The 230,686-nt window shown below is 39.8% G+C and carries 224 protein-coding genes, 23 pseudogenes and 1 riboswitch (1 of these 248 running past the window's edge); of the genes and pseudogenes, 117 read left to right on the top strand and 130 right to left on the bottom strand.

The window, feature by feature from the left end:
• The 8 genes from ACE1CA_RS14115 to ACE1CA_RS14080 form a co-directional block, all read right to left on the bottom strand.
• Positions 1-335, bottom strand: partial view of an NADPH-dependent oxidoreductase gene (locus tag ACE1CA_RS14115; RefSeq protein WP_486517866.1) — the beginning only. It extends 487 nt beyond the left edge of the window; only the first 335 of its 822 coding nucleotides appear in the window; the start codon lies at positions 333-335; its stop codon lies beyond the left edge, outside the window.
• Positions 336-362: 27 nt separating this feature from the next.
• Entirely contained in the window at positions 363-929 is a 567-nt protein-coding gene (gene ssuE, locus ACE1CA_RS14110) for an NADPH-dependent FMN reductase (RefSeq protein ID WP_413279716.1), read from the bottom strand.
• 72 nt (positions 930-1,001) lie between these two features.
• Complete coding sequence (ssuC, locus tag ACE1CA_RS14105; protein WP_413279715.1) at positions 1,002-1,814, bottom strand: aliphatic sulfonate ABC transporter permease SsuC; 813 nt, start codon at positions 1,812-1,814, stop codon at positions 1,002-1,004.
• A gap of 116 nt (positions 1,815-1,930) precedes the next feature.
• Positions 1,931-3,040, bottom strand: a complete 1,110-nt coding sequence (locus ACE1CA_RS14100) for an aliphatic sulfonate ABC transporter substrate-binding protein (RefSeq protein WP_413279714.1) — start codon at positions 3,038-3,040, stop codon at positions 1,931-1,933.
• Positions 3,041-3,166: 126 nt separating this feature from the next.
• On the bottom strand, positions 3,167-4,354 hold the full coding sequence (locus ACE1CA_RS14095; RefSeq protein WP_413279713.1) for an acyl-CoA dehydrogenase family protein: 1,188 nt from the start codon (positions 4,352-4,354) through the stop codon (positions 3,167-3,169).
• A gap of 145 nt (positions 4,355-4,499) precedes the next feature.
• Positions 4,500-5,276: an ATP-binding cassette domain-containing protein gene (locus ACE1CA_RS14090; protein WP_413279712.1), complete on the bottom strand. Its 777-nt coding sequence runs from the start codon at positions 5,274-5,276 to the stop codon at positions 4,500-4,502.
• Positions 5,277-5,701: 425 nt separating this feature from the next.
• Positions 5,702-6,400, bottom strand: coding sequence for a glutathione binding-like protein (locus ACE1CA_RS14085; RefSeq protein ID WP_413279711.1), 699 nt, complete (start codon positions 6,398-6,400; stop codon positions 5,702-5,704).
• A gap of 208 nt (positions 6,401-6,608) precedes the next feature.
• Positions 6,609-7,307 (bottom strand): SDR family NAD(P)-dependent oxidoreductase, encoded by a 699-nt coding sequence (locus ACE1CA_RS14080; protein WP_413279710.1) that lies wholly within the window; start codon positions 7,305-7,307, stop codon positions 6,609-6,611.
• Positions 7,308-7,577: 270 nt separating this feature from the next.
• Here ACE1CA_RS14080 and ACE1CA_RS14075 point away from each other — a divergent pair, with 270 nt between their 5' ends.
• The 9 genes from ACE1CA_RS14075 to ACE1CA_RS14035 all read left to right on the top strand — a co-directional run bounded on the left by ACE1CA_RS14075 (position 7,578) and on the right by ACE1CA_RS14035 (position 14,697).
• Complete coding sequence (locus ACE1CA_RS14075; protein ID WP_413279709.1) at positions 7,578-8,258, top strand: glutathione S-transferase family protein; 681 nt, start codon at positions 7,578-7,580, stop codon at positions 8,256-8,258.
• Positions 8,259-8,471: 213 nt separating this feature from the next.
• Positions 8,472-9,347, top strand: coding sequence for a CmcJ/NvfI family oxidoreductase (locus tag ACE1CA_RS14070; protein WP_413279708.1), 876 nt, complete (start codon positions 8,472-8,474; stop codon positions 9,345-9,347).
• The gene (locus tag ACE1CA_RS14065) at positions 9,344-10,387 is read left to right on the top strand and encodes a sulfonate ABC transporter substrate-binding protein (protein WP_413279707.1); all 1,044 of its coding nucleotides are present in this window, start codon (positions 9,344-9,346) and stop codon (positions 10,385-10,387) included. Before ACE1CA_RS14070 ends, ACE1CA_RS14065 begins: the two co-directional genes overlap by 4 nt.
• Positions 10,388-10,741: 354 nt before the next feature.
• Positions 10,742-11,527, top strand: a complete 786-nt coding sequence (locus tag ACE1CA_RS14060; RefSeq protein ID WP_413279706.1) for an extracellular solute-binding protein — start codon at positions 10,742-10,744, stop codon at positions 11,525-11,527.
• 160 nt (positions 11,528-11,687) lie between these two features.
• The gene (locus ACE1CA_RS14055) at positions 11,688-12,488 is read left to right on the top strand and encodes an SDR family oxidoreductase (protein ID WP_413279705.1); all 801 of its coding nucleotides are present in this window, start codon (positions 11,688-11,690) and stop codon (positions 12,486-12,488) included.
• A gap of 88 nt (positions 12,489-12,576) precedes the next feature.
• Positions 12,577-13,128 (top strand): 1,2-dihydroxy-3-keto-5-methylthiopentene dioxygenase, encoded by a 552-nt coding sequence (locus tag ACE1CA_RS14050; RefSeq protein ID WP_413279704.1) that lies wholly within the window; start codon positions 12,577-12,579, stop codon positions 13,126-13,128.
• A complete protein-coding gene (locus ACE1CA_RS14045) occupies positions 13,128-13,763 on the top strand; it encodes an HAD-IB family phosphatase (protein ID WP_413279703.1) in 636 nt (211 codons plus the stop codon). Before ACE1CA_RS14050 ends, ACE1CA_RS14045 begins: the two co-directional genes overlap by 1 nt.
• A 6-nt stretch (positions 13,764-13,769) precedes the next feature.
• Entirely contained in the window at positions 13,770-14,405 is a 636-nt protein-coding gene (gene mtnB, locus ACE1CA_RS14040; protein WP_413279702.1) for a methylthioribulose 1-phosphate dehydratase, read from the top strand.
• Positions 14,398-14,697, top strand: coding sequence for a putative quinol monooxygenase (locus tag ACE1CA_RS14035; RefSeq protein WP_413279701.1), 300 nt, complete (start codon positions 14,398-14,400; stop codon positions 14,695-14,697). The genes mtnB and ACE1CA_RS14035 overlap by 8 nt, the downstream gene beginning before the upstream one ends.
• Before the next feature lie 54 nt (positions 14,698-14,751).
• Here the strand turns inward: ACE1CA_RS14035 and ACE1CA_RS14030 are convergent, their stop codons facing one another.
• From ACE1CA_RS14030 to ACE1CA_RS14000, 7 genes are all read right to left on the bottom strand, one after another.
• The gene (locus ACE1CA_RS14030; RefSeq protein ID WP_413279700.1) at positions 14,752-15,789 is read right to left on the bottom strand and encodes an NADP(H)-dependent aldo-keto reductase; all 1,038 of its coding nucleotides are present in this window, start codon (positions 15,787-15,789) and stop codon (positions 14,752-14,754) included.
• Between the two features lie 95 nt (positions 15,790-15,884).
• Positions 15,885-16,817 (bottom strand): TauD/TfdA dioxygenase family protein, encoded by a 933-nt coding sequence (locus ACE1CA_RS14025; RefSeq protein WP_413279699.1) that lies wholly within the window; start codon positions 16,815-16,817, stop codon positions 15,885-15,887.
• Positions 16,818-17,048: 231 nt separating this feature from the next.
• On the bottom strand, positions 17,049-18,317 hold the full coding sequence (locus ACE1CA_RS14020; RefSeq protein ID WP_413279698.1) for an MFS transporter: 1,269 nt from the start codon (positions 18,315-18,317) through the stop codon (positions 17,049-17,051).
• Between the two features lie 18 nt (positions 18,318-18,335).
• Positions 18,336-18,815 carry a MarR family winged helix-turn-helix transcriptional regulator gene (locus tag ACE1CA_RS14015; RefSeq protein ID WP_413279697.1) on the bottom strand — a complete coding sequence of 160 codons (480 nt, stop codon included), beginning with the start codon at positions 18,813-18,815 and terminating at the stop codon, positions 18,336-18,338.
• A 226-nt stretch (positions 18,816-19,041) separates the two neighbouring features.
• On the bottom strand, positions 19,042-19,896 hold the full coding sequence (locus ACE1CA_RS14010) for an ABC transporter permease (protein WP_413279696.1): 855 nt from the start codon (positions 19,894-19,896) through the stop codon (positions 19,042-19,044).
• A complete protein-coding gene (locus ACE1CA_RS14005; protein ID WP_413279695.1) occupies positions 19,853-20,704 on the bottom strand; it encodes an ATP-binding cassette domain-containing protein in 852 nt (283 codons plus the stop codon). Before ACE1CA_RS14005 ends, ACE1CA_RS14010 begins: the two co-directional genes overlap by 44 nt.
• Positions 20,705-20,866: 162 nt before the next feature.
• A complete protein-coding gene (locus ACE1CA_RS14000) occupies positions 20,867-22,750 on the bottom strand; it encodes an ABC transporter ATP-binding protein (RefSeq protein WP_413279718.1) in 1,884 nt (627 codons plus the stop codon).
• Positions 22,751-22,843: 93 nt separating this feature from the next.
• Here ACE1CA_RS14000 and ACE1CA_RS13995 point away from each other — a divergent pair, with 93 nt between their 5' ends.
• Entirely contained in the window at positions 22,844-23,092 is a 249-nt protein-coding gene (locus ACE1CA_RS13995; RefSeq protein WP_413279694.1) for a DUF433 domain-containing protein, read from the top strand.
• Positions 23,092-23,448, top strand: a complete 357-nt coding sequence (locus ACE1CA_RS13990) for a DUF5615 family PIN-like protein (RefSeq protein ID WP_413279693.1) — start codon at positions 23,092-23,094, stop codon at positions 23,446-23,448. Before ACE1CA_RS13995 ends, ACE1CA_RS13990 begins: the two co-directional genes overlap by 1 nt.
• A gap of 109 nt (positions 23,449-23,557) precedes the next feature.
• Here the strand turns inward: ACE1CA_RS13990 and ACE1CA_RS13985 are convergent, their stop codons facing one another.
• The 5 genes from ACE1CA_RS13985 to ACE1CA_RS13965 all read right to left on the bottom strand — a co-directional run bounded on the left by ACE1CA_RS13985 (position 23,558) and on the right by ACE1CA_RS13965 (position 29,167).
• Positions 23,558-24,556, bottom strand: coding sequence for an aldo/keto reductase (locus ACE1CA_RS13985; protein ID WP_413279692.1), 999 nt, complete (start codon positions 24,554-24,556; stop codon positions 23,558-23,560).
• Positions 24,557-24,559: 3 nt separating this feature from the next.
• Positions 24,560-25,312 (bottom strand): class I SAM-dependent methyltransferase, encoded by a 753-nt coding sequence (locus ACE1CA_RS13980; RefSeq protein WP_413279691.1) that lies wholly within the window; start codon positions 25,310-25,312, stop codon positions 24,560-24,562.
• Between the two features lie 51 nt (positions 25,313-25,363).
• Complete coding sequence (locus ACE1CA_RS13975) at positions 25,364-26,023, bottom strand: carboxylesterase family protein (RefSeq protein ID WP_413279690.1); 660 nt, start codon at positions 26,021-26,023, stop codon at positions 25,364-25,366.
• Between the two features lie 131 nt (positions 26,024-26,154).
• Positions 26,155-27,693 carry an amidohydrolase family protein gene (locus tag ACE1CA_RS13970; RefSeq protein ID WP_413279689.1) on the bottom strand — a complete coding sequence of 513 codons (1,539 nt, stop codon included), beginning with the start codon at positions 27,691-27,693 and terminating at the stop codon, positions 26,155-26,157.
• A gap of 109 nt (positions 27,694-27,802) precedes the next feature.
• Positions 27,803-29,167: an LLM class flavin-dependent oxidoreductase gene (locus ACE1CA_RS13965; RefSeq protein WP_413279688.1), complete on the bottom strand. Its 1,365-nt coding sequence runs from the start codon at positions 29,165-29,167 to the stop codon at positions 27,803-27,805.
• Between the two features lie 466 nt (positions 29,168-29,633).
• Between ACE1CA_RS13965 and ACE1CA_RS13960 the strand changes: the two genes are divergently transcribed.
• From ACE1CA_RS13960 to ACE1CA_RS13940, 5 genes are all read left to right on the top strand, one after another.
• Entirely contained in the window at positions 29,634-30,593 is a 960-nt protein-coding gene (locus tag ACE1CA_RS13960; RefSeq protein ID WP_459563670.1) for a formylglycine-generating enzyme family protein, read from the top strand.
• Positions 30,594-30,653: 60 nt separating this feature from the next.
• Positions 30,654-33,035 carry an arylsulfatase gene (locus tag ACE1CA_RS13955; RefSeq protein WP_459563669.1) on the top strand — a complete coding sequence of 794 codons (2,382 nt, stop codon included), beginning with the start codon at positions 30,654-30,656 and terminating at the stop codon, positions 33,033-33,035.
• 290 nt (positions 33,036-33,325) lie between these two features.
• Positions 33,326-34,198, top strand: a complete 873-nt coding sequence (locus ACE1CA_RS13950; protein ID WP_413279685.1) for a bile acid:sodium symporter family protein — start codon at positions 33,326-33,328, stop codon at positions 34,196-34,198.
• A 284-nt stretch (positions 34,199-34,482) separates the two neighbouring features.
• Positions 34,483-34,845, top strand: coding sequence for a protein tyrosine phosphatase family protein (locus tag ACE1CA_RS13945; protein ID WP_413279684.1), 363 nt, complete (start codon positions 34,483-34,485; stop codon positions 34,843-34,845).
• 31 nt (positions 34,846-34,876) lie between these two features.
• Complete coding sequence (locus ACE1CA_RS13940) at positions 34,877-35,491, top strand: Uma2 family endonuclease (protein WP_413279683.1); 615 nt, start codon at positions 34,877-34,879, stop codon at positions 35,489-35,491.
• A 22-nt stretch (positions 35,492-35,513) separates the two neighbouring features.
• On the opposite strand, the gene ACE1CA_RS13935 is transcribed toward ACE1CA_RS13940, so the two are convergent.
• The 6 genes from ACE1CA_RS13935 to ACE1CA_RS13910 form a co-directional block, all read right to left on the bottom strand.
• On the bottom strand, positions 35,514-36,857 hold the full coding sequence (locus ACE1CA_RS13935; RefSeq protein WP_413279682.1) for a flippase: 1,344 nt from the start codon (positions 36,855-36,857) through the stop codon (positions 35,514-35,516).
• Between the two features lie 161 nt (positions 36,858-37,018).
• Positions 37,019-37,690, bottom strand: a complete 672-nt coding sequence (locus ACE1CA_RS13930) for an O-methyltransferase (RefSeq protein ID WP_413279681.1) — start codon at positions 37,688-37,690, stop codon at positions 37,019-37,021.
• Positions 37,691-37,701: 11 nt separating this feature from the next.
• Entirely contained in the window at positions 37,702-37,998 is a 297-nt protein-coding gene (locus ACE1CA_RS13925) for an antibiotic biosynthesis monooxygenase family protein (RefSeq protein ID WP_413279680.1), read from the bottom strand.
• Between the two features lie 107 nt (positions 37,999-38,105).
• Positions 38,106-38,447 carry a 4Fe-4S binding protein gene (locus ACE1CA_RS13920; RefSeq protein ID WP_413279679.1) on the bottom strand — a complete coding sequence of 114 codons (342 nt, stop codon included), beginning with the start codon at positions 38,445-38,447 and terminating at the stop codon, positions 38,106-38,108.
• 13 nt (positions 38,448-38,460) lie between these two features.
• Positions 38,461-40,104: an FAD-dependent oxidoreductase gene (locus ACE1CA_RS13915; protein WP_413279678.1), complete on the bottom strand. Its 1,644-nt coding sequence runs from the start codon at positions 40,102-40,104 to the stop codon at positions 38,461-38,463.
• Between the two features lie 344 nt (positions 40,105-40,448).
• The gene (locus ACE1CA_RS13910) at positions 40,449-41,123 is read right to left on the bottom strand and encodes a class I SAM-dependent methyltransferase family protein (protein WP_413279358.1); all 675 of its coding nucleotides are present in this window, start codon (positions 41,121-41,123) and stop codon (positions 40,449-40,451) included.
• 197 nt (positions 41,124-41,320) lie between these two features.
• Between ACE1CA_RS13910 and ACE1CA_RS13905 the strand changes: the two genes are divergently transcribed.
• The 4 genes and pseudogenes from ACE1CA_RS13905 to ACE1CA_RS13890 all read left to right on the top strand — a co-directional run bounded on the left by ACE1CA_RS13905 (position 41,321) and on the right by ACE1CA_RS13890 (position 45,297).
• Positions 41,321-42,697: an LLM class flavin-dependent oxidoreductase gene (locus tag ACE1CA_RS13905; protein WP_413279359.1), complete on the top strand. Its 1,377-nt coding sequence runs from the start codon at positions 41,321-41,323 to the stop codon at positions 42,695-42,697.
• Between the two features lie 72 nt (positions 42,698-42,769).
• On the top strand, positions 42,770-43,519 hold the full coding sequence (locus ACE1CA_RS13900; protein WP_413279360.1) for an SDR family NAD(P)-dependent oxidoreductase: 750 nt from the start codon (positions 42,770-42,772) through the stop codon (positions 43,517-43,519).
• Between the two features lie 3 nt (positions 43,520-43,522).
• A pseudogene (locus ACE1CA_RS13895) lies at positions 43,523-43,815 on the top strand (carboxymuconolactone decarboxylase family protein); the annotation flags it as partial.
• A 219-nt stretch (positions 43,816-44,034) separates the two neighbouring features.
• Entirely contained in the window at positions 44,035-45,297 is a 1,263-nt protein-coding gene (locus ACE1CA_RS13890; protein ID WP_413279362.1) for an MFS transporter, read from the top strand.
• Between the two features lie 79 nt (positions 45,298-45,376).
• On the opposite strand, the gene ACE1CA_RS13885 is transcribed toward ACE1CA_RS13890, so the two are convergent.
• The 5 genes from ACE1CA_RS13885 to ACE1CA_RS13865 all read right to left on the bottom strand — a co-directional run bounded on the left by ACE1CA_RS13885 (position 45,377) and on the right by ACE1CA_RS13865 (position 51,245).
• Positions 45,377-46,402 carry an aliphatic sulfonate ABC transporter substrate-binding protein gene (locus tag ACE1CA_RS13885; RefSeq protein ID WP_413279363.1) on the bottom strand — a complete coding sequence of 342 codons (1,026 nt, stop codon included), beginning with the start codon at positions 46,400-46,402 and terminating at the stop codon, positions 45,377-45,379.
• Positions 46,403-46,699: 297 nt separating this feature from the next.
• A complete protein-coding gene (locus ACE1CA_RS13880) occupies positions 46,700-47,920 on the bottom strand; it encodes a glutathione S-transferase family protein (RefSeq protein ID WP_413279364.1) in 1,221 nt (406 codons plus the stop codon).
• Positions 47,921-47,969: 49 nt separating this feature from the next.
• Positions 47,970-49,064 (bottom strand): aliphatic sulfonate ABC transporter substrate-binding protein, encoded by a 1,095-nt coding sequence (locus ACE1CA_RS13875; protein WP_413279365.1) that lies wholly within the window; start codon positions 49,062-49,064, stop codon positions 47,970-47,972.
• Positions 49,065-49,292: 228 nt separating this feature from the next.
• Entirely contained in the window at positions 49,293-50,108 is an 816-nt protein-coding gene (locus ACE1CA_RS13870; protein ID WP_413279366.1) for a class I SAM-dependent methyltransferase, read from the bottom strand.
• A 711-nt stretch (positions 50,109-50,819) separates the two neighbouring features.
• Positions 50,820-51,245, bottom strand: a complete 426-nt coding sequence (locus tag ACE1CA_RS13865; RefSeq protein ID WP_413279367.1) for a YidH family protein — start codon at positions 51,243-51,245, stop codon at positions 50,820-50,822.
• A 374-nt stretch (positions 51,246-51,619) separates the two neighbouring features.
• Between ACE1CA_RS13865 and ACE1CA_RS13860 the strand changes: the two genes are divergently transcribed.
• Positions 51,620-52,030 carry a YidH family protein gene (locus ACE1CA_RS13860; RefSeq protein ID WP_413279368.1) on the top strand — a complete coding sequence of 137 codons (411 nt, stop codon included), beginning with the start codon at positions 51,620-51,622 and terminating at the stop codon, positions 52,028-52,030.
• Between the two features lie 141 nt (positions 52,031-52,171).
• Entirely contained in the window at positions 52,172-52,711 is a 540-nt protein-coding gene (locus tag ACE1CA_RS13855; RefSeq protein ID WP_413279369.1) for an acireductone dioxygenase, read from the top strand.
• An 89-nt stretch (positions 52,712-52,800) separates the two neighbouring features.
• Here ACE1CA_RS13855 and ACE1CA_RS13850 read toward each other — a convergent pair whose 3' ends face one another.
• Positions 52,801-53,166 carry a four-helix bundle copper-binding protein gene (locus ACE1CA_RS13850; protein WP_459563657.1) on the bottom strand — a complete coding sequence of 122 codons (366 nt, stop codon included), beginning with the start codon at positions 53,164-53,166 and terminating at the stop codon, positions 52,801-52,803.
• 960 nt (positions 53,167-54,126) lie between these two features.
• Between ACE1CA_RS13850 and ACE1CA_RS13845 the strand changes: the two genes are divergently transcribed.
• Positions 54,127-54,651 carry a DUF2808 domain-containing protein gene (locus ACE1CA_RS13845; protein ID WP_413279371.1) on the top strand — a complete coding sequence of 175 codons (525 nt, stop codon included), beginning with the start codon at positions 54,127-54,129 and terminating at the stop codon, positions 54,649-54,651.
• Between the two features lie 420 nt (positions 54,652-55,071).
• Here the strand turns inward: ACE1CA_RS13845 and ACE1CA_RS13840 are convergent, their stop codons facing one another.
• From ACE1CA_RS13840 to ACE1CA_RS13830, 3 genes are all read right to left on the bottom strand, one after another.
• The gene (locus tag ACE1CA_RS13840; protein WP_413279372.1) at positions 55,072-56,019 is read right to left on the bottom strand and encodes a D-2-hydroxyacid dehydrogenase; all 948 of its coding nucleotides are present in this window, start codon (positions 56,017-56,019) and stop codon (positions 55,072-55,074) included.
• 233 nt (positions 56,020-56,252) lie between these two features.
• Positions 56,253-56,579, bottom strand: a complete 327-nt coding sequence (locus ACE1CA_RS13835) for a 4Fe-4S binding protein (RefSeq protein ID WP_413279373.1) — start codon at positions 56,577-56,579, stop codon at positions 56,253-56,255.
• Positions 56,576-58,198 carry an FAD-dependent oxidoreductase gene (locus tag ACE1CA_RS13830; RefSeq protein WP_413279374.1) on the bottom strand — a complete coding sequence of 541 codons (1,623 nt, stop codon included), beginning with the start codon at positions 58,196-58,198 and terminating at the stop codon, positions 56,576-56,578. The genes ACE1CA_RS13835 and ACE1CA_RS13830 overlap by 4 nt, the downstream gene beginning before the upstream one ends.
• Before the next feature lie 665 nt (positions 58,199-58,863).
• On the opposite strand from ACE1CA_RS13830, the gene ACE1CA_RS13825 reads away from it, so the two are divergent.
• The gene (locus ACE1CA_RS13825) at positions 58,864-60,516 is read left to right on the top strand and encodes an iron uptake porin (RefSeq protein ID WP_413279375.1); all 1,653 of its coding nucleotides are present in this window, start codon (positions 58,864-58,866) and stop codon (positions 60,514-60,516) included.
• A gap of 195 nt (positions 60,517-60,711) precedes the next feature.
• Here ACE1CA_RS13825 and ACE1CA_RS13820 read toward each other — a convergent pair whose 3' ends face one another.
• Positions 60,712-61,086: a hypothetical protein gene (locus tag ACE1CA_RS13820; protein WP_413279376.1), complete on the bottom strand. Its 375-nt coding sequence runs from the start codon at positions 61,084-61,086 to the stop codon at positions 60,712-60,714.
• Positions 61,046-61,282, bottom strand: coding sequence for a hypothetical protein (locus tag ACE1CA_RS13815; RefSeq protein WP_413279377.1), 237 nt, complete (start codon positions 61,280-61,282; stop codon positions 61,046-61,048). Before ACE1CA_RS13815 ends, ACE1CA_RS13820 begins: the two co-directional genes overlap by 41 nt.
• A gap of 122 nt (positions 61,283-61,404) precedes the next feature.
• Between ACE1CA_RS13815 and ACE1CA_RS13810 the strand changes: the two genes are divergently transcribed.
• Both ACE1CA_RS13810 and ACE1CA_RS13805 read left to right on the top strand, forming a co-directional pair.
• On the top strand, positions 61,405-63,114 hold the full coding sequence (locus ACE1CA_RS13810; RefSeq protein WP_486517860.1) for a DEAD/DEAH box helicase: 1,710 nt from the start codon (positions 61,405-61,407) through the stop codon (positions 63,112-63,114).
• A gap of 29 nt (positions 63,115-63,143) precedes the next feature.
• The gene (locus tag ACE1CA_RS13805) at positions 63,144-64,187 is read left to right on the top strand and encodes a hypothetical protein (RefSeq protein ID WP_486517858.1); all 1,044 of its coding nucleotides are present in this window, start codon (positions 63,144-63,146) and stop codon (positions 64,185-64,187) included.
• Positions 64,188-64,240: 53 nt separating this feature from the next.
• Here the strand turns inward: ACE1CA_RS13805 and ACE1CA_RS13800 are convergent, their stop codons facing one another.
• Positions 64,241-65,269 (bottom strand): IS4 family transposase, encoded by a 1,029-nt coding sequence (locus ACE1CA_RS13800; protein ID WP_413275569.1) that lies wholly within the window; start codon positions 65,267-65,269, stop codon positions 64,241-64,243.
• Between the two features lie 91 nt (positions 65,270-65,360).
• On the opposite strand from ACE1CA_RS13800, the gene ACE1CA_RS13795 reads away from it, so the two are divergent.
• The 3 genes and pseudogenes from ACE1CA_RS13795 to ACE1CA_RS13785 all read left to right on the top strand — a co-directional run.
• The gene (locus ACE1CA_RS13795) at positions 65,361-65,591 is read left to right on the top strand and encodes a hypothetical protein (protein ID WP_413280095.1); all 231 of its coding nucleotides are present in this window, start codon (positions 65,361-65,363) and stop codon (positions 65,589-65,591) included.
• Positions 65,592-66,319: 728 nt separating this feature from the next.
• Positions 66,320-66,955 (top strand): site-specific integrase, encoded by a 636-nt coding sequence (locus ACE1CA_RS13790; protein WP_413280094.1) that lies wholly within the window; start codon positions 66,320-66,322, stop codon positions 66,953-66,955.
• Between the two features lie 143 nt (positions 66,956-67,098).
• Positions 67,099-67,284 (top strand): annotated as a pseudogene (locus ACE1CA_RS13785) (glutathione S-transferase); the annotation flags it as partial.
• Positions 67,285-67,364: 80 nt separating this feature from the next.
• Here the strand turns inward: ACE1CA_RS13785 and ACE1CA_RS13780 are convergent.
• Positions 67,365-67,664, bottom strand: coding sequence for a hypothetical protein (locus ACE1CA_RS13780; protein ID WP_486517856.1), 300 nt, complete (start codon positions 67,662-67,664; stop codon positions 67,365-67,367).
• An 84-nt stretch (positions 67,665-67,748) separates the two neighbouring features.
• Here ACE1CA_RS13780 and ACE1CA_RS13775 point away from each other — a divergent pair, with 84 nt between their 5' ends.
• The 7 genes from ACE1CA_RS13775 to ACE1CA_RS13745 all read left to right on the top strand — a co-directional run bounded on the left by ACE1CA_RS13775 (position 67,749) and on the right by ACE1CA_RS13745 (position 74,790).
• The gene (locus ACE1CA_RS13775) at positions 67,749-68,399 is read left to right on the top strand and encodes a hypothetical protein (RefSeq protein WP_486517854.1); all 651 of its coding nucleotides are present in this window, start codon (positions 67,749-67,751) and stop codon (positions 68,397-68,399) included.
• A 110-nt stretch (positions 68,400-68,509) separates the two neighbouring features.
• Positions 68,510-69,214 (top strand): ThiF family adenylyltransferase, encoded by a 705-nt coding sequence (locus ACE1CA_RS13770; protein ID WP_413281162.1) that lies wholly within the window; start codon positions 68,510-68,512, stop codon positions 69,212-69,214.
• Between the two features lie 239 nt (positions 69,215-69,453).
• The gene (locus ACE1CA_RS13765; RefSeq protein WP_413281161.1) at positions 69,454-70,506 is read left to right on the top strand and encodes a hypothetical protein; all 1,053 of its coding nucleotides are present in this window, start codon (positions 69,454-69,456) and stop codon (positions 70,504-70,506) included.
• On the top strand, positions 70,506-71,540 hold the full coding sequence (locus tag ACE1CA_RS13760) for an AAA family ATPase (protein WP_413281160.1): 1,035 nt from the start codon (positions 70,506-70,508) through the stop codon (positions 71,538-71,540). The genes ACE1CA_RS13765 and ACE1CA_RS13760 overlap by 1 nt, the downstream gene beginning before the upstream one ends.
• Positions 71,541-72,012: 472 nt before the next feature.
• The gene (locus ACE1CA_RS13755) at positions 72,013-73,242 is read left to right on the top strand and encodes an FAD/NAD(P)-binding protein (RefSeq protein ID WP_413281159.1); all 1,230 of its coding nucleotides are present in this window, start codon (positions 72,013-72,015) and stop codon (positions 73,240-73,242) included.
• A 322-nt stretch (positions 73,243-73,564) separates the two neighbouring features.
• Positions 73,565-74,116, top strand: coding sequence for a hypothetical protein (locus tag ACE1CA_RS13750; RefSeq protein ID WP_413281158.1), 552 nt, complete (start codon positions 73,565-73,567; stop codon positions 74,114-74,116).
• A 191-nt stretch (positions 74,117-74,307) separates the two neighbouring features.
• Positions 74,308-74,790 (top strand): YcaO-like family protein, encoded by a 483-nt coding sequence (locus ACE1CA_RS13745; RefSeq protein ID WP_413281157.1) that lies wholly within the window; start codon positions 74,308-74,310, stop codon positions 74,788-74,790.
• Here the strand turns inward: ACE1CA_RS13745 and ACE1CA_RS13740 are convergent.
• From ACE1CA_RS13740 to ACE1CA_RS13730, 3 genes are all read right to left on the bottom strand, one after another.
• A protein-coding gene (locus ACE1CA_RS13740) for an IS630 family transposase (protein ID WP_486517852.1) occupies positions 74,776-75,839 on the bottom strand; the annotation gives its coding sequence in 2 pieces (ribosomal slippage) (positions 74,776-75,383 and positions 75,383-75,839; 1,065 coding nt in all). The genes ACE1CA_RS13745 and ACE1CA_RS13740 overlap by 15 nt on opposite strands.
• 113 nt (positions 75,840-75,952) lie before the next feature.
• Positions 75,953-77,065: an IS630 family transposase gene (locus ACE1CA_RS13735; RefSeq protein WP_486517950.1), complete on the bottom strand. Its 1,113-nt coding sequence runs from the start codon at positions 77,063-77,065 to the stop codon at positions 75,953-75,955.
• Between the two features lie 82 nt (positions 77,066-77,147).
• Positions 77,148-77,294 (bottom strand): hypothetical protein, encoded by a 147-nt coding sequence (locus ACE1CA_RS13730; protein ID WP_413278351.1) that lies wholly within the window; start codon positions 77,292-77,294, stop codon positions 77,148-77,150.
• Positions 77,295-77,681: 387 nt separating this feature from the next.
• Here ACE1CA_RS13730 and ACE1CA_RS13725 point away from each other — a divergent pair, with 387 nt between their 5' ends.
• The 6 genes from ACE1CA_RS13725 (at position 77,682) to ACE1CA_RS13700 (ending at position 81,490) form a co-directional block, all read left to right on the top strand.
• On the top strand, positions 77,682-78,710 hold the full coding sequence (locus tag ACE1CA_RS13725) for a chlorophyll a/b binding light-harvesting protein (RefSeq protein ID WP_413278352.1): 1,029 nt from the start codon (positions 77,682-77,684) through the stop codon (positions 78,708-78,710).
• A gap of 186 nt (positions 78,711-78,896) precedes the next feature.
• Positions 78,897-79,097, top strand: coding sequence for a TFIIB-type zinc ribbon-containing protein (locus ACE1CA_RS13720; protein WP_413278353.1), 201 nt, complete (start codon positions 78,897-78,899; stop codon positions 79,095-79,097).
• A gap of 51 nt (positions 79,098-79,148) precedes the next feature.
• Positions 79,149-79,661 (top strand): flavodoxin FldA, encoded by a 513-nt coding sequence (gene fldA, locus ACE1CA_RS13715; RefSeq protein WP_413278354.1) that lies wholly within the window; start codon positions 79,149-79,151, stop codon positions 79,659-79,661.
• A gap of 95 nt (positions 79,662-79,756) precedes the next feature.
• Entirely contained in the window at positions 79,757-80,509 is a 753-nt protein-coding gene (locus ACE1CA_RS13710; RefSeq protein ID WP_413278355.1) for an alpha/beta fold hydrolase, read from the top strand.
• Positions 80,510-80,528: 19 nt separating this feature from the next.
• A complete protein-coding gene (locus ACE1CA_RS13705; protein WP_413278356.1) occupies positions 80,529-80,861 on the top strand; it encodes a hypothetical protein in 333 nt (110 codons plus the stop codon).
• A gap of 17 nt (positions 80,862-80,878) precedes the next feature.
• Positions 80,879-81,490, top strand: a complete 612-nt coding sequence (locus tag ACE1CA_RS13700; RefSeq protein ID WP_413278357.1) for a Crp/Fnr family transcriptional regulator — start codon at positions 80,879-80,881, stop codon at positions 81,488-81,490.
• A gap of 105 nt (positions 81,491-81,595) precedes the next feature.
• Here the strand turns inward: ACE1CA_RS13700 and ACE1CA_RS13695 are convergent, their stop codons facing one another.
• The 8 genes from ACE1CA_RS13695 to metE form a co-directional block, all read right to left on the bottom strand.
• Positions 81,596-82,342, bottom strand: coding sequence for a phosphodiesterase (locus ACE1CA_RS13695; RefSeq protein ID WP_486517850.1), 747 nt, complete (start codon positions 82,340-82,342; stop codon positions 81,596-81,598).
• Between the two features lie 115 nt (positions 82,343-82,457).
• Positions 82,458-83,048: a hypothetical protein gene (locus tag ACE1CA_RS13690; RefSeq protein ID WP_413278359.1), complete on the bottom strand. Its 591-nt coding sequence runs from the start codon at positions 83,046-83,048 to the stop codon at positions 82,458-82,460.
• A gap of 37 nt (positions 83,049-83,085) precedes the next feature.
• Positions 83,086-83,967, bottom strand: coding sequence for a (2Fe-2S) ferredoxin domain-containing protein (locus ACE1CA_RS13685; RefSeq protein ID WP_413278360.1), 882 nt, complete (start codon positions 83,965-83,967; stop codon positions 83,086-83,088).
• A gap of 14 nt (positions 83,968-83,981) precedes the next feature.
• Positions 83,982-86,051, bottom strand: coding sequence for a TonB-dependent receptor plug domain-containing protein (locus ACE1CA_RS13680; protein WP_413278361.1), 2,070 nt, complete (start codon positions 86,049-86,051; stop codon positions 83,982-83,984).
• Positions 86,052-86,098: 47 nt separating this feature from the next.
• On the bottom strand, positions 86,099-86,920 hold the full coding sequence (locus tag ACE1CA_RS13675) for a methyltransferase domain-containing protein (protein ID WP_413278362.1): 822 nt from the start codon (positions 86,918-86,920) through the stop codon (positions 86,099-86,101).
• Positions 86,908-87,369 (bottom strand): hypothetical protein, encoded by a 462-nt coding sequence (locus ACE1CA_RS13670; RefSeq protein ID WP_413278363.1) that lies wholly within the window; start codon positions 87,367-87,369, stop codon positions 86,908-86,910. The genes ACE1CA_RS13675 and ACE1CA_RS13670 overlap by 13 nt, the downstream gene beginning before the upstream one ends.
• A complete protein-coding gene (locus ACE1CA_RS13665; protein ID WP_413278364.1) occupies positions 87,370-87,825 on the bottom strand; it encodes a hypothetical protein in 456 nt (151 codons plus the stop codon). It lies immediately after the preceding gene.
• Entirely contained in the window at positions 87,809-90,055 is a 2,247-nt protein-coding gene (gene metE, locus ACE1CA_RS13660) for a 5-methyltetrahydropteroyltriglutamate--homocysteine S-methyltransferase (RefSeq protein WP_413278365.1), read from the bottom strand. Before metE ends, ACE1CA_RS13665 begins: the two co-directional genes overlap by 17 nt.
• A gap of 354 nt (positions 90,056-90,409) precedes the next feature.
• Here metE and ACE1CA_RS13655 point away from each other — a divergent pair, with 354 nt between their 5' ends.
• Complete coding sequence (locus tag ACE1CA_RS13655) at positions 90,410-90,547, top strand: hypothetical protein (RefSeq protein ID WP_413278366.1); 138 nt, start codon at positions 90,410-90,412, stop codon at positions 90,545-90,547.
• Between the two features lie 2 nt (positions 90,548-90,549).
• A riboswitch (cobalamin riboswitch) is annotated at positions 90,550-90,695 on the bottom strand.
• 145 nt (positions 90,696-90,840) lie between these two features.
• On the opposite strand, the gene rocD is transcribed toward ACE1CA_RS13655, so the two are convergent.
• Complete coding sequence (gene rocD, locus ACE1CA_RS13650; protein ID WP_413278367.1) at positions 90,841-92,082, bottom strand: ornithine--oxo-acid transaminase; 1,242 nt, start codon at positions 92,080-92,082, stop codon at positions 90,841-90,843.
• Positions 92,083-92,741: 659 nt separating this feature from the next.
• On the opposite strand from rocD, the gene ACE1CA_RS13645 reads away from it, so the two are divergent.
• The gene (locus ACE1CA_RS13645) at positions 92,742-93,782 is read left to right on the top strand and encodes a 1,9-bis(guanidino)-5-aza-nonane synthase (RefSeq protein WP_413278368.1); all 1,041 of its coding nucleotides are present in this window, start codon (positions 92,742-92,744) and stop codon (positions 93,780-93,782) included.
• Positions 93,783-93,847: 65 nt separating this feature from the next.
• Here ACE1CA_RS13645 and ACE1CA_RS13640 read toward each other — a convergent pair whose 3' ends face one another.
• On the bottom strand, positions 93,848-94,066 hold the full coding sequence (locus tag ACE1CA_RS13640; RefSeq protein WP_413278369.1) for a hypothetical protein: 219 nt from the start codon (positions 94,064-94,066) through the stop codon (positions 93,848-93,850).
• A 226-nt stretch (positions 94,067-94,292) separates the two neighbouring features.
• Complete coding sequence (locus tag ACE1CA_RS13635; protein ID WP_486517847.1) at positions 94,293-95,867, bottom strand: DUF6399 domain-containing protein; 1,575 nt, start codon at positions 95,865-95,867, stop codon at positions 94,293-94,295.
• An 83-nt stretch (positions 95,868-95,950) separates the two neighbouring features.
• Here ACE1CA_RS13635 and ACE1CA_RS13630 point away from each other — a divergent pair.
• From ACE1CA_RS13630 to ACE1CA_RS13615, 4 genes and pseudogenes are all read left to right on the top strand, one after another.
• Positions 95,951-96,223 (top strand): annotated as a pseudogene (locus ACE1CA_RS13630) (helix-turn-helix domain-containing protein); the annotation flags it as partial.
• Positions 96,224-96,861: 638 nt separating this feature from the next.
• Positions 96,862-97,089: a hypothetical protein gene (locus ACE1CA_RS13625; RefSeq protein WP_413276653.1), complete on the top strand. Its 228-nt coding sequence runs from the start codon at positions 96,862-96,864 to the stop codon at positions 97,087-97,089.
• A 6-nt stretch (positions 97,090-97,095) separates the two neighbouring features.
• Positions 97,096-97,527: a type II toxin-antitoxin system VapC family toxin gene (locus ACE1CA_RS13620; protein ID WP_413276654.1), complete on the top strand. Its 432-nt coding sequence runs from the start codon at positions 97,096-97,098 to the stop codon at positions 97,525-97,527.
• Between the two features lie 370 nt (positions 97,528-97,897).
• The gene (locus ACE1CA_RS13615; protein WP_413276655.1) at positions 97,898-98,485 is read left to right on the top strand and encodes a site-specific integrase; all 588 of its coding nucleotides are present in this window, start codon (positions 97,898-97,900) and stop codon (positions 98,483-98,485) included.
• Between the two features lie 125 nt (positions 98,486-98,610).
• Here the strand turns inward: ACE1CA_RS13615 and ACE1CA_RS13610 are convergent, their stop codons facing one another.
• Together ACE1CA_RS13610 and ACE1CA_RS13605 are read right to left on the bottom strand one after the other, a co-directional pair.
• On the bottom strand, positions 98,611-99,090 hold the full coding sequence (locus tag ACE1CA_RS13610) for a type IV pilin-like G/H family protein (RefSeq protein ID WP_413276656.1): 480 nt from the start codon (positions 99,088-99,090) through the stop codon (positions 98,611-98,613).
• On the bottom strand, positions 99,071-100,381 hold the full coding sequence (locus tag ACE1CA_RS13605) for a CHAT domain-containing protein (RefSeq protein WP_413276657.1): 1,311 nt from the start codon (positions 100,379-100,381) through the stop codon (positions 99,071-99,073). The genes ACE1CA_RS13610 and ACE1CA_RS13605 overlap by 20 nt, the downstream gene beginning before the upstream one ends.
• A gap of 130 nt (positions 100,382-100,511) precedes the next feature.
• Between ACE1CA_RS13605 and ACE1CA_RS13600 the strand changes: the two are divergent.
• The 5 genes and pseudogenes from ACE1CA_RS13600 to ACE1CA_RS13580 all read left to right on the top strand — a co-directional run bounded on the left by ACE1CA_RS13600 (position 100,512) and on the right by ACE1CA_RS13580 (position 104,684).
• A pseudogene (locus tag ACE1CA_RS13600) lies at positions 100,512-101,721 on the top strand (IS1380 family transposase).
• A 505-nt stretch (positions 101,722-102,226) separates the two neighbouring features.
• The gene (locus ACE1CA_RS13595) at positions 102,227-102,595 is read left to right on the top strand and encodes a hypothetical protein (RefSeq protein ID WP_413280382.1); all 369 of its coding nucleotides are present in this window, start codon (positions 102,227-102,229) and stop codon (positions 102,593-102,595) included.
• 8 nt (positions 102,596-102,603) lie between these two features.
• Complete coding sequence (locus ACE1CA_RS13590) at positions 102,604-102,951, top strand: hypothetical protein (RefSeq protein ID WP_413280381.1); 348 nt, start codon at positions 102,604-102,606, stop codon at positions 102,949-102,951.
• Positions 102,952-103,234: 283 nt separating this feature from the next.
• Positions 103,235-103,801 carry a PEP-CTERM sorting domain-containing protein gene (locus ACE1CA_RS13585; protein WP_486517845.1) on the top strand — a complete coding sequence of 189 codons (567 nt, stop codon included), beginning with the start codon at positions 103,235-103,237 and terminating at the stop codon, positions 103,799-103,801.
• 73 nt (positions 103,802-103,874) lie between these two features.
• Positions 103,875-104,684 carry a PEP-CTERM sorting domain-containing protein gene (locus ACE1CA_RS13580; RefSeq protein WP_413280379.1) on the top strand — a complete coding sequence of 270 codons (810 nt, stop codon included), beginning with the start codon at positions 103,875-103,877 and terminating at the stop codon, positions 104,682-104,684.
• Between the two features lie 81 nt (positions 104,685-104,765).
• Here ACE1CA_RS13580 and ACE1CA_RS13575 read toward each other — a convergent pair whose 3' ends face one another.
• Positions 104,766-105,101: a type II toxin-antitoxin system RelE/ParE family toxin gene (locus tag ACE1CA_RS13575; protein WP_413266225.1), complete on the bottom strand. Its 336-nt coding sequence runs from the start codon at positions 105,099-105,101 to the stop codon at positions 104,766-104,768.
• A gap of 5 nt (positions 105,102-105,106) precedes the next feature.
• Positions 105,107-105,370, bottom strand: coding sequence for a type II toxin-antitoxin system ParD family antitoxin (locus tag ACE1CA_RS13570; protein WP_413280378.1), 264 nt, complete (start codon positions 105,368-105,370; stop codon positions 105,107-105,109).
• On the opposite strand from ACE1CA_RS13570, the gene ACE1CA_RS13565 reads away from it, so the two are divergent.
• Complete coding sequence (locus ACE1CA_RS13565; protein ID WP_413280377.1) at positions 105,360-105,509, top strand: hypothetical protein; 150 nt, start codon at positions 105,360-105,362, stop codon at positions 105,507-105,509. The two genes, ACE1CA_RS13570 and ACE1CA_RS13565, sit on opposite strands and share 11 nt — an antisense overlap.
• Before the next feature lie 70 nt (positions 105,510-105,579).
• Here ACE1CA_RS13565 and ACE1CA_RS13560 read toward each other — a convergent pair whose 3' ends face one another.
• Together ACE1CA_RS13560 and ACE1CA_RS13555 are read right to left on the bottom strand one after the other, a co-directional pair.
• Complete coding sequence (locus ACE1CA_RS13560) at positions 105,580-105,945, bottom strand: DUF5615 family PIN-like protein (RefSeq protein ID WP_413280376.1); 366 nt, start codon at positions 105,943-105,945, stop codon at positions 105,580-105,582.
• Positions 105,945-106,298: a DUF433 domain-containing protein gene (locus ACE1CA_RS13555; protein WP_413280375.1), complete on the bottom strand. Its 354-nt coding sequence runs from the start codon at positions 106,296-106,298 to the stop codon at positions 105,945-105,947. The genes ACE1CA_RS13560 and ACE1CA_RS13555 overlap by 1 nt, the downstream gene beginning before the upstream one ends.
• A gap of 192 nt (positions 106,299-106,490) precedes the next feature.
• Between ACE1CA_RS13555 and ACE1CA_RS13550 the strand changes: the two genes are divergently transcribed.
• From ACE1CA_RS13550 to ACE1CA_RS13525, 6 genes are all read left to right on the top strand, one after another.
• Positions 106,491-106,769, top strand: a complete 279-nt coding sequence (locus ACE1CA_RS13550) for a late competence development ComFB family protein (RefSeq protein ID WP_413280374.1) — start codon at positions 106,491-106,493, stop codon at positions 106,767-106,769.
• Positions 106,770-106,850: 81 nt separating this feature from the next.
• Positions 106,851-106,994, top strand: a complete 144-nt coding sequence (locus tag ACE1CA_RS13545) for a hypothetical protein (protein WP_413280373.1) — start codon at positions 106,851-106,853, stop codon at positions 106,992-106,994.
• 40 nt (positions 106,995-107,034) lie between these two features.
• Positions 107,035-107,673 carry a sugar transferase gene (locus ACE1CA_RS13540; RefSeq protein ID WP_413280372.1) on the top strand — a complete coding sequence of 213 codons (639 nt, stop codon included), beginning with the start codon at positions 107,035-107,037 and terminating at the stop codon, positions 107,671-107,673.
• A gap of 12 nt (positions 107,674-107,685) precedes the next feature.
• Entirely contained in the window at positions 107,686-107,925 is a 240-nt protein-coding gene (locus tag ACE1CA_RS13535) for an NfeD family protein (RefSeq protein ID WP_413280371.1), read from the top strand.
• 339 nt (positions 107,926-108,264) lie between these two features.
• Positions 108,265-108,720, top strand: a complete 456-nt coding sequence (locus ACE1CA_RS13530; protein ID WP_413280370.1) for a hypothetical protein — start codon at positions 108,265-108,267, stop codon at positions 108,718-108,720.
• 71 nt (positions 108,721-108,791) lie between these two features.
• The gene (locus tag ACE1CA_RS13525; RefSeq protein WP_413280369.1) at positions 108,792-110,057 is read left to right on the top strand and encodes a DegT/DnrJ/EryC1/StrS family aminotransferase; all 1,266 of its coding nucleotides are present in this window, start codon (positions 108,792-108,794) and stop codon (positions 110,055-110,057) included.
• A 97-nt stretch (positions 110,058-110,154) separates the two neighbouring features.
• Here ACE1CA_RS13525 and ACE1CA_RS13520 read toward each other — a convergent pair.
• Positions 110,155-110,370: pseudogene (locus ACE1CA_RS13520) on the bottom strand (FGGY family carbohydrate kinase); the annotation flags it as partial.
• Here ACE1CA_RS13520 and ACE1CA_RS13515 point away from each other — a divergent pair.
• A complete protein-coding gene (locus ACE1CA_RS13515) occupies positions 110,334-110,906 on the top strand; it encodes an NAD(P)/FAD-dependent oxidoreductase (RefSeq protein ID WP_413280368.1) in 573 nt (190 codons plus the stop codon). The pseudogene ACE1CA_RS13520 and the gene ACE1CA_RS13515 sit on opposite strands and share 37 nt — an antisense overlap.
• Positions 110,907-110,948: 42 nt before the next feature.
• On the opposite strand, the gene ACE1CA_RS13510 is transcribed toward ACE1CA_RS13515, so the two are convergent.
• Both ACE1CA_RS13510 and abc-f read right to left on the bottom strand, forming a co-directional pair.
• Positions 110,949-111,416, bottom strand: coding sequence for a gamma-glutamylcyclotransferase family protein (locus ACE1CA_RS13510; protein ID WP_413280367.1), 468 nt, complete (start codon positions 111,414-111,416; stop codon positions 110,949-110,951).
• A complete protein-coding gene (gene abc-f / locus ACE1CA_RS13505; protein WP_413280366.1) occupies positions 111,416-113,011 on the bottom strand; it encodes a ribosomal protection-like ABC-F family protein in 1,596 nt (531 codons plus the stop codon). Before abc-f ends, ACE1CA_RS13510 begins: the two co-directional genes overlap by 1 nt.
• Before the next feature lie 314 nt (positions 113,012-113,325).
• Here abc-f and ACE1CA_RS13500 point away from each other — a divergent pair, with 314 nt between their 5' ends.
• Positions 113,326-113,952: a MerR family transcriptional regulator gene (locus tag ACE1CA_RS13500; protein WP_413280365.1), complete on the top strand. Its 627-nt coding sequence runs from the start codon at positions 113,326-113,328 to the stop codon at positions 113,950-113,952.
• A 17-nt stretch (positions 113,953-113,969) separates the two neighbouring features.
• Entirely contained in the window at positions 113,970-114,140 is a 171-nt protein-coding gene (locus tag ACE1CA_RS13495; RefSeq protein WP_413280364.1) for a hypothetical protein, read from the top strand.
• Here the strand turns inward: ACE1CA_RS13495 and ACE1CA_RS13490 are convergent.
• From ACE1CA_RS13490 to ACE1CA_RS13475, 4 genes are all read right to left on the bottom strand, one after another.
• Entirely contained in the window at positions 114,121-115,062 is a 942-nt protein-coding gene (locus ACE1CA_RS13490; protein WP_413280363.1) for an SAM domain-containing protein, read from the bottom strand. The two genes, ACE1CA_RS13495 and ACE1CA_RS13490, sit on opposite strands and share 20 nt — an antisense overlap.
• A gap of 52 nt (positions 115,063-115,114) precedes the next feature.
• Entirely contained in the window at positions 115,115-115,504 is a 390-nt protein-coding gene (locus ACE1CA_RS13485; RefSeq protein ID WP_413280362.1) for a DUF948 domain-containing protein, read from the bottom strand.
• Positions 115,505-115,509: 5 nt separating this feature from the next.
• Positions 115,510-115,695: a ribbon-helix-helix domain-containing protein gene (locus ACE1CA_RS13480; protein ID WP_413280361.1), complete on the bottom strand. Its 186-nt coding sequence runs from the start codon at positions 115,693-115,695 to the stop codon at positions 115,510-115,512.
• Between the two features lie 444 nt (positions 115,696-116,139).
• On the bottom strand, positions 116,140-116,325 hold the full coding sequence (locus tag ACE1CA_RS13475; protein WP_486517840.1) for a hypothetical protein: 186 nt from the start codon (positions 116,323-116,325) through the stop codon (positions 116,140-116,142).
• On the opposite strand from ACE1CA_RS13475, the gene ACE1CA_RS13470 reads away from it, so the two are divergent.
• The 9 genes from ACE1CA_RS13470 (at position 116,324) to ACE1CA_RS13430 (ending at position 122,346) form a co-directional block, all read left to right on the top strand.
• The gene (locus ACE1CA_RS13470; RefSeq protein ID WP_486517839.1) at positions 116,324-116,830 is read left to right on the top strand and encodes a hypothetical protein; all 507 of its coding nucleotides are present in this window, start codon (positions 116,324-116,326) and stop codon (positions 116,828-116,830) included. The genes ACE1CA_RS13475 and ACE1CA_RS13470 overlap by 2 nt on opposite strands.
• A 149-nt stretch (positions 116,831-116,979) precedes the next feature.
• Positions 116,980-117,240 carry a hypothetical protein gene (locus ACE1CA_RS13465; protein WP_413280839.1) on the top strand — a complete coding sequence of 87 codons (261 nt, stop codon included), beginning with the start codon at positions 116,980-116,982 and terminating at the stop codon, positions 117,238-117,240.
• The gene (locus tag ACE1CA_RS13460) at positions 117,237-117,527 is read left to right on the top strand and encodes a hypothetical protein (protein WP_413280840.1); all 291 of its coding nucleotides are present in this window, start codon (positions 117,237-117,239) and stop codon (positions 117,525-117,527) included. The genes ACE1CA_RS13465 and ACE1CA_RS13460 overlap by 4 nt, the downstream gene beginning before the upstream one ends.
• A gap of 11 nt (positions 117,528-117,538) precedes the next feature.
• The gene (locus tag ACE1CA_RS13455) at positions 117,539-117,967 is read left to right on the top strand and encodes a hypothetical protein (RefSeq protein ID WP_413280841.1); all 429 of its coding nucleotides are present in this window, start codon (positions 117,539-117,541) and stop codon (positions 117,965-117,967) included.
• Complete coding sequence (locus ACE1CA_RS13450; protein WP_413280842.1) at positions 117,960-118,562, top strand: hypothetical protein; 603 nt, start codon at positions 117,960-117,962, stop codon at positions 118,560-118,562. The genes ACE1CA_RS13455 and ACE1CA_RS13450 overlap by 8 nt, the downstream gene beginning before the upstream one ends.
• Positions 118,552-118,794, top strand: coding sequence for a hypothetical protein (locus ACE1CA_RS13445; RefSeq protein WP_413280843.1), 243 nt, complete (start codon positions 118,552-118,554; stop codon positions 118,792-118,794). The genes ACE1CA_RS13450 and ACE1CA_RS13445 overlap by 11 nt, the downstream gene beginning before the upstream one ends.
• Positions 118,779-120,722, top strand: coding sequence for a coiled-coil domain-containing protein (locus ACE1CA_RS13440; protein ID WP_413280844.1), 1,944 nt, complete (start codon positions 118,779-118,781; stop codon positions 120,720-120,722). Before ACE1CA_RS13445 ends, ACE1CA_RS13440 begins: the two co-directional genes overlap by 16 nt.
• Before the next feature lie 181 nt (positions 120,723-120,903).
• Positions 120,904-122,016, top strand: a complete 1,113-nt coding sequence (locus ACE1CA_RS13435) for an IS630 family transposase (protein ID WP_486517970.1) — start codon at positions 120,904-120,906, stop codon at positions 122,014-122,016.
• A gap of 51 nt (positions 122,017-122,067) precedes the next feature.
• Positions 122,068-122,346: a hypothetical protein gene (locus ACE1CA_RS13430; RefSeq protein ID WP_486517837.1), complete on the top strand. Its 279-nt coding sequence runs from the start codon at positions 122,068-122,070 to the stop codon at positions 122,344-122,346.
• A 39-nt stretch (positions 122,347-122,385) separates the two neighbouring features.
• Here ACE1CA_RS13430 and ACE1CA_RS13425 read toward each other — a convergent pair whose 3' ends face one another.
• Positions 122,386-122,637: a hypothetical protein gene (locus tag ACE1CA_RS13425; RefSeq protein ID WP_486517836.1), complete on the bottom strand. Its 252-nt coding sequence runs from the start codon at positions 122,635-122,637 to the stop codon at positions 122,386-122,388.
• Complete coding sequence (locus ACE1CA_RS13420) at positions 122,580-123,266, bottom strand: hypothetical protein (RefSeq protein WP_486517835.1); 687 nt, start codon at positions 123,264-123,266, stop codon at positions 122,580-122,582. The genes ACE1CA_RS13425 and ACE1CA_RS13420 overlap by 58 nt, the downstream gene beginning before the upstream one ends.
• A 199-nt stretch (positions 123,267-123,465) precedes the next feature.
• On the opposite strand from ACE1CA_RS13420, the gene ACE1CA_RS13415 reads away from it, so the two are divergent.
• Positions 123,466-123,861, top strand: coding sequence for a hypothetical protein (locus tag ACE1CA_RS13415; RefSeq protein ID WP_486517834.1), 396 nt, complete (start codon positions 123,466-123,468; stop codon positions 123,859-123,861).
• Positions 123,862-124,007: 146 nt separating this feature from the next.
• Here the strand turns inward: ACE1CA_RS13415 and ACE1CA_RS13410 are convergent.
• Positions 124,008-124,793: pseudogene (locus ACE1CA_RS13410) on the bottom strand (IS1634 family transposase); the annotation flags it as partial.
• A gap of 150 nt (positions 124,794-124,943) precedes the next feature.
• Between ACE1CA_RS13410 and ACE1CA_RS13405 the strand changes: the two are divergent.
• The 3 genes from ACE1CA_RS13405 (at position 124,944) to ACE1CA_RS13395 (ending at position 127,287) form a co-directional block, all read left to right on the top strand.
• Positions 124,944-125,192, top strand: a complete 249-nt coding sequence (locus ACE1CA_RS13405; RefSeq protein WP_486517992.1) for a hypothetical protein — start codon at positions 124,944-124,946, stop codon at positions 125,190-125,192.
• 19 nt (positions 125,193-125,211) lie between these two features.
• Positions 125,212-126,903, top strand: coding sequence for an IS1634 family transposase (locus ACE1CA_RS13400; RefSeq protein ID WP_486517816.1), 1,692 nt, complete (start codon positions 125,212-125,214; stop codon positions 126,901-126,903).
• A gap of 99 nt (positions 126,904-127,002) precedes the next feature.
• Positions 127,003-127,287, top strand: a complete 285-nt coding sequence (locus ACE1CA_RS13395) for a hypothetical protein (RefSeq protein WP_413279804.1) — start codon at positions 127,003-127,005, stop codon at positions 127,285-127,287.
• Positions 127,288-127,372: 85 nt separating this feature from the next.
• Here the strand turns inward: ACE1CA_RS13395 and ACE1CA_RS13390 are convergent, their stop codons facing one another.
• The 12 genes and pseudogenes from ACE1CA_RS13390 to ACE1CA_RS13335 form a co-directional block, all read right to left on the bottom strand.
• Positions 127,373-127,768: a hypothetical protein gene (locus ACE1CA_RS13390; protein ID WP_413279803.1), complete on the bottom strand. Its 396-nt coding sequence runs from the start codon at positions 127,766-127,768 to the stop codon at positions 127,373-127,375.
• A gap of 59 nt (positions 127,769-127,827) precedes the next feature.
• Positions 127,828-128,382, bottom strand: a pseudogene (locus ACE1CA_RS13385) (DUF3387 domain-containing protein); the annotation flags it as partial.
• Between the two features lie 14 nt (positions 128,383-128,396).
• Positions 128,397-129,509: an IS630 family transposase gene (locus tag ACE1CA_RS13380; protein WP_486517970.1), complete on the bottom strand. Its 1,113-nt coding sequence runs from the start codon at positions 129,507-129,509 to the stop codon at positions 128,397-128,399.
• A gap of 62 nt (positions 129,510-129,571) precedes the next feature.
• Positions 129,572-132,151, bottom strand: a pseudogene (locus ACE1CA_RS13375) (type I restriction endonuclease subunit R); the annotation flags it as partial.
• A gap of 89 nt (positions 132,152-132,240) precedes the next feature.
• A complete protein-coding gene (locus ACE1CA_RS13370) occupies positions 132,241-132,417 on the bottom strand; it encodes a hypothetical protein (protein ID WP_413276108.1) in 177 nt (58 codons plus the stop codon).
• 102 nt (positions 132,418-132,519) lie between these two features.
• On the bottom strand, positions 132,520-132,738 hold the full coding sequence (locus ACE1CA_RS13365; protein WP_413276107.1) for a DUF4926 domain-containing protein: 219 nt from the start codon (positions 132,736-132,738) through the stop codon (positions 132,520-132,522).
• Positions 132,739-132,750: 12 nt separating this feature from the next.
• Positions 132,751-133,083, bottom strand: a complete 333-nt coding sequence (locus ACE1CA_RS13360; protein WP_413276106.1) for a DUF6883 domain-containing protein — start codon at positions 133,081-133,083, stop codon at positions 132,751-132,753.
• Positions 133,080-134,282: a restriction endonuclease subunit S gene (locus ACE1CA_RS13355; RefSeq protein ID WP_413276105.1), complete on the bottom strand. Its 1,203-nt coding sequence runs from the start codon at positions 134,280-134,282 to the stop codon at positions 133,080-133,082. Before ACE1CA_RS13355 ends, ACE1CA_RS13360 begins: the two co-directional genes overlap by 4 nt.
• A gap of 3 nt (positions 134,283-134,285) precedes the next feature.
• Positions 134,286-134,723, bottom strand: a complete 438-nt coding sequence (locus ACE1CA_RS13350; protein ID WP_413276104.1) for a type II toxin-antitoxin system VapC family toxin — start codon at positions 134,721-134,723, stop codon at positions 134,286-134,288.
• Positions 134,720-134,935: a hypothetical protein gene (locus tag ACE1CA_RS13345; protein WP_413276103.1), complete on the bottom strand. Its 216-nt coding sequence runs from the start codon at positions 134,933-134,935 to the stop codon at positions 134,720-134,722. The genes ACE1CA_RS13350 and ACE1CA_RS13345 overlap by 4 nt, the downstream gene beginning before the upstream one ends.
• 52 nt (positions 134,936-134,987) lie before the next feature.
• The gene (locus ACE1CA_RS13340) at positions 134,988-136,265 is read right to left on the bottom strand and encodes an N-6 DNA methylase family protein (RefSeq protein ID WP_413276102.1); all 1,278 of its coding nucleotides are present in this window, start codon (positions 136,263-136,265) and stop codon (positions 134,988-134,990) included.
• A gap of 337 nt (positions 136,266-136,602) precedes the next feature.
• Positions 136,603-137,017 (bottom strand): annotated as a pseudogene (locus ACE1CA_RS13335) (transposase).
• 84 nt (positions 137,018-137,101) lie between these two features.
• On the opposite strand from ACE1CA_RS13335, the pseudogene ACE1CA_RS13330 reads away from it, so the two are divergent.
• The 6 genes and pseudogenes from ACE1CA_RS13330 to ACE1CA_RS13305 all read left to right on the top strand — a co-directional run bounded on the left by ACE1CA_RS13330 (position 137,102) and on the right by ACE1CA_RS13305 (position 146,400).
• Positions 137,102-138,572 (top strand): annotated as a pseudogene (locus tag ACE1CA_RS13330) (NF041680 family putative transposase).
• Positions 138,573-138,742: 170 nt separating this feature from the next.
• Positions 138,743-139,255 (top strand): nuclease A inhibitor family protein, encoded by a 513-nt coding sequence (locus tag ACE1CA_RS13325; RefSeq protein ID WP_486517831.1) that lies wholly within the window; start codon positions 138,743-138,745, stop codon positions 139,253-139,255.
• An 18-nt stretch (positions 139,256-139,273) separates the two neighbouring features.
• Positions 139,274-139,549, top strand: a complete 276-nt coding sequence (locus tag ACE1CA_RS13320; protein WP_486517830.1) for a hypothetical protein — start codon at positions 139,274-139,276, stop codon at positions 139,547-139,549.
• A gap of 180 nt (positions 139,550-139,729) precedes the next feature.
• Positions 139,730-140,761, top strand: coding sequence for a DUF928 domain-containing protein (locus ACE1CA_RS13315; protein ID WP_486517829.1), 1,032 nt, complete (start codon positions 139,730-139,732; stop codon positions 140,759-140,761).
• Between the two features lie 3 nt (positions 140,762-140,764).
• Positions 140,765-143,530, top strand: coding sequence for a CHASE2 domain-containing protein (locus tag ACE1CA_RS13310; RefSeq protein ID WP_486517827.1), 2,766 nt, complete (start codon positions 140,765-140,767; stop codon positions 143,528-143,530).
• Between the two features lie 251 nt (positions 143,531-143,781).
• On the top strand, positions 143,782-146,400 hold the full coding sequence (locus ACE1CA_RS13305; RefSeq protein WP_486517826.1) for a CHAT domain-containing protein: 2,619 nt from the start codon (positions 143,782-143,784) through the stop codon (positions 146,398-146,400).
• Positions 146,401-146,440: 40 nt separating this feature from the next.
• On the opposite strand, the gene ACE1CA_RS13300 is transcribed toward ACE1CA_RS13305, so the two are convergent.
• The 5 genes and pseudogenes from ACE1CA_RS13300 to ACE1CA_RS13280 form a co-directional block, all read right to left on the bottom strand.
• Entirely contained in the window at positions 146,441-146,689 is a 249-nt protein-coding gene (locus tag ACE1CA_RS13300) for a hypothetical protein (protein WP_486517825.1), read from the bottom strand.
• A 364-nt stretch (positions 146,690-147,053) separates the two neighbouring features.
• Positions 147,054-147,614, bottom strand: a complete 561-nt coding sequence (locus ACE1CA_RS13295; protein ID WP_413278872.1) for a hypothetical protein — start codon at positions 147,612-147,614, stop codon at positions 147,054-147,056.
• A gap of 250 nt (positions 147,615-147,864) precedes the next feature.
• Positions 147,865-148,636 (bottom strand): annotated as a pseudogene (locus tag ACE1CA_RS13290) (transposase); the annotation flags it as partial.
• Positions 148,637-149,573: pseudogene (locus tag ACE1CA_RS13285) on the bottom strand (IS630 family transposase); the annotation flags it as partial.
• Positions 149,574-149,649: 76 nt separating this feature from the next.
• Positions 149,650-149,850 carry a hypothetical protein gene (locus ACE1CA_RS13280; protein WP_486517823.1) on the bottom strand — a complete coding sequence of 67 codons (201 nt, stop codon included), beginning with the start codon at positions 149,848-149,850 and terminating at the stop codon, positions 149,650-149,652.
• A 294-nt stretch (positions 149,851-150,144) separates the two neighbouring features.
• Between ACE1CA_RS13280 and ACE1CA_RS13275 the strand changes: the two genes are divergently transcribed.
• Complete coding sequence (locus ACE1CA_RS13275) at positions 150,145-150,999, top strand: hypothetical protein (protein WP_413275759.1); 855 nt, start codon at positions 150,145-150,147, stop codon at positions 150,997-150,999.
• A 91-nt stretch (positions 151,000-151,090) separates the two neighbouring features.
• Here ACE1CA_RS13275 and ACE1CA_RS13270 read toward each other — a convergent pair whose 3' ends face one another.
• Complete coding sequence (locus ACE1CA_RS13270) at positions 151,091-151,477, bottom strand: tetratricopeptide repeat protein (protein WP_413275758.1); 387 nt, start codon at positions 151,475-151,477, stop codon at positions 151,091-151,093.
• Positions 151,478-151,552: 75 nt separating this feature from the next.
• Positions 151,553-151,816, bottom strand: coding sequence for a hypothetical protein (locus ACE1CA_RS13265; RefSeq protein ID WP_486517822.1), 264 nt, complete (start codon positions 151,814-151,816; stop codon positions 151,553-151,555).
• A 366-nt stretch (positions 151,817-152,182) separates the two neighbouring features.
• On the opposite strand from ACE1CA_RS13265, the gene ACE1CA_RS13260 reads away from it, so the two are divergent.
• From ACE1CA_RS13260 to ACE1CA_RS13240, 5 genes and pseudogenes are all read left to right on the top strand, one after another.
• Positions 152,183-152,413 (top strand): DUF433 domain-containing protein, encoded by a 231-nt coding sequence (locus tag ACE1CA_RS13260; protein ID WP_486517821.1) that lies wholly within the window; start codon positions 152,183-152,185, stop codon positions 152,411-152,413.
• Positions 152,410-152,790, top strand: a complete 381-nt coding sequence (locus ACE1CA_RS13255) for a DUF5615 family PIN-like protein (RefSeq protein WP_486517819.1) — start codon at positions 152,410-152,412, stop codon at positions 152,788-152,790. The genes ACE1CA_RS13260 and ACE1CA_RS13255 overlap by 4 nt, the downstream gene beginning before the upstream one ends.
• 420 nt (positions 152,791-153,210) lie before the next feature.
• Positions 153,211-153,651 carry a transposase family protein gene (locus ACE1CA_RS13250; RefSeq protein WP_413276652.1) on the top strand — a complete coding sequence of 147 codons (441 nt, stop codon included), beginning with the start codon at positions 153,211-153,213 and terminating at the stop codon, positions 153,649-153,651.
• An 11-nt stretch (positions 153,652-153,662) separates the two neighbouring features.
• Positions 153,663-154,361, top strand: coding sequence for an ISL3 family transposase (locus ACE1CA_RS13245; protein WP_413276651.1), 699 nt, complete (start codon positions 153,663-153,665; stop codon positions 154,359-154,361).
• A 34-nt stretch (positions 154,362-154,395) separates the two neighbouring features.
• Positions 154,396-155,076 (top strand): annotated as a pseudogene (locus ACE1CA_RS13240) (IS1380 family transposase); the annotation flags it as partial.
• Between the two features lie 200 nt (positions 155,077-155,276).
• Here the strand turns inward: ACE1CA_RS13240 and ACE1CA_RS13235 are convergent.
• Positions 155,277-156,634: pseudogene (locus ACE1CA_RS13235) on the bottom strand (transposase).
• Between the two features lie 172 nt (positions 156,635-156,806).
• Positions 156,807-157,586: a DUF4058 family protein gene (locus ACE1CA_RS13230; protein ID WP_486517976.1), complete on the bottom strand. Its 780-nt coding sequence runs from the start codon at positions 157,584-157,586 to the stop codon at positions 156,807-156,809.
• Between the two features lie 437 nt (positions 157,587-158,023).
• On the opposite strand from ACE1CA_RS13230, the gene ACE1CA_RS13225 reads away from it, so the two are divergent.
• Positions 158,024-158,803: a ParA family protein gene (locus ACE1CA_RS13225; RefSeq protein WP_486517818.1), complete on the top strand. Its 780-nt coding sequence runs from the start codon at positions 158,024-158,026 to the stop codon at positions 158,801-158,803.
• 48 nt (positions 158,804-158,851) lie between these two features.
• Here ACE1CA_RS13225 and ACE1CA_RS13220 read toward each other — a convergent pair.
• From ACE1CA_RS13220 to ACE1CA_RS13210, 3 genes and pseudogenes are all read right to left on the bottom strand, one after another.
• Positions 158,852-159,566: pseudogene (locus ACE1CA_RS13220) on the bottom strand (ISNCY family transposase); the annotation flags it as partial.
• A 673-nt stretch (positions 159,567-160,239) separates the two neighbouring features.
• Positions 160,240-161,931, bottom strand: a complete 1,692-nt coding sequence (locus ACE1CA_RS13215) for an IS1634 family transposase (protein WP_486517816.1) — start codon at positions 161,929-161,931, stop codon at positions 160,240-160,242.
• A gap of 19 nt (positions 161,932-161,950) precedes the next feature.
• The gene (locus ACE1CA_RS13210; protein WP_486517992.1) at positions 161,951-162,199 is read right to left on the bottom strand and encodes a hypothetical protein; all 249 of its coding nucleotides are present in this window, start codon (positions 162,197-162,199) and stop codon (positions 161,951-161,953) included.
• Positions 162,200-162,335: 136 nt separating this feature from the next.
• Between ACE1CA_RS13210 and ACE1CA_RS13205 the strand changes: the two are divergent.
• Positions 162,336-163,323 (top strand): annotated as a pseudogene (locus tag ACE1CA_RS13205) (transposase); the annotation flags it as partial.
• 125 nt (positions 163,324-163,448) lie between these two features.
• On the opposite strand, the pseudogene ACE1CA_RS13200 reads toward ACE1CA_RS13205, so the two are convergent.
• A pseudogene (locus ACE1CA_RS13200) lies at positions 163,449-163,754 on the bottom strand (transposase); the annotation flags it as partial.
• A 267-nt stretch (positions 163,755-164,021) separates the two neighbouring features.
• Positions 164,022-165,231 (bottom strand): annotated as a pseudogene (locus tag ACE1CA_RS13195) (IS1380 family transposase).
• Positions 165,232-165,497: 266 nt separating this feature from the next.
• Between ACE1CA_RS13195 and ACE1CA_RS13190 the strand changes: the two are divergent.
• Positions 165,498-169,298 (top strand): two-partner secretion domain-containing protein, encoded by a 3,801-nt coding sequence (locus ACE1CA_RS13190; protein WP_413277472.1) that lies wholly within the window; start codon positions 165,498-165,500, stop codon positions 169,296-169,298.
• Between the two features lie 12 nt (positions 169,299-169,310).
• Complete coding sequence (locus ACE1CA_RS13185) at positions 169,311-171,944, top strand: CHAT domain-containing protein (RefSeq protein WP_413277473.1); 2,634 nt, start codon at positions 169,311-169,313, stop codon at positions 171,942-171,944.
• Here the strand turns inward: ACE1CA_RS13185 and ACE1CA_RS13180 are convergent.
• The 8 genes from ACE1CA_RS13180 to ACE1CA_RS13145 all read right to left on the bottom strand — a co-directional run bounded on the left by ACE1CA_RS13180 (position 171,919) and on the right by ACE1CA_RS13145 (position 178,661).
• A complete protein-coding gene (locus ACE1CA_RS13180) occupies positions 171,919-172,716 on the bottom strand; it encodes a DUF928 domain-containing protein (protein ID WP_413277474.1) in 798 nt (265 codons plus the stop codon). The two genes, ACE1CA_RS13185 and ACE1CA_RS13180, sit on opposite strands and share 26 nt — an antisense overlap.
• A gap of 144 nt (positions 172,717-172,860) precedes the next feature.
• A complete protein-coding gene (locus ACE1CA_RS13175) occupies positions 172,861-173,076 on the bottom strand; it encodes a hypothetical protein (RefSeq protein WP_413277475.1) in 216 nt (71 codons plus the stop codon).
• Between the two features lie 19 nt (positions 173,077-173,095).
• Positions 173,096-173,155: a hypothetical protein gene (locus ACE1CA_RS13170; RefSeq protein ID WP_459563600.1), complete on the bottom strand. Its 60-nt coding sequence runs from the start codon at positions 173,153-173,155 to the stop codon at positions 173,096-173,098.
• Positions 173,156-173,210: 55 nt separating this feature from the next.
• A complete protein-coding gene (locus tag ACE1CA_RS13165) occupies positions 173,211-173,660 on the bottom strand; it encodes a transposase family protein (protein WP_413277476.1) in 450 nt (149 codons plus the stop codon).
• A 166-nt stretch (positions 173,661-173,826) separates the two neighbouring features.
• Positions 173,827-174,243 (bottom strand): hypothetical protein, encoded by a 417-nt coding sequence (locus ACE1CA_RS13160; RefSeq protein WP_413277477.1) that lies wholly within the window; start codon positions 174,241-174,243, stop codon positions 173,827-173,829.
• The gene (locus ACE1CA_RS13155) at positions 174,218-175,678 is read right to left on the bottom strand and encodes a TniQ family protein (protein WP_413277478.1); all 1,461 of its coding nucleotides are present in this window, start codon (positions 175,676-175,678) and stop codon (positions 174,218-174,220) included. Before ACE1CA_RS13155 ends, ACE1CA_RS13160 begins: the two co-directional genes overlap by 26 nt.
• Positions 175,679-175,683: 5 nt before the next feature.
• The gene (locus ACE1CA_RS13150) at positions 175,684-176,850 is read right to left on the bottom strand and encodes an AAA family ATPase (RefSeq protein ID WP_413277479.1); all 1,167 of its coding nucleotides are present in this window, start codon (positions 176,848-176,850) and stop codon (positions 175,684-175,686) included.
• A gap of 2 nt (positions 176,851-176,852) precedes the next feature.
• Positions 176,853-178,661 (bottom strand): DDE-type integrase/transposase/recombinase, encoded by a 1,809-nt coding sequence (locus ACE1CA_RS13145; RefSeq protein WP_413277480.1) that lies wholly within the window; start codon positions 178,659-178,661, stop codon positions 176,853-176,855.
• 179 nt (positions 178,662-178,840) lie between these two features.
• Here ACE1CA_RS13145 and ACE1CA_RS13140 point away from each other — a divergent pair, with 179 nt between their 5' ends.
• Positions 178,841-179,839, top strand: coding sequence for an IS630 family transposase (locus ACE1CA_RS13140; protein WP_486517814.1), 999 nt, complete (start codon positions 178,841-178,843; stop codon positions 179,837-179,839).
• Here ACE1CA_RS13140 and ACE1CA_RS13135 read toward each other — a convergent pair.
• Complete coding sequence (locus ACE1CA_RS13135) at positions 179,782-179,982, bottom strand: hypothetical protein (RefSeq protein WP_486517813.1); 201 nt, start codon at positions 179,980-179,982, stop codon at positions 179,782-179,784. The genes ACE1CA_RS13140 and ACE1CA_RS13135 overlap by 58 nt on opposite strands.
• Before the next feature lie 20 nt (positions 179,983-180,002).
• On the opposite strand from ACE1CA_RS13135, the gene ACE1CA_RS13130 reads away from it, so the two are divergent.
• The gene (locus ACE1CA_RS13130) at positions 180,003-180,395 is read left to right on the top strand and encodes an SAM-dependent methyltransferase (RefSeq protein ID WP_486517975.1); all 393 of its coding nucleotides are present in this window, start codon (positions 180,003-180,005) and stop codon (positions 180,393-180,395) included.
• On the opposite strand, the gene ACE1CA_RS13125 is transcribed toward ACE1CA_RS13130, so the two are convergent.
• Positions 180,392-181,504, bottom strand: a complete 1,113-nt coding sequence (locus ACE1CA_RS13125; RefSeq protein ID WP_486517950.1) for an IS630 family transposase — start codon at positions 181,502-181,504, stop codon at positions 180,392-180,394. The genes ACE1CA_RS13130 and ACE1CA_RS13125 overlap by 4 nt on opposite strands.
• Before the next feature lie 137 nt (positions 181,505-181,641).
• On the opposite strand from ACE1CA_RS13125, the gene ACE1CA_RS13120 reads away from it, so the two are divergent.
• From ACE1CA_RS13120 to ACE1CA_RS13110, 3 genes are all read left to right on the top strand, one after another.
• Positions 181,642-181,992, top strand: a complete 351-nt coding sequence (locus ACE1CA_RS13120; protein WP_486517812.1) for a hypothetical protein — start codon at positions 181,642-181,644, stop codon at positions 181,990-181,992.
• Between the two features lie 158 nt (positions 181,993-182,150).
• Complete coding sequence (locus tag ACE1CA_RS13115) at positions 182,151-182,540, top strand: deaminase domain-containing protein (protein ID WP_413279719.1); 390 nt, start codon at positions 182,151-182,153, stop codon at positions 182,538-182,540.
• A 14-nt stretch (positions 182,541-182,554) separates the two neighbouring features.
• Positions 182,555-183,028, top strand: coding sequence for an SMI1/KNR4 family protein (locus ACE1CA_RS13110; protein WP_413279720.1), 474 nt, complete (start codon positions 182,555-182,557; stop codon positions 183,026-183,028).
• Between the two features lie 254 nt (positions 183,029-183,282).
• Here the strand turns inward: ACE1CA_RS13110 and ACE1CA_RS13105 are convergent.
• Positions 183,283-184,119: pseudogene (locus tag ACE1CA_RS13105) on the bottom strand (family 10 glycosylhydrolase); the annotation flags it as partial.
• A gap of 75 nt (positions 184,120-184,194) precedes the next feature.
• Here ACE1CA_RS13105 and ACE1CA_RS13100 point away from each other — a divergent pair.
• From ACE1CA_RS13100 to hsdR, 3 genes and pseudogenes are all read left to right on the top strand, one after another.
• On the top strand, positions 184,195-185,523 hold the full coding sequence (locus ACE1CA_RS13100) for an IS701 family transposase (protein ID WP_486517811.1): 1,329 nt from the start codon (positions 184,195-184,197) through the stop codon (positions 185,521-185,523).
• Between the two features lie 33 nt (positions 185,524-185,556).
• Positions 185,557-186,087: pseudogene (locus tag ACE1CA_RS13095) on the top strand (restriction endonuclease subunit S); the annotation flags it as partial.
• A gap of 58 nt (positions 186,088-186,145) precedes the next feature.
• A pseudogene (gene hsdR, locus ACE1CA_RS13090) lies at positions 186,146-187,810 on the top strand (EcoAI/FtnUII family type I restriction enzme subunit R); the annotation flags it as partial.
• Between the two features lie 8 nt (positions 187,811-187,818).
• On the opposite strand, the gene ACE1CA_RS13085 reads toward hsdR, so the two are convergent.
• A complete protein-coding gene (locus tag ACE1CA_RS13085) occupies positions 187,819-187,980 on the bottom strand; it encodes a plasmid partition protein ParG (protein WP_486517810.1) in 162 nt (53 codons plus the stop codon).
• Between the two features lie 231 nt (positions 187,981-188,211).
• On the opposite strand from ACE1CA_RS13085, the gene ACE1CA_RS13080 reads away from it, so the two are divergent.
• The 3 genes from ACE1CA_RS13080 to ACE1CA_RS13070 all read left to right on the top strand — a co-directional run bounded on the left by ACE1CA_RS13080 (position 188,212) and on the right by ACE1CA_RS13070 (position 190,324).
• Positions 188,212-188,769, top strand: a complete 558-nt coding sequence (locus ACE1CA_RS13080) for a hypothetical protein (protein WP_486517809.1) — start codon at positions 188,212-188,214, stop codon at positions 188,767-188,769.
• Positions 188,766-189,080 carry an RNA polymerase sigma factor gene (locus ACE1CA_RS13075; RefSeq protein ID WP_413279232.1) on the top strand — a complete coding sequence of 105 codons (315 nt, stop codon included), beginning with the start codon at positions 188,766-188,768 and terminating at the stop codon, positions 189,078-189,080. The genes ACE1CA_RS13080 and ACE1CA_RS13075 overlap by 4 nt, the downstream gene beginning before the upstream one ends.
• A gap of 137 nt (positions 189,081-189,217) precedes the next feature.
• A complete protein-coding gene (locus ACE1CA_RS13070) occupies positions 189,218-190,324 on the top strand; it encodes a pentapeptide repeat-containing protein (RefSeq protein WP_486517808.1) in 1,107 nt (368 codons plus the stop codon).
• An 83-nt stretch (positions 190,325-190,407) separates the two neighbouring features.
• Here the strand turns inward: ACE1CA_RS13070 and ACE1CA_RS13065 are convergent, their stop codons facing one another.
• The 10 genes and pseudogenes from ACE1CA_RS13065 to ACE1CA_RS13020 form a co-directional block, all read right to left on the bottom strand.
• On the bottom strand, positions 190,408-190,758 hold the full coding sequence (locus ACE1CA_RS13065) for a TRADD-N-associated membrane domain-containing protein (protein WP_413279810.1): 351 nt from the start codon (positions 190,756-190,758) through the stop codon (positions 190,408-190,410).
• 166 nt (positions 190,759-190,924) lie between these two features.
• A complete protein-coding gene (locus ACE1CA_RS13060; RefSeq protein ID WP_413279811.1) occupies positions 190,925-193,609 on the bottom strand; it encodes a CHAT domain-containing protein in 2,685 nt (894 codons plus the stop codon).
• A gap of 5 nt (positions 193,610-193,614) precedes the next feature.
• Positions 193,615-194,397: a DUF1822 family protein gene (locus tag ACE1CA_RS13055; RefSeq protein WP_413279812.1), complete on the bottom strand. Its 783-nt coding sequence runs from the start codon at positions 194,395-194,397 to the stop codon at positions 193,615-193,617.
• Between the two features lie 15 nt (positions 194,398-194,412).
• Positions 194,413-195,114, bottom strand: a complete 702-nt coding sequence (locus ACE1CA_RS13050; RefSeq protein ID WP_486517807.1) for a sigma-70 family RNA polymerase sigma factor — start codon at positions 195,112-195,114, stop codon at positions 194,413-194,415.
• Between the two features lie 183 nt (positions 195,115-195,297).
• Positions 195,298-195,801, bottom strand: a complete 504-nt coding sequence (locus ACE1CA_RS13045) for a TniQ family protein (RefSeq protein ID WP_413279814.1) — start codon at positions 195,799-195,801, stop codon at positions 195,298-195,300.
• Positions 195,801-196,196 (bottom strand): annotated as a pseudogene (locus ACE1CA_RS13040) (TniB family NTP-binding protein); the annotation flags it as partial. The pseudogene ACE1CA_RS13040 and the gene ACE1CA_RS13045, both read right to left, overlap by 1 nt.
• 1 nt (position 196,197) lies before the next feature.
• Positions 196,198-196,896 (bottom strand): annotated as a pseudogene (locus ACE1CA_RS13035) (helix-turn-helix domain-containing protein); the annotation flags it as partial.
• Between the two features lie 393 nt (positions 196,897-197,289).
• Positions 197,290-198,228: a sialate O-acetylesterase gene (locus ACE1CA_RS13030; RefSeq protein ID WP_413279817.1), complete on the bottom strand. Its 939-nt coding sequence runs from the start codon at positions 198,226-198,228 to the stop codon at positions 197,290-197,292.
• A gap of 64 nt (positions 198,229-198,292) precedes the next feature.
• Positions 198,293-199,486, bottom strand: a complete 1,194-nt coding sequence (locus ACE1CA_RS13025; RefSeq protein WP_413279818.1) for an acyltransferase family protein — start codon at positions 199,484-199,486, stop codon at positions 198,293-198,295.
• Between the two features lie 101 nt (positions 199,487-199,587).
• Positions 199,588-200,139, bottom strand: coding sequence for a Uma2 family endonuclease (locus tag ACE1CA_RS13020; protein ID WP_413279819.1), 552 nt, complete (start codon positions 200,137-200,139; stop codon positions 199,588-199,590).
• 323 nt (positions 200,140-200,462) lie between these two features.
• On the opposite strand from ACE1CA_RS13020, the gene ACE1CA_RS13015 reads away from it, so the two are divergent.
• The 4 genes from ACE1CA_RS13015 to ACE1CA_RS13000 all read left to right on the top strand — a co-directional run bounded on the left by ACE1CA_RS13015 (position 200,463) and on the right by ACE1CA_RS13000 (position 204,314).
• Positions 200,463-200,828 carry a VOC family protein gene (locus tag ACE1CA_RS13015; RefSeq protein WP_413279820.1) on the top strand — a complete coding sequence of 122 codons (366 nt, stop codon included), beginning with the start codon at positions 200,463-200,465 and terminating at the stop codon, positions 200,826-200,828.
• A 279-nt stretch (positions 200,829-201,107) separates the two neighbouring features.
• Positions 201,108-201,290 carry a hypothetical protein gene (locus ACE1CA_RS13010; protein ID WP_413279821.1) on the top strand — a complete coding sequence of 61 codons (183 nt, stop codon included), beginning with the start codon at positions 201,108-201,110 and terminating at the stop codon, positions 201,288-201,290.
• A gap of 90 nt (positions 201,291-201,380) precedes the next feature.
• Entirely contained in the window at positions 201,381-203,876 is a 2,496-nt protein-coding gene (locus tag ACE1CA_RS13005; RefSeq protein ID WP_413279822.1) for an endonuclease MutS2, read from the top strand.
• Between the two features lie 162 nt (positions 203,877-204,038).
• On the top strand, positions 204,039-204,314 hold the full coding sequence (locus ACE1CA_RS13000; RefSeq protein ID WP_413279823.1) for a helix-turn-helix domain-containing protein: 276 nt from the start codon (positions 204,039-204,041) through the stop codon (positions 204,312-204,314).
• A gap of 16 nt (positions 204,315-204,330) precedes the next feature.
• Here the strand turns inward: ACE1CA_RS13000 and cmoB are convergent, their stop codons facing one another.
• Genes cmoB through ACE1CA_RS12985 form a run of 3 tightly spaced genes read right to left on the bottom strand, consistent with a single transcriptional unit; the run spans position 204,331 to position 206,283 of the window.
• Positions 204,331-205,314: a tRNA 5-methoxyuridine(34)/uridine 5-oxyacetic acid(34) synthase CmoB gene (gene cmoB, locus ACE1CA_RS12995; protein ID WP_413279824.1), complete on the bottom strand. Its 984-nt coding sequence runs from the start codon at positions 205,312-205,314 to the stop codon at positions 204,331-204,333.
• Between the two features lie 10 nt (positions 205,315-205,324).
• Positions 205,325-206,086, bottom strand: coding sequence for a carboxy-S-adenosyl-L-methionine synthase CmoA (gene cmoA, locus ACE1CA_RS12990; RefSeq protein ID WP_413279825.1), 762 nt, complete (start codon positions 206,084-206,086; stop codon positions 205,325-205,327).
• Entirely contained in the window at positions 206,083-206,283 is a 201-nt protein-coding gene (locus ACE1CA_RS12985; protein WP_413279826.1) for a PspC domain-containing protein, read from the bottom strand. Before ACE1CA_RS12985 ends, cmoA begins: the two co-directional genes overlap by 4 nt.
• Before the next feature lie 90 nt (positions 206,284-206,373).
• Here ACE1CA_RS12985 and ACE1CA_RS12980 point away from each other — a divergent pair, with 90 nt between their 5' ends.
• Positions 206,374-207,075, top strand: coding sequence for a VIT1/CCC1 transporter family protein (locus ACE1CA_RS12980; RefSeq protein ID WP_413279827.1), 702 nt, complete (start codon positions 206,374-206,376; stop codon positions 207,073-207,075).
• A 4-nt stretch (positions 207,076-207,079) separates the two neighbouring features.
• On the opposite strand, the gene ACE1CA_RS12975 is transcribed toward ACE1CA_RS12980, so the two are convergent.
• On the bottom strand, positions 207,080-207,526 hold the full coding sequence (locus tag ACE1CA_RS12975) for a hypothetical protein (protein ID WP_413279828.1): 447 nt from the start codon (positions 207,524-207,526) through the stop codon (positions 207,080-207,082).
• A 79-nt stretch (positions 207,527-207,605) separates the two neighbouring features.
• Positions 207,606-209,039 carry an MFS transporter gene (locus ACE1CA_RS12970; protein WP_413279829.1) on the bottom strand — a complete coding sequence of 478 codons (1,434 nt, stop codon included), beginning with the start codon at positions 209,037-209,039 and terminating at the stop codon, positions 207,606-207,608.
• A gap of 247 nt (positions 209,040-209,286) precedes the next feature.
• Between ACE1CA_RS12970 and ACE1CA_RS12965 the strand changes: the two genes are divergently transcribed.
• Positions 209,287-210,504 carry a U32 family peptidase gene (locus ACE1CA_RS12965; RefSeq protein WP_413279830.1) on the top strand — a complete coding sequence of 406 codons (1,218 nt, stop codon included), beginning with the start codon at positions 209,287-209,289 and terminating at the stop codon, positions 210,502-210,504.
• Positions 210,494-211,660, top strand: a complete 1,167-nt coding sequence (locus tag ACE1CA_RS12960) for a U32 family peptidase (protein ID WP_413279831.1) — start codon at positions 210,494-210,496, stop codon at positions 211,658-211,660. The genes ACE1CA_RS12965 and ACE1CA_RS12960 overlap by 11 nt, the downstream gene beginning before the upstream one ends.
• A gap of 64 nt (positions 211,661-211,724) precedes the next feature.
• Here ACE1CA_RS12960 and ACE1CA_RS12955 read toward each other — a convergent pair whose 3' ends face one another.
• Both ACE1CA_RS12955 and ACE1CA_RS12950 read right to left on the bottom strand, forming a co-directional pair.
• Positions 211,725-211,997 carry a type II toxin-antitoxin system HigB family toxin gene (locus ACE1CA_RS12955; RefSeq protein ID WP_413279914.1) on the bottom strand — a complete coding sequence of 91 codons (273 nt, stop codon included), beginning with the start codon at positions 211,995-211,997 and terminating at the stop codon, positions 211,725-211,727.
• A 96-nt stretch (positions 211,998-212,093) separates the two neighbouring features.
• Positions 212,094-213,437, bottom strand: coding sequence for a cytochrome P450 (locus ACE1CA_RS12950; protein ID WP_413279832.1), 1,344 nt, complete (start codon positions 213,435-213,437; stop codon positions 212,094-212,096).
• Positions 213,438-213,650: 213 nt separating this feature from the next.
• Here ACE1CA_RS12950 and ACE1CA_RS12945 point away from each other — a divergent pair, with 213 nt between their 5' ends.
• Positions 213,651-214,280, top strand: coding sequence for a ParA family protein (locus ACE1CA_RS12945; protein WP_413279833.1), 630 nt, complete (start codon positions 213,651-213,653; stop codon positions 214,278-214,280).
• A gap of 5 nt (positions 214,281-214,285) precedes the next feature.
• Positions 214,286-214,969, top strand: a complete 684-nt coding sequence (locus ACE1CA_RS12940) for a hypothetical protein (RefSeq protein WP_413279834.1) — start codon at positions 214,286-214,288, stop codon at positions 214,967-214,969.
• 76 nt (positions 214,970-215,045) lie between these two features.
• Here the strand turns inward: ACE1CA_RS12940 and ACE1CA_RS12935 are convergent, their stop codons facing one another.
• Both ACE1CA_RS12935 and ACE1CA_RS12930 read right to left on the bottom strand, forming a co-directional pair.
• Positions 215,046-216,140, bottom strand: coding sequence for a site-2 protease family protein (locus ACE1CA_RS12935; RefSeq protein ID WP_413279835.1), 1,095 nt, complete (start codon positions 216,138-216,140; stop codon positions 215,046-215,048).
• Positions 216,141-216,221: 81 nt separating this feature from the next.
• The gene (locus tag ACE1CA_RS12930) at positions 216,222-216,374 is read right to left on the bottom strand and encodes a hypothetical protein (RefSeq protein ID WP_413279836.1); all 153 of its coding nucleotides are present in this window, start codon (positions 216,372-216,374) and stop codon (positions 216,222-216,224) included.
• A gap of 61 nt (positions 216,375-216,435) precedes the next feature.
• On the opposite strand from ACE1CA_RS12930, the gene ACE1CA_RS12925 reads away from it, so the two are divergent.
• The gene (locus ACE1CA_RS12925) at positions 216,436-216,936 is read left to right on the top strand and encodes a 2TM domain-containing protein (RefSeq protein ID WP_413279837.1); all 501 of its coding nucleotides are present in this window, start codon (positions 216,436-216,438) and stop codon (positions 216,934-216,936) included.
• 25 nt (positions 216,937-216,961) lie between these two features.
• On the opposite strand, the gene ACE1CA_RS12920 is transcribed toward ACE1CA_RS12925, so the two are convergent.
• On the bottom strand, positions 216,962-217,267 hold the full coding sequence (locus ACE1CA_RS12920; protein ID WP_459563674.1) for a Mo-dependent nitrogenase C-terminal domain-containing protein: 306 nt from the start codon (positions 217,265-217,267) through the stop codon (positions 216,962-216,964).
• 318 nt (positions 217,268-217,585) lie between these two features.
• Between ACE1CA_RS12920 and ACE1CA_RS12915 the strand changes: the two genes are divergently transcribed.
• The 3 genes from ACE1CA_RS12915 (at position 217,586) to ACE1CA_RS12905 (ending at position 221,614) form a co-directional block, all read left to right on the top strand.
• Complete coding sequence (locus ACE1CA_RS12915) at positions 217,586-217,780, top strand: hypothetical protein (protein ID WP_413267128.1); 195 nt, start codon at positions 217,586-217,588, stop codon at positions 217,778-217,780.
• 292 nt (positions 217,781-218,072) lie between these two features.
• Positions 218,073-219,236, top strand: a complete 1,164-nt coding sequence (locus ACE1CA_RS12910) for an AAA family ATPase (RefSeq protein ID WP_413279839.1) — start codon at positions 218,073-218,075, stop codon at positions 219,234-219,236.
• A 5-nt stretch (positions 219,237-219,241) separates the two neighbouring features.
• On the top strand, positions 219,242-221,614 hold the full coding sequence (locus tag ACE1CA_RS12905) for a tetratricopeptide repeat protein (protein WP_413279840.1): 2,373 nt from the start codon (positions 219,242-219,244) through the stop codon (positions 221,612-221,614).
• Positions 221,615-221,756: 142 nt separating this feature from the next.
• Here the strand turns inward: ACE1CA_RS12905 and ACE1CA_RS12900 are convergent, their stop codons facing one another.
• The 3 genes from ACE1CA_RS12900 to ACE1CA_RS12890 form a co-directional block, all read right to left on the bottom strand.
• A complete protein-coding gene (locus ACE1CA_RS12900) occupies positions 221,757-222,776 on the bottom strand; it encodes a sodium:calcium antiporter (protein ID WP_413279841.1) in 1,020 nt (339 codons plus the stop codon).
• 63 nt (positions 222,777-222,839) lie between these two features.
• Positions 222,840-223,814 carry an SGNH/GDSL hydrolase family protein gene (locus tag ACE1CA_RS12895; RefSeq protein WP_413279842.1) on the bottom strand — a complete coding sequence of 325 codons (975 nt, stop codon included), beginning with the start codon at positions 223,812-223,814 and terminating at the stop codon, positions 222,840-222,842.
• A 170-nt stretch (positions 223,815-223,984) separates the two neighbouring features.
• Positions 223,985-226,039 (bottom strand): potassium channel family protein, encoded by a 2,055-nt coding sequence (locus tag ACE1CA_RS12890; RefSeq protein WP_459563673.1) that lies wholly within the window; start codon positions 226,037-226,039, stop codon positions 223,985-223,987.
• Between the two features lie 300 nt (positions 226,040-226,339).
• Here ACE1CA_RS12890 and ACE1CA_RS12885 point away from each other — a divergent pair, with 300 nt between their 5' ends.
• Positions 226,340-230,557, top strand: coding sequence for a PAS domain S-box protein (locus ACE1CA_RS12885; protein ID WP_486517803.1), 4,218 nt, complete (start codon positions 226,340-226,342; stop codon positions 230,555-230,557).
• Positions 230,558-230,686 lie beyond the last annotated feature (129 nt).

Below are 230,686 nucleotides of genomic sequence, written 5' to 3'. Positions count from 1 at the left end.
GCAACATAAGTCAAGCGAGCCAAATCTGCTAACCAAACTAGGAATAGGGGACATTGCCGGATGTGTGCTTGGCTTCCTGCTAGTTGTGATAATTTTTCCTTGCGCTCAACGTCTTCAACTGCAACTACACTCCAAGTCTGGAGATTAGACGAAGTAGCAGCGGATTGAGCAGCTGCCACTAAGATTTCTAGAGTTCCTGGTGGCAATGGATCGGGCAAATAAGCGCGAATCGATCGGTGAGAAAGCAGTGTGGTTAAAGAATCGTTCCAATCTATATCAAAATCAAATTCTTTCTGACCGTAGCGCGAGTACAGCAATTCAGTAGGATTAGTCATAGTAGTGATTTGGTTCGTCTATTTAGTTTAGCAAGCAGTAGCTAATTCTTTAGTCGTTGCTTGTGAGTGCTTGACAGATTCAATAAAATCATTGAGAGAATTTTTTAACTTTTGGTGAATTTCTTTATCCAAATGTATACTGCCATCTAAACATCGTCTAACTTGTTTATCTACAACATAAATACCATCTAAAATAAGTCTTTCATCTAATTCTGTTAAAATTGGTTCTAAGGCATGATCGATCGCTAATAAATGAGCGATCGTTCCTCCTGTAACCAAAGGTAGTATATATTTCCCCAATAAAGCGTTTTGTGGTAATAAATCAAGAAAAGGTTTGAGTAAGCCCGTGTAGGAAGATTTATAGATTTGGGTAGCGATAATAATGCCACTTGCTTGTTCAATTAATTCTTTTGATTGTTCAAAAATATCATTATTAGAGCGTCCAAAAATTAAGTCTTCAGCCGGAAAATGGCGAACTGAAATAACATCTGTGTGGAAACCTCTAGAGTTTAATAAACTGCTGGCATATTCTACTAGAATGTTACTTCTAGAAAGATGTGATGGACTACCAGCGATCGCTACAATGTTGCTCATGTATCAATCTCCTGATTTATACCGTTTTATAGTGGGGGAGCGATTTATTACAAGTAAGTCAAAATCATTAAATCAGGCTTTTTGATAGCTGGGATGCCATTGCAACCAGTAACTTTCCAAACCTCTGGCTAAAACATCAGCTAACTTGCCGAACAAAGCATACATTAAAATGCTTAAAACTACCACATCTGTTTGCATAAATTCCCTAGCATTCATCGCCATGTAACCAATGCCGGAATCAGCTGCGATCGTTTCAGCTACAATTAAAGTTAGCCACATAATCCCCAAAGAAAAACGCACCCCAACTAAAATCGAAGACATTGCACCCGGAAGAATAATTTTCCAAAACAAACCCCAAGCATTTAAACCATAAACTCTTCCCATTTCAATCAATCCAGGATCGACATTGCGAATCCCATGAAAAGTATTCAAATAAATGGGAAACATCACACCCAAAGAAACCAGAAACAATCTAGCTTCGTCACCAATTCCAAACCACAAAATTACTAAGGGAATTAGAGCTAAATTGGGGATATTGCGAAGCATTTGAATAGAAGTATCTAGCATCTTTTCTGCGAGAGGAGAGATACCATTAATTAACCCTAAAAGAAACCCAATACTTCCCCCAAGCAGAAACCCTGTAATTGCCCTTTTCGCACTAATACCAATATTAGTAAAAAGTTCCCCTGACATGGCTAAACGAAAAGCAGCATTTACTACGTCTAAAGGAGCAGGTAAAATTCGTGTAGGAATCCAACCAATAGAAGAAAAAAGTTGCCAAAATAGAATGATAAAAAAAGGTACTAACCAAGGAATTACTGATTGAATATGACGATTTTCAACCAATGCTTGAAGTAGACTATTTTTGAATTTTAGCTTCTTCATGAAACTTACTCTCCTGATTTATGATATTGATAGGTAACAGAGTACGGATTAGCGCAAAAAGGCAGTAGGTAAAAAGGTTTTTATGTTCAGCTTTTTACCTGTTGACAATTGCTCAATTATTGCTGCTGTGCTACAGCTAAAACCTCTTTGGGAGTAAATCCAGCATATTCTTGAGGTGACAAAAAGCCTTCTCTAACATTCACTGTTTTGGGGATTAATCCCAAGCTATACCACTTATCTGCCACTTCTTGTTGCTTGCTGATTACTTCTTCTGTAATTGGTTGTAATCCCCACTGATATTTTTTGTGCATTTCTACTAGGATAGGTACATCCAATTGAGTCACTGAAGCAAGCTGCTCTGCCATTTCTTGAGGGTGATCTTTAGACCAAATTTCGGCTTTTTGCAGTTCTTCAAGAAATACTTTAATAGCTTCTTGGTTTCCTTGGTAAAACTGACGACTGGTAGAGTAAAAGTTTCTGGTATCTCTTAATTCGCCGCCATCAAATAGAATCCGACCAATATTTTTTTGTACTGCTCTAGTAACGAAGGGTTCCCAGATAAACCAAGCATCTACTTTTCCTTGGCTAAATGCTACATTTGCGTCTGGTGGAGGCAAGAAAACTGATTCTACATCAGTCAATTTTAGCCCTTCTTTTTCCACCGCTTTAACTAATAAATAGTGTCCAATAGATGCTTTTTGAAAAGCTATTTTTTTGCCTTTTAAATCAGTAACGCTTTTAGCAGTAGAGTTGACCGGAACTAACAGAGAAACTGTTTTACCATTTTTAGATGTAGTAGCTAAATAAACTAAAGGTGCTCCTGCTGCCTGGATAAAAACAGGAGGTGATTCTGCTGTAGATGCGATGTCCAAATTACCTGTATTTAAAGCTTCTAATTGTTGAGGCCCAGCAGCAAATTCTAACCACTCTACTTTGTAACCCAAGGGTGCTAACTTTGCTGACAAAGTTCCTTGCTTCTCTAGAATTGCTAAAGCAGTAAGTTGTTTTGAACGAACAACACGAAATACTTTAGTAGTAGGAGTAGGAATAGCAGTAGAAGTAGAAGAAACAGGTGAGTTTGTTTGTGACTGAGTTTGGTTCTTTTGAGTGCCGCAACTCAGTAAAGTTATTGATACTACTAAGCTGTAACCAAGAACGAACAATGAAGCGCGACGAGTTATCGGTTTTCGCTGCCAGGATGTCAATTTTTGTTGCCAATTTTGCATAGATAAAGTTAATTAACCTCAAAAATTTTCTGTTGGGTATTAGTAAATAAGGTGGGTAAATCCCACCTTACAAGAACCGAGGAGAGAAACTGAATCAGGTAAGCTGAATCAGTTAGGGAAACTTGTTTAGGAGTATTGAGTAACTGTTGGTAATTCTCTATTAAGTACCCAATTTCCGATGTCTTTTAATTTGTAATCTACTGGATCGTGAAGGGTGAAGGTGCGTAAATCTCGCCAGTAGCGATCGAACCCATATTTAGTAGCAGTAGAACGAGTTCCCATTAGTTCAAAAATGCGATTAGTAACATTCAATCCCACTTTTGTGGCAAATGCTTTAGCGGCGAAAACTGCGATCGCTACTTCTCCCCTTTCTTGTAGAGTCAAGTTAACATCTTTGTCCCAAGCTGCTTGCACTTTTACAGATGCTTGATCTGCTAATGCGATCGCTGCTTTTAGTTCCGTCCATAATTCACCATAATGATGCAAAATGTAAGGATCTTGAGTTGCACTACTTACACCAGAAGTAATCCAAGGTTTACTATTATTCTGGGTGTAATTTTTAGCAGCTTTAAATGCACCTTTGGCAATGCCCAAATAAACATAAACTTTCGTTAATTGAGCAATAATGCCAAGAAAAGTAGCAAAAGCATTATCAGAAGGATTATCTATCCCCAAAACTTCGTTTCTTTTTACCAAAACATTATGAAAAGTAAAAGTATCGCTATCAGTTCGCCGTTGCCCAAAATTGTTCCAATCTTGCTGAGAAACTAACCCTTCTCTATCTTTGGGAATGACAAAAATTAACGGTACTTCTACACCATCTTGTAAAGCCGAAAATACTCGCAAATCTGCAACTGCTATGCCTGTACCAAAACTTTTTACTCCATTAACTCGAAAGTCTTCCCCATCACGAGTAATTTTTAGTCTGGTATCTCTGGTGTTAATCGCATTTGCCCAAAATAAATTATGAGCAGCGGTTTCTCGATAGTATCTTTCTTTTTGTTCGGAAGTTCCCGAAACATGAGCCAAAGCAACTAAATTTAAATGGTTGCCATACAATTGACCGATCGAACCATCAGCTTGGGAAAGTTGGAAGACAATTTTTAAAGCTTCTACCCAATTTCCGCCAATTCCACCGTATTCTTGAGGTACGACTAAAGGCAACAAACCACTTTTACGCAGTCGATTAATTTCATAATCAGGAAGTCCCGCTTGTGAATCCCGTGCTACTGCATTTTCTTGCAATTCTTGAGATAAGGAAGCAGCAACTTGAAACCAATCTTTTGTATCCTTGATTTCTAACAGTTGTACCAATGGATTTTCCTCCTACTTTTTTCATAAATGAAGGATTAGGAAAAGATAAAGGACAAAGTTTCCCGTCTTACTTTTATCCTTTATCCGTAAAGCTGCAAACATTAGCCCTTTTTGTTATAGCCAGTTGACAGATATTCCTCCGGTTTTAAGCTGAAATTTTATCTAATTGGTGCGATATTACATTCTCACCACTCATCACTCGCTGTAAAATTTTATCTACAGTATGTGCAAAGATAGCATTTCCTCTCACTCTAGGACGTGGTAAAGAAATCGGCAGATCCATTGCAATTTGTCCATCTTCAATCAAGATTACTCGGTCTGCTAAAACTACAGCTTCTTCTACATCATGAGTGATTAATAACGCTGTAAATTGCTTCTCTTGCCACAAATTTTCCAACAATTGTTGCATCTCAATTCGAGTTAGTGCATCTAAAGCTCCTAATGGTTCATCGAGAAGTAATAAACGTGGTTCACTTACTAGTGCTCTAGCTAAAGCTACTCTTTGGCGTTGTCCCCCAGAAAGTACCGCAGGCCATTCTTTAGCACGTTCTTCTAATCCCACTGCACGGAGTAATTGCCAAGCATTTCTTCGTTCATAAATTGAAGAGCCAGTTAATCCTAGTTCTACATTTGTTAACACCTTTTGCCAAGGTAGCAACCGCGCATCTTGAAACATCATCCGCACTGTTGGATCTATGTGATGGGATGCTTCATCATCCAAAATTACTTCACCGGAACTAGGAGAATCTAGTCCGGCAATTAGACGTAACATTGTGCTTTTTCCACAACCACTACGTCCCACAATTGCGACAAATTCTCCCGGCATTACTTCTAAATTGATACCTCGTAATACTACTTCTTTTCCGAAAGATTTGTTCAGTCTTTTAAGTTTCAAATGAATGCCTTGAAATTCCGATTTCATTTTAGAATCCTCCCATAATAAATCCTGCACGAATTAAGCCAATTTCAAAGATACTGATTAACTGAGAATCAGCTGTGAATAGCTCTCGTGTTGGTCTATAAAGCTAAAAGCTTAATAACCTTTTTCATTCAATGCCGTATAGTTCGGTGGTTTAGCCTTGGAACCAGCATTGCAAACTACGGTAACTCGGTAGATAAACAGTAGTTTATTTGATAAAAGCTAGTTTGTCACATTTATTTTGAAAATGCAAGTGTATTTTATACAAAATTTAAAGCTGTGGTTGCTGGAAAATTATCCGTACAAATCCTACTTATTAAGTAAAGTTTTCAGGGCAAAGATTACTGATTTAGTAATAATTAATCACACGTACATTTTTGCGCTGTCTTTGCTCTTATCCCAGTGGCGAAGGCAGCGCAACAACGTACCTAGCGTTTTACTGTACTGGCGGATTGGTTAAATAATAAATCCCGCGATTGTTCGGGACCGATCGCCTGACTTTTAAAGGCTTCTGCTTTTTCGTAAGCGCGAATAGTTGCCGGACGTGCTTTAATTGCTTCAAACCAGCGTTGTAGGTTGGGAAAATCTGCCAATTTTTGATTTTGCTTTTCGTAAGGCACAATCCAAGGATAAATCGCAATATCAGCGATCGAATATTCACCCGCTACAAATTCCCGATCACTCAATCGCTTATCCAAAACTGCATACAAACGCCCAGTTTCATTCACATAGCGATTGATTGCATAAGGAATCTTTTCCGGCGCGTATTGGGTGAAATGATGATTCTGACCTGCCATCGGCCCAAGTCCGCCCATTTGCCAGAAAAGCCATTGCAAAACCTCGACGCGATCGCGAATATCAGCCGGAATTAACTTTCCAGTTTTTTCTGCTAAATAAAGTAGAATTGCCCCAGATTCAAACACTGAAATCGGTTCGCCACCATCAGCAGGTTCGCGATCGATAATTGCCGGAATCCGATTATTAGGGGAAATCTTCAAAAACTCTGGTTTAAATTGATCCCCTGCACCAATATTTATGGGAAATAAAGTGTAAGGCAATCCAACTTCTTCTAAAAAGATGGTAATTTTGTGTCCGTTCGGTGTCGTCCAATAGTAAAGTTCGATCATGGATTTGTGACTCCTAAAATGATAAAAACAACAGTTATCTAAAACTCGGTTTTGGGGACTGGGGACTAGGGACTAGGGACTGGGGTTATTTATTAATCAGGCTCTCCCATACTCATGATGATAAATAACCCTAATTAACGCCAGTTTCTAATGGTTAATCCTTTCTTGTCCACAGTCCCCAGTCCCTAGTCCCTAGTCCCCCATTACCTTAAAATTTTTCAACCCAAGGGCGCAATTCTACTTCATAAGTCCAAGCACTGCGAGGTTGCCGCAAGATATTGAGATAGGTTTGAGCGATCGCATCTGGATCGAGAAAACTATCCGGTTTGTCTGGTGGCTCTAAGCGTGTAGCAGAGCGAATTACCCCATCAATTACGAAATGTGCGACGTGAATATTTTGGGGAGCCAATTCACGGGCGATACTTTGAGCTAAACCCCGCAAGGCAAATTTACCCATCGCAAACGGCGCAGAGCGAGGATAACCTTTGACACTAGCGGAAGCACCTGTAAAGAAAATTGCCCCAGAGCCTAACTTTAACATTCGTTTGGCTGCTGCCTGTGCTACCAAAAACCCACCATAAGCCGTAATTTCTAATGATTTAGCGACTTCGATCGCGTCAAGCTCAATTAGCGCCCCCGGAATTCGTAAACTTGGATTATAAACCACGACTGTTGGTACACCTAACTTTTGTTCAACTTGATTAAATAATTCGTTCACTTCATCAGGCTTGCTGGCATCACAGGTAAAGCTTGCGGCTCCAATTTCCCCAGACAAGGCGCTGAGTTTATCAACTTGCCTGGCTGCCAGAGCAATAGTCATGCCCTCTGCCGCAAACAAGCGGGCTATAGATGCACTAAGTCCGCTACCAGCGCCAATAATCAATGCTGTGGTTACTTGGTCGTTCAATTTCTCTGGTTTTAATTCACACTATTTAATCAAAATAGCTTGTCTTTCAGAAAAAAGTATGAAATACTTTAAAAGTATTTTACAGTAACTTGACCGACAATTAGTAGTTTTTAATCTGGCTAGTTGAGATAGGCGCTAGTCAGATTACTTAATCCTTCATGATTCAAGTCAGTTCGTTTTTGAATTGGGCTGTCATTTAAGTTGAGCTAATTCGCATCAAAGCTACCCTAAACAGCCGGAGATTCCCCAAATTAACAAAGGAAGAAATTCATGAGTACCATACAACTTTATTTCGCCAAAGGTTCAACTTTCTCCCAAAGAACTCGCGTGGTTCTCTTAGAAAAAGGAATTGACTTTACTGCTACCGAAGTTGACTTACAAAATAAACCGGATTGGTTTATTCAAATTTCCCGCTATGGCAAAGTTCCAGCGATTAAACATGGAGATGTTGAGTTATTTGAATCGAGTATTATTAATGAATATCTCGAAGAAGTTTTTCCCGAACCAGCATTATTACCAAGCGATCCAGCTGCTAAAGCGATCGCTCGCATTTGGATCGACTACGCTAATACTCGCTTAGTCCCGGCATTCAACAAACTCTTACGTGGTAAGGATTCTACTGAACGGGAACAAGGAAGGAGGGAATTTTTAGAAGCTTTATTGTATGTTGAGCAAGAGGGAATTAGTAAGTTATCCGGTAATGGGCCGTACTGGTTAGGAGAGAATTTCAGTTTAGTTGATATTAGTTTTTATCCTTGGTTTGAACGGTTGCCTGTGTTGGAACACTTCCGCAATTTTACCCTGCCAACAGAAACGCCTCGGTTGCAGGAATGGTGGAGTGTTTTGCGCGATCGCGAATCCATTAAAGCCGTAGAAAATCCTGCTAGTTACTACATTGAACGATTCACTAAGATTTTAGGTGAACCTGTTGCTGTTGCTACTCAAAAATAGGATCAGGATTTAAGGATTTACATGATGAACAGGATTAACTCAGATCTTGCACCTAGAGGCAGAGCCTCTATTCTTCGTTCCCAGGTTGAACCTGGGAACGAGGATCTGGGAGGTTCCACCTCCCTTGGTGGAAGATCTGAGTTAATCAAGAAGTCTGTAAATCTGTAAATCCTGATTAATCTTTTCTCTAATTCAAAACTCAAAACTTATTCTATGAGTCTACCCAATCAAGTTATCGATCGCCCGGTTATTGAGGATTTACCTTACGTTGAGGCGGTTCTCAATTACTTAATTCCTATGGCAGAAAAGCCAGTCAATTATACTTTCGATCCGCCGCCTGGTATTCCGCGCCAGAGTGGGAGTTTTCAAGGTTACAAATTGCCGATTCGTGATGGTAGATCGATCGCACCCAACCTATCATTAGATCGAGAAGGTTTTGCATTAGTTTCACATCAGAGCAAAGTTCGTGACTTTTACGACGAAAACGAAATCTACAATGTCTACTACCCGGAAGCTGAAAAGCTGCTTTTAGAAGTAACGGGTGCAGCTAAAGTTGTGGTTTTCGATCATAACGTTCGTAATATTTACAAAGCGCAGAAGGGAGAGAACGGAGCAAAAGAACCAGTGAAGCGCGTACATAACGACTTTACTGCCTCTTCCGGCTATTCTCGTGCGCGTGCGGTGCTAATGGCGTTAAGCGAGGCAGATCCAGAAGCATTATTAAAAAATCGGTTTAGCGTGGTTAACGTTTGGCGACCGATCGCACAACCAGTTCAAGAATCACCATTAGCGGTGTGCGATGCTCAAAGCATTGCTCCCACAGATTTAGTAGCTGGGGATTTAGTATATCGCGATCGCGTTGGTGAAACTTACGCAGTTACTTACAACCAAGCGCACAGATGGTTTTACTTTCCGCATCAGCGATCGCACGAAGCATTACTTATCAAATGCTTTGACTCTGCACAAGATGGTAAAGCTAGATTTGCCGCCCACACTGCCTTTGACGATCCCACCAGCCCACCAGATGCACCGCCACGTCAAAGCATCGAACTGCGAACATTAGTCTTTTATTCTGCTGAAAAACTATGAGATTAAAAAGACGAGAAGTATTGCTAGGGCTGACAAGCTTAGGTGTTACCTTGATTTCAGCCAGCTGTAATAACAACTCATCCAATCAAACTGCACAAACCAACCAACCTGCAAATCAAACAGCTGCTTCTCCTGTAGTTAGCAGCGGTTCCACAGCAAATGGATCTAAAGTACGCATCGGTTATCAACGATTTTCCGAACTTGATTTGATTCGCACTCGCGGTGAACTGGAAAAGCGTTTGAAGGAAAGAGGGTTTGCAGTTGATTGGGTGTTTTTCCAATCAGGCCCACCGATGTTAGAAGCGATGAATGCAGGTAGTTTAGATTGGGGAGGTGTAGGAGACACGCCACCTATTTTCGCTCAAGCAGCAGGTGCTCAATTTTACTACGTTGGCATGACTCCACGAGGGCCAAAAACACAAGATATTGTAGTTTTGAAAGATTCACCGATTCAAAAACCTGCTGACTTAAAAGGCAAAAAAGTTGCACTTCAGAAAGGATCTAGTGCTCATTACTTGTTGATTTCAACACTGCAAGAAAACAATATTCCTGCTGATTCTGTTGAGGTTGTCTCCCTTTCCCCGTCGGATGCTCGTGCTGCCTTTGAACAGGGTAAGATAGATGCTTGGTCGATTTGGGACCCTTTCTTAGCAGTAGTTGAAAATACAGGGAAAATCCGAAACCTTAATGTTGGGAAGGATCGTCGGGCTTTTTTCCTGGCTTCTCAAAAATTTGCTAAAGAAAACCCGGATTTAGTCAAAATAATTCTTGAAGAAGCCAAAAATAACGAGGAGTGGGGGCAGAAAAATACTAGAGAAATTGCTCAACAGTTTTCCCAACAATTAAATATTGATGCTTCCATTTTAGAAATTGTCAATGAGCGGAGGAAGTGGGGACTTTCACCGATCGATAATTCTGTTTTAACTGCTCAACAACAAGTCGCAGATACGTTTTATCAACTTAAGATTATTCCCAGGCAAATTCAAGTTAAAGATGTGGCTTTGCCTTCCGATACTTACGCCAAGCTCTATCCCTCCTAAAGTTAAACATTGTGACTCACAATCTGTCAAAACCTGATGTACTAAAGGATTGGCAGATTGTTAAATAAAATATGCCTTTTGGTAGATAAGCTTAAATACATTTGTGATGATTATTATGTAATACGGTAACTCGCCCGACAAACCGTATATTAATCATAATTAACTTGAGGATTGCTTGAACAGCTTATCCAGTAGGGAATTTTTTGGAAAATTATCCCCTGGATAACAGCAATTTCAAAGCTACAATTTTTTGTTGAAATAAAAGTATAGGATATGCAAAAATTTTTATTTTTTTCTACTAGCAAAACGCTAAAATCTCCCTTAAACAAAAGCCACTTTTTTCTAGGATTTTTGATGGTTATTACTTGGGGTATAACCTCTTGCAGTAGGGAGCAGCAAAAACAAAATCAAGTAAGTATTGATGGTGGTGCGGTGGGTTACGCCATTCACCAAGCAATCGCTGCTTGCTCAGGCAGTAATGCTAACACGGCTCCTAAGCCGGATGTAAATTTAAACCTCGTTTCTTACTCAGTTACTCAAGCTGCTTACGAACAAATTGTTCCCAAGTTTGTCGAAAAGTGGAAAAAGGAACAGAATCAAAACGTCACCATTAATCAAAGTTTTGGAGGTTCTGGTTCTCAAGCTCGTGCTGTAATTGATGCCAAAGCACAGAAATTTACTACTAAAGTCTATAAAAATGTCCCCCTACTAGCATCAAATGCGCGTGAGGCTAGCGAACTATTTTTCAATCAAGGCAAGGGAGATGTGTTACTCAATTACGAAGACGAAGTAATTTTAGCCCAACAGAATGGAAATAAGTTGCCTTATATAGTTCCTGATGTTAATATTTCTATTGACAATCCAATTGCCGTTGTAGATAAAAATGTCGATCGACACGGCACTAGAAAAGTTGCAGAAGCATTTGTCGATTTTCTTTACTCAACAGAAGCCCAACAAGAATTTGCTAAGTTAGGATATCGTCCCGTTAACCCTAGCGTTGTAGCAGAAGTATCTCAGAATTATCCTCAAATAAAAACTCTCTTTACCGTTCAAGATCTGGGGGGTTGGGATATTGTTCAAAACAGGTTTTTTGCTGAGGGAGCAATTTTTGACAAAATTCAGGTTGCTAGCAAATTCTAATAACACTGGGCGGTTGAAACCGCGTCTATACAAACAAAGTCCGCCTGCGCGGACTCACAACCTGCGTAGGCAGGTTTTGTCTGTATAGCCTGCGACTTTAGTCGTAGGGGCAACAATAATTACGAAAAATACAACAAAACCTATTTCATGGGATGTAATTATGAGTTTAGAGTTGGGATTGACTGGGAAAACTGCGATCGTCACAGGTGGTAGTGCAGGTATTGGTTTTGCCACTGCCAAAGCATTGTATAAAGAAGGTGTGAGTGTGGCGATCGCTGCTCGTGATGTTAATAAGTTAGAGAAAGCTGCAAATGAAATTCGAGAACTACCGAATCAAGGAAACAAAGTATTAGCAATTTCTGCTGATATTACACAAGCAGAAGACATTGAAAATCTTGTTTCCAAAACATTAAAAACCTTCGGTCAAATTGATATTTTGATCAACAATGCTGGCTCGGCTCGTGCTGGCTCATTTTTGGAATTAGGAGATGATGCTTTTCTTGATGCTTGGAACTTAAAATTATTGGGTTACATTCGTTTGGTAAGGGCAATTGTACCCGATCAAATTAATCGCAGAGATGGACGAATTGTTAATATTATAGGTGGAGCCGGACGTACTCCTCGCCCTAATTTTCTTCCAGGTGGTACTGCTAACGCTGCATTGCTAAATTTTACTAGGGGTATTTCTTCAGAACTGGCGCAACATAACATTAGAATTAACGCAATTTCACCCGGATTAACAGCAACAGAAAGAGCCGAACGCCTCGCAGAACAAAGGGCACAATCGCAGGGAGTCAGCGTTGAACAAATAAAAGCTGAATCCCTCAAAGCGATTCCGTTAGGTAGACTTGTGCAACCAGAAGCGATCGCAAATCTAGCACTATTTCTAGTCTCTGATTTAGCTTCTTCAATTACAGGAGCCGAATTTCTAGTAGATGGAGGTCAAACTCCCGGAGTTTGAAATATTAAACCCTAGATTTAGATCCCCGACTTCTTAAAGAAGTCGGGGATCTGATAAATTAAAATTGCATAACTTAGGAGTCTAAATCATGGCAAAACTGAGACTAGCAGATGGAACGATTTACACCGATTTGCTAACTATTAGCAATGAACTATCACCGCTCAACATTCAACTAAACTATTGGTCAGTGGGAGAAGATCCACAACTTCATCATTTACTAGAAAAAGAGAGCTTAAATGATGAGGAAAAAGAGCAAGTACTCAAAGCGTTAGATGGTTATTTCAAGCAACTGCAACAAACAGCGAATTATCAATCCCGCGATCTAATTGTGCTACATCCCGAAACTCCTAATCTAGATGCACTGTTGGCAAAATTCGATCGCATTCACACCCACGCCGATGATGAAGTGCGTTACATCATCGATGGAGAAGGAATTTTTGGCTTTGTCCGTCCTGATGGTAGCCAAGTTGAATTAACAGTACAAGCCGAAGAATATATTAACGTACCAGCGGGTACTGAACATTGGTTTTACCTGACTCCAAAACGCCGAATTAAAGCAATTCGTTATTTCATTGGTACAGAAGGCTGGGTTCCCCAGTATACTGGAACAGAAATCAATGTTCGTCCGGTGCTTGTCTAATGGGTCGAATTGTTTTTTGTGATTTCGATGGCACAATTACAGCTGTCGAAACTTTTGTGGCAATGTTCAAAGAATTTGCCCCAGATATTTCTGCGGAGTTACTACCACAAATGTACGATCGAAAAGTAACTTTAAGGCAGGGTGTCCGGCAAATTCTTGAATCAATTCCTAGTAGTCGATATCCAGATATTTTGGAGTTTACCCGATCGCAACCCATCCGTCCTGGTTTTGTTGAATTACTCGATTTTCTAGACCAAAATCAAGTTCCTTTAATAGTTGTTTCTGGGGGATTACGAGGTATGGTAGAAGTGGTTTTGAATCAGTTAGTGCAGCGAGTTCATGCCATTCACGCCATAGATGTTGATACCAGCAGTGAGTATTTACAAATTTATTCCCCTTACGAAGATGGCACAGAAATGGTTGCTAAAGTAAAGGTAATTGAGGATTATGATGCGAGGGAAGCGATCGCTATTGGTGATTCTCTCACAGATTTAAATATGGCACTTTATGCGCCAATTGTGTTTGCACGCGATCGTCTCGCCGAATATTTGGATCAACATCAAACTCCTTATATTCGCTGGAATGACTTCTTTGAGGTGCGCGATCGTTTAGCTCAATTGTGGGAGAGTAATTAAATTGTCATGTCTGCTTTTGATTCACGTTTAGAGTTAATTGCCGCTGCTGAATATTTTTATAAACAAGGTTGGATGGTTGGAACAGCTGGGAATCTCTCAGCACGTTTACCAGATGGCAGTTTTTGGATTACAGCTAGTGGCAAATCAAAAGGCAATTTAAACTTGACAGATTTTGTCAAAATTACTCCTGATGGTGCTGTAGAATTTCCATCAAACGATCTAAAACCTTCAGCCGAAACAGCAATTCATCAGACTATTTACAAGCTATTTCCAGAAGCACAAGCCTGTTATCATGTCCACTCAATCGAAGCAAATTTAGTTTCTCGATTTGTTGAAGGAGATACTTTACTCCTACCCCCTTTGGAAATGCTAAAAGGTTTCAATATTTGGCAAGAAAATCTGAACATTACATTATCTATTTTCCCTAACCATTTGGATGTTAGTAAAATTGCTATAGAAATAGAGGATCGTTTTCAAATAGTCCCCCCACAAATTCCAGCTTTACTAATTCGAGATCATGGAGTAACAGTTTGGGCAGATTCAACAGAAAAAGCCCGTAACTTTATTGAGTTAATAGAGTATATTTTTCGTTACATAGTAGCTGCTAGTCAAACAGGAGTAAAAATCAATCCTTATGTCTAAACAAATTCATGTTGTAGCTCGTTTGATTGCCTTTCCTAACAAAGTAGAAGAAGCAAAAGCTTTGTTATTAGGATTAGTTGAACCGACTCGCAAAGAAGTTGGATGTCTGCAATATGACTTGCTACAAAATCAGGAAGACCCCACAGATTTTACCTTTGTGGAAAAGTGGGAATCTCCAGAAACTTTGGATGCACATCTAGCTTCGGAACATATTCAAAGTGCGATCGCCAAACTTCCCGAATTGATTGCATCAGGCCCAGACATTCGCCGCTACACCTTATTAGATTCTTGAACACTAAAGTGTTCACAACAAACGTTCGTTGTGAACACTTTAGTGTTCCACTATTTAAGGTGCTGGACTAGGATATTTAACATTAATAGCATCAATTTCTGCTAGAATATCCTTGTCTAGAACCACATCTAAACTAGACAAATTCTCGTGCAACTGCTCTATAGTTGTAGCCCCAATAATTGTACTAGTAACAAACCAGCGACTTCGCACAAATGCTAAAGCAAGTTGGGCAGGCGAGAGATTATATTTATGGGCAATTTCTACATAAGCTGCCACTGCTTCATTGACGTTAGGTTTATGATAACGTTGCCCAAAACCCTGATATAAAGTAATGCGAGTATTTTCTGGTTTTCCATTCACATACTTACCTGATAAGTAACCAAATGCTAAAGGACTATACGCTAATAACCCAATATTTTCTCGATAGCAAGCTTCTGCCAATGCCGAATCAAAGGTGCGGTTAATTAAACTGTAAGCATTTTGAATTGAAACAACTTTTGGTAATCCTAATTGTTTAGCAACACGACTAAACTCGCTAACACCCCAAGGAGTTTCATTACTTAATCCCAGATAACGGATTTTACCAGCTTGAATTAAATCAGCAAATACTGATAATTGTTCAGCAATAGGAACAGTATCTCTTTCCTGTTGTGGGTCAAATATTGTTTGCCCGAACAGAGGAACATAGCGATCGGGCCAATGAATCTGGTACAAATCTATATAATCAGTTTGTAATCGCTTTAAACTATTATCAACTGCTCGTTGAACATTCTCTCTATTAATCTCTTGTGCCCCATCTCTCACCCATTTAACCGCTCGACCTGGCCCAGCTATTTTAGTAGCAATAATCAATTGATCTCGCTGTTGTTTTTTTAACCATTCACCAATGTAAGCTTCAGTAGTTCCATAACTTTCAGCACGCGGAGGCACAGGATACATTTCTGCTGTATCAATAAAATTAACGCCATAAGCAACTGCGTAATCTAACTGTTTATGTGCCTCTTCAATGGTATTTTGATGCCCAAAGGTCATAGTACCAAGGCAGATTTCAGAAACTTTAAGGTCACTTTCACCAAGTTTTTTGTATTGCATAGATTTGATTCTCTCCCAAATTAACCAGACAAAATTTAACTTAAGGAAACATTGTAGAGACGTTGTATACAACGTCTCTACAATATGTCTAATTCCTAATTTTGATTGTAGGTGGAAGAGTCACCTTTGATAGCTTCGCTGTGTTTGCCATTGATGCTAACTGGAAGATCGCCTGCGATCGTTACCCGCTGCATACGACGCGGTTGATCGCTGTAATCATAAATCGCATAATGTTGGGTGGCACGGTTATCCCAAAATGCTACATCGCCAACTTTCCAACACCAGCGAACTGTATTTTCAGGGCGAGTAACGTAAGATTGCAACAGCCGAATAATATCATCTGATTCAGTTGTTGATAAGCCTTGAATCTGACGTACAAAACCACCAATAAATAGCCCTTTTTCTCCTGACTCAGGATGAACGCGCACCACAGGATGCAGGGTTTCATATACAGTTGAAGTGAAAACTTTTCGGTAAGCTTTAGTTTCCTCAGAAAGTTTCACCGCTGCTTCTGCATAGTCGTAAGCGTTGCTATGCACAGCCCAAAGTTGATCTGCTAAATTCTTGAGAACGGGCGGTAAGTCTTGGTACGCTGTAACGCTGTTTGCCCAAATGGTATCACCACCTGCGGGGGGAATGTCGATCGCACGCAACACAGAACCCAGCGGAGGGCGATCGACAAAGGTAACATCAGTATGCCAGTTATTCGCACGGGCGGCAGTTCGACCATAATCCAAATCTAAAACTTCTGGATGTCCCGCAAGTGATGGTACTGTGGGATGCGCTGTGGTAAGTTCCCCAAAACGACGTGCAAAAGCGACTTGTCCTTCAGCATCAAGTTTTTGATTGCGGAAGAAAATCACTTTGTATTTAATTAAAGCTTGGCGAATTTCGCCGATCGTGTCGTCGCTAAGGTTTGCACTCAAATCAACACCAAGAATTTTTGCGCCAATGCGTCCAGAAATCGGGTGAATTTCTAAATTTTGAGAAATTTGAGCGTCTTTGTTTTCAGTCAGGATTGGACTCATAATTTTTCTCCAGTTGCAAGTCAAAAGTGGCGATCGATTGTAATGAAAAGGCAGAGATCGTCCGAGAAATCTTGATAGCTGATAGGAGACATCTGGATTCGATGTCTAGCAAATAGTTAGATACTCTAACTAAATTGACTTAAAATTATTATCCGGTATATCTATCGATTTAGTCAAGATTAAAAATCAGTTCCAGATCCCCGATTTCTTCAAGAAGTCGGGGATCTTGAGTCAATCACCTTGAATAGAATCCAAGTGCCACATTTTAGGCCAAATCAAAGCTACTGCCACAACTACAAGTACTGTGCCAATACCTCCACTAACAACAGAGAAAATTGGCCCAAAAAAGGCAGCAACTAATCCAGATTCAAAACCACCCAATTCATTAGACATACTGATAAAAACACTATTCACAGCCGACACTCTACCTCGTAAATCATTGGGAGTGCGAATCTGTACCAAAGTATGCCGAATTACCACACTGATGCTATCAAGAGCACCAGTCAAAAATAACATGAATAATGATAGCCACAACCAACGAGAAAGACCGAAGATAATAGTTGCTATGCCAAAACCGACAACTGATAAAAGTAATGCTTTTCCCGTCTGGCGAAAGGGAGGTAAATAAGCCAAAATTACTGTCATCATTAAAGCCCCGATCGCAGGGGCTGCTTGTAACCAACCTAATTCTGCTGGTCCTGCGTGTAAAATATCTTTGGCATAAATTGGCAACAAAGCAATTGCTCCGCCAAACAAGACAGCGAATAAATCTAGGGTAATTGCTGCTAAAATTAATTGATTATTCCAAATAAATTTAGCTCCAGCAGCTAAAGCTTTAATGGAGAAAGGCTGTTTGGATAATATCTTTTTTTGTTTAGGAATTAAGGCAACAGCAACTAAAGATAAAAAAGCTAAAACTCCTGCCAATATATAAACATCTGTAGCTCTTCCAAGAACTGCAATGATAATTCCTCCTAAAGATGGGCCTGCCACTGAAGCAAATTGAAAAGTACTACTATTCCAAGTAGCAGCATTTGTGAAAGCATTTTTGGGAATTAATTGCCAAAGAAAAGCATCACTAGCTGGTTTATTAAATGCTCTAGCAATTCCAATTAATAACAAGCAGCTGTAGATGAGAAAAATTGAACCTTTAGTGATGGAGAGAATGGCTAAACCGAAGGAACAGAAGGAGAGCAGCCAAATTGTAAAAAGCATGGTAAATTTGCGATCGAATCGATCGGCTAAATCTCCAGCAATTAAAGTTAAAGCCATGATGGGGATAACTTGCACCAAGCCAACCCCACCTAAAACCAGCGCTGAACCAGTGCGATCGTAAAGTTCCCAACCCACAGCCACACTTTGCATTTGATAACCCAAATACAGCAATAACCGACCGATCGTAAATAGTCGATAATTGCGAAATCTCAGAGCAGCAAAAGGATCATGCCGTTGAGTACTTAAACTATTTTCAGTTACTTGTTTTTTTGTTGTCCACCACATTTTTCAAATCCAGTTACTTCACTCTTCAGGAAGCTCTAAAGAGTTCTCTTCTAACACATCTTTGAGCAGAGTTAATCCTTCTTCAATTAGAAGAATTTGCTGTTCTGTTAAACTATTAAGTAATTCAGAAATGCGATCGCGAGTTTGCGATCGACATTCCTCCAAATGAACCTTTCCCGCTTCCGTCAGATTAAGAACTACTCGTCGTCGTTCCTTTGGATCGTCACGGCGATACACGAAATCGCGTTGCACCAACCGTTCTGTATTCGCTGAAGCAGTCGCACGGGTAACTCCCAAATGTTCTGCCAAATCAGAAAGAGATGCGCCAGGATTGCGATCCAGAAATGCCAGCGTCCGAAATTGCGGCACAGACATAGTTGTAGAATTGCGAGAACGGATATCTGCGCGGATAAACCGCATTGCTAACGGGATTGTTTCCATAACTCTAGCGGCACACTTTTCTGACGTGATTTTTCGATTATGTTGCTTTTTCCCCATTAGATTGTTAACTCCACTAATCGCTGATGTTAAGTAAATGCAGAGCAGCAATTTTACTTCAAAAAGAGTTACTGCCTTACTTCTACTCTTACTTAATGGGCGACCAGTTTTTCGGGGAGATGGGGATTAGGGACTGGGGATTGGGTACTGGGTACTGGGAAGAAACTTTGACCATTTACCAGAATTGTTAATTAATCCCTAGTCCCTAGTCCCCAGTCTCTAATCCCTAAGTTGCTACTCTTGGGTAAAGCCTCCCGCAAATATAAGTAAAAACTGCCACGACTACTAGCAAAATCAGACAGTCTGTACCAAATCCATAAATGCTGCGACCATTCTCTAGCATTGTTGCCCGCAAAGCATCCACCATATAAGTTAAAGGATTTAGGTGCGCGATCGATCGCAACCATATCGGCATCAAAGCAACTGGATAAATCGCATTACTAGCAAAAAATAAAGGCATGGTCAACAATTGTCCAATACCCGTAAAGCGTTCTCGTGATTTTACCAAACAGCCAATAATTAAAGAAAAAGTGCAGAAACAAGCTGCCCCTAAAAACACAACTAATACAACCCCTAAAAAATTCAGGGGATTATGATTGAGATGTACGCCAATGAGCATTGACAATAAGTAAATAATAATCACTTGGCAAAAACTTCGCACCCCAGCAGCTAAAGCTTTACCAAGCACCATTGCCGCACGGGGAGTCGGACTAGCGAGAAATTTATGCACTGTACCTAAATCTCGTTCCCAAATAATCGACATTCCCCCACTAAAAATCGCTACAAACAAAACACTTTGTGCCAAAATTCCCGCTGCCATAAAATCTAAATAAGGCAAGCCATTACTAGGAATTGCGCGAATTTTGGAAAAAACTTGTCCGAAAATTACTAACCAAAGTACGGGTTGAACAGCACGCACAAATAAGTCGCTAGGATCGTGAAGCAATTTACGTATTTCTAATTCTGTGAGGACGATCGTTTTTCTAATTAATTCCGCTGTTGCAGTTAGCCAGTTATTGGTACGCTCATGTTTTGGTTTAACCCAACCGTTTAGCAGTACGCCTGATTCTTGAGGTTTCACGATAATTCGCTCCCGATGCTAATAAATCCCCGGTATAGTGAATGAAAACATCATCCAAAGTTGCATCTTCTTTGGCTAATGATGCCTTCAATTCTGTGGGTGTACCTGTGACAATAATTTGACTGGCGTGCATGATTGCAATTCGATCGCACAAAACATCCGCTTCTTCCATAAAATGAGTAGTTAAAAAGACAGTTGTGCCAAAGTTCGATCGCAATCTTTCCACTAATTCCCAAACATTACTCCGGGCTAAAGGATCAAGTCCAACAGTTGGTTCATCTAAAAACAATACTAATGGTTGATGCAGAATCGCTTGAGCAATTTCTAACTTACGAATCATCCCTCCAGAATATTGCTGAACTAATCTATGAGCCGCATCTTGCAAACCCATAAAATTCAGCAATTCCTGAATGTGATTTTCTCGTTTCTTTCGGGGAATATCGTATAACTTGGCAAAAATTAGCAGATTTTCATAACCTGTTAAACTGCCATCGGCAGAAAGTGATTGGGGAACATAGCCGATCGCCCTTCTCACCCTAGCAGCTTGACGAACGATATCCAACCCCGCAATAGTTGCACCTCCAGCACTAGGAGGCAATAGGGTTGTTAGCATTTTGATCGCTGTACTTTTACCCGCCCCATTCGGCCCTAGTAAACCAAAAACTTCTCCTGCTTGCACAGTCAAGTTTAAGTCATTTACTGCGCTCGCTTTCCCGAAGCGTCGCGTTAGGGCGTATGTTTCTAAGATGACAGAGGAGTTAGTGATTGGAGGTTGCGATCGTCCTACACTTTCAGTAAGTCTGGTCACGAATTAATTGACCTCACTCGATAGTTAGATTATCTAACTATTAGTCTTACATATTTCATGTTTAGCAGCAAGTAGGGTATGTGAAAATCAAGGCGGGCAGGATGCCCGCCCCATCCAAAGATAACTATTATCACTTTATTTATTTGCACCTACTTATTAGAACTAAGCAGGTCGTTGCTTTTGAAATTCCAGATGCTCGTTATGGTCATCTTTTTCTGGTAAAAATCCACCTGCTTGCATTTGCCATAGCCTATAGTAAGCGCCTCTTTGTGCTAACAGTTTAGCGTGGGTGCCATCTTCAACAATAGAGCCTTGATCGAATACTAAAATCCGATCGAGATGCGAAATTGTAGATAATCTATGCGCTACCACAATCACAGTCTTTCCATCCATTACTAAATCCAAGGTATCTTGGATTGCTTTTTCGGTAATAGAATCAAGACTGGAAGTAGCTTCATCCAAAATTAAAATTGGTGCATCTTTAAGGATAACTCTGGCGATCGCAATCCGCTGCCTCTGTCCCCCAGAAAGTTTAACTCCCCGTTCGCCCACTAGAGAATCATATCCCTCCTTTGTCCGCATAATGAACTCGTGAGCATGAGCTTTCCGCGATGCCTCATATACTTCTTCATCAGTTGCATCTAATCGACCATAACGAATATTTTCTAATAACGTCCTATGGAACAGTGAAGGATCTTGGGGAATCAAACTAATCTGAGCGTGTAGTGCATCCTGAGTCATATCACCAATATCTACCCCATCAATTAAAATTTGTCCTGATTGGGGATCGAACAATCGTAAAATCAGATTCACAAACGTAGATTTTCCCGAACCAGAAAAACCCACCAATCCAACTCGTTCTCCTGGTTGAATGGTGACACAGAGATTGTTGAAGACATTCTTTCCAGAGTAGTAACTGAAATCTACCTGACGGAACTCAATTTTACCTTGAGTGATGGAAGGTGCGATCGCATTTTCGCGATCGATCAATTCGTGGGGTTGAACGATCGTACCAACTCCATTACTCACATTCCCAATATGTTCAAAAAATTCCAAAAATCGTTTACTTAAATTTCGAGCTTCACTAATAATCAACAGCGATAGACTAGTTGCTACTACAAAGTCAGCAGCATTAATCTTTCCCTGACTCCAAAGGAAAAGGGAATAAAAAAGAGTACCAATTTTCAGAATAGCTGATGCGATAAACTGAAACCAGCGAATTCGCTCCGAGTACCAATTAGACTTTCTTACCTGTTTAAGTTCATAATTTAATCGCTCATTCAAATAGTGCCGTTCAAAGCCCAAACGAGCGAATAGTTTAGTACTAACAAGATTCGTCACAGAATCAACAATAATACCAGTTGTATCACTTCTAGCAGCTGCGGCTCTCCTTGCATGAATTCGAGAGCGGGTTGCCAACCAAAAAGAAATACTAATAAACAAAACTGCCCAAGTTCCGACGAATGCAGCCAGAGGTGGATAGGCACGATATAGTAACATTGTAGAGACAATGTAGACGATAATTACAGGCATAAACTCAGTAATCAACATTGACATTGTTTGAGTCACACCAAGCGAAGTTTCACTAATTCGATGTGCCAATGCCCCTGCAAAACTACTGCTTAAATAACGGTGAGAATGCTGCTGCAAGTAAGCATACAAAGCTCTAACAATATATTGCCGATGGATAGGATGTCGAAGAGTTTGCAACAGTCCGCCCACACGCCCAAAAACTACTTCACCGACGCTCAAAGCTGCAAACAGCATCAAGGGTTGTTTTACAGTATCAAAAATTAGTTTGCTATCACCTGTCGATCGCGTCACGCTGCGAATAATTTCACCGATCGCATAAGGTAACATAATCCCACAAGTGGCGTGCAATATCTCCAGAAAAATCATTGCTATATACCACCAACGAAAATGATTCACAAAATAAAAAATGAACCAAAAAGCCGTTGTGGGTAAAGCAGGTGCGTCAGCAGCCCTCTGGAAAGGTTGAGATAGAAGAGATTTTTTGATGAAAAAACGGCGTTTATCGCGTCGCATCACTTCAGCTTCTCCGTATCATTGTCAGAATATAGGTAATTTAATAAGATTGCTTATGATTGTCGTAACTACTCAATATGAAATGGTAGAACAATGACCGATCAAGACCTTTTAAATCGAATCACTGCTAATCCCACAGTCATGGTTGGAAAGCCAGTCATTAAAGGAACTCGCCTTACCGTCGAGTACATTCTGAATCTTCTTGCTCATGGCGCAACAGTAACAGAAATTTTAGAAGAATACGAAAACTTGGTTGAAGAAGACATTAGAGCTTGCCTTTTATTTGCCGCTCAATCGCTGGGAAGTGCAAGTTTTATGCCACTAGTAGTGGAGACAACTTAATGCGTTTTTTAGTTGATGAAAACACAGGTGTTGTTGTAGCACGTTGGCTACGCAGTCAAAACCATGAAGTATTTTCTGTTTATGAACAAGCAAGAGGAATTAATGATGACGAAATTCTTCAAAAAGCATTTGACGAGAACTGGATTTTGCTCACCAGTGACAAAGACTTCGGTGAGAAAATTTATCGAGAACAGCGATCGCATCGAGGTATTATTTTGCTTCGCCTTCAGAATGAACGTTCTAGTAACAAGATTGATACTCTTCAACGTTTACTAGCCGATTATTCTGAACAACTACCTAATAACTTTGTTGTGGTAACTGAACAACAAGTTAGATTTGCCAGGATGCAATTATAATTTTGAAAAATGCTGAATAATAGAGGGAACTTCATTCAGTTTATCAATAATTGCATCGGCTTCCTTTGCCTCCCAGCATTTCTTCGATAAATTGTCGGATCATTTATTTCTAACGCACAGCATCCCCCTTACGATATTCAGCAGTAATATCATCTAGTTTTTGTTTCAAACTATCATCGAGTTTAACTTCGATCGCTTTCAAACTTTCCACCAATTGTTCTGGACGACTAGCACCAATAATTGGAGCAGTAATAATCGGATTTGCCAGCACCCAGGCGATCGCAAGAGTAGTTAGCGACAAGCCAGCAACATCAGCGACGGTGCGTAACTCTTCTACTGTATTGAATTCCCGATCACGCCAGTAACGTTTTTGATACACTTGGGCAGCAGTACCCAGAGTAAATCGGGTGCCATCGCTAGGGGCATCAGCACGATTATGTTTTCCGGTTAAAAGACCGCCTGCCAAAGGATTATAAGGAATCACTCCCAATCCTTCCTCTTTCGCTAGAGGTAGAAGTTCCCGCTCAATTTCGCGGAATAGCAGATTATACCGAGGTTGGATTGAGACAAAGCGGGTTAAATTCCGAACATCAGCACGTCCCAAGGCTCGACTAAGACGATATGCCAGAAAGTTTGATACGCCGATGTAACGTACTTTACCAGCTTTGACGATCGCATCCAAAGCCTCCAATGTCTCATCCAAAGGAGTTGAAGCATCATCGGAGTGCAACTGGTACAAATCTACGTAATCAGTTTGCAGTCTTCGCAGGGAAGCATCGATCGCATCCAGAATATGTTTGCGCGAAGCACCCTGATCCCAAGGCGAAGGGCCTACTTTACCAACACACTTAGTTGCCAGAATAAACTGTTCCCGTTTACTTTTCAACCAGCGCCCAATAATTTCTTCAGTCCGTCCCGCTGTTGCCAGTCCACCCCCCAAAGGATAAACATCGGCAGTATCGAGAAAGTTGATTCCGGCATCAGCGGCACTGTCAAGGATTTGTTTGGATGTTTCTTCATCAGACTGGAAACCAAAGGTCATTGTACCAAGAACTAGACGGGAAACCGTCAATCCAGTTTGACCGAGTTTTGTAGTAGGTAATGTCATAAATTAGCGATCGAACAAGCCATAAAGGAAATAGTTTTCGGTGGCATGAACATAACCGTACCACCCTAAGTTTTGCAAGGATTCTTCTAACTCATTTGGTTCATAGAAGATCTTCACAATGCGGTAAGTTTGCCCATCATTCAACTTCCGTTGGGCATACCCTTGCTTATTCAACGTTGCATGATCTTTAGCTGTAGAATCTTGGGTAAACAGACTATCTACAAAAAAGATTCGCCCATCAGGTTTTAATGCTCCTTTAATCATCTGCCAGAAAGATGCAAATTTTTCTTTTGGAATGTGAGAGAGCCAAAAACCAAAGAAAATATAGTCAAACTGTTGGTTAGGAGTCCAGTTGAATATGTCAGCAACAATGTACTCAACAGAGTTAGAATTGACACGCTGCTTATTCAACGCGATCGCTTCTGGCGAAGAATCTACCGCAGTCACGCGATTTGCTAAAGGAACTAAATGCTGCGTCCATAAACCTGTTCCACAAGCGAGATCTAAGACATCTCCTGAAGGTTTAGACGCTCGAAGTGCAGCTTCTACTTCAAAAACTTCCGAAAACCACTGCCGTCGATGTTGCTCGCCGCGATCGTAACGTCCTTCCCGGAAAAACCATTCGTCGTATTCCGAAGCTCGTTCCCGATAATATTGAATTTGCTCTTGCAAAATGTCAACTGTCATCGAATCAAGAGGATCGTGGATAAAGTATTTAGACTCTATCAGTTTCCAGTCGATCGGAGGATGTATCATAGAATTTTGTTGTCATGTAAACTATCAAACAGCAATACACCTGACGGCACGCTACGCCAACGCACGATCGCGACGGTTAAGAGAAACGAACCATCGTTGCAACTGAGGGTCGCCATAAACCTCATCGGCAATAAAATGATCCTCTTCCGGTAGAACTGTAAAATTCACATTTATTCCCAAACCTCGTAAGGTCGCGACAAACTGTTCTGCATCTTCAACGGGCAAGTTCTTGTCCTGTCCACCTTGAAACATCTCAATGGGAATGTCTTTGAGTGCTGCAAGTTCAGGTTCGGTTAAACTCTTAGGAACTCGACCAGATACAGCAACTAAACCTACAAAGCGATCGGGATAGGATGCCGCAAGATGCCATACTCCCGCTGAACCTAAACTAAATCCAGAGATGATCACCCTTGATGGATCGATCGCGTGCGAGGCGATCAACTCATCCAGCAATGCAATCACATCTAATGCCCGTTCAACCCAAGTTTGTGCTTCGGGAATCTGAGGTGCTACAAAAAAGTATGGTACAGAATCAGACTCATTGACAAAACGCGGTAAACCCCATTTCAGCAGGGTATTGAGATCGGTTCCGCGATCGCGTGCGCCGTGCAAAAAAAGCACTAATGGTGCAGCATCACTGGTATTAGTAGGCGCAAACAGATAAGGCAATAAACCATTAGGGGCATTGTAAGAGCGATGTTCAACAGACATAGTTGTTACTCCTAACGAAGGTTATTACATGAAGTACAGGAGGGGCTTAAGCCCCTTGCCTGTATCGTTAATGATTAGGAAACCAAGCTCATTCCAGGAACATAGGTATTTGATATCGATATCTCTGTTGGTTAAACTGTTGCCAGCGGCTTATCAACAGATTGGGATTCGACCTTAGCGAGTTTAGATTCGATCGCAGTACCCTTAAAGAAATTCGGGTTAGCTTCGGTGTAAAGTTTGTAGGGATTCTCGAAGACGTAAGCTTTAAAGTCAGCTTCGGAAATGACTCCTTCTTCCACCAGTTCCCAGCTTTCCGCTAGAGGTTGAGTGATATCGGGTACATCCCAGTGACCAACATCTGAAGAGTAAATCGCGTTAATTTTGACTCCCAATGGATTAGCTTTATTGTTGAATGCAGCTGCGATCGTGCGATCGTCCGACTCAGATCCAAAGAAGAAGTTGTTCACCCAGCGATCGCGTATATCTTCAATAGTTTCAATTCCAGCAGCCGCAAAATCTTCTAATTCGCTACCCACAGGTTGACGGCTATAACGAGTGAAGGAAGCACCCAGAACAGTTTCAACCAACTCCTCTTTATTCAGAGAGTATCCTTTAGTAATGTCGCCACCGAAGCGTTCAAACAACTCGTACAACTCATTAGCATTTGTCAGTTCTGGGTTGTAGTTTTGCAGTGCTTTGAGGTTGCGCTTGGAGAAGCGATCGACCAAATGAATGTATACATGAGCACCCCAATCTGCACCACCTTCCAACATAGCAACGCGCAACTGTGGGAAGCGTCGGGTTACACCACCAAAGAACAAGGCTTTAGCAAATGCTTGCGAGCCATCAGCAAAGTGACCGATGTGATTATTCATGTAGTTACTGATGGAAGAACGTCCCGTCCAGCCTTGACTACCATAGTGAGTGGTAATGGGTACACCTAATTCCACAACTTTTGCCCAGAATGGATCGTAATTATATTCGCTATCCAATCCGAAAAAGTCAATGTAGTAGGCATACTTGGCGATTTCTGGATATTGGTCGGCTGGGTATTTATCTGCGATCGCCTTAATCGGTCGCTTCACCCCACCAGGAATATTAATCACCTTCAATCCCAGGGTTTTTACTGCAAACTCTAATTCCTCGATCGCTTCTTCAGGTGTACTCATGGTAATGCCTGCAACGGGGGTGAGGCGATCGCTATACTTGCGATAAATATCAGCATGATAGTGATTGATTGCCCGTTGTAATGCCTGACGATTCTCTGGTTTTGCTCCCGATGCTGCTAAAGCATTGTTGGGAAACAACACCGAATAGTCCGATCCTTGCTCTGCCTGCCGTTCATAAAGCAATTCCGGTAAAGTGTAGGTAGCCAGATCCAGCGTATTGCGGGTAACTCTAGCCCACCAAGGTGCTCGCAAAGTGCGATAATACTGCCGCTCCTCTGGCGTTTGTTGATACCAGTCCTTTCCATCAACCTTAGAATTTAAACGGTAATTTTCCGCTTTACGTAACTCGTCCACCAGTTGTGCGCCACCATAAGTAGCAATGTAATCCTCAAAAGCCGGAGTAAAATCATTGGTATGCACATCGGTATCAATCACCGGATAATCCAGCTTGGCCCGGATTGCAGCAGAACGAGAAATATGCAAACGGCTAAATTCAACCATGATAATTTCCTCAAAAAAGTAGAAGTGTTTACAAAATAGGGACTGGGGACTGGGGACTGGGGACTGGGTATTATTTCCTTCCTCCTCTGCCCCTCTGCCCCCCTGCTCCTTACGCCACAACCAATCGCTCTTCCCGACCTTTGGCAGCGAGACGATTGGCGGGACGACGCAAACCCAGATTTTCCCGCAGAGTTCTGCCCTCATATTCGGTACGGAATAGCCCACGTTTCTGCAAAATGGGAATCACCAAATTGACAAAATCATCTAATCCTGTCGGCAGGATTGGTGGCATGATGTTAAATCCATCTGCTGCATCATTGTTAAACCATTCTTCTAATTGGTCAGCGATGCTTTCGGGTGTTCCCAGAATGGTACGATGACCGCGTGCAGTGGAGAGGGAGAGATACAACTGGCGTAGTGTAAGATTGCCACGAGTTGCCAAATCTTTAACCAGTTTCAGCCGACTCTTGTTAGTATTGGTGTCGCTAGGCAGTTCGGGAGCCGAATCGTCGAGGGAATATTTAGATAAATCGACACCTTTGTAATAGTTCTTTAAGATGCCCCAGGCAACTTCGGGATGGATCAAAGATTGCAGAAACTCGTATTTTTCCTGTGCTTCGGCTTCTGTGCGACCGATAATTGGAAATGCTCCGGGCATGATTTTTAGGTCGTCGGGCGATCGACCATACTTTGCTAACCTACCTTTAAGATCGGCATAAAATTCCTGAGCATCTTCCAGGGTTTGATTAGCAGTAAAAATCACCTCAGCCGTTCTTGCAGCTAAATCCCGTCCCGCTTCCGAAGCTCCCGCTTGCACAATCACTGGATAACCTTGGATTGGACGACCAACATTTAATGGCCCTTTAACCGAGAAATATTTGCCTTTGTGGTTGAGAATGTGCAGCTTTTCTCGATCGAAGTAGACCCCCGATTCCCTGTCACGGATAAAGGCATCATCTTCCCAACTATCCCACAATCCTTTCACCACTTCTACAAACTCTTCGGCTCGTTCATACCTCTGGCTATGATCGGGATGATGCTCAAGTCCGAAGTTCTGTGCAGCATTCTCGTTGCCAGTGGTGACAACATTCCACGCCGCTCGACCTTTACTTAAGTGATCCAAGGAAGCAAACTTTCGCGCCAAGGTATAAGGGTCTTCGTATGTAGTCGAAGCAGTGGCAACAAAACCAATATTTTGCGTCACAGCAGACAAGGCAGAAAACAGGGTAACTGGCTCAAAGTGGACGATTTTACCATTGCGGCTTTGTGTTTCTGGCGTACCTCCCCAAACACTGGGACTATCTGCCAGAAAAACAGCATCAAATAATCCACGTTCCGCAGTTTGAGTAATCTCCTTATAATGCTCGAAATTTAGTCCTGCATCAATCTGTGCATCAGGGTGCCGCCAAGCAGAAACATGATGTCCTGTGGCTTGAATGAATGCACCTAAACGAAACTTGCGTGTTGTAGTCATGTTTTATCTTTTCTAATGTGCGTTCCGCCAAGACGCTATGCGTCAATGGCTTTTCATGCAACATCAATGATGATTCGACCGTTACGACAGCATTTGCTAATTCGTAACTTCTGAGCAAACATCTGTTGCTCTTGTAGACACGGAAATTAGGGACTTACAAGACACATTGATACTATACACTAACTGTTAGATTTTCTAACATTAAGTTTTACAAACTATATGACATCTGAATTCTTGCTTTCTCATAGTAAATGTGTCAGACTCTTGTTTAATTATAGTACTGTAAATCTACCGATATATCGTAGATTATATCCTTACTGTCCAGAAAAAGATTCAGAGCTTGGTATTGATGTACTTGCCCCATAAAGAATCCCAGTCCCGTAGGACAGGCATCTTGCCTGTCATCCGTAGCGCCCAATACCCGAAACCAGGGAGAAAGGTTTTTCATTTGACAATAACTTTATTCCTGTGTCTAATCATCTTTGCTACGCTGCTGAATTTTTCAGGTTTAGCATGGGCAGCAAACTCCTGTCCGCCTGAAATGGTAATGATTCCGGGGGGTAGTTTTCAGATTGGCTCTGATGACCCTAGATTTGAGGAAGAGCGATCGGCTACAGATGTTAGTGTCGATCGCTTTTGCATCGATCGAACGGAAGTCACCAACGCTCAGTTTGCCGAGTTTGTTGCTGCTACTGGGTATCTCACTATTGCAGAACGTCTCCTTTCCGAAGAACAATTTCCCGATTTACCAGAGGAGAAGCGATCGCCAGGTTCTTTAGTCTTTCAAATGGCAAAACCTGGTGTAAAATCTGTTCCAGTCCTGAGTTGGTGGCATTGGACTGTTGGGGCAAACTGGAAACATCCGTTTGGGCTGGATAGTTCGATCGCAGGGAAAGACAACTACCCCGTTGTCCACATTGCTTACGAAGACGCGGTTGCCTACGCGAAATGGGCTGGAAAATCAATTCCCACCGAAGCGCAGTGGGAATATGCAGCACGGGGAGGCTTAGATGGCGCAACTTACGCTTGGGGCGATCGATATTCAGCGACAAAAGCGAATACCTGGCAAGGCATTTTCCCTTTTTTCAATACCAAAGAAGATGGTCATATAGGCATTGCTCCCGTTGGTTCTTTTGAACCGAACGGCTACGGACTTTACGACATAACAGGGAATGTGTGGGAATGGACTTCCGATTGGTATCACGTCGGACACAAATCCCATCAAAGCAATCCCACAGGCCCTACACAAGCAGAAAGTTTTGACCCCAAAAAACCTGAAGAATCGGCTCTGCGCGTGATTAAGGGCGGTTCTTACCTTTGTGCGCCTAATTATTGCAGTCGCTTTCGTCCAGCAGCACGGGAGTCAGAAGCTCCTGATACTGGGACAACCCATATCGGGTTTCGCTTAGTAAAGAATTTGACGTGAGGAGAATGAATTATGTTACGAGTTGGTTTCATGGGATGGCAACGAAAGGACATGATACAGATGTTTGTCCGATTCGTGGCGATGATTTTTTTCAGCATTATTAGCCTTTTTCCTCTGCCTGCAATGGCTGCAACTTCTAAGATTCTGCCTGTTCCAGATCCAGATTTTCAGGGGAAAATAGGACTTACTTATAAGGAATCTGAACCGGATTTTCCTAAATCGATCGCAGCACCAGCAAAAGCTCCCAACGTACTACTAATTCTGCTTGATGATGTAGGTTTTGGGCAAACCAGCACCTTTGGTGGGCCGATCGACACTCCCAATCTGACCAAATTAGCAGGACGGGGATTACGCTACAACCAGTTTCATGTTACAGCCCTTTGTTCTCCCACCAGAGCGGCATTGCTAACCGGACGCAATCACCATTCCGTAAATACAGGTGTAGTTGAGGAGTTAGCGACAGGTTTTCCGGGCTATACCACCATTCTGCCCAAGAGTGCAGCGACGGTGGCAGAAGTGCTGCGGCAAAATGGCTATAGTACAGCAGCTTTTGGGAAATGGCACAACACGCCAGATTATGAAACTAGTGCTGCTGGGCCGTTCGATCGCTGGCCCACCCATCTTGGTTTTGATTATTTCTACGGCTTTTTAGGCGGTGATACAAACCAATGGAGTCCAGCATTGGTGGAGAATACTAAGCGGATTCAAAAACCAACTGACAATCCCGATTATCATTTAACCCCAGATTTGGCAGATCATGCGATTTCTTGGATTCGGACTCAACAATCGATCGCACCTGATAAACCTTTCTTTGCTTACTTTGCCACAGGAGCAACTCACGCACCCCACCATGCGCCGAAAGCTTGGATTGACAAGTATAAGGGGAAATTCGATCAAGGATGGGATAAACTGCGCGAGGAAACCTTTGCCCGTCAGAAACAACTGGGCGTGATTCCTGCTAGTGCTCAACTTACACCACGTCCCAAAGAATTACCAGCTTGGGATTCTTTATCAAAAGAGGATCAAAGACTTTTTGCTCATCAAGCTGAAGTATTTGCGGGATTTACCGCCCATACTGATGCCGAAATCGGACGGGTAATTGATGCGATCGATCGACTCGGAGAACTGGACAATACGCTGGTTATCTATATTGTCGGCGATAATGGTGCCAGTGCTGAGGGTGGTTTAACGGGTACTGTGAATGAATTAAAAGTATTCAATGGTGTACCTGAAGATCGGCAACTACTGCTTGCTTCTCTTGATGAACTGGGTAGCCCAAAAACCTTTAACCATTTTCATGCTGCTTGGGCATGGGCTGTAAATACACCTTTCCAATGGACTAAGCAGATTGCATCTCACTTTGGCGGTACTCGCGATCCGCTGGTGATTGCTTGGGGCGATCGTATTCAGGATCGGGGCGGACTTCGCACTCAATTCCATCATGTTATTGATATCGCACCAACGATTCTAGAAGCAACAGGGATTACACCGCCTACCATTGTGAATGGTGTGGAGCAACAACCGATCGAAGGCACCAGCCTAGCTTACACTTTTGATAATCCAGATGCCCCATCGCAGCACACAACTCAGTATTTTGAGATGTTTGGTAATCGGGCGATTTACGATAAAGGTTGGATTGCCGCAGCTAGACATGGGCGCTTACCTTGGGAAAGAGTTTCTAAAACTAGTTTTGACCAAGACACCTGGGAACTTTACGACATTACCAAAGATTTCAGCGAAGCAAACAACCTGGCAGAGGAAAATCCCACCAAATTAAAGGAACTGCAATCCCTCTTTTTAGCTGAAGCGCGTGAGCATAAAGTTTTGCCTTTGGACGATCGCCTCTTAAACCGCTTTGATGTCAGCATTCGCCCCAGTTTAGCAGCAGGTCGGACTCATTTTACCTACTATCCCGGTGCAACTGGGATTCCCGAAGGTAGTGCGCCAGACTTGAAAAACAAATCCTTTACCATTACCGCAGCGGTTGATATTCCCAAAGATAACGACGATGCAGAGGGAGTTTTAGTTGCTCAGGGTGGACGTTTTGCCGGATGGAGTTTCTTCCTTGACGATGGTAAACCGATTTTTGCTTATAATTTTTTGGGGAGCGATCGGACCTTAATCAAATCTAAGGAAGAAGTTCCCGTTGGACCATCCAATATCAGATTTGAGTTTGAGTCTGATGGCGGAACTCCTGGTGCTGGAGGCATAGGTAAATTATTCATCAACGACAAACCCGTAGGTGAAGGACACATCGCCAAAACTGTCCCCTACCGTTTGGGTTTAGACGAAACCTTTGACGTTGGTCAAGATTTGGGTACACCTGTTGTTGAAGCTTATCAACCACCATTTGCGTTTACAGGCAACTTGCAAAAAGTCACATTGGATTTAAAAGCGATTGAAATCGCAGCTACACAAACAAAGTCCGCCTACGCGGACTAGAGAATCAAGGGGTATTTAAGCCGGATTTGGGATAAGCCCTAAGAACAAAAGATTTCTTGCAAAAAGAGACAATCTCTAAGTTTTATCTGTGTTTATCTGTAGATATCTATGGTTAAAAACTTAGACTTCATACTTTTGCAAGAAGTATAAAAAACATTAAAGGAGAGAATCATATCAAATCCGGCTTAGTTACCAGCTACTTATATTTTCTCTCTCTTTTCTCTGCGTTCTCTGCGCCTCTGCGGTTCATTATTCCAAATAATTTTTCGGCTTAAACCGATCGCCAACTAATGAATGAAATCCTGACATTTATCGACTTTCGCCTCATCAACAAACTAGCATTTCTGACCTTAATTCTTTCAATGCTGCTGGATACGGGATTGAGTCTAACTATTCAACAACTTTGGCAACCTTTTCGTAATATTCGATTGATTCTCCAATCATTGCTAGCAAACTTTATTTTGGTGCCATTGTTTGTGTATTTGCTGCTGCAAATTATTCCTGTAAGCGAACCTTTCCGAATTGGGTTTACAATTATGGCAGTGGCTGGTGGCCCTCCAGTATTACCCAAACTTGCTCAGTTGGTAAATGGCAATTTAGCTTATGCTGCTGGACTGATGATGCTGATGATATGTGTTACTGCATTTTATATGCCGTTTGCTTTATCGATCGCTCTACAAAATATCCAAGTAAATCCCTGGCAGATTTTGAAACCTTTAGTCACATTGATGTTAATTCCTTTAGCGATCGGATTACTGATTCGAGCAAAAAATGAAGCGATCGCAGCTACCCTACAACCCTGGATGCGGCAAATTTCGAGTGCTGGCTTAATTTTAGGATTGAGTACCTCGCTGATAATTCAGTTTAGCAGTCTGATTGAAATGGTCAAAACAGGGACAATTTTCATAATAATTGGATTTATTCTAGTTTCTTTCGGATTTGGCTATATTCTGGGTGGCCCAGAGAAAGACACTCGACGTACCTTAGCAGTTGGTACTGCCCAACGTAACATTGCCGCAGCGCTTTTAGTTGCAGGTACTAACTTTGACGATCCAGCTGTGGTGAGTGTTATCATAGTTACGAGTTTGTCACTGTTTGTTTTGATTCGCTTGATTGCTAAACAAGCTTTTGCTCTAGCAGAAGTTGATCAAGTAGAAGTTTAATTTCTGAAAGCTATGAATAATAAGTAATATCAAGTCCGGTTAATCAACCATAGTATCCTTAATCCAAAACGCTGTAGAGACGTTGCATACAACGTCTCTAGTAAACTGACCGATCGCAAAGTCAAAAAAGGGCAGAATTACTATATTGAATTTCTGTCCATAACTTTGCTATGATTTGGGCAGAAAAACAACGCTATCTTGAGCGGAAAAGCGGTGTATTTATGAGTCAGATCAAAAAGGTTGATGAGACGATCGCTGCTGGTGGACAACCAACATGAGAAGATTTGCAGCAACTTGCCGCACAGGGCTTCAAATCAGTTGTTAATCTCCGTTTTCCAGATGAAACGGGATTTTTGAATGATGAGCAGCAACAAGCTGAAGCTGTTGGTCTTAAGTATGCCCATATTCCACTAAAATCAACCCAAGCAGATGAGGAACGAACCGCAAAGGTACTCTCAGAACTAGAAGCGTTACCCACCCCTGTTTATTTCCATTGTGGATTAGGCGGACGAGCTAATGCCTTAGCATTGATTGCCTTTGCAACGCGAAACAAGCTGAACCGTGAAGAGGTTTTAGCAAAAGCTCAGGAATTGGCTATTAATATAGAACAACCAAGCCTCAAACAGTTTTTGGAAAGTCTTGCCTAACTAAGCCATAATTTTTGTAAAATTGGTAACTATGACCCAAACCCTACCCAAGTTAGCAACCTTTGAACAATTTATCGAATGGTATCCTGCAAATGGATTGCAATACGAACTACATAAAGGAGTAATTGTAGAAATGCCACCCCCAACTGGTGAACACGAAAATGTTGTGGGATTTTTAGCAGCACAAATAACCTTTCAATTCTTACAAATGGGGCTTCCGTTTCGCATTCCCAAAACTGCTTTTGTCAAAATTACAAGCAATAATTCAACCTATTCTCCTGACATTTTGTTATTAAATCATGACAATCTGGTTAATGAACCTTTGTGGAGCAAACAATCAACTGTTATTCAACCCGCATCTGTTCCATTAGCTGTTGAAGTGGTTAGCAGCAATTGGCGAGACGACTACTACGACAAGTTCAGAGATTACGAGGAAATGGGGATTCCTGAGTATTGGATTGTGGATTATGCTGCGTTAGGTGGCAAAAGATTTACTGGTAATCCTAAACAACCAACTATTACAATTTGCGAATTAGTTGATGGAGATTATCAAATAACTGTGTTTAGGGGAAATAATTTTATTAAATCGCCTTTATTCCCCCAACTCAGTTTGACAGCAAAACAAATTTTTGATTCCGCTTTGTAAGTTTTGGTGATGATACCAACTATTATGAAAGGTTATCTCGCTCAAACAAGCTGTAAAGAATTGAAGGACGGACACCAATATATTTAACAACTAGAATACTAAGCCAAACATTCCAGACTATCATTGTAAAACTAGTGGCGATCGCAGCCCCAACAATTCCCAAAATCGGAATCAGGATGGCATTTAAAACGACATTGAGCAAGGCACTACAAAAAATTACTCGAAATGATTGGTTTTGATGCCCTGTCATAATCATTAAATAACCAACAGAGCCACATAAGGCATTTACGAGTTGTCCTAAAACTAACACTTTGAGTGACCAATCAGCAGCAATAAAACCTGAACCAAAGAGGCTTAAAATTGGTTGAGTGAAAGTTATTAAACAAAGAGCGATCGCGATCGTCGGATAGAAAATCCAAATCGTCACGCGGGAAACAACTTTTTGTAATCCCGCTATATCTCCTTGTGTATATAGCGTTGTAAACATCGGCGCAGCTACCATATTAACAATTTGCAAGACGAAACTCGTCCACAAAGAAGTTTTAACCGCTGCGTTGTAAATACCTGCTGATTCGGGTCCGATTAATGATCCAATCATTACTGTATCAGTCTGACTTAAAATACCTGATGATGCCTGTTGAATTAATAAAACTAGAGCAATCCCTAACCATTCACGATAATCATAAATAGGTTTATCTGGTACAAACTCCTGCTTTGATTTCTGCCACAAAAGCCCTAATTGAAATCCTACAATTATAAGAAACATGAAAGTTGCAATTTCAATCATCGGAAGACTTGTAAGATCCTCATGCCTTTGCAATAGTAAAAATCCACTCCCCAAAACTAGAATAGGAAAAATAATTTGGGAGGGTACAAACGCTAAGGGGATATCTTCCATTGCTCTAGCTGTTTCTTCCTGTAAACTTTGTAAGGCTTGAAGTAAAACAAGTCCCATCCCAAATAGAAGCGGTGTGGCATAGATAAAGTGATGAAAATGATTGATAATGATAATGCTTGTAATGGCGATCGCAACCAGTCCCAAGCTTGCCAATACTGTTACTAACCAACTCCCCCGCATTACTCCATGTAATCTTTGCCAATCTTGTTTGACTCGATACTCTGGAATCAACCGCAAGACTGTATGCGGTAAACCTAAACCAGCGGGAATTGCTAACAGTAATGAACAAGACATCACAAATTCATAGATGCCATATTCAGTTCTACCCATCCACTTGGCGAGGAAAATTTGAAGCAAGTAGGTTAGACTTAGACCGATTATCTTAATGATTAGAGCGATCGTAGTTTCTTTAGCTAATAGGTCGAGTTGAATAGTTTTTTGATTCTGAGAAAGGGCGAGATTAGTCATAAAACTACCTTTAAAATTAGCATCCGTACATAACGAGGCGGAGCCTCTATTTCTCGTTCCCAGGTTCAACCTGGGAACGAGGTGTTGGGAGGTTCAACCTCCTGACTCTGCAAGATCTGAATAAAGGGATAATTCATGAATTATCCCTATGCCACATAAATTTAATCAGCGATTACGAGTGCAATAGTTAAACCGTCATAACCCTTGCTGCCAACTGTTTGAATAGTTGTTGCTTTAACTCTGGTTTCTACTGCTAGTAGCCTATTAAATTTACGCACTCCTTGAATATTTTCATCGCTGCTATCCGCATCAATAACTGCTCCTTTACGGATGACATTATCGACAATAATTACACTGCCACGTCGAGTCAGTTTGAGCGCCCATTTGAAATAGTCGGGAATATTTACTTTATCAGCATCAATGAAGACGAAATCGAAGGGGGCTTGTCTTTCGTTAGCAAGTTGTGGCAAGGTGTCTAAGGCTGCACCGATGCGAATCTCCACAATCTTGGTTAGTCCGGCCCGATCGATATTTTGACGAGCAACTTCAGCGTGTTTTGGATTAGCTTCTAGGGTGATTAATTTACCGCCGGGAGGAAGCGCCCGTGCCAACCAAATTGTACTGTAGCCAGCCAATGTTCCTAGTTCTAAAATCCTTCGTGCGCCTTGAATTTGAGCCAGAATATGTAACAGTTTGCCTTGGTTGGGAGCAACATTAATTTTGGGTAAGTTGGCATCGATCGTCGATTGAATCGTAGCATCTAGCGCCGAATCAGAGGGTATCAATAAATCGGTGATATAGTTATCAACCGCAGTCCATTGAGTTTGAGTCATGTTAGTAATCCTTAATTAAATTGAACAACTTCGTAATGTTCTACTGTTGGAAAGGGTTCATAAAAGTGATGCAGGAGGGTTCGCCATTGCTCATATTTCTCAGATTGCCTAAATCCAACGATATGATCTTCTAACCTTTGCCAACGCACCAGCAAAATATAACGATTTGAGGTTTCGATACAGCGTTGAAGTTCGTGAGAAATATAACCCGGTATCGAAGCAATGATAGGTGAAGCAGTTTTGAACGTAGTTTCAAACTCTTGAGCCAAACCAGGCTTAATTTCTAAAATTGCTACTTCTAGTATCATTGTGTTTCGCCTATTCGCCAGAAAGCCGAAATGGATGAACGAACGATCGCATCTAGGTAAGCAGAAGGTCTACGCCAATAGGCTCCCAGAAAACCATCTAACCTCGATTAACTTTGATAAGGGCGCGGTAGTTGGCGCAGTTTATAAGCAGGATCTAATTCACTGTTGTTTTTTCTGCCATATCCCCAGCCCAAGATGCGACGGTATTCGCCCATGATGCCGCTTTCGATTAAATCATCCTCATCAACTGCAATGTTGGTATTTGATTGGGGCGCAACATAGAGCGCATCCGCAGGACAATAAGCCTCGCACATAAAACAAGTTTGACAGTCTTCCTGTCGAGCGATCGCGGGCGGTTGATTGGGAACAGTATCAAAAACATTGGTGGGACAAACATGGACACACACATTGCAATTGATACAAAGTTTATGACTCACAAGCTCAATCATGATACTGCTCCTGCTACAGTTTTGATACAGAGGGTGTGGTTTGAGCGATCGGTGCTGGTGGAGTTGCAATTGAATCCTTAATCCAATCCCGTCTCACCCAAAGCCGATCTAAACCGCCTGTTGCCTGGTAATAACGCTGATTTGGATCGGTTTGGGGGTAGTCCACGCGGATATGTTCGCTGCGCGTTTCCTGGCGATGTAAAGCACTAAAATATGCCCATCGCGCTACCGCTGTCAGAGCAGCCGCTCGACGAGAATGTTCTACATCCCGAACTGTATCCTGTTTCGGATTTCCTTGCACCTGCTCCCAAAGTCTTTCTAATTTGGCGAGAGAATCCAAAAGTTTTTGTTCGGAGCGGAAGTAATTTTTTTCTAATGGGAATACTTCGGCTTGTACGGCTTGGACGATCGCATCACTATCAAACGCTTCTGTGGTACGAAACTTGGATCTCAGTCCCGCTTGACCCGCAGGATGCACCACTCGTTCATGAGCATGAGCGCCGAGAATCTTAGCAAAGGCAGCTGCGCCTTCTCCCGCCCATTGTCCCGTCGAGATTGCCCAGGCTGCATTTGGCCCACCACCACCAGAAGCCAAACCTGCAATCAACTCGCGGGATGCTGCATCCCCAGCTGCGTAAAGTCCAGGGACTTTTGTAGCGCAACTATCATTAATAATCCGAATTCCGCCTGTACCCCGAACTGTACCTTCAAAAACTAACGTTACAGGCACTCGCTCCTTGTAAGGATCGATACCCGCTTTTTTGTAAGGTAGAAAAGCGATAAAGTGAGACTTTTCAATTACTGCCTTTACTTCAGGCGTGGCTCGATCCAAACGAGCATAAACAGGCCCTTTGAGCAACGCATTGGGAAGGAACGAGGGATCGCGACGACCATTGATATAACCACCCAAATCGTTACCTGCTTCATCAGTGTAACTAGCCCAGCCAAAGGGAACTCCCCGCGTGACTGTAGCATTAAAAGCAGTCGAAATCGCATAGTGATTAGAAGCTTCCATACAGGAGAGTTCGCCCCCAGCTTCCACTGCCATCAGCATTCCATCGCCCGTATTGGTATTGCAACCGAGTGCTTTACTTAAGAATGCACAGCCGCCATTCGCCATGACAACCGCACCAGCACGAACAGTATAAGCTCGATGCTGTTGCCTTTGAACACCTCTTGCGCCTGCCACTGAGCCATCATTAGCTAATAAAAGCTCTAGAACTGGGCTTTGGTCAAGGATTTGTACGCCCAGACGCAGGAGATTTTTCCGCAGTATCCGCATATATTCGGGGCCATAATAACTCTGGCGTATAGATTCGCCATTCTCTTTGGGAAAACGATAGCCCCACTCTTCTACCAATGGTAAACTGAGCCAAGTTTTTTCAAGGACTCGCTCGATCCAACGTAAGTTAGCTAGGTTTTTCGCTATGCGATAGCGTTCCCACAAAACTTTTTCCCAATCTTCTGGAGAAGGAGCCATAATACCATTGCCACTGGCTGCGGCTGCACCGCTTGTACCCAGGAAACCTTTATCGGCAATTATTACTTTCACTCCTTGCGCTGCTGCTGCATACGCTGCCCATGCTGCGGCAGGCCCTCCTCCAATTACTAGAACATCGGTAGTTAATAACAGTTCTTCTTTGCTATTAATAAACACTTTTTTTTCCTTTGATATGGATTAGAGATTTTTTTTGAACCGCGTTCGCGTAGCGTGCGCGTAGCGCGTAAGACGCGATAGCGCAGCGAAACGCGATAGCGTTTTAGGACACGAAGGAAGAAAAAGGAAGAGTTTAACTAATAACGCAAGTTGCAGTTATTAATTTTTTCTTGTTCCCCCCTTCTGCAAGGGGGGCTAGGGGGGATCTAACGCTGTGTTTCCAAGTTTAGATCCCCCCAACCCCCCTTGATAAGGGGGGCTAAGAAAAATCTACAGTTATAACTAGCAACTTGCGTTAATAGTTAATTACTCCTTTTTTTTGCTTGGAGCCTTCTGATTTCGGATTAGGATGGCGAAACTAATAGACCAGCTTTTTCGGGAGTTCCTGTAAATACAAAGAACTGCTCATCGATCGGTTCTGAAAGAGTTTGACCTTCAAAGCGATGTCTGCCAACGCCCATATTTCCTGTTGCTGTGAGTTGAAAATCTATTTCGGTAAATTGATTTTCTTGGAATATCTGACGCACTCTTTCTGAGTAGTTGACTCCATCGCGATGCCCCCTTGTCCAAAGGACAAAACCACCTTTTTTGGTGAAATAATGGAGATTACGAATTAGTTGTTGGAGTACTTCTTCGTCTGGCAAATTCCCGAATACGCCACAGGTAATCACTATATCTGCTGGAACTGCACCTGCGAAGGAAGAGGTAAGGGTGGCATCACCATTGATAAATTCGATTTGTTCTGTTAGTCCTAGTTGCGCGATCGCTTCTCTACCACGTTCTACCAGTTGCGGATTAAGTTCTACCAACCTCGCCCTTACATCTTTAGCGCGGGGATGGGTTGCCAATACGCCCAATAAATCGCGCCCATCGCCCGAACAAGCACTCACAACTTGAATCGTTCCCTCACTTGCTGCATCTAAACTGTCAGAAATATATTTCTGCACGATTTCCAATCGCTGCTGTAAAACGTCTTCTGTCTGGTAAAGCTCGTGCCATTCAAACCAATCTTTAGCCATAAAATCAACTCCAATCTACAAATAAGTCAATGCTTAACCACAATCTTTCATCTTGAGTCATTATAATCTTGACTAAATCGGTAGGTTTATCGGACAATAATCCTATTGATTAGATACTCTAACAGTTTGTTTCTCATCAAACAACCTGTTTTGGCAAAAATAAATAACTTCTTTGGTTTTGGTAGAGGAGGCAGCCGATGAGTAACCAACAGAAACAACTTAGACTTGGTGCTTTTCTAATGAGTTCTGGACATCACTTAGCTTCTTGGCGATATCCAGAGGCAAGGGCAGATGGAGGACTAAGTTTTGACCATTTTCGTCAGATTGCCCAAACCGCAGAACGAGGGAAATTTGACATGATCTTTTTTGCCGATGGCGTTGCCGTGCGAGACAGGGATCAAGGAACAGAAGTATTAAGCCGCACTGGACATATAGTTCACTTTGAGCCATTGACATTGTTATCTGCCTTGGCTGTGGTGACAGAGCATATTGGTTTAGCAGCGACAGTATCAACAACCTACAACGAACCTTTTCACCTCGCCCGTAAGTTTGCTTCCCTCGATTATTTAAGTGGTGGACGAGCAGCCTGGAACCTTGTCACCTCTGCCACCACTGCCGAAGCCCGCAACTTCAATCTAGACAAACACCCCGATCATGCGCCGCGCTACGAACGTGCCCTTGAGTTTGTCGAAGTGGTGACTAAGTTATGGGATAGTTGGGAAGATGATGCCTTTTTGCGGGATCAGGAATCTGGCATTTACTTCGATCGAGATAAGTTGCACGTTCCTGACCATAAAGGGAAACATTTTTCGGTCAAAGGGCCGTTGAATGTTGCTCGTCCAATTCAGGGCTATCCGGTACTCGTTCAGGCGGGATCGTCGGAAGATGGCAAAAACCTAGCAGCACAAACCGCAGAAGTAATTTTTACTGCACAACAGACGTTAGCGGATGCTCAGGCGTTTTATGCTGATGTCAAAGGGCGATTGGCGAAGTATGGTCGCCATCCCGATCAACTTAAAATTATGCCAGGAATCTTCCCGGTGATTGGCAGTACGGAGCAGGAAGCCAAGGAAAAATTCTCTGCTATTCAGCAGTTGATTCATCCCCAGGTTGGTTTAAGTCTGCTGACGGGAATGTTGGGCGAAATTGATCTGTCAAAATATCCCTTGGATGGGCCTCTGCCAGAAATCCCGCACACGGAATTACATCAAAGTCGTCAACAACTGTTGGTGGAACTTGCTCAAAGAGAGAATTTAACCATTCGACAACTGTATGAGGCGATCGCAGGTGCTAGAGGACATTGGCAGGTAGTCGGCACTCCAGAACAGATTGCTGACAAAATGGAAGAATGGTTCCGCAATGGGGCAGCAGATGGATTTAATGTGATGCCGCCTTATTTACCAGGAGGTTTGACTGAGTTTGTGGATCATGTAATTCCAGAACTGCAACGACGGGGACTGTTCCGCACCGAATACGAAGGTCGCACATTGCGCGAGAATTTAGGTCTGTCTCGTCCAGTGAATCAGTTTACTAAGGAGACAACATCACCTAAATTGGTGGGAGCTTTTGCATGAGTTTGCTCAGATCCCCGACTTCTTGAAGAAGTCGGGGATCTAGATTAAATAAATTTAAATTGGATTGGGATCATGAGTGGCAAGTTAGATGGAAAAGTGGCAATTGTTACCGGGGCTTCGGCAGGTATTGGCGAGGCAACTGCGATCGCACTAGCAGCAGAAGGAGCAAAGGTGGCGTTGGTGGCACGCCGGGGCGATCGCTTAGAAGCATTGGCGCAAAAGATTACCGCAGCAGGGGGTGAGGCGTTGGCGATCGTTGCTGACATTACCGATGATGCTCAAATTCAGACTTTAGTAGACAAAACCAAAACTCATTGGGGACAAATTGATATTCTCGTTAATAATGCCGGGATTGCTTTAATCGGAGAAATTGCTACTTCCGATCCTGCTGATTGGCGACGGATGATAGACCTAAATCTGGTTGCTTTAATGAATGTCACTCATGCGGTGTTACCGATTCTACAAGCACAGGGGTCAGGACATATTGTAAATATTTCCTCTGTTGCAGGTCGCACGATTCGGGTGGGCATCGGTGGCTACAATGTGACTAAGTGGGGCGTGAATGCCTTTTCTGAAGCATTGCGACAAGAAGTATCATCGCAGAATATTCGGGTGACGATTATTGAGCCGGGAATGGTCAATACTGAAATTAATGACAATATTACCGATTCGATCGCCAAACAACGCAGTGAGGAACGCCGCAAATCTATTACTCCTCTGGAAAGTGAAGATGTTGCGGCTGCGATCGTCTATGCTCTCACCCAACCTCCTCGTGTTAATGTGAATGAAATCCTGATTCGCCCAACTACACAAACTTGGTAGACAATGAGCAACTTGATTGAATACGAAGATACTAGCGATGAAGTTCGGGCAGTTTACGACGATATCCGCGCCACTCGCCAAACTGAATATATCAACAATTTTTGGAAAGCTCTCGCTCAACATCCACCTACGCTACGTCGCACTTGGGAAACACTCAAAGAAGTGATGACTAGCCCTGGTGAACTCGATCCCTGACGCGAGAACTGATTTACATTGCTGTCAGCGTTACGAATGGTTGCGAGTATTGTATCGCCTCTCACACAGCAGCGGCACGAGCAAAAGGTATGAACGATGAAAATATTTTATGAAAAAGTTGGCTTTAGCCGTGATCGCAAAGTCGGATTTGTTGCTACACCCACAGCCAATATTTATTAATTTATAGCGCCTTTGGTTACTGAACGCTCTTGATACTTTCGACAGATTGATCGATCTAAAAAAATGTTAGATAATCTAATAATTAGTGAAACTAAAATACCACTCCTATGCAGCATTGGTATGGGCAACTAGGTGAGCAAATGAGCAACAGTATTTATCAACGCTTACCTGCTTTCAAATGGCGTAACTTTCGCCTCTTCTTCAGCGGACAACTGCTGTCCATGTCAGGCACATTTATGACTCAGCAGTTGACTATTCCTTGGATGATTTATGACTTAACAAAGTCTGCTTGGTTACTCGGTTTAGTTGGATTTTTACAATTTCTGCCAACTTTATTGTTAATTCCGTTTTCCGGTGTGTTAGCCGATCGCTGGAGTCGGCGTGACTTATTGATGTTGGTGCAAATTTTGGGGATCAGTGTCTCTGCAACCCTAACTGCACTTACGTTTCTAGACATGATCAGCTTTGAGTCACTGTTGATCCTGAGTATTTTAAACGGGATGTTGAAAGGGCTGGATATGCCCATCCGTCATACGATTGTGACGGAAACGGTAGACGATCGCAATGATTGGGGTAATGCGATCGCCCTTAACTCAGTCATGCTAAGTTCGTCTTTAGTGTTAGGGCCTGCAATTGGTGGTATTTTAATTGCTACTCTTGGTGTCAAATACTGTTTCCTTTACGATACGCTGAGTTATGTTGCTGCGATCGTGACCGTGAAAGCAATGCAAATGCCACCCAAGTTTCCACCAGTCACGCCTCAGAATGATACTTGGCAGAAATTGCGTGAAGGCTTTCTATATGTGAGTAGTATGCAACCAATTCGAGTCATTCTGTTAATGTTGGCATTACATGGCTTAGTTGGCATCTCCTACATTGCTGTATTACCGATCTTTGCCGCAGAAATTTTACATGGGAATGCTACCACAATGGCAGCACTAGGGATGGCTGGGCCGATCGGTTCCTTATGCGCTTGTTCCTACCTGAGTACGCGACGCAGCATTTTGGGATTGGAACAGTTGATTAGGGTAGCACAGGTTGCGATCGGGGTAAGTTTAATCTCATTTGCTCTGTCTAGACAACTCTGGCTATCCCTGTTGACATTAGTAATGGTTGGAGGTTTTGGAATTCTCCAAATTACCAGTAGTAATACAATTATTCAAACTCTCGTACCTGACGACAAGCGTGGTCGCGTTATGAGTTTCTATGCACTAGCAATGGTAGGAATGATGCCCTTTGGGAATTTACTAGCTGGCAGTTTAGCACAGGTGATGGGTGCTCCCAAGGCGCTAATGGTCTGCGGTAGCGTTTGTATCCTGGGAGCGATCTGGTATTCTTCCCATCTGTCGCAAGTGAGTAGTTGGATCAAGAAAGAAGTTGATTCTCCGATCGCAAATACTTGATCAGTAGAAGAAAGTTGTAGGGGTAATTCATGAATTACCCCTACAACGGTGTGGTGAGAGTGTCAACAAGAGAGTATTATTAACTTTGGCTGATGCTATTGGGTGTCAATGCTGCATATTGAGCAGAAGTTAGTGCTGCATCACTAATGTTAATAGCCTTGGGGAGAAGTTTGTTTTGGAAGAAAATATCAGCGACTCGTTGCTGTTCTCTGAGCAAAGCTGGACTAATAGCTCTGCGTCCAAAAGTGCGACGGCTGATAATTCTTGTCATGAGATCTTCGTCAATCTTCTGGGCAGGTGCAAGTAATTTTACTGCTTGTGTGCGATTACTACCAGCCCATCTTTCAATCTTGTCTATCTCCTCAACTACGATTCTCAGCAAAGCTAAATTTTCTACAGCAAAGGGCTTATATGCAACATAGTATCCCCCTGGAGAATTGATTCCTCTTGCATCCCGAATCACTCGAATTTTCCCAGCTTTTTCTGCCATAGCGTAATAGGGATCTCCTGTAACCCAGACCGGAATATTACCTTGTAAAAAAGGCCCAGTGGCTTCCACATTTGGCAGACTCTTGACGCTGACATCTGAAATTTTCAAACCCACTTCTTCTAAAGCTCTGATGATGAAATAGTGGGAAGCAGATGCTCTTTGAAAAACTACTGATTGCCCTTTGATATCTCGCAGACTTTTAATTGGCGAATTGGGGGGAACTGCAATTACACTGCTTTTGCCAGTATCTGGAGTTGTTCTTGACCCTACAACATAAACGATCGGGCTACCTGCTGCTTGAGCAAAAATCGGTGGTGTTTCGCCAACTGATCCAAGGTCGATCCGTCCCACATTCATTGCTTCCATCAGTTGCGGCCCTTGGGCAAATTGGAGCCATTCTACTTTCACTCCTAAAGGTTGCAGTCTTTTTTCCAAAACACCAGAAACTTTCACTAAGTCTCCAGATACTTGATATCCCATTCGCAAGACTTTTGCCTTAAAAGCTTGATTGTTTTGAGCAAAACTACGCGATGTTAAGGCAGCAGAAAAACCGATCGCTCCTGGAAGCAGAAGTTGATTGAAATGACGACGCGAGAACCTAAATCCTGAACTCATCGTTAATAAGCCTCTCTAGATAAAAACTATTTTGCAACGGCATCTTTTAATTTAAATACTGTAATCTAATCAAGATACCGTAGATTATAGATAAAATTTTTTCATTGATATCTAAAAAAAGCAAGTAGTTTTGATTTTTTCTTGCCTTTAAACTCAGAAAAATATGTAAATAAGAGGCTTATTCGCTACAGTTTATTTAATAGTAAGTATTGTAGAGACATTACATATAACATCTCTACAATATAAGTAATCAAGAGGATATGATCTGATGTGAGTAAGTAAAAATGCGGCAAAATGTTAATAAAGTGATGTCAACACTTTATCAACAGCAGCCCGAAATGCTGTAGCGGCTCCCGCACTCATATCACGGGGCGCACAGATACGATTTCGCAAATACGCGAGGGTAATTGCTCCTACAGCGGCGACTGTTGGATCGGCATTATCTTTGCCACCAATTCGTCCCCAAGGTAAAACTATTTTATCGCCGTTGATGAGGTATTCTGCTAATAATCTTAGGTGAAGATCGATCGCTTCTTTAACAGGTGTAATATCGCCGTTTACTGCTAATCCTTGGACTCCAGAATTTTTGAGGATATCTGCGATCGCAGCTTCCCGATTATCGCTCAACCTTTCAGCTGCTTCTGCCCGATATTCAATTGCCTGACTATCTGCTAGATTTAAAGATGACAAATTTTCAACTGGTTGGGAACCGAATCTGCGACGCAAGAGTAGATTATTAGTAATGCTGTCCGAGCGAACTCGATGATAAGCAGGACGCTGATTGATAGCTTCAAACCAAGCATTAAGACGAGGAAAACGAGGATTTCCCTTGATGTGATAGCCTCGATAGACAGGTAAATTAGCCGCCAATCTGTCTAAATGGGCGCTATACATAATATCTACCAAGCTAAATGTTGAGACGAAAAATGAGCCGGGATATTTCCCTAAAGTTTGTTCCAATTGATCTAGTTTTGCTTCAAAAGCTGCTTGTAAATTTGCCAATTCGTTAGCATCAGAAATTGGTTCTCTGAGGAATTTGTAAGCGATATCTCTAAATCCGCTGGTTTCTGCATCCTCAATCCACTGTCTAGCAATAGCATTTTCTTCTGGGTTTTCGGGTAGTAATGGATGCTCCTTAAATCGCTCTTCCAAAGCTAAGAGAATATCTTTAGATTCGTAAACTAAATTCCCTTCAATTTTCACTGCTGGAACCAGAGTTGTTGGCACTAAATCTGTATACCATTTAGGTTTATTACTTAGGTCGATAAACTCTGTTTCAAAGGGAATTTCTTTCTCTTCTAAGGCAAACCAAACTCTCTCACAAAAAGGACACCAAGAGTTAGTATCCCGGTAAATTAATACTGGCGCTGCGGTATCTGGGAGAAGCTTATGCAAACTGCTGGGAATCGGAGCGGTAGAAGGCGATTGTCCTGGTCTACGTACTCTTCGGGCTGAGGTATTTTTCCGGGCAGTTTCTAATAGTTCATCCCAAGTAGATAATTTGTGTTGAATGCTCATTTTTCACCTAAATTGGAAAATATTTACAACATTAAATTACCATAAAACCTTATTTTTGGCTGATGGTTGGTGGAGTAATTGCAGCATATTGCTCAAGGGTGAGCATCGCTTCTTGAACATTAATAGCTTTGGGAAGCACGCCATTTTTATAGAAGTAATCGGCAACTTTTTGTTGTTGTTCAATTAATTCTCGGCTAATAGCTCTTCTGCCAAAGGTGCGGCGATCGATCACCCTTTGCATCACATCTAAATCCAATTTCTGTTCGGGTGCAATCAGTTTAGCTGTTTCTTGACGATTTGCTTGTGCCCATTGTTCTATTTTGTCTATTTCCTCAATTACTATTCGGACTAATTCGGGGTTTTCTTGAGCAAATTGTCTGCGTCCAATATAATAACCACCTGGGGAATCAATCCCTCTCGCATCCCGAAGTATCCGCACTCTGCCCAATTTTTCTGCTAGAGCAAGGTGAGGATCTGATGTTACCCAAACAGGAATGTTTCCTTCTATAAATGCACCACGCGATTCCACAGTGGGCATACTTAAAACTTGAATATCGCTGTATTGCAAACCCACTTCTTCTAAAGCTCTGAGGATGAAATAGTGGGAAGCAGAGGCTTTTTGAAACACAACTTTTTGCCCTTTAATTTCTGCCACTGTTTTGATAGGAGATTCGGGCGGCACAGCAATTACACTTCCTCTACCAGTCTCAGGAGTGGTTTTTTGTCCAACTAAATAAACTATTTGAGCACCCGCAGCTTGAGCGAATATTGGCGGAGTTTCCCCAACAGAACCTATGTCAATTTTGCCAACATTCATGGCTTCCATAAGTTGTGGCCCTTGAGCAAATTGTGCCCATTCCACTTTAATACCCAAAGGTTCTAATCGCTTTTCCAATACGCCTGTAACTCTAACTAAATCTCCTGCTTGTTGATAGCCCATTTGAAGGACTTTAGTTTTAATTCCAGTGGTATTTGTGCTAAGTGCATTAGTGTTAGTAACTGAGCTTGTCGGAGCAGGGGAAGTAGTTGCACTTTTGTTTGATGTGCCACAACTGCCTAATATTAAGGTGGTCGATAAACTGGCTATGCCAGGTAATACAACTTTTACGAAATGACGACGGGGAATTTTAAATTTTGAAATCATTGTTTGCTGATTTTTTTTGTTTTAGGTGAAGTGGGTACAATTTTTTAACCACAGAGACGCAGAGGACACAGAGAGAAGAAATGGAGGAATTTACCTATCTGTGGTTAAGAATTTTGCAGTTTTAGTAGATGGTTATTAGAGATTTCCAGAAATTAAATGTGCGTTACTTGGAATTCTTGTTTGTAGAGACGTTGTATACAACGTCTCTACAATCTTTTTTAGAGATGTCTATTGTTTCCATGCAATTAGAGCGTTAACTAAAAGTTCTTCGGTAAATTTGCCGGATGGTTCGATTTTTAGTAGGGATTCTCGTAAATCTACTTCAAAATTTTTTCGGTTTTCACCAAAAAATGATGGGAGAGCAAAGGCGGTTGAGTATATATATCCCAGGTATGAATCGATCGTCCAAGATTGCTCAAATTTTATTTCGTAGTTGGCGTGGCGTGGAAATTTTGATTTTGCTAAAACTTCATCGTGGGAAACTTCTAAGGGTTTCCATAGTCCTTGTCCAGCTTTTCCTGTACGCCGCTGTTCGCCTAGCCAACGTTTTACTACTGCGATCGCAGTTTGTTTCCAAGGATGTTCGCTATGCCAAGGATCATCACTGGTTTTAATAATTGCAATTCCTCCGTCATCCGATAGCAAGGAATAAAGTTTTTCTAATACTAATTCTCGCTGCATCCAATGAAAAGAACGTCCTAACGTTGCCAAGCGAAATTGACCCCAATCTGGAGAAATAGATTCTGCGCGATCTTGAAGCCAGATAATATTATTTGCTCCCAGATTTGTTGCTTGTTCTTCAGCTTCTTTAAGCATTTCTGCATCTGGATCGACTGCAATTACTTCGGCAAAGCGATCGCAAAAAGGAATAGCAATCAATCCTGCGCCACAGCCTAAATCTAGCAATCTTCCTGTACCGTCAAGGTTAAAGATATCTGCTAGTAAATCAAATAACGCTTTTGGGTACTTCGATCGGTAACGCGCATAATACCAAGCAGCACCTTGAAATAAAGTTGGATCGTAGTTAGGAATCGTACTAACCATTAAAAAAACTCCAAAACTTGACTTTTATTATTGAGGAAAGATGGGAAAAAGAAATTTGTTTCTATTCCCCATCTTTAACAGGAGCGATAGCGGTCAACACTAAATATTTTCTACGTCTTTCTCAACAGTTGTACTCCCAGGTTTGTTTGAACCAACCAAAGATTAATTAGGGAAAAAATGCCTACCTATTGCACTAACAGCGTTGTTCTCAGTTCAGTCCCAAGAGTTTTCCGTGTCTACTTTAAAGGATCTAGACAATTGAACAATTTTAGGACTTACACAAAGCCTCTATTTGTAGGGTGCGTTAGTGCTAACGTAACGCACCATGCCCCTATATTGAACGTCAGTGCGTAAGTCCTAAATTTTTTGTGTTTTTAGGCAGGCATCAGAATAGTACTGTTTATCGAGCGACTTACCGTAGTTTTCATTTAGGATTATGGCATAGCCTTCCAGAAAATACAAGGTAATTTGCCAATAAAATCTATGAATTTCGTATAGTTAGATACACTAACTAACCAATTCGTTTATTGGTTAGGGTTACAGCTATAGCTACTATTTCTAAAAGATAATTATAATGATATTCCTTAAGAAAAGTAACTACACATAAGCTTATATGTAGTTACCTTTTAATTAATAAATATATGGATAAGTTGTTTATTTGAAAAATTCAATAAACAAATCTGGGGCTTGTTTTTTAACAAAGCCTGATACTTACTCAGCTACCACTACGCTGTTAGGACTTAAGGGAGAAGTAAAAACATAATAGATAACTCCGGTTGCTAAAATAGTAATAGCAATACTGAAAATTGTCACCCAGCGATCGGCAGGTTCGTAGGTATCTTCATCAATATCTCGGCGCACGAGAAAATAGTGAATTGTTGTTAGTAATACTGTAACCAAACCTACTAAAGAGAAGGTTAAACCCAACTTCCAACCATCACCAGGCTGTCTGGAAAGTGGGGGATGGAAAACCCGCAAACGGACGATTACAACACCAAAACCAATCATGGCGATCGCAGTTCGCATCCATGCTAAATAGGTACGTTCGTTAGCCAAATGATCTCGAACGCGATTAGGATTTTGTGATTTCGGTTTTTCTCCATTTTGGCTAACTTTAGGCATTAATTTGATTGGCATAAACCTTTCTATTTTCATTAATAAACAATAAAAACTTTCTTACTTATATTAAATGTACAATTTTTAGTCAAAATGTACTATATATTCATCCAAATTTAAAATACTTTAATTCAATAGAGTTTATGGAGTTAATAAAAACTAACCATAAATAATAACACACTTGATTGTAAAAAACAACGCCCATAGTAAAGATAAATTAATAAATAGAATTTATTAATTCGAATAATTAAAATATTTGCTTTTATCAATAAAAACCTCTAAAGTAGAGAGTATAACTTCAGTGAGCTAGCCACAGAGGTCGGCTGATTGAGCAAAAATTGATTTTAACTAAATCAGAATATGTATGTTCATAAAAAAACAACTCATTAGCTGATATGCAAAAAGCTGTTACTGAGAATCAAAAAGAAAGTTCTATCAAAGTCTCTAGTAAGGAAACAAAGTTACGCAATCCCGGACGAGTACGAGAACATTTAGCAAACGAGCGCACCTACCTATCATGGATGCGAAGTGCGATTTCCTTGATTGGATTTGGTCTAATAACTGTTAGATTGCAACTTTTTCAATCTCCGGTTTACGGTTCGGAAATGACTTGGAAGTTAGGCTTAATTCTTTCATTTGTCGGTTTAATCACAGTTTTACTTTCTACATTTCATTTCTTCGCTGTCCGGCATGATATTGATGCTGATTTTTACCAACCAGGAGGTCGTTGGGTAATTCTTTCTAGTTTAGCGGTGATTTTTTTGGGAACTGGAGTAGTGTATTACGTTTTTACAGCTTCTTTTTGATGATGTGCCGTTGAGCGATCGACCTCAAATAGTGAAGAGATGTAACGAGACAGTCCGAGTACAGTTTACCTATCGGAAAATAGTAGTATAGATGATGCGAATTTCGCAGAGTCTTAATAATTGCTTTATCTTTTACGACCGATGGCTAAACTCTTGCTGGAAAACAACACCATTTACCACGACTTAAGCGATATTGAGCGTGAAATTACTCCTCTGGATATTCAACTGAGACACTTTGACCCTGGATCGGCACTTCTGTTTCCTGACTTACCGAACCAAGATATGTTAGCTGATACCCAAAAGCGAGAAATTTTAGAGCTTCATAACAGCTTATTTGAGTTCCTGAAACAGGAAGGAGGTTTTCTTTGGAATGATTTGCTGGTTTTACATCCAGGTTCGCCCAATTTGCATACACTAGTTACTACTTACAGCCGTTACCATACTCACAACGCTCCAGAAGCTTACTATGTATTAGCAGGAGAGGCGATTTTTGGTTTGATCAAACCTGATGGTAGTCAGCTACAACTTTTAATTGAAGCGCAGGATTATTTACACATTCCTACTGAAGTTGAACATTGGTTTAGTCCCTCTGCAACTTTGCATTTTAAAGCAGTGCGCTACTTTGCTAATGTTGAAGGTTGGATACCACAATATACAGGTACAAAATTGAGCGACTTGTAAATGATCAAAATAGGAGAAATGCAAGCGCCCAATAATTTTTAGTTTGAGTGCTTGCTTATTATTTTGCCAACCAGATTCTGCTAATTAAATTACATAGTAGGCATCATTTCCATTGTTTTGCAGCATTCAGCGCACTTGCGGCAAGCCATTGCACAAGCCATCATCATTTCATCATCAGGCATCATTTCGCAAGTCATCGCACAGCGATCGCACATTTCCGCGCAAAGCATACAAGTGCGTGCCATGAATTCGGAACCACCCATCATCATGTTCATACACATCATGCACATTTCGGCGCAGTCACGCATCATCGCCATCATTGTCATGTCCATATACTCACCACCTTTAGCCATGCAGTAAGTCATGGTTTCCATGCAAGTTTTTTGACAGTCCATTAAAGCTTGCATACAGGTTTGCATTTCGGTGGTCATAGATTTGGTCATCATCATCATCATGGTAATTTCCTCTATTTGCTTTTCTGGACAGTTTTAAATTTTGCTTTGAATTGCTTATTAGACGTTTTAGTGCAAATATTTGGCTGAGTCAATGGGTTTTTAAGGCTTTGTAGATTTTATTTCAGTAAGTTTATAGGCTAAGTAATTTATTCCTTAATCTACTTGTTTAAGAACACCGTTTATTACAGACTTATTGCGTAGTAAAGCTTTTAAATCTCTACTTCATTGGTAGGATTTCTAACAAGCAAGGAGTCTAATAGTTCAGTTTGGAACTATACAGTTATTTTTGCTACATTTTTTGTGTCAAGCTTTCTTGATAAATAGTTTTTGTTTACTATTTTAGTAAAGTATAAATTTATTAAAGGTTGGTAATAAATAAAATTTTCATTAAATTGTAATAAGGTTGATAGGTAATTGATTTTTGTTAAATGACTTGAGTTAATCAGCTGTTGATTATGTAAAATACCTGCTTTAAACAATTAACAGCTTCTTCATTATTAATGTTGGACTATGGCAAAATTATAGATAATTAAAATCTTACTTTAGACAGATATTTATATAAAAAACATTTTTAAATTTACAAGTTGGCTTGTTATTCTCCAGTAATATTATCGAATAAGTATAGATTTAATTAAATTAAAACATTCAATCACCGCTAAAGTTATCGGGTTTGTTAACTTACAAATATTAGGTTATAACAGGTTTTTGCTCTCAAATAATAAGATCAAGTGTTAATATTTAAAAACGAGGGAACTGAAAAAGCCAACTTTTAGGTAAGTTGTCGAAACTTGATTTCGCAACAGATGATTAACCTCTGGTGTATTTACACTGGCTGGTGTGAATCATGCTGTTCGGAAGTATACAAGCTGGGTCTGGGGAATCAATCAACCAGTACCAAGTTTGTGGTGGTGACGATCGCTTATTTAAAAGCTGGCAAAGGGTAGTTGATTTACAAAGAACATGAAAAACATTCGGAATTGGGTTAAACCGTTATTTATTGTCGTTTCTGGATGCTGTTTATTACCTCTTTCTCCAGCGACAATGGCTTTAGCTGAATCACCACTTTTAGTTGCTACAACAACAACTTTTAATTCAATTGGTGTTAAGCAAGCTATCTATTATTTCACCCTGCAAGTACCAACTAATTCTAGGGAACCTGTACGGGGAGTTACCTTTACTCAAAGACAAGGTTTAGAACAAATTGGCTTTGATGAGAAAGGTAGTTATGCTTTCGTGGGAACACCAGATCGTAAAGGAGAAAGTTTAGCGATCGCGCTTGCCACTAACGATCGCCAAAACCAAACAACCACGGTCACATTTAACCAGCCATTAGCGCCTGGTCAAACAGTTACAATTGCTTTGCGACCTTTCCGCAATCCCATTTACGAAGGCGTTTACTTGTTTGAGTTAGCAGCGCTTACCTCTTCGCCGTCAACTCAAAGTCAAAGTATTGGTATTGGTCGCTTACAATTCTACCAAGATTGATTGGGCTATCTCACTTATAAAACATTTTCAGTTTTAGCTAAAGTGCGATCGCCAATCATCTCCAATTAGCCTATTTTATCTACACCTTTTTTTAAGGTGTATTTTTTATGCTAAATTTGATTATTGCATGACTAATTTAGTAAAACAAGTATTAATTAAACAATTTCAGTAAATATTTTTATTTTAATTCTTTGCTTGCTTATTTGATTTAATCGTGGCATATTTAGAGTTAATTTTGTTAACTCCTGTTTGTTTACCGATTAAGCGTATTTTTAACCTAAAACCAAGCTTAAAGCTATTTATTTAAGCTTGGTTTTAGAGTTTCATTTAACTCATAATAAAGAAGTTACAAATGTAGAGATGTCTGCTGTAAAGTCTCTACATTTGTAGCAGAAGTGAGTTGAGAGGATATAATTAAGTTTAATAACCAGCCTTTTTATTTACCACATTGCGTAAAGGTTTTCGGCTCGAATACCGATTAAAATTATCCAAAAATAGAGCCAAAGAACGCTCGACTACCTTGGGAGAATTGCCGGAACAATGGGGAGTAACAAAAACATTAGGTAATGACCAAAAAGGGCTTTCTGGTGGTAAAGGTTCGGTGTAAAAAGTGTCTAAAGCTGCTCCTGCGATCGCACCTTCGCTAAGAGCTTTATACAAAGCTAATTCATCTACTACAGCACCTCTAGCAATGTTAATTAAATAAGCATTAGGACGCATTAAACTTAACGCCGTTGCATCAATCATTCCTTTAGTTTCTGGGGTAAGGGGTGCAGCGATGACAACATAATCTGCTTTGGGTAAAAGCGATCGCCATTCTTGTGCATCAACTACCAAATCAAAATTAGGCATTGCTTGTGGGTGACGACGACTGCCAAAAATTTGCATCCCAAAAGCTTTAGCACGAAGCGCAATTTCTTGACCAATTCCACCTGCACCAATAATTAGCAAAGTTGCATCTTTTAACTCTTTAATAGGCCAGCCTTTTTTCCAGAGCTTTTCAGCTTGGCAAGCGTATAATGAGGGCAACTGTTTAGCATGAGACAGCATATAAGTAATGACAAATTCTGCAATTGGAATTGCATGAACTCCTGCACCATTAGTTAGAATAATATCTCTTTCCAAAAAAGTCGGTGTCAGGATGTGATTAACACCTGCACTTGGCGTATGTTGCCAACGTAATTTGGGTGCATCTGCTAAAACTTTATGCAGAGTTTCCTTCTTCAAATAAAACCAATTAAAATAAACTTCTGCATCTTTAGCATCACCATCAATATTACCCTCACTATCAACAGGAAGAACAGTTAAATTTGAGGGTAAATGCAACTGAACATCAGCAACAACTTCTTTTGGTAAAATTACTTTCAAAGACCTCAACCCCCGAAATTTTTTCTAAACAGTAAGCTTGCTCTTAAAGCAGATAAACTCAAATCTTGCACCTGTGGAGGTGGAACCTCCGAAAGTCTCGTAGTCTCGTTAGTCTCGTTCCCAGGTTGAACCTGGGAACGAAGAACAGAGGCTCTGCCTCTTTGGTGCAAGATCTCAGTAAACGCAGATGTATACGAATTTCATTTAAGTTGTGAGAAAGATTAGCGTTGAAATCAGAGGGACTTCAACAAAACAAAAGTTTCGTCTTGTTTTGCTCGGTTGATTCTGCCATTTCCCCAACCAATGTTTTTCCGATAACTACCTAAAAGTTCTGTTTCTGCGAGAATTTTTTCATCTACCTCCTTTAATGGTTCTACTTCTGGCGCAACATAAAGCGCATCTACCGGACAGTATAATTCACACATGAAACAGGTTTGACAATCGCTTTGTCTGGCAATTTTTGGTGCAGCATTTGCCACGCTATCAAATACATTAGTGGGGCAAACATTAACGCAAAGGTTGCATTTAATACACCGAGATTCGCTGACTAATTCAATCACACTCCGACTCCAACTTTAGCTTTTTTAACTACAGGTTCAGGTTTTACCCAAACTCGATCTAAACCACCACTAACTAAATAATGTTGTTGGTTGGGATCTAACTCTGGATAATCTAAATGTTTGTGCATTCCGCGAGTTTCTTGACGAGCGATCGCACTGTTATACATCCACCTAGCTGTTGCTACCATCGCCGCTGCTTCTCGCGCTTTGACAATATTTTCATCAGCACTTTGACTGTTACGAATCTCCTGCCAAAGATGATTTAATCTATCTAAAGATGCACTCAAACCTTCGTTTGTGCGGAAGTAATTTCGATCGTAAGGGAAAACTTCTGCTTGAGTTGCTTGGATGATTTCGTCAGTATTAAAAGTGCGATCGCTTCCCGCATTAAATACCGCTTCACCTACTGCTTCTAATTGTCGATTATTGACTCCATTTCCCAACCGCAAAGCATACTCAGCAGCAGATTCTCCTGCCCAAAAACCTGAAGAAATTGCCCATGCTGCATTGTGACTCCCGCCACCTGTAAAACCGCCGCAAATTAATTCTCGCGTCGCCGCATCTCCAGCAGCATAAAGTCCGGGAACGGAAGAGGCGCAAGTTTCATCAACAATTCTAATTCCACCTGTACCACGCACGGTTCCTTCTAAACGCAAAGTGACTGGGAAGCGTTGGGTAAAGGGATCGATGCCTGCGCGATCGAATGGTAAAAAGAAGTTAGGTTGAGCTAAACGCATCGATGCCCGCATTTCTGGGGTTGCTTGGTCTAAAATGGCGTAAACTGGTTGAGATAATAAAGTTTTAGCAATTACCGATCGCCCATGTTGAGAACCTGCGCCAGGAATCGGAGTACCATCTTCATAAGTAAAAGTTGCCCATTTGTAAAACAAAGTTTTGGTAACTGAAGAGAAAGCCGGAGAAATTCCATAAGCGTTAGAAAATTCCATTCCTGACATTTGGGCCCCTGCTTCTGCTGCCATTAAATAACCATCTCCGGTTAAAACATTGCATCCCAAAGCTTTACTCAAGAATGCACAACCACCAGTGGCGATGATTACAGAAGGCGATCGTACTATCCATTTATTCCCGGACTGACGATTAACTCCAATTGCCCCTCCAATTGCTTCATTTTCATCAACTAATAATTGCAAAGCTGGGCTATGATCTAAAATTTTTACTCCTACCTTTTTCACTTGTTTTCGCATCAGGCGCATATATTCTGGCCCTTGCAAAGACCGCCGATAAGGTTTATTTTCATCATCATTAGGAAAAGGATAACCCCATTGAGCTAATAGATTCACATTCGCATAAGTGAGATCTAAAACTCTTGCCATCCAATCACGATTAGCTAAAAATCCCCCTAAAGCTTCCCGACTCGCCATCGCCTTTTCCCTAGCTTCAGCGTCTGGCGGTACATACCAAACACCGTTCCCAGATGCCGCTGCACATCCAGTAGTGCCGCAGTAACCTTTATCTACCAAAACAACTTTTGCGCCAGAATTTGCTGCACTCCAAGCTGCCCAAGTTCCAGCAGGCCCACCACCTATTACTAATACATCTGCTTCTAAGTTTGGGTCAAAATCTGTTAGCGAAGATTTCACCAAGCGATTCTTAATCATTTAATCCCTCACAGCAATATCTTTAGGAAAATTCCTACTCAAAAACTGTCTTTTTTGATTGCTCAGTCCGGCAACTTGCCATGAAGACGCAACCACGACTTTCGCCGCATTTTAGTTCATGAGAGTAGATTATACATTAAAATACGGCATATCGGTCAAGTTACCGTAGTTAACAATAAAAAAGAGTTTGACACAGCTGTACTGAAAAATCAAGAAGCGAAGATTAAGAAAAATTTCAATTGTTAAATCAGATCTAAATTTAGTTGAGCGGACTTGCTTTTTAGAAAAATCTGTGTGATTATTCCATTTAACAACTAATAACTACACTAATCCTATCAATTAACTGTAGTATTGGTTTAGACAAAAATACCCAGAAATTCTAAGTTAAGTAGATTTATCTAACTTAGAAGTTCTAGGTTGTTAAACTTTGCATTACTCAGTAACGATGGTAATTAATCTCTGTAATTTTTGTTGCATCTTATACATTTGTCCTTGAGTTGCGATCGCATACAGTTCTTCAATAAACAGGAAAACTTATGCAGAAAGTTGATAACACTTGTTTAGCTTGATAGCTTTACTTTTTCGCTACTGTCAACTTTTAGTAGACCGAAAAGTTTCTCAAATTTTAATAACAAAGAAAGATTGCGTGTGAGTTGAGATTTAAAATGAACGGAACATTTGGAAGATTATTGTTAGCTACTTCAGTCTTTTGGGTAAGTTTTTTCTCAGCAGCTTTGGCTCAAACTGCGATAGAAGAAGTACCCACAGTAACACCGGAAATTAGCAAAGAAAATTTAACTCAAACTTCTAATTTGACATCAGTTGAACCCGAAATAAACAACTCGATGTCTCAAGTAACATCTGTATCAGAACTTTCAGATGTTCAACCGACTGACTGGGCTTTTCAAGCTCTACAATCCCTAGTCGAACGTTATGGTTGTATTGAAGGTTATCCCGATCGTACTTATCGGGGTAATCGCGCTATGACCCGTTATGAATTTGCGGCAGGATTAAATGCTTGCTTGAATCGAATTTCGGAATTAATTGCAGCCTCTACAGCTGATTTAGTTAGGAAAGAAGACTTATTTAATCTGCAAAAACTCCAAGAACAATTTGCTAACGAACTTGCCCAACTAAGAGGAAGGATAGATAGTTTAGAAAATCGGGTTACTCAAATAGAAGCTAATCAATTCTCTACTACTACCAAGTTAGTCGGTGACTCAATTTGGTTAATCGGTGATACCTTTGGCAATCGGGCTAATAACACTCGTGCTCGTGACACTAAAGATGAGACAAATGTCTTTTTTGCTCAACGTACTAGACTTGATTTTCAAACTAGCTTTAGCGGAAAAGATTTACTTTCTACCCGCTTACAAATCAACAACATTCCTAACTTAGCTGCCACTACGGGAACTAACATGACTCGGATTGGCCCGGACTCACCTAATAATGATACTCAAGTGAGACTCGATCGCTTAATGTATCGTTTTGCTGTAGGCAAAGCAGTAATTTTCATAGGTCCCAAAGGACTTTCTTTAGATATCCTTGCGCCAACTATTAATCCCTTATTTGATACTGCTATTAGCGCTGGTGTTTCTGCGTTTGGATTACGTAATCCCACAGTTTATCGTGCTTTTGATGGTGCTGGTGCAGGAATCACTTATCCACTAAGCTCACAATTTCGAGTTAACTTAGGTTACATAGCAGACGCAGGACAAGCTTCCAACCCTGCTGATTCTAGAGGGCTTTTTAACGGTTCCTTTGCTGCCATAGGACAATTAACTTTTTCTCCTAGTAGACAACTTGATTTAGGGCTAACTTACACTCGGAAATATTTTACTACTGGCAGTGTCGGCGTTACATCAGGCACAGGTAGCTTTTTTGCCAATCGCCCTTTTGGACAAAATCCGACTACTTCTGATAACTTTGGTTTTCAATTTACCTGGAGACTTACCCCCAAATTTAATTTAGGTGGTTGGTTCGGTTATACACTTGCTCATCAAGTTAAAGGAGAAGAAAATGAAGCAACCATTCTCAATGGTGCAATTAACTTTGGTTTCCCAGATTTATTTGCCAAAGGTAACTTAGGAGGCATAATCGTTGGTGTACCACCGAAAGTTACTAGTAATAATTTTCTCATTAGAGGAAGACGAGCAGAAGATTCTGATACTTCTTTACACATAGAGGCTTTTTATCGCTATCGCATAAACAATAATATTAGTGTCACCCCTATTGTTTATGTAATTACTAAGCCCGATCATAATGACGCTAACGAACCGATATGGATTGGGGTTTTACGTACCAGTTTTACTTTCTAGTTTTATGTTTCCTCCTGTTACAGTGTAGGTTAAGGGATGAGTCTGACAAGTTGGCAGACTATCCAACCTGCCTACCCTATACTTTAACCGTATAATCTTGGTTCTTTCACTCGTAAAACTTAGTATATTGATAATATTCAGTATTCTGTCATAGCGTTGGCGTAGCCTGCCGTAGGCGTATCGCATTCCACCACTTTAATTGTGCACAATAGCTTTCAGTGACGCTATTTCTTGGGTAATTGCTTCTCGAAACATTCTTTCTTGACTTAATGCCTCAACTAATTGCTGAGTGTGTTGGTTTAAGCGGTCTAATTCTTGTTGTAGTTGCTGCCATTTTCTAGAGGTTGGCTGGTTAGTTAGTGGAGGTTGCGTGACAGGCTGTTCCAGATTACCTCCACTAACTCGTTCTGGGGCTGCTGTAGCAGCGGCGATTTGCTTTTCTTCTTTTAGTGCCAGCACTTCCAATTGTTTAATTCGTCTGGTTAAGACTTGGATTTGATTGCGGCGTGCGATCGCTCCTACAGCACACTTATATTTTGGACTCTTCGCAGTTCCCAAATAGTATTTCATCCTTTGCCACGCCCTGTTTACCAGAACTGTTCGATTTGGGCGCAGCTTCCATCAGACGGTAGTAAGTGTAATGCTTTCCATTCGCTTTGGGAACCACAAAACTCGATATCCAAGTGTTAGCTGCGGCTACTTCCCCTTCGGCTTCAATTTGTTCGATTTGCTGATAAAGGGTGGCAATGCGGGCGGCGATATCCATTGGGTTTAGTTAGTGGAGGTTGTTTAATTAACTCTATTATATCACCTCCACTAACTTTTGCCCAGGAGCAGGCGCGATTGTTCTAAAATTTAATCTGATTCTACCCGCTTGATATCTCCAAGATGGACAATCTCTATACTTTCAAATTTAACCAAAGCGAAACTTTCAGTGCCCTTTGTCAAGGATTAATTGACCCAGTGGAATACTATGAGGCTAGAATTGAGCTTTTTTCCTTGTCGTTAATGGCAGATTATGACCAACTGGTATGTTTACCTGGATTGACTAAAATCGACAAACATTGGTATCAAATAGAAACTGCCAGAAAAGTTCTCAGACAATTGGGCGGACGTGCTTTACTGGCTGATGAAGTAGGACTGGGGAAAACTATTGAAGCGGGACTCATCTGTTGCGAATATCTTGCCAGAGGTATGATTCAATCTTTATTAGTTCTGACTCCGGCTTCTCTCGTCTCTCAATGGCAATCGGAATTACTAGAAAAATTTAACATCGATACTGTCACTACTGATGATACCGGACGACAATTTCCCCCGGAAGAATTTTGGACTTCACACGATCGCATTATTGCTTCCCTTCACACCGCTAAATCTGCCAAACATTATTCGCACGTTACCCAAAGGAATTGGGATTTAGTAATTGTTGATGAAGCACATCACTTAAAGAATCGTACCACTCTTAATTGGAAACTTGTTAATGCTCTAAATAAAAGATTTATTTTAATGCTTACCGCTACCCCAGTACAGAATTCCTTAGTAGAATTATTTAATCTTCTCACCCTTCTGAAGCCGGGATTATTAAAAACTGAAGCTGCTTTTAAGAAAGAATATGTTAATTCCAAGAATGGACGAGTTCCGAAAAACCCGGAAAAACTGCGCCAGTTAATGCGAGAAGTTATGGTACGTAATACTCGCTCTTTGGTAGATGTTAAATTACCGAAACGGTTTGCTACTACTATTACTGTTACTCCTTCTTCTGGGGAAGAGAAACTTTATCAAGATTTAACTCAGTTTTTGCGTTCTTCTGGCGAGAAGCTAGATAGATTATCTACTACTAATTTGTTAATGAGGGCGGGCTCTTCTAGTCGCGCTTTAGCTGAATCATTGAAGAATTTATCCCAAAGATTGCCGGATGAAGAATTAAAAACTTTTACCCGACGTGCGGCGCAAATTAAACAAGTAGAGAAGGCGAAACGGTTGGTGGAATTGTTAAAGCAATCTCAGAGTAAAACTATTGTTTTTACTACTTTTAGGGCTACTAGTAGTTATTTAGCCGAAACTTTCCAAGAAGCTGGGATTTCTTTTGCAGAATTTTTAGGAAGTATGTCTTTAAAGGAAAAAGATGCGGCAATTGACGCTTTTAGAGATAATGTTCCGGTTTTGTTGGCATCGGAAACTGGTGGGGAGGGACGTAATATTCAGTTTGCTTCGGCAATTGTTAATTATGATTTACCTTGGAATCCGATGAAAATAGAACAGCGGATTGGTCGAATTCACCGAATTGGACAAACTCAAGATGTGTTTATTTTCAACTTTTGTCAGCAGGGGAGTATTGAGGAATATATTTTACGCATTCTCCATGATAAAATTAATATGTTTGAGTTGGTAGTGGGAGAAATAGAAACTATTCTAGGGAATGTGGATGAAGAGTTTGATTTTAGTGAGGTGATAGTTGATATTTGGTTAAAGAATCAATCATCATCTACGCTCAATACAGCTTTTGAACAGTTGGCTGACGATTTAATTAAAGCTAAAGATAAATATCGAGAAACTAGTGAGTTAGAAACCCAAATTTTTGGGGAAGACTTTGAGGCTTAATGTGTAACTTAGTGAGTTAATAATCTACGATGAGTTCAGATCCAATTTTACAAACTTTAGCTAAACTGGTGGAACTATATGATGGAGTGACGGAAGTTAGTGATTCCCAAACTTTGCGTGTATTGCTTACAGAAAATATTGCTAAGGCTTTGTCTGTAGATTCGGAAGTTACTTTTAGTACTAAAGTTGATGTTCCTAATAGTTATTTTGTCAGCTACCATTCGGAATTACTGAATAAGTTGGCTTCGCTGTTAGCTTATAGGGGAAGCGTTACTGCTTTGGGAGTTAAGTATGATGGCTATTTGAAAACTACTGGCTTTGAGAAAATGGTGACTTCTAAAATAGTGCCACAAAATGGTTTAATTCGCTATAAAGATGCTAGTCCATCTATGACTCGTTATCTCTGGTGTCATGTTGCTTATACGGCTAATGCTGATGAGAAAAGAATTGGCATGGTTGATTTTATGATTAATGAGTTAACTGGGGTAACGCCTGTGGAAATTGGTGATGCTTTATTGTGGACTAGCGATCGCATTCCGGTTGATAATGATGATATTAAGCTGGTAATGTCGGCAGATGAGTTATCTAGTTTAATTGAAAGTACGGCGGCTAAGTTGGTAAAAAACGATCTTAATAATTGGTATAACAAGTTAAGTAGAGCTTTGAAGCGTGATGAAGAAAGGTTGGATAGTTATTATGAATCAATTAGTCAGGAGATTCAACGCAAAATTGTTGCTAAGGGTTTAGAAGATGAGGATAAGGAGAAGGAATTAGCTCGAATTGACGCTACTAATAGAGAACTATTCAGGAAAAAAGCTGATGTGCGCGAACGTTACGCATTACAAGTAGAGGCTTATTTACATAGTGTGATGATTATTCATTTACCTACTGTGCATATTAAATGTGAGTTAACTAGAAAAAAGGCGAAACGAGTTGTTACTTTGGTATGGAATCCTTTTTCTAAGAATATTGAACCTTTACGTTGTGAGGTAACGGGTACGCCTGTTTATAGTTTTTATTTAGACGATCTCCATGCCAAAATTATTTCCCCCACCGTTTGGGGAACTTTTTGAATGGTAGCGATCGATCCACGTTCTCATCCAAGCTGAAGGGGTGACAACTATGGCTAAAAAGTAGACCGAATAAGCATCTCGGCTCTTCGACCTCGCTGATTCCGACGTTTTTCCTGAACGCGACCGACATATTTAACTACTCCCTTATTTTTGATTTTTTCTCCTGACATAATCGAACTAGTGTAGGCTAGAGTAATCAATATAATTAAGGAAATTAAGCGGTCGCCAGAGACACCTGTTGACTCTAAATTGTAGCCACCACTTTTATAATCTCGAAACATTTCCTCGATTCCAAATCGTCTTTGATAAGCCGATAAAGCTTGTTTTAAATCTACAAGATTGGTCAAAATAAACCAAGCTTCTTCTGTGGAAATGCCGCCGTAACTGCGTTTCCATTTAGCGGCAATATTGGCTTGATCAAAACCTTTAGTTTTAGTTAATTTAACTCCCTCTAAGTAAATTGAAATCCCTGGAGTCACACCTAATTCTTGTAATTGACACCAAATTTCTGGAGCAATTTCAACGTATTCATTTCGTTTTAGGCGTAAGCAAAAATAAGTCTGGGCTTGGCTTTTCAACCATTTGGCTAAATCCACAGAACAAAATTCCCGATCTCCTAAAACCACTTTTTTATAATTACTTAATAATGGCAGGACTTGAGAAAGTACTTCTATCTGCTTGTCAGCATTTGTATTGCCTAAATTCGGCAGAACTTCAAAATAGATGGGAATAGCTCTTTTGTCATAAATTAAACTCACAACTATCAAATTAATTAAGCCCCATTGTGTGCGGTCAATCGCAATGTACAATACTTCGTTTGGCGCAAAATTATTGGTTAACCAATAGGTCAATAAAGGCCACCAAATTCTTTCAATTGTTAGGTGTGGTAACGAGAGAAATCTTTGTAACTTCTTCCGGCGACTTTCAAAGAGAATTTTTTGAGGAAATTGACTAGCCAATTCTTCCAATTTTACTCTTCGATGCTGTTGCAACATCACAACTAATATCAATAAAATTAAAAACTCTGCTTTTTTTAGTTGAGTTTTTAGGTGTTGGGTGTAAAATAATGGTAATAAATTCATTATTTTCGTTAATTAGGTCTTCTTGAGAATATTCTACCTCTTTTTTTTGACAACAATCGGTAAACCCCGCACGCAGTAAGGGGTTTACCGATTGTTGTCACCCCGTCAGGAGGAATGTCTAGAGCGAACACCGACAAGGTTTCCTCGCTTACCCATTGAACGAATGAATAAAAATATAGATAAACGCTTAGATAATATAGAAGAAAGGCTCAAACTTCTCGAAACATCTCTTGAGGCACGTATTCAAAAGGAAGTTCAACAACAAATAGCTATCTCTAATCAAGAATTTATGCAAAAAGATAAAATTAATGAAGTTTCATAAATTAAGTTTTTCAGCTTCTTCACGCCAAACACTTTTTTCTTGCTTTTATTGTGCAAAAGCTGATTTTATTTATTATTAGCCCCATTATTTTTGGATAAAACTTGCCTTTATCAAATAAAAATTATCAGGAAAAATTGATGAATTATATTAATGTATTTGAGATATTTTCTGTTGAATTTTTTAATAAAAAGTTAAAAAAATTAAGCAATAATTTCATTTAACATACATAGTAATAATAACTATAAATAAAATTAAATTTAGTGAAACAATGAAAATATTTTAATTTTTATTTAATCAAATAATAAAATAATATTTAAATTCTAATTTATCAAATTATCGATTATAAACATTATTTGTTATCTTGATGAAAACTAATAATCGTCTGTAAAACTTTAAGTATAAAATAAAACTAAACATTTTTAAAGCTTAAGTATAAGAGCGTGATTAATTTAGGGAAAAAACTAGGGAAGTAATTGAGAGAGGATATGAGCGTGTTTTTCAAATTGGGTGGTGTATTCTTTTAAGGGGAATAATTTTTGCCTCCTTAAGAGATGGAAGAAAGCAAAAATGACTACCTGTAATAGCCAACAGGTAATCATTTTTACTCCAATAGACTCAAACCCTCTACGTGATTGACCTAGTAAAATTCCGACTTTCTAGCCAATCAAATCATCAACCAAAAGCAGTTTGTAAAAACTTATACTCACAATTTCTAGTTAAATACAAGAATGCGGCAGAAAACTTGTTTAGCCTTGGCTAAATTAGTGGAAATAGCTAACTTTGATTTCGATGTAAAAAGGTTTAGCGGAAATTATTCGCCCACGAAAGTAAGCAAGCGAGAGCTACCAAGTGATGAAGCGATCGCACTTTGGAGAGGTAAAATTACTCATCCACAATGGCAATGGTGTTTTGGGATGTTGGCAACTTACGGACTCAGACCCCATGAAGTGTTTCACTTGGATTTAGAACAGTTTCCCAAACAAGGGGGAGTGTTGCGAGTGATGGAGGGTAAGACTGGGGAAAGAAGAGTGTGGCCTTTGCATCCCGAATGGGTGGAGTATTGGCAGTTGATGGATGTGAAAGTGCCAGGGTGTACAGGGAGGAATAATAAGGAATTAGGGCAAAGAGTATCACAATATTTTCGCCGCCAGGGAATAGAGTTTCGCCCTTACGATTTGCGTCATGCTTGGGCAATCAGAAGTATGGAGTATGGACTGGAGGTGTCGTTAGCAGCGAAGCAAATGGGGCATTCTGTAGCGATACATATCCAGACGTATCATGCTTGGTTGGATGAACATCATCAGCAGCAGGCTTTTGAAAGGTTATTGAATAATCCAAAGCGACCTGTTGCTCCTGTTCATTAGCTATAGATAATCTAGACGCATATCTAGATTCTTAGCCCTGAGAACACCTAGTCAGAGACTTTACATTTCTTTACAGACAGTCAGTTGTATGGATATGATTGATACAGTTTTGACTCGATCGCAAATTACCCTAATAACCTTCCATGACCATCACCCAATTAAGCTTTCCAGAATTAGAAACAAGGGCAAACTATGAAATCGATAGGGTTAATGGGCCAACCAATGCTCAAGCTGATTTGCGTTTATTTGGGAAGAGTGAATCCGATGTGCGAGTGACATTATACCGGGATCATCATGCTTTTGGACTTTGGACAAAGAAGAAAAGCGTTTCGCGACTAACGAGAGCGAAGTAAATTGTTGTTTAACAAGCTTTAATGTCAAGAGGTGGGGTGAGAAATTTATACACTAATCAATCGAGTTTATCGGGAACAATCTCACTTTCACCGTCATAATATAAGTCAAGTAAACTATTAGTTAAAGAATTAATTGTCCGTTCAAGTTCATCAATTTGGTTACGTCTAACCACCTGGACTACTGCGGTAATATGCTCCTCACTACCAGCGCGTCCCAAATGTCTATACTTACTCTTCTTTTGGGGATATGAATGCTTGCTCAAAAATCGGTTCAGTCGCCTGTAATTTGTAGTACCAATTAAGCGTTCTGCTCTTTTAGCTAAGTTGGGAGCCAGTTTTGGTTTGGCGTGCTTCATAACTAGATAGAAAACAAATGTGTAATTAAATGGTAAAATACTTCGCGACTATTTAAAACGAAAACTCTCTTTTACCATTTTTTGATGTCTACCATATCCTGTGAAGACCAACTCGCTCAATTTCAGCAATTTCGCCAAAATTGGCATCAAATGTTAATGCGCGGAACCAGAGAATATCCGATGCACGAACATCCTTTTACTTTATTACAGGTGCAAGTTACTGATGAATTTGGACAGCAATTATGGCATCCGATGTGGTTAATTGTACTCGGCCAACGGCGAAATGAATTAACTATTATGGACTGCTATCTCTCTTACCGACAACGATTTGATATGGAGCATACTTTGCGTTTTAGCAAACAACGTTTGTTGATGAATTCTTTTCAAACCCCAGATGTAGAACATGAAGAAAATTGGGTTCAACTAACGCAGTTGGCTTATATCCAATTATGGGCAGCTAGAAATTTGGTGTCAGCCCTTCCTCGCCCGAAAAGAAAAATCTTATCACAAAAAAAAGATGAAAAAGAATCCATCTCCTACACAGACTGCTGCTTAAATCAGCCCTATTCTTCATTATTAATTATAATTACTTCGCGTTTTAATCTCGCGAAGCAGTTTTTCTTTGTCCAAAGTCCAATTAATACTCGAATTGGCATTTATTCTCATTTTTACTCAATTCCGGCACGTTGGGTGTTTGAATTACCGGAGATGCTAGTGGAAAAAGTGCCAACTTAGAGCATTAATTGTAGCTGATTTTCTGCGATAATCATTTCTCCTTACCACCACAAGAATCAGTACAACTAAAACCTACTGATTCTTTCCGTCTTTGAAAAATTTAGTTAATTATGAAATATATGATAGACCTAACTTACAGTAATTCTGTCCCAATTTTAACTCGTCACAGTCATCAAATTAATATTTGGATTGTTGGCATAGGAGGAACAGGAGGATGGCTAATTCCTAACCTAGCTCGATTAAGCAAAGTTATGGAAACAAGTAGCAACAAGAAGGTTACTTGTACTTTGGTAGACCCGGATATTATTGAGGCGAAGAACATTCCCAGACAGAACTTTATTGATAGTGAAATTGGCAGTAATAAAGCATTAGTTCTAGCCACTAGATACAACCTAGCATTAGGCAGCAATTTAACTGCCATTCCCAAACTTTTTCATCAAGATTTATTAGATAATTGGTGGACAGGTTTAACGATAATTATTGGCTGTGTGGATAATGCAGCAGCCCGTTACCAAATCAGTCAATGTCTGGAGTTGAATCAAAATAAAGAACCGGATATTTGGTATTTGGATTGTGGGAATCATGCCAATTCAAATTCGGGACAAGTGTTACTTGGTTCTACCAATCAATTTCAACTAAAAAATGCTTTCGACAACCCAGAAAAACCCAGTTTTTGTATTAACTTACCTTCCCCTACTTTGCAGCATCCTGAATTACTAAAACCGCTACCTGAAGAACTCAGTAGTACCATGCTTTCTTGTGCAGAAATCGCATTGCGTAACCAACAAGCATTATTTGTAAATCAACAAGTATAGCGTTTCTCGATCTGATGAGGTACGGCTCTAAGAGCTAAATTGCTGATTAATCAAGGGTTTTGCTGTACCTCACTTAACTAGGAATCGCTATAGCTGTCATAGCCACAGAGTACGTAAAATCTCTTCTATTAACAGGAGGATTGAGACGGTTTGCTACTTACTTTAATAGTGATATTGGTTCAATGCGATCGCGCTACATTTGTTCCCAAAATATAACACAATACAGAACCTAACACAACATGAGCCAACTTTTCCACCTCGACATTGCTATAGGGAATCCAGATCAATTACTCAAACTTCTAGAGTCAGAAAATCCAGCCTTAGAAGTAAGAGAGGTAATAGCAGTTTTTGGAGCCTCTCTTAGGCAACCAGAATTACCTGAATTGCATCAATTTAAATTAGGAGATATTGTAACCCAAGGGCAATGTTATGGAGTAGTAACTGCATTAAGTGAAACAGACCGACCCATAACGATTACTTGGGATGGAAATAGCGATTCTCAACCTGATGTATTTGCTTACACGCTGGACGAAATTCGATTTTTTGGAATTGCAATTATTCCTCAATTAGTCCCACTGAAAACAATTGTAGAACTACCAGCAAATATAACTATTCAACTAGCGAATACTAAATTTGTCAAGTTTCATCAACCGAATACTTTCTTAGTTGAAGAAGTTAGCGAACATCATTTGGTTATCCGCTCTCTTGAAGAGCGATATCGGTTGACTAAAGAACTGTTTCCGGGAAAATTATTTGCTTGTATAGTAGATATTCCCATCTCGGTTCAACTACCTAGCAATTTATCTTTAATCGTTCTAAAAACTAAAGTTAAATTGCATTTAGAAATGGCTAAGACTGTTAACGAAAATTTGTCATGCTTAACGACAATGAAGAAACAACATTTATTTGAGGGGTTGGTTTCGCAATTAGCAGGTGAACATTATGATATTGAGGAATTAAACGAAGTTTGGTCAGCAGTATGGGCGGAACAGATTGCCAGTTTTGCTAAGGAACAAGGCTTGTACAACTTTAAACTAGGTGAGCGAGTTTTCAGACAACGAGAAGGATTAGAAATCTGGGGAACTATTGTGGGGTTAAACGTTGAACTAACCCGACCTTTTCAAATTGAATGGGAGCAGGGAGAAGTGCAGAATTATAGCTTAATTGAATTAAAATGTTTAGGGATTACTCCCCTCAAACCTGTCATCAAATTATCGCCGAATGTTGCTTACCAAATTAGTGAAGACGGTTGTTACTTTAAAGCTTGGATTGGCTTATATCTTATAACATAATGAATATAAAACGGGGACTAATTTTAGGTAAATTTGCACCTTTCCACCAAGGGCATCAACTGTTAATGGAAACAGCATTATCAGAAATGGATGAAGTAATTACAGTTATTTACGATTGCCCAGAAATAACTAATGTTCCTCTGAATATACGTGCCGACTGGATCAAGAAAATATACCCTAACATCCAAGTAATAAAAGCATGGGATGGCCCTACGGAAGTAGGAGATACACCAGAAATTAAGCAAAAGCACGAAGATTACATTATTAATCATCTAAAAATACAAGGAATCACACACTTTTATTCCAGTGAATTTTATGGAGAACACATGAGTTTAGCTCTAGAAGCAGTTAATCGTCTGGTAGATTATCATCGCAGTAAAGTTCCCATTTCCGGTACAAAAATCAGGAATAATCTGTTTAAAAATCTGTTTAAATTTCGTCAATATTTACATCCTTGGGTATATCGTGACTTGATTACCAATATAGTTTTCCTCGGAGCACCTTCTACAGGGAAAACTACAATTACTGCACAATTAGCAGAAGAATATAACACAGTTTGGATGCCCGAATATGGAAGAGAGTATTGGGAAAAGCATCAAATCAATCGGCGATTATCTTTAGTACAATTAGAGGAAATTGCTGAAGGACATCTAGAGCGCGAAGAAGCATTATTAGAGAAAGCTAATCAATACTTATTTACAGATACTAATGCTATTACTACTTATCTATTTTCTTTATCCTATCACAATCAAGTTGCACCAAGATTAGTTGAGTTAGCCCAACAAGCAGCATCTCGCTATGATTTAGTATTTGTTTGCGACTCGGATATTCCTTATGATGATACTTGGGATCGTTCAGGAGAAGAAAATAGAAAAATATTTCAAAAACAGATTATTAATGAACTCATTATTCGTAAAATTCCCTTTTTCTTACTGCAAGGCGAACTGGAAACCCGAGTAAAATATGTAAAAAGTATTTTAACTAAATATTGTAAGTATGAAAATTTACTACAGTTGTTTGCTATGAATAAGTAATTAGGGCTTGCTTAATAAGTTTGCGATCGCTTTTGGCGGAATTAAAGAGAGGATCAAGCAGTTAGATAAATAAGTTGATATAGACTAAAAAACTTACACAGATAATTTTTGATAATCGGTGAAGCGAAAAAAGGAGCGGTTTGGGAATACTTTGAGCTTTACTGTATACAACTTCTCTAGGGTTTTTTATCAAGAGCGACCGCCAATCCACCGCTTCTCTGATAAAATGAGAATGAGTCTTATTCTAAGAATACTCTGGCCGGAAACCAACAACACACCACTGAGTCGCGGAAGGAATAAGCTGTTCCGCATTTAAATTGGATTGTTTGGAAACAGAAGAAAATTCGTCTAATTCTCTCCCCTGCCCCCCTGCCCCCCTGCTCCCCTGCAATCTTAATAAGTGATTTAAATGCGTAACAGCTTAATTTTCTCTCGGCTCCTCTTTTTTCTGCTATTTTTTTGCTGGACTACCATGAACACCCTAGAACTGCCAACTAATATAGACATTGCGATCATCGGTGGTGGGCCTCATGCGCTTACCTTAGCGACTCATCTGTTGCAAAAGCGAAAAACTATGAGAGGTCGGTTTTGGGTGTTCGATCCGAGTGGAACTTGGATGAGTCGATGGAATGAGCAATTTTCAGCTTTAGAAATTCCCCATTTGCGATCGCCTGCGGTGCATCATCCCGATCCTAACCCTCATGGGTTACGAGGTTTTGCAGAAAACCGTTCCCCAGAATTATTTCCCCCTTACGATTTGCCGGGAACTCAATTATTTAGGGATTTCTGTGAAAATGTAGTTCAGCGTTGGCAGTTGCAAAACCAGATAATTTCAGCCAAAGTAATGCGCTTAGAACCGCCAAAACCAAGTATAAATCGGCGGTTTCACCTGCATTTAGAAAACGGAAAAGTAATTACAGCGCGTCGTGTCGTCAGTGCGATGGGTAATCATGTTTCGCAACTGCCAGAATGGGTAAAGCAAATTCCACCAAACTATCCCCCAGAACGTTTGTGCCATTCCAGTCAAGTTAAATTACCTGGTTTAAACTTGGCAGGAGAACGAATTTTAATTATTGGTGGTGGCTTGACTAGCGGACATTTGGCGGTTGGCGCGATCGCTGGTCATGCTAAAGTGAGTTTGATGTCGCGCCGTTGCCTGTACGAAAAGCTTTTTGATGCTGACCCTGGTTGGCTTGGCCCAAAATATCTTAAAGGTTTTTTTGCCGAAAAAAGCTGGGAACAGCGTTGGTATTTGATTCAACAAGCAAGGAATGGTGGTTCCCTAACTCCGGCAATTATGACTTATTTACGGCGAGTTAGCCACGAGGGAAAGTTAACCTTTCACGAACAATGTCAGGTAACAGCGGCGCAATGGCAAGGGGAAAATTGGCAGGTACATTGCGATGATGGCACAACTCAGGAGTTCGATCGCATTTGGCTAGCAACGGGAAACACCCTCAACGTCACAACAAATCCTTTACTGGCAGAGGTTTTAGAACATTATCCAGTTCCGATAGTTAAAGGTTTACCTGTATTAAATTCTTGCTTGAGTTGGCAAGGGTGCGAACTCTTCCTTATGGGTGGGCTCGCAGCGTTGCAAGTTGGACCAACGGCGCGTAACCTTTCCGGTGCGAGAATGGCGTGTGATCGTATTGTTCCCGCTTTGACAAAAGCTAGTGTTTCACTTAATTTGCCAGCTTAAAATTAATATTAAACAGGAGAAATTTTGCACCAAGCAGAGCGCAATTGAGCAACAGTTTTAGGGGGATTTTGCCAACTAAACATGGTTATGAAAATCACCAAAATGTTAGCTCAAAAATAACTAACCCGCATTTTCACCATTTTTTGCCTAAAGCAGCTTCGGTGACGCTATTTCTTAGGTGATTGCTTCTTGAAACGCTCTTTCTTGATTTAACGCCTCAAACTCACAATAACTATTATTAACTTATTTTCTTGCGTTATTCCTGATAATCACAGTAAAATGAGAATGAGTATCATTTTAATTTAAGTAATTATTCAAGTCTATGTCTGTAAAACTTTTTGATGCTGGGTTCTATGCCGGAGGTAATCCAGATCTAATTGCGGCTGGATTAACTACTGAAAAACAGTTATTTAACCATTTTCAAGAATTTGGTTTAAATGAGGGAAGGGGTTTTTCTCCTTTAGTAGATCTCAAGTTTTATCAAAGCAATAACCCAGATTTAGCTAACTTCAACAACCAGCAATTATGGGAACACTTACAACTCAACGGTTTTTTTGAAAATCGCAACTGTTCCCCTGCTTTTAAATTTGATCCTCAACTTAATTGCTTTGTTTCTGTTGATGCTAATAACTCCGTAATTGATTGGAACAACATAGTATTAAATGCCATCAAGACAGACAGAACTCCACCGCCTTTAGCGGCACGCAATATGGCAATGGTTTATACTGCTATTTATGATGCTGTAAATGCTATTGCCCAAACTTACACTCCCTACCAGATCACTGTACCCACTCCTAATTTTGCTTCTCCTGATGCCGCAGCTGCCGCAGCTGCACACCGCATTTTAGTTAATTTGTACCCAAAGGATTCTTAATCGTAAGGCTTGGTTAGAAAAACATGATTTTAACTTAGCTGATTATCGAGAAATCTTAGCTGAGAAAGCTTGGGAAGAATGGCTAGTGGAAAAAGGGATAAATTATTTTGGTGTTCCCTGGAATTTTTCTCTAGCTTTGGTTCAAGAATTACAAATTACTGGTCAAGCAGCAGAAATCCTCAAAAATTATTATGGAAATACTTAATAAAGGTTACATTAACGGAACTCATCGTTTAATTTCCCCAGAGCAAACTTTAGCAAATATTAGCCATCATTTACCAGCAATGGGTATTACTCGCTGTGCTAATGTTACCGGATTAGATCGAATTGGGATTCCGGTATATTGTTCGATTAAACCAAGGAGTAGGATGGTGCAAATTCACAATGGAAAAGGATTATTTACGATCGCAGCTAAGGTTTCTGCATTGATGGAAGCGATCGAAGTTTTCCACTACGAAAACCCTAGTAATGAATTAAAACGGACTTGTTTAAAAAGAATCCAAGATAACGGAGAAACGGTTATTCATCCCCATAGTTTACCCTTATGTTTTTCCAATAATTATTTTAGTGATAATTTTATAATTGATTGGGCGAAAGGAGAAAATTTGTTAACTGAAGAAGAAGTTTGGATACCTGGGAGTGCTGCTTATATAGCCAGTCTAAATGAATTGTGAAAAAGCATCGTAGTTTTTAAAGTTAGGAACATTAAAAAGTTTGAAATCAACAAAAAGCTGAAATAACCGCTTCACAATGGCAAAACTTTTACCAAACCGATAAAATCTTCTTAGTAAATTTTTTAACTGTAGCCAAATTGCTTCTACAGGATTTTCTTGGGGAGCGTAAGGCGCAAATCTATGACAAGTAACATTCCATTCTTCGGGAGTCATTTCTTGATTCTGTTGAGTTAAAAATTTTTTCATTTCCTCTCCTCTATGATAACTAGCTCCATCCCAGATCAATAAAATTTTGGCTCCCGGATTTCTTTGTTGTAGTTGAGTGACAAAATTGACAGTGTTTTCTCCATTTCCTTGGGGATAAGGGTCGAGAATAAATTCTTTCGTTAATAGATCTAAAGCTCCATAATAAGTCTGTCTTTCTTTGGGATTCAACAGTGGAATTTTCACTGGTTCTTTGATGAAGTTCCACAGATAACCACAGATATCGTCCCAGAGTAGATGGCATTCATCAATAATATACACCACCAGCTTTCTGGCCTCTATTTCGGTGCGATGTTTTTCGAGAAGTGCGGCAATTTCTTGGTTTTTTTTTTAGTTAATTCTGCATCATATCGAGGATTCACCTGTTCTCCTTTTTGCCAAGAGATTTTCGCTTCTTGAAAAATCTGATAATAGCTTTGTCGCGATTGAAAAACTACATCATATTTGTCAATTAAATAAGTTTCTAATTCGAAAATATCCCAAGCTTTTTGCTGAATTAACCACGCAATTGTTTCCGCTCTTTCTTCTGGGCTTAAATAACTTTCTGTGCCTTTATACCTGGATTTTAAAGCTTCATTACCGCCGACTTTAAAAGCATTAAACCATTTACTGATAAACCCTACTGAGACTGCTAAAATTTCTGTAATTTTCTCATAGCGATATCCCTCTAACGCCAATTTAGCTGCTAATGCTCTCTTCATTTCTGCCGATTTTGGATTACTTTTAATAAAATCTTCGAGAGTCTTTAGCTGTTTTCTAACTTCTGAATCTTCTACTGCTCTCATTTCTACTTCTCGGTTACAAGCCGTTCTTATTTTACCAGATTACCCTTTTACTTCTTTCATGACTCATTTAGACTGGCTATATATGTTCGCCATCATTATAAGCTGTTAAGCATTTAAACAGGGATAAGAGCATTACCTTTATTTTTAAGTTTTCGCTCCCATTTAATAATTAACTGTCCTTCATTTAAAAGTTGATGTAATAAATATTCTAATTCTTCGATTGATTTAAATAGTCGATTAGCAATAAATTCTTTTGTTGAATGCCAAACTAATTCAATTAAGTTATAATCCGGGCTATATTTCGGGAGAAACTCTAAATGAATATTGGGCATTTCAGCGGCAACTTTCTGGAGATATTCTGCCTTTTTATGAAAACTAGCATTGTCGAGAATTATCACTATTTTGGCTCCTTTTTCAGCAAATTCATCGGCTTCATTGCCAGCAGCTACCCATTCACCAATCAATTCTTGATAAAACAGTTTTAGCACTTGATAAAAACTTTCTGAATTGCTTTTATCCAGAAATTCCACAAACCTTTTCTTGTCGGAATACCTCAGCCCTCCCATTACATTAATCCGACCCTTTCTTCGATCTCCTCTCACCTCTTTTCGGCTACCTTTTTTACACCAATTCTTTCTTTTTATCACGCTTAAACTAAAACCGCTTTCGTCCCAAAACCATACTTGTAAACGTTCTGGATTCTCTTTTTCTATTTTTAAATATTCGGTTATCTTCTTTTTAAATTCTTTTCTTTTTTCCGGCTCTCGCTTTCCCTCTAAGCTGTACTTCGCCCAGAGGTAAACGAACTTTTTTTGCTCTAATATTCTCCTAACTTGCGACCCACTTAATTTTATTCCTGTCGTTTCTGCTAAATATGTTGCTAACCTTTGTGCCGTCCATCTGCCAAATTCGTATCCTAATTCTTTGGGTTCTTTATCTACTGTCTCTAATAATATTTCTCTATATTTATCTGTAGCTTTTTGATGATTACCCTTCATCCTTTCATCGACTAGGCTTTCTAGATTATCTGGATCTCCATGTACGCACCAATAAGATACTTTATTTATTGAACAGCCCAGAAATTCCGCTATTTTAGCTTGAGTTTTTCCATCATTTAGCAACAGTAACATCAGAATTCTTTCTCTAATGTTTCCATTTTCTTCTTCTTTTAGGGCTTTTTGTAGCTTCTCTACTTGTTCTAAGCTCAGATGATTCTTTGCTGGCATTTCCTGACTCATTTTGCTCGGTTGACTTTTCCATTTTACCCTATTTAAATGATTAACAGCTTACTATTTCCGGTTGTGATTACTATCGGACTTTTTCTTCTAATAGCTGATTTTTGGCAACTTGATTTGGCAACTGAAGTTGTTGATTCCAAGTTGATTCTGAAGGGAAAACTCTAGAAGAATTAGGTGGCGATGGCGTAGTTGGAGCAAATTGGTTTCGAACACTCAAAATCCACCTCTCATGGTTTTTTGCTTTTGTAACAGATGAGTCGCTAAGGTAAGTGCATGAAACTTAGATAAAATAAGACTTATTCTCATTTGAATGGGAAAGTGGTTGATTGGCGATCGATCTTGATAAAAACCCCAGAGAAGTTGCATACAGTAGAGTTCAAAGTATTGACATTAATTATTAATTAAGACGCTTTGACCGAATCCGGCTTAAATACCCCCGTTATTCTTTAGTCCGCGTAGGCGGACTTTGTTTGTGTTTTGCGATTTCAATCGCTTAACTTAACAAAACTTAACCTCTTTTTATTGAGAAAGATTCTAAACTAAGTTTCAGAGATTGTTGAGAAAGATATTCAACAAGATCGATGTTTATCAACTCCTGAACGCTATGCAGACTTACGAAAATCCAACTGTAAAATATGACTGGTGGGCGGGTAATGCCCGATTCGCCAACCTCAGCGGCTTATTTATTGCGGCTCACGTTGCCCAAGCTGCTTTGATTACCTTCTGGGCGGGAGCATTTACACTGTTTGAAATTTCTTGGTTTGACCCAACTCGTGCGATGGGCGAACAAGGGCTGATTCTCTTACCTCACTTAGCTACCCTTGGCTTAGGTGTTGGTGATGGTGGAAAAGTTGTTGATACTTATCCCTTCTTTGTCGTCGGTGCAGTTCACCTAATTTCTTCAGCCGTACTCGGTGCAGGAGCATTGTTCCACACTCTCAGAGCACCAGAAGACTTGAAAACAGCCTCCGGTCAAGCCAAAAAATTCCATTTTGATTGGAACGATCCCAAACAATTAGGCATAATTTTGGGGCATCATCTCTTATTTTTGGGAGTAGGAGCCTTATTGCTAGTTGCTAAAGCAATGTACTGGGGCGGACTTTATGATGCGGCGAGTCAAACTGTTCGCATCGTCACTCAACCGACACTCGATCCATTTGTAATCTACGGTTATCAAACTCACTTTGCTAGCGTTGATAACTTAGAAGACTTAGTTGGCGGGCATATTTATGTCGGTGTAATGTTGATTGCTGGAGGGATTTGGCATATCTTAGTTCCACCGTTGAAATGGGCAAAGAAAGTGTTAATCTTTTCCGGTGAAGCGATTCTTTCTTACTCGTTAGGTGGGATTGCTTTGGCTGGTTTTGTAGCGGCTTATTTCTGTGCTGTAAATACCCTAGCTTATCCAGTGGAATTTTATGGCCCAACCTTGACAGTAAAAATGGGAATTACGCCATACTTTGCCGATACAGTAAACTTACCATTGGGCGCTCATACCTCGCGTGCATGGTTAGCAAATGCTCACTTTTTCCTCGCTTTCTTCTTCTTACAGGGGCATTTGTGGCACGCACTTAGAGCAATGGGATTTGATTTCAAGCGAGTTGAAAAAGCTTTGAATTCTGTAGAAGTTTAGCTTCTTTTGGAAATCAATAGATGAGTTATTTGTTGACTCATCTACTCCTTATACCAACTCCGGGTTAGTTACCCCGATATCTTCTCCCTCTTTCCTCTGTGTCCTCTGCGTCCTCTGCGGTTCATTATAAAGGGAGTTTTTCACCCGGACTTAGTATTAGCCGATCCTCCTCACACTTTTTTAATTATGAACTGTCCTTGCTGTTCTGGAAAACTATTGCGCCATATCGATCGAAAAGGTTTGTACTGGTATTGCCCTTCTTGTCGTCAAACAATGCCAGCTTCAAAAGATGTCAATCAGCTATTGTTGCAACAAGAGCATTCTGCAAAACCAAATCCTCAAAGTAGGTTATACATTCATCAGCAGCCAATGGAAAATGCTGCATAGTTTCTAGCCCTGCGGAAATGACAGAAACATTGAATTAAACTAGGAAAGAAAATGGCAAAAGTTGGTTTATTTTACGGAACTCAAACCGGAAATACAGAAATGATCGCTGAATTAATTCAAAAAGAATTGGGTGGCGATGGCGTAGTTGATTTACATGATATTTCTAGTAGTGAAACTGGTGATTTTGATGATTACGAGTGCATCATCATCGGTTGTCCCACCTGGAATGTGGGCGAACTTCAAGCTGATTGGGAAGGCTTCTATGAGGAGTTAGAAAACATAGATTTTAATGGGAAGAAAGTCGCTTATTTTGGTGCTGGCGATCAAATTGGTTATGCTGATAACTTTCAGGATGCGATCGGGATTTTAGAGGAAAAAATTGCCTCCCTTGGTGGGAAAACGGTTGGCTATTGGTCTACAGATGGATATGATTTTAACGAGTCGAAAGCAGTCAAAAATGGTAAGTTTGTGGGATTAGCGATCGATGAAGATAATCAATCAGATTTGACAGATAGCCGAGTTAAAACTTGGGTATCTCAACTAAAGCGGGAGTTTGGCCTATAGATTAAAACCCGGGTTTTTTGCCAAAAATCTGCTAAGAAACCCGGTTTTCTTACTTGGTAAATTCAGAAAAATTGTCAACAAAAAGGAAATTTCTTATGTCTTCATTACCGAATGCTTTATGGTTAAATGTTAGTCCAGCATTACAACAATTCGATCGCCCTTTGTTAATTCATTTATCTCACCATGTTGCGATCGCTCAATGGGAATATTGCCAAACTCCCGATGAACCAATGTCTTTAGAAGTGGCAATAGATTTGCTAGATGATTATTTAAAGAATCAAAATAGACCAGTAGATTTGATTGGACATAGTACCAGCGGGTTATTAGGATTACTTTATGCACATAAACATCCAGAAAAAGTGCGATCGCTCACACTTCTTTCCGTCGGTCCCTATCCTGCTGTTGATTGGCAAGCTCATTATTACGCACAATTGCAAAAGCTTCCTTGTTCCCGTGAAGTTCTGTTAAATCAGATGGTAATTAACTTATTTGGACATCAATCTCCGGGAATTGTTAGAGAAATTCTGGAAATATTAGAACAGGATCTCCTTACTTCTTTATCTCCTCATAATTTGTTTAGAAGAGTCGGTTTTTCACCCAGCGAAGTATCAGTTCCAATGTTAGTTTGCGGCAGTGCAGATGATATTATTATTGACCCTTATTCATGGGAGGGATGGCAAACTTGGTTAAAGACAGGCGATCGAATTTGGCAATGTCCCAAAGGGCGTTATTTCTTTCACTATTTCCATCCGCAAAAAGTCTGCGAACAAATAGTTGACTTTTGGGATTTACCGTCTTTATCTCAAGATAGAACTGCCAGTTTTGCCAATCTCAAAGTTAGTTTGTAAACTTGGAATTGAGGTAGTGATGATTGATTCAACTCCGACATCAATAGTTTGTTTTCCAGTAATTCCCTTTTTTCCGATTTTGATTTGGCTAGTATTAGTTGGTTTTTTCTTAGCAATTAGTTTAGCGGTACATGATGGAATTATCAGATTAAAACGACTGCATCAAGTTCCCTGTACTCGTTGTGCTTTTTTTACTGGAGATTATCGCTTGAAATGTACAGTACATCCCTGTAAAGCTTTATCTGAAGAAGCAATTAATTGTTTAGATTATGAACCCGCAGTGCCAAAACCTATTTGTTTGCTTCAGAAAAATTCGGGCAAAAAATGTATGTCTCCATCACGTAATTGCTAAATTCTGAGGAATTAACTATGACTGCAACTCTCCCAGGAATACCCTTATCGAATTCTACTATTGGCTCTAGTCGTTTATCTCATCTTCGGATTGTGTACCCACAACAGGTATTCAAAAGAAAAAACTTATTGCTTCTAAAATCAGATAATTTCTGGAAAATTGAAGCAGGGGTTGTACGTTCCTTAACTTGGGATACAGAGGGCAGAATAATGACATTGGGTTTTTGGGGAAAAGGGGACATTGTGGGAACTCCCCTCTCTCGTATAAAACCTTATCAAATGGAATGTTTGAGTGAAGTAAAGGTGACTGAAATTTCGCCAGAAAGCAGTTATTTAGAAAAGGCATTGTTAGTTCATATTTGGAAAAATGAAGAATTTCTCAGTATTATTAATCAATTTTTGGTTGCCGATCGCTTATTCACTTTGTTGGAATGGTTAGCCAGTCAATTCGGACAGTCAACATCTGAAGGTATTTTACTTAATTTGTATCTAACACATCAAGACTTTGCTGATACAATTGCGGCTACCCGTGTAACTGTCACCCGCTTAATGAAACAATTTGAACAAGAAGGAAAAATCAAACGTGAGGGTAGGTTGCTCAAGATTTTTAGTAACTATGCAAAAGATTGATAAGTCATATCATGTACGGTTAATCAACCATCGTATCCTTAATCCATAATGTAGAGACGTTATATATAACGTCTCTACATTATGGGTAATTAACTTGACATGATATCATCGTAGAACACGATGAATTTCAGTTTGGTGTCTGCCATCAGAATGCAAATGGAACAAGCGAAAACCAGGTTGCTTTTCTAAGGGTGTAGCTTGCGGTAAATCTAACTGCACGCAAGTCGAAGGACTGCCGTAGAAATCAATATTACCTCGTTTTTGGTGAAAAGCCGCGTGAATATGACCGAAAACTACGGCTTTTACTTGGGGTGCGCGATCGATCGAGGCAAGTAATTCATTACCATTTTTAACTTTTATCTGATCTAACCAATCAATCCCAAAAGGCAAAGGATGATGGTGCAAAGCTATCAAAGTAGGAAGTTCAACTTCGAGACTTTCTGCTAGAAATTGCAACGACTGGGGAGAGATTTCACCTTCGCCAAAACGGGAATTAGCTAAAGTTGAATCCAATAAAATTAATTGCCAACCACCTATAATTACAGCTTTTGGTGCATGAAAAAGAGGATGAACGAGAACTTCTCTCATTACCGACAAGCAATCGTGATTGCCAGAAAGCCAATAGGTAGGAATTTGCAGCGGACTAATCAAATCAATTAACTGTTGATAGGCAAAGGGAGAACCTCTATCAGCAAGATCTCCCGTCAGCAGAAGATAATCGGGATTGATTTTTGCCACCTGCTGCATTACCGCTTTCAAACTGTGCCAAGGACGAGATCCCCGCAGTTTGGCATCGGGATGACAGCAAAGGTGGGTATCAGTTAATTGAGCGATCGTAATAGACATCAACATCAATTTAGATAAGAAATCAAAGTTGTAGTTTTAGGGTGCGTCAGAACTTCCAACCTTCATGTTTTCGGTTAAATTTTAGGTCTGACACACCTTACTAATTGAGAGATCGACGTTTTTAATGGCGCTGAGATAGACGCAAGTTATCCCAAACCAGTAAGCTATGAATTGTAGTTAGGGAAATTCCCCAAATTGCATTACCTTGGAAAATACCCCATAAAATCGGCAAGGTAAAACTGTCACATCCTCCTAACACGAAACAAGCTAACCAAATTGTTAATTGGTAAACTGCAAAACCAGCAATCAGCGCGATTCCTAACCAGCTACAGTATGTAGTTAAGGCGTTTTGAGTTAGCTTGAGTTTGAGAGAGGCGAGTAAAGTAACTAAAATTGCTCCCAAGGCTAACACTAATCCCCAAGCAAAGGTAGTGATTGTCCAGGGATACTGACGAAAGCCAAATCCTAATACTTGATTGACTAGCCAAACAGTCATTACTGTAGCTAAGGCGCGACGACGGGGAAGAGTCGATCCGGCGATCGCACCAAATCCCACCAAGGGAACGGTACAAGTATAGATAACATTACTTGTCGTTGCTAAAGCTAAGAGGAGGAAAAACCAAAATTGACTTTTTGCGATCGCTTTACATCCCCGAAACCAATCTTGAGTTAGATTTGGTTTTAATGTCAGATTCGATTCAATGTAACTCATACTATTGTCTCCTTTGAATTAATCAAAATTGCCAACTTCAACATTCCACCTTGACTGGTGGATAAAGATGATCTTTAATCGGTTGACCTTGTACCAAATGTTCTCGGACAATTCGATCGGCAAGATCGGGATTAACGCGGGTATACCAGGTACCATCGCCCGAATAAAACACTACTGGCCCCATTTTGCAAACCTCCAAACAGCCAGAAGTCATCACATATACATCTATTCCGGCTGCTTTTACCGCCTCTTGCAATGCCTCAACGATCGGTTGCCAGTTGCGTGAAGGGTAACAGCGACTGGAACGACAAACTGCCAAATAGGGGCGCTTGAGAGGGTTGTTTTCGTAAGGGATAGGGCGATTACCCAAAACGTAAATCTCGCGTAATTCTTGATAAAGACTTAATTTTGAAAGTTGCGGTTTAGCTTCTGGTAACAACTCTTCATCTTCGCCCACAAAAGGATTAGGCAGAAACAGATTCATCATCTTTTCCCCAGCACCATTCCAGAACTGAATGCCCCAACTCCGCGCTTCTCCCCGTTCATTCAACCGACGATACAAAGATGCACGATTAACTAAGCGTTGCTGTCTCAGTTCTGGTGGCGTTTTTTCCAAAGGTCCACCTAAATGTTCTTCCAAACAAAGGTGCAAATGCCATGCTTCAGTAACTACTGTCAAATAGCCATCGTAGAGAACGCAAATTTTCGGAGGTTGAGTAAATTCTAGTTCTAGTACACTACCTTCTACGACGTGACCGATCTGGGTTTCCTGCCAACGTTCCTGAAACAGAGTATATAACAGAGGGCCAGTTACATCGATCGTGCAAGGAAAGTCTTCATATTCAATCTGTCCGCCCGTTGGCAGCTGTTCAGTTATGCAACGGTTAAGGGGTGTAACTAGGCGAGAAAATTCACTCATCTCAATTCGATCTCCTAAAATGTGGCACTGATACCCAGGCGAAAGCTACGTCCGACAGCGGGATAACCGGGATATAGTTCGTATTGCCGATCGAATAAATTATCTAAGTTACCGTTCAACATTACAGTCCTTCCCAGGGGGATACGAAATTTCAAATCGAGTGTGGTGTATCCAGGTAAAGATTCGGTATTCGTGTTGTTAACAAAGTAACTGCTGAGGTAGCGCAGAATAATACCTGCATAAATGCCTTTGGGTGTTTCGTAGGCAAGTCCAAAATTCAGGCTATCGGCATCTCGAAAACTGAGTGAGTTACCTTCGATATCGGAGTTGCGATCGCTCACAATTTTCGGTTCGTTAAGGGTATAGTTAGCAAAAGCGAAAAAATTCCGAGCCAGTCGCACGTTAAGATCCGCTTCTAAACCCAAAGTTCTCACTTTTCCGATATTTTCGTAAGTGCTGGGAGAGCCAAACTTAAAATTAATTAGCTCGGAAATTGTATTATGAAAAAATGTCAGCCGCAACAGCCCAATTTTACCCAATTGTTGATCGATACCAATATCAAAACTATCTCCCCGTTCTGGGTTTAAATCTGGATTACCTACTACATTAAAAGCAGCTAACCCTTCTAGGTTGGAAATTAGCGGGGCGCGAAAACTTCTAGCATAGTTGGCTCTAATGGTGGTAGTTTTTCCGACAATAAATCTTGCCCCAACACTGGGAGAAGTAAAAGAACCATTTACTAAACTATTAAAATCCTGTCTGAGTCCTAAATTAACGCTAAAACTGGGAGTAAAATTCACCTCGTAAAGGGCGAATAGTGCGCCTTGATTGATATCGCCATCGTAGTTTACATCACTTATGTTTGTACCATAACTAAAGGTGGTATTGCGCGATCGCGTATTCCGATAATCTGCCCCATAAGTCAAGCGTTGATTTTTCGCCAGTTGCCAGTTATGCTGCACTTGCAGTCCAACTGCTCTCCGATTTACTTCATCTTTTGTCCCGAAATTGTTTGGGTCGGGATTGTTGTAGTTATAGTTAAGAAAATCGCTGTAAACACGAGTAGTTAAAAGTGAATCGTTACTATTACCTAACTTAGATTGCCAAGTTAAATCTAAGAATACTTCATCAGTATATTGTCTGGCTTTAGGAGTTAAGGTATTAAATGCGCCGATAGTATCTGGAATTGGAACTCCTCCTGCGACTCCAAAATCTTTGGTGAGGTAAAGGGCGCTGAAGGTGAGAGTATTGCGATCGTTTAATTGTCCTTCCAGCTTTAAATTAGCATTATTGTACAAAACATCGGCATTTTCACGGCGATCTTTGAGGTTAATGCGTTCGATCTCAAAACGAAAATCATTGTTCGCATCAATGCGTGTATAACCCAGCGTCCAGCCAATTCTACCACTACGTCCTCTGGTTTGAATTGCCTGTTCATTTAACCCAAAACTACCTACTGCTGCTCGCAAAGTTACTTCCGGTCGGTCCGATGGAGCGCGAGTGATAATATTAATTACACCACCAATAGCATCCGAACCATAAAGTGTAGATCCACCCCCAGGTAAAAATTCAATCCGTTCAATATTATCAGTTGCTAATGTAGATAAATCAAATCCACCAGAAAATCCCACATCATTAATCGGACGACCATCTAGTAAAATTAAAACTTGTGCGGAATTAGAACCCCGAACAAACTGACTACTTAGTGCTCCTAATTGTCCCCCCGCTGTGCCATCAATTAAAATTCCTGGTAAGTATCTTAAAGCTTCCTGAACTGTTCTTGCTCCTTGGGCTTCGATCTGTTCTCGGTTAATTACATAAACTGGGCGAGTAGAATCTTTAACTGTAGCTTCCCGTCGCAATGGTGCAAAGACAGGCTGATTTAAAATCCTTTCTATAATCAGAATTTCGATTTCTTCATCAACATTGGTATCGTTTGGGGGTGTTTGTGCGATTCCCGGAGGGATGGTTTCTCGAATCGTTACACTAAATAAATTAATACAAATTAGTATCAGAATGCTTCTGATTGAACTCGACCAAAATATCTCCGCTTTTGCGGATGTAAACAAATTCTTCCTATTCATTAATCCTCACAAACTACTGAAATTTTACAAACAGATTGATGGCAAATTTATTCCTTTTTAAGTTTGAATTTTGACTGCCAAGATTTATAAATTGCGATCGGCATAAACAAAGCTCCGGCTGTCGAACCTACCACAAATCGGAAGATAAAATTTAACCTGCGGTTTAAAGTCATCGGTTCATTTGTGCTTTCTATTGTTGGAGCGAGATTTAGTGGAGATTTACCCGCAGTTGGTTTAGTTCCAGCAATTGCGATCGCATAAGGATTGTTGTTATCTTCGTACCAATCAGGTGCAACATAAACCAAGCGAATATTAGTGAAACCTGCGGCTTTGTACCAACTGAAATAAGCATCTTTACTAGGAAACAACATCCAGGTATCGGAAAGCCAACGTGCGATCGGATTTTTCCGTGCTAATGGGCCAATAATCAGAGCAATTCCCCCTGGTTTTACCACTCGATAAGCTTCACAAATAGCACGTTGCGGATCGGGCCAATATTCGATACTACCTGCGGAAATATAGCGATCGAAACAATCAGTTTCAAATGGTAAATTCTCCACATCACCGAGAATTTTTTCGCAGTCATTCAAGATAGATTTACCTTTTGCTTTCTGCAACTGATGCGGACTTTGGTCGAGCATTTTCACATTTTTTGCCTCAACTTTTTCCACAATTCCCGAAGTCGTGAATCCCGTACCTGCACCTGCATCGAGAACTTGTAAATCAAAAGAATTGAGTTGCGCTAATTCGAGCGCTTTTTCGCGCATTGGAACAGTCCAGAAAAAAGGATTAATCACATTGTCATAACCCATAGAAACGAAGCGGTAAAACCAGAAAGCTTCCTTTTTGTGTTGAATTAATCTTGCCATTGTTTCTGCTTTTTCAAAAGGGTGGATTGCGGTGGGAATTCTTCCCATTCTTTGCAAATATAGGCGTAACATTCGGGTGGTTTAATTGGTAAATTTTTTAGGTAAAAGAAACTTACCTGGCTGCCAGATTCTAGGAGAAAAACTACATCGGCAACAGGATTGTAATTATCCACTGCTTCCAAAATGTGAGCGTTCATAAAATGGTGTTGGAGAATCACCGTGTCTGGCGCAGCTAACCAGGCATTCAAGAAAGCTGCCAGACGACTTCGGGCAACAAAATAAGTTTTGAAACTTTCTCCAGCAACTCCCACAGATGAAGAATTAGTGCTACAAATAATCGCACCTCTTTCCCCACCTAAATAATTGCTCCAAGCGTTGTAACCCAAAGTTAACAAATTCGTAGCAATAAAATTCTGCTGCCATTCAAATAAATTTAATCCATCATTCATTTATTCATTTCTCCTGTTGGTGATAAAACAAAGCTGAAATTCTGACCAATGTTTAAGCACCTGAGCATGACATTCAGATGGAGAAATAGCTAAACCTTGCAGCAAATCAAGATCGATTTGACCGTTACCTTCCAAAAGAAAGGGAATCTCATCGTTGGGATAATAAGTTGTAAGTATCTCCAGAAAATAAAGAATAGTTTTGCTGTCTAGTTGAGATTTTTGCAAGTAATTTATCACTTGAGATTCAGGAATAAATTTTAACTCGCAACCCATCATTTCTATTTGCCATCTTTCCCAACTATTGACGGGTTTGTTAACTTTACAAACTACCAATCCTCGCCCGAAATTGATGTAACCATCCCAGGCAGTATAACCGATCGCTAACAGATTGCGATCGATAAATCGAGTACTCCAATCGTCGCAACTTCCTTGCCAAAGGTCATTTAGAAATGTCATTAATTTCCTCCCGCATAATTCTTGTTGCTTCTACCATATTTTTCAGTGCTGGAATCACTTCTTCCCATCGACGAGTTTTCAAACCACAATCAGGATTCACCCAGATTTGTGACAAAGGTAAATTAGCAATCCCGGCTTTTAATTGCCTGACAATTTGCTCAGTTGTAGGTACAACCGGACTGTGAACATCGTAAGTTCCGTTACCGATTTGGTGAGAATAACCACCCTCGGTAACTTCTCGTAAAGTTTGATTATTACTGCGACTGTTTTCAATCGAAATTACATCCGCATCTAGGCGTTCGATCTCCTGAATAATATCCCCGAATTCGCAGTAGCACATGTGGGTGTGAATTTGAGTTTGAGGTTGAGCAATAGCTGTTGCCAAGCGAAAGGAATCTATTGCCCAAGAAAGATATTCATTCCACCGTTCGGTTTTGAGGGGTAAACCTTCTCGTAAAGCAGGTTCATCGACTTGAATTATCTGAGCACCTGCTGTTTCTAAATCTGCCACTTCTTCTCGCAATGCTAAGGCAATTTGAAAGGCTTGATCCTGTCGAGAAATATCCGTGCGCGGATAAGACCAGTTGATAATTGTGACTGGAGCAGTTAACATTCCTTTGACAGGTTTTTGAGTTAAAGATTGGGCGATTTTAAATTCCCGTACTGTCATCGGCGCAGTTCGTTCCACATCTCCATAAATAATTGGTGGACGCACGTAGCGACTGCCATAACTTTGTACCCAACCATTTTCTGTAAACGCAAAACCAGATAATTGTTGACCGAAATATTCCACCATATCGGTACGTTCAAATTCTCCATGTACTAGCACGTCTAAGCCAATTTCTTCTTGAATTTGAATGCAACGAGCAATTTCGGCATCAATAGCTGCTTGATAATCTGCTAATGTAATTTCTCCTTTTTTGTATTTGACGCGCAGTTTTCGCACTTCGGAGGTTTGGGGAAATGAACCGATCGTTGTTGTCGGTAAAGGAGGTAAGGGAATTTGTTGGGATAATCGCAAGGAGTAGGAAAGCGATCGCTCAAAATCACTCAATTCCAAATTCCTTAATTTCTCTTGAACTGTTAGATTTGCAGGACTAAACTGCTCAAATATCTCCCAAGTTTTCTGGATATTTTCTTGTTCAGTTTTTGTATTTTCACCTGCCACTGTTTTTGCCAAAAATGCGACTTCTGCCAATTTTTGTTCGGCAAAACTCAACACATTCCTCAATGCTTCAGGTAAATGCTTTTCTTTGGTTGCATCGTAAGGAACAAATTGCAGAGAGGCAGAAGGTTGTAAACTAATGTTGGAAGTAAACTTTTGAATTTCATCAAGGATGTAGAAAAGAGTTTCTGGGCGAATTTTCCAGATATTACGAGCATCTACAATGCCGATACCCAACCTTTTATCGGCAGGAAATCCGTATTGTTTTAGTAACTCTAAATTGCGTCCGCGAGTGAAGTCTAAACTAATAGAGGTGACAGGTAATTGCATCACCCAAGCATAGGTTTCTCTCAAGTCATCAAAGTAAGTAACGAGATGCAGTGGTAATCCGACTTGTGCCAGAGAAGGATAAATTGACTGATACAATTCTTTCCAATTAGCAGCATCACCTAACACCAATACGGGTTCGTGGATCTGTACTTCCGTAATTCCTAAATTCTTGAGTTGAGTCAAGAGAATCAGATATCGTTCAAGCAGGTAAGAAGCTGCTTGTTCGGGAGAAATTTCTAAGTTGCTTAATCGCAATAAAGAAATTGGCCCTAATATAATTGGAATAGCGCGATCGCCCAAAAATTCTTGCGCTAAATGTGCTGTTTCCAAAAAGTCGCTAAAATCCGCAGGTTCAAATTTGGTCGGGATTTCTGGGACTAGATAGTGATAGTTGGTATCAAACCATTTGGTCATTTCCAGTGCCGGAATACCCTCTTTTCCTCTTGCCATTGCAAAGTATCGATCTAAACCAGATAAATGACGAAATCTTTCGGGAATTAAACCTAAACGAACTACCCAATCTAAAACACTATCGTACAGCGTGCCATCGCCTATACCGATGCGATCGATTCCCGCTTTTAGTTGAGTTTTCCAATTGAAAATTTCAACTTCTCGCACGGTTTGCAGTAGTGTTTCTTCGTCTAATTTATTACTCCAAAAAGCTTCGAGTGCTTTTTTTACTTCCCGGCTTTTACCAATACGAGGATAGCCGATCGTTGTCGTTGGAACGGTCATAATTATTCCTTAAGTCGCTTAAATCTAGAAAGAAGTTATTTTTACTTCTTGGAATATGTGAAACCCTTAAAAAAGGGTTTATTAAAAACAGGTGAATTGTGGTTTTATCCTGATTACCTTTTTACCTGTTTGTTTCGCCAGTAGTTCAGGACTAAAAAGTTGTGCAGTATGAATAAGGCGAACGCCCAAACAGCATCTCGCACAAAAATACGCACAAAGACAGCGAAAGTTAAGCCGTGCATTCCCATCCACTGATTCAAGAGGAGAATGCTACGGGCAATTAAAATTGCCCCCCTTCGACTTAGTGTTGTACCTGCAATGACGGCAAAACTGACTAGGGGCGCATGGGGATAAATGATGCTGCTACTGCTGGCAAACGCAATTAAGCCAAACTGCCAAAACCAACTCCTGGCAATTGCTTGGCAACCAATGATGTATTTGGAATCGAAAAAAGCTTATGTTAGACACGATCTGTACCTCGCAGATGGTTAAGTTAAATAATGTAATTATCGGCGGGCATCCTGACTCAGAGAGGTTAGTCTTCTCTTCACAGTTGCGGGACAGTGCCGGATTTACACCGAACTTTCCCCGTTTCCTCCAACGGCTGCTCCCCGTTGGAACCGACTGTCATAAAACAATAATATATTAGAAAACTTTTTGCAAGCTTCTGAACAAAAAATTAACTAAAAGTAATTAGTTCATCTCAAGTTTTAGTTACATTAACATTTCCCCTGTATTTCAAATAGGGGAAATGTCAAAAAAGCACAATTACCAACTTCAGCTAATTAACTGGCTATTAACACTTGTTCAATTCTCTCTAATGCCCAATCTAAATCTGAACGCGAAATTACCAACGGTGGCGCAAATCGAATAATATTTTCGCGGGTTTCTTTGGCGAGAATTCCTTCTTTCATCAGTGCTTTGCAGAATCTTCTGGCACCGCCTGCTTCCGGTTTTAATTCAACACCAATTAACAATCCTCGTCCTCTTACTTCTTCAATGTGGGGACTGGGAATTGCTTGTAATTTAGCAATAAAATAATTACCCAATTCTGCTGCTCTTTCTGGCAATTGTTCGTCTACAATTACATCGAGTGCGGCAATGGCGATCGCAGCTGCTAAAGGATTTCCTCCAAAGGTACTTCCATGATCTCCGGGATTAAATACATCCATCACTTCCGATGTACTCAAAAACGCGGATATCGGATAAAAACCACCGGATAAAGCTTTTCCAATTGTAATTCCATCAGGTTTTACTCCTTCATGTTCAAAGGCAAACATTTTGCCCGTGCGTCCCAAACCTGTTTGAATTTCATCAAATACTAACAGCACGTTATTTTGGCGACAAATACGTTCGGCTTGTTTTAAATAGCCATCTGGCGGAATCATAATTCCCCCTTCTCCTTGAATTGGTTCTAGGAAAAAAGCCGCCGTATTTGGTGTAATAGCTGCTTCTAAAGCTGCCACATCTCCGTAGGGAACGACTTTAAAACCGGGAGTGAAAGGTGCAAAACCATGTTGATATTGTTCTTCGGTTGAAAAGCTGACAATACTAATAGTTCGTCCGGCAAAGTTATTGCTACATACGATAATTTCTGCTTGACTTTTAGCTACGCCTTTGATCGTATATGCCCACTTGCGAATCGCTTTAATTGCTGTTTCTACGGCTTCGGCACCAGAATTCATTGGCAATACTTTCGGTAAGCCGGAAATTTGGCAAAGTTTTTCATAAAATTTGCCTAATTGGTCATTGCGAAAAGCGCGAGAAGTCAGGGTGACTTTTTTGGCTTGTTCTACCATTGCTTGAAAAATTCTAGGATGACAATGCCCTTGATTTAATGCTGAATAAGCACTCAAACAATCGAGATATTTGTTACCTTCAATATCCCACACCCAAGCCCCTTGACCTTTAGTAATTACTACATCTAAGGGATGGTAATTATCGGCACCGTAAGTATTTTCTAAATCAATGTAGCTTTGAGTATCTGAAATTGTTAAATTCGATGAAAGGTCAGCAGAAACTAGCATTTGTAAACTTGTCCTCTATGGGTAATAGGTAATGGGTAATAATTCCCATTTTTATAGCAGTGGATACTTCCAAATTATTTGGGAAATTCAATTTATCCGATATTAAGGCTCGCACAAAATACAACCAAGAGAATCTCTCTTCTCTAAAGCGATCTATTCCACAAAATTAAAAACTTTTGTGCTACCTGTAGGTTAATTCAGATGAGTGAAACCTGTCGCCCACTCAACTTGGGCGAGGAGTCTTACTTGTTTTGGTATCACTGCTGTTAACGGTTGTAGCATTTGCCCCGATCGGGTGCGAAGACCTAAAATTTACATATCTTTGACTGAAATTAGCACGATCGCAAAACCCAGTCAAGTTCTATTTCATTGATTCTATCCCCTCCAAGGGGATTGCAATTAAATCCTAATCTGCTATGTTTAAAAAGCGGACTTGTGCGAGGTGTAAAAAAAGCAAAATTGGTGAGTCCATCCGTAATTTTTGCGAAACTTTGGGATCTCCAAATTCGCTTAGGTAAGCGACGAGAAACCAGTCCTGCTATTTCTTGGTACGACCACTGCGAAGCGCCTAGTAAGTGAAGAATAGCTTAATCTATCGAAGCGTCAATGTGTGTTTCGTAGTTAGTTTTTTGTACTTTAATTAAATGCAGGAGAAAGTGATGAATCGGGAAGATTTATTGCAAGAAGTTGTGCAACCAATTGATATTAAAGCCTTTGATGTTGTAGGCTTGGTAGAGTCTATGAGTCAGATGGCATTTCAAGCACGAAACTTGGGAAGGGCGGCGAAAATTTACGATGAAATGCTGCAAGATTCAGATTGTGCAATTATTTTATGTTTGGCAGGTTCTTTGTTTAGCGCCGGACTGAAAAATGTGGTGTATGACCTGATTACTCATAATATGGTGGATGCGATCGTTTCCACTGGTGCTAATATTGTGGATCAGGATTTCTTTGAAGCGTTAGGTTTTCGTCACTATGTCGGCGATCCTTTAGCAGATGATGAAATGTTGCGCCAAGAAAGGATCGATCGCATTTACGACACCTACATTGATGAAGATCAACTGCGGGTGTGCGATATGACGATCGCGGAAATTGCTAATTCTTTAGAAAAGCGCCCCTATTCTTCGCGGGAATTTATTCAAGAAATGGGTGCATATCTGGAAAAACAAAAAACAGATACACAGTCAGTTGTATTAGCTGCTTATCAACATCAAGTACCCATTTTTGTCCCGGCTTTTAGTGATTGTTCGGCTGGTTTTGGTTTAGTACATCACCAGTGGAATTCGCCAGAGTCTTATCTTACCATTGATTCGGTGGGCGATTTCCGCGAATTAACCCAGTGCAAACTTGCGGCGAAATACACTGGATTGGTAATGATTGGTGGTGGCGTACCGAAAAACTTTGCCCAAGATACGGTTGTGGCGGCGGAAATGTTGGGATTTGATGTGACAATGCACAAATACACAATTCAAATTACTGTCGCAGACGAACGGGATGGTGCATTATCCGGTTCTACTTTGCGAGAAGCACATTCTTGGGGAAAAGTCAATAAAAACGTCGAACAAATGGTATTTTCCGAAGCTACGCTGGCGTTGCCTTTGATTGCTGGTTATGCTTATGGCAAGGGGAACTGGCGCGATCGATCCGTGCGTCGTTTGGCACAGTTATTTGACAAAACTCAGCTAGTATCTGCAAGATAGCGTCACAAAAAAGAATCCCCGACAGTTCAATCCTGCGGGGATTCTTTTTTGATAAATTTACCGCTTTAGATGGAGGTGAAAATACAAGCTCCTAAAATAAAAGTAACGACCGATCCGATCGTGATATTAGTGAAAAGCTTTCCCACCTCTGGATTATCTCCCAATGCTGCATCATTTTTTCCTAGAGTAAAGAACAATGACCAAGCTTGATTAGCTGTGATGGGTGCAAATTTGTTGAAATCAGCGTTGAAAACAGCAGAGGCATAAGAATAGTTAGCTTTCATGTTCGGTCTCCTAAAATCTAATTTGCGAAAATCAATGTGGGCTACCAACCTAAGCCGGGACAGTTGGTGGGATCTTGATTCCAAGGACTTAAAGGTACAAAGAAGGAACTTGAGAAAAATCAATAGTCAATAAAGTGTAGTACAATACTACTTAAGCCAGAAATAATAATCCCTAGCTGACTTAGAATAAATCAGAATTTAATTGTCAAAATTCAGTTAATTTTCACTAAAAAGAATAAGATTTTCGAGGTAAAGGTAAGTCACCCATTTGTGCAATTACCCACTCAAATAAATCGGGAAATTCCTGAGAAAATAATCGTTGTGCAGCAGTAGTTCCATCAGTTCTTTTCAAATCAAAATTATGAATGACCGTTAACACTGGTAACTGCTGTTGAGAAATACCTCGCCCACAATGATGCAGACGGGATAAATAACCATTACGCCCCTCAATCGCAGAAGAACTCCGCTGAAATTTAGCCGACATAAGAGTAGCCCAATCACGCCAATGTGCCCATTCATCTCGGTCGAGCTTACTGGTTAAGGGATGTAGTAGTAAGCGGCTTAAAGCTTCTATTGATGTTGACTCATAAATCTGGCACAAAGTTGGGTTTTTAGTTTGAGCAATGACGGAGCGCCAATAAAAATGGGGGAGAAAGTATTTTAATAACCAATCAGACATTTCCACATCTATTTCTTCTAAAAGTAAACTCTCTTCTACAGATTGCCACCATAAATTAATTCCCGCAGCCATCGCCGCAATTTGGTCGCTAAAAGCTTTTATTGCTTTGTCTAGTTTCGCTATTTGGTAAGTATGACCCACAGCAGCTAACTGAGGAAGTAGTTGATAAAGAGCAGTGGCAACATCAACAGTAGATTGAAATCCACTACCATCGATAGCGAAAGGATGAACAGTGCAAGTAATTTGATGTAAAATATGATGATAAGCCTGTTGTCCAGTCAAGAAAAAATTGTATTCCTCTTGCAGAACTGCAATTTGTTGTGACAATCGTTCCGGAATTGGTTGGCGCTTTTGAGTGGAATTCAAAACTTGACTGTGTAGAGTACGTAACTGCTTTTTCAGATGGTTTAATCGACTACCAAAACAAGAACCGACTACTTTAGAAATCCCACGCATTGCATGAAACAAGTCAGGAATAGAAGCACAGTCGAACCCTTGTACCGCTAACTGGATTAAAGCTTTAGCTCGGTCACTAACGAGAGATTTAACTACCACCATTCCACCCAGATTTTGCAGTGCCTTTTCCGCTTTTTGGCTCCAAGTCAAGTATTGCCTATCGTGACTAAAATCTTCTAAAATAATGTAGCCTGAAACCAAATCCATTAACACCAATACCACTTCAGGAAAAAAGGTTTCATCCGCACCCGCTCGGATTTCCAATGTGGTAGGATTGTTTTTTAACTGTTGTTGTATTTTATCAGAGTAATTGAGAATTTGTTCTCGCATTTGTGCTTCAATGCGGCGCAAGCTGGTTGGAGAAACTCCGATTACGTTCTGCAAACGTAACAGATGAAAAAACCGCGAAATTACTTCACAGCCTACACCTTGTTGAATGCCAAAGATATAGACAGTCGCAAAAACTAATAACCGTAACCATTGATATCCCGCTGGTGTTTCCCACAGGTGGGACTCTGGATGTAGGTTACGTCGTTTCATTGCTTGTTGATGGCGATGAACGCTACTTTTAGAAATTTGCGTCAGATCTGCTAAACTACGAATAGATTTTAAGCCATTGATTAGACCAGCTTTGAAGAGTTCAAACCCCCGCACACGCACATTCATGCTATTTGCCAAATCCTCAGTAAGCTGTTAAGCATTTAAATAGGGTAAAATGGAAAAGCCAATAGAGCCAAGTGGGTGGGGAAATGCCAGCAAAGAATCATCTGAACTTAGAACAAGTAGAGAAGCTACAAAAAGCCCTGAAAGAAGAAGAAGATGGAAATATTAGAGAAAGAATCTTGATATTACTGTTGCTAAATGATGGAAAAACTCAAGCTAAAATAGCGGAATTTGTGGGCTGTTCAATAAATAAAGTATCTTATTGGTGTGTACATGGAGACCCAGATAATCTAGAAAGTCTAGTCGATGAAAGGATGAAGGGGAATCATCAAAAAGCCACAGATAAATATATTCATTTAGAATTCCTCCCGAAATATAGCCCTGATTATAGCGTAACAATTCAACGCCGTGACAGTCGTGTTTCTACCAAAGTTGGTCATGCTACAAGGGAAAAGTTGGGCTTGGATGTGCAAGCTCAAATTAACAAACGTAATGGCAATGGTAATGGCAAAAAGTTTGATTGGCAAGAGTGGAATAATACGGTATTCCCCAAATTATTCGGTCGTCCTGATGCTCTCAAATACGATACTGAAGTGGTAGCTATGGCAATGGGTAAGCTGTACGATAGCATTTCGGAAAATACGGAAATGGCGATTGCTGACTTAGTTGAATTTAACGTTCAATCACTCAAGCGTCGTAATGAAATTGCCAAGGAATCTGAAGTTGAGGATGACGACTTTGATGATGATGAAGACGAAATTGATGATGTTCTCGATGAATTGGATGACGAGGAGGATGATGAGGACGAAGAGGACGAAGGTAGCGAAGATGAAGACGATGACGATGATTTTGAATTAGACGAAGATGAAGAATTTTCCGAGGATGAGGACGAGTAACCGCTAATTATTTACCACATTTTTTCTAGCCCTGTTGTTAGTATACAGGGCTATTTTTTCAATAATCTTGTAAACTGTTAGATAGTAGCACAGAGAATTGTATGAAAATCAAAGGCATCAAAAGGGGAAAGACCATTGAACTAACAGAGGAAATCAATATTCCTGATGGTGACGAATTAAATATTGAGCTGAAAGTGATTCGGCCAATGAGTAATGAAGAAAGGTTAGAAAAAATGAAGGAATTACTGGATAATTGGGAAGCCAGAGCGGATTTTGTCAACACCATGAAAACTTTAGAAGCAGAAAAAAAAATTGAAAGCGAACGGTGAGGAAAAGTGTATTTGTTAGATACCAATATTTGTATTGCACTCATTGACAAGCATCCTCAAGCGATCGCTAAATTTTATCCCAGGTTTAGTCAATGTGGCCTCTCTACAATTGTGATAGCAGAACTGTATCAGGGTGCTTACTGTTCTCAAAAAATTGCAGAAAACCTTAGAGATACTCGCAATTTCATTAATTTGATTCCCACTATTGTCCAATTTGATGAAGATGCAGCACTCGAATTTGGTATAATTCAGGGTGAGTTAAAAAGAATCGGCAGACCTACTCAAAAGTTAGATGGAATAATTGCTGCTGTAGCACGCTCGCGTGGAGACATACTTGTAACTCATAATATCAAGGATTTCATCAATATTCCCGGTTTGCAATTAGAAGATTGGTTAGAGGAAACGCAGGAAGAAACCGAAGAAAATTCCAGGTATTAAGGGAGGAAAGACCTAACTTTTCTATAGCCCCAATACAACAGTTTCAATAAGATATTTTGAGAAATCCCTTTGCCTTTGAACTCAAGTACAGTTTGTACTAAGGTTGTTGGTTCTCTATGAGTGAAATAGTTTTAGCTATCTTACCTGCTTGGATTTTTCAACTACTCTGCAACATTTTTTCAACTTGTCTGCTACTTTTTCATCTATTCCGCATCTTTTTTCACTTTGTCTGCGAACCCACAACAGAACATTCAAAAGAATGTCTAGTTTTATGTATAGACAAATTTGAATTATCTATATAATAGAATAGACTGAAACGAACAAATATTAGCTGATATGAACCATTATCATCCAATTTTTTGTACTAAATATGCTAAGTACGCCCGTACTAGTCCCGGTCAAATTATGGAATAAAACTGCTTTGCTCTCTGAGGGGTTGATTTCCGCAACTCCATTGGTGCAGGTAGAAACCAATGAAGAGTTAATCGAATTATGGTTGGCGAACAAAAAATCGCGTCATACTCGTCGCGCCTACCAGCAAGATATCGATTATTTTTTAGGGTTTATTGAAAATAAACCGCTGCCTCTGGTTACGGGTAATGATTTAATTGCTTACAAGCAAGCTTTAGAGCGATCGCTCAATCAGAAAAAAGCAGGGGAAACTATTTCACCGAATACGGTAGCGAGGCGGTTGTTGGGAGTACGCAGTTTGTTTAGCTTTGCTTGCGATAAGGCGAGGTTGTTGCCGTTTAGTAGTTATAAGAGTATTAGTGCTGTCGCTAAAAAGTTTCAATTGAAGTACGTTTTAAGCGACTATATAGTGGGAATTGAATTGCCCGTAAAAGCAGCTTTTAAGGAAGAGTTAGATTTGTTATTTACGGATAGTGTAGAGGAAGGGGTTGGGTGTTGGGGGGTAGGGGATAGGGTTGGATTTTCTTCCCTATCCCCTACCCCCTGACCCCTAACCCCTGTAGATAATTCGTCAGATGCTATTTGTGAGAATTTGATTTATCCAGTGTTGAATGAAGGATGGGGTCAATGTTTGGCAGAGATGGAGCGATCGCTCATGACTGACGAAAAGTATTACGGACAATGGGTATAATATAAAATTAAAATTTCTCGAACTGTGGGTTGCTTTGAGACTGGTAAAGGCCCACAGGTTACGGGTTGTCCAGATTTTAAATACACTACTCCCCCATAATGCCTGACATCTGATTTTTTCGATATAGCAGCGTGGATTGCAATCGGAACATTTGGTAAAACCATAATTACATAAGAGTAATTTTCGCTTGATTCTAAAGAATAGGAATTGAGTTCTGTGGTTGTATTAGCAAATAATAAATTTTCCATATAGTACCCCTGTTGCATTGTATTAAGGTACCTGATTTTATTAATAGCTTCAACTTCTTTAGCTCGGTTGGCAAATCGCCAAAAAGTAGGAACAGCAATAACTACTAGAATTTCTATAATCACCAAGACAACCAGCAATTCATACAAGGTTAAACCTTGATTTTCATTAGCCCACTTTAAGCGATGCCAAAACTTATTTTGGCTGATTTTCATAGTTACCTCCAAAAATGAAATAGGTGAGTGATAAATTATTAACTTCTTCAGCTAATTTAATAGCGTCAGGGTATTCAGCAACTATAACCTTCAAAATTCTCAGCGCAGTTTTTACTAATTTTTGCTGTTCGCTTGACTTATAATTTTGTCCGATTTCTTTTAAAATATTAACTTGTTCTAATGCTTCTGCTTTATCTTCTAATAATAAACTTGTTTCTGCCTCTAAAGCTGCTTGAATATTGGCTAATAAATCCTCTACTTCCAATTGATTATTTTTAATAAATTCCCGCCATTTCAGCGGAATTTCTGCTTGATTTTGGCAAATGACAGGCAACCAACTCGCACAGCTAAATCTGTCTTCCATACCTTGTAAAATTTCCCTTGCTTGTCGCACAGAGACATATAAAGATTTGCTTTGAGAAAAAGCTTGGAGAAAGTTTTTCAAAAATTCTTGTGCTATTTTATCGGGTACTGGTTCTCGCCAAATGATAATTTGGGGAATATGCAAATCATCTAATTGTTGAGCTAATCCTAACCCATCGCAAGAATTAAAAATTGCCAAATGCAACCCACGTTCGATCGCACTCATTAAAGCATTTTTCAGTTCAGAAATACTTAATTTATCTGTTTGGTTAATATGAATAAATCCCATCGTTCCATCTGCTATACTGTTACTATGTCCAGAAAAACAAAGGATATCCCAACCTTGTTCATCCCAAAGATATTTATTTAGTTTTTCACGGGTAGGTTCTACTAAAAAAACGGTTTCTGCATCGGGTAATTTTTCGAGGATTTGGCGATCGCTAACAACATCAATCCCTTCACTATCACCCAAAATCGCTAAAATCCTCACCTTAGTTCTGGGTGTAGTTGATTTATTCACTCTGTCGCCAGCAGCAGCACTTAAAGCAATTTCCGCTTGGCGATAAACCGTAAAAAAATCCCATAAATGCCAAGGGAGACGTAATAATTGTAGATTTTGAGATTGCAAAATTACTCTAATTTCATCTTTTGGGTTTAATCTTTCCCTTAATTTATCAGAGATTAAGCGAAATTCCTGAGAGTTTAACCAACCGTTAATTTGTTCTTCTAACAACTTCGCTAATTCTCCCAATTCCCTAATAGAAACATTAGTAATTTGCTCTTTTTTCCCTTTAATTCTACTTGCGGTAATCTGCGGGTTGCGGATTTGTTGTATTTGGCGGTAAAGTTGCGGAATTTCTGGTTGAGGTGGCAATTTTCCCGTTAAAACTATCGGTAAAGAATGTCCATCTGACCAAATTTGCACCATAACTACTGGAAAACCTGTAGCAAAATCTCCTTCGCTAAAGGTAATCCCGGATTTCTCACAAACGCTGAGAAAAAGGGGGTAAAAACCTGCTAAAATGTATAGATAGCAAGGATTTCAGCAGTTATAAAGTATGACCCAACAAGCTTCGCGCTCACTCCCAAAACAGTTCAAATTTGAGCAACCAAAATCGCCCCCAGTTGTAGTTAATTTCCAGGGTGGACAGGTAACATCGGATGCCGGATTAAGTTTAATTGCTGAAATAGACAGAAAACTACAAATAACATCACAGTTTGCACAGTGTTTCCAAGATTACCGAAAACCAAATCGAATTGACCATACAGTAGAAAGCTTAATTACACAAAGGATATACGGTCTGGTCATGGGGTATGAAGACTTAAATGATCACGAGGAATTACGTCATGAGCCAATGTTTGCTATAGCATTAGGAAAAAGAATTGGTAGAGAAAATGAGCCAGTGATTTTAGCCGGAAAAAGTACATTAAACCGTCTCGAACATTGTCCTGATGATCTAGAACAAGGAGCAGACAATCGTTATCATAAAATTGGGCATTCTCCATCAGAAATTGAAAGTCTATTTGTGAAGATATTTCTAGAATCTTACTCCAAAGAACCACGACAAATTATTTTAGATTTGGATGTAACTGATGATTTAGTACATGGTAATCAGGAGCAAGTTTTCTTCAATACTTATTACGCAGGATACTGCTATACTCCACTATATATTTTTTGTGGAAAACACTTATTGGCAGCCAAGCTACGACCTTCAAATGTAGATCCAGCAGCCGGGGCTTTAGAAGAATTACAGAGAATTATTAAACAAATTCGTGAGAAATGGAGTAATGTCCAGATTTTAGTCCGAGGAGATAGTGCCTATTCCAGAGACGATATCATGACATGGTGTGAATCGCAGACTGGTTCGTTTTGTGGTTACTTCACTAACTACCAATAAAGTACCTCCTGCTCAAGTCTACACGCAAAAATATTGTAAGCGAGGCGAGATGGAAAATCGCTTTAAGGAGCAACAACTTGAACTTTTTAGTGATAGAACCAGCACCCATACATTCGCTGGAAATCAATTAAGATTATGGTTTTCTTCTCTGGCTTACGTTTTGATGAACGCATTGCGTCAACAATGTTTAGCGAAGACGGAACTACAAAACGCTCAAGTCGGAACTATTCGTACTAAATTACTAAAACTAGGCGCATTGATTACTGTAAGCGCCGGGCGAATTTTAGTTGCGATTACTAGCTCTTGTCCGTACAAACATATCTTTGCTGCTGCTTACAGATGCTTAAAAATGCTCCCAAATACCGCTTAATCTAAAGTCAAGGTGCATTTTCTAAGTCTCTAATTAATGAGACTTTGGCTTGGTTTTATCTAAGCCCGGTTTTGTAATGTTTAATTTTATGAACACAGCATTTCGATTTCAGTACTAAGATAAATAGAGTAACTATTTTATCTTGATAAATCCTGAATTATACTTAACTTATTTCCCTACCTAAATTTCAATTGATGATGTATCAAAAAAAAGTCTTACATCAGGTCATGTAAATTGATTTTTTATTGTTTGTGAGAAATGCGGGTAGAGCACCCTACTAATTGGTATTCAAATTACATCGCCTTTTGCGTATCATAAAAAAAGTTCTCCCAATCTTGTTTCTAGGAGCCTCCCTATCACCAAAGATTCAGGCGCTACCCCCCAACCGGAAGACCAACCAGAACTTTTTGGTGCTGGTGGTGGATGGTCAGTTATTGATGAAGTTGTTGATCCAAGAGTTGTACGACAAGTAAGTAACTTATCTTGTGGCCCTGCGAGTGCTGAAATGCTACTAATAGATCGGGGATTTACTAATATCAATCAAAGCCTAATTGAAAATTTAACTGGTGCGCCTACTTCGGCTCAAGCAATTGCAAATGCACTGAATCAACTGACTCCACTTAGTTCTAAAAAATGGCAAGGGGGTTTTATTAATACACCAACAACTTTGGCAGCTTTTAACCTGTTATTAAATACCAAAAGATCATGGATGGCTCAAATGAAGGAATTTGGCAATAGAATAGCCCACATGGTAGTAGTTGATGGTGTTGATGACAACGGACTAGTGCTAATTCGTGATTTGTGGGAAGGAACAAGCTATAAAATGGAAGTTGAGGAATTTTTAAAGTTTTGGAATCAGATTGCAGTTTTTTGAGAAAAACCATGAATGTAAAATTACTTTCTATAGAATCCGCCGAGGAATGGGGGAAATTTAATCTTTCTGTGCAGCTTGGTACAGAAGAAAATCAGTTTACAATGATGGTTGAATCTGACACCATTGCTGGGGAAAGTTTTGAGGTGATTAAAGGTGATGAAGAGTTCGATCGCATTTTTAAGTTTAATCAAGAAATAGCAGTTAAGTTATATAAGTTACTGGCAAAATTTAAGGATGGAGAACCTTTGGAATTGCCTGTCGATCTGGGTAATTTTTCCCGTAAAGAAGTTGCACAAGTAATTAATCTGGCGATTGAAATCGCGTCTACACAAACAAAGTCCGCCTACGCGGACTAAAGAATAATGGAGGTATTTAACTTGGATTTGATATAACTAGATTTTTCGGTTTTGGCAGTAAGTTTTTACGCAAAATCTCGGATATTTTAACAAAATTTAACTTTTTGTCAGATGGTAAAAAAAATTTTCTAATTTGCATAAAAGTACTTAGGTTATTCCGAAAGAGAGAATAAGAGGTCAGGGAAACTACAGGACGATCGCTTTTCGGGAGGATGTGCGAGCGCTCCTGAGAATACCTATCCCACTAAGCCCTTCCTTTCATAGTTTAAAGGAGTGATTCCTCATGAAAAAATTTTTGATGCTGACAACGCTAGGACTAGCCCTCTCTATCTTTGCCCAAAAAGTTGAAGCTGCTGCCGATGGTTTGTCACTATTTGTTGTTCATGATAAACCTAAGAATGGAAATGGTGGCAGTGCTAAAATGCGTTTCGATTTGATGGGAGATACAGCTTCCATAAAAGTGGTAGACGACGCTGATAGTGATCAAGTGCAGACGCTTTCTGGAGGTACTGTCTTTACATCAAATCATGCTTGGAGTCCCTGCTGTACAGATGGTTTAGCTATTGGTTCCCTCGAAAATGCTTGGGAAATGCTTGTAAAATTTACTGCTGCTCCTACAGGCTTAAACAGTTGGCAAGCCTATTCGTCATCAACATTATCCACGATTCCATTAGCAATGCAAGTCGGAAAAAGAGTTCGATTAGACATTGTTCCTCCGTCTCCAGATCCTACTTCTGTTCCTGAACCTAGCTCTGCATTAAGTTTATTAACAATTAGCATTTTCGGTGCTACTTCCCTGCTGAAACGCAAACAGCAACAGAAAGTTTTGAATTCTGTTGTAACTGATTAATTAGAGAGGACTACAAATTTCTCCCCAAATTCTTCACATCCAAAATTTTCCCTTTTTCGGAGAAACCAGTTTTATGATTTCTACTCAAACCTTTATCAAAGCAACAACTTTGGGATTTGCTGCTATTGCTGTCAGCACTACCGCTTATGCAGCACCAACCCTTATTGATTTGAGAACATGGACAAAGGAAGGCCCACCTGCAAACGGAAATTGGGTTGTATCTCCTGATGGAACCTCAGTTTTTCAAACTATCAACGGCTACCCCACATTCTTTGTCAGTCCAGATAATTTCATTAACACGACCATCAACGGTAAATTTAAGGTTGAAGAAAAGGCGGATGACGATTTCATTGGATTTGTGTTCGGCTATCAGTCACCGATTGCCGCAAATGGTGATAAAGCTAATGAATTCAACTTTATTTTGTTTGATTGGAACCAAGGTATAAACGGTCAATGTCCAATAGGATTTAGTTTAGCCAAAGTTAATGGAACTATTACTGACTATACTAACTTCTGCAAGCACAAAGAAAGCAACAACTTTGATCTGATAAAGACTGACTTCGGCAAAGGCAAAGGTTGGAAAGACTATACTGAATATGATTTTAGTTTGCTCTATCAAACAGATCGTATCAAGATTGATATTGATGGAGAAACTATCTTTGATGTCAGCGGGAAATTTCAACCGGGTCGCTTCGGCTTTTACAATATGTCACAGTCAAAAGTTCGCTATTCAGGGTTTACCCAAGAAGAAACTTCTCCCTCCAAATCTGTTCCCGAACCTACTTCTGCATTAGGTTTATTAGCATTCGGTACTTTCGGTGCAGCTTCCCTGCTGAAACACAAACAGCAACAGAAAGTTTTGAATTCAGTTGTAAGTGATTGATGAAAGTGCGATCGCCTACTTGGAACTAATCAAAATGCGATCGGATTGGGGGATTTATCGAAGTGCGATCGCATTTGGTAATCAATCAGGGTTATCTTCCCCCAAATCATCCTCTAAAATTGCTTCGATATCTCTTGCGCCATGAATAACTCGCAAAATTTCCACTCCCGAATCGCTAGAGAGGTAAAAAACAAGATATTTTCTAAATCCTTTGATAGCTTGCTGCCGAACTCCAGTTAAATTAGGATGAGAAAATTGACATAATTTTCCCATTCCAGGCATTTTACCCAGTTGTTTGAAAGTTTCTTCCGCTGCTGCTAAGAAGCGATCGGAGACATCCAAACTATCTTCAGCAATATAAGTTGCTAATTCTATCAAATCACGGATAACTTGCGGTCGTTTATTAACTTCGCTCATTACCTCTAGCTCATCTCTTGACGTTTCGTAATTCTCTGACGCACTGTTTGACGAATTTCTGACCAATCGCGATCGCTCATCGGTGTTGCAGTTCCCGAATCTAAACCTTCTAATAACATGGCTTCTAAACGTTCATTCGCTTTCCGTTTTTGGTCTTGGCGAATTAACTCCCGAAAATACTCGCTCACTGTACTGTAGCCACCGTTTGCTACCTGTTCTTCTACATAAGTTCGCATTGCATCAGGCAGAGAAATGTTTATGCTTTTCACATTCGTTACTCGCTTTACTTCTCTTTTATATTATGGCAAGATTTGCCATTTTCTGCCAAATTCAGTTGTCAGCGATATGCCTACGACAAGAATAGCGATCGCGCCAGCGATGCGGAGCATTATTGAGTTTGGGAATTAATGGAAATGCGCTCGGTTTAGGAATTAATTGAAATGCGAATACTACTTCAAATAAATTCTATGCGATCGCCTCATTTAGTTACTGGCAAATAAGTAATTACATCTTGATACTCATCATCAAGTGCGGTTTCTGCAATGATAATTAATTCATCGATCATTCGACCCATACTCAAATTAGAATTCAAAATAAAAATTCCTGGTACATGGCGACCTTGCGCGATGTGGTCAGCTAAGTGTATGGGCATAGAAGCGCGGTTATTGGTAACTAGCACAAGATTCTGTTCCTCACACCAACAGAGAATCTCTGGATCTAAGGTTGACTTGGAAGGCATACCTGGATCACCTACAGCAAATACAACTAAACTGGAATTACGCTTAAGTAGTTGTATTTGATAAGCAAGATCCACATTTTCATCTAGTAGATAGCTGAGAGTCATTAGCCGATTTTTGAAATTTCTGATTGTTCTTGAGAATCCAGTTTACGCTCTGCCAGTTTTTGTCGCAATCGAATGATTGCCGGATGAGGATTTAACTCTTGCGCCTTCCGTTGTTGATGAGCGAAATCCATCCAATCAGCCAGGTATTTGCTAACAGCTTCCTGGTTGTGTAAATAATAAAGAATCGTTGCGTAAACTTGTTCCAATGTTATAGTGCGGTAACTCTGAGCAATTTCTTCTGGTAGCCGCTTGCGATGAATAAAATCATAGAGAACTGTTTCAATTCCTACCCTCGTTCCCTTAATGCGAATATCGTTAGGGGCTAAAAAATTGAAGTAGTCTTCAAGTTGCATAATTCAAACCTCAACTGGAATTTCGATTATACCAAAACCTGCCGTTGTTTTTCATCCGTTTTGCTGAATCGCGCCATAATAATATGTAGAATTTCGCCCACTGGGAACTCATCAAAATCTAATTATCCTAGTCATGCTTGACGCGATCGCAAATCCTCCATTACAACTATTACCATTCATGTTTTTCCACCTATGAATCATCCAAATAAATCAGTCTCACTTTATCGTAATGCAATGGAAATGCTGGTAATTGAAGAAATAGAACAGCAACTACAAAACCTTCCCCAGCATCTCACTGAATCTATTAACAATAACGAGGCTATAGCTTACGCTCTCAATCGTTTACCACCTTTGTATGCCACTTCTTTAGAAGGATATTTTTGGCAACAAAAACAAGCCAGAGAAACATTAAAAGATTTAATTTCTAAAGCTGCTAGCTGGGGAATAAAGGCGGCTCAAAGAAAAAAGTAATTTCGCTCCTATCGAGATACAACACAAGAATTAATTGCACTGTTAAATCAACAGCAAAACCCAAATACTAAAGAAAGAATTGTGGCTTTATACCTTTGCAAAATTGGTAAAGTCAACACTCTCACAAATTTAGCTGCAACCATCGGGAAAAATCCAAAAACTTTGCGTCGTTGGTTACAAACTTACCGATTTCAAGGATTAAACTCTCTCTTACAACTTAACTAAACTTAAGCTTAAATCCATCCAACTTGAGGTAAATAATCTAATGCCTACATTATCATTATCTCTCAGGAATCCTCACCCTTCTACTAAATCTATCTCTAAACGTTTGATAGATATTATCGGTAGTTTAGTCGGATTACTAATTTTAGCTTTAATTTTTTTCCCGATCGCCATAGCCATCAAATTAGATAGTCCTGGCCCAATTTTCTACAGTCAAAGACGTTATGGACTCTATGGTAAATCTTTCCGAATTTACAAATTTCGGACTATGGTGCAAAACGCCGATGCACTCAAAGCGTTAATCAACAATGAAGCTAAAGGATTAATATTCAAAAACGAAAATGACCCCCGAATTACCAGAGTTGGGCGCTTCCTACGTCGCACTAGTTTAGACGAGTTTCCCCAATTTTGGAATGTTCTCACAGGAGAAATGAGTTTAGTAGGAACTCGTCCTCCCACAACAGATGAAGTAATTCACTATAGTAAACATCACTGGCAGAGATTGAATGTAAAACCAGGATTAACAGGTGAATGGCAAGTTAACGGTCGGTCAAAAATCAAAGATTTTGAAGCTATTGTTGCTCTTGATTTGCGTTACCAAAAATTATGGAACCCTTGGTATGATTTAGTTATTATTGTTCAAACATTTTTTCTAATTCTTAGACAAACAGGTGCTTGTTAAGGACTTGAAAACATGAAACACTTGTTTGTTAAATTCGAGATAGAGATGTTTCCAGAACCTGTAATAGGAACAGTGGAAAAGAAAATAACTTCTAATCAACCAGGAAGGGTTAAGTTTTTAGGGACTTATTGGCCTGCTAAACTCCATGAAGCTAATAGACAAATAACTCTAATTCCTGAACAAACTATTCATATTATTGGGATTCAAGGAATTACATTGTTGGTAAGTCCTGTTAACAATGAATTGTTTTAGACCTTTGATACGGTTTATTTATATGTACTTTCTGCTGGGTAGTTTATTAGATGGTTCGGCTGGCTTGGCTTGGTGCTTATTACAGGCTTTTAAAACTTAAATTATCCTTGATTAATGTATTTGTTAGATACCAATCATTTCAGAATATTCCTTATCCTATAGGTACTAATAAATTGTTATCTTCCGTAATTATACTGGTGAATTCCTCAAAGCCTTGGTCTACTATGAAGTTGTATGAAAAACCAGTTAGATTTATCTAAAATATAGTTAATTAAAACCATGCTCCCAACTTAAAGCATAGTTTTATAATTTAAGGCTACTTTAAGAATTAACGCAAGTATGGAAAATTGGAGAAAAATCAACGTCAAAGTAAAAAAAGGATATGGTATTGCATCAGGTAAAACTAAAGACCCACGTTTTCCTAATGGTACGATTGAAATGCAAAAGCCTTTTTTTAGGGAACTTGGTCTGGATTTAAGTCAATATTTTACTGGGACAATCAACATTTCTATTGCTCCATATAACTACGAAATTAAACAACCAAAATATACATTCAAAAATCTAAAATGGGCAGCAGCAGAACCAGCAGAAGATTTCTCATTTTGTGATTGTCAAATTCTACTAAATACTGGTAAATCACAGTCTGGTTTAATCTATTATCCTCATCCTGAAACTAAACCCGAACATTTTCAAACCCCCGACACTCTGGAAATCATTACATCTTTTATTAATGGATTAAAATATGGAGACGAACTGATTATTGCTGTAGATCCGCAACAAATTAATATCAATTAGTCTACAGTTGTTTATGAATGCTGCACAGATGAATGATAATTAACTTAAGTTAAAAATTAACTCTATGAACAATGAAAAGCTATCTTTATCCGCGATTGAATTTAGATATTAGTTTTGTTGACCTCGCCTTTGGCTTATTTCCTTGGCTTAGTAAATCATCTGTACAAAGCCCATCTATTCTCCAAGATTTTAGCCAAAATCACAAACAAGTTTTGGTAACACTTTCGGTTCGTACAGCTTTCGATTTATGGTTACAAGCACTAAATTTCCCCAAAGGAACAGAAGTTTTGATGAGTGCTATTAATATTCGAGATATGCAAGAAATTGTAAAAAATCATGGGTTAATTCCGGTTCCTGTTGATATTAATTTGGATACTTTAGCACCTGATATTGAGTTATTAGGAAGTTTGATTTCGCAAAAAAGCCGTGTTTTCGTAGTGGCTCATTTATTTGGTTCAATTATTGATTTAGAACCAATAGTTAACATTTGCCAAAAACATCAGATTCTTTTAGTGGAAGACTGTGCTCAAGCCTTTTGTGGTACTAATTATTATGGTGCATCTTCAGCAGATGTGAGTTTGTTTAGTTTTGGGCCAATTAAGTCTTCTACTGCCTTGGGAGGTGCTATTGTTTGTATTAAAGATTCAACGATAGCTGAAAAGATGGTTACTTTGGCAGCAGAATATTCCTGTCGTAGCGAATTGTGGTTTGGCAAACGAATATGGAAGTATTTGGGGTTGAAAACATTATCAATTCCCCAAGTTTATGTACATCTAATATCGCTTATGAAATTGTTAGGTTTTGATATTGATATTACCATTAATTCTTTAACTAGAGGGTTTGCTTCAGGAGATTTATTTACTAAAATTAGATATCGTCCTCCTCAAATGATGCTTCAATTGTTATGGCGACGGTTGAACAATCTGGATAATAGTCGCTTCCAAAAGCGAGAGGATAAAGCTCGTTTATTAATTTCTCAGTTAGATCCTGAGATTGTTTATCCTGGTAGTAAAACAGCTTTTCATTCATTTTGGGTGTTCCCCATTTTAGTAAATAAACCTGACTCTTTAATGACTAAACTTAGAGCCGAAGGTTTTGATGCTACGCGAGGTAATACTAGTTTAACTCATTTTTCAAATTTACCAGAAACTGAATTATTAAAGGTGAAGAATCTGTTTACAGCCAAGCAGTTGTCTGAGCAAATTTTGTATTTACCTGTATATGCAAATATGCGAGATACAAATATTATTAGATTGGCTGGGTTAATTAATCAATTTTCGGGAAAAATATCTGATAAAAGTCGTAAAAATCCTCCCTCAGTTAATGGCATTTGTTAGTTGTTCAATTTAGGCTGTAATCAACAATCGATGGTGAGCAGTAAATTGGTTTAATCTTTATGATTTTTCTTGATTATATAGTTTAACTTTAGTGAAATGCAGTACGACGGTCTTGCCAAACAATAGCATTGTGTAAAGGTTGTCCGGTAGTTTTATCCCATAATAAACAAGTTTCTCGCTGTACTGTAAGTCCAATTGCTTGGATTTCCGTAGCTTTAATTTTGGCTTGTTGAATGGCTTTTTGCATTACTGTGCAGGTGGCTTGCCAGATTTCTAATGGGTCATGTTCTAACCATCCTGGTTGTGGGTAATAAAGAAACAGTAATTAATTCCTTTTTAGGTTATGCCAGTCGTTGGTATCAACAAACAGAACACAGTGAATTTGATTGGATAGGGATAATTATTTCCGCACAACCACCAAAACAAAAACGTGGTGGCGTAATCTATCCAGTTGAGGGAAACCGTTGGGTAGTCACATTATCCGGTATTGCTCTTGATTATCCACCAACTGATGAAGCGGGGTTTTTAGAATTTGCTCGTAGTCTTCAGAGTCCAATAATCTATGAAACCATCAGAAATGCTCAACCTTTGTCGGAAATTTATGGTTTTCGAGCTACAGAAAATCGGCTACGTCACTATGAGAAATTGTCTAAATATCCAGATGGATTGCTAGCAGTAGGAGATGCAGTTTGTGCTTTTAATCCTGTTTATGGTCAGGGGATGACAGTAGCTGCTATTGGTGCATTAACTTTAGATGAATGTTTGAGTCGCAAACATAGCCGTAACTATCACCTGAGCCGACATTACTATAAGCAACTGGCGCAACATTTACAAATACCTTATGTATAATCAGAAATATAAAGCATGATAGGTGGCTGAAAATTTCTTATTTTAGGCTATTGTTTGACCCAAAGCTTCAATAGCTTGCAGATAATCAAAGGGTAAACCGCAATTTTTACCTCCTTTAATGATATATTCCAAATATTGATAGCTAGGCAATTGTGCTTCGACAATATGTTTCGGGCAGGCTATATAAACCTGAGCATTTATCATCCGATTATCTTCTGTATAGACGGCACATTTTTGACGTTTATAATGTAACGGATGCCCTTCATATATATCTAGAGAAAATAGGTCATCTGCTTCCAGTTCTACAATAATGCCCCAAACTTTACGGGTAGAATGAGGCATGACATTAGCTGCAACTCCTCCTCTATGCAATCGCTTGTTAAAACGTAATTCGTAGCCGGGTAAGAACGCTCGTTGATATTTGCCGTTCCAATTTTTGACTCGCGAGCGTAGGCGAGTCCAATCAAGATTGGAACCATACATAAAAACTGGGTTCAAATCGGTTAACATTAACTGAGTAACTCCTGATAATAATGGTTGACAACTTTTGGGAGAAATGTCATTTGTTGCAGTCGGTGATTATCTATCTTGAAAGCACTGGTAATCTGGATGCGACTTAAAAAATCCAAATCGTGTGAAATCACTAATAAAGCACCTTGATAATCGTTGATTGCATCTATCATCTGTTCGACAGTGGCAATATCTAAATTGTTTGTTGGTTCATCTAGAATTAACCAGTCAATTTCAGAAACGCTAATCATGGCTAATGCTAATCGTGCCAACTCTCCACCACTGAGTACAGATGCTAACTGGTCAACCGTTTGGTTAAAGAATAGAAAATGCCCAAGTTGTTGACGCACTAATTGATAGCTCAGGGCTGGATTTACAGCTTGCATATTTTCAACTAATGTGAGATTACGCTCGACAAATTCATAATTTTGGTCAAGATACACAGCTTTCAGATTGGATGAGAGGAGAACTTCCCCATGATTCAAAATCGCTCTTAAAGAACGATTTAAAATTGCTTTAATCAAGCTTGATTTTCCCGAACCATTAGCACCTGAAATCGCTACTCGCTCCCCTGCTCTCAAATGAAAATCGATATTTTCGATTAGTAGTTGTTGGTTAACCCAGAGATTAGCATTCTGGATTTCTACCAAATAACGATTTTTGTGGCTCCTTTGGGACAATTGAATATGAGCAACTTTGGTAGTTTTCACTTTAGTTTGTTCTACCTTTTGAGTGGCATTAGCGATCGCTATTTCATGCTTCTGCTTCAGTTTACCAGCACTAACTTCTGCTTTCCGTTTATATGCTCCTGCAACAATTCTGGGCATACTATCTGCATGAAGACGACCGTTGCGTTGAGATTGGGCGGCGCGTTGCTGCTCTTGCATTGCGGATGCTTTTGCTTGCTTAAGTTCTTTTCTGGCAACTTCGTGTGTTCGCCACTTTGCCTCTAACGCCGTCTGCTTCTGTTCTCGATATGCGGAAAAATTTCCACCATAAACATCAAGTCCATTAGGGGTAAGTTCCCAGACAGTATCAACAACTTGATCCAAGAACATCGGTTTGTGGGACACAATCACAAACGCTCCCGCAAACTGTTGCAACAATTGTCGCAATTCTTCTAATGCCAAATAATCTAAATGGTTAGTAGGTTCATCTAATAACAGAACATTAGGATTCTGTGCAAAGGCGCTGGCTAGTAATAGCCTCGTTAGTTCACCACCGCTAAGGTAATTTATGGGAACTGATAAATCCAGCGTGGTATGGAATTGAGTTTCTAGTAAGTTAGTAATCGTCCACCATTCTTCTGAAATTGCATTCAAAAACCCCAGCACCGTTTGGTGCATAATTTGCTCAACAATGGTGCTGACTTGCGGTAAATAGTAAATCGAACCATAGCACTTAACAGAACCCGCAGTTGGGCGAATCTGTCGGGCGAAAATTTGCAACAGCGTTGACTTACCGACTCCATTTGCACCGACAAGAGCAATGCGCTCCCCAGCAAATACACTTGCTTGCACGTTGCGAAACAGTGTGCGAACCGATGGTAGTTCGTAGGTCAATCCTTCAGCCAACAAATAAGGTTGCTGCGGCATTATGACTACCTCCAGAGTATAAAATTGATTAAATTTGCGGAAATGTCTTCTTCTGCCAGAGAAAGAAACTGGCAACAGCTAATTAAATTTCGACTGGTTGATCTACCACATTGTCAGGCTCATTGCACTGGGAGCGTCAAGTTTTACATACTACACTATACACTACATTATGAAATTTGGCAATTCCAGAGAAGTCAAGATTTTAATCTACTTGACAATTGATAGAAGATACTACAAATCTCTCCGGGTTGCCCAAAATATTAACAACTAGAAACAACATTGACAGTTACAGTTGTAAGAGATAAACTGGAAACATGATAACTCTGCAACAGCTGGCTCAAGGCAATTACAGTTGGTCGTTAGACGAATTAGTTCAAATCGTCAACGTCTTGCTACCGCAATACTTGCCAGAAGAGCGCTCCCATACCAGAGTTCGAGAGGAAATCACTCCACGTTTAGTGCGGCATTACACCACATTAGGAATGTTGGATGAACCTCTCAAAGAAGGTCGCTATGCGGTTTACACCTACCGCCATTTGTTACAGATATTAGTGGTGCGGCGATTATTGGCCGAGGGTTATGGAGCAAGTGCGATCGATAACTTCGCCAAAAGCAAGGATAACACGGAACTAGAGGCATTATTGCAAGGAGGCGTTCAACTAACTCTGACTACAGCTAATCCAGCTTTAGCGTTTTTGGAACAGATTCAAAACCGTCAATCTCTTCCGAAAATAACGCCGATACCTACTTCTAGCACATCAGCGATAGTTAAACCTTCTGCTTCATCGCGATGGGCGAGGTTGGAAGTCATACCCGGTTTAGAAATTCATCTGCGTGAGGATTTTGTTTATCCTAGCAGTCCTCAAGAACAGCAAAATTTGCTGCAACAAATTCGACAAATATTAATAGCTTTTGTAACAAAAGGGCGCTCATCTAAATGAAATAAAAGAGGTAAAATATGGAAATCAAACTTATTCCTTTGCGAACAGCAGTTTGTTCGGAACGCGCCACAACTTTAGATATTTTAGTTAGAATTACGCCGCCAGAATTGGAAAAACAAATTGAGCGACCAGTGCTAAATTTAGGTTTAGTAATAGACCGTTCTGGTTCTATCTCCACTTTGGACTAGTGGGACTAAACCCAAATTTGAGAACTTCGTTACAGTCCTTGTGGTAGGTTCGGATTTTATCGCAGAGATTCTGTAAATCTTCCTCCGTGAGTGTTGCGCCGCTTAAAAACACATCAATATATTCTGGGACTCCCAGCCGTTCAAGTAGGTAACGTTCTTGCTCCCGTGTGGGTAAGTCTGGGGCATAAGGGATATACCCCCAGCTTGCTTGTTTGTAGATAGTACGTTCGGAACGCTCGATCGAAAGGGCATATCTCCCCCCTTGGGAATCGGGGTTTTCTTCAATCCCGTATTGTAAATCTTCATAGCGGGTCAACCGATGCCCGTGTTTTTCCACAGCTTCTACTACTTCGGGTGTGATTTCAAATTGATTTAAAACCATTGCCGCCGCAATTGGATTCCGTTTTTTGAACAGACAATAACTAGCTATTTGTTCGGAACCTCCCAACAGTGGAGAGAAATCTTCCGTAACGTTACAGAACATCATCACATCAGTTTTCTTCTGCCTGAGAATCTGTTCCTGGGTATGAGTTTCCGATCGCTTAATCTCTTCCCTTTCTTTAGCATCCAAAGGTTTAGCCGCCGCAATTTCACAGAATCCGTCCCACTCAATCTCTTTTCTCAGTTCTTTTAAAGAAGTTTTGGTATCGGGATCTGTCTTGATTTCTTTAGTGGTGATTGTGTTTCCTTCATACTTCATTCGGGCAATAAAGTTATCTCTTAATGCCCACATTGAATAATTATGATCGGCTGATATCTTGCAGAAAGTTTTGATATGTGGGTCGTTATCCCGATCGTACTGGTAATCCACAAAGGGCAGTAAATCCGGGCGTAAACTAGGACGGATTAAAGCTAAAAACCGATCGCATCTCCCGCATTCGGATCTGCATTTCCCTCCTTTTTGTCCAATCTGCTTCAGCATCTCATTGGACTGCTCTGAAATTACTGAGTTTTTTAATATTGGAAAAAAGGCATCAGTTGTTATTTCCTTCACCAAATAAATGCCGTAAAATTCGCTGGTTTTCAGTTTGGATACCTCTAATAATGGCTCTGTCTGCTTCGGCATTTTGAGCGAATTGCACCATCAAAGCCGTCAACTGATTGACGTTGGCTTGGGTTACTTCTTGGTTTTCCGTTAGTTGGTCAACTCTTTCTGTCAGTTGGTTAACCCTTAGCGTTAGTCGGTTAACTTCTGTTGTCAGTTGGTCAACACTACCAGTCAGGGATTCCATCTGTTGAGTTAGGACTAGGACTTCATCAAGAATTATGTTTGTCCGGTGAGAAAATTCTCTGTCCATGCCGTCAACGCGAGACTGTATCTCGTTTAATCGTTCTTCAATAGAATTTCCGTTTGAGTTGGTCATATAGTTTAAATTTTCCCTTCTACTTTTGCTTCTGCGATTGCCTTTTTGACTAAAACAGCAATCATCTGGGAAACAGACCTGCTATCGGCTTCTGCAAGTTTTTCCAGTTCCCCATATAAATCATGGTCGATGTATGCCGTAACTCTTCTCAGGTTTGTCTTACCCAAATTCTGAACATTTAATGACTGCATTTTGATATTACTATCCTGCTACTCTGCATTTCTAGGCTATCACAGCTTGTTGACAGTTTGGTAAGACACTGTATATATTATTGGACGTAGAGCAAAACTCTACTGCAATCAAAAAGCCAGTGGTACAGCTTGTAACTTCCCCACTGGCTTACCTCCGAAAAACCCAAGAGGCAACTTCATTATGAGCTAAATCGCGCACTGGTGGGCATTCCACCATTTTTAAAAAGCCAATCAGAACATTTTCGGGACACTTTCTAGATACCTTCTGCCGACAGCGGCAACTGTTCTAAAAGTGTCCGGTAAGTGTTCTCTCAAATGTTCGGTCAGTGTTTATCAAAGTTCTAGAAAGCTTATGGAGACTACATTAACGCCCACAGTTTATCTGCCTACTCAGCAACTACTGAAGGAGTTTAAGGTTTCACTTTCGACGTTACGCAGGTCAACTCAGCTACTCCGCGAAACCTTGCCAGCATCAATTTTTGATAAAGGGTACTGCGAAGAAGGGTACTCGCTGAAGTCGTACCAAGTTCTTAAAGTATTTTTCGCACTGCGTAAACAATCGATGCCCCCACAGCGTTGTGCTGAGTATTTGTTGATCGAATTTTCCAAAAAATCAGGAGTGTAAATCATGGTTAGCCAATCCAAACTTAATCAGATCCCCCTGGAACTAAAACGACATGGGATAGAACCCACTCAACAGCACGTTGACGCAGTTGCCGCTATTCTCCAATCTGATGGCAGAGCGAGTGTCAGCAGTGCCGTTCGACGTTATGCCCAGTCCCAAAACCAAAACCAACAGACTGGGGAAACTGCAACCAAAACCACTGCCAATACCTCACGCCAAGACGATCTACAAAACCTGTCAACCAATATTGGCGATCGGATAGCAGAAGGCGTTATCTCCCAAGCCGTCAATCATGCAATGAAGAGAATTTTGTCAGGGGACTGGACGCTAAACAGCCAAGCCAAAGAAAGCTTAGAAAATGCCAAACAGACTTTAGATGTGGAGTTTTCTACTATCTCGGAAAATTTTTTATCGTTGCCTTCAAATGGCTTATCAAATGGCAACTTACTACCAAGCTCAGAAGAAATCTTCGATGCCGAAGTAGCACCCGAACCTATCACCCAATCTTAATCATTACTGTGGTATTACTGCTCTGTTTCACTGTAGATATGTCTAGCAAAAATCGCAGTTATTTACTAAGAGTAGTATCGCCATACATCCAGCTAATTAGAAAGTAAGTTAACCATAACGTTATGGTTATAAGCTAACACTAACAGGAGGTGATTCTTATCAATCCATTAACAGCTTTAAGTGCCGGGATGCTAGGTGGTGGCGTGCTTCTGGGTTACATGATTGGCAGTGCTGCGGTTAATTTCCAGCAAGTGAATGAGATTAATCGCCTCAATTCAGAGGTAAAAAACCGAGAAGAACTTATCGAGCAAGAACGCAGTAATGTCCAGAATCATAAGCAATTTATCCGCACCAAAGACACCTTAGCTAGACGGTTTTGTGACCAATACTTTAAGAGTGAGAAGAAATGATGGAGCAACAATTACTTGAGCAGTTAGCACAAGATAACCAACAGCTAACCGCCAAATGTGCAGAGCTTGAAAAACAATTAGCTAATCATAAATCTGAAGGATGGTTGATTTTTTTTGTCGAATTAGCCTTGCTATTTGGATTAGGATTATTTATCGGTAATTGGCAAGGAAAATGGCAAGGATACGATGAAGGCTACGCTAAAGCGGCTAACAATTGGAAGCGAGAATATTGTGAATTGAAGCATCCTAAAAGCGTAGAAGATTTTAGAAATTGCATGAATTACTAAAGAGGTGAAAAATGGCGCAAAAACTTACCAAATTTCAATACGAATATCAGGCAGAGGAAATAAGCCAAGAAATTAGAGGCTTAAAAATTGAGCAACTGCTACTCGACAAAACCATAGAGGAAAACAAACTGGAAGCTAAGAGATGGGATGTAGAAACATCAAAAGAGGGTATTAGAAAAGCCAAATTAGGCTATGAACAGGCAGTGGTAACTAATGACATCTCAGAAGAGAAGTTAATCCAATCTAAAGACTTGCTGAACTTTGAAAGAGGCATGACTGGTGTTAACAGAGAGCAGTTGCTTATCGCTGGTAAGTCAGCAATTCTGGCATTACAAGAGGCTCAAGTTCAGTTTGAGGAAAATACTAAATTGTTTGAACTGCGTTATCAAGTTTCCGGTTCAGTAGAATTCCAACCAATAGGAGGTGCTTCTAATGTGTGATACTTGCGCCATACCAGTTCAGATGCCAGCAGAATTAATTAGTGCTACCCAACAGCAAGCCATAGCCAATGCCACTGAACGCTTAAACAGAATGCGACAAGAAAATAAAACCTATAAGGCTATGACTGCTACCGAACAAGAGCATACCAAACAGGCTGAAAACTTGCGTAATTATGAACAAGCTAAGACGCAATCAGACACCGAAAAATTCCAAACTAAACAACAATTAGATAAAGAGAAAAACCAACAACTAAACATTAAACTGGATGCCGAAAAGCAGAGGACACAAACCGAAGCAGAAAAATTAAAAACTCAAGTAGCACTAGACTCTGAGAAACTTTCACAGCTTAATGAGACTTTGGTTTTTGAGCAAGCTAAAACTCAGGCATTAACCGAGAAACTAAAAGCACTTGCTGGCACTGATCAACAGAAAGCACTGCAAGCTTCCCAAACATTTGAATTTGAGAAGTTAAATACCGAGTACCAGTCCCAAAAATGCTTGAAACAGGCTGAAGAGTGGGAACTAGATCTCAAGGAACTGGACACTAGAATTTGTGAACAAAAGAAACTATTCGCTTTAAAACATGGATGTTAACAGAGTAGCGATCGAATCAATAGCAGCGTGTTTTCTGGTGGGTACTTTCTCCCAGTTAGCACGTCTTTTCTACCACACTTCACAAGTAAATTATCTGGCTTACTACTTCCTGAGATTATTTGCTTGTGCTGCCATCATTGCCGCTATTTACTATCTCAAACGAGGTAGAGATATCGGGGAGTTTACCTTAGTAATCTTTGCTGCACTTATCGGACTATGGATGCAAAGTTAAAGATTTTGTCCTACGGAAATTTAGCAAGCTTCGGCTTATTTTTGTTTGGGAATTCAATAAATAATACACCTCTGACAGTGTTTTCTTTAGTCACTGGACTACCCAACAGTTGTTACTTATTGGCTAAAGTCCCAACCAAGGAACAAAAGCAACTAAAGCAACAGCAGTTACTCTTAGATCTGCAACAGCAGTTGGGAAAATTACAGGATGAGAAAAACTGGACTGATGAACTGAATAACTCTCAACTGCAACGGGCATTGGCTGAAAAGTTGGAACTGGAGCAGGAACTAACTGCACAAATCAACCAACTTAAAGCCAATCATGAATCAGAACTAGCAAGGATTGAAGATGATTTTAAGCAGCTGATTGGGAAACACGATCGGGAACTGGTTAAGACCAAAACCGAATATTCGGCAATGATTTCGGAACTGCAATCGGAGAAGGAACAAGCGATCGCCCAATTACAGCAGACCTACTCGAAAGCAGTGGAGCAGTTGACCCAACAGCTTGAGGACTGCGTAAACCAAGCCGAAGCAATCAAAGCAGAATCAGATGCTAGGTTAGCCGAAGCTAACGCCAAACTTACCGCCGCCAACCAGAAAGAGACTGAACTGGTAAAACTCGGTGAAAACATCCAATCAGCTAGGAAAAATTTAGAACTGGAAGAAAAGCGGATCAGACTGGATATCAGAGATGAACGCGGATCTATCCAAAAACAACTCAATGATTCTATTCTTGAACTCAAGGCATTAACCGCAATTAATCAACGTCAGCAACAGCAGATAGTGGAACTCAAACAACAGAATGAGCAGTTGTTTCAGGAACTCTATGGCGAAAAAACTGCTGACGCTTTAGTAGCACAAATACAGGCATTGTTGGCAGAGGAAAATTTACCAACTGAACTGCTAAACCGCACTGAAAAAAACGGGATAGACACCATTTACCTTAAGGCATTAAGCAGTAATTGGAGCCAATCAGTTCTTAATAAAGTTGCCGAAGTGTTACCGGGATTAATGCCAGTGAATAAGCCAGAAATAGAGGCTAAGAATGGCAGAATTGAAGTCAGGTTTGATAATCGTTCATGGTTGGACAAGATTAAAGATGTTTCGGAAGATTGGCTAGAAAAGCTTTATTTCCTGTGTGCCAAGGATGGTAAGAATTTAGCCTTATTAGGTGCTAGAGGTAAGGGTAAAACGCAATTGGCTATCAACTACATCGGATTAATAGCCAAACATGAGGTTAACTTTGATGTAGTTTATATTCAACCAAAACCAGATGAATTTGCAGATTTTGAAGTAGCAGGAAAAGTCTATACCCCTGACTATGTAGGTTTTGAATCTGTTACTGGCTCAGTTTCAGGTATCAGAATTCCATCATCTTATGAAGGCATTTTGAGGTTACGAGATGAATATAATCAACGCAACTTAGCCAAACAGCAAGCTTATGCCGATCGGAAACAGATGCCAGAGTTTCCCAAAGTTTTCTACTTCATCGATGAACTTCAAACCTTAATTAGTAAAGAGAAAGAATACATCTATCCTGACACAATCAAAGCCGAAAACTTACGGAACGGACAAACATTTTGCGGCAAAGTTATCCGGGATGCAATATCACTTGGTAGGTCACTCGGCATTATTGTATTAGTGCTTGGACAGTTGGCTAATCCTTCAGTCTATGGATGGTTACGTCAAGATTTAGTCCAGTTTGTCACCATCATTATGAGTGCTAACATTGCCGAATTCGCTGCTAACTATGCCCCTACTAAAGAAGAGAAAAACCGCATCGATAAAGAGTTAGAAGTGTGGAGGAAACGTGCATCAATTGACCCATCAAAGGATTATTATTGCTATGTCAGACCAATGGATCAGAGTGGATACCTTGCATTAATGCCAATGCCCGGAAAATATTTAGGAAGCGAGGAAAAGTAGCATGATTAACCAGCAATACTTACGTTTTTGGATGAACTTTTGGTGCAATTCTTTAGATCCTAGATGCTGGAATTATGCTACATCTATGATGGGCAAAGGTATCGGCATTAATTACGACTAAGCTGTTAATCATTTAAATAGGGTAAAATGGAAAAGTCAACCGAGCAAAATGAGTCAGGGAATGCCAGCAAAGAATCATCTGAGTTTAGAACAAGTAGAGAAGCTACAAAAAGCCCTAAAAGATGAAGAAAATGGAAACATTAGAGAAAGAATTCTGATGTTACTGTTGCTAAATGATGGAAAAACTCAAGGTAAAATAGCGGAATTTCTGGGCTGTTCAATAAATAAAGTATCTTATTGGTGCGTACATGGAGATCCAGATAATCTGGAAAGCCTAGTGGATGAAAGGATGAAGGGGAATCATCAAAAAGCCACAGATAAATATAGAGAAATATTATTAGAGACAGTAGATAAAGAACCCAAAGAATTAGGATACGAATTTGGCAGATGGACAGCAGAAAGATTAGCAACATATTTAGCAGAAACGACAGGAATAAAATTAAGTGGGTCGCAAGTTAGGAGAATATTAGAGAAAAAAAAGTTCGTTTACCTCTGGGCGAAGTACAGCTTAGAGGGAAAGCGAGAGCCGGAAAAAAGAAAAGAATTTAAAAAGAAGATAACCGAATATTTAAAAATAGAAAAAGATAACCCAGAACGTTTACAAGTATGGTTTTGGGACGAAAGCGGTTTTAGTTTAAGCGTGATAAAAAGAAAGAATTGGTGTAAGAAAGGTAGCCGAAAAGAGGTGAGGGGAGAGCGAAGAAAGGGTCGGATTAATGTAATGGGAGGGCTGAGGTATTCCGACAAGAAAAGGTTTGTGGAGTTTCTGGATAAAAGCAATTCAGAAAGTTTTTATCAAGTGCTAAAACTGTTTTATCAAGAATTGATTGCTGAATGGGTAGCTGCTGGCAATGAAGCCGATGAATTTGCGGAAAAAGGAGCCAAAATAGTGATAATTCTAGATAATGCTAGTTTCCACAAAAAAGCTGAATATCTCCAGAAAATTGCTGCCGAAATGCCCAATATTCATTTAGAGTTTCTCCCCAAATATAGCCCGGATTATAACTTAATTGAATTAGTTTGGCATTCAGCAAAAGAATTTATTGCTAATCGACTATTTAAATCAATCGAAGAATTAGAATATTTATTGCATCAACTTTTAAATGAAGGACAGTTAATTATTAAATGGGAGCGAAAACTTAAAAATAAAGGTAATGCTCTTATCCCTGTTTAAATGCTTAACAGCTTAATATATGGTATTTATGTAATAAACTTTATCTTATTTATGGCTATCATAATTTGGTCTATTTCTGCATTACTTCTTTTTTGGGAATTTATTATTTTTATATTTAGGATTATTTCTAAAGTACCTAGTTCAAGCAGTAATTATAAGCGACCAAATAATTACAATTACAGTCAACCAGTTGAAACAACTAACTTTTGGAAGGAATTAGGGAAAATTAAAATAACAGTAAAACCAAATTCTGATACTGTTCATGTTAAAGGACATTATCGTAAAGATGGTACTTATGTAAAAGAACACTATCGAAAAAAAAGTAAATGATTAATTTGGCGATCGCCTTGTCTAGCGATCGCCCTTTGATTACTTATCAATCCCATCTGGTATAAGTTCAGCAAGGTTGATTACCTTTCTAATATCTACACCACGCTTGCGATTAAAGTATTGTTTTAGAGTGCCGTCTTCATTGAAAAACTCAGGATATTTCTGATGATGAGAGTCGATCTCATCTCGATATTTCTGCATAGCTGATTGGACAACACTACCCCTTGAGCCAGTCAGTTCTGAGAGTAAACTTTGAGTAATAATCCATCGCTGCTTAGGCTCGGTTGCCACTTCGGAATTGTAGATTTTGATGGCATTAATCGCTCTTCTAACCGTCTAATTTTCCCAGTGATGGTATTAGCGTAAGTTTTGATAGCCCTCTGCATAAATTCAGCCAAATCTAAGCCAGAATGTGCGAGTGCCAGTTTCAAAATCTCTGATGTGTCCTCATCGAGTTCCAAACCATCAATTACAGCTGATTCCAAAAATTCAGTAGTTAATACAATAGGCTTCTTTGAAATTTCCTTTTTTTCTGACGGTGGCGTTGATGGTTCGCCAAACTTCGGTAAACCTTGCCAGTATTCCTTTCTGGCATCATCACCTGTGACACTCCAGCGTTCTGTATTCTCGGTTAAATACCACAATGCCAAATGCTCAAAGCGTTTGACTCTACCTTTGCTGCTATCAGTGTAATAGTATCCCTCTGGCTTGGCTTCTGTTGCTGGTACTGTGGGGAATTTGGCTCTAATCTCTTTGCGAATAGTGTCTAAGGGTCGTCTAGGGTTTACTCTAGCTTCAGTAATTTGGTTGACTGTATTAATTACCAGTTTCTTAATTTTGGCTTCATCAGTAATGCCGTCAAGCTTTTGAGCTAATTTCTGACCCAATTTCGACCAGTCATGTAATGGTTTAGTAGCCATATCGGTAATTTATTGGTATATCTATAGATTAATCGGTTTGTATAAACAAAATCAATACCACTATTCTATAGATAAGTAGGTTTAATAAAAATAAAGTTAATGTATTCAAGGAATTTATCATCAGCCATAAACTATAGACGTTTAACCTATTCCTTGGTTACTTTAGAGTCAGGTTACTGGCAAACAAGGAATTAAGGGAATGAGTAGACAGCTAAAGCATCCTGATGAATTGACCAATGAGTTTATCGAGTGGCGAGTATCTGAACTGCTCCCCAAATTTGAAGCCCTAGCGCCATATAACCGCACTCAAAGAGAGAAAGGTGTTAAGAATGAAGGGTTAACAGGTTGGAAAGATTTAGCCACTAAGGAAGCGGCGCTATTGAAAGCCAATTATCCAGACGATAGAGCAGAAGATGAGAAGGAATATGGCGCTTGCTTACGTCAAATCACAGCACTAAAAAAAGAGCTAAAGAAAGCCGCTAAAACAGAACTGCTAGACAAGGCTAATTACAACCCAGTTTGCACAATAATCACTCACTTTGGTAATGCCCTAAGCTTCTTATTTACTGTACGTTCGCTCATTTTTGAAGGGTAAGAGGAATTAATAGCTTACTGTGTAAGGTTTCAAGGTGATTGTGGATCTGATGGTGGTGATACCATGTAATACTTGGCAAAGGTAGATCAGATTGACGTAGTATTACACGGTACGAAGGAAGTCAAATCTTGCCGTGTAATACTTGGAAGCTCGGACAGCGGCGTGATGAAAATGGTAGAGTCAGGAAGGTGATAGAGAGTAAGCTGACAAAAAGCCTGAAGCATTCGCGACTCTGATGGGCGATTGGTTTTTCGCTTTGGATTGCCGTCATAAAGACCAGCCAAAGATTGTTGCGTTTGCTGGAGAGCCTTCCGTACCACAAACTCCATCAAGGTAAATACGCGCAAAGCTATATTCAAAATGAACATTAAGCCAGTAATTCGGTCTTCATTTTGGAAGTAAATGGGTAGGGCTGGCAAGGAACCTCTTTTAAAACGGTGAAACCCACGTTCCAAGAGCCATTCATCCCGGTAATACATGACAGCTTGTGGTAGGGTCAGTCGAGTGGTCGGGGCGTTAGTGACATACAGTCGCCATCCGGCCAAGGTTTCTGAAAGCTTAATCGCATCATCAATCTGCTGGATATGAAGTTGAAGAGAAATACTAGTTACTTCCTCAGTGGGAGAATTTTTTGATGGTCGTCCTCGTCCCACAGGGCGAGTTTCAAAGATGATTTCTTCTGTAATCGTGGTTGAGAAGAAATCGTTGACCCGATAGCGCTTGAGAATGTTTTCTACTTTATGGCCCAGTTGCTCCCGGTCGTTACCAGGCTTCTTTTCTAATTTATCCAGAGCAGCTCTAGCCGTCAATATGCGTTGCTGTTGACCACGGATGGCAGAAGCCGCAAGGCTTTGGGAATAAACTACCAAGTAGCGTTCTAGCCAACGTACCCACTTGTGGGTTTCTTCGTTGAACCAAAACTTGCCTAACTCCTGTACGTTCGCTCATTTTTGAAGGGTAAGAGGAATTAATAGCTTACTGTGTAAGGTTTCAAGGTGATTGTGGATCTGATGGTGGTGATACCGTGTAATACTTGGGGAAGGCTTGGTTAGTTTAACGATGTAATACAAGGGATAAGAGTAATGTGGAAGCGGGACATTCAAGGCAAGTTCGCACTCAAAGACGATGATTATCGTCAAGTGCGCTCTTTAAGGGTAACTGATGAAACCTGGAAGGCTTTGGGGATAGCTGCTGAATGCTTTGGGATGACGAGAGCAGATTACTTGGAACAGGTGATGAGAGACAATGCTAGCCCCAGGCTACAAAGCAGCACTCAAAGCCCTGAATCATTTTATTGCGGCACTGACTCACCAGGATACACAAGAGTCTGAATAGATCACAGGAAAAACAGTGGAAATAAGTTCCGAGCGAATAGACGATATTCCATTGATTGTGGAATGGCTCAAACAGATGGAAATAGCCAAATGTATTGACCAAAAACTCACTCCACCACATGGAAACCACAAAGGACTCAGCTACGGACAATTGAGTGTATTGTTATTAACATATATAATTACCCAGTCAGACCATCGGTTGTCTGCTGTGGAAGCCTGGGTTCAGGCACACCAACAGATTTTAGAGTTAAGTACGGGGTGGTCGCTCAAGGAAAAAGATACTACTGATGACCGATTGGCAAGGGTAGTTGAAGAGTTAGGTAAGCAGTCAGAGGCAAGGCGGGAAATAGAAGTAAAATTAGGACGACATCTGATTCGGGCCTACGAATTACCGACAGAAGTGGCACGAGCTGATACAACTAGTTTTAGTGTGAATCATCAACAGGGAGAATCAGCACAAGAAAGTCTACTGCATCATGGGTACTCCAAAGACAAGCGTCCAGACTTATTGCAATACCGTCAATTACTGGCAACCCTCGACCCGATGGGAATGCCACTGCTCAGTGCGACCCTAGAAGGTAATGGCGCTGATGACCCATTATATTTTCCGACCTGGGAACAAATGGCAAAGGTGATGGGACACAAAAATTTTGTCTTCATCGCTGATTGTAAAGCTGGCTCGATGGCAACTCGCGCCCAAATTGCTGCCAATGGAGGTGTTTATTGCTTCCCTGTACCCATGAGTGGACAACACCCCCAATATCTCAAACAGTGGGTACTCTCCCCACCAGCAGAAACAGTGTCCATTCGTTTACCGCGACAAGACGAAGAAGAACCTGCTGTGGGAAAGGGTTTTGAAGTAGAGTTAGGCAAGTTTTGGTTCAACGAAGAAACCCACAAGTGGGTACGTTGGCTAGAACGCTACTTGGTAGTTTATTCCCAAAGCCTTGCGGCTTCTGCCATCCGTGGTCAACAGCAACGCATATTGACGGCTAGAGCTGCTCTGGATAAATTAGAAAAGAAGCCTGGTAACGACCGGGAGCAACTGGGCCATAAAGTAGAAAACATTCTCAAGCGCTATCGGGTCAACGATTTCTTCTCAACCACGATTACAGAAGAAATCATCTTTGAAACTCGCCCTGTGGGACGAGGACGACCATCAAAAAATTCTCCCACTGAGGAAGTAACTAGTATTTCTCTTCAACTTCATATCCAGCAGATTGATGATGCGATTAAGCTTTCAGAAACCTTGGCCGGATGGCGACTGTATGTCACTAACGCCCCGACCACTCGACTGACCCTACCACAAGCTGTCATGTATTACCGGGATGAATGGCTCTTGGAACGTGGGTTTCACCGTTTTAAAAGAGGTTCCTTGCCAGCCCTACCCATTTACTTCCAAAATGAAGACCGAATTACTGGCTTAATGTTCATTTTGAATATAGCTTTGCGCGTATTTACCTTGATGGAGTTTGTGGTACGGAAGGCTCTCCAGCAAACGCAACAATCTTTGGCTGGTCTTTATGACGGCAATCCAAAGCGAAAAACCAATCGCCCATCAGAGTCGCGAATGCTTCAGGCTTTTTGTCAGCTTACTCTCTATCACCTTCCTGACTCTACCATTTTCATCACGCCGCTGTCCGAGCTTCCAAGTATTACACGGCAAGATTTGACTTCCTTCGTACCGTGTAATACTACGTCAATCTGATCTACCTTTGCCAAGTATTACATGGTATCACCACCATCAGATCCACAATCACCTTGAAACCTTACACAGTAAGCTATTAATTCCTCTTACCCTTCAAAAATGAGCGAACGTACAGCTGTTATTTGTAGAGTGCGGGGACTACAACAGGGACAACTAGCCTTGCGTCCCCAACCCAACGGTAGACCCTTTGCGGGGTTGAATAATGGCAATATCGTCCAAGCCTTTACAGGTACGATCGACGAAAATAATGTCATTTGGGATGAAGTTAAAGTGATTAAAGGGCCTAACTCCCAACTTACAGGACGGGTCGGTTACGTTAATAGTAGATACTTATCTTGTAAGTGGTACGACGAACAGGGGAATTTTATCAGAGAAGACCCTTAGAGAGTTTTTCTAATAAGCCAGTTTCGGCAGAGTATATTTTTATTCTGTTGAAGCTGGCTTTTACAAGGATACTTTCAAACTTTTTTTATTTATTTTTAGTAATAGGCGGGTTTCTGCCATTTACGGGTTGATTAGAAACAGAATCAGTAGATTTAATCACAATAGTAATACCAACTCCTAAGATAAACCCTAATATTCCTGCAAAGATCGCTACGCCAATTACAGATGCAACACATACAAGTAGACTTGGAGCTAGTATTGGTGGTTTTTCACTAAATTTTTCCGATGTTCTTAACAGCCGATAAAGATGATTGAATTTAGCTACTTCTAAATCCGAATAACTATCTTTATTCACCAGTCCAGTTACGGTACACCAATCTTGCCAAGTTGTTGTTTTTTGAATGCCATACTCACTCATTAACTTACTTTTACTTGTGGTTTTCTCGGTTTCATTCAATATTTCATTCGCTGAAGTTTCCATATTTTAGCAATACACCCAAAAAGTATAAATTTGAAATATTCTCAGTAGTTATAGGCAGTTTAACTAACCACTGACTCGGTAAATAATTTCGCCTGTTCCAAGACTAACTCCGTTGCTAAAGCTTGCATATCAGGGGGATAACCATATTGACGTAACAGCCGTTTCACCATTACTTTCATTCTGGCTCTGACATTTTCTTTCAGATTCCAATCAATTGACGCATTTTGGCGGATTCTCTGGACTAAGACGATCGCCAATTCCCGCAACTGCTCCACTCCCATAAGTTCCCTTGCACTTTCATTCTGAGCTAGTGCATCATAAAAAGCCACCTCGTAAGGTTCTAAATTTAATTCCTCCCCTCGGTGGTCAGCCGCTCTAATTTCCTTAGCAATATTAATCAATTCATCAATAATTTCTCCAGCACCAATCACTCGATTTTGATACTTCCGCAAAGTTCCTTCTAACATCTCTGTTAACTTACGACTTTGGACAAGATTAGTTTTTCTCCGCGTTCTAATCTCATCATTCAACAGTTTTTTCAAAAGCTCAACAGCCAAATTCTTATGCTCTAACCCTTTAACTTCTGCCATAAAACTATCAGATAATACCGAAATAAGCTGTTAAGCATTTAAACAGGGATAAGAGCATTACCTTTATTTTTAAGTTTTCGCTCCCATTTAATAATTAACTGTCCTTCATTTAAAAGTTGATGCAATAAATATTCTAATTCTTCGATTGATTTAAATAGTCGATTAGCAATAAATTCTTTTGCTGAATGCCAAACTAATTCAATTAAGTTATAATCCGGGCTATATTTGGGGAGAAACTCTAAATGAATATTGGGCATTTCGGCAGCAATTTTCTGGAGATATTCAGCTTTTTTGTGGAAACTAGCATTATCTAGAATTATCACTATTTTGGCTCCTTTTTCCGCAAATTCATCGGCTTCATTGCCAGCAGCTACCCATTCAGCAATCAATTCTTGATAAAACAGTTTTAGCACTTGATAAAAACTTTCTGAATTGCTTTTATCCAGAAACTCCACAAACCTTTTCTTGTCGGAATACCTCAGCCCTCCCATTACATTAATCCGACCCTTTCTTCGCTCTCCCCTCACCTCTTTTCGGCTACCTTTCTTACACCAATTCTTTCTTTTTATCACGCTTAAACTAAAACCGCTTTCGTCCCAAAACCATACTTGTAAACGTTCTGGGTTATCTTTTTCTATTTTTAAATATTCGGTTATCTTCTTTTTAAATTCTTTTCTTTTTTCCGGCTCTCGCTTTCCCTCTAAGCTGTACTTCGCCCAGAGGTAAACGAACTTTTTTTTCTCTAATATTCTCCTAACTTGCGACCCACTTAATTTTATTCCTGTCGTTTCTGCTAAATATGTTGCTAATCTTTCTGCTGTCCATCTGCCAAATTCGTATCCTAATTCTTTGGGTTCTTTATCTACTGTCTCTAATAATATTTCTCTATATTTATCTGTGGCTTTTTGATGATTCCCCTTCATCCTTTCATCCACTAGGCTTTCCAGATTATCTGGATCTCCATGTACGCACCAATAAGATACTTTATTTATTGAACAGCCCAGAAATTCCGCTATTTTACCTTGAGTTTTTCCATCATTTAGCAACAGTAACATCAGAATTCTTTCTCTAATGTTTCCATTTTCTTCATCTTTTAGGGCTTTTTGTAGCTTCTCTACTTGTTCTAAACTCAGATGATTCTTTGCTGGCATTCCCTGACTCATTTTGCTCGGTTGACTTTTCCATTTTACCCTATTTAAATGATTAACAGCTTATCCGGTTTCTTAATTCCCGCCGCATCAAAGATATCAATAACCTGTTCCGACACTAAAGCCTGGTCAACAACTTGACGAATTGCCGTTCTAATCTCATCTCTACTCACACCAGAAGCAGACGAATCAAACTTTTTTAATCGAGCTTGCACAGCTTGAAAAAATGAAACTTTTTCCGTGTTTATTTTCGCTTCTGGTGAAGAAGCACATAAAGCAAAAGCTTTAGCTAAAGCAGTTACTTCTCGGTTAAAGCGGTCTTTGCCATTTTCTAATCCCGAAATATAATCTTCAGCTTGCAAAATAATTCGCAGTTTTGCCGCAGTATCAGCCGTAAAATAAACCTGATAAGGACAACCTGACATTAACTGTTCTACCACTTCTAACTTAGTCAACATTAAATTAATCGCTTCCTCTTGGTCTAAAGTGGGTTTTCCTTTTCCGCCACTTTCGGCATAAAAAGCCAGTGATTCTTTCAAGTCAGCAGCTATTCCTAAATAATCAACAATTAAGCCCCCTGGTTTATCTAAATAAACTCGGTTTACCCTGGCTATTGCTTGCATTAAATTATGCCCTCTCATTGGTTTATCCACATAGAGAGTATGCAGACAAGGGGCATCAAAACCCGTTAACCACATATCTCTAACTATCACCAATTCCAAGCTGTCTTGCGGGTCTTTAAAACGGTTAGCGAGTATCCGCCGTTCTCCTTTGCTGGTGTGGTGTTTCGCCATTTCCGGGCCATCTTTGGCTGAAGCTGTCATTACTACTTTAATTTTGCCTTTGTCCAAGTCTTCATGATGCCAGTCTGGACGCAGTTTAATAATTTCGTTGTACAATTTAACTGCAACTTCCCGGCTGATACTAACAATTAAAGCTTTACCGACAAATATTTTTTGTCGGGTTTCAAAGTGTTGGACAATATCAAAAGCAATGTTTTTAACGCGGTCTGTTGCGCCAACAACTGCCTCTAACTTTGTCCGTTGACTTTTTTCTTGTTCGACAATTTCATCTTCTTCTAACCCTTCTAAATCTTCCTCTAACTCAGTTAAAAGTTTTCTGCCTTCTGCATCTAAATCAACTTTAACTAAGCGACTTTCATAATAAATTGGCACTGTCGCACCATCAGCAACGGCTTGGGCAATGTCGTAAATATCAATGTATTTCCCAAACACAGCCGGGGTGTTTTTATCGGTTTGTTCAACGGGTGTACCTGTAAAGCCAATAAAAGTGGCATTTGGTAAAGCATCTCGAATATATTTAGCGAAACCATAGCTGGTTCTTTTACCAATAATCTTTCCTTGTTTATCGGTGATATCAAATTCTTTGGCTTTAAACCCATATTGACTGCGGTGGGCTTCATCTGCCAGCACAATAATATTATTTCGGGGGGAAAGTTCCGGGTACAAAGTTTCGCCCTCAGCCGGAGAGAATTTTTGCACTGTGGTAAAAATCACTCCTCCTGAGTCCACATTCAAAAGTTCCCGCAGTTGTTGACGGTTTTCTGCTTGTTGGGGGTTTTGTCTGAGGAGTTGCCGACAAGCGGAAAAAGTATCAAATAGTTGGTCGTCTAAGTCGTTGCGGTCAGTTAAAACTACGATAGTTGGGTTATCGAGTTTTAAGACCAGTTTTCCCGTTAAAAATACCATTGAAAGTGATTTTCCGCTGCCTTGGGTATGCCAAACTACACCGCCTTTTTTATCGCTTTCTCTGGCTGTTAATACACTATCAACGGCTTTATTCACAGCATAGTATTGATGGTAAGCAGCAATTTTTTTATCGGTTTTAATCGTGATAACTTTAGTTTTTGCGTTTTCCTGTGCGGTCTTTTCAAATACGGTAAAGTAGCGAATTAAATTAAGCAGAGTTGGCGGGTTTAGCTGTTCTTTGATTAAGGTTTCGATTTCCACATCTGGCTTTTGATTTGGTTGATTATTTTTCCAAGCCAGAAACCGAGAAAAGTCAGATGAGAGTGACCCTGTACGGGCGGCGTGTCCATCGGAAATAATTAGTAGGGCATTGTAGGTAAACAGGCTGGGAATTTCTGCTTTATAAGTTTGTAATTGCTTATAGGCAGTTTCAATGGTTGCTTGTTCATCAGCCGGGTTTTTTAGTTCAATGACAACAAGAGGGAGTCCGTTAATAAATAGAATAATATCGGGTCTACGGTCATGGTTATTTTCAATAATAGTAAATTGATTAACGGCTAAATATTCGTTATTTTCTGGGTGTTCAAAGTCAATTAACCAAACCTTACCGCCTCTAGTTTCTCCATTGTTTTGGTATTCAATATCTATGCCTTCAGTAAGGTATTGATGGAAAATTTCATTGTTGTTTAGTAAGTCGGCGGTGTTAATCGTGATAATTTGCCGAAATGCTTCTTCTCTGGCTTCTATTGGGAGAGTAGGATTAAGGGTATTAATCGCATTAATCAGGCGATTTTTTAGAATAACATCATCATATTTTTCTCGTTCTGGTTGTTCGCCATCTGGGGCTAAAATACAACCGTATCGGTAATCATAACCGATGTTTTCTAAATATTCTAGGGCAAGTTCTTCTATTTTAGATTCTGTGATTTTAGTCATTGTTTATTTTTAATCAAACTCCTGAATTAACAAAGTTGTAGTTTTTCTCAGTAGGTTGCATCATTGTTTTCTTGTGCTTTGATTTTTTCCTAAAGGCTATCAACAGTTTCTCCGGCAAACAATTTGTCTTTAAGTTGGGAATAGTCCCCACTTCCTAAGTTACAAATTGTCCAAAAACGGCTGATTTTAGAAGGGTCTAAATTTTCGATTAAAATATTAAAGACTTCTTCTATAATTTGTTGGTCGTTATTCAGATTAATTTTCATTGTCTAATTTCTCGACTCATTAATTTAGGTAATAAGGTGTCACGGGTTTTAGTTAGGGTTTGGATTTGATTTTCGTTTAATTCCTTTTTGTATAAAACCCTTTTAGACTGCTACGGCTTCAGGTTCTAAGCGATAGTGATAAAGAACCATTAACTGATGTTCGCTTAGGGTTTCTATGGCATAAGCTTTACCTGTATCATCGCTAAATTCAACTTCAAAAACCCCTGGTTCGTATTCCTCAACAATTGTGCCGACTTGTCCTCGATAGAGTCCTAATTGGGGTAAGTTTTCTAATAAAGCAACAACATCTAAGAGTTTCATTTTCGGTTCTCCTTAAAGAATGTAACAAGTCACTAAGCGGGGGAATTGTTCGTCATTTCTAATTATCCAAACGCTGTGGATAATAGCGGTTTTGTTTTCCCGTGTTAGCGGAAAATCAATAATATATTTTTGTCCATAAGCGTTAATTTTATCTGGGATAGCATCATAGGTTCTGACTGCCAATAAAAGCGCGTTTTTAAGTTCGTCTAGGTTGTCAAGCGTTAGGTTTAAAGCAGATTCAAAAACACGGGCTTTATGTTTTCCATCCGAATGATTAGGGTTGAGAGAATAACCTGCTAGTTTCTGTTCATCAATAATTGCATTTTCAGGGTTGGGTAGTTTCATTTTCCCTCCTCAATTATACTCTCTGCTTCCTTAACCCTAATTTCTCCACTCATTAATTTAGGTAATAAGGTGTCACGGGTTTTAGTTAGAGTTTGGATTTGATTTTCGTTAAATTCTTTTTTATATAAAACCTTATTAAAACAATGTGAAAATTTTTCCATCAATTCGCGTTGCGGAATCAATACTTCACATTGATATAGTTCTGTTTGTTTAATGCCTTGAACAGTTGAACCAGTAGCTCTGCGGTTAATTAAGGATTGTCCTAATGAATTACCTAACCAATAATTCAAATAAGCAGATAAAACAACTTTTTGATTTGCTCTTAAAGCAAAAACTCTCTGAGCAGGATAATAATTTGTATTTTTACTAATATAATATAATTCACCTAATGGTGCTTCAGATGTCATTATAATATCTCCCGATTGGAGCTTTTCGCTTGCGGCAAACAAATCGATAGAAATATAATTAAAATTCTCTCGATTCACAAGATTTCCACCTTTTATAAATTTGGCGCTAAGTGCAGGGATTCCACTTGCAAAAAATTTAGGAGTTTTTCCTCTATTATCTATTAAATGCTGGAGACATTCTTTTAAAGTAATTACACGCCAACCTTCGGGAATATCGCCTAACTCAGAAGCAACCATCGCACCACCGGATGATTTATAAGGTTTGCCGTCATCGTTGGGAAATTCAAAGTCAATAAACCAATGCTTAAACAGTGTTTGTGCGATTTTTTCTAGGGTTTCGTTTTGGCGGCGGAGGTTGTCTATTTTGCGATCGAGACAGGACAGAACATCAGCTATTTGTTTTTGTTCTTCATAATCAGGAACTTTAATTGGGAATGGATGTATATAATTTCTATTCAAAGATGGAACAGCACTTCCAGAATTTAATTTTTGGAAATTTAAAGTCTTTAAGAAGTAATAAACAAATTTAGGAAAACTATTATGAAACTCTTTTACATATAATGTTGTATTATGTGCCCAAAACTTTGAATTTATAAAGAAGGGATTGCCTATATTTCCACTTCTTCCAATAGTTATCCCATTTTCTTCTGTCGTATATTCATTGTGATAGCCAATAATACCATTAGAGCCAACAATGGGATATTTACCCCCTTTAAACTCAGTTTGAGGTAAATCATGTCCTCTTTGAAACGTAACAATTTCCCCTAAAGTTGCCTCTTTCCACTCACTCATAACTCAAACCTCACCTTCACTGATATCAAACCAATTTTCTATTCTCAACCCATCAAAATCCTGAAAATCAGAGACATTATTAGTAACTAAAACCAAATCATTAGTAAACGCAATAGCAGCAATTTGACCATCACTAAAAGCAGTAACTTTCCCCACCTTAGATAACCTAGCCCTTTCCTGCGCGTGATATTCTGCCGCCTTCAAATCATAATCAAATAAAGGTAACTGCCCAATAATCACATTCCTAATATAATCCTCTAAATCCCGCCGTTTCTTCGACTCAGGAAGCCGTAAACAACCAAACAACAACTCATGAATCACTAAAGTAGCAGTAGCAATTTCCCCCTTACATAACCTTAACTTTTCCATCACATTTTGATTCGGCTGCGGACGTTTAGCCTCAGATAAAACATTCGTATCCAATAAATACTTAACCGTCATAAATCAACCTCTCTCCCAGGTGATTTATCCCGTAAATTCTCAAAAGTATCATCATCAATCCCTTCTAAATCTACCCTTTCTCTAAAATCCTGCAAAGCCGACCAAAAATCATTAACCCCTCTAATTTCCACCAAAACCTCTTGATTATCGGGAAAATCCACCTCTTCCAATAACTCAATAATATTCCCTCTTTTAATCCCCTTAACAAACATCACCAAAACCCCCTTTTCCCTAAAAAACAATTGACTAAAATTACCAAGTCACTTATAACTCAAAACCCACCTTAGCCAACTGTAACCTAATTTCCTTATCTAAAATCTCAGCTTCCCGCATTTGTTGGGATAACTCAGCCGTCAAAAACTCCATTTTCTCTTCAAAACTTATCTCCTCCTCCACCTCATCAGGAATCCCCACATAACGCCCTGGAGTCAAAACAAACTTATGCTTTTCAATCTCCTCTAAAGTTGCAGACTTACAAAACCCTTTAATATCCCGATAACTCCCATTTTTCCGCTTCCATTCGTGGTAAGTGTGAGCAATTTTATTAATATCAGCATCCCTCAAAGTCCGGTTTCTCCGGTTAATCATTTCTCCCTGTTCGGAAGCATCAATAAATAACACCTCCCCTTGACGAACCCGATTCTTATTCCCATTCTTATAACGACTCAAAAACCATAAACAAGCCGGAATTCCCGTATTATAAAATAACTGAGTCGGTAACATCACAATACAATCAACCAAATCCTCTTGCACCAACTTCTGCCTAATTTCCCCCTCACCCCCTGTATTAGAAGAAAGCGAACCATTCGACAACACAAACCCAGCACTTCCAGTCGGGGCTAAATGATAAATAAAATGCTGTACCCAAGCAAAATTAGCATTACCCGTTGGCGGAGTTCCATACTTCCACCGTCCATCACTGCGTAACAGTTCCCCTCCCCAATCACTATCATTAAACGGAGGATTAGCTAATATAAAATCCGCCTTCAAATCCGGGTGGGCATCATTCAAAAAAGACCCTTCACTATTCCATTTAATATTCGATGAATCAATCCCCCTGATTGCCAAATTCATCTTACATAACTTAAATGTGGTTTCGTTGCTTTCCTGTCCATAAATAGAAATATCATCTAACCGCCCTTGATGATTAGCCACAAACTTTTCACTTTGAACAAACATTCCCCCAGAACCACAACAAGGGTCAAAAACCCGCCCATTGTAGGGTTCTAACATCTCCACTAACAATTTAACAATACATTCCGGCGTGTAAAACTGTCCGCCTTTCCGTCCTTCCTCCAAAGCAAATTGTCCTAAAAAATATTCATAAACCCGCCCTAAAACATCCGCTTGCTGTAACTTTTTCGCATTCTGTTCTAAATCTAATTCTAATTGTTCAGCCGCCCCTTTTTTCTCACTAACTAACTTAAAACTGCCAATTAAATCAATTAATCCCCCCAAAGAAGCCTTATCTAAATTTTGTTTAGCGTAAACCTTCGATAAAACCCCTTTGAGAATCGGGTTTTCTTGTTCAATAGCAATCATCCAGCAATTCTCATTTTGAAATAAACAGAGTATTAACCTCCATTTTGAAAATCAAAATATAGTACAAAATAACTAGTTTTTTAGGGAGAGGCGATGCTGGCGGCGAGCGAAGCTATCGCTAAAAAACATTTGACCCAATAAATTAAGTATAAATACTCAATTTATTGGCGGGAATTGGCTAACAACGAAGGGGGGAAATAAAAATTTATAATTATGGTCAGCTAAGGTTTGGACTTTGGACAAAGAAGAAAAGCGTTTCGCGACTAACGAGCGCGAAGTAAATTGTTGTTTAACAAGCTTTAATGTCAAGAGGTGGGGTGAGAAATTTATACACTAATCAATCGAATTTATCGGGAACAATCTCACTTTCACCGTCATAATATAAGTCAAGTAAACTATTAGTTAAAGAATTAATCGTCCGTTCAAGTTCATCAATTTGGTTACGTCTAACCACCTGGACTACTGCGGTAATATGCTCCTCACTACCAGCGCGTCCCAAATGTCTATACTTACTCTTCTTTTGGGGATATGAATGCTTGCTCAAAAATCGGTTCAGTCGCCTGTAATTTGTAGTACCAATAAATTTTCTGTTGTTGTCGTACCTGATAACGGGCCACGTAGCACCCCTTGGGAGATACCTCACCTTCATCGTAAATTTGTTGAATTTTAACTTTTAAAGTCGCGATAGTAGCAGTTAAGCGTTCTGCTCTTTTAGCTAAGTTGGGAGCCAGTTTTGGTTTGGCGTGCTTCATAACTAGATAGAAAACAAATGTGTAATTAAATGGTAAAATACTTCGCGACTATTGTTAACAAAAACTCTCTTTTACCATTTTTTGATGTCTACCATATCCTGTGAAGACCAACTCGCTCAATTTCAGCAATTTCGCCAAAATGTTTACGCTAACTTCCCTCTTAATCGTGACAGTGTAATGGATTTATTGGATGCTATTACGGGAAATATCACGGCTCAAACCCCAGTAGAATTATGTGAGCATCCTTCTTTCCGTCGCGGTTATAGTGCTTTATATAAAGCAATTAGACAATTTTTTGTACCGAGTAGCCCCAACACAGCAGTTGCCGAAAGAAAACAACTTCAAAAATCTCTACTAAAAACGCTTTCTCCATTAATTAAAGCACCGACTAAGCGAAATTTTCATTTATTTGGTTTGGACACAACCCCCATCCCACGCCCATTTTCTCCTACATTACCAGACCGGACATACATCCATCAACCGAATACTATTAAAGGTAATAAACCGATTAACATCGGGCATCAGTACTCTTTATTATCATTTCTGCCAGAGTCAGAAGGCACTCAAAATATCCCTTGGTCAATTCCTTTAAGCACCCAAAGAGTCAGATCTAATACTAATAGTATAGCTGTGGGAGTAGAGCAGATAGATACAACACTCCATCATTGTCCCGCCTTTGAACAAGAACAATTATCTGTGCTGGTAGCTGATAGTTATTACTCCCAACGTCAATTTCTAGATGCACTCTCCAAAGAGTCTAATTTGGTGCTAATCACGAGAGTACGTAGCAATCGAGTTTTCTATCGTCAACCATCCAGTAGTGAAACAGCTAATTCCGGTCGGGGACACCGACTGTGGTATGGAGAACGATTTGATTTAAAAGATGAAACTACTTGGCATCAACCTGATGAAACAGTACAGACAAATTTCACTACTCGTCGTGGGCGTTGTCTGCAATTAAACATCTCTGCTTGGCATCAAATGTTGATGCGGGGAACGAAAGAATATCCGATGCACCAACATCCTTTTACTTTATTACAGGTGAGGGTTACTGATGAATTTGGTCAGCAATTATGGCATCCGATGTGGTTAATTGTGCTTGGTACTAGGCGAAATGAATTAACTATTATGGACTGCTATTTATCTTACCGACAACGATTTGATATGGAACATACTTTGCGCTTTAACAAACAACGTTTGTTGATGAATTCTTTTCAAACCCCAGATGTAGAGCATGAAGAAAATTGGGTTCAACTAACGCAGCTGGCTTATATCCAATTATGGGCAGCCAGAGAATTGGTGTCAGCTCTTCCTCGCCCGAAAAGAAAAATCTTATCACAAAAAAACTCATCATTCTATAACACCTAGTTTAGTGCAAAGAGACTTCTACCGAATTATTCGCACGATTGGTACTCCGGCAGTTTCTCCCAAACCTCGTGGTTTTTCGAGCGGGCGGGTACAAGGTGACTCCAAAGAGAAAAGAAAACGATATCCTGTGGTCAAAAAGGGGAAAAAGATGAAAAAGAACCCGTCTTCGACACCGACTGCTGCTTAAATCAACCTAATTCTTCATTATTAATTATAATTACTTCGCGTTATAACATCGCGAAGCAACTTTTCTTTTGTCCAAAGTCCAATTTACTACAATCTCATTTAACAAATTTAGAATTACTGAAAATTCGCACATTACACGACCCAAAAGACAACTTTCACATTATTATTGGAATGACCGCATCAGGGGAATGGGTGGGAATTTCAGCAAATATTCCTACCGATAATGAAGACTGTGGGCAAATGGGAATATATAACTCTGAACAAATTAAAGAGAGTGAATATCAATCAGAAAACGAAGCTACAGCCAATTTGGTTGATAGATTACAGCAAGTTTTACAAGACTTAGATTTTTTTGAACCAGAAATTTTTGGTTTCTATACAGATAAGGGTTGGACAGTGCGAGTAGGTGCAACTAGAGCAAGTATGATTCATAGTTTATTAGAAGCCATTGGTTTTGCCAGAACTTTTCCTGTATGTAAATTATTTCATGAAGAGGAATATTATGGTGAAGAAGAACTGTCAGATGCTCAAGTTTATTTAGTTTTAGATGAATTTTTGGAGGCAAATATTAGTAATTTGCGTACTTATATGTTTGGGATGACAGTTTCTTATGTTTTTTATATTGTTGGTCAAACTTCCTCTGGTGACTGGGCTGGTGTCACTTCTTTTGCAGCTTGGGCTTAGTTATAAATAATATTTGCTTTGATGCTTCAGATAGATGGCGATCGTCCTATTGATGAGAGCGATTTTGAGGTAAAGTATGTGTTGCCAATTGATGGCGATCGTCCAGTCGTTGCTGATGATGTTGACATCCGCGACACGATCGAAGTAGATGGTACTCGTCCCATTGCGGCTAGTTCATTGGAGACTAACAAAACTCTCTTAATTGATGGGCAGCGCCCTATTACTCCTAGCAATTTGAACGTGAAAGAAGTTGTCTATGAGGATGGCAGACGACCACCCCTAAGTTTAAGGTGACATTAATTAAAAAATCCGCAGAAACCCGGAGAGTAAATTTACTATTTAAAGATTCTTTAAAAAAACCGATAAAATTTAATTCTCTTGATTAAAGTTTTCGGAAGTTGTGGTAAACAATTGTCATAAACTAGGGAAAATCTGATAAAATATTTTGGTTGAACAACCGAGAATATTTGGTTTATGCTGAACCGAAAAAAAACTAGAAAAGGCACCAGAATCAAGCGCCAATTAAGTTTAGTGGCCCTCGCCTCATTATCATTAATTGTTATGGTAAATACAGTTAGTTGGGCTGGAGAAGCAGTTAATAATTTTGTAACAGTTAATATTGAGTTTCAACCGCCTGGTAGCGAAGTTCCTCGTCGCGCATTGGGGGGAGGTTCTCGCGGCAATATTAACTTTATGCCGAACGATGATAAAGCTCCGACAACTGCTAAAGGGGGAGGTTCTCGCGGCAATATCAGTTTTCTACCTAATGATGATAAAGCTCCGACAACTGCAAGGGGAGGAGGTTCTCGCGGCGATATTAGTTTTATCCCCAATGATGATAAAGTTCCTACCAGCGCCAGGGGGGGAGGTTCTCGTGAAGGAGTAGGTTTTATGCCTTCAGGAGATACACCGCCTGAAAATACGAAAGGGGGAGGTTCCCGGAACGATTCAAACTTGCTTCAACCAGCAGCTTTATTGCCAACTACTAATATAGGTTGGACTGGATCGGAACGTCCTACCTTCTTTGTTTACATTCCTCCCACATCTGAATCGGAAGTTTTCTTTAGCTTGTACAGCGAAGATCGTCAGCAACACTATCAAACAACTTTTCAATTAAAGAAAACAGGTGGTATTGTTGCTATAAAATTACCAGCAGAAGCACCAGCTTTGTCAATGAATAAACCCTACCAATGGTCGGTGATTTTGCTAAAACCAGGGGAAATTTTACGTCCAGATGCTTACAGTATTTCAGGATGGGTAAAGCGGGTTTCTGCTCCAGTAATACCGGAAACTTTGAAGGGAAGAAATGCTGGGGAGTCCCAAAGAGCGATCGCACTAGCAGCTTTGTATGCCAAGTCAGGAATTTGGTATGATACGCTCAATATTTTGAGTGAAGCTCGCTTGGATCAACCAGAAAATATCTCCCTGAAGAAAGAGTGGGCTGATTTATTACAGCAAGTAGGATTAGAACATTTGGCTCAAGAATCTTTAACAGAACAGTTGTAGTTAATGAAGCTTCAAATAAAAAATTGGATGCAGGGGTGGCGAGAGGTTCTGGTCATCGCTGTTAGTGTCGCTGGCACAATTATGATTGGCAGCAATACGGGAGCTTTTCAACTGTTTGAATGGGTAACGCTTGACCAATTTTGGGGGTTACGTCCAGCCGACCCATCCGAGGATCGGATTGTAATTGTCACTGTGGGAGAATCTGATATAAAAGCGGTAGGGCGATGGCCGATGTCCGATCGGCAATTAACCCAAGTACTGAAAAATATCAAAGCACAAAAACCAGCAGTAATAGGCTTAGACTTATATCGCGACTTACCAGTAGAACCGGGACATCAAGAACTAATTGAGTTGTACAAATCTACGCCCAATCTGATTGGATTAGAAAAAGTTTTGCCAGAAGCGATCGCCCCACCGCCAATTTTAGCCAAACGAAATCAAGTAGGAGCCGCCGATATACTAATCGATAGCGATGGCAAAGTGCGGCGAGGTTTATTGTCAGTCCGTTCTGCTTCAGGTCAAGCAAAACAAGGATTAGGAGTAAGGGTGGCACTAGATTACCTGAAACGAAAAGGTATAGAACTAAAACTGCTCGATGAAAAACAGAAAAAATTTGGTTTAGGTCAAGGTGTTTTTCTGCCATTGCAAGGAGATGAAGGAGGTTATGTTGCCAAAGATAGCGGAGGATATCAAATTTTACTTAATTATCGAGGGCAGCTAAATCACTTTCTAAATATATCAATGGAGCAGGTATTAAATAATCAGATTCCAGCGAATTTAATGCGCGATCGGATCGTATTAATTGGCGCTACAGCTGCTAGCCTTAACGATATTGTCCAAACACCTCACAGCAACGCTTTATTTGGTAAAACCGACTTTACTCCAGGTGTGGTTATTCATGCTAACCTGAGCAGTCAAATTATTAGCACCGCCTTAGAAGGACGCACCAACTTACAACCGGGGAACAGAACCTTTAATCAATTATGGATTTTACTCTGTTCTGTAATTAGTGCCACTGGGACTTGGAGCATTTTGCACCGGAAATTTTTCGGGAGTAACAGCTTTTTTCTCAGTACAATTTTTAGTGTCACTGTTGCCGGAACGTCAGTTTTGGGAATCAGCTATGTAGCCTTTTTACAAGGTTGGGTAATCCCCGTTTTTTCTCCCGTTTTAGCCATTACTATCTCAGCAATTTTAACCAATAATTACTACAACCAATGGCAGTTAAAAAAAACCAACCAACAGTTAGCTAAAGCCAATCAAGAATTAGCTCAATATTCCCAAAATTTAGAATTAAAAGTTAAAGAAAGAACTGAAGAATTAAAATTGGCTAAAGAGGCATCGGACGCAGCCAATCAAGCCAAAAGTGAATTTCTCGCTTCTATGAGTCACGAATTAAGAACTCCTTTAAATGGAATTTTAGGCTATACCCAAATTTTAGAACGTTCTAAAACTTTAAGTCGAGAAGACCGCAAAGGTATTAGCGTAATCTATGAAAGCGGTTCCCATTTGTTAAATCTGATTAACGATTTATTAGACCTAGCAAAAATCGAAGCCAGAAAGTTAGAGATTTATAGCCACGACTTATATTTACCAAACTTACTAGTAGGTGTAACCGAAATTTGTCGGATTAAAGCTGAAGCCAAGGACTTAATTTTTCACTGTGAATTTTCCCCAGATTTACCGCAGCAAGTCCGTACTGATGAAAAGCGACTGCGACAAGTGTTAATCAATTTATTAAGCAATGCTATAAAATTTACAGATACAGGTTCAGTTACTTTTAAAGTAATGGTAGTAGACGATCGTTTGGTAGAAATGGGAGAGAAACCAACTACTAAAATTCACTTTGAGGTAGAAGATACTGGGGTAGGAATTTTACCAGAACAAATAGATAAGATATGTTTGCCCTTTGAGCAAGTAGGAGAAAATCAACGGAAAGCAGAAGGAACGGGTTTAGGATTAGCGATTAGTCAAAAGATTTTACAAATGATGGGTTCGACATTACAAGTTTCTTCGGAATTGGGTGTAGGAAGTAAATTCTATTTTGACTTAAATTTAGAACTAGGGGGAGGAGAAATAACAGCAGTTAAGCTTCTTAAGCCGGAAGCGATCGCTGGTTTTACCGGGAAAGAATCGGTAAAATTATTAGTAGTAGACGATCGCACCGAAAGCCGTAGTTTAATCGTTGATTTACTTAAACCTTATGGTTTTGAATTGATTGAAGCTAGTGATGGAGTTGAGGGATTAAAACAAGCTGCGATCGCCAAACCCGATCTAATTTTAACTGATTTAGTCATGCCAAAAATGGATGGGTTTGAAATGATTCGCCAGATCAGAAACACGCCAGAATTGCAGCAAATTCCGATTATCGCCATGTCTGCTAACACCTTTTGTCTAAACAAACAACAAACACCTCTTGTCAGTAATGACGAATTTTTGACTAAACCAATACAAATACCAGACCTTTTAGAAAAATTAAGAGTTCGTTTAGGGATAGAATGGGTGATCGATCGCCATATCACAGAACCGAAAACTCAAACTAAATCAACTAAAAAAATTATTGTACCTACCGAGCAAGAATTAGAAACTTTGCACCACTCCGCCCGTATCGGTGATATTGAAAAAATAGAACAGGAAGCCGAGCGACTCCAAAAGCTTAACTCTCAATATACTCCATTTTGCCAGCGCATCCTAGAACTAGTACAAGAATTTGATGATGCAGGAATTTTGCAATGGATTGAGCAGCACAGTAAATCGAAAGCTTATTGATTTGTTCTTAATCAGGGTTGTCAATTTCGCGTCAGATTGTTGAAAATAATCATCCGATAATATTGACTTAAAAATCAATGATTCTCTCCTTGTCGAAATTTTAAGTAAAAAATTGTCAATCGGTCAATACTTAGGCTTAAGATAAGCTTAATCTTATGCTTATTTATCTCATGATATTATGTGATTAAATAGAAAATTATCATTGTTAAGAAGACGAACAGAACCCAAAAATGTTTAAATAACTATTACTTATGTACAAAATTTTAACCAAAACTCTTTTTCAGTCGCTCAAAAACTGCAAAAGGCTTTTATGGCGGTCTTATTTATACATTGCGGTAGGGTTTTTCACAGTATTGTTATTATTAGTTTTACCTATTTTCGCTGGTTCTCCTTACACTACGGTAGTAATGGAACAAGCGTCAGCATCCGAACGATCGCCAGAACTAGGAATAAAATTGTATGAAGAGGGACGTTACCAAGAGGCGATCGAACTCTGGCAACAACAACTGCGGAATTTGACAGCACAAGGGCTGATTTTACCCCAAGCTGTAGTGTTAAATTATTTATCTTCCGCTTATCAAGATTTGGGAGAATGGCAACTTGCTAGTACAAGTATCGAGCGCAGCATTAAATTATTAGAAACTCAAAATAATCAAGAGCGAAGTAGGTTGTCTGCACTGGCACAAGCTTTAAATACCAAAGGAAGATTGCAACTGAAATTGGGGAATACAGAGTTAGCTTTATTAACTTGGAGAACCTCTCAATCTTTATATCAAAAAGCAGAAAATCAAAGGGGTGTATTGGGAAGTCAAATTAATCAAGTGCAAGCATTACGGATTATGGGACAGTACCGCAATGCTTACTATTTGCTTAGAGAAATAATCTCACAACTTCAGGAATTAAAAGATGTAAAATTCAAAGCATCTGGATTGCGAAGTTTAGGAAATGTATTGCAATTAATAGGTGATTCCGAACAAGCGATCGCAGTTTTACAACAAAGTTTCACGCTCAAAGATCCAGAAATCACCAATAACGATCGCGCTGCTACCTTACTAAATTTAGGTAACATAGCCAGAAACTTACAAGCAACCAAAGAATCGCTGAATTTGTATCAAAAAGCCATAGAACTTGCCAGCGATTCTTTGTTAAAAACTAAAGCACAACTAAATCAATTAAGCTTAATTGTAGAAGAAAAAAGCTCCCAAATACCCCTTAGCTTAATTCCCCAAATCAAAGCGCAAATTGCTAATCTTTCACCCAGTCGCTCCTCTGTTTACCTTCGAGTCAATTTGGCGGAAAGTTTAACTCTATTAGCAATTCAAAATCCTGGTAATTCCTCAATTCCTAATTGGCAAGAAATCGCTGATGATTTAGCTACAGCAATCAAAATTTCTCGCTCGCTTTCCGACGAACTAGCCCAAGCTTACGCACTCAATCAACTGAGTCAAATTTACGAATACCAAAAACAGAATCAAGAAGCTAAACGCCTTGCCCAACAAGCTTTGCAAATAGCCCAAAATAAAAGTGCTAATCAATTAATCATCAGTAGTGCTAGGAAAATCGGTCGAATTTACCGTCAAGAAAATAAACGCGCCGAAGCACTTGTTGCTTATCAAGAAGCCTTTAATGCTATTCAAACTTTACGAAATGATATAATTACAGCTAATAGAGAAATTCAACTTGATTTTAGCGAAAGTATCGAACCGATTAATCGGGAATTTGTTGATTTGTTACTGCAAGAAAATTCTACCCAAGAGCAAATCAAAATGGCACGGGAAGTAATCCAGGCTTTACAATTAGCAGAATTAGATAATTTCTTCAAAGATACTTGCTTAAATGTTAGCCCAGTACGAATTGACAATGTAGACCCGACAGCGGCGATAATTTATCCGATTTTTTTGAGCGATCGCTTAGAAGTAATAGTATCTATTCCTCAACAACCCCTGCAACATTATACTACTCGATTACCTAAAACAGAAATCGATCGCACTTTACAAAAACTCTACTCCTCATTCAATTTAGAATATTCCGACAAAGAACGCCTCCGCTATTCCCAAGAAGTGTATAATTGGCTAATTAAACCAATCAAAGCACAGTTAGACAGTAACGGAATCAAAACTTTAGTTTTTGTTTTAGATGGATTTTTACGAAATATACCGCTCGCAGCACTCCATGATGGTAAACAATATTTAATCGAACAGTATGCAGTTGCTCTTAGTTCGGGATTACATCTTCTCAGTCCGCAAACTTTACCAAAAGGAAACATTAACTTACTAACAGCTGGATTAACCGAAGGACTTCAAGGTTTTGCTCCTTTACCAGCTGTAGCTTACGAAATGAAAGAAATCGCTGATGAAATTAATTCACATCCAACAATTTTACTGAATAATAAATTTACTCGTTTACATTTTAAAACTTATGTAAAAAAAGAAGATTTTAATGTGATTCACCTAGCTACTCACGGTCAATTTAGTTCTAATCCCGAAGAAACTTTTCTCCTGACATGGGATGGCAGAATTAATGTTAAGGAATTAGATGAACTCTTGCAAGTGCGGAATCGAAATTTGCCCAATCCACTGCAACTTTTAGTTTTAAGTGCTTGTCAAACAGCCCAAGGCGATCGCCGTGCTGCATTAGGTTTAGCTGGGATGGCTTTGCGATCGGGTGCCCGCAGTACCCTAGCTACCTTGTGGTCTGTACGTGACGAATCAACCGCTCAATTAATGATCGATTTTTATCGTCAACTCACTAAAGATAGTGTTACAAAAGCCGAAGCATTACGTCAAGCTCAGTTAACTTTACTGAGTAATTCCGAATACAAACATCCTTTTTTCTGGGCTCCTTTTGTTTTAATTGGTAATTGGTTGTAGTCGGTACTACTACAGATAATCTCGCTCAAGTTTTAGGTAATCAATTGTTCTGAATCACGCAAGAAGAAGGTAAGTTTTGCCTGTAATTATTCTCGCCTTCAGGTGTGTTGCTCAACAGTTCTATTTGACCTTGGGCATTTTTGCGCCAATTGGTTGCTTCTACTAGGGTCTGTGGTTTTCGTTCTTCTCGACTCCTGAGTGCTGGCTTTTGGGGTTCTGATTCTCTGGGCGACAACTGGGCGCTATAATCGGTCAGGTCTTGCCAAATTTCTTCACTCCGAAACGGCATGGAAGGAGATTCAGGTAAACCACCACGTCCGGTGACGGTAAAAGTATTTTCCCCCGGTCTGGCACAACCGACAATAATCTTCCCCGTCGGGTCTGGTAGTTGACTGGCTAATTCGACTATTGTGGTGTTCGGTTGTACTTCAGGAGAGTTAATCGAGACGATGCCGGAAACGCCTAATTGAGAGGAAGCGGTAATGCTGCTATCGGCAGAGTTAAATAAACCTTGGGTTGGGTGGAGATTTGACTGGCATTACGCAGTTGCAGGAAGTTGGTGCTGAGGTTGATGTTGCCGCCTTCGCCAGATGCGGTGGCGGCGGTGATGCCACCTTTGCTGTCAAGGAGGACGATGGAGTTGGCGTTGATGTTCAGGTTGCCTGCGGTGCCCGTGCCTTCGTTGGCGGCGCTGACTCTGGCACCGTCGGCGAGGTGAGGCGGGGGGTGTTGATGGTGACGCTGCCGGAGTTGCCGGAGGGAGCGTCTGGGAGTCCTAAAAGTTGCCGAACAGGTTCACTTTCAATAATGGCTGCTGATTCTATTCGAGAGGGAAGTCCACCTCCAACCGCTCTGCCAGTTACTTCAACAGAATCAGTTGCATTGATCGTAAGACTTCCAGCATTCCCACTTGCCAAACCAGATGGACTAATTACCCCTCCATCCCGAACAACTAATCTGGATGTATTTATGATTAAACTACCACCGTTTCCCTGATTAAGTGACGCAGCGCCTATAGCACTAGACTGAAAGATACCTGGAATAGAACCAATCACTTCAACAGCATTATTTGAATTTATAGCAATATTTCCTCCGTTACCAATGCCGAAAGCTGGAGATGAAAACTGTCCTCCGTTTAACACTCTCAACTGCTCCGCCGATAAATTAATATCTCCCGCACGTCCAGAACCAAAACTGAAACCCGCATTTCTCACAAACAATAAAAAATCAATTTACATGACCTGATGTAAGACTTTTTTTGATACATCATCAATTGAAATTTAGGTAGGGAAATAAGTTAAGTATAATTCGTGATTTATCAAGATAAAATAATTACTCTATTTATCTTAGTACTGAAATCGAAATGCTGTGTTCATAAAATTAAACATTACAAAACCGGGCTTAGATAAAACCAAGCCAAAGTCTCATTAATTAGAGACTTAGAAAATGCACCTTGACTTTAGATTAAGCGGTATTTGGGAGCATTTTTAAGCATCTGTAAGCAGCAGCAAAGATATGTTTGTACGGACAAGAGCTAGTAATCGCAACTAAAATTCGCCCGGCGCTTACAGTAATCAATGCGCCTAGTTTTAGTAATTTAGTACGAATAGTTCCGACTTGAGCGTTTTGTAGTTCCGTCTTCGCTAAACATTGTTGACGCAATGCGTTCATCAAAACGTAAGCCAGAGAAGAAAACCATAATCTTAATTGATTTCCAGCGAATGTATGGGTGCTGGTTCTATCACTAAAAAGTTCAAGTTGTTGCTCCTTAAAGCGATTTTCCATCTCGCCTCGCTTACAATATTTTTGCGTGTAGACTTGAGCAGGAGGTACTTTATTGGTAGTTAGTGAAGTAACCACAAAACGAACCAGTCTGCGATTCACACCATGTCATGATATCGTCTCTGGAATAGGCACTATCTCCTCGGACTAAAATCTGGACATTACTCCATTTCTCACGAATTTGTTTAATAATTCTCTGTAATTCTTCTAAAGCCCCGGCTGCTGGATCTACATTTGAAGGTCGTAGCTTGGCTGCCAATAAGTGTTTTCCACAAAAAATATATAGTGGAGTATAGCAGTATCCTGCGTAATAAGTATTGAAGAAAACTTGCTCCTGATTACCATTTCCTAATGCTATAGCAAACATTGGATCATGACGTAATTCTTCGTGATCATTTAAGTCTTCATACCCCATGACCAGTCCGTATATCCTTTGTGTAATTAAGCTTTCTATTAGTAAATTTTTTAACTGTAGCCAAATTGCTTCTACAGGATTTTCTTGGGGAGCGTAAGGCGCAAATCTATGACAAGTAACTTTCCATTCTTCAGGAGTTATTCCTTGATTCTGCTGAGTTAAAAATTTTTTCATTTCCTCTCCTCTATGGTAACTAGCTCCATCCCAAATCAATAAAATTTTGGCTCCGGGATTTCTTAGTTGTAATTGAGTGACAAAATTAACAGTGTTTTCTCCATTTCCTTGGGGATAAGGGTTGAGAATAAATTCTTTCGTTAATAAATCTAAAGCTCCATAATAAGTCTGTCTTTCTTTGGGATTTAACAGGGGAATTTTCACTGGTTCTTGGATGAAATTCCACAGATAACCACAAATATCGTCCCACAGCAGATGACATTCATCAATAATATACACCACCAGCTTTCTGGTCTCTATTTCGGTGCGATGTTTTTCCAGAAGGTCGGCAATTTCTTGGTTTTTTTTTAGTTAGTTCTGCATCATATCGAGGATTCACCTGTTCTCCTTTTTGCCAAGAGATTTTCGCTTCTTGGAAAATCTGATAATAGCTTTGTCGCGATTGAAAAACTACATCATATTTGTCAATTAAATAAGTTTCTAATTCGGAAATATCCCAAGCTTTTTGCTGAATTAACCACGCAATTGTTTCGGCTCTCTCTTCTCGACTTAAATAACTTTCTGTGCCTTTGTACTGGGATTTTAAAGCTTCTTTACCGCCGACTTTAAAAGCATTAAACCATTTACTGATAAACCCTACTGAGACTGCTAAAATTTCTTTAATTTTCTCATACCTATATCCCTCTAACGCCAATTTAGCTGCTAATGCTCTCTTCATTTCTGCCGATTTAGGATTACTTTTAATAAAATCTTCGAGAGTCTTTAGCTGTTTTCTAACTTCTGAATCTTCTACTGTCGTCATTTCTACTTCTCGGTTACAAGCCGTTCTTATTTTACCAGATTACCCTTTTACTTCTTTCATGACTCATTTAGACTGGCTATAATGCGATCGTAGCTTGAAAGTATTCCCGCACTTGACGCTGTAAAGTTATGGTTAATCTATCCGTATATTTAGAAAATCGATTAACTTGACTAGATCGTTCTAAATTTTGTAGCACAATTCCCACAGTACAAGAGAGTCCCATCCCCAGGCATAAAGTTAACCAAATCGGAAAATAAGGCGATAATTTTCGTTTCATAACAATTTTTTCTTGATAGTAATCTTGCCAAATATAAATTTTCTTAATCCAATTTTGACAAAATCAGGTTAAATTTAAATTAAAAAAGGTAGTTTTTTATCTTCATTTTTTGGCGATTCAGGCAACTTTGGTAATTCGCTGAACACTACATCAATAGCAGTTTTAATTTGGGCAAAACCAAAAGACTTTATCCAATACCTGCTATTGATGCAACTTGCGTTGTGGGAAGGAAGTTTAAATTTTGAGCTATGATAGCTAGAAAAAGCCCAAATATTAGGGACTAACTTTTTATTTATGACCAGCGAACCACAACCTAGCGAACAGAAGCCCAAATTATTTCAAGCTATTGGGATTTTACCAGGGAACGTCAGGTTGGACTCCCAAAACAACAGAGCATTTGTCAAGATACAAGGGAAGGAGTACCCCTTGAAATACGCGCCTCACAAGAAAGGGATGAGAGCTTGGGATGCACTCAAACTGGAAGTAGGAGAAAACGAAACCAAAGAATTAAGGCTAACGGTATATCCCCAAGCGTTGCATTTTCCAGGGCGAGACAAAACACACATATTAGGATTCTCACTTGTAGGGTTTGCACCTATAAATGGTGAGGATAATTCATCTGATAAGGATGTGTTTGCTGCACAAGATTTCGAGTTTAAACTTTGTGGATTGTGGCAATTTATTCCAGTGTGTAAAACACCGTGCATTTCAATTTTTCGGAACTTTAATGAGGAGACTAAAGCCAGAATTAAACCGCTAGACTCGGCACGAAAACTGCGATTCATGAAAGCTCAACATCTTCCATTAATTTGGAAAGATGCTCTTGTCCCACCATTCCGATTTAATCCAAAGCTTGAGAAGGAAGAGCAGGGTAAGCGTTATTTTGTGGAAATAAAAGCACGGTTCATTCCAGGTAGGGATATATTTGGATTTGAATCCTTGAATGGAATACCTACTTCTGAGATACCGCCACACTTCAAACCTGGTAAGGCATTGAAGGCAGAAGTGCTGGAATTGAAGAAACAGCAGAAGCGGGCTAAAGCCCAGGAAGCGAGTAACGTCAATGAAGCCGGAAGTGAGCCACCTACTATCATTGATAAGCCCAAGCCTGCGCTCAAAAAGAAGGTTGTAGTGCAACCTCCAACTTAAGGAACTGGTGCGAGCGATCGCACTTTTAGCTTTTGTGCGATCGCGTTGCGTTGCGTCGATCTAGCTGATACTTGAATTGAACAATAATTTTCTAATTTTGGGTTTCTACTAAACTTTTCTGCACTAGTCCTTCGAGTAGAGAATTTTTAGTTTCCCGTGCAATTACCAAAGACTGCTGGTAGTAGTCATTTGCTTTAGTATAGTCTCGTAAAGAATTGTAAGCATTACCGAGATACCACAGCGCAAATCCCTCACTTAGGCGGTCTTCAATCTCCCTAGTAAGTACCAAATACTGCTGGTGATACTCGATCGCTTTCGGATAGTTTCCCAATAATCCTGAAATATTGACTGGAAAAGTCTGCCAAATAATTAGGAGTAAAGTAGTAGATGCAATCCCGAAAAATTGTTTTAATCGCATAGCCTTAAGAGTCCAACCGCCGAATACTAAGATAGATTTCTGCTTGTCTATATATCTCATATTTAGGAACTTATGCAAGAATACAAGCAGTAGTCTATCAAGCAGTAAAAGCATTCGGCTGGGCGAGCCAAGCTTCTAATTTCTCAAGGTTAAGATAAAGTTGTTGCCTTTGCTAGAGACTCTAGCAATTTCCCAGTTTCTGTATTGACCCAAACGGTTAGCTAGTGATTGTTTAACTGTATTTGCCACCTTAGCTTTGATTCTTGGATCGTTCAATTCGTTAGTTACTTTTGCTTCAATACGTTGTGTTAATTCGCCTTTAATCTTACTTTCAATTCGAGAACACACCCCCCGGAAAGCTCGACATAGCTTGTTGGGAATCCGTAAATCAGTTCTCAAGTCTACTTTGGGATTTCTATATGAAATAGACTCGCCACCACACAAACACGAAAGAATGCTGGGATTTTCATGGGTACAGATAAATATTTATAAGTGGAGATTAGCAGAGATGATAGGCAAATACAATTCAATAATTAGAGACGAACTATGGCAATAGCTAGTCTATAAAAAATTTATCTTTGAATGACTAAAGAAATGAAAATACTGATAAATAAAAATTAATTAGACCTAATAACTCGCTCCTCTTTTTCTCGAAAAACCTTTTGAGTTAACTTAGAAAACTGTTTTTTTGGAGAAACAGGATTTCTGAAGGGGAAATGCGATCGCCAGCAATGATACAATGCTAATAAAAGGAGCGATAAAAATATGAAACAACTAACTAGAATCACAATGAATCCCGAAGTAATGGGCGGAAAACCTTGTATCAGAGGTTTACGAGTAACTGTCGGAACAATTGTTGGTTTAGTAGCATCAGGACACTCCCCAACCACAATATTGCAGGCATATCCCTATCTGGAAGAAGCAGATATTTATGAAGCACTTGCTTATGCAGCGTGGCGAGTTGAAGAAGTAGAAGTACCTCTAACTTCAGTATGAAAATACTAATTGACATGAACCTTTCACCGGACTGGATTCAAGTCTTTGCAAAACACGGAATAGAGTCAGTTCATTGGTCAAATATCGGCGATCCAAGAGCAACCGATCGCGTCATCATGAACTGGGCAAGCACCAATGGTTATGTTGTCTTCACCAACGATCTAGATTTTGGCATCCTGTTAGCAGCTACTCAAGCAGAAGCACCCAGCGTGATTCAAGTTCGGACTCAAGATCTTCTACCTGCCAGCATAGAAAATATAGTAATAGAAGCATTACGTCAGTTTGAATCAGAACTTGAATCTGGTGCTTTGATTACCATCAACCTTACCCGTTCCAGGGTGAGAATTCTTCCCATAACTCCACCTGCAAAAGGATAAATTTAGTCATTTTACTTCATCTATCCACCACAATGCTTTGAATAGGTCGAAAGAGAAAATTTAATTGAAATTCAGCAAAACGTTACTAAAAAATAGGGGTTAAATTTTCGTTTTTTCCCTGTCTAATCCCTAATAATTTTGTGTTGATATCGCTCTATACACGGTTGGATCTGGAAACTGGGCGCTCGCACGAGTACACCCATTATCCTGTAAGGCTTCTGCTGTTATCGATCGCACAATTTGGGCTCTCCTCTAAAGTGTGTGATAAACATAACTTATCAACAACTCTTCATGTCAGACAGAAACTCTGGCAAACCCTCTTTAATGGAGGGTTTGCCAGAGTTTCTGTAGAAAAATGATCTGTAGAAGTACCGCAACTGGTACATTAAATATTAAACTACTCAAAAGCTCTGGAAAAAGATGACTTCTTTACTAGATAATTTACTTGATTTAGCTGAAACTACGGTCGAAGGTTATCAAGAAGTAGAAGGTTACGTTTGCCTTCATCTGAAACTGTTAAATCGCGGAACCTACTGCCCTCATTGCAATTATTACACAGCAGAATTACATCAAACAACTCAGATACTAGTCAGAGATTTGTCCAGCTTCGGTAAACCAGTATACTTACGAGTACCCCGGCGGAGATTTTATTGTCCTAAATGTCAAAGATATAGTACAGAAAAGATAGAATTTTTGGCCGAAAGAAGGAACTATACTAAGAGATATGAACAACATATTTACGAAAGAGTTCTTAGTTCAAATGTTGCCGAAATTAGCCGGATAGAGTACTTAAGTTGTGCAGAAGTAGAAGGAATATTCCGGCGGATTAGTAGCGAAAAAAAAAAGACTGGGGACAAGTAAAAAAGCTGACAATGGATGAAATCAGTCAACGAAAAGGGTATAGAGATTTTATCACAATGGTTGCCAATGCCGAGACGGGAAATTTGTTAGAAGTTATCGATAGTCATAAACAAGAAGAAATTATAGAAGCCTTGAAGCAGCAGCCATTAGAGGTGAGGGAGCAAGTAGAAGAAGTCAGCGTAGATATGTGGGGAGGCTTTCCAAAAGTCATTGCAGAAGTTTTCCCTAATGCTGCTGTAGTTATTGATAGATTTCATGTGATGAAGTTAGTTAATCAACGGTTAAATAAGTTGCGACAAATAGTAGGAATCAAAGCTCAAGGTAGCCGATTCCTTTTGCTGAAAAATTCGGAGGACTTAACTGAAGAGGAAAATCAAAAGCTACAGCAGATTTTGTCTCAATCACCTTGCTTGAAGATGGCTTACTGTATTAAAGAAGAACTCCGAGAAATTTACCAAACTACTACCACCGTCAAAACTGGTGTAATTAGGATGAAGAAATGGTTAGCCCAAGCTCGGGTATTTTATAGTAAAGTTGCCCGCACAATTAGCACTCATTTACAAGGAATATGTAATTACTTTATCAGTCGCACCACTAGCGGCGTAATGGAAGGAATCAACAATAAAGCTAAACTAATTATGCGTCAAGGTTATGGTTTTACAAATTTTGAAAGCTTTCGTGCCCGCCTTTTAGGTAGCTTTTCTGATTAGAAATATTTATCACAGAGCTTAGAGGAGAGCCGAAGAATTACAGAGAATTATTAAACAAATTCGTGAGAAATGGAGTAATGTCCAGATTTTAGTCCGAGGAGATAGTGCCTATTCCAGAGACGATATCATGACATGGTGTGAATCACAGACTGGCATTGACTATGTTTTTGGATTGGCGCAAAATAGTCGTTTGATTCAGATGACTAGCACAACACAAAATAGAGCAAAGCTTGAATTTGAGCAGAAATTATCAACAGTAGTTTCATTTTTGGAAACTGTATTTAAGCCAGATGAACAAGTTCCTTCCCTGGCTTCTGACTTGATTAATAACTCAATTTGGTATAAATCTTTAGACTACAAAACTCGGGAATCTTGGAGTCGAAATCGTCGTGTTGTTTCTAAAGTTGAGTATGGCGCGAAAGGGACTAATATTCGTTTTGTTGTTACTTCACTAACTACCAATAAAGTAGCTCCTGCTCAACTATACACGCAAAAATACTGTAAGCGAGGCGAGATGGAAAATCGCTTTAAGGAGCAACAACTTGAACTTTTTAGTGATAGAACCAGCACCCATACATTCGCTGGAAATCAATTAAGATTATGGTTTTCTTCTCTGGCTTACGTTTTGATGAACGCATTGCGTCAACAATGTTTAGCGAAGACGGAACTACAAAACGCTCAAGTCGGAACTATTCGTACTAAATTACTAAAACTAGAGCGCCAGTCCAGTAAAAGAGGTTGACAAAAAGGCAGTGATATGGTGTGGTAGAAAAATCGTCCGGCTCAACAAATGAGCAGACAAATAATATAGGGCTGGATTAATATTAACCGATAAAATATCAGCCTCTTTCAGATTAAAAAAGGCTATAACTATAATTAAATATTGAATTTAAATCAGAGAAAATAAAGTTTTATTTAGACAACCATTCGGGGAGATTGAATTAAAAGTTGTGCCAAAATATGGAGATTATGAACCACTGCCATACGCCGCAAGTCGAAGAGATTTTTCCTTTGTCCTAAGTAACGAGCTTTTTTACCTTGCCACTGACCAATATGAGCTAAAGTATGTTCCACACTCACCCGCTCTCTTAATTTTTTCCGGCCTTGAGCAGTTGTTTGACGTTGGCGTAATTCTTGTAAGAAAGATTCTTCTGGATGAATCGAAACACTGCGACCTTTAGGACTAGTTGTACATTGAGAATACAGGGGACAAATCTGACATTGTTGTTGGGGAAAGCGAACAGTTTTTCCTTCAACAAAGGGGATACTTATTCCATTAGGGCAGCGAATTAAATGATTTGACCAGTCCAGATTAAAAGCCGTTTTATCGAAATAGTTACCATTGCGTACTGGCCAAGATTTACAAATAATAGATAATTCTTTGTCGCATTTGGTCGTCTTCAATCGAAATTTGGCGGTTTACTGCTACCCCTTGACGTAACTTTGGACTGCCATCTGCTGCGATTTCTACATCTTGTGCTTCGATTAGTCTAGCGGTAGCCAAATTTTTTTCGACTAACTCTTTGGTTGATTCATCTAGGTCTGATTGTTCGGTTATCCAAGTTTCTACTTGATTAAGTGTTTCTAAAATTGTGGTTAATGCTTCTCCTCTGGCATTTGGGTCATCCCAATCTTTATCTAAGGCGGCTTTTAGACTAGATTTGGTGACAATTTCTGCTGGTACTTCTTGCGCTACTACTCCTAAATCTTGGTTGGTATTTTTGGCAATTATTAATAAGGCTTTTCGCAAGGCATGACCTAATAAATTATAGGTATCTTCCACTCTAGCTGCTCCCCATAAGGGACTCGAATCTAAGGCTACTCTCAAGGAACGCTCGTTATATTCTTGGGTTTTTGAAGCTATTTCAATGGTTCTTTCTATTAAAGATTGATCGCCACCACCAGCAATTAACCCGGCTCTAAATCTGACTAATGTTCCTTTGCCAAATGGTGCTTGTTCACAATCGAGACAGTCAAGTACTAATTGCCATCTTCTATCCATCACTATTGCTTCGATTGCTTCATCATCAGATACTCCTGTGTACGCTTGTAGAATTATGCACAATGCCAGTTGTGCTGGTGCAACCGGACATTTCCCCCGAAGAGCTGTCTTTATACAACAAATTAGCCAGTTTTTCTTGGAAGTCAGCATCGAATAGGATGTGGCGGTTTTGCCTCAGAAATAAGAACAGTTTGGCTTTTCGGATACGTTTAGCCACTTTTTGTTCTTCAACTGACAGTTCTATGGGCGGATTCCAGATTGGTGGTCTCATAGCTAGATGGGTGTTGAGCCGGACGATTTTTCTACCACACCATATCACTGCCTTTTTGTCAACCTCTTTTACTGGACTGGCGCTCTAGGGACTGGGAAACCTTGTGGAGTAAGCACTTTGTTAATTAATTAGGTTTACTTATCACCATGAGTACGGGAGAGCCATTTAGACATTAAGTCTCAGTTCTCAACGGTGCGAGTAAGGCATCTACCCACGCTAAATCGTCTGCTGTTAGCATGGGTTTTGGAGGAAGTTCACGATAATCAATCGACAAATTGTAAAACGCTTCATCGTAGATGTCGCGCAGAGCAGCAGCCAGATCCATCGGCACATCTACATCTGGAGGTCGCAGCGGCACAGGAATAATCGGCAAGGGATCTGGCAGTGAAATCGGCCATACTTCCACTTCTTGTGCTCCAGCACGGGTGAGTGTTACTAAATACGGCACCGCTGGCAAGCGCGGGTGAGCAAACGGACGAGTCCCACGCCGCAGCAAATCAATCTCAATCAGATGCACATTTGCGTTGTAAAGTCGCTGCCGCTTTTGGCGGTAAGGCGTAATTCCCGGCTCTCGCTTGTTCACTGGTGACAGGATTTCAATACTCGTCACGAGGGTATTACTGGCGGTATCGCGAATCTCAACATTGGTGATCCGCACTTCAATGGGCGGCATCAGGGGTAGGGTGAGGGGAGCCGGAGTGATCAGAAGATTACCATTTTCTATGGGCAGAGTTGAACGGATTGAGGCTCGAAGGGCCGATTTCTGACGCAGCACTTCCACATCAGGGTAAAGAATCCCAATTTCACTTTCGGGAGCCGTGTCTTGCACCAAATAGACCTCCAACCGCACCGTGTAGCCCGGTTGAATTTTCGGAGCAAGCTGCTGCCGAATCTTGCTGGCTAACGCATTATGGACATCGACCCATAGATACCCTTCTAAATAGGGGTCCATTCCAGGAAAGGGGGAGGGCATAACAAGACTCCCAAACAGACAGTATGAGGGCATTATAGTCTTTAACTCCAAATCAAAATCTCAAACTTGTCTGAGCCTCGTCATATTCCAGATAATTCTGAGGACGACGGCTACGCATCCAGGAGGCAAAGGCAGACATTAAGGGGTTTGTGCCACTTCCTATCAAAATAGAAGTTCTAAAGACCGAAGCCATCATATAGAATGTTCTTAACGTTAAGAACACAATCTTCTGCCAATGTTCTTAACGTTAAGAACAAAGCAGATATGTCCTATATTTCTTGCTCACAAAGCACTGTAGAACTTCGGTTGATTTTTTTGAAGAGTGAGAGCCTCAGAGGTGGCACGTCGTTGTTCTAAGTTTAATCTGTTGTATTGGAACAAACAACCTTAAAAAGTCATTCCCCGGTGAAAAACACATGAAATTAACTCCAGCAGTCCGTCAGGCTCGGATCGCGATCGCCTCAAATGCCGGTGGTAGCGGCAAAACAACAATGACAATTCACCTCGCTTATGGACTTGGGGTGAAAGGATACACCGTAACCATTGTTGAACTCGACCACAATGGTTCCCTATGTACATTAGCAGGACTAAATCCAGCCGCCCCTGAACACTCCGTAGCGGTGATTTTCAAAAAAACCTTTAAGGGTAATTACCCATTGGTACCAGTATGGTCTGATCATCTCTCGACTGTGACTGCTATTCAGGGAGGTAAACCGTTGGAGGAGAGTATTAACGACATCTACAGCTCTGCCAGAAAATATCAGATCCTTCAAGATGCGCTTGAAGACTTTCCTCTAACTAGTGATGTGATTCTGTTCGATACTCCTGCATCCTTAGAACCAATGGGGCCAGTAGCTCTTGCAGCCTGCACCCATGTTCTCGCCCCAATCAAACCGGAGTATAAAGATACTGGATCGTTCGCAGACTTGCTGGACTGGTACTACGAAAAAGTCAGGGAGCTTCGGCTCAAACCCCAACCAAAGCTAATGGGATTCGCTCCTTCACGAGTTGCTGTAGACAAAGCAGTTCATCGGAACATTTTAGGAATTCCAAAAAAAGCAGCAATTCTCATTTTGAAAGAAAATCAGATAAAATTCTCTTATTTAAATAGAGAACTTGTATGGAAGCATTGTTTTTTGACAGATAATTATCATCCGACGCTAGAGATAGACAGGTTTTCAGAAATCTGTCCATGAAAAATCGATTTCAACTGATAAATCCAGATGAAAATCTCAACAACTTTTTAGTTTTTTTCGCCCAGACCATTGTTTCTTTTCAACGGTGGTAACTTCTCCACTTCTTTCTAAAAACTCTAGCCATTCATATAAAGTTTTATGCGAACTTTTCAAGCAAACAAAAATAAAGTTATATCCTGGTTTTAGTGCTAATTCACAAATAGGTTGGTGAGAATATAGGTCATCCCCTAAAAGGGTTACAGGATAACCATACTGATTTTGATGATTTTTATTTAACCATCTTTTTACCGCCGCATTTTCACAATCTTGCTTTTGATATCCATCTATTTTTTTTATAAATTCTTTTTAATGATGAGAAATATTCTGTGCCATCTAACGCCACTAAAATTTCTCCATCTAAGTAGAGAAACTTGTGCAAAACTCCCTTTGACTCTAACCATTGATAGACTTTTTTAAAAGTCATAGACAGAGTAGTGGCAGGCACCGGATCTAACAGATTTCTTATTTGATTATCTCCGGGAATTTTGGCAATCAAGAATAAACTTTCAGCATTATCTTTTCCCTTATTGCTTTTCATTAAACGTTGATGGTCTAAAAAAGACGGTGACTGCGTAAAAAAGACGGAAAACGCAGCCATCACTGCATCTTCTACCTGATATTTGGTATTATTTCCGGGTTTCCTTTCATCGGGTAAGTCATGTAATCCTTGACGTAAAAATTGGATTAATTCAGAAATTTCTAGGGTGGCTGCTTTTTGAGTCATTTGGGAATAATTTGATGCGAGTTGAGGATTTTTAACTCACCAATTTTACCTTAACTGACAATAATTATAAATTTTTATTTCGCTGGAATTCTCTTTTCTCAAAACCGAATTATTTTCTGGCTACCAACTATCGCCGGGACAGTTGGTGACATCTTGATTCCAAGGATTTCCGGGTACTCTCCTCAGATATTTGTGAAAATTAATAGTCAATCAAGCGTAGTACAATACTACTTAAACCAGAAATAATAATTCCTAAATTTACTATATGAGATTTTAGTTGGCGTTGTAATAACGCGAACTAAATCAATATTTATAATGAATAGCAGCCCGTGCCATCTTACCTCAAGCTACAGACAGTACTAAACACAGTAAATATCAACAGGAAAAATTAGTTCGCGCAATATTAACGCGAATACATTCCTATTAAATTTTAGCTTCGGCTTTTTTGTACTACATTCTTATTGCGAATAGACTCAAACTTTGGCTACTTTTTTATCACTTCATCCCGAAAGTTCAAGATGCCGCCTACTATTCCGGCGATAGTTGGTAGCCTTTAAACTGTACGTTCGCTCATTTTTGAAGGGTAAGAGGAATTAATAGCTTACTGTGTAAGGTTTCAAGGTGATTGTGGATCTGATGGTGGTGATACCATGTAATACTTGGCAAAGGTAGATCAGATTGACGTAGTATTACACGGTACGAAGGAAGTCAAATCTTGCCGTGTAATACTTGGAAGCTCGGACAGCGGCGTGATGAAAATGGTAGAGTCAGGAAGGTGATAGAGAGTAAGCTGACAAAAAGCCTGAAGCATTCGCGACTCTGATGGGCGATTGGTTTTTCGCTTTGGATTGCCGTCATAAAGACCAGCCAAAGATTGTTGCGTTTGCTGGAGAGCCTTCCGTACCACAAACTCCATCAAGGTAAATACGCGCAAAGCTATATTCAAAATGAACATTAAGCCAGTAATTCGGTCTTCATTTTGGAAGTAAATGGGTAGGGCTGGCAAGGAACCTCTTTTAAAACGGTGAAACCCACGTTCCAAGAGCCATTCATCCCGGTAATACATGACAGCTTGTGGTAGGGTCAGTCGAGTGGTCGGGGCGTTAGTGACATACAGTCGCCATCCGGCCAAGGTTTCTGAAAGCTTAATCGCATCATCAATCTGCTGGATATGAAGTTGAAGAGAAATACTAGTTACTTCCTCAGTGGGAGAATTTTTTGATGGTCGTCCTCGTCCCACAGGGCGAGTTTCAAAGATGATTTCTTCTGTAATCGTGGTTGAGAAGAAATCGTTGACCCGATAGCGCTTGAGAATGTTTTCTACTTTATGGCCCAGTTGCTCCCGGTCGTTACCAGGCTTCTTTTCTAATTTATCCAGAGCAGCTCTAGCCGTCAATATGCGTTGCTGTTGACCACGGATGGCAGAAGCCGCAAGGCTTTGGGAATAAACTACCAAGTAGCGTTCTAGCCAACGTACCCACTTGTGGGTTTCTTCGTTGAACCAAAACTTGCCTAACTCTACTTCAAAACCCTTTCCCACAGCAGGTTCTTCTTCGTCTTGTCGCGGTAAACGAATGGACACTGTTTCTGCTGGTGGGGAGAGTACCCACTGTTTGAGATATTGGGGGTGTTGTCCACTCATGGGTACAGGGAAGCAATAAACACCTCCATTGGCGGCAATTTGGGCGCGAGTTGCCATCGAGCCAGCTTTACAATCAGCGATGAAGACAAAATTTTTGTGTCCCATCACCTTTGCCATTTGTTCCCAGGTCGGAAAATATAATGGGTCATCAGCGCCATTACCTTCTAGGGTAGCACTGAGCAGTGGCATTCCCATCGGGTCGAGGGTTGCCAGTAATTGACGGTATTGCAATAAGTCTGGACGCTTGTCTTTGGAGTACCCATGATGCAGTAGACTTTCTTGTGCTGATTCTCCCTGTTGATGATTCACACTAAAACTAGTTGTATCAGCTCGTGCCACTTCTGTCGGTAATTCGTAGGCCCGAATCAGATGTCGTCCTAATTTTACTTCGATTTCCCGCCTAGCCTCTGACTGCTTACCTAACTCTTCAACTACCCTTGCCAATCGGTCATCAGTAGTATCTTTTTCCTTGAGCGACCACCCCGTACTTAACTCTAAAATCTGTTGGTGTGCCTGAACCCAGGCTTCCACAGCAGATAACCGATGGTCTGACTGGGTAATTATATATGTTAATAACAATACACTCAATTGTCCGTAGCTGAGTCCTTTGTGGTTTCCATGTGGTGGAGTGAGTTTTTGGTCAATACATTTGGCTATTTCCATCTGTTTGAGCCATTCCACAATCAATGGAATATCGTCTATTCGCTCGGAACTTATTTCCACTGTTTTTCCTGTGATCTATTCAGACTCTTGTGTATCCTGGTGAGTCAGTGCCGCAATAAAATGATTCAGGGCTTTGAGTGCTGCTTTGTAGCCTGGGGCTAGCATTGTCTCTCATCACCTGTTCCAAGTAATCTGCTCTCGTCATCCCAAAGCATTCAGCAGCTATCCCCAAAGCCTTCCAGGTTTCATCAGTTACCCTTAAAGAGCGCACTTGACGATAATCATCGTCTTTGAGTGCGAACTTGCCTTGAATGTCCCGCTTCCACATTACTCTTATCCCTTGTATTACATCGTTAAACTAACCAAGCCTTCCCCAAGTATTACACGGTATCACCACCATCAGATCCACAATCACCTTGAAACCTTACACAGTAAGCTATTAATTCCTCTTACCCTTCAAAAATGAGCGAACGTACAGTTTCGACGCAGTTGAGCATCAAGCAAATAACGTTTATGGAAATCGACCGATTACAATTGGTCAGGGGTACAGTACCATTGCTTGGATACCAGAGGCCGAAGGTAGTTGGGCATTACCATTAAGACATGAACGAATTACCAGGCAGGGATTGTCCCATTGATAAAGCAGTATGGCAACTCAAACAAGTTTGTAAATATTTACCACAACGACCGATTTCACTATGGGATAGTGAATATGGATGCGCTCCCTTTATACTGAAGAGTGCCAATATTCCGGCTGATAAATTAATTCGACTTCGTTCTAATTTATGTTTATGGACTGCACCACCAGCTTATTCTGGTAAGGGCCGACCTCGTTTACATGGAAGCAAGTTTAAGCTCAATGATTCGACGACTTGGACAGCAGCAATTGAAACTCAAGAATTAGAACATCCTCAATTAGGACAATTAAGAATTAGTTTATGGAGTAACCTGCATTTTCAAACTGCTCCACATCAACCAATGCAGCTGATTCGCGTCGAGCGGATTGACCAATTGTACTCTTCTAAAATGCGAGCACCTTTATGGTTGATTTGGATTGGCCAAGAAATGCCGCCCTTGGATGAAATTTGGCAGTTATATTTGCGACGTTTTGGTGTTGACCATTGGTATCGTCTGGCAAAACAACGTCTTCATTGGACTTTACCAAAGTTAAGTACACCCAAACAATGTGAACGATGGAGCGATTTGATGCCAATTATTACTTGGGAACTTTGGTTAGCGCGTGAAATAGTCCAAGATCGACCTTTACCTTGGCAAAAACGGTTGACCAAATTAACTCCTGGTCGTGTTGCTCAGATTGGTACACCTACTAGTTCTCCTAAACTCCGGGGAAAGTCTCCCGGTTGGGAAACAGGACAACAAAGGGTGCTTCGGACTCGTTATCCTATAGTTAAAAAAGCCTTTTCTCGAACTAAGAAAAAGACAAAAACTTAATTTTTTCGACTCGGAATTCCTAATTTAATCAAGTTCTTTTGACTCAGCTAACTACTGAGTGATTTCGCTTGGTATTCTCCGTTTAGACATCGCACCTTCGGTGCGATAGTCTAAACTCCAGTGACTACACTACCTAAATATTGTCTGGCTACATAATCGGTCTTTTTACCTTTTTTCCTGTCTCCGGTTTCATCTATTACCACTGTAATCTTCTTGCCATCTAATGCTTTCTTTAGTTTTTTTAATCTTCTTTGTTTTAATTTATCTACCGACCAATCAGAATTGGCTATAAAATGATGTAATGATTGGGCCGAGTTTATACTTACAACTTTCGCTATCTCTGGTAATGATTTTCTTTTGATTGGTGACATTATTACCAAATGTAAATATTTGAAGCACTCATAATTTCTTACTTCCTTAAACAGGTCTTTATCCCGCATTTCTCACAAACAATAAAAAATCAATTTACATGACCTGATGTAAGACTTTTTTTTGATACATCATCAATTGAAATTTAGGTAGGGAAATAAGTTAAGTATAATTCAGGATTTATCAAGATAAAATAGTTACTCTATTTATCTTAGTACTGAAATCGAAATGCTGTGTTCATAAAATTAAACATTACAAAACCGGGCTTAGATAAAACCAAGCCAAAGTCTCATTAATTAGAGACTTAGAAAATGCACCTTGACTTTAGATTAAGCGGTATTTGGGAGCATTTTTAAGCATCTGTAAGCAGCAGCAAAGATATGTTTGTACGGACAAGAGCTAGTAATCGCAACTAAAATTCGCCCGGCGCTTACAGTAATCAATGCGCCTAGTTTTAGTAATTTAGTACGAATAGTTCCGACTTGAGCGTTTTGTAGTTCCGTCTTCGCTAAACATTGTTGACGCAATGCGTTCATCAAAACGTAAGCCAGAGAAGAAAACCATAATCTTAATTGATTTCCAGCGAATGTATGGGTGCTGGTTCTATCACTAAAAAGTTCAAGTTGTTGCTCCTTAAAGCGATTTTCCATCTCGCCTCGCTTACAATATTTTTGCGTGTAGACTTGAGCAGGAGGTACTTTATTGGTAGTTAGTGAAGTAACCACAAAACGAACCAGTCTGCGATTCACACCATGTCATGATATCGTCTCTGGAATAGGCACTATCTCCTCGGACTAAAATCTGGACATTACTCCATTTCTCACGAATTTGTTTAATAATTCTCTGTAATTCTTCTAAAGCCCCGGCTGCTGGATCTACATTTGAAGGTCGTAGCTTGGCTGCCAATAAGTGTTTTCCACAAAAAATATATAGTGGAGTATAGCAGTATCCTGCGTAATAAGTATTGAAGAAAACTTGCTCCTGATTACCATGTACTAAATCATCAGTTACATCCAAATCTAAAATAATTTGTCGTGGTTCTTTGGAGTAAGATTCTAGAAATATCTTCACAAATAGACTTTCAATTTCTGATGGAGAATGCCCAATTTTATGATAACGATTGTCTGCTCCTTGTTCTAGATCATCAGGACAATGTTCGAGACGGTTTAATGTACTTTTTCCGGCTAAAATCACTGGCTCATTTTCTCTACCAATTCTTTTTCCTAATGCTATAGCAAACATTGGCTCATGACGTAATTCCTCGTGATCATTTAAGTCTTCATACCCCATGACCAGACCGTATATCCTTTGTGTAATTAAGCTTTCTACTGTATGGTCAATTCGATTTGGTTTTCGGTAATCTTGGAAACACTGTGCAAACTGTGATGTTATTTGTAGTTTTCTGTCTATTTCAGCAATTAAACTTAATCCGGCATCCGATGTTACCTGTCCACCCTGGAAATTAACTACAACTGGGGGCGATTTTGGTTGCTCAAATTTGAACTGTTTTGGGAGTGAGCGCGAAGCTTGTTGGGTCATACTTTATAACTGCTGAAATCCTTGCTATCTATACATTTTAGCAGGTTTTTACCCCCTTTTTCTCAGCGTTTGTGAGAAATCCGGGATAAAGTTACAGAAACTTACAGGAAGTTCAGAAAAAAGTATAAAGATTTGATAGAAAGCCACTCTTTATGATATAAAGAAAAATATTAAATTTATGAAATAAATCTATGAACAACTACCTTCTTGTAATTAGGATTTTTAGTAGCAATACATTACTTTATCTGATAACTTCAATCCCAACAATGGCACAAGTTATTCCAGATGCTACTTTGCCGAATAATTCTTTAGTTATCCAACAGGGTAATACCAGCATAATTGAAGGAGGAACGAGGGCGGGTGGCAATTTATTCCATAGTTTTGGTGAGTTTTCTGTGCCTACTGGTGGGGAAGTATTTTTTAACAATGCTGTGGATGTGCAAAACATTTTGAGTCGGGTTACTGGGGGTACAATTTCTAATATTGATGGGTTGATTCGGGCTAATGGTGCTGCGAATTTATTTTTGCTTAATCCGAATGGCATTATTTTTAGCCCAAATGCTAATTTAAAAATTGGTGGTTCGTTTATAGCTTCTACGGCAAGTGGTTTGAGGTTTGCAGACGGAAGTTTTTGGAGTGCGAAAAACCCGCAATCTTCACCTTTATTAACTGTTAGCGTACCAATAGGTTTACAATTTGGAACTAATGCCGGAAGTATTATTAATCGCTCGCAAACGCCAGCAAATGATGGTTTGATTTTTCCTGGTTTGTCAGTACAACCGGGCAAAACTTTAGCGTTAGTGGGAAATGGGATAACGCTGGAAGATGGAGGTTTAACGGTACGAAATGGGCGCGTTGAGTTGGGTAGCGTTGGTGACTCAAGTTTGGTTGGGTTAAATGCGATTGATCCAGGTTTTGCTTTAAGTTATGAAAATGTGCAAAATTTCCAAGATATTCAATTATTATCGCAAAGCTTAAATTCTTCAGTATTTGGCGAAAATGTCCAGCTACAAGGTAGACAAATCATACTTAAAAATAGTCCTGATTCTCTCGATTATTCACAGATTCGCTATCAAAAAAATTTAACTTTAAATGCTTCAGAATCAATAGAAATTAGCGGCAAAAGTATTGTCAGTTCTGCTACTGTTGATGAGCAAGCTGTGGGAAGTTTGTCGATCGCAACCGGAAGTTTAACTATTCGTGATGAAGCAACTGTATCTGATAATTTGGGCGGAACTATAACGATTACAACCAAAGAATTAACAGTGAGAGATGGAGGAAAAATTCTTACTTCTACCTTGAATAATGCAAATGCAGGGAATTTAATTATCAAAGCATCTGACTTTGTAAAAGTGAGTAGAGGGGGCGGGATTTTCGCTTTAACTGAACGTGATTCTACAGGGAATGGCGGCAATTTAACAATTGATACTCGGCGTTTGGAAGGAACTGCGATCGCCACCCAAAGCTACGGACAAGGTTTCGCCGGAAAATTGACTATCAATACTGTAGAACCTTTGCCAGAGGTAATAGAAAGAGGAATTATTCCCGATCGCACTCTTCCCATCAACTCCACAGTAAAAGCAGGTTTCAACACTACCTTAATTGAGGGAGGAACACAAGTAGGAAATAATCTATTTCACAGTTTTGAACAGTTTTCCTTATCCACAGATAACACCGCTTATTTTAACAATAATTTAGATGCTCAAAATATTTTCACTAGAGTAACAGGTAATTCAATTTCTAATATTGATGGTACGATTCAAACCAATGGAACCGCTAATTTATTTTTACTCAATCCCAATGGAATTATTTTTGGGAAAAATGCCTCGCTGAACATTGGCGGTTCATTTTTGGCAACTACAGCAACCAACTTTTTATTTGCTGATGGTAAAGAGTTTAGTGCAACTGCTACTCAAACCACACCTTCGCTATCAATTAGCATCCCAACAGGCTTACAATTTAGTAACAATACGGGGGAAATTATCTATCAATCTACAGGGGAAACAGTTAATCAATTAACTGGTATTCGTAACAATAATTTCCGAGTGCAAATCGAGAAAAGTTTAGCATTAATCGGCGGTAACATTACATTAGATGGCGCTAATTTAAAAGCTACAAATGCTCGCATTGAATTGGGAGGAGTAGCAGAAGCAGCAACAGTTGGATTAAATCTTGATAGCAACAGTATCCGCTTAACTTTTCCTAATGTAGCCTTAGCAAATGTATTTCTGAATCAAGCAGAGGTTAGAGTTGATAACAATTTGAATAGCCAAGAAAGTGGCACTATTCGAGTTACGGGTAAGCAAATTGGGCTTGTTGGTTCTGCGATCGAATTTTCTACAGATAAACCAGGAGATTTTATTATTATTAATGCCTCAAAATCTGTAAATATTGTCGATAAATCTAGGATCGCAGTTATCCTTGGTGGTAGCTCAGATGGTAAAACGGGAGATTTAATTATTAACGCTTTAGAGTCAGTGCAATTAAAAGAAAGCACTATAGGTGACAATCGTAATAGTGGAGGAAACATTCGTATCCAAACAGGAAAGCTGACTCTTATAGGAGGGAATGAACCTACTGCTATATCAACTTTGAATATAGATCGGCAAGGGGGAAATATCCAAATTGATGCTTCAAAATCTGTGGAATTAATTGGTTCAACTAAAATCTCTTCTCAAACGATCGCTAATAATTCTTCAACATCTCCCACTGAAGCACAAGGCGGAAATATCACTATTAACACTGGAAAATTGTTAATTCAAGCATTAGACAAATTTGCAATAATCACAACAACAACTTCTTCTACTGGCGATCCTTCGGTTGCTGGTAAAGCGGGTAATTTAACAATCAATGCTTCACAAGAAGTAGTATTAGAAGGTCAAGCTAAATTATTAACTTCTACTAGCACCAAAGGATCTGCTGGAGATCTAACAATCCAAACTAGAAATTTGCTAGTCAAAAATGGAGGACAAATAATAGCTGAAACTAAGAGCGATGGTGCTGGAGGAAATTTAACTATAAAAGCAAATTCTATAGAAATTAGGGGAAAATCAATTGAAAATTTAACTCCAAGTGAATTGGGTGCAGCTAGCGGATTTAGGTTGCCTAATAACTCAAAAATTATTAGGAAAGGAACTGCTGGAAACATCAATATTGAAACTGAGCGATTGATTGTGAGGGATGGAAGTAGAATCACTGTAAGTAGTTTTAGTCAGGGAAAAGCAGGTTCAATTAATGTTAAAGCTAACTCGATTTTGTTAGATAATCAAGCAAACTTAAAAGCTGATACTTCAGGAGGTGGAGGGGAGATTAATTTGAATGCAACAACCTTAATTTTGCGCCGAGGTAGCAGCATTACTACTAATGCTACCGGAGTTGAAATTCCTGGCGGTAATATTAGTATTAATTCTGGTGTATTAATTGGTTTAGAAAATAGCGATATTACTGCTAATGCCGAGGATGCAAAAGGAGGTAAAATTCAAATTGAAACTCAAAGTATTTTTGGTGCAGAACCTCGTACTAGAGAGCAATTAGAAAGGTTTTTGGGTTCGGATACCGTTTTAGATCCTAGCCGACTTTCTTCGAGCGATATCACTGCTTTTTCCCAACGTCAAGGGCCAAATTTACAGGGGACGATCGCAATTAATACCCCTGATATCGATCCTAATTCTGGATTAATTGAATTACCCGAAACTTTCATCGATCCAAGCAGTTTAATAGACCAACGTTGTTCTCCTCAACTAGAACAAAGTACATTTATAATTATAGGTCGAGGTGGATTACCAACTCCACCAAATGAAGCCATTAATGCTGATAGTATTTGGGAAGATTGGCGGATAACATCTAATAGTCAAACAACAACAAAATTAAATTCATCTAATAAAATTACCCCAGAAAATATCAACCAAAAACTAGAAACAATTGTCGAAGCACAAGCATGGTACAAAGATGTTAAAGGCAATATAGTTTTGACGGCACAAACTACTTCTGTAACCCCTCAAAGCAGTTGGTTAAATTCTCCCAATTGTCCAGCACCAAATACAAATTACTCTTCTAAGTTACCATAGGAGAAACGAAATATGAAACGGTTTTTACGATTCTTCATTCCGGTAATTTTCGGATTAATTTTGAGCTTTGCTATTCATAATGTTTTTCCTGCCAAAGCTCAAATGCCTGTGGCTAACAATTCAACTTTAACCCTGGTACAAACTGGCAAAAATCATTATGATTCAGGGCAATTTTCGCAAGCAATACTCAACTTACAAGAAGCTGCCCAAATTTATGAACGGAATGGGGATAAAATCAAACAAGCACAAACTTTAAGCTGGCTGGCTTTAAGTTATCAAAAATTAGGAGATTGGCAAGCTGCCACTAATGCGATCGAGAAAAGTCTTGCATTATTAAACTCAACAAGCGACAAAAACGAACAAGTTCTCGCTCAAGTTTTGAACGCTAAAGGACGTTTACTATTAGCTACAGGAAAAGCTGAAAATGCTTTAGAAACTTGGCAGAAATCGACGATTTTATATGCCAAAGTTGGTGATGAAATTGGGGTACTCGGTAGCCAAATTAATCAAACGGAAGCGATGCAAGCTTTGGGATTACATAGACACGCAGAAAAACTGTTTGCGGAAATTGAAAAAACGCTAAAAGCACAACCCGATTCTTTTCTGAAAGCGACTGGTTTACGTAATTTGGGAAAGGTGCTGCGATTAGGGGGATCTCTTGATGAATCTGAGAGAATTTTGGGTTTAAGTTTGGCGATCGCCCAAAACCTACCTAACTCCACTCAAGCCCAAAGCGAAACCTTACTAAGTTTAGCAAATACTGAAAGAACTTTAGCCAAAAGAGCCGAAAATTTAAAAAATATTGAAACTGCTCGAAAATATGTTCAAGCTGCGTTAGAGAAGTATGAAAAAGTTGGTGCGATCGCAACTTTACCTCTCACCCAAATCCAAGCAAAACTCAATCAACTAAGTTTACTCATAGAAACCAATCAAACCTCAAATCTTCAACCATTATTATCTCAAATTCTCTCCCAAATTAACAGCTTACCTCCTAGCCGAGAATCAATTTATGCTGCTGTTAACTTAGCAGAAAATTGGTTAAAACTAAAAAATGAATCTGCAACTTTAGTCAACTCTCCATCTATTGAAACAATCTTAGAAACAGCCGCTCAAAAGTCCGAAAAACTGGCAGACAAAAAAGCTCAATCCTACGTTTTGGGAACCTGGGGTAAACTATCCGAAAAACAGCAAAATTGGGCAAAAGCCAAAAACTTTACCCAAACAGCATTACTACTCGCCCAACAGATTAGCGCCCCAGATATTGCTTATCAATGGCAATGGCAACTAGGGCGCTTATTTCAAAGTAGCTTTAACCAAAATGCTCCCAGTAAAGAAGCTATTTCTTACTATACAGAAGCCTTTAACACCTTAAACAACTTACGCAGCGATTTAGTTTCTCTTAATCCCGAAATTCAGTTTTCTTTTCGCGAAAATATCGAGCCAGTTTATCGAGAATTAGCTAATTTACTTTTACTTTCTCCCAATCCAAGTATTGATAATCTAATTAAATCTCGGAATGTAATGGAAGCGCTTCAATTAGCCGAAATTAACAACTTCTTTCGAGATGCCTGTGCCACAGCAGAACCAGTAAATATTGATGAATTAGATCGGCAAGCAGCAATTATTTATCCAATTATTCTCAAAGAACGGTTAGAAATTATTGTTAAATTGCCCGGAAGAGATAACTTAAGGCACTACAGCACAAATATATCTGAAGTTCAAATAGATAATGCAGTAGAACAACTGCTCACTTCTCTAACTAAACGCAGTACCAGCTTGAGTAAAATTAAAAAAGATTCCCAACAAATTTATGATTGGTTAGTTAAACCATTGGTAACTGACTTAGAAAATACAGCTAATCAAAAATCAATCAAAACTTTAGTATTTGTCTTAGATGGCTCATTAAGAAATATTCCCCCAGCTGTTCTTTATGATGGTAAACAGTATTTAATAGAAAAATATGCTGTAGCCGTTACTCCTGGGTTACAATTAATTAATCCCAGACCTTTATCTAGAACAAATCTCAAAGCAATTATTGCAGGAGCTTCCAATGCGCCTAGTTTTCAGGCAGAAGGGCTGAGTCCGATAGATAATGTAAGTATAGAATTAGCCACAATCAGAGAACAAATCAGCCAAAGTGAGAAGTTAGAAAATCAAAATTTTCAGCAAGAAAAGATAGAAAGCGTAATTAATTCTGCTCCCTTTAACTTAGTACATATCGCCACTCACGGCAAATTTAGTTCCAATCCAGAAGATACTTTTCTGTTAGATTGGAACAAACGAATTAAAGTCAAAGATTTCGATAATTTATTGCGAATTAAAAAGTCAAATGAGCCAAATTCTCTTGATTTACTTATCCTCAGTGCTTGTGAAACAGCCGCAGGCGATAAACGAGCAGCTTTAGGATTAGCAGGAATTGCGATTAGAGCCGGAGCAAGCAGTACTTTAGCAACATTATGGCAAATTAACGATGCTTCCACAGCTGAATTTATGGCTCTGTTTTACCAACAATTAAATAACCCACAAATTAGCAAAGCGGAAGCTTTACGAAATACCCAAATTGCTTTTTTAACCAAGTACTCCGATACAGATTACGATCGCCCTTATCATTGGGCAGCTTTTACTCTTGTCGGAAATTGGTTGTAACATTGCCAGCGATCGGTTCTTTTGCCAAACTTTGTAACCCGACATTGCGATCGCTCAATAGCTCAATCCAAATCTGCTGAATTTCAGCATTTTGTGAGTTATCTAATCGCAGTTGAGCTAGTTCAGTTAAAGCATCATACCAAATACTATTTTGGGCATAAGCCGCAGTTTTTTCTAAGGAATTTTTTGCCGAATTCAACGCATTTTCCAGATTGCTAGAAGGCGAAACTCGTCGCACTACTCCAGTCACAGAAGCCGGAGCAATTCTAGCTGTTCTTTGTGAATTAGGACAATTAATTTCAAAATACCAACGGTAAGTTTTTCCAACTTCCAGAACTTTAACTGTTGGTGGAAGAGTGACGCTAACAATTCCTGGGGTAGCTGTTAAATTAAAGCGAGTTCGATAAACATCTTCATCCCCATCCTGCAAGGAAAACTCCCCGCTAGGTGCTTCTTCTGAAGTATAGGGTACATAAACCCAAAAAGTAGGACGTTCTTTAGTAGTTAACTCCAAATTGTTAGCACCTACTAAAGCAGTTAGAGGAGGGCTTTCCTTTTTGTACAAACAGTTACCACGACTACCAGTTCCTTGGTTGGTTCGTGGAGTTCCCCTGTTCGGTGGGTCTGGATTTGCCAAAATAAAACGAATTTTTATCTGGTCAGCGTTGTTTTTACTTACTTGCTCTATTTGGGCAAGTGATGGAGGTAAACTAATTGCTGTACTTATTAGTACACAGCTAATCAAAAATGCTTGTTTCAATTTGCTATACATAAGTTGGTTTTAAAGTAGCGATATATACTAATAAAATACTTCTCTAAAGTAACTTATTCTTGGAGGGGCGACAACTATGCCCGCATTTCTCACAAACAATAAAAAATCGGCTCTCCCGTACTTATGGGGATAAGTAAATCTTATTTAAATAAACAAGCTAACAGCTTTTCCGAAAATAATCCGGGCAGAATTTAACCAGCTTTTGAGTCGCTTAAATCCAATTTTTACGGTTGAACTAGTTTCATAAATGTCGCGGAGTTCCTCCTTTAGTTGATCTGCTATTCCTAAGCAAGCTGAATCTTTGAGTAGACTAGCTAATTCAAGTTTTTCGGACTCAATTAAATCTGCTTCATTCTTCAAACATTTAACAGCGATTTTTTCAGCCTTTTAATTCTAAATTTAACCGAATCTTATTAAGTGCTTTATTCACTAGTTTCATGACATGAAATCGATCGATTTTCCTTTACCCTTTTCTCGGCTAAACTCATCGAGGCTTAAGCGTGACGGAGTTCCCCAGTCTTTTTTTTTTGACGAGCGATTCGTTTAAAGATATTTTCCACTTGGTTAGGACTTAATTGTTCATTTTCGCTGACTTGTTCAATAGTTAATTCTTTCACTCTTTCATAAATATAATTTTCATAACGAATCGTGTAATTTCGTCCCATTTCTTTAAATGATAACCGTTCTGTTGGTGCTTTTTTACAGTGAACACAATGAAATTGTCGGCGGGGGACTTCTAAGTAAACTCCTTGACCACAAATGGCTAAATCTCGGACTAAATTTGGACGATTTTGATGCAGATTATCAGTATAGTGTCCGCAGAATGGGCAGTTAATTCCTGAGTTTAACAACTCTAATTTTAGGATAAAGAATCCTTCTTTTTGATAAGCGGTGAAAACCGTAACGTTCGGTAAGTTTAATAAGGTATCTAGATGAAAGTCCATCGTTCTTTCCGGGTAAAATGTAGTTATAACTACATTTTACCCCATAATGTCGCAAGACCCATCCCAAACCCCTAGATATGATTCGAGACTACATTGACTAAGCCGCATTTTTGTTTAAGCCCTGCTAATAAAGTGGTAAAAAGATGGTGAAAATCAACCTGAATAATTATTTAGATTTCGGTTGATTCGGAATCTTTTCTAATTCCTGAAGCATCGCGCTAACCAATAAATGCAGTTCTTTAGTTGACATATCTTTTCTAAATTTCTTACCCGTAACTTTTTCTGCAAAAGCGGAAGCAGTTATTTTCGACCATCCCAACTTTTCCATAATCGCTGATGATTGTTCTTCTAAAGAACTCCGGGAAAGTTGACTATTTTCTGAGCGTGATTTGGGTTCAGTTTCCGGGCTGATTCGCTCTGCTATATCTTCTAGATCTTGAGTGAAAAATTCGCTGGCTCCAGTAGCAATTAAAACGGCTGCAACTAGACTTCTTTTCTGCGCCATCTTGCAGATAGTATTTACTGCATCATAGATGCGAGGATTAGGCTTACCATCCTTAGTGTAAGTGAATCTGTAAAGCAATAGTCTGAATTTCTTGGCTAATGCGATTTTTTTCTTCTAGACCACAGGCTTTAACATAATCTTTGTAGCGCCCAGCAATTTGGTGCGACAGAGAGGGGAAATAAGTGTATAAATAGCTATTATTTTTGTAGCCAAGTCGTCGGACAACTTCTAGTAGAGACGGCGGTGGAAATTCTTCTAATGCTGCTTCTAAAACAGGTTGAATTCTTTGCTGACGCTCCAGTTTTCGATAAGCAGCATGATTGAGTTGAATTTGAGAGCAGAGGTTGGAAAAATGATGTTGTAGAACTAAAGGACGATAGTTAAGACGGCGTGCAACATCCTGTAAGGATGGCGGTGGGTACTCCTGAAGTACCTGTTGAAGGACTAACTGAATAACTTGTAATTTTTCTAAATCTAATCTTCTTAAATGTTTTCTGGTTTGAGAAGCTGGAGAGGGTAAAATTATGGCTTGATTCAAGCCATCATCAACTAAGACTTCTTCAGTTAAAAAATTCAGCAAGGAAATTTGTAAGCGCTCCGTAAATTGTAGTAACTTATCAAGTTGTGGTAGAGTTGCGTCCTGATACCAACAACTCAATGTTGTCACATTAATTCCCACAAAGCGAGACAAAGCAGTGACATTACCTCCATAAACTTGATGGATATAACGAGAGAATATCTGCTGAAGTCTATAGCCTTCTCTGGGTAATTTATGACTAGATGCTAACCTAATTAATTCGCCAATATTATGGAGTATATAACTTAAGTGATTGTCAAATGTTTCGGCTTCTCTTAAACCCGGAACAGCTTTTTTGCTAGGGCGTTTTCCTAGCCAATGACCACATTTATTACAATATCCAGGTCGCGAGTTTCTACAAAGAACTAGCTGCTGCTGATGACAATAAGGACACTTGGAGAGTAGACGATGATGGTGAGAGGGACATTCCTCAATAATTTTAATTGACCACAGCAGCGGTTCATAGATAGTTTGGTCAGTATTTAGCCACTCTTGATAACAAATAGGACACCAAGCACGAATGGGACGCAGCAAGCCTCTTTTAGAAACAATTTCTGCTAACGGTAGTAAGGTAAGAAAATGCAAATCCTTCCGTGAGGTAAGAGCTTCTAAAGCCATTACTAGATGTGTCGCCGTCAACCCCATGCCATTAATTGCAGTTCTATCTCTGTCAGTCCCACATACTTTACTAATACTCTCAAATTGAGCGAATGATAAATCTTTTTCTCTCCTAATTAGCGGAGCAATTTCAGCGAGAATCAATTGGGAGACATTAACACAATGCTCTTGCGCGAGTCGAATTAAGTAACTCGTTAAGCTTTCTGTATATGGAGTGCCAACTCCAATCGGTTCTAAATGATAAAAACGACTTCTAGGAGGAATTGCAGGTTTTTGCACATCCCAAGATGGATAGAGAGTAAGTTGGAATTGTTCCATATTACTTAACTCCTACAAGGGTGTCGTTTGGGTTTGGGTTGACCCACTTGTTTGGGTCTTTTTCTGTTTAAATTATTGCCCGAATGGAATGAGGGAAATAGCTGCGAATTCAGGTTACTTTGTCCAGGTGTTACTGACAACCCAAGTTCAGCGCGTAGTTGTTCAACTTCGGCTTCAATTTGAGCATGATTGTACTCACCCTCCAAAATTTTCTTAAGTATATTTCGGCATTGAGCAACTCCTAAAGCTCGTCGCTCTAAATGTTTTTTTCCCACAGTAGCAGCGCCTTCTGCTATCGCATCTGCCAGGGCATTTCTCAACCAATTCTTGAGAATACCCACACAGCCCAAACTCCGCTCATAACAATAGTCCCAATTTGATAATAAATCTGGCGCTTCTGGCAATGGTAGATGTAGTTGAAAACCCCAAACTATGCTTTGGAATATTTCTCTGTCCTCTTTAATGTCGGCACGATATCGAGGAAAATGTACATAAACACTACGTCGGCTCAACTGGTCGCCGACATCGTGCAGAGTGAGTAATTCGTAAGTCCCAACTAACCCATGAACTACCTCAGTACGGTTAGCTAATGACTTAATTGCTTCTGGTAAATCTGTGAGTTTGCGTCCACTGGCTAGCATCAGTAGGTGGTGTGCTTCATCAATAAAAAAGATTTTCGGTTTTCGGTGTTTTAAAGCTTGTTCTAATGCCCAAGCTAAATCAGTTTCAATCACTTTAGATTCAATGATGACTTGACCATTCTCATTTCGATAGATTCCTCTTGTACCATAGTCTATTTTCTGGTCAATCAAGGGTTCATTAAGCGCAAATAAACAGCGTTTGATATGGTCTTTAGAGTTAAACAGCCCTGACTTTTGGATGACGGCTTCAACACTAGCCACTGGTAAGCGCCCTGGGTCAGTTTTTAGTTCTTCTAATGTTGACTCAATCAACCATTTTTCCATCAACAATCGCAAAGTTGTTTTCCCAACTCCGGTCGGCCCATAAATAAAAATTACCCGCGATTCTCCCGACTGATTAACTAGCAGCTTGAGTAAATTAACGGCTTCTGACAAACGGGGATGTGCCATTGTGTAGTTGTCAAAGTAAGCTAATCTTTCTTCTGGAGATTGGGTTAGTAGAGATGGGGGAAATTGTTGGGGATAAGACATGATTAATAAGAGTCAAAAAGTTGCAATTCCTGGGGATTAATCGAGAGACTGTTGGCGCTTGGTTGGAAGGGTGAAGAACTCTCTTGAGTTGTCGGGCAGTTTGCTTCTGATTCTGGCAATTGGCTATCAATTTGAGTTGTCACAATTCCATCATCAATTACTCGAAAAACTTCCGTCATCTGAGCATCTATTAGCCGTTGTGATAGTAGAACTTCCTCCGCCTCTGCACTGGTTAAAAATTCAGCCAACTTTTTGGCTCTAACTAAGAATTGCTTTTGATGATTTTGCTGTCGTTTTTGTAACTCGGCGGTGGCTAACCAAATCTCTTTTTCTGAGCGCCCTTTCAGGATGGAATAATATTCGCTAATACATTTAACCCATTGACCTCGGATATAGGCATAGGCAGTACCCGCATCAAATGGGTCGTATCTGATATTGACATAAGTGTGATGAATTTCTGGGTCTTTAAAGGTATTAGACCAGTAGCGAATACCGCGAATTTGTATTCCTTGGCTGGGATGAACTTTGACTTGCCCTTTGGGTGTACTTGGTAAGGTTAATAGTTTCCAGTTTTCGTCATTACAAATTTGCCGATGGGAACGATTGCCGTATTCTGCTAACCCCGTTGTAAAAGCTGACCGAGGAGAAACTCCCAAAGCTGGATGTGCGGTGGTGTCGTACTCTGAGTAAGCCCATTCGCATAAGTATAGATACAAACTACCTAAAGTCCACACTGCCAAATTTTTCGGATTGTTCGATTTGGTGACTAACCTAACGTTTTTTGTGATTTGGGTATTCCCTGTCAGATTGTAGAGGAACTGGGTATTGGCAGTGCCAAATAATCGTTCGCCGACTCCACTAAATCGTGATGCGGTTGGGGGTCGATGTTTGAGTGTGCATTCAAACCAAGCTAATAGGCTTTCAAAGTAAGTACTGTGAAACTCTTTGCCGTTGTCAGTGATGATAATTTGCGGTAGGCGAGAATGCCGCATGACGCAAATTCGCAGTACCATCATGCAACTGCGATAGGAAGGCGGGTCAAAAGTCATATAGACCGCTAGGATTCTCCGGCTATAGGCATCGACGAGAAAGGTAGCCCAAGGTCTGCCCAGTACCAGTCCGGTTTTTGAACACCGAACTTCTATATCTAGCTGGGTATGGTCGATATGACCAATCTCGAAGGGACGGTCTCCATGTCGGGGTGTGGTCAGTTCTAACTCCCAGTAAAAAGGTTGCTGTGGGTAAGCAGCCCTTTTTCCTTGTCGTTTCAGGGTTTGAGTGTAGCCTGAATGCCGTTTGATTTCTTGAATGAATGTCTTGTAGCTAGGAATTTGGTTCTCTGGAATTCCGGCTATTGAGCAGGCGTGGACGAAAGCTCCATAAACTTCAGATTTTCTTTTTTGTTTATGGGTTTCGTAATCTTGGCTAATAAACTTGGTCATCAGTTCTAAAATCTGTTGGGGCAGTTTGCGGTGACGGTTGCCCTTGGCATGAGAGGCACTTAGCAGCCCGATGTAGCCATAGCCGTACTTTTGCTGCGCGATGCGATATTTAGCCCGCCAAGAGCGCAAGGTGCGTTCTGGTATAGATGTCTTTTCTGTTGATTGACCGGAAAAATGGGCTTGGAGTATTCGATAGCGCTGATTGGCTTGTTCTAAATCAGCAGGACTGGCTTTTTTGAGTACATCTTTCCATTCGGTACCCGAAGTGCTTGACTGAGTAGGGTTTAAAGCTGTGATTTTTCCTAACTGAACCAGGCGGTTAAACTCTGCGTGTCGTAATTCGACTAACTTTCCTGACTGATGACGCAAAGTAATTTCTGTTTCCCCGCTTTGAATAATCGTGTAGTTTCTGCCATCCCAGGAAATTGGTGTAGAGGGTGCTATATCTACAAAGGGTAGACTGATAGTAAGTACCTATGCAAAAATAATTGTATATTACAAAGATAATTGTATATAGTAAAGCTAGGAACAGTAAAGGGGAGAGGGAAATGCGATTTATTAGAGACTTGACACCAGAAACAATCAAACTGCTCCAGAGAATATATAAACAGAGCGCACATTATCAAGTGAGAGAGAGAGCGCATTGTATTCTATTAAGTTATCAAGGAAAAAGAATTGAGGAATTAACCGAAATATTTCAAGTAAGTAGAAATACGATATATAACTGGATGAACGATTGGGAAGAACACAGATTAGTAGGATTATATAATCGCCCAGGTCGGGGGAGAAAGCCAACATTTACAGAAGAACAAAAGCAACAAATAAAAGCCTGGGTAAAACAATCGCCTAAAAATTTAAAAAAAGTAATAGCAGAGATAAAAGAAGAATGGGAAATCACCGTGAGCAAGGATACAGTTAAACGAGTGATAAAAAGTCTAATCATGTGCTGGAAAAGATTTAAAAGAGGATTAGCAGGTCAGCCAGACCCCTTAGAATATGAAGAAAAGAAGCAAGAGCTTACCTTATTAAAACAACGGGAAGAAGCGGGAGAGATCGAACTAAGATATTTGGATGAAACTGGATTTTGCTTAACACCTTATGTGCCTTATGGATGGCAAGAAAAAGGCGAAATAAATTCCCTAAAAAGTAGCCGAAGTCGGCGGCTAAATGTCCTGGGGATAATGAGTCGCTCTCAAGAATTATCTGCTTATATATTTGAAGGGAGAATCACTAGTGAAGTCGTCATATCTTGTCTGGATAAATTTGCGGAAACTCTGACAAAAAAAACGTTTGTTGTTCTGGATAAAGCCTCATTTCATCGAAGTCAAAAAATTGCGGAGAAAATCAGTGAATGGCCACAGAAAAATTTAGAGATATTTTGGCTCTCATCCTACTCTCCACAACTTAACTTAATCGAAATTCTCTGGCGATTCATGAAATATGAATGGATAGAAATAGATGCTTATTCTAGCTGGCAAAATTTAGTTGATTATGTGGAAAAAGTCATTCGAGACTTTGGCAAAGAATATACAATTAATTTTGCATAAGTACTTACCATGAAATTTGTCAGCCGTTCTAGCGATTTTCTCACCTCTTGGCAACGTCCATAAATTTCCCAGTATTGCCAACCACTGTTGGGTAGATCCCAATTAGCCAGCATTTGGATAATGATGCGGTTCTCTTGGGTCATTTTTTATTTAACTAACAGCGATCGAACATCAGAGAAGCGATCGCTTATTTGACGATCCTTTTGCTGCTCTCTTAGCCGCAGATGAAATTCCGGTTTTATTAGAAAGATGGCAAAAAGTAGGCGATGATTTAACTAAAATCAAAGCCAAACGCACTAGGTTTATTGCTATACGTACTCGCTTTTATGATGACTTTTTGATGTCGGCGCAATTGTTAGCGTCACAGGTGGTAATTTTGGGTGCAGGTATGGATGCTAGACCATTTCGCTTTCCTTGGTGTATTGGAACTTGCGTTTATGAGGTCGATCGCCCGGAAGTTTTAGATTATAAAAATTCTATTCTCCAAGATGTACCTGCTAAATGTATTCGCTTTGTTATCAAAGCTGATTTAACAGATAAGCTGTTAAGCATTTAAACAGGGATAAGAGCATTACCTTTATTTTTAAGTTTTCGCTCCCATTTAATAATTAACTGTCCTTCATTTAAAAGTTGATGTAATAAATATTCTAATTCTTCGATTGATTTAAATAGTCGATTAGCAATAAATTCTTTTGTTGAATGCCAAACTAATTCAATTAAGTTATAATCCGGGCTATATTTCGGGAGAAACTCTAAATGAATATTGGGCATTTCAGCGGCAACTTTCTGGAGATATTCTGCCTTTTTATGAAAACTAGCATTGTCGAGAATTATCACTATTTTGGCTCCTTTTTCAGCAAATTCATCGGCTTCATTGCCAGCAGCTACCCATTCACCAATCAATTCTTGATAAAACAGTTTTAGCACTTGATAAAAACTTTCTGAATTGCTTTTATCCAGAAATTCCACAAACCTTTTCTTGTCGGAATACCTCAGCCCTCCCATTACATTAATCCGACCCTTTCTTCGATCTCCTCTCACCTCTTTTCGGCTACCTTTTTTACACCAATTCTTTCTTTTTATCACGCTTAAACTAAAACCGCTTTCGTCCCAAAACCATACTTGTAAACGTTCTGGATTCTCTTTTTCTATTTTTAAATATTCGGTTATCTTCTTTTTAAATTCTTTTCTTTTTTCCGGCTCTCGCTTTCCCTCTAAGCTGTACTTCGCCCAGAGGTAAACGAACTTTTTTTGCTCTAATATTCTCCTAACTTGCGACCCACTTAATTTTATTCCTGTCGTTTCTGCTAAATATGTTGCTAACCTTTGTGCCGTCCATCTGCCAAATTCGTATCCTAATTCTTTGGGTTCTTTATCTACTGTCTCTAATAATATTTCTCTATATTTATCTGTAGCTTTTTGATGATTACCCTTCATCCTTTCATCGACTAGGCTTTCTAGATTATCTGGATCTCCATGTACGCACCAATAAGATACTTTATTTATTGAACAGCCCAGAAATTCCGCTATTTTAGCTTGAGTTTTTCCATCATTTAGCAACAGTAACATCAGAATTCTTTCTCTAATGTTTCCATTTTCTTCTTCTTTTAGGGCTTTTTGTAGCTTCTCTACTTGTTCTAAGCTCAGATGATTCTTTGCTGGCATTTCCTGACTCATTTTGCTCGGTTGACTTTTCCATTTTACCCTATTTAAATGATTAACAGCTTAATTGGGTTGATAGTTTATTAAGTCAGGGGTTTTCTGTTAGTCATCCTTCAATTTGGTTACTTGAAGGAGTGTTAATGTATTTGCCCCAAATCGCTGTTTTAAAATTGCTGCAAACAATTTCTCAGCTTAGTGTTGATGGTAGTTTTTTGGGTGCTGATTTTGTTAGTGTGAAGTCGGTTGAAGTTGGGGAAAAGGCTAGAGAAAGCGATCGCGGAAGAGTGTTACGACATTGGCAGTTTGGGTGCGATCGACCGGAAGATTTATTGCACAATTATGGTTGGGATGCTACTGTCGTTCAACCAGGGGAAGATGGTGCTAATTTTGGGCGTTATAGTGAGTGTTCACCATCACGGGTTATTCCTGGTACAAGACAGGTTTTTTTAGTCACAGCTAAGAAAAATTCTTCTGTTATATTCAGGCAATAAATTTAGCTAAAAAACTTGGTTAATATTATTGATAAGGGCGACAAAATCAGGATAATCCTTATGTTTAAAGCATCTAGTCTGCCAAAAAGAGTTTAGATGCCTAGATTTCGCATCCATAATAATCCTTAAATGAGGATAGTTCATTAAAAAATAAAATTATGGATTCTGAAAAAATTATCCAAATTCGGGAGCAGTTGGGTATATCGCTTTACAAAAATATAGCTATTGCTGAGTTTGAAATTAGCGGTGATACTGGGGAACTAATAGCTATTAGTGGTAGATCAACTCGCCCTGGAACAGTTGGTTTACCTCAACAGCCTTTATTTGTCACTTATGAAGTACCACCTGGACATTCACGGGCTTATGATAGTGAATATAAGCTACTGGAAGAATTGGCATTCCGATATGCTCAAACTCCAGAAATCGAAGGAAAAATTAACCTGTTTACGGAAAGATCGCCCTGTGATTCCTGTACTAATGTTATAGAACAGTTCCGTAGACGGTTTCCCAACATTGTCCTGACAGTAAACTATGCAGGCGAGGCTTAAAGGAGTTAGTGGTTATGTACCTAGATCGGGTCAAAAAACAACTGATAGAACTAAAACTGGCATCGCCAGATGAACTACTGGGATGTACACAGGATGAAGTGGTTGAACTTGAGGAAAAATTAGGGATTTTGCTGCCAAAAGCTTATCAGGAATTCCTGTTATTGATGGGACATGGTGCGGGTAGATTTCTGCGAGGTTCGGATTGCTTTTTTAAAGATTTGTTGGTTTTAAAACGTTGGGCGATCGAGCTTTTAGAAGAAAATAATTTTCCTGAATCTTTGCCAGAGGATGCTTTTGTCTTCTTAATGCACCAAGGGTATCAATTCAGCTTTTTTAGAGTTTCCCAAGGAGACGATCCGCCAACTTATTCTTATTGTGAAGGGACAGATGAAACAGCTTTTATTAAAAGTCATGATAAATATAGTGATTTTCTGATGACAGAGGTGGAAATTCACGCGAAATATTTGTATTCAGAGATTACTCTATAAGGGACAATCCGTTGTGTCTAAATACTCTTGAAAATAGCTATAAACAAATCCTTGAATTTCTCTATCATCTGGATATTTACATAGGGCAAGTAGCCCGGTTAAGTGAAGACTTACCGCAAGGTAACTAACCATTAAACGATCGCACCTGTCTCAACAGCCTGTTGTGGCGCAGAATACCAGCATGACCCATTGCACCATTCGATTTCACCAAAAAAACTAGCAAATTTTCTGTGTAATTCATTACTATTATTCAGCTACTTATTGACAGTAAATTTTTTAACAAGAGCAGCAGTTTCTTCTGGTTTTCCCTCTGAGGAAAACACTAAAACGCTCTTAATTTTCGGGTTATTCATCAGTTCTTTTAACCGATACAACTGCTCGTCTGAAATAGCTACTCCTTCATACTTCTCGGCATAAACTAGCTCTTGGTTGAAATTAGCATCGTTATAAGTTTGAATGAAAACTCGATCGACATTCCAATTTGACCAATCAGCTGCAAAATAACGTTTACCCCAATAAGGATTATGATGACACAGATCGAAACTAACATTTGGATTAGCTTTTTTCATGTCATCTCTCATTTGCTTTACGAAATTTGTTAAATGGGTGGTGCGATCGACTTTCCCTGGTAAATCAGCATGATATCCTAAGTAATCATCCCATTGAACTGCATCAATTGTAGGATACTTTTGGACAAATTCTACTAAAATACTTTTGAAAAGCTGAGCTACTTCTGGAACTTCCACATCTAGTACATAGTGTTCGATTTCTGGATAGGTTTTATCAACCCCTGGTACAATCCATCTTTTAGCAATTGCTTCATCAAAAATGGGGCTATTTTTGTCAATTTTAATTCCCTTTTCAAAATAAGCATGGACTTGCATTCCCTGCTTGTGCGCCTCATCAATCAACCATTCTAACCATTGCTCTTTAAATTGGTTAGGACAACTTTTGTATCCAAATGTTTGTTACATTACATCGCTTTTATACATTGTACAACCGTTTCCCCATACTCCATGAATAATTGTATTAATTCCTTGGGAGCGATAATAACGAACTCGTTCGCGAATCGTTTTTTCATCAGCATTATTATCCCTCTTTTGTCACTTTCCGGGTATTCTAAATAAAAGAATGAACAAAGAAAACCCTGAAAGGTAAGTAGAGCAATGGATGTAGAATTACAAATCCTCAAGCATTTGCCAAGAGATGCTCATCCAACGGTTGCACTCATAGATGAATATTGTGCAGAGTATAAAGACCTGTTTAAGGAAGTAAGAAATTATGAGTGCTTCAAATATTTACATTTGGGAATAATGTTACCAATCAAAAGAAAATCATTACCAGAGATAGCGAAAGTTGTAAGTATAAACTCGGCCCAATCATTACATCATTTTATAGCCAATTCTGATTGGTCGGTAGATAAATTAAAACAAAGAAGATTAAAAAAACTAAAGAAAGCATTAGATGGCAAGAAGATTACAGTGGTAATAGATGAAACCGGAGACAGGAAAAAAGGTAAAAAGACCGATTATGTAGCCAGACAATATTTAGGTAGTGTAGTCAAAGTTGATAATGGAATAGTTTCAGTCAATGCCTATGGAGTTTACTCTAATATAACCTTTCCCTTAATGGTAAAAGTATTCAAACCAAAAGGAACATTAAAAGAAGGAGATAAATATCAAACCAAAATAGAATTAGCGTCAGAAATTATTACAGAATTAATTGAAGAAGGCTTTCAGATTGAACTGGTACTGGCAGATAGTTTATATGGTGAAAGTAGCCAATTTCTGAGAAAACTGGGTGAATATAACTTAGCTTATGTAGTAGCAATTAGAAGTAATCACGGAGTCTGGCTTCCTTCAGGGCAGAGGGTTAGAGCGAATAAATGGTGTAAATTCGAGAGAACTTTTAGCAACCAAAAGACAGAAATTAGATACATTAGGGAAATAATTTATGGTAAAAAGAGAGCCGTAACTTACTGGGAAATAACTACCGATCCAGAAACTATGCCAGAGAATTCTACTTCCTTCGTAATGACAAATCTTCAAGGGAACCTGAAGCATATTTTAGGTGATTTGTATGGATTAAGAACTTGGGTAGAATATGGTTTTCGCCAATGTAAGCAGGAACTCGGCTGGACAGATTATCGGTTCACCAATTTTCAACATATTGAGAGGTGGTGGGAAATTATTTTTTGTGTTTACACAATGATTAGTTTAAACTCTCCAGCCTTCTTCAGCTTAAATAAATCTCATCAAACTGAGGCTGATCAGCCAGAAACTAGTAAGGTTGATTTTTCTGATCATCAACAATGGAATCATGAATGTGGATGGAAGAATGTTTTAAATAATCTGCGTCTTATTGTCCAACCACTATTACTATTTTGGTCGATTTATCCCTGGCTCGATATTTTTCCTAATTCACATTTATTACTGGGATTCAATCATTTAATTGCTGCCATGAATCAATTTAAATCCTTTTATTCTTCTGGATAGTTTAGTTTATTTACTACTTGCTTAATTCGGAAAGTGACAAAAGAGGGATATAAGCAGTTTGACAAACTTGCAGCAGGATCTACAGTCCGAAATTTAAATACTGAGCTTGTTAGAAGTGTAAAGGTCATTCTTCCTCCACTTCCTGAACAAAAGCGGATTGTGGCGATTTTGGATGAGGCGTTTGAGGGGATTGATAGAGCGATCGCAAACACCGAAAAAAACCTCGCCAACTCCCGCGAACTATTTGAAAGCTATCTAAATGCCATCTTCACCCAGAAAGGCGATGAGTGGGAAAAGAAAACACTTCAGGAAATTTCAATCAAATTTACTAGAGGTAAATCAAAGCATAGACCTAGAGGTGACAAGAAACTATATGGGGGAAAATACCCCTTAATACAGACTGGTGACATCAGCAATGCCAAGCATCGAATTACTAGTTATTCTCAAACCTATAATGAATTAGGACTAGCACAGAGTGCAATTTGGCCTCAAGGAACAGTATGTATTGCAATTGTTGGTGCTAACGTTGCTGAGACAGCTATTCTCGATTTTGATGCCTGCTTTCCAGATAGCGTTATTGGCATTGTCGTCAATAATGAAGTTGCAGATAGTGATTATGTAGAACTCATTCTCCGCCTTTCCCGACGATGCCCTCGTCCGCATCGACCCGGAAGCGATCAGAAAACGCGATCGAGTACCCAAAAATGGCAGTATCTTTTTTACCATCTTTCAAACCTTCATGACTGGAAGGGATGAACAAGGTAATCCCACCCCGAAATTTAGCGACTATCCCTCCGACTTCTTCGACTTCATCATCATTGATGAATGTCACCGAGGCGGAGCCAGTGACGAAAGCAAATGGCGGAGTATTTTAGAATACTTCTCCCCAGCCGTACAACTCGGACTCACTGCTACACCTAAACGAGAAAACAACGCCGATACCTACGCCTATTTTGGCGAACCAGTCTATAAATACGCCCTCAAAGACGGCATCAACGATGGGTTTCTCACTCCCTTTAAAGTTAAGCAAATCGAAACAAACCTAGATGAATATATTTACAGCCCCGAAGATGAACTGCTCGAAGGTGTAGTACAGGAAGGCAGAATTTATACAGAAACGGACTTTAACCGCATTATTGAAATTAGCGATCGCGAACGCTATCGGGTACAACTGTTCATGGAAGAAATCGACCAGAATCAAAAAACCCTGGTATTCTGCGCCAACCAAGATCACGCCCTAGCCGTGCGAGATTTAATCAACCAAACGAAGATTAGCAGTAACCCTAATTACTGTGTCCGCGTCACCGCCAATGATGGAAAACTGGGAGAACAGCACCTCAAAACCTTTCAAGACAACGAGAAAAAAATCCCCACCATACTCACCACCTCCCAAAAACTCTCCACTGGCGTTGATGCCCGAAACGTTCGGAACATCGTCCTGATGCGCCCCATCAACTCAATGATTGAATTTAAGCAGATTATCGGTAGAGGTACTCGCTTATTTGATGGCAAAGACTACTTCACCATTTATGATTTCGTCAAAGCTTACGAACACTTCAACGATCCAGAATGGGACGGCGAACCCCAAGAACCTGTAATCGTCAAAACTCGCAGAGAACCAAAGGAATCATTTACAGCCAACAACAACACAGATAAAGCTAAAGATAAAAACGAAACTACACAAGTTACCCGCCCCCAAACCATCAAAATCAAACTTGCTGATGGTAAAGAACGCACCCTCCAGAACCGAATGTCTACCAGCTTTTGGAGTCCAGACGGTAAACCCATGAGCGCCGCAGAATTTGTCGAACGTCTCTTTGGTGACATACCCGAACTATTCAAAAATGAAGAGGAATTAAGAAAGATTTGGAGTCGTCCCGAAACCCGTAAAGGTTTATTAGAAGGACTAGCAGAGAAAGGCTACGGCGACGAACAACTAACAGACATTACCCGCCTAATTGATGCTGAAAAAAGCGATTTATATGACGTTCTAGCTTATATCGCCTACGCCTCACCACCCATCAGCCGCCGAGAGCGAGTTCTCGCCCACAAGTCCTTAATATTCTCCCGCTATACGGGCAAACAGCAAGAATTTCTCGACTTCGTACTAGAACAATATATCAAAGCCGGAGTGGGAGAACTCGATCGCACTAAATTACCCCAACTTTTAGAGTTGAAATATCATACCGTTCGTGACGCAGTGGAAGAACTAGGAACCGTTGCGAACATCAGTGAAGTATTTCTTGACTTCCAACAGTATTTGTATTCACGCAACAGAGCAGCTTAATTTAAAGACTATTCCCCCGATCGATCGCCCTTACCCTTTTTAGTCGGTGTGGGAGTGTCGTTTTCTTCTATCCAATCTTCCACAAGTTCAACTAAAACCTCATTCATAGTTACACCCTTGAGAGCGCACAAAGATTTAAACTTTGCCCTCAAAGAATCTGTAAGAAACATTTTGTAAGTAACTAGCTTTTCCTCTGACACAGTATCCCATTCTCGTTTACCCCCAATTATCCTACTACAGTGGAAACTAGTCATTAAAGGCTAAGGGTGGTTTACATTATTTACATTGTTTGCATTATAAGTGTGGTTAGTGTTACGGTAGCTCTCATAAAAGTCAAAAGCCAGCAGGAAGCCTGGAAACTTAGCTGCTGGCTTTGGCTCCCGAAAAAGGAGACTCTAACCATGTTAAAACCAGTGAGTCACAAAGCTGATATCCCATACCGCTATCAGCAAGCACTGGATGATTTTGGCATTAGCGAACTGCTAAACAAACTGAACAACCACTGCGACGCTGACTTTAACAGCGCTTGGGTACATCTGGAAGCAGCAGAAGCCGAAACTCTAGCCGCCTTGCTGATTGGACAACTAACCAAAAATCTAACTGGCAAAGTGATAACTGACTATCTCAACCTTCTGAGAAACAACAACCAAGCAGTTACCTCCGACTTACCAGCCGTTGAACTACACAGCCTACAAGCAATCACTCTCCCAGAAAACTTCCCGCAAAACAGCAAAACACCCCTTTTCTGGATTGGCGATCGCATACGTTGGAAAATCATTAACAATAAAGAACAAACCGATTTTGGAATAGTCATTGGCAAGTTTTACGCCTACGCTCGACATCGAGCCTCTTGGGAGTGGAAATACCTGATTTGGCTAGACCCCAACTCACCCAGTTCTTGTGTTACTGACACCGCCTGGGAATTTGACCTAGAACCCTTTGGGGAGGGAACAGTATGACTTTTCCTCCCTCCCGTCCTCGTCCTCTAAGCGACAGAGAACGGCAGTTAATTCATCTGTATGTTAACTGTCAGTTGGGCATGACCCATCGGCAATTTAACGCCAAGTGGGATGTCAACTACGAACAGATAGCAGAGATTTGCGATCGCTCTGTGAGTACAGTCAACCGCTGGTTTAGCAGAGGGAGAAACTATCTCCCACCTGAGAAAACAGATAAACGCCATCTGGCTCTAGTAGACTTCCTGCTGGAACACTACGAAGAAATTCCCTCTGAACTGATGAATCAACTTTGTCCGGGGAATAGTGCATGAATAGCAGGTGCGATCGCACCTGCTATTCATGCACAATTGCACCAAAAAAGCAATAGCACCGTGAAAGGGATTTAACAGCCATCTTGCCATTAAGGTGGCTGTTGTAATTAGAAATTCCGCTTAGGGAAGCATCATTCATGATAGAAGACGCAGAATTTAAACGTGAACTTGAACTAGCTTGTCAAATCTTAACCAGTCGCTCAATAGATAACTTATATCAAGTAAGACTTGTTGGTTGTGATTTAAGCCGAACTCACCTAGTAAAAGTTAACTGGCAAAACTATAACTTAACTGGTGTGCGACTCCGGGAAGCCAATTTAATTGATGCTAATTTGACTGGTGCTATCTTGAAAGACGCTGATTTAAAAGATGCTGACTTGCAAAGAGCATTACTAATTTCTGCTGACTTAAGTAATGCAGATTTAAGAAATATAAATTTATCTTCTGGTGATTTAACTAGGGCTAATTTAAGCAATGCGAACTGTCAAGATGCAATACTCGAAGAAGCTAAATTAACCGAAGCAAATCTGAGTGGTGCTAACTTGAGAAAGGCATCATTTTGGGAGTCGCAACTTGAAAAAGCCAACCTGAGTGAAGCCACTCTAATTGATTGCTGCTTATTCTGTGCCAATTTATCAGGAGCTAACTTAAACGAGGCTAATCTTTATCGGGCGGACTTAAAAGGTGCTAACTTACAAGGAGCAAGTTTAGAAAAGGCGAATTTAACAGCGGCGAATCTGGAAGGAGCAGATTTAAGTAAATGTAATCTTCAGAACGCTAATTTAGCCGAATGTCAAATTAGGGGAGCGAAATTCACCGCAGCCAATTTATCAGGGACAATACTGGATAATCAAGCACTGAATCATTGCTTTTGGTATTATGGGAACCAGTATTTTTACAATTGGAAAGGAATGCGCTTTCGTTCTGGCGTTGAAGCGAAAATAGCCCAAGTTTTAGAATCAAAAGGATTGCTGTATTATCCTAACTCTTTAGCCAGATTAGGAAGTTACAAAAGAAGCTGTGAGACAGATTTTTTAGTTTGTGTTCCTACTAATTTAGGATTTCGCTGGGCAATTTTAGAAGTTGATGGCTATTGGCATTTACCGGAGAAACGGGCTAAGGAACATGAAAGAGAGAGAATGTTTGAACATTTAGGAGTGAGGGTTTACAGGTTTGATGCCAAATTGTGCGACAACAATCCAGAGGCGGTAGTTAATGAGTTTATTGAGTTAATCAGTAAGTAATTGATGTTTTAGAGAATTATCACCAAAGAAAATGGGGCTAAACCATCAGCAAGCCCCAAGAAATTAATGAGTTTTAAGTTGAGTTATTTTTCCTGATTGATGGCTTCAGCAAATTTTTCTAGTCGTTCATTCACCTTTTCTTGTTGTTCGCTAGCTTCCCGTGCTAATTGGAAGAAACTAGTGCCGGAAATTAATCCACTGGCTGTTGCGATCGCACCCTCAGAAGCATTATGTGTAAACAGCAATCCCACACCAATTAAGCTGACAACTGCACTAGCTCCTGACATGATTAAAGCCAAGCGAAAACTTTGTTGGGTGAGCTTGAAACTTTCATGGGATTGGTGTAATATTTCCTGAATTATCTGCTGATTTAACATCGATTCATTATTTTCAATAGAACAATCGAAGTAATTTTTTGGTTGAATCTGAACCATATTTAACAACTTCCAGAAGCGTAGAGTTTGGTTACTCTCTTATCACTGTTTTTCCCAAAAATTATGTCAACAAAAAACCTACTTTTCTGGTATAAAAAATCTCTTACCCCCTCCTCGTAAACGGGGAGGGGGCAGGGGGTGGGGTTTAGCTTTGAGCCTACTGAATCTACCGTAGTCCTTGGCAGACGAAAGCTGCCCAGAACACCGGATGATTAAACGGCTTCTTTTCTCGACAAAGCGCTTTCAGCCGCGAGGTGGTATCCTCAATCCGGGTGGCAGACTTCGCCCAGAGGTTGTGTTCGTTTTCGCAATCTTTGTATTCTTGAGTATCGGGTTGGTGTTGGTTCATCTTGGCTTCGGCTTCTTGGCGCAAGGCTTCCGACTGCTCGTATTTTTCATCTAGCAGGTCGATTAGTTCTTGTTTGTAACGGTTGGTTAATTCAGCCCCAGTCATTTGCTGCAACTCCTGTTGCGCCTTTTGCAAGGCAGCGGGACGGTTGAGAATGTGGCGGTATTCGTGGTAAAGGATGGAGAAGATGGCAGTGGCTAAGTCATCGACTGACCACAGGGTACTGACGACACTCCTCGCGCCAGCGCACAGGAAACCTGTCCCCAAGGTGAGAATATCGTCTGTTAAGTCGGGTGTTAAGCCCAAACCCGTTTCGCAGCAGGAGAGGAAGACATCAGAGAGTTGGGGCAGTCGCCATGCGGGAGTCAGCAATTGACCAAGGGTAATGGCTCCATCTGCTAGGACTAGCATCGACTCCAAGGGGTTATCCAGACGGGATTGGGCGTGGTGACTGGAAAGGATGACTTGGACTTGTTCTGCCAGTTTCCGGTAGTTTTCCACCTTGGCGTAGTTGCGTCCCCGTAGGCGTTGGGCTGGGGGGATGTTGTAAAGTTGGGCAACTTGTTCGCCTTCAAAGTTGGCACAGGGTAAATCTTCGGTGGCATCTTCTACAGTGCCGTATTGCAGTTGCGTCACGGGGGGACGCTGCTGGCAGAACTCTAGCACCTGGCAACTGGGGACATAACGCAGGTGGAATAAGTCACCCAGGAAACCGTTATCTGTGGGGAGGGCAGCAAAGGGAATTTGATGCAGGAACAGGTGGGGAACGAGTATCAGTTCTCGAACGCCAGGGAGATGGGTTTGCAGTAGTTCGTTGAATTGCAGCCGTTGGGAGAGTTCGCCCAAAATGGTGGGGATACGGTTACTCCAGGTAGCGCGGCGTTGGATGCGTTCTGTATCGTCTCTGGTTTGGTTAATTGCCAGGTAGGGTTTTAGCCACTCTTCAATTAACCAATTTTGAAGTTTTTCTATGCCTTGACCTGGGCAAGTGTGACAGGTGATTTGGTCTGTTCGTAGAACGAAAATATAGGTGTTTTCGCTAGTGGAGAAGAAACTCAGCAAGGCAGTTGTAGGTTGGTCTATCAGGCGTTGCATCGCTGCCAAATTGGGGGCGCTGACTTGGAGTAAGCCAGCAGAAACGGGGTCAAGGCGGCTGAGTTGCTGCCGTACTTGCTGTTTTTGGGTTTCTAATTTCTGAATCAGTTCGTTTTCTGCTTCCCAGGAGGTTCTATTGCGGGTGGTGGCAGTTCCGGCTAAGGGACGATTTTCGCTGCTTTCGTGACCGAAGCGGATTTGATTTATTCGATGTTGCAAGTGTTCATAATTCTGGAGGTAGATTTGCACCTCTGAGGGAATGTTGCCATCTTGGTAGAGGTCGTTACTTGCCATCAAGTCAACCAGACGTTTGGAACGAGAGCGTTCTACTGTTTCCAAGGCTTTATCCAGTTGCCCGTTGTTGATGCAAGCTTGTACCATTTTTTCGTAGATATCGCTGGCTTGGGATTGAATTTCTTGGCGACGGGTTTCATCGGCTGCCCAACTGCGGCTTTGTTCCACTGCTGCGATGGCAACGCCGTAACCTTCAATCGCAAGTGACCAGCGCCCTTCTTTAAAGGCGAGATTTCCTAAGCTGCGCCCGGTTTGCAAACAATCTTGAGGGAATGCGGTGGGAGTACGTATCTGCAAAGCCAGTTGGTAAGCAGCGATCGCTTGTTCGAGATTCTCTGCCCGGTCGCCTTGAATCCGATCGCTGTAGGCAGTTGCCAGATTGTTCTGCGTCATCGCCCAATCCACCGGGAATGCCTCACGGGTATATACTTGCAAGGCGAGTTGGAAAGCAGCGATCGCTTGTTCGAGATTCTCTGCCCGGTCGCCTTGAATCCGCTCGCTGTAGGCATTTGCCAGATTGTTCTGCGTAGCTGCCCAATCCACCGGGAATGCCTCACGGGTTCTTACTTGCAAGGCGAGTTGGTAAGCAGCAATAGCCATTTCTAAATTCAGCGCCCGATTTCCCAGAGGAAACTGTGCAATTAAGTTGCCAAATTCAAAAAATATCGCTGCAACAAACAGACTTTGTTCCTCATCTCCTTGCAGAAACATGGCAAACCCAACAGGTAAAGCTTGCAACAACTGGGTGTTCAGCTTCTCCTGATGCGCTGCTAGAAATGGGTAAACTTGCGCCGCCTCACCGCTAGTTTCTGCAATACACTGCAATACCTCTGCCAGAAACCAGAGTGTCTCTTGTGACGGCATTTCCCCTGCTACTGATTCCTCAGTTAACCCGACTGCCTCAGCCAATTGACCCGCCAGATTTTGCAACCACTCAGCAGCGTTGGTGTTACCCTGTTCGCTCAGATCTTCTGCTACTCTCTGCATTGTCAATAGCAGTCCCAGATCGACTAAATCTGCGTGCGCCTGCAAAATCTCTGCTTCCTCCTCATCGGAACATTGCCAGAGCAATCCAATCAGCTTGAGATATTCTTGAAGCCGTTGTTCGTCCATCTGTTTTACCCTTCTACCCCATTCCAAACTGCTGCCAATCGCTCTAACAACCGTTCTGCCACACCCTGAAGCTGAATCCGGTCAGCCGCAACAGCTCCTTCGCGCACGGCTACCCCCTCCAGTCCTCGACCCGATAACACCTTTTCCCCCTTCACCCGCCATTTGCTAGGCAGTTCGCAGCGATAAATTCGCTCTAACTGGGCGATTACCATCAGTCGCTCTTCTGGGTTCTCCCACATTTCTCGGAATTGTTGCGCCTCTGCTGAATCTTGATTCAACTCTTGTTGAGCCAATTCCAACCGATAGAGGTAGTCGATCAATTCATCCATTGACTGCAATTGAGTCACTAAAATTTCTTCTAACGGGTCTTCCGGGTCAAACGGCGGGACAAACCCTAACAGCGTCGCCTCCCGCAACTCCTCATCCAAATGCACCAAAACATAACCAATCCGGTTGTGCCAAATTTCCGGCGGTATAGGACAAGGTTCCTCCAAATCATCCACCGGACGACATTCAATCCGCCCAAATCCGGCAATCATCAAATCCGCCACATCGCCACAAGTACGAGTCGCCTGATTCCAACTATCGCTAGTGGTTAAATCCGTCTCATAGTTCTGCCACTGCAAATAATCCCGCACCGCCAACACTGCTAAGGTATTGCGGCGAACTTGCTCTGCCTTTTCTGGTAAAGACTGCTCCTCTGCAAATGCCTGTGCTTGCTGCCGTGCTGCTGTAGTAATCGGTACGCGAATCGATAAATCTTCTTGGTCTTGCGTGTTGTTCAGCATAATCTTATTCCCTTGTTATAGGTATCCTTCTGACCACACAAATTCTTTCAACCGGGGACGACATTGTTTTTCGTAAAAACCACTCAGCGTTGAAATAGACAAACCCCATTTCGCCGCCAAATCTCTCCATTTCGTTTCCGGTGGCAACCGCCGCAAAATCAATACTTGGCAGTTCACCTCTGGATGTCCATGAATATGAGTACGCTGCAATTCCCCAGTTTCATCAGCTACCACCCAAGCTTCTATTTCCTCTACTAGCGATGGCGCTTCTGACTTTGCAGGCACAGTATCTAAAGGATCGAGTAATTCCCCAGTTTCTTTTGATACTTGAGAATTTGCTCGCCTGACTCGTTCCTCGTTCTCCTGCTGTTGCCAGTCTTGTAATCGTCGTCTTAAATAGGCATTCAACCAGGTAATTACACTTCCCTCTTCTGGGTTATAAGGATTACGTGAAGTCGTCGCTTCACAAAGGTTTCGGGAAAAATACAACCAAGTTTCCTGCAATGCGTCCTCATAGTAAGAGGTATTTTCTCGCCAGAGTTTGCCAGATTGTTGAATCAGCCGCACAATGCGGTTTAACCCTTTGCGCCGTTGGGGACTTTGAGCCGGATACTGACAAACCTCCTGCACTAGTTCCCGCAGTGTTTGATGAAAATTGGCATCTGTGGTAGGCTTCGTCATCGGTTGCTCCTGTAAAAGGGGTGGCATCGGTTCCATAAATTTTTTCTCCTTACCCCTCCCTGTTTAATCAGGAACATTGCAACCGCATAAAAGTACCTTGTAATTGCCACAGCATTCCTCCAATGAACTCAACTAATCTATAAACAGCCCATTGGCAGGTTTTTATGTGAAGTTATGTAAAATTTTTAGATAGAAGGCTATCTGACCCTCAATCCCTACTTAACAGGACTTTTGATATTTCGCCATCTCCGCAAAAGTCATCGAACAGCGATGACAACAACCATCTTCCCACTGTGCAGGCATTTTAAAAGGCGCTTCACAGTTGGGACACTTAGATAAAAGTTTTAACTGATGGCTTACGCACTTCCAAACCGACTTAAACTGCCATTCAATCCGATGGTAGGGATTTTCTCCACAACAAGCCCCACACAACCGAATCGGATCGCACTTCATCCCCACACCTTTAGGTGGTAACATTTGAGCCAACCTTTCTGCACTGACTCCCACCACCTTTGCCAACGCTTCCAAATCCTTTTGACTCGGAGGGGGATTCAAGTGAAACCGTTCCCACCTCGCCACTACCGCCCCAACTCCTGCCAGTTGCCCCAAACTACTTGGTGTAAGGTGATTTGGTCGTCGGAAGCGTCCCAAGAAATGACTCAGGCTTTCCCCTGGCAAAGGTTCAAGCTCAAATAACCAAGGTTGAATCTCTACCTCTGCCACTACTTGTACTCCTTCGCCAATTCTTGAAGAATCGCCTTTTCTACTTTCTTAAAACCTGCTGAAAGCGATCGAATTGCCGCCTCCTCCAAAATTTCATCCAGCCGCCCAATGTAACCCTCGGTTGCGGAAATCAAAATCTTTAACATCTCCTTACTAGTCAAATTGGAAGCAACTGGCAACTTTAATACCTTTTGCTCCCAAATTTCCACTGTCTTTTTGAACTCTTCCCCTGATAGCTTGCCAAAGCGATAACAGGCTCGAAAACGGTTATAAACCTGCTCATCCCGCTTCACCACTGCATCCAGGCGATCTGTCCCAACCAAGACTACAGCGATCTCTAACTTGTCATAAATATCTCGGACATCAGCAAAAGTTTCTGGCTTCAGGCGATCGGCTTATGACACAACGAGAGTAAGCATCGATCACCGTTGTTAGCCAGGGACGACCTAAAAGATGACCATATTGATCTACCAGCAATACATCTGCACGGGTATGGTCGCATTGCCAAACTTGGTTGCTATATTCAACTGTCAGATCTTCTCCTTCACGAGTTTTAACTGAAAGCGTGGTTCCCCGCCATCCGGGAGAGCGAATACTCTTAGCCTTTTCCTTCTTTTCAATCATGGGTGTCAATACTCGCAGCACAGTTCTGTAATGAGGTGGCTTGTCATCCCCGATTTCATAGGCTTTAGCCTGTACTCTGACAGCAACTTGCTTGGGAGTCATTCGTTTGCTGCCCTTATTGCCTGCCTGATAGGTTTTAATAATGAAGTTCTGCCAAAAATCGCTGATGCGGTGTTGTCCTTTGTCTGCCCTGTCGATTTTGACTATACCAGCTAACCCTTCCTGCTCCCATTTCTTCACCAACCTTTGGACAGTTCGGACATTAACTCCTAATTTTTGAGCAGCTTCTCGAAGTTTGTGTCCATAAGTAATGCGATCGCAAGGTTCCAAAAGACTTTGGATCACCTCTACTTTGAGTTGAGCCTCTTGATCCAGTTCGGTTGCGATCGCTATTGTTTCAGGAGAAACCTTGCTCTCTTGTGGCAGAGAGTCTGAAGATTCTGTAAGTTCTGGATGAGGATGGTTTTGCATACCCTGATTCCATCAACCTTTATGAATACATTGTGTGCTTCTAGTTTTACAAAGATTTTATGAGTGATCTTTGTTATTGTAGAACATTTGTACTACAAAAAAAGAATATACCACAAAAATTGAGGTAAAATGACAATGAATTTGTCACTCCATTGCTGCAAGTGGCATTACAGAAATTGACACTTAATTTGTCACTAATTCAGAAAATGACATCTAATTTGTCACCTAAAATCTGTAAATAGGCGATCGCGCCTAAGCAGTTTTAACGGCTGAAACCCTTGATTTTACTGAAAAACGGCTCGACGACATTAATGTGTCACGACGACAAATAATTTGGCACTGTACAGTACGCCTGCAAAAAATATTCATCTTTGGTTTTCCAAGCTATTGTAGTTATTTTGGCAAGCTTAAATAAGCTTTGGCAAAACGTTGACCTATAATTTGATAACTTTCTGTAGTAAAGTGAACGTAGTCTTTCAAAGCTAAGTCATCTGTTGTAATCATTGCCGAATATGGCAATTTAACTTGACGCTGCTGTTGTTGAACAACTGCCCAATTTACAAATCTTTGTGGTTCTGTGTTACTTCCAATTTGTGCATAAACTACAGGTAAGTTGGGTGAGTTCAAATCGCCGCGCCAATTGTCGATTAGAAGAGTAAATTTATTCGCCCATTGATTGGCTGAAAATACTCTTTTGGGTTCTTCCTTGGGGTCTACTGCATCAATTTCACCTTGAAAAAAAAGAATACCAGCAACATTTCCCATTAGTGAAGCTGCACGTACTCGTTTTAAACAAGACCCATAAAGCGTATTTTCATCTAAGTTTCCTTTTCTTTGCCATTCGTCAATTAAAGAACCACCCTTAGCACAAGGTATTAGTCCTATCACCATATCAGGACGTTGCTTTAAAACAGCGGTAGCAAACGATAAGGCGGGGCTATAACCTGTGGGTTTGTCTTCGGATATTCTGTCAATTTGATTTGTTGGATCGTCAATGGGTTCTTTCGCTAGTTTCCAGCGATAATCGTTACCAAAGACGTAAATTTTGGGGTTAGTGTTTGCTAGTTTTGTTTGCGGTGGAAGATCGCCCATTCCAGCCATATTTGACTGTCCAGCAAGTATAAATAACTGTAATTTTCCTTGATACTTTTGCGGAATACTAGTTTGATTAGTCTGGGTTGTTTCTGATGAAGAATCTGTCTGAAAATTACCCTGAAGTATGTTTTTGAAACCGTAGCGTTTTTCTAAAAAAGCTCCCATTGCTACACCAATGGGTAAGATAAGAACCGTAGTTACGATAATAGGTAAGATATTTACTTTCTTAAGTTTCATTACGTTTGGTGTTCCTAAATTATGAGATGAGAGCAAAAATGCTCTTGGGTTATAGATCGGTGGTTCAAACGAATTGTTTAAAAATTTTGATTCTTTTAAACAATACGGTAAGTGCGATCGAAGCGATCGAGACTACAAAGAAATTAGTTAATATAAACAAAACTGGAACTGCTTGTAGCAGATTACCCATTACAGGAATGCTACCTAAAGGTAGAGGTTTCTGAAAGATAAAGAAAACGTGGAAACCATAAATTCCCAAAGAGCAAGAGGAGAGAAAGGCAATAATTGCCGGAACTTGCGGTTTTAATACTATACCTAAATATAGGAGTAACCAAGAGCCAAAAACGAGAGATAGCCTTAAGTAATGATCTAAAGGTGCTTGGTCTACTTGAATTAAAAGACCATTACTTGTTAATACCCATTCTATAGTGAAAAAGAATAATGTTAACCCAAGTAAGCCGTATAATTTTAGTCTCAAAAATGTAGTTACTTGAGCTAATTTTCCTTCTTTGTATTCCTGTGCAGTGATAATTGAGGTAAATACATAAGGTAAGAAATTAACTGGAGTATAGTCCCATCCAGTGAGGTTACTGATAAAGTTTAAGAAGGGTGATTGAATTCCTGTGTATTTAATGATTGGTTGGATGGTGGAAAAACTAAATACTAAAATGCTGGAGACAATAAGTAACCAGTAACTGAGGTTGATTTTTGTTGCTGGCTTTTCTATTTTACTAAATAACAAGATTAAAATTTCAGCAAGTACTGTGACAAAAATCAAAGAAAAGAAGAAGAAATAAGGTGTGCTGTTGCCACTCATTATGAACTCTGCAAAAGTTTTGATTGATGAGGTGGCTTTTCTGATTACTTCAAATCCTCCAAAAAATAAGACATCGTATAAAGTTATTGCGCCAACCCAAAAAACGTAAAGATATATCAGCCGAGGAAGACGTTTTTGAATAAAGTATTTAAATCCAGTTTTCTCGCTTTTATTGTAAAAAAGAAACAGGGAAACTTGTAAAAATACTGGAACTGCAAGAGCACCTACCATTCCATTCAAGACATAATCGCTGAGCCATCTAGTGAAATTATTCGGCAACAGGATTTTTGGTATATTGTAAATCTTCGTTTTGTATGCGACTATGGCGAGGGAAAAGATGGCGCGGAGAAAGTCAAACGCTTCAAATTTTTGCTCCTTCTTTGCCAGGGTTGTGGGTTCGCTCTTTGGATAAGAGTCACCTGAATTTGCCGAAATCTCCATCGCAATTAGCTCCTAGTCCGAGGTAAAATAGAAGAAAATGAAATAGACAAATAAACTTTTTTATTATACTAAATATAAAACTTTTTTACTAGATTGGGGTGCTAATCTATTAGTTTTTGGATGGAGATAGGGAGATGGGGAAAAGCGATCGCGCAAATTTCACCAGAGGTCAATGTTTGCTCGGAACGATAGTCACCATTATCTGGATCGCGAAATACTTTAAGTTGTTGATTTTTTAAGTTTACTACCCAATATTCTTGAATTAATGCAGCAGCGTAGGTTTTACGTTTAACTTCCAAATCTTTAGCGAGAGTTGTCTGAGAAAATTCGATTAACCAGAAGATGTTTTCTGGGTAAGGATGGCGGGTGCGGTAGAGGGTGCGAAGGGGTTGAACGATCGCTAAATCCGGTTGTGGTTCTGAACCTGTTTCGGGGATAGTAATCGGTTTTGCATCCCGCACAATAGCCAGATCTCGCAATAGTTCTTTCAAATAGTCAGCAGTATCAGTACTTTGTTGAGCGTGTTCTGGCCCTTCCGGTGGCATTTCGATAATTTCTCCATTCAATAATTCTACATGACGACTTACTAATAATCCAACTTCAATCATGCGGTGATAATCGTCTAATGTCCATTTAGCGGTAGTGACTGTCATGGCGCGAATTCCTAAATTAAATTCCAACTATCTGACAAAATTTGTTCGGTGGTGAGGTTGAGAACTACAAAAAAATAAATAGGCATCGGCTTTATTTACTGTAACACTGTTGTTTTTTATTGCACAAGATGAACCATCCAAAATTATCTTCTCTCATGAAGCGATCGTTCACCATTTAATCACTTAAAAAACTTTTAAGTCTGCAAATTTTCAGAATCACTATAGAATCCAAACATCTGTCGGAAGTAAGAAAACTTTTAAAACCTATTCCAAACTAATTGCCATACAATGAGAAATAGGGAAAAACGTGAAGATTTTGATTTATGAAATTGAAACGTCTGGGTCATGTCGCCATTTGTGTTCAAGATATTAATCGTGCAGCTGAGTTTTACCAAAACTTGGGTATGGAGTTAGTCTGGAAAGATGCAGACTGGGCTTACCTGAAAGCTGGGGATGATGGTTTGGCGCTGTTGAGTCCAGGTTACGATCAAGCAGGAGCGCATTTTGGGTTTGTGTTCAGCGAACGTCAGGAAATGGAAACTGCTTACGAACAACTCCAGGCGCAAAACATCCACTTAACCAAGATTCACGAACATCGGGATGGTACAGCTTCTTTTTACGGTCGCGATCCTGATGGTAACTGGTTTGAGTATCTGTATGAGCCAGTACCAGTCGCTACCCCTAGTTAAGGCAGGGGGTGCAGGGGTGCACAAGGCAAAAATTCTCAAGAGTCCCCTTGTCTCCTTGTCCCCTTGTCCCCTTGTCTCCTTGTCTCCTTGTCTCCTTGTCTCCTTGTCCCCTTGTCTCAAGAGTCCCCCGTTCTCTGCTTCCTCTCTTTCCTTCTGTTATCCTACTTTTGAGAGGGATAATAGCCAGTCAGGTTAAGCAGATTGACAGAGGTTTGACTACCTCGATCGACCTTAGTTTGTAACAAGAACTTTACAAGCTCTCAGGCAATAGGATTCAATATGGTTATCTTGACTGGCAATTACTTGGCTCCACTAAGACCTTTTTATGAACGAGATGAAGAAGTTTTAAAGGAAATGTTTGCTGATTTGGATGCAGAACAACAGGAGCATATAGAGAATTATCCTTTAATCTCAGAAAATTTCATCTGGGAATTTTGGGAAGAATTTTGTTTAGACTGTTAAATGGTTGCTCTGTAGTTGATTCATGCAATCTATATCGAAACTCCGAAACTGTCAAATTAATTTACACTATTGAAATTAGATTTTTAAGCCTTGATTCAAAACGAAACTCTAGAACTACTCGAATGGCCTCGCTTGTGCCATCATTTATCTACCTTCGCTGCTACTAAGTTAGGAGCGATCGCAGCACGTCACTTACAAATCCCTCAAACTCAAGAAGAAAGTTTAACACTTTTAGCCCAAACTAAGGAAGTTTACCAATTAGAAACTCGCTTTGTTTCCGGGTTAAGTTTTGATGGAATTACTGATATTGGTGATGCTTTAAAAAGAGCGGAATTGCAAGGGATTTTGTCAGGGGAAGAGTTGTTGAATATTGCCACAACTCTTGCTGGAACTAGACAACTGCGCCGAGTGATTGATAACCAAGAAGATTTGCCTGTTTTGACAGAATTAGTCGCTGATTTACGTACTTATCCAGAGTTAGAACAGGAAATTCATCGCTGTATTGACGATCGCGGTGATGTTGCCGATCGCGCCAGTCAAAAACTCGCTGGAATTCGCCATCAAATGCGTCAACAGCGAGATAGAATTTATCAGATTTTACAACTCATTATTCAACGCCAATCTAATGCGGTTCAAGAACAAGTAATTACTCAACGAGGCGATCGGTTTGTGATTCCGGTAAAAGCAACTAGTAAAGATGCAATTCCGGGAATTGTTCATGATACTTCCATGAGTGGCGCGACTCTTTATGTGGAACCAAATGCGATCGTATCTCTGGGAAATCAACTACGGCAATTAATGCGTCAAGAACAAAACGAAGCAGAAGCAATTCGCCGAGTTTTAACTCAACAAGTCGCAGAAGTTAAACCAGATTTAGAGCGATTATTGGCGATCGTCACAACTTTAGATTTGGCAACTGCTAGAGCGAGATATAGTTTATGGTTAGAAGCAAATCCCCCGCGATTTATTGAACCGCAAAAAGAAACTATTACTCTGCGACAATTGCGCCATCCGTTGTTAGTTTGGCAACAAAAACATGAACAAGGATTGGCAGTAATTCCCGTTGATTTATTAATTCAACCTCACATCAAAGTTGTCACAATTACGGGGCCAAATACTGGGGGTAAAACTGTTACTTTAAAAACCTTGGGTTTAGCAGCTTTAATGGCAAAAGTCGGGTTATTTATCCCTGCACGCGAACCCGTAGAAATTTCCTGGTTCGACCAAATTTTAGCCGATATTGGTGATGAACAATCGCTGCAACAAAGCCTTTCTACTTTCTCCGGGCACATTCGCCGCATTAGTCGGATTTTAGCAGCAATTTCAGGGGAGCCAAGAGGACAAGGGGACAAGGGGACAAGGGGACAAGGAGAACAAACAGAAGTCTCTGCGTCTTCTTCCTCCCAGTCCCCAGTCCCCAGTCCCCAGTCCCTTGTATTACTTGATGAGGTGGGTGCAGGAACAGATCCAGCTGAGGGGAGTGCTTTGGCGATCGCACTTTTACAACATCTCGCCAACACCACTTTATTAACAATGGCGACGACTCACTTTGGCGAATTAAAAGCACTTAAATATGAGGATGAAAGGTTTGAAAATGCCTCAGTAGAATTTAATGATGTTACCCTCTCGCCAACCTATCGATTATTGTGGGGAATTCCGGGACGTTCTAATGCTTTAACAATTGCGCGACGGTTAGGATTAGATGCCGAAATTGTGGAACAAGCACAAAATTATGTTGGTGGTGCATCGGAAGATGTGAACCAAGTAATTGCAGGTTTGGAAGCGCAAAGAAAACGGCAAGAAACTAAAGCGGAAGAAGCAGCGGAACTGTTAAAACAAGCGGAGAAATTACATCAAGAAGTAGCGAGAAAAGCGGCTAATTTACAAGAAAGAGAGCAGCAATTAAAGTTACAACAAGAGCAAGCTGTACAAGCTGCGATCGCGCAAGCAAAAGGCGAAATTGCTCAAGTAATTCGCCGTTTACAACAGGGAAATGCGACTGGACAAGATGCTCAAGCTGCGACAGAAGCAATTAATCAAATTAAAGAGAAATATTTACCACCACCGCCAAAACCAAAACCGGGATTTAAACCGGAAGTTGGCGATCGCATTCGCATTCCCAAACTGAATCAAACAGTGGAAGTTTTAACTGCTGCTGATGAAAACGGTGACTTGAGCGTGCGATTTGGCATCATGAAAATGACCGTTTCTTTAGCAGATGTTGAATCTTTAAGTGGGGAAAAAGCTGAACTTCCAGTCAAACAAAAACCCGCTGAAAAAGAAACACCTCGCACTTCGCCAAACAAAGGCGGAACTCAAGCGCCACCACCCGCACCCGCCATTCGCACCTCGCAAAACACCGTTGATATTCGCGGTTATCGAGTCGCAGATGCGGAAAGCGAGTTAGAACGGGGAATTCGTGCGGCGACTAATGCTGGTGTGTTGTGGATCGTGCATGGTAAAGGTACGGGAAAACTGCGCCAAGGTGTGCATGAATTTTTGCAAGAACACCCGCAAGTTGAGCGTTTCGAGTTAGCTGATTCTAAAGAAGGTGGTGCGGGAGTGACGATCGCCTACCTGCGCTAAATCTATGCGGAATTTAGATCCCCGACTTCTTGAAGAAGTCGGGGATCTGAGCAACGGAAAAAGTAAAATAAAGTGATAAGTAAAAATATGAACTGTTTTCAGAATCAGAACGGTTTATAGATAACTTAACGATGTATCGCAGGTTAAGAATTAATTAATTCAATGAATTTTGAGGAAGTTCTTGAAACTATAGAAAAGGTATTACTATCCCGAAAGCTCACTCCGATCGAGCGATTTATTTTGCATCAGTCATGGTTAGGTAAAGCTTATACTCAAATGGCAGAAGAATCCTCTTATTGTAGTGCTTATATAAAAAGCATTGGCTCAAAATTATGGCAAGATATTTCACAAGCACTAGGGGAGAAAGTAACCAAAAAAAATTTGCATTTAATTTGGAATGATTATCACAAAAAGCAGCAAAAGTTAAGAGGAAGCTAGGACAAATTTTATTAGATTAGTCTTTCCTCGCAATAACATAATAACGCCAAGGTGCAGGATAATCTTCTACCGTTAAAGAAGAATCTTTAGGATTAAGAAATTCCTGTAAACTATCGATATTTGCCCAAGGAGTGCGACGCTGTTCTTCAACTGACAAAGGTGCAGCAAAAAAACAGTTAATCTGGGTAAAACCTGCACGCGCCAACCAATTTTCTAAACAAGATTGAGTCGGTAAAAACCAAATCCCTCGCGCCTGTGCGTAACGCTTCCGAGGAGTTAAGGAAACTGGTAATTCTCCGGGTATTCCTTGACAGTCTATGATAATTTCTCCCTTTGGTGCTAGGGCTTGTTTCATTTTGCTTAAAAGTCCGATCGGATCGGGATGATGATATAAAATTCCTAGACAAAAGATTGTATCAAAAAAGTTAGGATAAAAATCAATATGTTCCACACCAAGTAACTCAAATATCAGATTTTCTTGCCGGACAAGATTTTGCATTAATTGAAAGCTCCAAAAGTGTTTAACCACAGGTTCAAACCCAATTACACAATCAGGTTTTTGTTCTGTCATGCGAAACATAAAATAACCATTGTGGCAACCAATATCCGCGACTTTACGATTTTCTAAAGATTGGATATGAGGTAAAATTCGCGCCCATTTCCAATCAGAACGCCATTCGGCATCAATGGTAATGCCAAACAGTTCAAAAGGGCCTTTTTTCCAAGGACAAAAAGTTTTTAATGTTTGCAAAAAACGCTGTTGTTGTTCTGGGGAAAGTTCATCTTTTCGCCCAATTTTCACAACTGAATTAGAAAAGTCAAACCAATTACTTTTGATATCTTGAATAGCTGCAACTGCTTCTTGATATTGACGATTTTGCGGTGTGAATAATTTAGCTTGTCGTTCCTGACGTAGGGTTAAAATTGCCTCTTGTTCTAGGTGAGTGGAATAGCGATCGCAATAATCAGGCGCAAGATAACCAATAAACTCATCAAACATCAAAAAATACCTATTTTAGTGCTACTAACGAAAGAAAATTATGCAATTTAATCAAAGAATCAACCTGCTGAAAACCACTATCTTTTAACATTTGCAATTGCTCAGTTTCCGTCAAAGGTACTAAAACATTTTCCAGTGCTTCCTTTTTGCGTTCAATTTCTGTTTGAGCATAGCCATTATAGGCTTTAAAAGCTTCGTAATGTCGGGTAATTGTTTCTTGGAATAGCGGATAAGGTGATTTCACCTTTTCACTCAAAAATAACAAACCACCAGGAACTAAACCTTGATAAATAGACTTCAGCAACTTTTGCCGCACCTGTAAAGGCAAGAACTGTAAAGTATAGTTAATTATCACTACGCTGCTATTTTCAAAAGAGCAGTTTTCCGCACTATCACAAATTAATTGAACTTGATGTATTTGCTGAATTGGGAGTAACTTTTCTCTAGCTTTTTCTAACATTGGTTGCGAATTATCAATCCCAACTAATGTAGCTGGTTGCTGTAAAAAACGCCCGATTAATTCTAAAAATGTTCCGGTAGAACAGCCAATATCAATAATTTTAGTTCCTGTTTGGTAGTAAGCTTTAGCCCAATGAGCAGCACAGGCTAAAACTTCTCGGTACAGAGGAACTGAACGAGAGATCATGTTATCAAAAACATTGACCACATCTTCGTTAAAAACAAAAGGTTTAGGCCAAGGTTCTTTTTGAAACAGTTCATCTTTTTCAGGGCTAAGATAAAGTTCGGTAGGATAAATTTCTGAGTCTTTCATACTATTGGTTCTAAGGGAAAAGCTAAGCATAACCAAAGATATAAAGGTACGCCAAATCCAGGGGCAATTATGGCTAAAATTACTGTGGTAATTCTTACTGCTAAAAGTGGGAAATTGGTTTTTTGCGCGATCGCTGTTAACGCTGGCTCAAAAAACAGTAGCGCCCCAATCAAAGAAAGGAAAAAAATTTTACCCACTACTTTAGTCTCCTTAACTGGAACTCATGTTAGGATAAATCATCTTATTCATTCTCCTTCTGAGCAATAGCTAAAAAATCATTAAAAAAAATGGCAAAAGCATCTCTATTAAAGCAACTAAAAACATCTTTCACTGCCTCGATTGGCGATATTGTTTTTGGCATGGAAGATGGCACAGTTTCAATCTTTGGTTTAGTTGCAGGTGTTGCTATCAGTGCAGCGACTAGTAAGCAGGTGCTATTGGCAGGGGCAGCAGGAGCGATCGCAGCGGCGGTTTCCATGATGGCAGGAGTATTCTTAGACTTGCAATCAGAACGGGATCAGGCGATCGTTGAAGCAAAACAACGTCAGGCAAAAATTCAAGCCAATCCAAACCAGGTAATTGCAGAACTGATGGGACGATTACAGCAAACTGGCTTAAGTCACGCAACGCTGAATGCCATTCAAGCAGATTTGCAAGCAACCCCACCCACCCTCCTGACCTTAGAATCCGCCTTGAAGGTGTCAACCTCAGCCCAGCAACAAAAACCTCTAGCTCATGCTTTATGGATGTTTATTTCCGATCTATTTGCTGGACTGACTCCCGTGTTAGCCTTTGCCTTTTTACCCTTGGCAGAAGCACGGTTGGTTTCCCTGGTGATGACTTCATTGCTGTTGATCGCGCTGGGATATGGTCGTGCTCGGATAGGTCAACGTGCTGTGCTACCAACGGTTTTGCAAACTGTGGGCATTGCTGGACTGGCTGCGATCGCAGGTATTCTGATTGGACAACTGATTGATATGCACGTTTGATAGCTTAATATCTAAGAAATTCTTGAATCGAGCCAGCTAAATTTTTTAACAGCTGATTATCAGTACTGGGAATAGGAGTTAAATAGAATATTTCTCCTGAAAATAACTTTAAGGTTAATCTGTAAAACTGAATTCCAAATAATTTAAAGGGTTCAATCTCAACTAAAGAAATTTTAGTAATGGGAAAATAGCTATGTTGATTTCCTAGCCATCCTTTTTGTTTAAAAGTAACCCGATTGTCCGACTTATCAAACAAGCAAATCTTTTCCGGGCTGCCAAACATCATAAAATTAGCACAAATGATGCAAAAGAATCCAAACCAATCAACACGAGGTAGAGAAGAGATAAAAATTAGCAGTCCAACTGTTGCGGTAAAACTGCTCAAAACCCAAATGCCAATGGGACGTTCCTGTAGAGTTAGTAAGGTAAAAGTTCGCTGAATTACTCGCATATTTCAAGTATGTCTAGAATTGCAGTGAAGGAAAATGAATCTAGATCCCCGACTTCTTTAAGAAGTCGGGGATCTGATACTAATATCGACTCACTTCTTCCAGAGATTTGCCAGTTGTTTCAACTTGAAACATAGAGGTAATTATTGCTGCTAATACGCAAAATATAGCCAACAAAAACAGCAAGATGGAAATTCCTATTGATTTTTGTAAAATTGGTAAAGCGAAAGTGCCTAATACGGCTCCAGCTTTAGCGAAAGCGGCAGCAAAACCAGCACCACTGGCGCGAATTGAAGTGGGAAAAACTTCTCCTGATAATAGAAAAGTTGTGGAATTTGGCCCAGCATTCATGGTTAAATTAAAGATGAGAAAACCGAGAAAGACGATCGCCATATCCAAAAAACTATTTGAGTCGATGAAATTAGAAGCTGCTAACACCAAAAGCCCCACAGCCATGCCACAAAAGCCAATAATTTGTAAGCGAATCCGTCCGACTTTTTCAATGAAAAATACTGCAATCAAAAACCCAGCAATTAAAAACAGATCGACAAAAGCAGAACCTCTAGCAGAAGCGATTTCTCGTTCAATAAAACTGGTAGCATTTTCAAAAGCTAAAACCCCAATAATTGTCGGGGTAAAAATGCCAATTCCATAAGTAGCAATATCTTGTAAAAACCAAGGAACTGAAGCCAAAATTGTGCTGCGAAGGAATTGAGGAGAAAACAAGGAACTGTAAGAAAAACTTGATTCTTTTGTTGGTGGATCGGTTTCTTTTGTAATTGCGATCGGTTCATTTAACAAAGTAGTTGCAGCCTCAGAAGCTTCTTTATATTCACCCCTAGCAATGTAATAACGGGGACTTTCTAACAAGAAACTAAACCGTAAAATGGCAACAATAATTGCTAACAATAACCCAATTCCTAACATCCACCGCCACGAATATTGAATTATTGGTAATATTGAATCTGGATAAATAATTTGAAACGAATGAATTGTAATTAATCCAGTTACAGCACCCAAAAGTGCGCCAACTGCTTGAAAAGTAAAAGCACCAATTACCATTCTTCCTCGCAGGCGAGAAGGCACGTTTTCAGTAATGTAAGAAACACTAATTGGATAATCTGCACCGATACCAATGCCCACCAAAAAACGAAATATAATTAATGAAGTGGCATTCCAAGCAAAAGCTGTTCCAGCAGTAGCAATGATAAAAATGGCAATATCAATAATTAACATTAAATGTCTGCCAATTTTATCAGTAATCGGGCCTAAAGTTAAAGCTCCTACTAGCGATCCGGCGATCGCAGCTACCGCCACAGCACCAACTTGCGTCGAACTTAAATTAAAGTCTTGACGCAGAAATGGTAAGGCGATACCAATAATAAAAAAATCGAAACCATCCAATGCAATTAATCCCGCAGATAGCACCCAAAGTAACCACATCACGCGAGTTACTGGTGCAGCATCCAGCCTTTGTTCAAAGGATAAAGGTTGGGTAGTTAAAGTTGTAGTCATTTCGTTACTTTCTTAATTCCTGAGTTTTACTACTAAAGAATGAGTTTTCATCTTACAAGGTTTTTGCCAACAAATTTCAATACCCAGCGATAGAAATTCCGGCAAACCCCGCCCATCTCTACAATTTGTAGCAAATATTGAAGTACGTTGTTGCGCTTCACCGCTAAACTCTTGCGCTGAAGCGCAACAACATACCTTAATAACCAATTAAAATCAAGATAACTCCGTTTTAGTTCCAAAGAATACCATGTGGAAACCCGAACTTCTAGCCCCAGCCAAAAATTTAGAACGCCTCAAAGTTGCCATTGCTTATGGCGCAGATGCGATATATTTAGGCGGGCAAAAATATGGCTTGCGGGCGCGTGCAGATAATTTTACCGACTATGAATTAGAGCAAGCTGTAGTATTTGCTCATCAACATAATGCAAAAATTTATGTTACTCTAAACGCTTTTCTTCACGATTCTGATTTTGTCGGATTAGCCGAATATTGTCAATTTTTAGAGTCTATTGGTGTTGATGCTGTTATTGTTTCCGATCTTGGTGTAATTCGAGCGATTCGTAACAGTTCAAATTTGAATATTCACTTATCGACGCAAGCTTCTTGTCTCAATTCTTATGCTGGGCTGTTGTGGAAACAAATGGGAGTGAAGCGGTTAATTGTGGGGCGGGAATTGTCGATCGCAGAAGCAGGCAAAATTCGAGAAAAATCCGGCATTGAAGTAGAAATGTTTACTCACGGTGCCATGTGTATGGCTTACTCTGGACATTGCACTATTTCTAATTTTACCGCAGGTCGAGATTCTAATCGCGGTGGTTGTATTCAATCTTGTCGATTACCTTATCATTTAGAAACTGAAGATAAGAAATCGGATGATTTAGTAAGTTTCATGTCTTCGAGAGATTTGTGGGGAATCTACCAAATCGGAGAGTTTTTTCAACATCAAATTTGCTCTTTAAAAATTGAAGGAAGGATGAAATCTTCCTTTTATGTTGGCTTGACTTGTAAGGTTTATCGGCAGTTAATTGATGCTTATGCAGCCGGAACCTTGAATGCAGAAATGTTAGAATTAGCGGCGCAAGAACTCCAAACTGTACCTAATCGAGACTATTTTTCTGGTTCTTTAGAAACGCCAGCAAGTAGAGATTCTGTGTTCGGACAATTGTCTGGGATAAATACAGGAACTTACGAATATTTAGGTTTAGTTGTTGATACTAATTCTGAAGAAATTGTATTGCAACTTGTGGAACCTTTAGCGTTAGGAGAAAAGATTGAGATTATCCCATTTCAAGGTGAGGTGATTCGGGGGAGAGTCGATCGCCTTTTCTCCATTACAGGTGAAAGCGTAAGATTTATGCGCCAAGATAGTATTGTAAGAATTCCCAAATTTCCAGCAGAAAATATTGCCAAATACAATGTAGTTAGATTCAAATCAGCAGTTAAAGAAGTCGCAAATGCAATTTAACACTTTTGTTTCATCAATTCCCGATTTAGAACGGTGCGTTAATGCTCCTAATTTACAGGAAGTATTATTAGAACCGATATTATTAGCACGTCAGGGAAAACTTACAGAAAATCAGGTAGAAACTTTAGCTGGCGAAGCTTTAAAACGAGGATTGCGCCCGGTTTTAGTTTGGGATATTCTGATGCCAGAAAGGGTAATGAATGATGTTTGTGAAAGGTTAAAAAGTTGGAATTTGAATCAATTTGCAGCAATTCGAGTTTGCGATCCGGGTGTTGCTTATTGGTTGAAAATTAACTTTCCAAAAATGCCGTTACAGTTAATTGTAGAAACGGGAAATCATAACTTTGAATCTTTGCTTGGGTGGTGCGAGTTTTTTGGGGAAAGTTTGGAGAGGTTGATATTATCGATCGAACTCCCCGAAGAAAAACTCATTGAATATTGCCAAAAACTTCCTGTAGCTTGCGAATTACTAGGTGTTGGACAAATTTTACTATTTTACTCGCCGCGATCGCTACTAGCTGAACCTTTAGCAGAGGAGGAAGATTTAAATTCAACGCTTTATTTAGAAGCTATTGCTGCTTTTGAAGATGCACCAAATCGGCATTTTCCCACATTAGAAACTATACATGGAACCTTCATGTTTTTGGACAAAGACCAGTTTATTTTGGATAAATTGAACGGTTTGGAATCAGCAGGATTACATACAGTAAGATTAGACTTAAGACATTTAGAAAAAAATGGCGATGTCGCAGTTGATATCGATAATATTTGCCGTCAAATTCTCAAAAATCCCGCAAGTTTACGATTAAATTGGTTTAAAGAAACTCGCGCCCCATTCTTTAAAGCAAATCGCACTACTGCGCTTTTCCCTAAAATGAAATCGAAAGTAGCAGATTATCGAAATCAAAACTGTTTAGCGGAAGTCTTAACCGGAGAAAGTGGCAAATATGTAGTTTTTCAAACATTCCGTTCTTTCGATGTTTCCCAAATTAAAAGCATGATTATGCCCACAGGTGAAGAGATTAAAATACCACCTGAAACTATCTTTCGTAACATCAACGGCGAACAATTATCAAGTTTTACCTCTGACCAAATTCTAGTGACCAATTGGATTAAAAAAGCAGTACCAGGAACTTTACTTTTGAGTAAAGGATAGGAGGTGAAAATATCTTATTCTACAAAATCCTCTGGCGACATATTGAACTATATATTCGTTCGTGTTAGTTGTACCAGTCGTCATTTTTCCAGTCCTCTTTGTCGTATTCTGCATGGGTGAGGACATGGCGGATAAAAACTTTTTGATATTTGTAATCTACAAATGCAATAAGTCTATAGTTATTACCGCCGATGTTAAAAACTGTGAGATTACCGACTTGATCGGCTGAAGGTATTGTTTGGCGCAATTCATCAAAACTTTGCCATTGTCCCTTTTTTATGCGTTTGTTCCATAAACGGAGACTAGCTTCTGCATTAGGGTGTTTTTTTTGAATCAGGACTTACACAGACATTAGTAAAAACACTATATTTTGTAGGTCAAATTCATGAATTTTCACTACATACATCATTGCTGTGTAAGCCTTATAAAAATTCTAGCGAGAATTTGCTACCATTCGCATTCCTGCGGGTGCTGCTAAAGTTAAGCCCCGACGCACTGGGCGCACTGGGCGTTTATTAACAGAAGAAACTTGAAAACGTGAGAGAATTGTTGCTAAAACTAACTTCATTTCATACTGAGCAAAAGCCATACCAATACAACGTCGATTTCCGCCACCAAAGGGCAAATATTCATAAGGTGAAAACTGCTTTTCTAAAAAGCGTTCTGGTTTAAATTCTTTCGGTTGTGGGTAAACTTCTTCTCGGTGATGCGCTAAATAAATGCTGGGAATAACTACTATTCCAGGTTTTAATTTATAACCCATTATTTCGATCGGCACTTTTACCTGACGGGGAAAAGCATTCAAAGCAATGGGATAAATTCGCAATGTTTCTTGACAGACTGCTGTTAAATAAGGCAATCTAGCAATAATACTTGGATCTGGGTTTTCTCCTAAAGTTACTAATTCACTTAGTAGTTTTTCTCGGACTTTGGGTAAGCGATCGATCCAATACAAAGCCCAAGTTAATGCTGAAGCAGTAGTTTCATGTCCAGCAATTAATAAAGTCATTAATTCATCGCGTAATTCTACATCAGTCATTGGTTGACTATTTTCATCACGCGCTGACATCATTAAACTGAGGATATCTTGGCGATTTGAGTTTACTTCGGCTCGACGTTCCCTGATTAAAGGATAAATTAATTCATCAATTTGTTTGACTTGACGCAACATATAACCCCAAGGACTCCAAGCACCCAAATCTTTTTGAAGAAACCCAAAAAATAAGGCAAAAGATAATAAGGGAGAACCGAGAAATTCTAACAATGAACTAATTTTTTGCCGCAGTTGTTGTAAATTTTCTCCTTCATCTAAACCAAATACGACTCGTAAGATTACTCGCAGAGAAATTTCTTGCATTGAATGACGAATATTAAAAGATTTGCCCGGTTGCCATTGATTGATTACCTGTTGAGTAATTTCCTCAATAGTTTGACCGTAATTTCGCATTCTTTCGCCATGAAACGGAGGAGTTAAAAGTTGACGTTCGCGCTGATGACGTTCTCCATCCAAAGTCAGCAGGGAATTTGCACCTAAAAGAAATTCTAAACCATTCCCCCTGCCAACGTTAAAATGCTGGGAATCAGCCGTAAAAATTGCTTGCAGTGCTTCGGGTTGGCTAAAGTAAACAATGGGAGTATTTCTTCCGCCAACGGTGAAGGAATCGCCATAAATTTTGGCAAAGTCTTCCACATAATCTACTGGGCGAGTAACAAACTTGATCAGGCGGAGAAATACGGGCATTTTTGGCCCATCGGGAAGAGTGCGATCGACTGTCATAAATATATTTTGCTAAATTCCCTTCTAGTTTATTTTGCCAATTCCTACTCAACAAATGCCACCATGCAAAAACAAAAAAATCTTCCAACTACCGACTACCTACTACCTACTACCAATTACTGATGAGTAAAAACTATTAACTAAATATGCAAAAATTAAGAAAAAAGTTGAAGAAAGCAGTATATTCTGGAAAGTGAGCGTCGGAAGCAACCAGTGCCTAAAATCATTGCAATTCTAAACGGTAAGGGAGGCGTAGGAAAAACCACTACAGCTATTAATTTAGCTGCAACCCTCTCGGAAAAATCACAAGTTCTTTTAGTTGATGCAGATATTCAAGGTTCTGCCAGTTGGTGGTACGAACGAGGTAAGGATTCATGGGGATTTGACTTAACCAAAGAAACAAATCCTGAACTTTTGCATCGGTTACGCAAAACAGAAGGCTATGATTTAGTAGTGGTAGATACACCTCCGGCGCTGCACTCGGAAGCATTAGCAGCCGTTGTAGCGATCGCAGATTATCTAGTTTTGCCCACACCTCCAGCACCGATGGATTTAGCCGTACTGATTGAAACAATCAGAGAAGCGGTAACACCGAGAGGTATTGCCCATCGAGTACTCTTAACAAAAGTTGATTCCCGGAGTTTGGGCGAAGCACTAGAGGCGCAAAACACGCTTTTAGAACTAGGAATCCCCGCTTGTCATGCTTTTGTTCGGGCATATAAAGCTCATGAAAAAGCTGCATTAGATGGCGTACCCATTACACATTGGCGCGGCAAAAATGCGCGGGAGGCTGAAGCTGACTACCGCAGAGTTGCTAACGAATTACAGCGAGATTGGAGATAACAATCATGGCTAAAAAAGACAATTCTATTCCTGACTTAATCCGTCAAGAAGCACAAAAAGGTACAAATTCTGAAGATAAAACTGTTAATAATAATGAAAACGAAATCATCGATGTGCCCGCAGTAGAAGCGATCGAAGTCGAAGTCACTCCAGTAGTGGATGAAGTTATCGTAATTGACAAAACTTCTGAGAAACGCACTACTAATACTAAAGCCGAATTAGAAACAACTGTAACTCAATTGCAAGCAGCTTTAGACACAGCTAAAGAAAATGAAGTAACTTGGCAAAAAGAAGTTGAGGAATTGCGATCGCATTTGATCAAATCCCAGCAAAATGAAGCGAAGTTAGAAAAAGAAATGACGGATTTGCGATCGGAATTAGACAGCCAGAAAAAGTTACTGAAACAGCAGGAACAAAAGTTAGAAAAAACTAACCAAATGAAAAAAGAGTTAGACGAAGCGAAGCAAACTTCCCTGCAATTAGCAAATGCTAACTCGGCAATTGAAGAAGAGGTAAAACAGTTAAGAAAACAACTGGAAGACTTACAACCCAAACCCGCACCATTACCAACAAAACCCGCACCATTACCAGTTAAACAAATAAGAAAAGAAGGGAAACACTTACATTTCCCCTCCCAAAAAACTGATAATTCAGATGATTTCGCCTCTAATACTTGGTTGCTAGACTAGAACTTATAGCAGTTGGCAAGCAAGTGAAATTAACCTAAGTTTTACCTCTTACCTTCTGCCTTCTGCCTTCAAAAACTCAACGTTTTTGTAATTTGGTTTCCAATAATTTGGCGATCGAATCTTTTTCCAGCAATCCCACTAACACACCATCAGGTTGAACTACAGGCAGTTCAGTAGCATTAGTCTGTTCGATCAATTTTGCCACATCAAGCAATGATTGATTAGGACTTACTACCTTAGTTTGATCTACAGGTTTTGTCAGTGTTCTTACTGGTGTGGAAGGCCAAAGATCGGTGGAAACAGTTCTCATGTCATCAATAGCCATTTCTCCTACTAACCGACCTTGTTCATCGATGACTAAAAACTTACGCCAAACCTCTTTACCAATCACATAATCATTAGCTAACTTTCGCAAAGAAATAGACTCTAAAACAATTGGACTGTTAGGATTTACTGCTTCCTCAGCTTTCAAATTAGTGAGTTGATTTTGCACTCTAGCATATTGAGTAGCACGCCCAGCATTTTGTAACAAGAACCAACCAATTAAAGCGTACCACCAACCACCAGTAAAGCCTCTTCCCAATAATCCTAAAACAATTGCTAGTCCAAAACTAATTCCTAGAAAACCAAAAATTTGACCGACTCTACCAGCAAAAATCACACCTTTAAAAGGATTGCCAGTGATTTTCCAAACCAGTGCTTTTAGAACATTTCCACCATCTAAAGGTAAGCCAGGAATTAAGTTAAATACACCCAATGCAAGGTTAGTATAAGCTAACAAGGGTAATATTACTGCTAAAGACCCAGAAATGCCAGCGTTCAAACTCAGAAAAGTGAACAATCCAAACAGCAGAAAACTAACTAATGGGCCTGCGATCGCCACCCAAAAAGCACCTGCTGGAGTTTTAGATTCTTCTGCTAAATTAGCCAAACCACCAAACAAAAACAAAGTAATTGATTTGACTTCTATTCCCTGACGAATAGCAGCGAAACTATGTCCTAGTTCATGCGCCAAGACAGAGGCAAATAGCAATAAAGCTACGATCGATCCCAGTACTATACCCAGTTGGCTGCTATAGCTTAACGTCACCAATCCCAAAATGAAAAACCAAGTGGGATGGACGAAAAAGGGAATGCCAAATAAATTACCAATACGAATAGAACCGTTCATTTGGTTGCCTCTGATTTTAGCTTCTAGAAGATAATTTTACCTTCTGTTATCTTTAATTGTGACAAAATGTAACTATTGTTTTCATTTTTCTATTATCGTATTTTCCGTCTTTTGCGGTTCGGTTTTGCCGATCGCAAACAGATCGCCCAACAATTTCGGCATAATATAAGAGTAACTTGTAAACTCCTGCCCTTTCTCTGCGTCCTCTGCGTCTGTGTGGTTTAAAAAAAGCATGATTCAGAGTCACGAAACCTAACCTAGAAAATAAACAAATTTAAGTTTAAATAAAAAACCCATGACACCCGCATCTCAAAACAACCAAGTCACTCGCTATTACAAACAAGAAGACATCCAGCAAATTCTCCAAATCGCTATTTCTCGACAAAGTAACAATGAAGAATTTTCCCGCGAACAACTCAGAGAAATAGCTGAAGAATTAGATATAGATCCGCAAGCATTAGAATTAGCGGAAACAGAATGGTTATCTAAACAAGGAGAAGAAAGAAAGCGCCAAGAGTTTAACTTATATCGTCGAAGTAAATTTAAAAGACACTTTGGTAGATATGCAATTACAAATTCATTTTTAATGTTGTTCAACTTTGTCGCAGTTGGACATTTAACTTGGTCGCTTTATCTTGTGTTACTCTGGGGTTTAGGTTTAGGACTGAATGCCTGGAATACCTTTCAATCCGATGGAGAAGAATACGAAAGGGCGTTTCAGCAGTGGTATCGTCGCTACCAATTTAAAGAAACAGTGAACGGCTTTTTCCAGAAGTTAATCAAAGCAGTTAATTAGTCATTATTTATTAACAGATGACTAATTAAACACAATAAATGGTGATATCTTCTCCACATCGATCGGCTAAGTAAGATAAAGCCCGAAAGCGTAAACTCATCAATTGATCGTAGAGAGGATTAATTTTACAAAGTGGGGGAATATGTAATATTGTTTTCCCAAAAACTTTAATATCTCTAGCAAAGGGACATTGTGAGGGAATTAAACGGCAAATTAACTGGGCAAATTGACGATCGCGCACATCAACATCATCCAAACATTGGCGCACTGGATGTAAAATGTAATCTACAATACTGGGGGATTTGTGATAGTTGCTAGTAATAACAGTCATAATCTCGCCTACATAATTCATATTTCTATCTTCATCCTTACAACCAGTTTTTCCGGTGACTTAACAAAGTAATTGCTGGTGATATATCAGGAGAAAATTTGCGATCGTACTTCTACCTCTAGAGTGACTTGCGACAGCTTCACCAGTGATTTACCTCACATTAGTTAAAATTAATTACAGATTGTAATTACTAATAACAATTAAATTAACTAGAATTACATATTGTTATTACAGATACACTTTATTTGGTGATTTGATTACAATAGAAAACTAAACAGTGTTCATCGCAGCCTCATCACTACCAACGGAGGTGGAATTATGTCAGAAGTTACGTATGAAGTTCCAGTTCTTCACAATATTCAAGAACTCGAAGAAGCGATCGAGCAATACAAATCCAAAGACTTAAACGTTAACGAACTCCTTTGCCAGTGGCAAGCGATCCGTGACGCAGCTTTGAATTTAGCTTCATCCAACAAAGACACGGAGAAAGTTCCAGGTCAAGATAGTTACTAATTCTAGTAAAGTTAATACAGGTATTGCAAAATTATAAATCTGGTATAATCAAATTCGGTTTTACCAGATTTTTTAGCCAGAAAAAAACACTAACAGAAATCCGCCCAGATACAACAGTAATAACAGAAAACTCTCAAAGCCAATGTTGCCAATGCCATATTTTTTACGCCGCAACAAGCCCAAGAGTAGTGATTTATTTCTAAAGATAAAAAGATTAAGCTAAGGAATTTAAAATAATACGGTAAAATTGACGTATGATGTTTTCATCGTACATGAAATAGGTTAAGTTACAATGAGAGCCAATCCAGGGGGAGAAATCGCTCCATCAGAGGTTTTTGGGCGGGATAAGCTGATTCAACGTTTATGGCGAATTTTGGAGCGACAAAGCTTAGTGCTCAGTGCAGAGCGGCGGATGGGCAAAACTAGCATTCTTAAGAAGATGAGAGCGGAGGCTCCAGCGGACAAGCTACCTGTGTACCGTGACCTGGAAAAAGTTCGATCGCCCTTAGAATTTGCTCAGACTATTTTTGATGATGTAGAAAACTATTTAAGCGGTTCGCAACGAACAGCCCAAAAAGCAAGGCAATGGCTGAAAAATTTAACGGGTTTTGAGATAGGTGGTCTGGTAAAATTCCCCGATAATGTTGCCGATCAGTGGAAAGCCCTGCTAACAAAAACTATAGAAGATCTTGTAGAGAATCAACAAGATCGCAAGGTAATTTTCCTTTGGGATGAAATGCCCTTGATGCTTGACAATATCAAAAAGAAAGAGGGCGAAAATGCAGCAATGGAAGTGTTAGATACATTGCGATCGTTGCGTCAAACTCACTCAGAATTGCGAATGGTGTACACTGGCTCAATAGGTTTGCACAATGTCCTCACAGCACTTAAACGAGCGGGATATATTAACCGCCCAACAAATGATATGAAAACTGTAGATGTGCCACCTTTATCAGCTGATGACGCTGATGAATTAGCGAGGCGGTTGCTGGAGGGAGAAGGAATTCAGACAGAAGAACCACAATTAACATCCCAGGCGATCGCCAATTCTGTAGATGGTATTCCCTACTTTATTCATCATATTGTTGACCATTTGGTAGCGGAAGATCTGGAAGCAAATCCCGCCATTGTCGATGAAATTGTTAACAGTTACCTGATCGATCCGCAAGATCCTTGGGATTTGCGTTACTACCGTGAACGAATTAATAATTACTACACCGATGAAGAAAAACAGCTAGTACTAACTTTGTTGGATATTCTGGCGGTTACTGATCAACCTTTACCATTTGACGAACTATTTAATCGACTTGAGTCTCAGTTAGTTAATGCAGACCGTGAAAAGACAAGAGATGTATTAACTTTAATTCAGCAAGACCACTATATTTATTTGCAACCTAATGGCTATTACTTTCGTTTTTCAGTAATTCAACGCTGGTGGAAAAAACAAAGGTGCTAAGAAGTATGAAAACCCCATACCTTTCCCGCTTTACTCCTAGTTTGATGATGCCGGAAACATTAGAAGAAATATTTGTTCAACGGCAAAATTTAGCACAGCAAATTATTGAATTAATCCGAGAAAGTGCTACGACATCATCAAAACATTACACGCTACTGATCGGACCAAGAGGAATTGGTAAAACACATCTAATTTCATTAATTTATCACCGCATCTGCCAGAAAGAAGATTTACGAGAGCGCTTGCTGATTGCTTGGGTGAACGAAGAGGAATGGGGTATATCATCATTTCTGGATTTGGTGGTGCGGATTTTAAAGGCGATCGAAAAAGAGTATCACGATAGCGAACTTACTAAACGAATAGAATCACTTTACCAACTAACAGTTGATAATGCCGAACGTGCAGCAGGTGAATTGCTAAAAGAAACTATTGGAAATCGCACACTACTGTTATTAATTGAGAATCTAGACGAGGTATTTGCTGGTTTAGATGATCAGGGACAAAAACAACTACGAGCATATTTACAAGAAAACTCTTTCTGCACAATTGTAGCTACGGCTCAAAGTTTATTTAATGGAGTAAAACTTCAAAGTTCTCCCTTTTATGGTTTCTTCCGCATCCGTCATTTGAAGGATTTGACGCTTGATGAAGCGGTGGAGTTGTTGGCAAAGGTAGCGAAAGTACAAGGCGATCGGGAATTAGAATCTTTCATCCGAACGCCAACGGGACGCGATCGCATTCAAGCTGTACATTACCTAGCTGGTGGAAATCCTCGAATCTACATTATTTTCTCTGCATTTCTCAACCGCAAATCTCTTGATGAACTGGTGGAAGCGTTCATGGCAATGCTGGATGATTTAACGCCTTATTATCAGGATCGAATGAAGTGTCTCTCACCTCAGCAGCGAAAAATTGTGGATTTATTGTGCGATCGTCGCCAAGCTGTTACCGTTAAAGAAATTGCTCAACGTTGTTTTATTACTCATCAAACAGCATCAAGTCAACTCAAAAAGCTGTTAGAAATGGGTTATGTTCGTTCAGAATCAATTGGACGAGAATCTTATTATGAACTTCGAGAAGTACTGATGCGATTTTGTCTTGAAGTAAAGAAACAGCGTGGTGAACCAATAAGTTTGATTGTGGACTTATTACGGAGTTGGTATACAAGGACAGAATTGCAAGAGCGATTAGAATTACTCCCACCAGATGCTACTCTAGAGCGAAAATATGTGCTTCATGTCCTAAATAGTATTGAAAAAGAAAGTGAAGATCCTCGTGTGGTAGCATACTTAGAAGAATATAATATTTACATTAACGAAAAAAATTATGCTTTTGCTTTACAAGTAACAGAGAAACTGTTAAAGATTTGTAACCATCCAAAAATTTGGTATTTACAAGCATTATGCTTATTTACTACTACACACCATGAAGAAGCATTAGCGTCTTTTGATAAATACATTAAGTTTGATTCTGATGATGCCTTAGCTTGGTACTTCCGAAGTGCAACACTATTTATGCTTGACCGTTTTGACGAAGCTTTAACATCAAGTGAAATAGCAATTAAGTTAAACCCAAATGATGATACATTTTGGTTGATTCAAGGGATAATAAATTTGAAACTTCAATATTTTGAGCAAGCATTGTCTTCATTAGAGAAGGCGATAAAATTAAACCCAAATCGAGCAGAAAATTGGTGGGCTATAGGTGTCTTATTATCTTACATGAAGGGCTATAAAGAGGCGGTATCGCTCTTTGAAAAATCTATTGAATTTAACCCAGATTATGGGCCTGCTTGGACAACGCGAGGGTTCATTTTAGGTTATCTTCGCTTTTATCAAGAAGCATTAGTATCCTTTGACAAAGCGATCGAACTCGGTGAGCAATCTTCAACTGTTTTCTTCAATCGGGCTGAATATTTGCTAGCACTAAACAGATGGGATGAAGGGATCGCAGCTTTAGACGATGCACTAAATCGTTTCGTCGATGCAGAGGAGCCAGATACAGGAGACGAAAAGGCTATTATCCGAAATTTGTTTAACAGCACCAACGATGCAACTATATGGCGATCGCGCATCAAAACCCTAATTGAACTTTACAACAAACACCAAGTTCTCTCAGCATTAGGTAAAGGACTTGTTGAAAGCATCCCCGCAATAATGTCAGAAATGGTAAGCGACAAAGCAGCACAAACATGGCTGGAAGTTTGGCAGGAAATTGTGGGTGATGCCAAAGAATTTGAAATTCCCTTGCGGTTGCTCAAAACTGCTGTTGAATATAAGGTAAAAAAAGGCGATCGCCGTGTTTTACTAGAACTTCCCATTGAAGAACGTAAGTTGTTGACAGAAGAGCTAAAAATAGAGGAAGCATACAAAAAGTAAATCGGTTTTATTTCAAGATTTCCCCCTTTTGTAGCTAATCTAAATGAATTGTGAAAACTGCTTCTTCTTCTCTTCTTCCTTCGTGTCCTTCGTGTCTTCGTGGTAAAAAAATATTTTTCACGGATCATTTAGAATAGCTATATCAACCCGAAAAAAACACTAGTAAAAATCCGCCCAGATACAACAGTAATAACAGAAAACTCTCAAAGCCAATGTTGCCAATGCCATGTTTTTCGCGCCGCAACAAGCCCAAGAGTAGAATCGCAGTCATTAAAATAGTTAAAGCTAAAAGAAATACTTGGTGTTCTGTTAAAGCTTGGTAAATGGAACCTTTGCGATAAACGAGATCGCACAAAGCTAAAACTAATACATCAAAGCTATTACCGCCGAGAACGCCGCTTACTGCTAAAGTAAATGCCCTGCGTTGTACAGCTGCGATCGTAGTTACTAATTCTGGCAATGATGTACAAATTGCAGTGAACAAACTACCCACAGCATTTTCGGAAAGATTTGTGGAATCAGCAATAGTAACACCAGCTTGTTCGACAACATACCCAGCAACAGCTAAAACGGCAGCAAGTAATATGAAATACATCCATAATTTAATTATTGATGAACTATCTTTCTCTTCGATCGATATTTCATTATTTTCTGTATCGTGTGTTTTCCACATCGGAGAACTGTAGGCAACTGATACTAAACGCAAGCCAAAAATATAAGTAATAACTAATCCAAAAGATGCTGGATGAATGCCCCAAAAATTAATCAGCGGATAAGCAGTTGCTAGTAAAGGAATGCTGAGTAAAACTATTAGCAAAGTTCCTTGAGTTAAAGTGGCAGCAGAAGCCGCAGCGTATTCTAAATTTGCTTCTAAATAAGTGAGATCGGCTATTCCTAAAAAGGCTGTTTGTACCGCAATATCACCAAGGGCGTTACTCAAAGCTAATACCGGGTAGTTGCCTAAAGCGGCGGTGATTGAAGTAACAATTCCCGGCAAAGAGGTACTAAATCCTAAGAATAAAGCACCCATTAATGCTTGTCCAAGTTTGGTTTTTTGGGCTAGGCGATCGGCAATTCCAGCTATGAGAGTACCACTGACGACAATTACCGCAGCTGAGACAATAAATAAAACGATACTAATTTCTAGTGATAAGTTAGTCAATTTTAATACTGGTTTTTAGCAGGTTTCTTTTCTATTTTAGAGAACATTTATCTGTTTTGGTGTTTAAGAACTATTTCTAATCCGTTTCCTTCGCTTCCACATAATTAAACTGACAGCTAAAACGGTAAATATGAGAATACTTAAAGGTAGCGCTAATTTAGTTGATGAATTAGTTGCTGATTTGGGAGTTGATTTTAGTTGAGAAGAGGCTAGTTGTACTAGTAATTTATGGGCAGCGGTTGAAGGATGAATACCATCCCAAAATAAGTATTCATTGGGGCGATCGCACACAACTCCCTCCCGTAAGCAAGGTTGAGTTACGTTATTAAATCCGTATTTTCCAGGGGCAGTATAAACTTGATTAAATAAAGCATTGACATCAATATAGCGAATATTAATATTTGCAAATTTCTGACGTAAACTTTCCAGAGATGCAGTTAATCTTGAGTTATGACTCTGAGTTAAACTCTTGAGAGACTTAGCGCGTTCAGTTGTGTGTGTAGCTGGAAGTTTACCTAAATCTGGCAGATTAACAACAATAATGTTTTTCGCCCCCATTTCTAGCAAACGCTTAACTGCTGTAGCTAAATTATTAATAGGTACAGTAGTATCAGTTGCGCCGCCAAGGTAATCATTAGCACCAGCCCAAATAACATAAAGTGCTTTAGGATTAGCAGCAGAATTTTTAGTTTTAAATCTTTGAATTTGGGCTAAAACTCCGGGAGGCAACTGTTGCGAATCACCTGTTTTAGCACCTCCATAAGCAAAATTATTATCTAAATTTGATGTTAATTTTAACTTAGATGCGAGATATTCTACCCAAACAGGGCCATTAGAATAACGTCCTTTAAAATAAGGCGGACTTGGGGGACTATTACCGTTAGTAGCTTTGTAAACATTACCTATATCGGAAAGACTATCACCAAAGACATAAATTTGGGGAGAATTTTGTGCTGAAAGTGGGTTGAAAGATCCCAAAATTATTACTACGCCGATCGTAAATCCAGCAATTGCCAGCCACCATTTTTTGATTGACATTTCTTAGTATTGCTATCCTCAGAATTTTTTTGTTGCTTTGCTCTTCTATTTTAGTGAAAATTAGAGTTACATCATATCCGGTAAATTTCTCCTACTAAAGAACTCCTACGCGTCAACGAGGAGGTATGCTATGGGATTATGGGTACTTGATCTCAGTCATTTTCTCAGGTTTATGGACGATTAATTGGGATTACTTGAGCTAATACTTGATATTTTTTTAATTCCCTGACTAATCGTAAAGCTTGATGTTTATATAAAGGAAGTTTTAAAGTTTGCGGTAAATGATTCATTAAATCTCTAGCGGTGCTGAGTTCGCAGCGAGAAATCCTGGCGATCGCATTTGCACCCTCAAATATTCCCTGATTATTAAATACCTTCTCTACCCTAATTTGCCAATTTTTTAATTGCAAGTTTAATCTACCTTTTTCAATGCGTTGCAACCCATCAATTGTCGCTAAAACTATTAAGCGATCGCCCACTGCTAAAATTGTATCATCCAATGGCATTAAAACTGGTGATTTATTGATTTGTTGATACCAAATTGGCACTACTCCATAACCATAAGCTATTTCAGCTAATAGTAAACCATTTAATGTGTCGTTAGCTTCTATGTTATATTCTGTAACTAAAATAGTTTGATTATTCATCCGAAATAAGCTGATAATATTTTCGCCAAAAGCTGCTCCAGCAAAAGCTTCCGCAATTAACGCACTGGCACAAAGTACGCTCGCATTTGGCAATAAATGTGATAAACTGTCAGTTAATCTTTGCTCTAACGCTCGAATTACTAAATTAATATCGGGATTTACAGCCCGTGCCATTAAGCCAATTTCTAAGTTTAATATCTCATCATCTGTGGTTACTATGACACTTTTTGCTGTGGCTAAATTGGCTTTAGCGATCGCCTCTTTCGGCTCGCTAAAAATCAATGGCAAATTAGGTAAAATTGTTAGATCGCTATCCGAATTAAAACTAACTCCCACCGTAGGTTGTTTAAATTCTGCTAATAAAGCAGCCGTTTTTTGTCCCATTCTTCCCATTCCCATTACTACTATATGATTTTGTTTGGGAATAGGCGGACGACGCTTCAATAACTCAAATCTAGATGCTAATATTCGCTCTGTTAAAAATCCATAAAGTATGCCAACAAAGGCGGTTCCTGTTAATGTCGTCAATAAACTAACTATGCGTAACCAAAAAGGCACAGATACGTTGAAATCAAAGCCACCAAATAAGTCTCCAAAACCTCCTAAAAGCAAAATTGCTGCAATCATCAAAGAGTCAGCTATGCTAATATTAGAATAGGTCATTTTGTATAAAATTGTTACTAAAAATAACAAAAAAAGTATCGTAATCCCACAAAAAAAAGCTATTTTTTTTAGTTTATTCGCATCCAAAGAATACCAAAAATCAATAAGTTTTTGTTTGATTGTCAACAAACTAAAATAGCGCAATAATTGCCAAAAGCGTTTTTGTTTTTGTTTAATATCTTGAGTTTTTTGATAAAAATCAATCGTTGGAGTAGTAGTTTCTATATAAATTAAAGTATCTTCTAATTCAACTTTAGTATCAGGTTCCCATTCATAAAAAGATTGAAAGGTTTTGCTCGATCGAGCAGCATGAGGAATATAACTTAGAATTAAACGTTTGCGACTATTTAACTCATATAAATAATGCTGGTAACACCAACGAAACTTAGCATCATTATTGCTACTAGGTTTAATTTTTTGTTGTACTACTTTTAACCATTGTCCTTCCAAATTAAAGAAACCTAAAGCTTCTGTACCAAGAGCAGCGATCGCAAACGCAGATGCAGGTAACTGCGTTGGTGCAAAAGAAACAAAATTTCCCAAATACTCAGTCAACATTTGGTTGAGATTTTCTTTCGTCGATCGCACCACCAAACGAGCTTTCGGGTTAATTTCTCTAACTATTAACGCAGTTTCAATATTAACTCGTTCATCGTGAGTAACTAAAATTACTCCTCGACATTGCTCAATTTTCGCTAATTGCAAAACCTCTGGTTGACGACAATCACCAATAATCAATTTACTTAATAAACTTGGTAAATTTGAGATTTCCCAATTCTTTTTCTCTTCTTCGTCAATAGCAATAACATTCACACCGAAATTTTTTAGAGCAACTACACAATGCTGCCCTAAACTACCTAATCCACAAACTAAAAAAACACTCGATGTTGTTGATAAGTTAGTCAAGGCTGTCACTTTTACAAATGCTTATCTCAAGTATTTAACTAATTTTAACAACCTATTGTATGAATAGGCTCTTTATTTCAGCAGATTTTTGAAAAATGTTTCTTAGCATACAAACGAGAGCCTCCTACGAGTAAAAATTGCCAACCATAAACAAAATTTTTACTGACAATAGTAAATCATCAATCTTCGCGATCGGCAAACCGAGCAAGTTTCACGAATGCAAAATTGTTAATTCCTGGAATCAATCAGGGAACAATAAGATGAAGTAAAAATGATTGATAAATCTGCCTAGAAAAAAGAGGCTGGGTAATGGACTCTCAAATGATTAATGCGAATGAATCAACCAGAGCTAAATTAGACCGATTCTTTGAAATTTCGGTAGATTTGCTCTGTATAGCAGGTTTTGACGGCTATTTTAAGAGCGTAAATCCGGCTTGGGAGAGAACGCTAGGTTTTACTCAAGCAGAACTGATGGCAAAACCTTTTATCGAATTTGTACATCCAGAAGATCGAGCAGCGACACTCGCAGAAGCGGCGAAATTAACCACAGGCGCAGAAACCATTAGTTTTGAGAATCGTTATCTCTGTAAAGATGGTTCTTACAAGTGGTTATCTTGGAATACCAATCCCTCTCCAGAAGAGGAATTATTATATGCTGTTGCTCATGACATTACTAAACGGAAGCAAACTGAAACATCTCTCACCTGTTTGGCGCAAATTTTAGAAACTACAACTGATTTTGTTGGTACTTACAACATTCGCCAAAAACAGGGAGTTTACCTCAACCAAGCAGCACGTCAAATGTTAGGAGTAGATATGGATGAGGATATTACTAATGGAAATTTAGCGGAAGTTCATCCAGAATGGGCTAACAAAATAGTTATGGAAATAGGAATTCCTACTGCACTGCGCGAAGGTGTTTGGAGTGGAGAAATTGCTTTTTTAAATCGTAATGGTGAAGAAATTCCTGTTTCTCAGGTAATATTAGCACACCCATCAGCAGATGGTTCTCCAGAATTGATTTCGACGATCGCCCGTAATATTAGCGAACAGCAAGCTGTGCTACGCGAACGCCAAAAAATGGCAGCCGCACTCAAACAAGCCAACGAAACTTTAGAAATTCGCGTTCAAGAACGCACTGCTCAATTAAATCAATTAGTTTCGCAATTAGAAACTGAAATCAAACAGCGTCAACAAGCAGAAGAAACTTTATATAATAGTGAATCTCGACTTAATAGTATTTTGAATTCCCTGCATGATGTAGTTTGGTCAGTCTCTCCGCAAACTTTACAAACATTGTATATTAATCCCGCTGCCGAAAAAGTATATAAACGTTCATCTCAAGAATTCTTTGACAATCCTAACTTATGGTTAGAAGTAATTCATCCCGACGATCGAGAAATTGCTATTAACAGTAACCTGCAAGTTTTAGCAGAAGGAAAAAGCGAAGTTGAATACCGCATTATGCAACCAAATGGCGCAGTGCGTTGGATACACGCTCGTGCTTGGTTAATTTACGATGAAACAGGTACAGTTATTCGCATAGATGGTTTATCCACAGATATTACCGAACGCAAGCAAGCCGAAGCAGCTTTACGAGAAAGTGAGTCTCGTCTCAACAGTATTTTCACTTCTTTAAAAGATGCAGTTTGGTCAATTTCCGCCACTACATTTCAGATTTTATATCTGAATCCAGCCACAGAAAAACTTTATGGCAGGTCTTGCCAAGAATTTTATAAAAACTCTAAATTGTGGATAGAAACAGTTCATCCAGAAGACCGCGAATTTGTTTTTAGCCATCATCAACAACTTTTAGAGACAGGCAATAAAGAAATTGAATATCGGATTATTCGACCTGATGGCGAAGTGCGGTGGATTCTCGATCGCGCCTGTTTAATTCATGACGAAAATGGCAAATTAATGCGGGTTGATGGAGTAGCTTCTGATATCACTGAACGTAAGCAATCCGAAGAAAGATTGCATCAAGCTACCGCCGAATTAAAAGCAATTTTTGAAGCTTTACCTGATATGTATTTCCGCCTCAATGTCGATGGAACCATATTAGATTGCATGACTGGACAACCAGAAAAATTGTATATGCCTCCATCAGAATTTATCGGCAAAACAATGCTAGAAGTTTTTCCCCCAGCTTTAGCAAATAAATTCCAAAAAGTTATAGATGAAGTAGCGCAAACTAAATCTTTAGCTGCTTGCGAATATTCCTTACCAATGCCTGACGGCGAAGGTTTTTATGAATGCCGATATTTACCTTTATTAGAGGATCAAGTGATTGCAGTAGTCCGAGATATTACCCAGCGCAAACAAGCTGAACAATCACAAGCCAGGTTAACTGCCATCTTAGAAGCTACACCTGATTTTGTTGGTATTGCTACTGCTAAAGGGCAAAATCTTTATATAAATAAAGCGGGTCGGCAAATGGTAGGAATAGGAGAAAATGAAGAAATTACTAACACTGACATCCCGAATTATCACCCAGAATCAGTAGCACAATTTATATTTAATGAAGCATTACCAATTGCCATTGAAAAAGGTGTGTGGAGTGGCGAAACTATATTACTGCATCGTAATGGTAGCTTAATTCCTGTTTCTCAAGTCATAATGAGTCATAAGTCTGAAGATGGGGAAGTGGAATATTTTTCTACAATTATGCGGGATATTAGAGATCGCAAAAAATCCGAAGAATTGTTAGCCAAACAAGAGCGAACATTAAGAGCAATTTTGGATAATACACCGATTTGGATTTGGATGACCGATCCGCAAGGAAAAATGCAGTTTATTAATAAAACTTTCTGCGAAAATGTCGGTGTTCCAGAGTCAAGATTTTTGGCAGCTAACCACTATTCAGAAATTTTAGGATTGAAAGAATCTGCCAATTGTATGGCTTCAGACGTAGCTACTTGGGCGCAAGAAACCCCATATCAAACCGAAGAAATTTTACCATTTGTTGATGGAAAATTGCATCATTTAGAAATTACTAAAGCGATAATTAAAGATGCTGATGGTAAAGGAATCGGGTTAATTGGTTTAGCAGTTGATGCTACAGAAAGAAAACGGCAAGCAGAAGAACTTTTGCGATCGGAAGCTAGATACAAAAAATTAGCTCAAAGAGAAGCGTTACTAAACCGTTTAGCGAGCGACATTCGTAGATCTTTGGATGTTAATACAGTTTTGAAAACAATCGTGCAAGAAATTCAAAGTTTATTACAAGTTGAACAATGTAACTTTGCTTGGTATTGTCATCAAACAAATCCACCTGCTTGGAATGTGGTAGCAGAAGCACAAATATCGACTATACCTAGTCAAATTGGTAAGCGTCCAATTCAAGCTAATTCCTTAATTAATCAATTGTTAAATCGGCAGATAATTTGCGTTTCAGATATGCGAAATGCTACTAATTCAGAATGTCGAGAACTACATCGAGACTGGGGTTTTACTGCATTATTAGCATTACCAATTAAAATGCCTTCTGGAGAAATGGGATTACTTAGTTGCGCTCAATATAAAGATGCGAGATCTTGGAGCGAAGATGAAGTAGAATTGTTGCAAGCAGTTAGCGATCAATTAGCGATCGCTCTTTCCCAAGCAGAACTCTACACCCAAGCGCAAAATTCCGCCAAAGAAGCACAACAAAAAGCGCAAGAATTAGAGTTAACTTTGCGTCAATTACAACAAACTCAAGCCCAACTAATTCAAACCGAAAAAATGTCATCTTTAGGGCAGTTAGTAGCAGGTGTCGCCCACGAAATTAATAACCCTGTTAACTTTATTTACGGTAACTTAACCCACGCCGAACAGTACACTTCCGAATTGCTTAACCTAGTTGAACTTTACCAAAAACATTACACTAAACCGCCCGAAGAAATTGCTGAAGAAATTGAAGAAATTGATTTAGATTTCCTCATGAGTGACTTACCTAAATTGTTAGGTTCAATGAAAATGGGAGCCGAACGTATCCGGCAAATTGTCTTAAGTTTACGCAATTTCTCTCGTTTAGATGAAGCAGAAATGAAAGATGTAGACATTCATGAAGGAATCGATAATACATTATTAATTCTGCAAAATCGGATCAAATCGAAAAGCGATCGCCCCGGAATAGAAATTATTAAAGAATATGGGGAATTACCTTTAGTACAATGTTACGCCGGACAGCTAAATCAAGTCTTTATGAACATCATTAACAATGCTGTTGATGCCTTAGAAATGAAACATTGGGAAAAAGAGAAACTACTCTTACCCACCATCAAGATTAACACCAAACTTTCTGACAATAAAAATTATGCGATCGTCTCCATTAGCGACAATGGCCCAGGTATGAACGAACAAGTGAAATCTCACCTGTTTGACCCATTTTTTACTACTAAAGCCGTTGGCAAAGGCACAGGTTTAGGATTATCTATTAGCTACCAAATCGTAGTAGAAAAACATCAAGGAACCCTCAAATGCGAATCTCAAATCGATCGAGGAGCAACCTTTATCATTCAAATCCCCATTCATCAAATTAACTAAGCCTGCTATAATGACTTCAGTCGTTTCTTGCCAGTGTATAACTCACGATAGAGGCTTTTTATTAGTAATTACCACTTTAGATGCAGGATACTGATTGAACACTCTTATAAGCTGAGAAAGACAGCAATT

Origin of the sequence: Floridaenema evergladense BLCC-F167 (assembly GCF_041929205.2) — a bacterium.
In the GTDB taxonomy this organism is placed as follows: domain Bacteria; phylum Cyanobacteriota; class Cyanobacteriia; order Cyanobacteriales; family Aerosakkonemataceae; genus Floridanema; species Floridanema evergladense.
This window is presented reverse-complemented; position numbering and strand designations above follow the sequence as displayed.

Bases quoted from the DNA above. Each gene is read 5' to 3' on its own strand.
- ACE1CA_RS13360 (WP_413276106.1), bottom strand. From the start codon at position 133,083: ATGAAACTACCCAACCCTGAAAATGCAATTATTGATGAACAGAAACTA.
- ACE1CA_RS13595 (WP_413280382.1), top strand. From the start codon at position 102,227: ATGCTACTAATAGATCGGGGATTTACTAATATCAATCAAAGCCTAATT.
- ACE1CA_RS13525 (WP_413280369.1), top strand. From the start codon at position 108,792: ATGAAAAGCTATCTTTATCCGCGATTGAATTTAGATATTAGTTTTGTT.
- ACE1CA_RS13655 (WP_413278366.1), top strand. From the start codon at position 90,410: ATGATGCTGCTACTGCTGGCAAACGCAATTAAGCCAAACTGCCAAAAC.
- ACE1CA_RS13245 (WP_413276651.1), top strand. From the start codon at position 153,663: ATGGATGAAATCAGTCAACGAAAAGGGTATAGAGATTTTATCACAATG.
- cmoB (WP_413279824.1), bottom strand. From the start codon at position 205,314: ATGTTTGATGAGTTTATTGGTTATCTTGCGCCTGATTATTGCGATCGC.
- ACE1CA_RS13500 (WP_413280365.1), top strand. From the start codon at position 113,326: ATGATAACTCTGCAACAGCTGGCTCAAGGCAATTACAGTTGGTCGTTA.
- ACE1CA_RS13110 (WP_413279720.1), top strand. From the start codon at position 182,555: ATGTACCTAGATCGGGTCAAAAAACAACTGATAGAACTAAAACTGGCA.
- ACE1CA_RS14030 (WP_413279700.1), bottom strand. From the start codon at position 15,789: ATGCAATACAAAAAACTTGGTGAAAGTGACCTTAAAGTTTCTGAAATC.
- ACE1CA_RS13365 (WP_413276107.1), bottom strand. From the start codon at position 132,738: ATGAAACTCTTAGATGTTGTTGCTTTATTAGAAAACTTACCCCAATTA.
- ACE1CA_RS13940 (WP_413279683.1), top strand. From the start codon at position 34,877: ATGACCCAAACCCTACCCAAGTTAGCAACCTTTGAACAATTTATCGAA.
- ACE1CA_RS13550 (WP_413280374.1), top strand. From the start codon at position 106,491: ATGAATCATCCAAATAAATCAGTCTCACTTTATCGTAATGCAATGGAA.
- ACE1CA_RS14045 (WP_413279703.1), top strand. From the start codon at position 13,128: ATGGGTCGAATTGTTTTTTGTGATTTCGATGGCACAATTACAGCTGTC.
- ACE1CA_RS13975 (WP_413279690.1), bottom strand. From the start codon at position 26,023: ATGTCTGTTGAACATCGCTCTTACAATGCCCCTAATGGTTTATTGCCT.
- ACE1CA_RS13670 (WP_413278363.1), bottom strand. From the start codon at position 87,369: ATGAATGATGGATTAAATTTATTTGAATGGCAGCAGAATTTTATTGCT.
- ACE1CA_RS13250 (WP_413276652.1), top strand. From the start codon at position 153,211: ATGACTTCTTTACTAGATAATTTACTTGATTTAGCTGAAACTACGGTC.
- ACE1CA_RS12910 (WP_413279839.1), top strand. From the start codon at position 218,073: ATGAGAGCCAATCCAGGGGGAGAAATCGCTCCATCAGAGGTTTTTGGG.
- ACE1CA_RS13530 (WP_413280370.1), top strand. From the start codon at position 108,265: ATGGAAAATTGGAGAAAAATCAACGTCAAAGTAAAAAAAGGATATGGT.
- ACE1CA_RS12920 (WP_459563674.1), bottom strand. From the start codon at position 217,267: ATGACTGTTATTACTAGCAACTATCACAAATCCCCCAGTATTGTAGAT.
- ACE1CA_RS13185 (WP_413277473.1), top strand. From the start codon at position 169,311: ATGAAACGGTTTTTACGATTCTTCATTCCGGTAATTTTCGGATTAATT.
- ACE1CA_RS13000 (WP_413279823.1), top strand. From the start codon at position 204,039: ATGAATTTTGAGGAAGTTCTTGAAACTATAGAAAAGGTATTACTATCC.
- ACE1CA_RS13900 (WP_413279360.1), top strand. From the start codon at position 42,770: ATGAGTGGCAAGTTAGATGGAAAAGTGGCAATTGTTACCGGGGCTTCG.
- ACE1CA_RS13995 (WP_413279694.1), top strand. From the start codon at position 22,844: ATGACCGATCAAGACCTTTTAAATCGAATCACTGCTAATCCCACAGTC.
- ACE1CA_RS14020 (WP_413279698.1), bottom strand. From the start codon at position 18,317: ATGTGGTGGACAACAAAAAAACAAGTAACTGAAAATAGTTTAAGTACT.
- ACE1CA_RS13980 (WP_413279691.1), bottom strand. From the start codon at position 25,312: ATGATACATCCTCCGATCGACTGGAAACTGATAGAGTCTAAATACTTT.
- ACE1CA_RS13405 (WP_486517992.1), top strand. From the start codon at position 124,944: ATGTGGAAGCGGGACATTCAAGGCAAGTTCGCACTCAAAGACGATGAT.
- ACE1CA_RS13810 (WP_486517860.1), top strand. From the start codon at position 61,405: ATGGACAATCTCTATACTTTCAAATTTAACCAAAGCGAAACTTTCAGT.
- ACE1CA_RS13050 (WP_486517807.1), bottom strand. From the start codon at position 195,114: ATGGAACCGATGCCACCCCTTTTACAGGAGCAACCGATGACGAAGCCT.
- ACE1CA_RS14090 (WP_413279712.1), bottom strand. From the start codon at position 5,276: ATGAAATCGGAATTTCAAGGCATTCATTTGAAACTTAAAAGACTGAAC.
- ACE1CA_RS13535 (WP_413280371.1), top strand. From the start codon at position 107,686: ATGAAACACTTGTTTGTTAAATTCGAGATAGAGATGTTTCCAGAACCT.
- ACE1CA_RS13720 (WP_413278353.1), top strand. From the start codon at position 78,897: ATGAACTGTCCTTGCTGTTCTGGAAAACTATTGCGCCATATCGATCGA.
- ACE1CA_RS13735 (WP_486517950.1), bottom strand. From the start codon at position 77,065: ATGCCAGCAAAGAATCATCTGAGCTTAGAACAAGTAGAGAAGCTACAA.
- cmoA (WP_413279825.1), bottom strand. From the start codon at position 206,086: ATGAAAGACTCAGAAATTTATCCTACCGAACTTTATCTTAGCCCTGAA.
- ACE1CA_RS13125 (WP_486517950.1), bottom strand. From the start codon at position 181,504: ATGCCAGCAAAGAATCATCTGAGCTTAGAACAAGTAGAGAAGCTACAA.
- ACE1CA_RS14085 (WP_413279711.1), bottom strand. From the start codon at position 6,400: ATGATCGAACTTTACTATTGGACGACACCGAACGGACACAAAATTACC.
- ACE1CA_RS13775 (WP_486517854.1), top strand. From the start codon at position 67,749: ATGTCTACCATATCCTGTGAAGACCAACTCGCTCAATTTCAGCAATTT.
- ACE1CA_RS13580 (WP_413280379.1), top strand. From the start codon at position 103,875: ATGATTTCTACTCAAACCTTTATCAAAGCAACAACTTTGGGATTTGCT.
- ACE1CA_RS13460 (WP_413280840.1), top strand. From the start codon at position 117,237: ATGATGGAGCAACAATTACTTGAGCAGTTAGCACAAGATAACCAACAG.
- ACE1CA_RS13065 (WP_413279810.1), bottom strand. From the start codon at position 190,758: ATGGTTCAGATTCAACCAAAAAATTACTTCGATTGTTCTATTGAAAAT.
- ACE1CA_RS12915 (WP_413267128.1), top strand. From the start codon at position 217,586: ATGTCAGAAGTTACGTATGAAGTTCCAGTTCTTCACAATATTCAAGAA.
- ACE1CA_RS13605 (WP_413276657.1), bottom strand. From the start codon at position 100,381: ATGGTGCAAATTTGGTCAGATGGACATTCTTTACCGATAGTTTTAACG.
- ACE1CA_RS12935 (WP_413279835.1), bottom strand. From the start codon at position 216,140: ATGAACGGTTCTATTCGTATTGGTAATTTATTTGGCATTCCCTTTTTC.
- ACE1CA_RS13370 (WP_413276108.1), bottom strand. From the start codon at position 132,417: ATGAAAATTAATCTGAATAACGACCAACAAATTATAGAAGAAGTCTTT.
- ACE1CA_RS12905 (WP_413279840.1), top strand. From the start codon at position 219,242: ATGAAAACCCCATACCTTTCCCGCTTTACTCCTAGTTTGATGATGCCG.
- ACE1CA_RS13310 (WP_486517827.1), top strand. From the start codon at position 140,765: ATGAAGCTTCAAATAAAAAATTGGATGCAGGGGTGGCGAGAGGTTCTG.
- ACE1CA_RS13760 (WP_413281160.1), top strand. From the start codon at position 70,506: ATGAATATAAAACGGGGACTAATTTTAGGTAAATTTGCACCTTTCCAC.
- ACE1CA_RS13610 (WP_413276656.1), bottom strand. From the start codon at position 99,090: ATGAAAATCAGCCAAAATAAGTTTTGGCATCGCTTAAAGTGGGCTAAT.
- ACE1CA_RS12980 (WP_413279827.1), top strand. From the start codon at position 206,374: ATGGCAAAAGCATCTCTATTAAAGCAACTAAAAACATCTTTCACTGCC.
- ACE1CA_RS13450 (WP_413280842.1), top strand. From the start codon at position 117,960: ATGTGTGATACTTGCGCCATACCAGTTCAGATGCCAGCAGAATTAATT.
- ACE1CA_RS13640 (WP_413278369.1), bottom strand. From the start codon at position 94,066: ATGAAAGCTAACTATTCTTATGCCTCTGCTGTTTTCAACGCTGATTTC.
- ACE1CA_RS12965 (WP_413279830.1), top strand. From the start codon at position 209,287: ATGTGGAAACCCGAACTTCTAGCCCCAGCCAAAAATTTAGAACGCCTC.
- abc-f (WP_413280366.1), bottom strand. From the start codon at position 113,011: ATGCCGCAGCAACCTTATTTGTTGGCTGAAGGATTGACCTACGAACTA.
- ACE1CA_RS13765 (WP_413281161.1), top strand. From the start codon at position 69,454: ATGAGCCAACTTTTCCACCTCGACATTGCTATAGGGAATCCAGATCAA.
- ACE1CA_RS13925 (WP_413279680.1), bottom strand. From the start codon at position 37,998: ATGATACTAGAAGTAGCAATTTTAGAAATTAAGCCTGGTTTGGCTCAA.
- ACE1CA_RS13515 (WP_413280368.1), top strand. From the start codon at position 110,334: ATGGGTCATGTTCTAACCATCCTGGTTGTGGGTAATAAAGAAACAGTA.
- ACE1CA_RS13850 (WP_459563657.1), bottom strand. From the start codon at position 53,166: ATGATGATGATGATGACCAAATCTATGACCACCGAAATGCAAACCTGT.
- ACE1CA_RS14060 (WP_413279706.1), top strand. From the start codon at position 10,742: ATGGTTATTACTTGGGGTATAACCTCTTGCAGTAGGGAGCAGCAAAAA.
- ACE1CA_RS13480 (WP_413280361.1), bottom strand. From the start codon at position 115,695: ATGCAGTCATTAAATGTTCAGAATTTGGGTAAGACAAACCTGAGAAGA.
- ACE1CA_RS13820 (WP_413279376.1), bottom strand. From the start codon at position 61,086: ATGAAATACTATTTGGGAACTGCGAAGAGTCCAAAATATAAGTGTGCT.
- ACE1CA_RS14015 (WP_413279697.1), bottom strand. From the start codon at position 18,815: ATGGGGAAAAAGCAACATAATCGAAAAATCACGTCAGAAAAGTGTGCC.
- ACE1CA_RS13750 (WP_413281158.1), top strand. From the start codon at position 73,565: ATGTCTGTAAAACTTTTTGATGCTGGGTTCTATGCCGGAGGTAATCCA.
- ACE1CA_RS14055 (WP_413279705.1), top strand. From the start codon at position 11,688: ATGAGTTTAGAGTTGGGATTGACTGGGAAAACTGCGATCGTCACAGGT.
- ACE1CA_RS14070 (WP_413279708.1), top strand. From the start codon at position 8,472: ATGAGTCTACCCAATCAAGTTATCGATCGCCCGGTTATTGAGGATTTA.
- ACE1CA_RS12885 (WP_486517803.1), top strand. From the start codon at position 226,340: ATGGACTCTCAAATGATTAATGCGAATGAATCAACCAGAGCTAAATTA.
- ACE1CA_RS13985 (WP_413279692.1), bottom strand. From the start codon at position 24,556: ATGACATTACCTACTACAAAACTCGGTCAAACTGGATTGACGGTTTCC.
- ACE1CA_RS12895 (WP_413279842.1), bottom strand. From the start codon at position 223,814: ATGTCAATCAAAAAATGGTGGCTGGCAATTGCTGGATTTACGATCGGC.
- ACE1CA_RS13780 (WP_486517856.1), bottom strand. From the start codon at position 67,664: ATGAAGCACGCCAAACCAAAACTGGCTCCCAACTTAGCTAAAAGAGCA.
- ACE1CA_RS13875 (WP_413279365.1), bottom strand. From the start codon at position 49,064: ATGATTTCAAAATTTAAAATTCCCCGTCGTCATTTCGTAAAAGTTGTA.
- ACE1CA_RS13965 (WP_413279688.1), bottom strand. From the start codon at position 29,167: ATGACTACAACACGCAAGTTTCGTTTAGGTGCATTCATTCAAGCCACA.
- ACE1CA_RS13805 (WP_486517858.1), top strand. From the start codon at position 63,144: ATGAGTTCAGATCCAATTTTACAAACTTTAGCTAAACTGGTGGAACTA.
- ACE1CA_RS13260 (WP_486517821.1), top strand. From the start codon at position 152,183: ATGAAACAACTAACTAGAATCACAATGAATCCCGAAGTAATGGGCGGA.
- ACE1CA_RS13790 (WP_413280094.1), top strand. From the start codon at position 66,320: ATGCGGCAGAAAACTTGTTTAGCCTTGGCTAAATTAGTGGAAATAGCT.
- ACE1CA_RS13575 (WP_413266225.1), bottom strand. From the start codon at position 105,101: ATGAGCGAAGTTAATAAACGACCGCAAGTTATCCGTGATTTGATAGAA.
- ACE1CA_RS13880 (WP_413279364.1), bottom strand. From the start codon at position 47,920: ATGAGCATTCAACACAAATTATCTACTTGGGATGAACTATTAGAAACT.
- ACE1CA_RS13420 (WP_486517835.1), bottom strand. From the start codon at position 123,266: ATGGCTACTAAACCATTACATGACTGGTCGAAATTGGGTCAGAAATTA.
- ACE1CA_RS13935 (WP_413279682.1), bottom strand. From the start codon at position 36,857: ATGACTAATCTCGCCCTTTCTCAGAATCAAAAAACTATTCAACTCGAC.
- ACE1CA_RS13510 (WP_413280367.1), bottom strand. From the start codon at position 111,416: ATGTTAACCGATTTGAACCCAGTTTTTATGTATGGTTCCAATCTTGAT.
- ACE1CA_RS13315 (WP_486517829.1), top strand. From the start codon at position 139,730: ATGCTGAACCGAAAAAAAACTAGAAAAGGCACCAGAATCAAGCGCCAA.
- ACE1CA_RS13565 (WP_413280377.1), top strand. From the start codon at position 105,360: ATGCTTTTCACATTCGTTACTCGCTTTACTTCTCTTTTATATTATGGC.
- ACE1CA_RS13705 (WP_413278356.1), top strand. From the start codon at position 80,529: ATGATTGATTCAACTCCGACATCAATAGTTTGTTTTCCAGTAATTCCC.
- ACE1CA_RS12950 (WP_413279832.1), bottom strand. From the start codon at position 213,437: ATGACAGTCGATCGCACTCTTCCCGATGGGCCAAAAATGCCCGTATTT.
- ACE1CA_RS13475 (WP_486517840.1), bottom strand. From the start codon at position 116,325: ATGATTTACACTCCTGATTTTTTGGAAAATTCGATCAACAAATACTCA.
- ACE1CA_RS13080 (WP_486517809.1), top strand. From the start codon at position 188,212: ATGTTAAAACCAGTGAGTCACAAAGCTGATATCCCATACCGCTATCAG.
- fldA (WP_413278354.1), top strand. From the start codon at position 79,149: ATGGCAAAAGTTGGTTTATTTTACGGAACTCAAACCGGAAATACAGAA.
- ACE1CA_RS13955 (WP_459563669.1), top strand. From the start codon at position 30,654: ATGTTTGTCCGATTCGTGGCGATGATTTTTTTCAGCATTATTAGCCTT.
- ACE1CA_RS13485 (WP_413280362.1), bottom strand. From the start codon at position 115,504: ATGACCAACTCAAACGGAAATTCTATTGAAGAACGATTAAACGAGATA.
- ACE1CA_RS13590 (WP_413280381.1), top strand. From the start codon at position 102,604: ATGAATGTAAAATTACTTTCTATAGAATCCGCCGAGGAATGGGGGAAA.
- ACE1CA_RS13230 (WP_486517976.1), bottom strand. From the start codon at position 157,586: ATGGACCCCTATTTAGAAGGGTATCTATGGGTCGATGTCCATAATGCG.
- ACE1CA_RS13905 (WP_413279359.1), top strand. From the start codon at position 41,321: ATGAGTAACCAACAGAAACAACTTAGACTTGGTGCTTTTCTAATGAGT.
- ACE1CA_RS14100 (WP_413279714.1), bottom strand. From the start codon at position 3,040: ATGCAAAATTGGCAACAAAAATTGACATCCTGGCAGCGAAAACCGATA.
- ACE1CA_RS13635 (WP_486517847.1), bottom strand. From the start codon at position 95,867: ATGAATGTGCGTGTGCGGGGGTTTGAACTCTTCAAAGCTGGTCTAATC.
- ACE1CA_RS13300 (WP_486517825.1), bottom strand. From the start codon at position 146,689: ATGCCGTTTCGGAGTGAAGAAATTTGGCAAGACCTGACCGATTATAGC.
- ACE1CA_RS14025 (WP_413279699.1), bottom strand. From the start codon at position 16,817: ATGAGTCCAATCCTGACTGAAAACAAAGACGCTCAAATTTCTCAAAAT.
- ACE1CA_RS13930 (WP_413279681.1), bottom strand. From the start codon at position 37,690: ATGACTCAAACTCAATGGACTGCGGTTGATAACTATATCACCGATTTA.
- ACE1CA_RS13225 (WP_486517818.1), top strand. From the start codon at position 158,024: ATGAAATTAACTCCAGCAGTCCGTCAGGCTCGGATCGCGATCGCCTCA.
- ACE1CA_RS13305 (WP_486517826.1), top strand. From the start codon at position 143,782: ATGTACAAAATTTTAACCAAAACTCTTTTTCAGTCGCTCAAAAACTGC.
- ACE1CA_RS13155 (WP_413277478.1), bottom strand. From the start codon at position 175,678: ATGGAACAATTCCAACTTACTCTCTATCCATCTTGGGATGTGCAAAAA.
- ACE1CA_RS13025 (WP_413279818.1), bottom strand. From the start codon at position 199,486: ATGGAGATTTCGGCAAATTCAGGTGACTCTTATCCAAAGAGCGAACCC.
- ACE1CA_RS13540 (WP_413280372.1), top strand. From the start codon at position 107,035: ATGCCTACATTATCATTATCTCTCAGGAATCCTCACCCTTCTACTAAA.
- ACE1CA_RS13885 (WP_413279363.1), bottom strand. From the start codon at position 46,402: ATGAGTTCAGGATTTAGGTTCTCGCGTCGTCATTTCAATCAACTTCTG.
- ACE1CA_RS13470 (WP_486517839.1), top strand. From the start codon at position 116,324: ATGGTTAGCCAATCCAAACTTAATCAGATCCCCCTGGAACTAAAACGA.
- ACE1CA_RS13830 (WP_413279374.1), bottom strand. From the start codon at position 58,198: ATGATTAAGAATCGCTTGGTGAAATCTTCGCTAACAGATTTTGACCCA.
- ACE1CA_RS14075 (WP_413279709.1), top strand. From the start codon at position 7,578: ATGAGTACCATACAACTTTATTTCGCCAAAGGTTCAACTTTCTCCCAA.
- ACE1CA_RS13055 (WP_413279812.1), bottom strand. From the start codon at position 194,397: ATGCTGAACAACACGCAAGACCAAGAAGATTTATCGATTCGCGTACCG.
- ACE1CA_RS13390 (WP_413279803.1), bottom strand. From the start codon at position 127,768: ATGGAAACTTCAGCGAATGAAATATTGAATGAAACCGAGAAAACCACA.
- ACE1CA_RS13355 (WP_413276105.1), bottom strand. From the start codon at position 134,282: ATGAGTGAGTGGAAAGAGGCAACTTTAGGGGAAATTGTTACGTTTCAA.
- ACE1CA_RS13800 (WP_413275569.1), bottom strand. From the start codon at position 65,269: ATGAATTTATTACCATTATTTTACACCCAACACCTAAAAACTCAACTA.
- ACE1CA_RS13950 (WP_413279685.1), top strand. From the start codon at position 33,326: ATGAATGAAATCCTGACATTTATCGACTTTCGCCTCATCAACAAACTA.
- ACE1CA_RS13845 (WP_413279371.1), top strand. From the start codon at position 54,127: ATGAAAAACATTCGGAATTGGGTTAAACCGTTATTTATTGTCGTTTCT.
- ACE1CA_RS13120 (WP_486517812.1), top strand. From the start codon at position 181,642: ATGTATTTGCCCCAAATCGCTGTTTTAAAATTGCTGCAAACAATTTCT.
- ACE1CA_RS13860 (WP_413279368.1), top strand. From the start codon at position 51,620: ATGCAAAAAGCTGTTACTGAGAATCAAAAAGAAAGTTCTATCAAAGTC.
- ACE1CA_RS14035 (WP_413279701.1), top strand. From the start codon at position 14,398: ATGTCTAAACAAATTCATGTTGTAGCTCGTTTGATTGCCTTTCCTAAC.
- ACE1CA_RS14065 (WP_413279707.1), top strand. From the start codon at position 9,344: ATGAGATTAAAAAGACGAGAAGTATTGCTAGGGCTGACAAGCTTAGGT.
- ACE1CA_RS13345 (WP_413276103.1), bottom strand. From the start codon at position 134,935: ATGTTTGTTAAGGGGATTAAAAGAGGGAATATTATTGAGTTATTGGAA.
- ACE1CA_RS13815 (WP_413279377.1), bottom strand. From the start codon at position 61,282: ATGGATATCGCCGCCCGCATTGCCACCCTTTATCAGCAAATCGAACAA.
- ACE1CA_RS13085 (WP_486517810.1), bottom strand. From the start codon at position 187,980: ATGTTTCTTACAGATTCTTTGAGGGCAAAGTTTAAATCTTTGTGCGCT.
- ACE1CA_RS13325 (WP_486517831.1), top strand. From the start codon at position 138,743: ATGACCGCATCAGGGGAATGGGTGGGAATTTCAGCAAATATTCCTACC.
- ssuC (WP_413279715.1), bottom strand. From the start codon at position 1,814: ATGAAGAAGCTAAAATTCAAAAATAGTCTACTTCAAGCATTGGTTGAA.
- ACE1CA_RS13380 (WP_486517970.1), bottom strand. From the start codon at position 129,509: ATGCCAGCAAAGAATCATCTGAGTTTAGAACAAGTAGAGAAGCTACAA.
- ACE1CA_RS13350 (WP_413276104.1), bottom strand. From the start codon at position 134,723: ATGACGGTTAAGTATTTATTGGATACGAATGTTTTATCTGAGGCTAAA.
- ACE1CA_RS13560 (WP_413280376.1), bottom strand. From the start codon at position 105,945: ATGACTCTCAGCTATCTACTAGATGAAAATGTGGATCTTGCTTATCAA.
- ACE1CA_RS13695 (WP_486517850.1), bottom strand. From the start codon at position 82,342: ATGTTGATGTCTATTACGATCGCTCAATTAACTGATACCCACCTTTGC.
- ACE1CA_RS13865 (WP_413279367.1), bottom strand. From the start codon at position 51,245: ATGCCAATCAAATTAATGCCTAAAGTTAGCCAAAATGGAGAAAAACCG.
- ACE1CA_RS13060 (WP_413279811.1), bottom strand. From the start codon at position 193,609: ATGGACGAACAACGGCTTCAAGAATATCTCAAGCTGATTGGATTGCTC.
- ACE1CA_RS13075 (WP_413279232.1), top strand. From the start codon at position 188,766: ATGACTTTTCCTCCCTCCCGTCCTCGTCCTCTAAGCGACAGAGAACGG.
- ACE1CA_RS13140 (WP_486517814.1), top strand. From the start codon at position 178,841: ATGCGATTTATTAGAGACTTGACACCAGAAACAATCAAACTGCTCCAG.
- ACE1CA_RS13495 (WP_413280364.1), top strand. From the start codon at position 113,970: ATGGAAATCAAACTTATTCCTTTGCGAACAGCAGTTTGTTCGGAACGC.
- ACE1CA_RS13415 (WP_486517834.1), top strand. From the start codon at position 123,466: ATGAGTAGACAGCTAAAGCATCCTGATGAATTGACCAATGAGTTTATC.
- ACE1CA_RS13700 (WP_413278357.1), top strand. From the start codon at position 80,879: ATGACTGCAACTCTCCCAGGAATACCCTTATCGAATTCTACTATTGGC.
- ACE1CA_RS12970 (WP_413279829.1), bottom strand. From the start codon at position 209,039: ATGACTACAACTTTAACTACCCAACCTTTATCCTTTGAACAAAGGCTG.
- ACE1CA_RS12960 (WP_413279831.1), top strand. From the start codon at position 210,494: ATGCAATTTAACACTTTTGTTTCATCAATTCCCGATTTAGAACGGTGC.
- ACE1CA_RS13870 (WP_413279366.1), bottom strand. From the start codon at position 50,108: ATGGTTAGTACGATTCCTAACTACGATCCAACTTTATTTCAAGGTGCT.
- ACE1CA_RS14000 (WP_413279718.1), bottom strand. From the start codon at position 22,750: ATGCGACGCGATAAACGCCGTTTTTTCATCAAAAAATCTCTTCTATCT.
- ACE1CA_RS13920 (WP_413279679.1), bottom strand. From the start codon at position 38,447: ATGATTGAGCTTGTGAGTCATAAACTTTGTATCAATTGCAATGTGTGT.
- ACE1CA_RS13910 (WP_413279358.1), bottom strand. From the start codon at position 41,123: ATGGCTAAAGATTGGTTTGAATGGCACGAGCTTTACCAGACAGAAGAC.
- ACE1CA_RS13490 (WP_413280363.1), bottom strand. From the start codon at position 115,062: ATGCTGAAGCAGATTGGACAAAAAGGAGGGAAATGCAGATCCGAATGC.
- ACE1CA_RS13745 (WP_413281157.1), top strand. From the start codon at position 74,308: ATGGAAATACTTAATAAAGGTTACATTAACGGAACTCATCGTTTAATT.
- ACE1CA_RS13680 (WP_413278361.1), bottom strand. From the start codon at position 86,051: ATGAATAGGAAGAATTTGTTTACATCCGCAAAAGCGGAGATATTTTGG.
- ACE1CA_RS13675 (WP_413278362.1), bottom strand. From the start codon at position 86,920: ATGGCAAGATTAATTCAACACAAAAAGGAAGCTTTCTGGTTTTACCGC.
- ACE1CA_RS13690 (WP_413278359.1), bottom strand. From the start codon at position 83,048: ATGAGTTACATTGAATCGAATCTGACATTAAAACCAAATCTAACTCAA.
- ACE1CA_RS13455 (WP_413280841.1), top strand. From the start codon at position 117,539: ATGGCGCAAAAACTTACCAAATTTCAATACGAATATCAGGCAGAGGAA.
- ACE1CA_RS13340 (WP_413276102.1), bottom strand. From the start codon at position 136,265: ATGATTGCTATTGAACAAGAAAACCCGATTCTCAAAGGGGTTTTATCG.
- ACE1CA_RS13710 (WP_413278355.1), top strand. From the start codon at position 79,757: ATGTCTTCATTACCGAATGCTTTATGGTTAAATGTTAGTCCAGCATTA.
- ACE1CA_RS13135 (WP_486517813.1), bottom strand. From the start codon at position 179,982: ATGACCCAAGAGAACCGCATCATTATCCAAATGCTGGCTAATTGGGAT.
- ACE1CA_RS13685 (WP_413278360.1), bottom strand. From the start codon at position 83,967: ATGAGTGAATTTTCTCGCCTAGTTACACCCCTTAACCGTTGCATAACT.
- ACE1CA_RS13270 (WP_413275758.1), bottom strand. From the start codon at position 151,477: ATGAGATATATAGACAAGCAGAAATCTATCTTAGTATTCGGCGGTTGG.
- ACE1CA_RS13210 (WP_486517992.1), bottom strand. From the start codon at position 162,199: ATGTGGAAGCGGGACATTCAAGGCAAGTTCGCACTCAAAGACGATGAT.
- ACE1CA_RS13430 (WP_486517837.1), top strand. From the start codon at position 122,068: ATGGCTATCATAATTTGGTCTATTTCTGCATTACTTCTTTTTTGGGAA.
- ACE1CA_RS14050 (WP_413279704.1), top strand. From the start codon at position 12,577: ATGGCAAAACTGAGACTAGCAGATGGAACGATTTACACCGATTTGCTA.
- ACE1CA_RS13855 (WP_413279369.1), top strand. From the start codon at position 52,172: ATGGCTAAACTCTTGCTGGAAAACAACACCATTTACCACGACTTAAGC.
- ACE1CA_RS13665 (WP_413278364.1), bottom strand. From the start codon at position 87,825: ATGACATTTCTAAATGACCTTTGGCAAGGAAGTTGCGACGATTGGAGT.
- ACE1CA_RS13755 (WP_413281159.1), top strand. From the start codon at position 72,013: ATGAACACCCTAGAACTGCCAACTAATATAGACATTGCGATCATCGGT.
- ACE1CA_RS13020 (WP_413279819.1), bottom strand. From the start codon at position 200,139: ATGACAGTCACTACCGCTAAATGGACATTAGACGATTATCACCGCATG.
- ACE1CA_RS13275 (WP_413275759.1), top strand. From the start codon at position 150,145: ATGACCAGCGAACCACAACCTAGCGAACAGAAGCCCAAATTATTTCAA.
- ACE1CA_RS13625 (WP_413276653.1), top strand. From the start codon at position 96,862: ATGAAAATCAAAGGCATCAAAAGGGGAAAGACCATTGAACTAACAGAG.
- ACE1CA_RS13190 (WP_413277472.1), top strand. From the start codon at position 165,498: ATGGCACAAGTTATTCCAGATGCTACTTTGCCGAATAATTCTTTAGTT.
- ACE1CA_RS13010 (WP_413279821.1), top strand. From the start codon at position 201,108: ATGGTTATCTTGACTGGCAATTACTTGGCTCCACTAAGACCTTTTTAT.
- rocD (WP_413278367.1), bottom strand. From the start codon at position 92,082: ATGCTAGTTTCTGCTGACCTTTCATCGAATTTAACAATTTCAGATACT.
- ACE1CA_RS13585 (WP_486517845.1), top strand. From the start codon at position 103,235: ATGAAAAAATTTTTGATGCTGACAACGCTAGGACTAGCCCTCTCTATC.
- ssuE (WP_413279716.1), bottom strand. From the start codon at position 929: ATGAGCAACATTGTAGCGATCGCTGGTAGTCCATCACATCTTTCTAGA.
- ACE1CA_RS13770 (WP_413281162.1), top strand. From the start codon at position 68,510: ATGAAATATATGATAGACCTAACTTACAGTAATTCTGTCCCAATTTTA.
- ACE1CA_RS13990 (WP_413279693.1), top strand. From the start codon at position 23,092: ATGCGTTTTTTAGTTGATGAAAACACAGGTGTTGTTGTAGCACGTTGG.
- ACE1CA_RS13255 (WP_486517819.1), top strand. From the start codon at position 152,410: ATGAAAATACTAATTGACATGAACCTTTCACCGGACTGGATTCAAGTC.
- ACE1CA_RS13395 (WP_413279804.1), top strand. From the start codon at position 127,003: ATGAGCGAACGTACAGCTGTTATTTGTAGAGTGCGGGGACTACAACAG.
- ACE1CA_RS13030 (WP_413279817.1), bottom strand. From the start codon at position 198,228: ATGAAACTTAAGAAAGTAAATATCTTACCTATTATCGTAACTACGGTT.
- ACE1CA_RS13180 (WP_413277474.1), bottom strand. From the start codon at position 172,716: ATGTATAGCAAATTGAAACAAGCATTTTTGATTAGCTGTGTACTAATA.
- ACE1CA_RS13555 (WP_413280375.1), bottom strand. From the start codon at position 106,298: ATGCAACTTGAAGACTACTTCAATTTTTTAGCCCCTAACGATATTCGC.
- ACE1CA_RS12925 (WP_413279837.1), top strand. From the start codon at position 216,436: ATGACACCCGCATCTCAAAACAACCAAGTCACTCGCTATTACAAACAA.
- ACE1CA_RS13150 (WP_413277479.1), bottom strand. From the start codon at position 176,850: ATGTCTTATCCCCAACAATTTCCCCCATCTCTACTAACCCAATCTCCA.
- ACE1CA_RS13015 (WP_413279820.1), top strand. From the start codon at position 200,463: ATGAAATTGAAACGTCTGGGTCATGTCGCCATTTGTGTTCAAGATATT.
- ACE1CA_RS13435 (WP_486517970.1), top strand. From the start codon at position 120,904: ATGCCAGCAAAGAATCATCTGAGTTTAGAACAAGTAGAGAAGCTACAA.
- ACE1CA_RS13440 (WP_413280844.1), top strand. From the start codon at position 118,779: ATGGATGCAAAGTTAAAGATTTTGTCCTACGGAAATTTAGCAAGCTTC.
- ACE1CA_RS12940 (WP_413279834.1), top strand. From the start codon at position 214,286: ATGGCTAAAAAAGACAATTCTATTCCTGACTTAATCCGTCAAGAAGCA.
- ACE1CA_RS12975 (WP_413279828.1), bottom strand. From the start codon at position 207,526: ATGCGAGTAATTCAGCGAACTTTTACCTTACTAACTCTACAGGAACGT.
- mtnB (WP_413279702.1), top strand. From the start codon at position 13,770: ATGTCTGCTTTTGATTCACGTTTAGAGTTAATTGCCGCTGCTGAATAT.
- ACE1CA_RS13070 (WP_486517808.1), top strand. From the start codon at position 189,218: ATGATAGAAGACGCAGAATTTAAACGTGAACTTGAACTAGCTTGTCAA.
- ACE1CA_RS13165 (WP_413277476.1), bottom strand. From the start codon at position 173,660: ATGGACTTTCATCTAGATACCTTATTAAACTTACCGAACGTTACGGTT.
- ACE1CA_RS13615 (WP_413276655.1), top strand. From the start codon at position 97,898: ATGCTAAGTACGCCCGTACTAGTCCCGGTCAAATTATGGAATAAAACT.
- ACE1CA_RS13100 (WP_486517811.1), top strand. From the start codon at position 184,195: ATGGATGTAGAATTACAAATCCTCAAGCATTTGCCAAGAGATGCTCAT.
- ACE1CA_RS13890 (WP_413279362.1), top strand. From the start codon at position 44,035: ATGAGCAACAGTATTTATCAACGCTTACCTGCTTTCAAATGGCGTAAC.
- ACE1CA_RS13645 (WP_413278368.1), top strand. From the start codon at position 92,742: ATGAATCGGGAAGATTTATTGCAAGAAGTTGTGCAACCAATTGATATT.
- metE (WP_413278365.1), bottom strand. From the start codon at position 90,055: ATGACCGTTCCAACGACAACGATCGGCTATCCTCGTATTGGTAAAAGC.
- ACE1CA_RS12930 (WP_413279836.1), bottom strand. From the start codon at position 216,374: ATGCTTTTTTTAAACCACACAGACGCAGAGGACGCAGAGAAAGGGCAG.
- ACE1CA_RS13725 (WP_413278352.1), top strand. From the start codon at position 77,682: ATGCAGACTTACGAAAATCCAACTGTAAAATATGACTGGTGGGCGGGT.
- ACE1CA_RS13825 (WP_413279375.1), top strand. From the start codon at position 58,864: ATGAACGGAACATTTGGAAGATTATTGTTAGCTACTTCAGTCTTTTGG.
- ACE1CA_RS13280 (WP_486517823.1), bottom strand. From the start codon at position 149,850: ATGAAACGAAAATTATCGCCTTATTTTCCGATTTGGTTAACTTTATGC.
- ACE1CA_RS13445 (WP_413280843.1), top strand. From the start codon at position 118,552: ATGGATGTTAACAGAGTAGCGATCGAATCAATAGCAGCGTGTTTTCTG.
- ACE1CA_RS13970 (WP_413279689.1), bottom strand. From the start codon at position 27,693: ATGGTTGAATTTAGCCGTTTGCATATTTCTCGTTCTGCTGCAATCCGG.
- ACE1CA_RS13115 (WP_413279719.1), top strand. From the start codon at position 182,151: ATGGATTCTGAAAAAATTATCCAAATTCGGGAGCAGTTGGGTATATCG.